Below are 222,092 nucleotides of genomic sequence, written 5' to 3'. Positions count from 1 at the left end.
CCGAGATCATCGCCGAGCTGGGCGAGACCCATATGCGGACCGGACAGCCGATCTGCTACACGTCCGCGGACTCGGTGTTCCAGATCGCGGCCCACGAAGGGACCTTCGGCCTCGACCGGCTCTATCGCCTGTGCGAAGCAGCGCGGCTCCTGACGGATCCCTTCAACATCGGACGTGTGATCGCACGTCCCTTCGTCGGCGACACCGCCACCACATTCCGCCGTACCGCCCATCGCCGCGACTACGCCGTCCCACCGCCGGAGGCGACCATCCTCGATGTCGCGACCGCGGACGGGCGGCCGGTTCTGTCGATCGGCAAGATCGACGATATCTTCGCGCACCGCGGCACGGGCCGGAATCTGAAGGGCGACGACAACGATGCGCTGTTCACCCGAACGCTCGATGCTCTCGACGTCCTCGGCGACGGCGGCCTGCTGTTCGCCAACTTCGTGGACTTCGATACGCTCTACGGTCATCGTCGCGATGTCGCCGGCTATGCGCGCGCGCTCGAAGCCCTTGACGCGCGCCTGCCCGAGCTGTTGGGCCGGCTCCGCAATGACGACCTCCTGGTGCTGACCGCCGATCACGGCTGCGATCCGACCTGGAAGGGAAGCGACCATACGCGCGAGCGCGTGCCGATTCTGGTCGCCAACGGCGCCAGCGCCGGCCCCATCGGTCGGCGCGCGAGCTTCGCTGATGTGGGCGCCACCGTCGCACGACATCTTCAGCTTGCTCCAGGGCCCAATGGTGCGCCCTTCTGGTAAGCCGCAGCTAGATGTGGGTTATTGATCCAAATTAGGGAAATTATTGTTTGTACGTAGCGGAGGAACGAACATTCGTTGCGCTGCTTCTCACCTCCAGAAGTTCATTCACGACGCCGCGACGGAGTAGCCTGGCATGACACGTGTCCTTATCACTGGAGGCGCAGGCTTCATCGGCTCGCACACGGCCGACGCACTGATCTCCGCAGGCCACGAGGTCCGGCTGCTCGATTCTCTCTCTCCCCAGGTGCACGGCCCGCATCGTCAACGCCCTTCCTACTTGAACGCGGATGCCGAACTGATGGTCGGCGACATCACTGACGCCGTCGTTGTCGAACGCGCGCTGCGCGGCGTCGACAAGGTGCTGCATCTGGCCTCCAGCGTCGGCGTCGGCCAGAGCATGTACGACATCGAGCCCTATGTCCGCACCAATGAGCTCGGGACCGCTGTGCTGCTGCAGGCTTTGGCCAATCGCCCGGTGACGCGGCTGGTGGTCGCGTCGTCGATGAGCGTCTATGGCGAGGGCGCCTGCCGGACCGCGGACGGCGCAACCGTCGCACCGGAGGAGCGTTCGCTCGCGCAGCTCCGGCGCGGCGACTGGGAGCTTGCGGATTCGGAGGATCGCCCGCTTGAGCCCATCCCAACGCCGGAAACCAAGCAGCCCACGCTGAGCTCGATCTACGCGCTGAACAAATATGCCCAGGAGCGGATGTGCCTGATCACCGGCAAGGCGTATGGCATCCCGACCCTGGCGCTGCGATTCTTCAACGTGTTCGGGCCGCGCCAGGCGCTGTCCAATCCGTACACCGGCGTGCTCGCGATCTTCGCAGCCCGCCTCCTGAACGAGCGTCCGCCGCTCGTCTTCGAGGACGGCCTGCAGCGCCGCGACTTCGTCCACGTTCATGACGTCGCACGCGCCTGCGTGCTCGCGCTCGACGGCGATCAGGCCGATGACGTCCTCAACGTCGGCTCCGGCCAGAGCCGCACGATCGTCTCTGTCGCGGAAGATCTCGCCCGCGTCATGGGCCGGTCGCAGATGACGCCGTCGGTCACCGGCAAGTACCGCGCCGGAGACATCCGGCACTGCTTCGCCGACATCACCAAGAGCGAGCGCCTGCTCGGCTTCAGACCGGAGGTCCGCTTCGAGGATGGGCTTGCCAATCTGGCGGGCTATCTCGCCGGCCAGATCGCCGAGGACCGGGCTGAGAAGGCCAACGATGAGTTGTTGCGGCGTGGGCTTGTGGCATGACTGATCTGGCCTCCTCCTCCGCCCCGATCGTGATCACCGGCGGCTGCGGCTTCATCGGCTGCAATCTCGCCGATCGGCTCGCGACACGCGGCGACAACGTTCTGATCCTGGACAGCCTGATCCGCGCCGGCGTGCGCGAAAATGCGCAATGGCTGAAGTCCAGGCACGGCGACCGGATCACGATCGCGGTCGGCGACATCAGGGATCCCATCACCGTCATCGACAGCATCAAGCCGGCAAAGGCCGTGCTGCACCTCGCCGCGCAGGTCGCGGTGACGTCGAGCATCGACAGCCCGATGGACGATTTCGAGATCAACGCCCGCGGCACGCTGAACGTGCTCGAGGCCGTCCGGCTGCACAACCCCTCTGCGGCCATGCTGTTCGCGTCGACGAACAAGGTGTACGGCCGCCTGATCGGCAATGACCAGATCGCGCGCAACGGCCAGCGCTATCAGCCGATCGATCCTGCCATGAGGCCGGGCGTCTCCGAGGCCGCGCCGCTCGATCTCTATAGTCCGTATGGCTGCTCGAAGGGCGCCGCCGATCAATATGTCCACGACTACGCGCGGGTTTATGGGCTGAAGACCGCCGTGCTGCGGATGAGCTGCATCTACGGCCCGCGCCAGTTCGGCACCGAGGATCAGGGCTGGATCGCGCATTTCGTGCTCTCGGCCTTGCGCGGCACGCCGTTGACGATCTATGGCGACGGCTGCCAGGTCCGCGACGCGCTCTACGTGGCCGATGCGGTCGATGCGTGGCTCGCAGTGCTCGACGGGATCGACGCGGCGCGAGGCCGCGTCTTCAACCTCGGCGGCGGCCCGTCGAATGCGGTCAGCCTGCTGGAGCTGATCGATCTGATCACGCCGCTGGCCGGCCCTGTCTCCTTCGGCTTCGCGGATTGGCGTCCGGGCGATCAGCCTTGGTACGTCTCGGACATCACGGCGCTGAACCGCGCCACCGGCTGGCAGCCAAGAACGACATTTGCGGACGGCCTGCGCAGCCTGCACGGCTGGCTCGCAGAGCGGTTTGCGCAAGCCTCCGGCCGGGAGGCGCTGGCATGACCCGAGTCGCCCTGATCAATCCGAACTGGACGTTCGACGGCAGCATCTATTTCGGCTGCCGCAGCCCGCATCTGCCGCTCGAGCTCGGCATTTCCGAACACCTGCTGCGCGAGGCCGGCCACGCGACGCTGCTGCTCGACGCCCACATGTTCGACCTGACGCCGTCCGACATCCTGGCCGAGCTCGTGACGTTCCGCCCTGACATGATCGTGCTGACGACGGCTCCAACCTATCTGTTCTGGCGCTGTGCGCCGCCCGAGTTGCGGGTGCCGCAGGAGCTGGTGTCGACCTTGCGCGAGAGCGGAGCGACCCTCATCGCGGTCGGCCCGCACGGCTCGACCACGCCGCGGGCCACCTTGCGAAAGCTCGGGGTCGACATCGTCGTCATGGGCGAATGCGAACAGGCCGTGAGACGGCTGGCCGCTGGCGAGCGCGGCTTCAGCGGTCTCTGCTTTGCGGATGCCGACGGCGCGATCCGCATCCATGGCGGACCGCTGGCCGCCAGCTTCATCGACCAGCCGGCGCTGCAATGGCCGGCCGAGATGATCCGCCGGCATGAGCACCACCATCATCGCTTCGAGGCCAGCCCCGCAGGGCCCGGTGCGGAGGTCGAGGCATCGCGCGGCTGTCCGTATCACTGCACGTTCTGCGCAAAGGACAATTTCCGCAACGCCTACCGCAAGCGCCCCGCTGCCGTGATCCTCCACGAGATCGATGACCTGCTGACGCAGGGGGTCGAGTATGTCTATTTCGTCGACGAGATCTTCCTGCCCAATCCCGAGCTGCTGCAGGGTCTCGTGGGCCGGGGGCTCAAATTCGGTGTGCAGACCCGGATCGACCTGTGGAAGCCCGAGATGCTGGCTCTGCTCGGGCGTGCCGGCTGCGTGTCGATCGAGGCTGGCATCGAGAGCCTGTCGCCTGAAGGCCGCGCCGCGCTGGCCAAGAACTGCCGCATGACCACCGAGCAGCTCGCTGAGCGCCTGGTCGAGGCGCGGCGGCACGTTCCGTTCGTACAGGCCAATCTGATCGAAATGCCGCAGGACGACGACCCCGTCGTGCAGCGCTGGCGCCAGCGCATGCAGGATGCCGGCGTCTGGGCCAACGATCCCGTGCCGCTGTACCCGTACCCGGGCTCGCCGGACTATCAGAAGCTGTGGGGCACGCCCGACGACCAGGCGTGGGAGCGGGCTCATGCGCACTACCTGACGCTCTTCAACCAGTTCAGCGACGTTCAGAACGCGCGGCCTGTGCCGCTGGCGGCGCTCGAGATGCAGGTCGCGCGATGAGCACGGTCCGCCGCCAGCGCGTCATGATGACCACCGACACCGTGGGCGGCGTGTGGAGATACGCGACCACTCTTGCGATCGCGCTGGGCGACCTTGGCGTGGAGGTTCACCTCGTCACGCTGGGGCGCCGGATGAACTCCGATCAGCGCGCCGACATCGCGGGCGCCGGAATTCGACTGTTCGAAACTGATCTGGCCCTGGAGTGGCAGGATCCGGAAGGGCGCGACATCGATCACGCGAGGCGCGTGCTGCATGCCATCGCGTGCGACGTTCAGCCCGATCTCGTCCATCTCAACAGCTTCCGCGAGGCGACGTTCGCCTGGCAAGCGCCGGTTCTCGTCGTCGCCCACTCCTGCGTTCGATCGTGGGGACTGGCCTGCGACGAGACGCGCTTCCTGCAGGAACCGCGGTGGCAGTGCTACAGCGCGCGTGTGGCCGAGGGATTGCGCAGCGCCGCCGCATGGGTCGCGCCAAGCCGTTCCTTCGGCGAGACTGTGGGCCGGCTCTATGATCCGCCACGCCCCGGACGGCCGATCTGGAACGGCATCGCCTCACGCTTCGACATCCCAGCGAACAAACAGATGGTCGTGCTCGCGGCCGGACGCATGTGGGACAGGGCCAAGAACATGCGCGCGCTCGCCGAGATCGCGGCCGGATGTCCCTGCCCGATCCATGTTGCGGGATCCGGCGCCGACCAGGACGGCCTGCCGCGAGATCTGCATCCGCTGGGCGAGCTCGCCCATGCCGAGCTGCAGCAGTGGATGAGCCGCGCCGCGATCTTCGTGAGCCCGGCGCTGTACGAGCCGTTCGGCTTGTCGGTGCTGGAGGCCGCCACCGCCGGCTGCGCGCTGGTGCTCTCGGACATTCCGACGTTTCGAGAGCTCTGGCAGGATGCCGCCGTCTTCGTGCCCCCCGGCGACATCAGCGCGCTGCGGAGCACCCTGAACTGGCTTGTCGCCGATCAGGCCGCGCGGATCGTGCTGCAGGACGCCGCACGCCAAAGGGCTCGCCGCTATACGCTCTGCCGGACGGCGAAAGCCTATGCCGATTTCTACGGCGAGCTGCTGGCCCCGGCGTCGCCGCCTCACCACTCCAACATCCCCGCCGAGGCGTTTGCATGAAGTGCGTGCTCTTCTACCATGCGTTCTCGTCGTGCTGGAACAATGGCAATGCGCATTTCCTGCGCGGTGTCGCGCGCGAGCTTCATGCCCTCGGACATGAGGTCATCGTCCATGAGCCCGCCGATGGCTGGAGCCGTCTCAACGCGATCAAGGACGGTGGCGAGGCAAGCCTGCGCGAGGTGCCCGAGCTGTTTCGTGGCGTCGATGTCAGGCCTTACGACGGTACGCTCGACCTGTCCCGTGCGCTCGACGGCGCCGATCTGGTCGTCGTGCACGAGTGGAACACGCCCGATCTGGTCAAGGCGATCGGCCGTCACCGCATCGCCGGCGGCCGCTACGCCCTGTTGTTCCACGATACGCATCATCGCGCCGTCACGGCGCCGCGGGAGCTCGCGCGCTTCGATCTCGCCGGTTATGACGGCGTGCTCGCCTTTGGCGAGGTGCTGCGCCAGATCTATCTGAAGCTCGGCTGGACCCGACACGCGTTCACGTGGCACGAGGCTGCGGACACCGCCCTGTACCGTCCATTGCCTGACGCCGCTCCGCGACACGACCTCGTGTGGGTCGGCAATTGGGGCGACAACGAGCGCAGCGCCGAGCTGCGCGAATATCTCATCGAGCCCATCACCGCTCTCCGGCTCGACGCAACGATCTACGGCGTGCGTTATCCGGACGACGCGCTGTCGGCGATGCAGCGGGCGGGCATCCGCTACGGAGGCTGGCTACCGGCACACCGTGTTCCAGAAGCGTTTGCTGCGGCCCGCGCCACGGTTCATGTCCCTCGTGCGCCCTATGCGCAATCGCTGCCGGGCATTCCCACCATTCGCATGTTCGAGGCCATGGCCTGCGGCATCCCGGTTGTCTCGGCGCCTTGGAGCGATGTCGAGAGCCTGTTCCCGGACGGCACCTATCTGCGCGCGGCCAATGGCGACGACATGCGTCGGGCGTTCAGGAGCCTGTTGAGTGATCCGGAGTTGGCCGGAGCCGTCGCCGACAAGGCGCGCCGCACGGTGCTGGCTCGTCACACCTGCCGCCATCGCGCGCAGCAACTGCTCGACATCGCCGGGACGTTGAGCCGCGGCGAGACTCGGATGTCGACCGCATTCGCAGGAGCCGCCTCATGAACATCTGCTTTTTCGGCTCCAGCCTCGTCTCCTCCTACTGGAACGGTGCAGCGACCTACTACCGCGGCATGCTCAAGGAGATCGCCAGGCTCGGTCACGACGTCACCTTCTACGAGCCGGACGCGTTCGAGCGGCAGGCCCATCGCGATATCGCGGATCCGCCCTGGGCTCGCGTCGTGGTCTATCCGGCAACGCCGGATGGTTGGCAACGCTCGCTCGATGCCGCGGTCGGATCGGCGGATCTTCTGATCAAGGCCAGTGGCGTCGGCGTGTTCGATGCCGAGCTCGAGGACGCCATATCAGCCATCGAAGGCCGCGCGCTGCGGTTCTACTGGGACGTCGACGCGCCAGCCACCCTGGATGCGATCGCGGCCGATCCCCAGCATCATCTGCGCCGTGCCATCCCGCGCTACGATGCGGTCCTGACCTATGGCGGCGGCGATCCGGTCGTGACAGCCTATCGCGACGTCGGCGCGCGCGATTGCGTGCCGATCTACAATGCGCTCGATCCCGACACCCATCATCCGGCAGCGTCCCGCGCGGACTTCGACTCCGACCTCAATCTGCTCGCCAACCGCCTGCCGGACCGCGAGGCCCGCATCGAGCGTTTTTTCATCGACGCTGCCAGCCGGCTGCCGGGCAAGCGCTTCGTGCTCGGCGGCTCCGGCTGGCATGACAAGCCGATGCCAGCGAATATTCGCGCCGTCGGCCATGTCGGCACGGCCGACCACAACGCCTTCTTCGGCTCGGCGCGCGCGACGTTGAACGTCAACCGCGACAGCATGGCGGCTTACGGCTTCTCGCCGCCGACCCGGGTGTTCGAGGCGGCAGGCGCGGGCGCCTGCCTCATCACGGACCAATGGGACGGCATCGGACTCTTCCTCGAACCCGACCGCGAGATCCTGGTGGCCGCCGATGGCGCCGGCGTCGCAGCGCATCTCGACACGCTCTCACCCGCGCGCGCACGCGCCATCGGTGAACGCGGCCGCGCGCGCGTCATGGCGCATCACACCTATCGTCACCGCGCGCGGCAATTCCACGCCCTGCTTCAAGGCAGAAGCCCCCGTATCGAGGCTGCAGAATGAACCTGAATATCGTCGTCATCGGATTATCGGTCACTTCGTCCTGGGGCAACGGTCACGCCACCACCTACCGCGCCCTGCTCGCGGCGCTGGCGCGTCGCGGCCATACCGTGACATTCCTGGAGCGTGACGTGCCGTGGTACCGCGATCATCGCGATCTGACCGATCCCCGCGACTGGCGCATCCATCTCTACAAGGAGCTTCCGGAGCTGCCGCGCCGATTCGGCGCGCTGATCCGCGATGCCGACCTGGTCATCATCGGGTCCTACGTGCCGGACGGCATCGCCATCGCCGACTGGGTCACCTCGCAGGCCCAGGGCGTCACGGCATTCTACGACATCGACACGCCGGTGACGCTCGCCGGACTCGAGCAAGGGCATGGACTGGCGTATCTGTCGGCGTCGATGATTCCGCGCTTCGATCTCTATCTGTCGTTCTCCGGCGGGCCTGCATTGGCCATGGTCCAGGATCTCTACGGCAGCCCGATGGCGCGCGTGCTCTACTGCAGCGCCGACATGGAGCTGTATCGGCCGCGCGACGTTCCGGATCGCTGGTCGCTCGGTTATCTCGGCACCTACAGCGTCGACCGTCAGACTCAGCTCGCGAACCTGCTGCTCGCGCCGGCGCGCGCCATGCCCGATGCGCGCTTTGCGATTGTCGGCGCGCAATATCCGGACGACATCGTCTGGCCCGCCAATGTCGACCGGATGACGCATCTCCCACCGCACCAGCATGCCGATTTTTTTGCCGCCCAGCGCTTCACCCTGAACGTCACCCGCGCCGACATGCGCAATCTCGGCTATTCGCCGAGCGTCCGGCTGTTCGAAGCCGCCGCCTGCGCCGCGCCGGTGCTGTCCGATGGCTGGCCTGGGCTGGAGACGATCTTCACGCCGAACAGCGAAATTCTCGTGGTGTCCTCGCCGCGGGACGTGACCACGATCCTGCGCGACATGCCGGAGGACACCCGCCGGGCGATCGGCGACCGCGCCCGCCGCCGCGTGCTGCGTGATCACACGCCCGATCACCGGGCGCGGCAGCTCGAAGACTATCACCGCGAGGCACTCGCCCGGCGCGCGCGGATCGCGCGGCGCTCCGCCGTCTCTGCGACCTCTGACGCCGTCGAACTCAAGCTGGGACTGTCATGACCATTCGCTCCTCGATTTCATCGCGTCCGTCGCACCGAACGCTCGTCGCGGGCGGCGCTGGCTTCATCGGCTCGCACGTTTGCGACACGCTGTTGCGACGTGGCGATACCGTGATCTGTGTCGACAATCTGCACACCGGATCGCAACGCAACATCCGTCCCCTGCTCAATCATCCCAATTTCAGCTTCCTTGCCCATGATGTGCGCGAGCCGCTGGAGATCGAGGGTCGGCTCGACCGGATCTACAATCTGGCCTGCCCGGCGTCGCCGCCGCACTATCAGCAGGATCCGATCGGCACGATGAAGACCTGCGTGCTCGGGATGCTCCATCTGCTGGAGCTCGCACGGGCAAAGTCCGCGCGCATCCTGCAGGCCTCGACCAGCGAAGTCTATGGCGACCCCGAGATGCATCCCCAGCCGGAGAACTATGTCGGCCACGTCAACACCATCGGACCGCGCGCCTGTTATGATGAAGGCAAGCGTGCCGCGGAAACCTTGATGTTCGACGCGCAGCGCATGCACGGGCTGGAGATCAAGGTTGCCCGCATCTTCAACACCTATGGCCCGCGCATGCACGAGAATGATGGCCGGGTGGTCTCGAACTTCATCGTTCAGGCGCTGCGCGGCGCGCCGATCACGATCTACGGGTCCGGCAGCCAGACGCGCAGCTTCTGCTTCGTCGACGATCTCGTCCGCGGACTGGAAAAACTGATGGAAAGTCCGGCGGAGGTGACGGGTCCGGTGAATCTCGGCAATCCGCATGAGATGACCATCGAGGCGATCGCCCGGGAGGTTCTGACCTGCACACGCTCGGCCTCCACCTTGGAGTTCAAGCCTCTTCCAGTCGACGATCCCAAGCGGCGCAAGCCGGTCATTTCAACGGCGGAACAACTCCTTGATTGGCGCCCGCGGGTTGCCCTGCGAGAAGGGCTGGAATCCACCATCGCCTATTTCGCACTCGAGGTTGCCGGCCGTGAGCCGTCCGCGGACAGCCACACCGCCGGAGCGGTACGACGAGAACGCTCCGTAAGGCTCACACTCGCGCGATCTAAATGAACTGCCTTTCTTCCGCGCACTCATGTCGGGTAACGCAGGCGTGCTCTTACCGATAACAATCTGGCGCAACCAAGTTTCAGAGCCCGGCGGTGTGGGCGATCGTCACCAGTGTGGTCGGCTCCTGCTCGACCAGGAAGCGCAAGGTCCCGCCGCGCGACACCTCCGCCTGGGCCGCAACCGGCAGCGTGAGCAGGAGTGCCATCGCAAGACCGCGCGCATGTCGACCGAACGTACGAAAGCTCATGGACTGCTCCCTCCTAACGAACACCGAGACGCGAGACGTCCCCGGCTGATCTGCCGGATCCACAACAGAAGCCCCATCGAATATCTTCTGATGAAGGCCGGGGACGCGGAATGATCGTGGCGACTTGTTTGTCGGTTGGAGAATGGGCACCGCGAAGCCCTCCGCCGTTGCAGCCGCCTCGCGCCATTCGAGCAGCAAGAGACCGGCTCGCGCACCAATGCTCGCGCCAGCGACGCGCGATGCAATACAAGGTGCAATAGCAACATTTCGCAGAGCCGTGCAGCAGAGCTCCAGCCAGGCCGAATTCATCAGCAGTTTCAGGGAGAGCGGAGCCTCTGGCTGGGGCGGGAGGGATCGAACCTCCGAATGGCGGAATCAAAATCCGTCCCAATAATCAACAATCTCAGCGTGCATTTGGAGAGGATCACTGAATTGCCTACCAGAAACATCAATTGCTTAGACTAGCGAGCGTTTCCAAATGCTTCCACCAAGGCCATCGACTTAGATCGACGCCGAAGGGTGCGGATCCGGGTGCGTCTTTCTCTCCGGGTGGCACGCGTGGCAGCTTGCGAGACAATGATCGCTAAGGCGTTTCCAAACCTGAATAGGATTTTCGCGCCGCCTCGACGACGAGCTTGACGGTCGGAAGGAAATCCGCCGTCAACCGGTATGCAATGCCGAACTCGATCGCCGGAAATGGCGGATTTCCGGCAAGTACGACCACTTTCTCGAGGTCCGCAAGCGCGGCGATCGCAGATTCCGGAAACACTCCGATCCATTCGCCGGTCTCCACAAGACGCATGCGATAAATCGGCCCGCTGCAGGTATCGAGTCGAAGTGGCTCGGTTCCCGACGCCCTGAACCAGTTGAATGTGACTCGGTGAATGACTGACTTTTGCGAATCCGTCAAAATCGGAGTCCGCTTCAGCGCCGCAGGTGTGAGCACCGACGGGATGATCTTGGCTGACCGGCTCGCCACCCAGGAGAGCTCATTGGCATAGAGCGGGCTGTAGCCGATGCCGGGATCATCCAGCGGACCAACGATGATCGCGATATCGACCCGCCCCTTTGAAAGCAGATCGAGCAGGATGTCGTTGTAGTCGACATTAAGCCTGATCTCGATTCCGGTGAAGCGGGCGCGCATTTCAGCTATAAACTGCGGCATCCAGTTCGCCACCGCGTGAGTTGCGCCGATGCGGACCATGCCGAAGATCGCATGCATTCGCCCGGCCCGCTCTTGCAGCTGCTCCGCGAGCTCAGTGATCTCTTCCGCGTAACGCAGCAGATCGCGTCCATGAGAGGAAAGCTGGACAGGCCTCGAACCGCGAACCAGCAGACTGACGCCGAGTTCCTCCTCGAGCTCGCGAATTCGTGCGGAGATGGCCGGCTGGGACGAGCCGAGCTGATCGGCGGCGCGCCGGAAACTACCGAGCCGGCTCACCCAGACGAACGTCTCCAGCTGCTTGATGTTCAACAGGGGTCCTCCGCGGCGGTCGAGACCGTCGACGACGCGTGATCGCGGTCACTCCTTTACATTCATACACCACAACCGCGAACCCGGCACGTGCAGTTGGATTTCATCGCCTATTGTCCACGCATGATCCTGCGGCAGCTCGGCGATGACGCTTGCTCCACCGAACGCAACGCCGACCTGATAGCGCGCGCCCTTGTAAACCGATTGGCGGACGACGCCCCGCAACTGGAGCGCCGCTTCATCGTCCGTCGGGCCCACTGCGAAGTTCTCCGGCCTCATCAAGACATCGACCTCGTCGCCCACTTGCGGCATTCCATTCGACTGCGTCTGACAGCTCCAACCATTCCCGACGACCCAACGCTGTCCGGCAGCCCCGTCCCGCGCCTCCCGCACCATGCCTCGCAAAAAGCTCGGTGATCCGAAGAACTCGGCCACCTCACGGTTGTCCGGCCGGCGGTAGACGTCGGTAGGTTTACCGACCTGCAGGATTCTTCCGCTCGACATCACCACGACGCGGTCCGACAGCGCCATGGCCTCCTCTTGATCATGGGTCACATAGAGCGTCGTGATTCCCAAGGTCTTCTGCAATTGTCGCAACTCGATCCGCATCTGCTCGCGCAGCTTGGCGTCCAGGTTCGACAACGGCTCATCCATCAGCAGAATGCTGGGTTTGGTCGCGATGGCACGGGCGATTGCGACGCGTTGCTGCTGGCCGCCGCTCAAGGCCGTGGCAGGTCGGCTGGCGTAGCGCTGCATGGACACCAGTCCGAGCGCATGATCGACGCGCCGGACGATTTCGTCTCGGCTTTGTCCTGCCACCCTTGCGGGATACGCAACGTTATCGAAGACAGACATGTGCGGCCAGATCGCATAGGACTGGAAAACCATGCCAATGTTGCGCCGGTCGGGCTGTACGAAGACGCCGTTCACAGGGTCCGATACGACAGTTTCGCCGATCGCTATTGAACCGCCGGAGTTCTGCTCGAGCCCGGCTACCATGCGCAACGTTGTCGTCTTTCCGCAACCTGACGGTCCCAGCAAGGTGACGAATTCACCCTGAGCGATATCCAGGGTGACGGTCTCGACCGCCGTTACGCCGTTGAAGCTGCAGGCCAGCTCCCTCAGTTTCAGGCTGGACATGAAGTTTCTACCTTTTTCATCTGCGACCGGTCAGTTCGCGATTGCCGAGCCATAGTTGAAGCAGTCGGAACACGACCACCAGGCCCAGCATCAGGAGCGCAATTGCGCTGACCTCCTCGGACTTCCCGTTGCTCCATAGTTTCAGCATCGTCACCGACAGAACTTCGCTATTGGCCGAATACAGCATGACAGAAGCGCTCAGTTCGCGCAGCACCATGAAGAATGTCAGGACCCACCCGACACTGAATGATGGCCACACCAGTGCCAGCAGGATCTGGCGGAACGTGGTCCACCAGCTGGCTCCCGACGTCCGCGACGCCTCTTCGAGATCGTATGACAGTTGCTGGAACGCCGCCGACATGATCCGCACCGAGAGCGGCGTTGCGAGCGCAATGTAGGCGAAGAACAGCGCCCACAAGGTGCCGTAGATGTCGAACGGCCACGGCAGGAACGCGTAGGCCCAGAGAAAACCGACGCCCAGGACAATGCCCGGAAACAACCAGGGGATCCAGGCCAGCAGTTCGATGATCCTGCGGCCCGGCCATCTGGTACGGATACTGATATAGGCGATGACACTGCCGAGGGCAGCCGTCGCCGTCGCGCCACCCACCGCGAGCAGCATGGTGTTGGCGAATGATTGCCAGATCGCGTCGTCACCGAGCACGGCCGTCCAGTGATCGAGCGTCAGCATCTTCAATTGATAGAAGCCCGCGAAGCGAAACACCGAGCCGAGCGCGAGTTGTCCAACCGGCAGCAACACAGTCGCGACGAAGAACAAGAGACAAATGGCGAAAGTCGCCCATTTCCAATGGCCGAGCTGAACGAGGGCCGGCCGATAGGCCTTGCCGCTCACGGTCTGAAACGATCGATTGCCCAGCAGTTTCCACTGCAGAACGATCAGAATGCACAACATCGCCAGCACGCTGAACGACAATGCGGAGGCGTATTGATAATCGGCACGCGCGACTTGGTTGATCGACTGATAGATCTCCGTCGTCACCACCTGGATGCCGGCAGGAACGCCGAAGATCATCGGGGACTCGAACGCTTCCATGCCTTTGATGAAGGACAGCAGGAACGCACTGCTCAGCACCGGCAATGACAGCATCAGCGTGACCCCGAAAAAGGTCCGCAGGCGCGACGCGCCACTGATCCGGCTCGCCTCCTCCAGCGAGGGGTCCATCGACCGAAAACTCTCGACGATCAGCAAGAACAGGAACGGCACGGTATATTGCATGAGATGCCAGACCACGCCGCCGTAGGAATAGACGTTGATCAGCGCATCCGGACTCCCAGTGAGCCAGCGCCAAAGTTGGTTCAGCGATCCAGCCTTAGGATTGCCCAGCAGGCCCCAGGCCATGGCGGTCAGGATTTGTGGGATGAAGAACGGCAGTGTGATGAGGACTTCGAGCGTACGCCGGAATGGCGTGTCGGTCCGGGCAATGATCCAGGCCAGACCGATCGCGACCACCAGCGAAAGCACCGTTTTCACCAGCGACAACGCTACTGTAGTCCATAGAATCGACCAGGTTCGCGCTTCAAGAAGGTGACGAAATCCGGCGAGGTTGAAGCTGCCGGCAACTCCCGGCGGTTCGCTGGCGAACGCCCCGTACAGCAGCATCAGCATCGGGTAGACGGTCAGAAAGCACAGCAATGCGATCAGCGCGACAGTCGCCATCGGGCGAACCGCGGCGGCGCTGATGAACCGGGGCTTTGAGACAAGCGTTCGTCGCTCCGTCATGGCGACGTCACGAGCCATAAATGTCTTTTGCAGCGGCGATCATGGGCGCGGATATGTCGGGCGTAACCGTGCCCATCAGCTTGGTCTCGAGCGCCGGCCGCAGTTTCTCGGGCAGCCTTTCGACCACTCCCTTGATGACGGGGTTGAGTCCGCCGGCGCCGTAGGCGAACTGCGCTTCCGGAGAGAGGAGAAAGTTGATGAAAAGCCGCGCCGCATTTGGATTTGGGGCGTTCTTCAACACAGAGCCGAGAAACATTCCATATGGCACCCCCTCACCGGGCACGATCAGCTTGATCGGCAGGCCATCGAGCTGCAGGATGCTCGACGTCTGTACGGGCAGATAGAGGGGAAACTCGCCGCGGGCGCAGCGTCGCTCGTCTTCGCGCGGTTCGCGGCTGAAACGCAAATCCTGGCGCGCGAGCTTTTCCTGGAACTCTCTCCCGATCTTCTGATAGGTCATTGCAAAGAACACATGACCTGTGCCGGGGAAGCGGAAATCGTCCGCCAGAATTTTACCGCGCCACTTTGGGTCCAGCAGATCGCTCCAATTTTTCGGCTCTTCCGCTGGCTTCACGATGTCGGTGTTCACCAGTAAGCCGAAATTCGTGGTGAAGATCGGCACGGTAAACTCATCGGCGACAAAGCCGTCCCGCAGATGGGTCAGATTGGACAAGGCTCCCAGCGGCTGAAAGATGCCGTCGCGCGCCTGTCCAGCCACCGTCGACGAGCCGTTGAGAGACACGTCTGCGGCAAAGCGACCGGCTGCTTGTTCGCTTCGGATGCGTTCGCGTAGTTCCGCCGGACGGGCTTCGAGGATCTCCACGCGAATGCCGTAGCGCTTCTGAAACTCGGTGGAGAATGTGCGGTAGTAGGGCTGGCCCACATTGGAGTGGTACAGGACAACCCTGCCTTCCTTCTTGGCGGCGACGATGACCGCGTCCCACTCGGTCTCGGCGTACGCCATACGGGTCCCAGCCGCGAGCGCTCCTGCGGTCACTCCCAGAAAACTGCGCCGGGTGACATTTCCGCGTACGTACCGTCTCATGAGTGATGCTCCTGCTGGGGCTTTATCCGACGTCAATTCGACAATTTGTAACCGTAGTCGCGGGCGGCGGCTTCCGGTGACACGAAGCCTTGTCGCAGATCGTATTCGATCTTCTCGCGGGGCCGTAGCGCGGGGTCGCCAAATCCGCCGCCGCCGGCGTCGGCAGTAATCAGACGATCATTGGGCTGCAATTCGTAGCGCGTCTTCGACGCCACGGCCTCGTCGTTGAGCCAGTACTTCCGCAAGGCGCCGGCCCTTCCGCCGAATAGCCCCTGGGCACCGATCTTCATGCGGCCGGAAAAGCTCGACACAAACAGCTTATGGCCGGTCATGTTGCGCATCGCCATGCGTTGGCCCAGCCCGCCGCGTGCCTGACCCGCGCCGCCGGAGTCGATCAGCAGTTCCTTGTATTCCACGAGAAGGCCAGTCATGTTCTCCCAGACCTCAACCGGCATACTATGCAGGTTGGACGGTGACGGCGTCGCGCCATGGCCGTCGAACCGTTCAAGGGCACCGTAGCCGCCCGCGCAGAAGAAGGTCTGTCCCATCGGGCGTCCATTGCGGATGCCCTGGATGTTCAGAACGGTACCACCGCCGGATTCGGCCTGTACGCGATCGGGCACAACCGCCGCCAGCGCGCCCATGATCAGCGGGAAGATCGAATGCCCGGGAACATGGCGGCCAGCCGTCGGAAACGGCGGCAATGCGTTGAGGATGCATCCCTCTGGCGCGCTCGCGGTGATCGCGCGGGCCGCACCATCATTGTTGGGAATGCCCGGAATCGTCAGGCATTTGATCGTGTAGAGGGTCTGCGCGCGCGTATAGCACATCGGCACGTTGATGCCGCGGTGAACGGCAGGATCGGTGCCGGTGTAGTCCACATGTATGGTATCGCCGCTGATCGTCACCGTGCAAGCCATGCGGAGAATGCCGTCGACGCCTTCAATCCGCGTCTCATAGCTCCATTCACCATCCGGCATCGCGCGGATCGCAGCCCGCATGGCAGCGTCGGTCTTGTCGATGATGGCATCAGCGATCGCATCGAGATCCGTCATGCCCTGTTCGCTCATCAGCTCGAGCAACAAGCGCGCGCCGACATCGGTACAGGCCACGTTGGCCATCAGATCGCCGATCACCTGGTCGCTGACGCGGACATTGTCCGCAATCAGGTCGATCATATCCTGATCGAGCCGGCCCGATTGCAACAGCTTACGAATCGGAATCCGTAGACCTTCCTGATAGATCTCCGTCGCTGCAGTCGACCAGCCTATGCCGCCGATGTCAGGTAAATGACTGATGCTCCCGACGAACCCCACGAGTCGCGTCTCCATGAAGACCGGACGGATGACGCTGATGTCGAAGGTATGGCCGGTCCCGAGCCAGGGATCATTGGTGATCATGACGTCGCCTGGCTGCAGGGTGGCCGCCGGATGTTTGCGCAGCATGTGGTCCAACGTAATCGGCGACGTTCCGGTAAACGACGGAATGCTCGACTGTGCCTGGGCGACCAGCCTGCCTTGCGCATCAAAAATGACGCAAGAGCAGTCGTGACTTTCACGCACCGTCGTCGAGAACGATGCACGTATCAGGGCTTCCATGACTTCGTCTGCGATCGAAACCAGGCGATCCCAGACGATTCCCAGCGTTACCGCGTCGAACTCCTGCATGGGTCAGATCTCTACGACTAGATTGAAATGGTCATCGACGCTGGCGCTGGCCGCAGAGCCGATCACCGTCGTCGACTCGAGTTCTTCCACCAGGGCTGGGCCGCTGATGCGAACGCCGGGCGGCAGCGAATAGCGGTCGTATACCGCGTGCGGAACAAAGTCGCCGACATCCGGCTCATACGCCATCCGATGAGCCTTTGGCTTCGCCTCCCCGGGGACGTAGGAGTTGACGCGGAAGAAGCCTTGCGCCGGGGATGGCGCGGATGCCTCAAGCCGCCAGCTGGCGATCTCTATCGGCCGATCTTTCAGGACAAGACCGAATTGCCGTGTATATTGTTTCTCGAATCCGGCTTGCAGCTGATCGAGAAGCGCGTCGCTGGCAGGCAGATCGAGGCTGACCTTGATCTCGTAGCCCTGCCCCTGATAGCGCATGTCGAGCACGCAGCTGAAGGTGATGTCCGTCTCCGCGACACCCGCGGTCAGCAGCACCTCCGACACCTCCGTTCGCAAGATCTGAATCTGTGTGTCCCAGATCTCTCGTGTCAGGGCATCGAGTTCGAGAAGGTGCGACCGCACGGCCTCGAACGACAATGGGCTGACAAGCATCCCGAATGCCGACATCACGCCCGCCGCTGGCGGCAGGACGACTCGCTTGATGCGCAGCTTCCTGGCGACACGCACGGCATGCAGCGGTCCGGAGCCGCCGAATGCGATCATGGCGCAACTTCGGCTGTCGATTCCGCGTTCGGAGGCGTGGGTGCGAAACGCCCCGGCCACGTCCTCGTTGATGATCTCATGGATGCCCCATGCGGCGCGCGCCGTGTCCAGGTCGAGCGGCTCGCCGACGGTCTTGCTGATCGCAGCCGCAGCAGCTTCCCTGTCGATCCGCATGCGTCCGCCGAGGAAGAACTCCGGATTGAGATAGCCCAGCGTGAAATTGGCGTCGGTCAGCGTCGGCTCCTCACCGCCGCGACCATACGCAACGGGCCCGGGCTTTGCGCCCGCGCTGCGCGGGCCAACGCGGATCAGGCCGCGCTCATCGACGCGCGAGATGCTGCCGCCGCCCGCCCCGATCTCGATCATGTCGATCACCGGAAGATTGATGACCAGACCGCTGCCCCGCTTGAATTCGTGAACGCGCGCAGCTTCCAGTTCGTACTTTTTCAGCGGACGCGTGCCGACGACGAATGCCCCCTTTGCCGTCGTGCCGCCCATGTCGAACGCCAGCAGATGGTCGATCCCGAGCACGCCGCCGTGATAGGCCGACATCAGAATGCCGGCCGCGGGACCGGACTCGAGCAGTCGCGACGGAAACTGGCGCGCAGTGGCCGGCACCAGTGTCCCACCGCTGGAGCTCATGATGAACAGTCCACCGGCGAATCCGGCGCTGCTCAGCGCGAGCTCGAGCCGGTTCAGATAGCGATCGACCAGCGGCTGCACATAGGCGTTCAACGTCGTGGTGGTCCAGCGCTCATATTCGCGGATCACCGGATAGCCTTCGGAAGAAAGAGACACATACAGATTGGGAAAGCGCGACTGGATTGCGTCACGGAGGGCGATTTCATGCGCCGGGTTGACGTAGGAATGCAGCAGGCAGACAGCGATTGCCTCAACCGCTTCGGCTTCGACCAAAGCCGCCAGGTCCTGCATGACCGCCGCGACGTCGATCGCCGATAGAATCGTGCCATCGTGCAGCATCCGCTCGTCGACTTCGATGCGGCGTTGTCGCGTGACCAGCGGCTCGGGATATTCCAAACGAAGATCGTAAAGGTCGTAGCGGCTTTCGCGCCCGATATCGAGCGAGTCCTTGAAGCCCTTGGTGACCAGCATACCCGTACGGCAACCACGCCGCTCGATGATGGCGTTGGTCACCAGCGTGGTGCCGTGCACGATGGCCGTCACGTCGGACAGATTGATACCGGCCGCTGCCGTGATCTGGAGAACGCCCGCGATGACCGCTTCGGATGGGTCGTGGGGCGTGGTGAGTTGCTTATAGGTGCTGGCAACCCCGGAGCCGTCGTTGACGAGCACAAAATCCGTAAAGGTACCGCCGATATCCACGCCAATTCGAAACGCCATGGCTTTCTCCTCGGCGCAACTGTGGGGGTGGAACGGGCAGAAGGTCAATAAAGTGATAGATTTCACTCATAAAATCGATGCCATTCGATCCAAAATTTTTATCAACTGGGGACACCGTTGCGCAGCGACGCGTCCGACCCATAGCCTGCGGCCGGTTTGCCCGGGAGGACCCCATGATCGGCATCAAGGAGGCTTTCGCGCTTCCGGAAGGAGTTTGTTACCTCAACGCCGCTGCCATCGGCCCAATTCCAGACGTCGTCCAGCAGGCTGGCATCGCCGGGATCTCCAGTAAGAGACAACCGTGGATTCGGGACAGAGCCGCCGCCCGGCAGATGACCGATGAGCTGCGTGGCCTAGCCGCCGGGCTCATTGGCGCACGCTCTTCGGATGTCGCCGTGATCACCGCAGTGAGCTACGGGATCGCGACTGTCTGCGCCGGTCACCGCCCTCCCCCCGGCAGCCGATTTCTGGTTCTTGCTGGAGAGCACACCTCACTCTCCCTGGGGCTCGCGCGGCACGCCGAGGTCCATGGCTGTACACTGGAAATTGTCGAGCCCACGCATGGCGATGACTGGACGGCGGCGCTGACTGCAGCGCTCCTGAGGCCCGGCGCGGCCCCGGTCAGCTTCGCCGGATTGACGCCGCTACATTGGACGAGCGGCGCCGTCGTCGACCTGTCCCGGATCATTCCGATAATCCATGCGCAGGGCGGTGTTGTCCTCGTCGATGCCACCCAAGCCGCAGGAATCATGCCCATCGATGTCACGAAGCTTCAGCCGGACTGGCTGGTTTTTCCGACTTACAAATGGTTGCTCGGTCCGTTTCACTTGGCGTTCCTGTACGTCGCCCCGCAACATCAGGAGATTCAGCCCCTCGAGCAGCACGTCGGCACCCGGCAGGGACCCAATCCTGCGTTGGTCCAGGACAGTTCGCAGCTGGCATTTGCAAGTGGTGCAACACGGCTCGATTCCGGCGAGCCGGATACGTTCGCAGCCATTCCCATGGGCCTCGCGGCTCTGACGTTCATGACTGGCTGGAGCGCCGAAGCGGCAAGCGCGCACGTGTCATCCCTCACCAAGATCATTGCTGAAGGATTAAAGTCACTATCGCTGTGCACGGTCGAAGACAGGTTTCGCTCACCGCACATTCTGGCCGTGCGAGGCCAATCCCCATTTCCGGAATCGATGGTGGCGCGTCTCGCAGCACGCAACGTCCATATCAGCGTGAGGCATGGCCTCATCCGGATCAGCCCACACGTCTACAATCTGGACGCCGATGCTGCTCAATGTCTCACAGCACTCAGCTATGAACTATCGCGTTGAAACATCGACACACCATGGAACCAGCATCGCCGAGGCCATCGAGGCGCATCTCATCGGTCCAGATCTCGGCCAAACGAGAGCAGATCACGGGCTCACAAGTGCACGTTCTTCGGGAGCATTGGACAGCTAGGTAGCGGCTCCGAAATCGCGGCGAGCTGATCTAACTGACATTGCACTCAATTTGCACCAAACCAATCCTTTTGGTTGCGGGTTCCGAGCGCTTGTCCGAGGGCACGAACGTGATTTGGAGTACACATGACAGCGAGTTCGGCAATAGCGGCATGATCAGCGCTTTGGCGGGCGATCCTGTGCGCGTCCCTTCTTTGCTTTCGCGAAGACTCGATCAGACTCCACAAAGCGCTTTACCATGACGATGATCAATCGAGCCTGACTCTCGGCGTGCTGCCCCGCGTCGGGTTCAATCAGCTCGGCATAGGTCCGCAGATCCCGGTGAATCGCGGCTGGCAGTTCGAGCGTGAGCTTGACTGGCTTGTCGTCAGGCAAGGCTGCGATCTTGAGCTTCATCTGGAGCCTCCTCTACCCTCGATACGGCTCGAGCACGAGATCGCGGTTGGACGGCCGAGAGCCCAAGGATGGCGCTCGGCTGGGATGACAGACCACGCGTCATTGTAAAGGAGCCTAAGGTCCGGCCCCCAATATATCGCCGTTGGAAAGCTCGAAGACAGGCAAATGGACAGTGCCGAGCGAAGGGATTGCGACCACGATTCCGGAGGCCCGAGTGGATTAGTCCTCCAGTCGAAAAGGCGGACAAGCTCACCCATCCGTCCCCCGCCGCTTAGGAATGTTGTCATGTCGTCACGCATCGACTGCCCATCTCAGCTCTCAGCGCACATTTTTATCCAGCATTTCGGCGGACGGGAACCCCTCAAGCATTTTCATATAGAGCGACTGACGGCTGGGCTCTGTCCCGTCCGCGTCATTCGCCGCTCTCCGCGTACAGACTGCGCCCAGGAAGCTTTAAAACTCGGCAAGAAGCTGGCAGAGCGACGCCGACAGACTCTGACCGTTCCGGATCATACCTTTATGATCATAGATTTCTTTACCTCGGACGAGCACTTGACTAAGCATGCTAAAACTAGAGGGTCCGTTTTATTTCAACCTACGATGGCTTCCGCTATTGTGAAGGGTTTCGGATGCCGGTCGCATGATTAGCGGCGCGGCACATTCGGGCGGCCGGCGTCCGAAGGCCTCCAAGGGAGGAAACCGTGCATGATGGGCAGGACTGGTGCGGCAGGCTCTACGGGCATTTGAGCGCTGCAGGCGAGCCGGCTGATGGAGTTCGAACCCCTGCAGCAAGTTGCGCGAGACGACACGACCTGAATGAGCGGTGTGCAGCGTCGAACGCAATCAAATGTCGGCCGTTCGGCGAGGACAGCAGAGAGGCTAGGTGCGTTCCGCCGTGGCCGGTCGATGAGCGGCGGGCATGACGAGCAGCTTTGCCGAATGGCGGTCGCGCAGTCATGAGGTATCGATCCTGATGGCGACGATTGGTGCGCTCGGTCGGTGGGGCGGCGTTGCGCTTGGCTCAAAGACCTTGATGATGATCATGCGCGACCGCCGCAGCATGGACATGGCGGTTTGGCGGTGTCGATGACAGTCTCGGTCGGCTCATCCCCACGATGCCTGACGGCGAGCAGTTCGCGCGCACGTGCGACGTTCCGTGCTGCCGGTTGTCGTGCCCAACCGCGCGAGCGGTTTAGTCCCGTGACCCAAAGCGGTCGTCGTCAACCGCCTCCGCAATTGGACAAGCCTCGACTATGCCGCGCACCGCCCTTGGATTTCGTTTCGCGCCGAAGAGGTCCGAAATCCCGCGCGATCGAAGGACGGTCCGCGGCGAACTTCGATAGGAAAATGCCGAGAGGTCGCTCCTAGTACCCGGAGACTTTTTTTCACGTCCCTCGGTTCTTTATCGGCTCGTGTTCCGATACTCGTTTGGCGTCACGCCTGTAGCCCGTCGAAAGGCGCTGGTGAAGTTTGACTGAGATGAAAAGCAACAACCGAGCGCAATGTCGGCTAGGGGGGCATTGCCAAGAACCAGCAACGTCTTTGCTCGCTCGAGACGGAGTTCATTAAGATAGCGTGCAGGGGTCTTTCCAACGGCCTTCTGGAACATTCTTATGAAGTGAAATGGGCTCAGGCAGGCGATGGACGCCAGATCGTCGATCGACAAGTCCTGATCGATATTCGCGATCATGAAATCGATCACCCGACCAACTCGGCGTTCGTCGAGCTGTGCCCGAACGGCCGCCGGGTTGGTGCCGTACGACCAATCGCTCGAATATCTTTGCGCCAGCCGAGCGACGAGTGAGATGGCTAGCGAATCTGCTCGAACATGACCCGCAGCGGACGGTGCGCGCATTTCGTCAACAAGCGACTGGCCAATTCGGCGGATATATTCGTCATGGATGCCGCCAAGATAACGTATCGAATGTGCCCGGATTCTTGCGCCAGGATAGAACTCCGAAAGCTGATCGAAACGTCCGACAGGAAGGTAGAGGTGCAATACCTCATGCCAAGCGGACACCTTGATGTCCTCCTCGCGGGTTCCCGCTGGACAAAGCCAGATCGTGCCGGGCTCAACTTTTGTGACCTGCTGCAGTCCGTCGCCCTTGCGGCTGACGATCGAATTCGGATGACAGCTTAGCGCGATCCCAATTTCCATGTGCTCGAGCGTGATGGATGGAAGTTCGCCCGCGGGGTGCATTCTCACTTCGGCGGCAACGCCCGGCCAGCTGCAGGCCGCGGACGATTTCAGGATATCCCCAATGGGATATTTTTGAACGCCATGATCGAGCAAGCTCACAATGGCTATCCTTATGTCCGTTTGACAGCTGCATTATGAGCTGCACAGCACGGAACGCAAGCGATTAGCAGTTCTGGAATAAAAGACAGCAATCTCGGAACATACAATGTCAGCGCCGGTCGAGTACCGTCTCTCCAGGAAGCGCCTACGTTTAGGGTTCCATCGGCCAGGATGATGAAGCAATGGCAGAGCGATTGAATTATGTTGCCGCTTCCCCGCGGGGAATGCAGGCCTTCGGCGCCGTCCACCTTTTCATCGAGCAGTGTGGCCTGCCGTCCTCCCTCGTCAATCTCGTCTATCTTCGTGTCTCTCAGATCAACGGTTGCGCCTACTGCATTTCAACTCACTCACGCGACCTTCTCAATGAAGCGTTTAGCATTCCGAAGCTGATTCTTTTGCAGGTCTGGCGCGACTGCGGCGATCTCTTTTCGGAGAAGGAGCGCGCGGCGCTCCAATGGTGCGAGGCTCTGGCCCACATCGGCGAAACGCATGCGCCGGATGCTGACTATCAAGCTGTGCGCTCTCAATTCAGCGACAAGGAATTGGCTGACCTCACCTATGCCATCGCTCTCATCAATGCGTACAACCGCATCGCAATCGGATTTGGGCGCGGACCCGATGGCTCGTTCATCGATTTTAGTGCGCCGTAACCAATGGTGCTGGTCATGAGAGAAGAGAATTTCGAAGGTAACGGAGGCCTGAACATATTCGTTCGTTCCTGGCGACCTTCCGACAAATCGAGAGGCATCGTCGTGATCGTCCACGGCTTCAATTCTCATAGTGGCTATTATCGCTGGGTCGCCGAACAGCTTGTCGGGGCGGACGTGTCAGTCTACGCCCTCGATCTGCGAGGCCGCGGGAGGTCGGATGGCGAACGATTCTACGTGGAGACATTTTCGGATTATGTCAGTGACGTCAGAACTGTCGTATCGCTGGCAAAGGTGCGGGAGCCTGCGTTGCCGGTGTTTTTGCTTGGCCACAGCGCGGGCGGCGTGGTGTCGTGCCTTTTCGCTCTCGATTACCAGTCAGAGCTGGCAGGGCTGATCTGCGAAAGTTTCGCCTTCCGGGTACCGGCTCCCCAGTTTGCGCTGGCCGTTCTGAAAGGCCTGAGCCATGTCGCGCCGCATGCGCACGTTCTGAAGCTGAACAACGAGGATTTCTCCCGCGACCTGAGGGTAGTGCAGTCGATGAATGCCGATGCCCTGATTGCTCACGAAGCGCAGCCAACGCAGACCATCGCCGAGATGGTTCGGGCGGATGAACGGCTGAAGTTGGATTTTCCTCTCATCACCCTGCCGGTGCTCATCCTTCACGGCACAGGCGACAGAGCCGCCAAGGCGACGGGCAGCCAGCTTTTCTACGATACGGTCGGATCGCGGGACAAGACGCTCAAACTCTACGAAGGGTATTTTCATGACCTCCTCAACGATGTCGGCAGAGACACCGTGATGGCGGACATCAGAGACTGGATTGGTGCCCGCCTTCCTCGACAGGACTAGCTCAATGCGCTCAGATGCGCCCGCAGGGTCCAGTCCAATCTCATGGTTTGCTACACTTCTGGTCGCGCGCGAGTCTCGCAAGCGATCTCAGGCGTCGCCTTAGACGTTGGAGATGCGGTAATCGCCAGTTCTTGAATCTGCATTATGCAGGAGCAGCAGCAAACGGCGATTGATTTGATCCCCAGCATTCTTGACGGAAGTAGCTGCCGCGACCGGACATCGAAATGTCGTCATACCCCAACAGGAGATTATCAATGACACATGTGGCGCAGAAGCCGCTGATTCCTGACAATACGCTGATCACAAAGACGCCTGAGGAAGGCAGGGCTCTAGCCATCATGCTCGCACGTCATTCGATACACGCGATCCAGGGAGAACTGGAAATCCTGCAGTCAGGTCGGGCCAAGTATGCCAACGACGCTGGTGGACTGATTGCGGCAAGCCATGTCGTAGCAGTCGAGTTCAGCACAATTGCTGCGGCGAATGGCTATTGGCGCTGATCCTTATTCGCTCATTGGTCAGTCCAGCCGCTTACCTTAGGGGCACCGAAGATGCTCTCCGACGGGAGGTCGAAGATGAAATACGGATTCAGCTGCGGCAGCTTGGCTGCATCGCTCAGCCGAGCCTGTTGGTACGGCGGCAGATCGATATTCAGTGAGGCGACATTTTCACGCACCTGCTCGGGCCTGCTCGCCCCGATCAGAACGGACGATACGCCGGGTCGATTGGCCGCCCAAGCCAGCGCGACCTGCGCCAGCGGCCGCTCCATCTCCTGGGCGACAGCGCGCAATTCGTCGACCACGCGGAAATTGTCTTCCGTGAACAGCATCCCCCCGAAAGGGTTGTCGCCGTTGAGGCGCCCGTCGCGCCCCTCCCTCCCGGCATCGGCAGCCTTGTTGGGCAGGCTTCCCGCTGGGCCGATCTGCGCGAGCCTGTCGCGGCCGTACTTGCCCGTCAGCATGCCCGCGGCGAGCGGGCTCCATGCGACCAGCCCCAGCCCCAGCGCCCGGCCTGCAGGCAGCACCTCAAGCTCGACGCCGCGGTCGATGAGCGAATAACTGTATTGCAGCCCGACGGGCTCGGGCAGGCCGTGCGCACGCGCCAATGTCGCGATCTGAGCGGCATACCAAGCCGGCGCGTTTGAGAAGCCATAATACAGGATGTCGCCGCGCGCGACAGCATCGGTCAGGGCGCGTAGCACCTCTTCTGCCGGCGTGGTGCGATCCCAAACATGCGTCCAGTACAGGTCGATATAGTCGGTTCCGAGGCGCTGCAGCGAGCCATGGATGCCGTCGCGGATGTTGCGGGCCGAGTTGCCGCCCGCGAGCACATTGCCGGGTTGGCGTGGGAAGCCCGACTTTGTGGCGATCACCAAGCGATCGCGGCCATGGTCGGCAACGAGGCGGCCAAGCATGCGTTCGCTCTCGCCGCCCGAATAGACGTCCGCGGTGTCGACGAAATTGCCGCCAGCCCCGACATAAGCATCAAAGACGGCTCGCGAGCCCGCTTCGTTGGTACCCCAGCGACCCGCGCCGAAAGTCATGGTGCCGAGCGCCAACGGGCTGACGGCAAGGCCGGAGCGGCCGACGGTGCGGTAGCTGTTGAGGTCCATTACTGTATCTCCTGTGAATAATACGAGAGATAGCGGCCCGGCCCGGCGAGCATTAGATAGCAGCCATGGCAAAGGCTTGTGAATTTCATGCAGCAATGGGAACGATGCGGTGAGGCGCGGCAAACTTGACGATCTGGCGGCTTTTGCGACGGTGGCGCGCGCGCAGAGCTTCACCCGCGCCGCCGCGGAACTGGGGCTGTCGCCGTCCGCGCTGAGCCATGCGATGCGCGCTCTGGAGGATCGACTCGGCGTGCGGCTGCTCGCACGGACGACCCGCAGCGTCGCGGCCACCGCGGCGGGCGAGCGGCTATTGCGCTCGCTGACGCCAGCGCTAGAGGAGATGGCGCGCGGGCTATCCGCGCTCGACGACTGGCGCGGCGCGCCGTCTGGCACGATCAGATTGACGACCTTCGCCTATGCATCGCGCACGATCCTTGCTCCCGGCCTGCCCCGCTTCCTGCTCGACCACCCTGACGTTTCGGTCGAGGTGATCGTCGATGATCGACTGGTGGATCTAGTCGCCGGCGGGTTCGACGCAGGGATCCGGCTCAGCGAGACGGTGGAGCGCGATATGGTGGCGGTGCCCGTGGGCCCGCCGCTGCGCACGGTAGTGGTCGGGACGCCAAGCTATTTCGCGGGGCGGTCCACGCCGTTGGCGCCTTCCGAGCTCGATGGGCACGTTTGTGTCAACTATCGGTTGATCGGCGGCGGCGGGTTGCTGGCTTGGGAATTTGAGCGCGACGGTCGCGAGGTGAAGGTGCGGCCCGCTGGCCCGCTCATTGTCAACGAGGAGGTGCTGGTCGGCGCTGCGGTGCGCGCCGGGATTGGGCTGGGCTATATGATGGAGCACGATGTCGCCGCGGAGATTGCCGACGGTCGGCTGGTTCAGGTGCTTGGTGAGTGGTGTCCCCCCTATCCAGGGTGCCACATCTACTATCCGAGCCGGCAGATCACACCGGCGCTTCGCGCGCTGATCGACGCTCTTAGATGGTCACCAAAGTAATCCCTGGTCAGGTATTCAGCCTCGATTGCGGCCTTCTCTCATGAATTTGGCTTTCGACGAACAAGCTGTTCGATCGCGAGCTATGAGGTGACCAGGACCTCGACTGACATACCAGCGAAGGCGTTGGTGCTGCCGATGTAGCTGCCCGACACGGGCGCAATCTGGCGGATGTCGCGCGCCACGGCGATCGGTACCAAGTTGAACCCGCCCAAGGTGCGGTTTTGTAGGGTCAAACGTGATCCAGCCCGCTCCCGGCAAGAAGATCTCGGCCCAGGCATGCGTTGCCCCTGCTTCGCCGGAGCCCGCACTTTGCTGGGCCGGGTTGTAAAGATAACCGGAAACGACCCTCGCTCCGAAACCCAACACGCGTGCGGCATCGGCAAACAGCATTGCCAGATCCCGGCATGAACCCCAGCCACGGCTCAAGGTCTCCAGCGGCGTTTGAGTCCCTTCTTCCTCACGGCTCTGATATCGCGCCGCTTCCGAAACCCCGGCGCTGAGGTCCTTGAGCAGCGCCAATGTGTCCGTCTGGCTTCCGCGAACGAACATCTGTGCCCAGTTGCGCAGCGTGCCGTCGATGTCCGCGGACTGCAGAGTGGTCAAGGCGCCAAGATCGACCCAATCATGATCGGAATACAGAAAGGGGTAGGATATTGCCGAGGCTGCGATGTCGAAAATCGGCCATTCGGCAAGGGCAAGCTGAACGGTTGCAGCATTGGAGATCACCAAAGTGCTGGTCTTCAAAGAGAATGTGGCCGTCGTGACCGCATTCCCGAACACGTCGCTGGCCCAACTCAAGACCGCATCAGGCGCTGTCGAAATACGGCTCGACAGCAATCGAACATCCCGGCCCTCGCGTGGACGAAGCATAAGGCGATGAGGAAGAAGACTTACCGGCTCGTGGAAGCGATAAGTCGTCGTATGTTGAATGTCCAAGGTGATCAACTGCAACCCCCACCGACAGCAGCATTGCCGTCCTCGTCAGCTCATTTCGATAGCCAACCGCCGTGGAGCTCGACGCCAAGCAGCTGTCATATGTGGCTGCGCGATCGATATTGCCAACTCGTGGTCTATTCTCGATTCAACCGTTTCAGTCCGGATTCAGTGACCTCGCGTTGGCCGAGGAACCAAACAGATTCCTGCCGGTTCAATCCACCTGCAATATTTCTCAATGCCTGAGGCATCGTGCAGACCCACCGAGGGACTGCCAATGACCTTCCCGCATGCGCGTCTTCCCAGACTTCTGTCTGCCTGTCTCGTCACGTTCCGGCGACACCCTGCGCTTACCACTGTTGCTGGCGCGGCTACTGTCTTGGCCGGCACCGCGATCATCAATCGACGGCGTGCTCAGAAGGCGCAGCGCGATAACCCTCCACAAGGGCGTTTTATCGACGTCGGAGGCGTCCAGCTTCACTATCTCGAACGCGGTAGCGGTCGGCCTCTCGTTCTCTTTCACGGCAACGGCAGCATGATCCAGGATTTCCTGTCGAGCGGTCTGATCGATCGCGCAGCTGAAAACTATCGGGTGATCGTGTTCGACCGGCCTGGCTTCGGACATAGCCCCCGCCCTAGGGGCGTCGTTTGGACTGCGGAGGCGCAAGCCGATCTGTTCAAGGCCGCTCTTGATCAATTAGGTGTTCACCGCGCGATCGTGCTTGGGCATTCGTGGGGAGCGTCAGTCGCGGTCGCACTTGCGGTCCGGCACCCGCTTTCGGTTGAAGCCCTCGTACTCGCGTCGGGATACTATTTTCCTACGGCCAGACGCGACGGAGCGGCCTCGTTGCTGCCGGCGATGCCGGGACTTGGGGACATCATCAGCTATACCGCCTCACCGATCGTCGGTCGCTTGATGTGGCCCGTGATGTTGAAAACTTTGTTTGGCCCGCGATCGGCGCCAAGGAAGTTTGCCGGCTTCCCCAAAGAGATGGCCCTGCGGCCGAAGCAGATGCGTGCCAGCGCGGCGGAAGCGGCATTGATGGTTCCCGGCGCATTCTCGGCTGCGAAGACCTATCGCGAAGTTGAGATTCCTACGGTCATCATCTCGGGTGACGAGGATCGTCTGATCGACATAGATGAACAATCAGCCAGGCTTCATGCGGAGATTAAACAGAGCAAATTGCACCGCATCGCGGGGATGGGACATATGATTCACCAATCCGCAATGCCGGACGTGATGGCGGCCATCGACGAAGCTGCTGCTCAGACGCCACATTAGGTGGCGGGAAGTCGCGCAAGGGAGTGCATCGGAGATGTCCATGCCGCACAAGGACTCTCTCTGACGTCGTTACTCATCGAGAACCGGACGATCATCCGGACATGCTCGCGTCTGCCAAAGTGATCACCGGTCGACGCCGTCGAGCTCCATCGCGCGTTACATGCCTCAGCCCTCCTCGGAGAGCCGGACAAAATCCTCGAGCAGCGCTGCCACCAGTGCGCGGTGCCGCGTGTCCTCCGGGGGCAAACTGGCGGCGTAAAGATTGAGCAGATATTGTGCCTTCACCGCGGCCTCCGGCCAGGAGGTGGCCGGCACCGTAATCAGGCGGTTTTCGAGATCGGACTCGCGCTCGCGCGCCTCCCTGACATTGTTCTCGACCTCGGCCAGCGCACGGCGAAGATCCGTTGCCTTCTGGGCGGCCATGCCGCGGTGCTTGTCGAGCTCTACCGGGATGTCGGTCATCAACGGCTCACGTCGGCGCGTTGGGCTTTCGCGAGGTCGGCCGAATTGATCGCGCGCATCTCGGTCGCGCCCTGTACGCCTTTTGAAGGGACCGTGATCATGGTAGCGACCCGGCGCCAGGCCGCGAATGACAGTCCATCAATAAACTCCTCGTCGGTGACAACCTCATAGCAGCCTGCCGGCAACTCGCGTGCAATGCCGCGGATATGGAACGGATGCTTGAATGTGACGGTTTCCCGCCGCGAACGGATGGTCATGCGCACCTACATTTTTGTGAGAGCAGCCTCAACCGGCTTCGGCGATCACGACCATGCGCTTAATACGCGGCAATAGCCAGCACCATCGAGCCATCGGCTCGCGCCGCGCTTTAGTCCTCGCTATTGGCTCCATACAGGCGTAGCGTGGTAATTATCAACGCGTGCCTGCTACGGCCTAGTGACTGAGGGCTACGTGAGCTCCGCCGATCGACCAGTCATTGAAGCAACGCCGCGGTCGTGCCCGCGCAGGAGCATGCGATGACGCATTTTCTGGCCTCGGATCGATAGCTTTTCTGGCCTCGGATCGATCGTTCCAGCAATAGTCGTTTTCGTTTAGCTGTTGCTTCTCGTTTGTGCAGCGGCGCTCCTCCAGGGCCAGCGCAACACGCATTAGGCCTAAATGATTGGTCCAAGGGGAACATGGGATCTCATAGGACCCCTGCTTCGCCAAGGTCCACAATTGCCCCCGGTGAACGTGAATAGTGCTTCGACGAGGTCCGTTCATCTTGGTCAGTGGACGGGGGATGAGTTATGGTTACATCTTCAGTGCGGCTGGCGTTCTCTCGAATTCTCCAGCGAATCGAGCAAACCAGCGCTCAGCGATTCCATCACCGGCATATCCTGGCGCCATCACCCTGAGGACGCGCCTTACCTGAATCAGCGGGAAAGCCAGACAATGTCTTCTCGAGACGTGAGCATGCCCGTATGGCACGAAAAACATCTCCGGGCCGCGACGCGAGCCGCCGGCGTCGCATTGTGGTCTTGGAACGTCGATACCGACGCGGTTACGATGGATGAGGCGGCCTATGAGCTTTGGGATGTTCCCAAGGAAGAACGGACGATTACTTTCGAAATACTGTCCAGGAATATCCACCCTGCCGATCTCGAAAGGGTCAGGTCAGCCTTTTCGGCAACGCGAGCGGTCATTGGCGCCTATGAGATCGACTTTCGTATTTTGATTGCAGGCGATGTTCGCTGGATCTCCGCGCGAGGCCAGGGGGACGATGCCGACATAGCGGAACGAGTTATGTTCGGCATCTTCCTTGATGTTACCCAACGCAAGCAGGCCGAGGAAGCAAATGAGCTATTGGCGGGCGAGATGAGCCATCGGGTCAAGAACCTTCTGACCATTGCCACGGCCCTCACCCGCCTGACGTCCCGCTCGGCCGAAACAAAGGAAGAGATGGCACACGAACTGATCAGTCGCCTCATGGCGCTGGGCCGTGCCCAGGATCTGGTTCGTCGAATTCCCGGTCAGAAGCCAGGGGCCACGCGTCTCGGCGACCTCATCTCCGTCCTGCTCGCACCCTACGACGAAGAGGGCGCGAGTGTTCGCATTCGCGTTTCAGTACCCAAGATGAACGTAGGGGAGAGCTCGAGCACCGCATTAGCCCTCGTGATCCACGAACTGGCGACCAATTCTGCCAAATACGGCGCATTGTCCGTTTCAAGCGGCACCCTGGACGTCTCATGCAATGCGCATGACGACGACGTTGTTGTGATGTGGACCGAGCGCGGCGGCCCACCCGTGGTCCCGCCAACGAAACTGGAGGGCTTTGGAAGCAAGATGGCGCACCGAAGCATGGCTTCGCAGCTCGGCGGCACCATAGCTTTCGATTGGTCAGACGAAGGTGTAGTTGCCGTCCTGCGAATGAGCAAACATCGTCTCGCGGACTAGAGCGCTCTGATCCGGCGCCGGCCTCGTCCCGGACGACGATGCTACGCCGACGTTTTTTGACTTCACCGACGTCCACTCATGCGGTGTCCGATCTGCACTCGGGCGGCGGCAGTCCGACGGTCGCGGTTGCTCGTTTGCTGAAGTAACGCGGTGTGTCGCTCGTCTTCCTCACCCGCTCGTCCCCGATGCTACCGGAAGAACTTGCCAAGTGATCTTCAACCAAAACAGTCAAATGACTGGACGCATTCGAGCAAAACTATCGCATGTTATTGCTCATTTTTTCATCTCAAGCCATCCAGTGAGGATTGCTCGCAGCGAGTAGCGGGCACCGGGAATCAGCGCTCCCGCCTGTCGAACGAGGACGCGGGGGCGATGGAAATGGCGGAATACACCAATTCGGAGCGTCCCCCTCAGTGCGATGATTGCAGGATAGCGACAGCCTTTCGAGCGCGCCTCTTCGATGTGCGCAAGGACGGTTACGTGAAAGTCTACGATTGCCCGACGTGCAAGCGGCTATACTGGGAAGAGTAGGACCGGCGACAGCACTACATTCTGCCGTTGTATACACTTTCGAGCGCGCTATTGCGCCGGCTCGCTCGGCGACGTCGGGATGCCCCGACCCTACGCTCCCGGAGACTTGCAGGCTGGTTCGAAGCCTATCTTGGCGGTCGCTGTTACACATCCGATGCACGAAACACCACTCCGCGAATCGGACGCCTCCTTGCGCAGGGCCGTGATGCAGCAGACGTTCCGATCGTCCACACTTTCGGGCCTAACGCACTCGTCAAGATTTGGACCGATGAACCTATCTAAAGCGCTGGCCTTGATCGATTGGGTACGATGTGGCTGAGATTGATATCGCTAGCGGCTTGGAAGACTGCTATACAGATTGCATCACCGCGCGCAACGTGGCTGTTATCGGTGACTGAGAGCGTTGCGCTCCCGCCTCGAACCAAGAGAAGGCGGTCAGATGTCAGATCCCGACAAATTCGACATTCGTGAGTGGCTCGTACCACCTTTGTTGATACCGCTCTTCCTCGTACTGCTGATTGCTGTGATAGCCATCTTTTAGCGGCACGACCGTCAATTGCCATGCGCCGGTACAGCTATTGGGGCGTTGAGCCAGCTTAGGGCAGACAGGAGACCCAAAATGGCAAATACGGCAATCATCAGGGATGCCTACGGAGTTCCGGCGATCTTCGTTGGTTCGAAGACCGGCCGGGACGATGCGCCGTTTGTTTTCGTGAGGGTCGGAGGTGAGGAGCGGCGGATGCGGTGGTCCGAGTGGGATTCTCTCCCGGCCTGGACCGGCGAGAGTCCCACCTGGGCGAGTAAAGCCAAATAGCCATGGGCTGCTCAGCATGAGGATGGTTCTAACAGGCATATTGACGGCGGCGATCTTGCCGGTATCCGCAACGGGCAGCTTCACGCCAGCGGCTGTTGCCGCGGAGCCGGACTGTCGGGCAATCGAAAGCACCAGCGCCCGCCCTTCCTGTTACCATGCGGCATTTCCTCCAAGAGCCAGGAAGACCGAAGCTGGTAACGACGCATCGTCCGGCTACAGCGATCCATTTCGTGCGGAAGAGGCCAGATCGCCGCGAAGTTCGAGAACATTTGCCGCGGTTGCTGACTTTCGCTTCCAAACATGACTGCCAATTCAAAGGGCCCTAAGATGATGAGCGATGATGCCAAAGACGGCCGATTGGTCCGCAAACGAAGGCGTGCTCTTGATCTGGCCGCCACGGTTTTGGATGGCAAGGCAGACCGCTCCGCGAGTTCCAAGGATCAATCGGCCAGAAAGCAGCGCCTGCTTGATGGACCGGCGGAATTCAAGGAGGTCCGAGTAGATCGTTCGAAGAGGACTCCAGACAAGGCTGAATGACCGAGCTTTATCGCCGCGTAGGGTTGCTCAGCACGCAGAGTGATGGATGGCGCATGCAACATCCGGGATCAAATACACTGTGATCCAGATGATGAATCCGCCTGGTTGGACGTCGTCGTTTGAGCGAGAAGGTCGAGGAGTAGCGATGCTGCGTTTCCGTACCTCGGGATGGATCGTTCCGCCCGTCATCCTTCCCGTGCGCTTTCTGCTGCTCGTCGCAGCGGCTGCGCTATTCCATGGCTAAGCCGATCCGCGTGCCCTACCTCGTCACGGGCACGAACGAATATGGCTGCATCAATCAAGACCGCAGCAGCCCGACTCTCGCGCTGCGGCTCGCGCAGAAACTGCTGCGCGACGGTTACATGGACGTCCGCGTCTGCACGCCGCGCGGCCGGGTGCTGAAATCTGACGAGTTGGACGAACTCACCCCCCAAGACAAACCTCGAAAGGAGACCTACATGGCCAAGGGAGAGCAGCGCGGCAATCGCGAAGCCAAGAAACCGAAGAAGGAGAAGGCCAAGGTGATCGCCGCGGCGCCGAGCCGCAAGGAGGTCGCCTCGCAGTCGGGTTTCGGGCCGGCAAAGAAGAAATAGCTGAAGGTCTCCTCTTACGGGCGTGAATCGGCAATCGTCATAAGCCAAGAGGAATTCGGAAAGAAGCTAGTTGTGAGTAGTCTCCACGACCAATTCCGCGGGGCTATGACGGCGAGTGGGCCGCCACTGGAGCGGTCATCACGCTCACCATGAGCGAGGCGCGACGGTAAGAAGGTCCGTCGTGGTCCCAAGCGGACCTCCACCGCACACGTTGTGACGCCAAGCTGACGTTCTCACCATCTCTCGACGACGGCCCGCTTCTAATCCGATGCCGAAGTTTACTGAGCAGTCCTCGCCGGGTCCAAAAAATGACCGGGGACCGCGTAACGCGGACGCGCGTGTTGAATGCGCTGCCTTGGGGAGGCGAGCTCGGGCGGAAAACGAAACCAGCACAGAATTTCCAAATGAGGAGGGTAATGAATTTCCAAATGCGCGGGCGCGCAAGCCGGCCGCATGTGATTTTGTGTAACAACATCATGGGAGTAGCCTGGCTGGGGCGGGAGGGATCGAACCTCCGAATGGCGGAATCAAAATCCGCTGGCGTCGGCTGTAAAATCAACGCCAATTCTGAATATGGCGCGGATTTCGACCCTAGCAGTTTCAACAGGTTAGCTGGCAATTCAGAAATGTCAGCTACGTCGGAGAGCTATGGGTGACCGCATTCAGCACACCCCCAGCATCAACGCATGACACCGATTTGGAGTAAGCCTGCTCGCAGAACGATTACGCGCAGCCCTGCTGCACTTGGTGCGCTCGGAGAGAACCATCTGTCCGCCAGAAGCGCGCCTCCTGTCCCACTCACGCAACCTCCAGATCCCGTGAAGCACGTTGTCCATCAGAAGAAGTCTCTCTAAGGAGCCGAAGAAGAGGTCGCGTTGCCGCCTTCACGAGCTGGGCAGAACACCGGCTCGCCTAGGGTTGGTTAACGCCGGTGTATCCCAATCTCAGCGAGCGGCCTCGACTTCCTGATGCTCAACCTCCCCGAAGATCGTCACCAACGGCGCTCAACTCGATCGTTTCCAGTACGGCCTCAGCGTCCTCTGAGGAGAGCTCTGGCATAGTAACGATCCCAGTTCCGTTCAACATCGCCTCTCTGCAGGCCTTGGCATAAGCGGCAGCACCGCCGTTTTCTGCGCAATGCTTAACGGCCTTGTATAGGTCAGTCGTTGCGATAAGTGCGGTCCCAGTACTCTGTGCGCTGGCTACACATTTTTCAGTGAACTGGGCTGCACGTTCCTCCGGCGGGGAAAGGCGATAGCCATTGCCGAAGAGAACGCCCTTAGCGGGTAACGTCACTTCATCGCGCTGCAGATCTTCATGGATATTCAAGGAAAGTTGTCGCAGCTTGTCGATATTTATGGCCTTGGAGTCTTTGCCTTCTGCTTCACCTATGAGGCGACCTTCCGCAGCCTCGAACACCACATCGAACTCGGACATGCCCTGCTTAAAAGGCGCTGCCTTGAAGCCAAGTATCTCGAGCGCTTCTACGATCGCGCTTTCAAGGAGCTTGCCTTTCTCATACAGTAGCGCGCGCGAGCTGCCGGCTCGTCTCACCTTCTCAGCAATGTCATCCTTCAGCTTTTGCGCCTCTATGACAGCCTGTTCTGATCTTGCCAACTCGCCGCGCAGCGTCCGTTCCATTGACGTAACATACTGCGCAGCAGACGCCCACCCAGGCTCGGGAGTAACTTCTGAAGACGACTTTAGCGCTTTATCCAGAGCTACGGCAGCCGCCAACATTTTGTGACAGAAGGCTTTCCCTTCCTTGTTCCACACATATTCTCCCGACCGTACACCCAAGAAGCGAGATGCGCGAAACTCCACGTTAGGCAACATAACAAGCGCACCAGACGAGGAGCTTGAACGATTAATAGCTCCGGCAGCCTTATTGCCCACGCGTGTCAGTATTGCAGTGCTGGGTAAGGCTGCATCCCACAGCACTTGATACTCCGACGCCTGACCAAATTCGCTCCAATACGCCGCAAGGATTTCGGCACCGAGTGGCGCAAGCTTCATTTCTTTTCCGACCGCGTTTCCTGGTCGGAAATCAAAGGGCACTGCTACAAAACTGGAATACGTGTCGACGTGCCGAGTACGCTGTGCATTCCGGCCGGTTCCCGAAACCTCTACTGTTCCGGTTGCCGCAAAGACGGTTTCCTCCTGCGGAAGAAAAATAATGACCGTCTTACCATGGTTCACTGCGTCGCGAATTTGGCGCCGCCAGTGTTCACAGCATTCTCGCAATTTGAAGGACTCATCGTCACTCAGACACGGTTTGCCAAGATAGCTTGTAGGCGCCCGCTGGATAAAGTCTGCAATATCAGGCTTGAAAAGGATAATGTCCCAATCCAGAAGCGACGTTTTTGATCGAAAGCTTTCTGAGTGTACGTCCGCAAGCTCGAAACCGACGCAGAGAACTGACTTAGACATAGCGGTTGCCTACCATCGCGATGCAGCCTATCTCGGTGCTGGCCCTTCGTAGGGCTCCGGCCGAAGTTTGCGGTGTTCAGGAACGGCCATCCCCGTTAGATAAGCAACCCAACCGCAGCCGTTACATACAAGAACTTGGCATCGTCCGGGCGACCAAGTTTGGCCCACAAGGACCGACTTGTAGTGACTAGAATAACAATCAGGGCAAAGGCTATGACTCGGCTCGCCGTTGGCCAAATCCGGCCTTAAAGAGTAAACGAGCACGTTTTCTCTTAGCTGGCTTAGCACATATCGCTTCTTGTCTTCGGTCCAGTCCTTAAGCCCTCTCACTTCCTTTTCGAGTTGCTCGACGCGACCGAGCAATTCAGATTGTGCCTGTTGAGCATCAAGGATTTTTTCCTGCAGCAGCAACCTAGCATCGTTCAAGCGAACCCGATCATCGATATCTTTGAGACCTTTTGTGAGATCGAACGCTGACTTCAGCGCCGCCAGGCCCACAGCTACCTCGGCAACCATCCTGCCCTCCTTTGCCTCTGTCTGCCATCGACTATTCCGCTGCCTCACCTGAATCGATTAGGCTCGCGCGAGATTGGCCTTCCTTCCAGCTCCAAGCGGGAACATGCAGCATTCTCGTCGAAAGCGCGCCCTCAGCTTGACCGTTCTCGTCCGACGATCAAGGCAATAAGGGCGACTGCACCGACGTCGAACAGGCTGTTTGCGGTGGAGAAGAACTGCGACATAGCCGCCTGATCTCGGCTCAGGATGGCGGAAGTTAACGCCAGTGCCCCGCAGCCGGCAGTGATAGTGGCAACGAGTAGAGCTAACTGAAAATCCTGTTTCATTCATCCATCCTGCAGGCCACTCAGCTGCAGGGAGATGTTCCGGACAATGAGGAACACCCTCTCAGCAGAACTGAGAAGTTGATTCCTCGAAGGGCCGCCCCAACGAGTAATTTGGGAGATATACACGCTAGCGGAACTATGCCCCGTTGCAACGTTAAGAGTGAGATTTCCACCGAAACTATCGTGCGCAGGCGGGCAAGAAAGGACCCGCATGGGTCCGGTGCTACCCGGACTGGCGTCGCTTCCATCCCTGCGGCGGTGGGACCGCGTCGTGCGCCTTCGCCAATGTCTCAAGCCACGCCGCAACGCTGGCCGGGATGTCGGCCTGATCGGACGCCCACCGGCGAATGAGGCGATCATCGCATTCGAGAATCGCAGCTAGCCCCCGCTGCGTCCAACGCAGCGAGGCCAGACATTCGGTCAGGCGTGCTCCGGTCATGGCCCGAGCAACTTCGTGAAGGCCGCGCCAGCGCCGAACAGGGCGGCACCGGCGGTCATCGCCGTAACGACCAATTGCCACGGAGCGAGCGAAGCGTCGCGCGCAAGCTTGCGTGCCTCCGAAGTGAGCTTGTGCTGTTCGGTGACGAACTTGCGGGTCTCTTCTTGAGCGCGTTCGATTCGTGCGATCTGCTCTTGCTGATCCATCGTGGCGGTCTCGGTCATTCGGGGCTAACCTCTCGTTGGGCCGGGGAAGATCCGCTCAGCCATGTCCGCAATATGCGGACAAGAGGGTTAGCTGTCAAGATCGGAACAACGCCCCGCCTAAAGAATCGACTCGGCATGAAGGTGTGCTTGCGTTGTTACGGTGCGCGATGGGTCTGTGAAGCTCATCCCGAACGACCCTGGGGGAGCCTAGCCGACGCCTGCGATTGCGGCGCGGCGGGAGACCCCTGCCCTCTGTGCAACAACGTCGATGAAGACGCAGTGCCCGAGATGCCTGACGATACGGGATCGTAGAGTTTACCACGAACGACCTCCCAGAACTTTGCTGGCGGACGGTCGAGGTTGGAGAGCCTTTAGCCTGTCGCGCTGCTCGCAAAGCAAGTCCACGCGATCGAGCAGGCGTTGAAGATCGGCTTCTGTAACGGCTGTTGGCCTTCCGGCCTTCTGAAGCGCTAGGAGGTCTCGGCGCAGCCTAGCCACGTTCTTGCGCGTACGCTCGATCTCCAAGCGAATTTGGCCGAGGTCCGGCATCGTCTAACCCTAGTTCGAAGGAAGTGGGAGACAGTAGAACAAAAACAGAACACAGAGTCCAGCGGGGTTTGCCGCTTTCTTCGTTAACCTAGCGGTCTCCGAGAACGCCGCTGCACTACGTCGATGGCCAATGCGCTTTGCCTGGCGCCTGCTGACAGCGTGGGTTCCGGAGACCAAAGGCTAGGCGTGGATCACGCCAGCGGTAATTACATCTTCCCTCTTGTGCTCCAAGGCAGTTTCGGTTGCGTGCCCCCGTCGGCACTGTGATTACCGTAGCCTCTAGGAGCTCTCGTACACGCCCATTCGAGTACCCCTTAGCGTCGTCGTCCCGGTCGCCGAGATCGTCGCAGCAAACGCCGCAACCGAGATCGGGCACGCCGGGCACGTAAACTAAGTCGATGCCCTCGCCTACCCGACCACCGAGGTCATGTTCAAGCTCCTGAGTTTGGGTCGGGACGACCCAAGGATGGCGTTGGGCTATGCCGTGTCCAAGGGCTGCTCCCTGATCGACAAGGGCAACGAGGTTTTCATCGAAGATCTCCCCGCAACTGAACTCCCTTGCGTCCGACCCAAAGGCAAGAGCGCGTGCTTTTGGGTGAACAGGACGTTGCGCGCCACTGACTAGCGATTCGTTTCACATGTCGGCTTGCGGTGTAGCGATGCCATCATAAGCAATGTACGCGTAGGTTTGGGGAGATAGATATGCCACCGGATATTTCGGGGGCGATACCGAGCCGTCGACATTAGAAAACACAACAGTCCCGTCAGGCAAACACTCAGCCTCGGTCGCCTCAATTGTTGTGGCTAGAGTTTCACCGAAAGTCGGCCCAACCTCCCAAAAATCACTCATCGCATTGAGGATACATGAGGAGTAGCCAATCGGAGAAAAGATGTATTGCGTCTGCGAAGAAGAATTGAATATCAGCGTCCCTCCTCCGCCAACTCTAGGAGCCAAGCTCTTAGGCATTACTTTGAGTCCGACCGGCCGACCGGTGGGTTCGTACACCTGCCATTTGCCTTTTGTAGGAGCCATAGGTCAGCCCTCCCAATGTTTCTCTTAATCGAGATTATCAGCACAACCTAAGCAATCAAGCGATTAGAACTTGATCCTCGATCTATCCGTCGCGTTAGCGCGCTAATACTCCCCGTGACTTTAAGCAAGCCGTTTCTCGCTTCTATTGGGGCATTTGGTCGCTGCACTCAGACTAGGGATGGGGCAGTAGCGGACGCCTTAAGGCGCACCTTGCAACGCGCCACGAATCGAAGCCTCACGCTCGCCAGCCTCAATCGCGCCCCTCTTGTTCTTGTCGGTGATCACTTCGGCTTCCCGGTTTGCGTCAACAGAAACTGGTCGAAGCGAGCGCTGATGCGATCCAGCGCGCCGACCAGCCGCTCTTCGATCCGATCGATCAGTTGGACAGTCGCGTATTCCTGCGCGACCTTCTCGCGGAACTGCGCAAGGTCGCGCTCGGTCGCGGCGGCAAGCCGCTGTGCTTCAGCGGCTGCCGCCTTCGCCTCATTGGCAATTGCCTGCCCCGCTTTGGCCGACGCTTCGTTCTTTGCGTGCGACACCGCATTGCGGATTAGAAGCGCCACGACCGCTCCGAAGCCGGTACCGAGCAAACCCATGAGCCATTCGGGGATCGTAATCATTTCGCAGCGGCCGATGCCTTGAGGCGCACGTCGCGCACGTTGGAGCGGGAGACGCGAAGCCGATGATTGGCCTCGATCCGGGCGGCCCGCTCCAGACGCCACGCCACGCGAGCGTCGTCGCCGGGCTTGATCTTTGGAGCGGGCACTTCGTCGAGCACGAGCGTCGACTCGTGGGGCATGGTGAAGCTTGGAGAGGGCCTAACGCTTGCCGTCGTCTGGCAAGCTGTCAGGAAAGTCGCTAGGAATGAGCACGCAAGAAGCGTTAGGGCGCGCCTTGTGGCGTTGGGCATAGTCATCGATTTCGTCCTGAGCTTCCTTGGCGCGGAGCGCCGCTTCATCACGTTGCTTCTGCGCCACTTCGGCAGCTTCGATCGCGAGACGCAGATCGAAGTCCTTCGCGGCGATCACCTCATCTTTCCTCGCGACATCGGCCCGCAGTGCCTTCGCCTCTGCCCGATCGTCGGCCGTCCGGAAGCCGAGAAGGAACGCGAACAGGAAGACGAAGGCATACACGGCGAGCTTCGCCGGGATGACGTACTGTTGCAGTGCCGACAGCTTTGAGAGCACCGGGAAGTGACCGACCAGCATGGCGATCACGATGAACCCGGCGACCAGCAACAGAACGGCATCCGAAGTTGCGATCTGCCACAGCAGATCGCCGAAGCCGAGCTTGTCAGTCATCGACCGAGCGAGCTTAGCCATCATCGCGGTCGAGCCAGAACCACACGCCCAGGCCCACGATGATCACGCCGCCCAGCGCCACGATCACCTTCCAGTCGGTGAGCAGGCCCGTGAAGGACGAGAACGAGAGGCCGGTGAACAGGCCGGTGCCCGCCGTGAGCTTGCTCTTGATGAACGCCTTCAGCTTGCCGGGCTTGGTCGCGCTCTCGTCGTGTACGTCGCACCGCGGTTCGAGGTGGACGTGCTCCTCACCGGACTCGTTGCTGTCCTGCCGCTCACCGCCTTCCGGCGTCTCCATGAGACCAACCGGCTTGTAGGGAAGCGCCGACGCGCGCAACTGATCAAGCGGGTACAGCGGGTTGGTGTCGATCTTCCGGCCCGGCGTAATCATCCAATGCGTGATGATGTCCTCGATCTTGAACTCTTGCGCGAGCGCGAAGCACAGATCGGTGACGGCCGCGATCTGCTCGGGGCTGTAGTGCAGCCAATAGCCCGCACCGTGAGCCGACGTCTTGGCATACTCGACCTTGAGCGACGGGTTCTTGTTCGTGTCGATCGTGCAGATGTCGTTCTCGTAGACGCCGTCCGACACCTTCTGAAGCTTGCCAGGGTTGTCGATCTCGATCCCGATGGCGTAGCTGTTCATGAACTTCAGCCCCTTCCATTGGGACTGACCGGCGTGCCACGCGACCACGTTGAACGGGACGAGCTGGGTGATCTTGCCCTCGCGGCTCACGACGACGTGCGCGGAGACCTTCGCAGCCGGATTGGTTAGCCACGAAATGTCGCCGTCGTCCTTGAGACCGGACGCCGTATCATGGATCACAATGAAGCGCGGCTTCAGCGCGCCGCCGTGGTTTGGGCTTTTCACGAACGGGAACGGTGCCCCGTCACGATAGCCGAGCCCCTTCTTGATGCTGATCGACATGATGCTCTCCAGTTGTTGGAGGCATCATGGCTACTCGCTTCACAGTTGACGGGACCGTTTGGGTCGCCCCAGCGAGACGCATCCGCTCATCTAGGATGGTATCTCGTCGCTTCTATTCTTGCTTCTCGTGCTCAGCCAGACTGAAGTGCAAAGGTCTCCTCTACACCTAATCGCAGACTCTTCATCCTAATTGCTGCCCTTTTTGGTGAGAGCGAAGGGGCATTTTCCGCTGTTGAAAGATCGCAAAACTTCCAACGAGGAGAGCGAGGGCCGTAAATGCGGCTGTCCAAATTGTGACAAGCGTCACGTGGACCATGACGATGGAGCCATTGGTCCATAGGCGCGAGGCAACGTATCCAGCTTCATTCATCTCGTCCGCCCCGAGCAACGGACATTTTGCTGGATAGGAGGCCTGCGCAATTTGAGTACAATAGAAACCTCGCACCATTCTTTCGGAAGTTCCGGACAATTGAAATGTGAATCCGAGCAACACAACGATGTAGATCGCGCTAAGACTGAAGAGCGCCAAGAAACTTGCGACCACAATTCGATTGACGACGCGTTTGGGCGAATTTCGAAATATTTGAAACACTAGAAGGAGAACTGCAAGCTGAGCGATAGCTGTTACTGCCGCTATCTGTTTCGGCCAAGGAGGCGCCAACTCTGAAAGAGAAGCAGCGAAGGGCATAATGGAGATCGCCACAGCCCAAGCGAACAGTTTTTTATAGTCCTCTAGGACGACATATAACTCATCGAGCCCTCTTGCCATTTCGCAGTCCTATTTTGCAACCATCCAAGTCTTCGCTGTGTCGGGCATCGAACTAAAGTCCTTTCGAGATATGAATGAAGGACCGTTGCTCCAGCTGATTTCGTAATAGTAGGCGCCGACAACAGTAATCTCCTCACCGTCCGAAACCTTGGTCCATTGGTCACATTCTTTGAAGGAGCTGGCTTTCACGCCTTGCTTGTCGCAAAAGGAATAGAAGAGAGACGGAATCATTTTGACTACCCCTCCCTTCGGATTCGTCACGACCTTCAATGTAAGCTCACTCCAACCGCCGCAAGCGACTTCCCAAGAAATCGATGGTAAGGTTGGCCGCGTGGTGCGAAATTCTAGAAGCTTGTCTTGGGCTTGTTTCGCAAGTTCCACGTATTCGAGGTCTTTCAACCGCTTTCCTTGCTCCAATCCTTGTAAAAGCTTTTTCTCGAACGTACCGACTACGGGTTGCCATATTTCGCGTGGATAACCGGCCCATTCGAGAGTCAACGATGCGAGCCGGACTTCCGCAGCAAGGACTGCAAGGTCCGATGTGAGATTATCGCCGCTAAACATGGAGGTGACTGCGCCAACACACGAAGTTAGCTCATAACTTCTTGATGCCCTTGGTTTACCAGAATATATTACTTTCTTCCATTCTTGCGCGACCGCTTGCTTCATAATCCCATACTGTCCCAGCGTATCCGAGCGGACAAGCGCAACAGAAGTTTGCCCAATGCACGGCTGCGTGCTTCCAAGAAGTGCAAAAACCAGAAAGAGATTTGATCTCATTCTTCATCCAAAAGATGCAGAGCGACAAAATTATCCAAGCTGCTTTAACGATCCAGATGATCTTAAATTGCATTCCCTAGGTTCGCAACGGTCTACCGCGGAATGTTTCGCTCGATAGCTTGTTGCTATGAGGAATTGAGAAGCAATATACTTGCAGATCGGCCATCTTACCGCCCACTGCAATACAAAATTTGGTTCGCGTCAAACGAGTTCGATAGGGCCTAGTGCCGCCGCCTATTCCGCCCCCCACCCGTCACCGGTTTCGCTCGTGGTCTCGGAAGAGATGCGGGTAAGTAGCCCCGAGCTATTCAGCGAATGCGTCACGGACTTGATAGTGTAGCTGCCGTCGCAGTCAGGATCGAAGCCGACCGCCGTCAGGCCAGCACCGGCAAACATCTCTGTCCGGCCGGGGAAGCTAGCCGCAAAGACCTTCTCGCCGCGAGCGAGCGCGCCCTTGGTCGCTTTCGCCTGGGCTTCCGCTTCTTCCTTGGTCTTGAAGAGCTTGCGCACGCGATGCTTCGGCCCGTTGCGGCCACCGCTCCCGCCGCCTGCCCCGCTCGCCTTGACCCACTCGCGCTCACCCTTCTTGATATTGTGCCAGGCCGCCTCGACCGACTCGTAATCGCCGCGCGTTGAGCCCGTGCAGTCCCAATCCGTTTGCCCGGTCTCGGTCAGCATGAAGGTCGGGGCCGCGCCGCCGCTCGGAAGTTGCCCGGAGCCCGCCTTGTTGAAGATGACCGTGTCGTTCGCCAGCTTGAAGTTTCCGCCGACGCGGCCCGCGAGGCGCGTGAGGAAGTTAAGATCGGACTCGTTGGACTGGTCAAGATGGCCTGGTTTGATGCTGCCCAGCTCACCGGCCACGATCGCACGCAGGCCGTTGCGCCCGGCGATGTACTGCACGATCTCTTCGATGCTCTTCTCGTGATAGGAGCGCGACTTCGGGGCCTTGATTTCCGTGGTCAGACCGGCGGCCTTGGCCGAAACGGTCATGATCTTCGGCCGCCCCTTCTTCGTCCACGAGTCGATCTGATACGAGCCCATGAAATTGATGCCGCTCTCGACGAAGCCGAGCCATACTTGCAGCTTCGAGCCCTTGCCCGGCGATGGAATATACTCGCGGTTGTCAAGCTCCAGCTCGCACGAGTCGGACTTCTTGCCCTCGTTGTCCTGAATGGTAAGGGAGAGCAGCGGGCCGCCGCCGTTGCCGATTGCTGGGATGAGGCCGCCAGGAATGCCCACACCGCCACCGAGCAGCGGCATTCCGAAGGGGGCCGGAATTAGGTTTGCCGTAATGTCCCTGCCGTCGAGGACTACGCGTGCAGCAGGCGTCACGACCAAATCCTCGCGGCTGCCGAGACCTTCTTCGGGGTGTACGCCGGGATGACGATCGTGAGGCCCTGGGGCAGCCGCGTTCCCCCTGCGGCAAGGCCCTGGTTGGCGCGCAGGATCGCTTCGGTCGCTCCGTGCGTGACGCCGAACCGGCTCCAGGCGATCATGTCAACCGTATCGCCCTCGATCGTGGTGTAGGTCTCGGCCATCAGGCGTAGGCCCCCAGCTCTACGGTGAACTCGATCTTGCGCGGCGCGCCGTCCGACATGAAGGTCTCCATGCCCTCTTTGACCTTCTCGATGCAGTAGAAGCCGAGATAGCGGCCGAAGCCGGTGATCAGCGGGAGCGGCTGCCCGAGACCGGCTTGCGCGCGCATCATATCCATCTGCCGCAAACCGCCGCGATAGTGCGGGAAAATCACGCCATCGACCGTGATCGTGTCCTCGCCGGGTCCGACGTATTGCTTGGCCGGGGCCATGCCAATGCGATCCGTGGCAGGCCACCGCCATTCAGAAGACCGCTCGAACTTCTGATAGGCGGCGGTCGAGACCGAGAAGCGAAACGCGCCGAGCGCGAGCATCACCGAACTTTGCATGATCAATCACTCAAGAGGCCGCGCTGCTCGGATTCGAGCCGGGCAAAGGCGGCATAGACGGCTTCTTCGGCGGCCCGGCGGACTTCAGCCGGATCGCCGCCCTTGACGGTGATGTTGACCTCCGCGCGCTGGGACCGGGAGACCATTCCGCCCACACCCGCCGCTGAAGACGACGCGGCAACCGCAGCCGCGCCGCTCGCGTTGAGGCGGCGCAGCGTTGCGTTCGTCTCGATCCGGCCGCTCGCGCCGGGCACGAACAGCTCGGGACCGCGCTCGCCGACAAGGTACGGTTTGCCGTAGCTCACCGGGCCGCCCATGGCGCGAGCGCCTGCGATCGAGGCCGGAGCCCCGCCCTCAGTCGCGCCATACTTGCCGCTGAAAAGCCCTTTGATGGAACTCCCGAGGTTGCCAATCTTTTCGATGGCGGTACCGACCCAGCCGACCAACGTCTGGATCGCCGAGATGACCTTGTTGACGCCTTCGGCCGCCACGCCGCCGACCGTTTCGCCCCAGGTCCGCCACTTCGTTCCGCTCTCATCGAGCGGACCAAGCAACTGCCCGAGCCAATTCACGACGCTCCCGAGCCCGCTGGCGAGCTTGTTGATGCCCTCCCCCGCTGGACCCAGCCCCTTCATGAAGCCCTCACCGAAGCCCGCGAAGAAGGATTTGAGGCCATCCCAATTGTTGTAGACCCACACACCGAGCGCGGTCAGCGCGGCCACCAACGCGGTGATGATCAGACCGACCGGGTTGGCAACCAGGCCCCACATGGCAAGGCCGATCGCGCGGAGCGCCGTGACCGGGAACAGCAAGATCGCCTTGCCCAGCGCCATCAGACCGCCGCCCGCGACGGACAGCCCGGCAAGCGCGATCGTTGACCAGCGCAACATCGACATCGCGGCCAGGGCGACGCGAGTGCGGGCCGCGAACGCGAGCATGATGGCACCGCCCCGAACAAGGCCGCCCGACAGCAATGCGATAGCACCGACCAACATACGCGAGGACGCGAGCGCCAGCATCATGGTTGCGCTCAAGCCCCGCATAGCGAACAGGGCCACGCGACCGACTGCACCCAGCACATAGAGAAGCGGTCCGGCGGCGGCAGCCGCAGCGGAGAGATACAGGCCCGTCTTGAGCAAGCCGGGGGATGACGCGGCCATGCCCTTCATCAGGTTCTCGAGCCACTTCATGCCGTTGAGGATGTCCGGCATGACCAGCTCGGTCAGCGTGTTCCGAAGGCACTTGTAGGCCGAGTCGAGTTCCAGAATGGACTTCGGGAGCCCCTGATACGAGACCTCCCACGTCTTTGCGGCATAGCCTTTGACGTTCTCCGACACATCCTTCAGAATTTCTTCGAGGTTCTGCGAAAGCAGCGCCAACATGCGGACCGACTGGCGCCCCTCGAACATGTTGGCGAGATCGCCTTGGGTCGCCCCCTTCGATTTCAGATCCCTTGCAAGCTTCAGAAGATCGATTTCGGAACCTGCCGTGGTGAACGTGTCATCCACCGCCTCCATGATCGCGCTCATGTCCTGCGCGCTCTTAGTGCCGAGCTTCGCCACGACAGCATCATAGATCGCCTTGCGCTGCTTATCGGGCGCCCCCTTGTTTGCGTTGAGCACCTTGTCGAGCACCTTGGGGTCGATGTCATAGCCCGACGCCGCCAGACCGGCGCTTACGTTCGCCCCGGTGCGATTGCCCTGATTCACATAGTCCGAATACTGGAGACCCAGCTTCGCCATCGTGGCACGCCCCGCCTTTGTTGGCTTGACCATGCGGACGTAAGCCGAGCGCAGCGCGACGCCCGATTCAGAATTGAGGATGCCAGCCTTTGCCATGGCGATGATCATGGCGTTGGTCTGCTCGACCGAGTTGCCAGCCGCTGCGGCGGCAGCGCCGACGTACCGGAACGACTGCGCCATATCCTTCGTGCTGGCACTGGTCTTCAGCGCGCCATACACCAAGTTGTCCACGATGCGCTGTGTGCTCGCCGCCGCGTCCTCAGTGGACTTCATTCCGAGCTTGTATTGCGTGGCAAGTTTCGTGACGTAGCCGCCCAGCTCCGCGCCGCTCATGTCTTCGGCCGTGGTCGCGCCCTGCAAGACGGTCTCGATCGCGCCTTTGGCGGCATCAACGCTGAAGCCCGCCTTCAGAAGCTCGTTGAAGGTCTTCATGATCTCGGTGGCGTCGCCGTACTTTGCGGCAATGGCGTCGGCGTAGGCCACGATCTCTTTGCGCGCCTTCGTGCGCTGCTCCGGCGTCATCCCGTCGAGGCCAATGGATTCGAGCGTGTTACCCACCTTTGCGCGCTCGTTGGCAGCTTTGATCGCCTCGACGCCCAAGAGCCCGGCGGGAACCGTGACGCCGAAGGTCGCATTGCGCCCGGTCCGCTGGACCTTGGACATCAACTTCGACGTCTCTGCAATGTGCTTGTTGACGGCCAAGAACGGCGCGTTCATGCGCGCGCCCACGGTAGCGAGCGAAGCACCCAGGCCGTTAATCTGGGCCTTCGCAGCGCTAACAGCGGCGTTGAGGCTCGGACTGACCTTGCCACCGATATTGACGAATACCGAGAAGCCGGTCGCCATCTACTTCGCCTTCATCGCCTTGTTGATGTCGGCCTGAAGCTCAGTTGCTGCTTCAAGCCATTCATAGAAGTCGTCGAGGAACATCTCTTCGACCTCGCTGATCGTGATGCCGCCTTTGGTCAGCCGAACAAGCGTCAATATCGCCTTGCGGAGATCGCTTAGCTCGACTGACCCCCACGAAAAGCATCGAGCTGATCGCCCAGCTTCTTCGCGTCATATTCGTCGAGTTCGTCGATCACGTTCGGCGCGACGCCGCACAGATCGGCCAGGAGCAGCACGCCGCGGTCCGCGTCGTGGCCCTTGAACTTGGCGGCCTTCTTCGAGTCCTTGGTCTTCGGCCGACGCATGGTCAGGCTCGAATACTTCACGCCGTCCACTTCGATCGGAAAGTCGAGAGTGATCGGGGCTTCCGCCCGCATATCGGGCTGCTTCTCTTCGTCGCTCACTGCATAATTCTCCCGTTGATAGCTCGAAGAGACTAGCCCGTGCGCTCGCGCGTAGAGGGGCTAGTCTCGCCGCCTTACATGCCCATCGCTGCCCGGATCGAGGCGAGTTGATCCACGCCGTTGACGATGCGGATCATGTTGTCTACGTCGATCTCGATGGCGACGATGTCGCCGATCTGGACCTTGACGTAGCGAAGCGTCATCTCGGCTTCGTTCGGCGTCATGTCACCGGCTTTCCAGCTCCCAAGGGTGTTGCCCTTGAAACCCCCGTGCAGATCGACCACCATCGCGACGGCGGCCTCGCCGTCACGCTGAAGAGCGCCACGGAGCTGCACGCGCGCAGCATTGCCGTCCATGTTGCCGAACAGCCCGAGAATCTGCGTGTTGTACTCGCCGAAGGTGAACTTGGCGGTCATGACCTCCAAGCCCATGTCGAGTTCGACGGGAGCGTCCATGCCGCCCCCGCGATACTCCTCCGTCTTCACTTGGAAGTCCGGCAGCTCGACTTCGGCAACGCGACCGGCCCAGCCGGTCCCGTTGACGAAAGTGTTAAAGTTGCGAAGTACGCGCGGGATCATCTCTTTTCCCCGTTATGCGAAGAGGTTGCGGATGTAGTCGGAGACGAGATGCGACCGGAAGGTCACGCGCTCGGCCGGATACGGCGGGGTGAAGTCATAGGAGAAGGTGACATGACCATCGGTGATGTCGGCCTCCGTGTTGAACTCCGGATCGACCCAGCAGTCGCCGCCAAGGATCGCGCCCTTGGTCTTCAACTGCCGCATGTACGCCTTCACGGACGCGACCACGTCGTCGAGATAGTTCTTGGTGATCGAGCGATCGACCGCCCAGCGGTGAGCCTTCGCGATCGAGATGTCGATCATGTCGGCCGTCCGCGACACGGACAGGAAGGCGAACTTCAGGTCAGCCGAGCAGGTACGGTTGCCCCACAGATACCAGCCGTCGTCGCGGATGAACGTCGCGATCTGGTTTTCGTTGAGGATGTTCGCGCGACTGTTCTTGTCGCCATAGGCGTAGTCGATCGGCCGCGAGATGCCGGCGATGCCGTAGACTTCCTTGTTGGACGGCGACTCCCAAAAGCCCGAGTTGTTGTCCACGCGAGAGATCAGACCGGCGACGCGGGCTCCAGGGCATAGGTGTTCGACTTCACCGACCACCCCGACACCTTGGGATCGACGATGAACACGCGACGGGTGCCGTGGTCGTTGCGATAGGCGAAGGCGGCCGAGTCCGTGGTCGCCGGACCATCTGCGATGATGTGCGCCTTCATGCCGTCCGCGAGCTGCTTCAGCTCCCCGACCACCGGGTTCGCCGAAGCGCCGGTCTGGATCGTGATCGCCGCCCCGGTGCCGTCGCCGGTGATCGTCGCGGTGATCGGCGACACGATGCCATAGCCCAGCGACTTGAAGTCGAGGCCGGTCACCTTGCCGTTGGTCAGGATCACGGTCGCGGACGGGAGCACCGCGCCCACGCCGCCGCCGGTGAAGACGACCTCCGCGTGGGTGTAGCCGTTGCCCTGAGACATGACGGTGTGACCGCTCACGCCGATCGGGCGCTGATGGGAGAAGCCCGGCGCGATGAAGATCATCGGCGCAACGCCGCACTCGGCCTCCGCAGCGCGCAGGACGTGAACGCCGGTGAATGCGCCGGTGTCGGCATCCACTCCGCCGATCACCTTCGAAAGCTGCTCGTTCTCGTGCTCCACCTCCGCGACGCGGATCACGACGATCAGAGCGCCGCCCTGATCGTAAATTGCGTCGATAGCTTGCGGCAGGGTGCCGGTCGTGCCGATCATCGCAGCGGCCTGCCGACGATTGACGAGAACCGGAAAGTCGAGCGGGAACGCGACTTCGTTCGCTCCGGGGGCGGTACCGATCAATCCGATGACGGACGAGCGGACGGTCTGGATCGGCCGGGGGCCGGAGTCAACGACGACAGTCTCGACGCCGTGCAGAAAATCGGTAAGGGACATATGTGTGCTCTCAATCCTCGAAGCATTGGGATTGAGAGCACCGTAGGAAGCGCCCGCTTAGTTGTCGGGACCGTTCCAGTAGCCTTTCAGACGAGCGCAGCAGCGCGAATTAGTATCGCGTCAACGTCGGCTTCGCTCAGGCTCATGGCAGCGATGATGATCTGCGCGAGCGGGTCCGCGCGCTTGATCTCAATCGCCAAATCCCATTCTTCCTGCACGCCCGCGTTGGAAGCCATCAGCGCCTTCGCCTCGTTCCAACGCCCAATTTCACCAAGCGCGCGCTTGAGCCCGAGCTTGCTGGCGGACGCAGGAACGAAGACCGGAGCCGGGGCGGCGGGCGGTGCCGAGAGCGTGTGACCGTCCCATGTCCAATCTGCCGAGGCGTCCTCGTTCTGAACGGCGATGACGCCTTCGGAAAAGCCCGGCGGCGGATTGCTGGGCGGCTCTTCGTATTCAATGACGGTGAGGACCGATTTCGTCGCAGTGTCGATGATTGCAAAGCGAGACATTAGCCGTAGAACTCCTCAATGATGATGCAGCCGTTTCCGCCCGTACCGCCTGCATAGCCGTTCGATCCGGCGCTGCCCCCGCCCCCGCCAACACCGATCGCGTAGCTCGTGGCTGTTGGGTTCACGATCCACTTCTCGGCATAGCCTCCAGCACCGCCCCCACCGCCACTGAAGCCACCACTGACGTAGCCGCCGCCACCGCTGCCGCCTGCGCCGGGGCAGTTAGGCGAATAGCCGCCAGCGTTGGGCCATGCACTCACAGCGCCGCCGCCGAACACAGAAGGCGCACCCGTATGACTGAAGGGGTTGCTAACAGCACCGGCACCCGCTCCGTTAGATGCAGGACCGTTTGCACCCGAGATGTTGATATCGCCGCCCGATGCGCCGCCACCACTGACGAGGCCAGCGCCTGAACCTCCGCCACCGGCGCCCCCGGTACAGGCAATCGAGCCGAAGGTCGTGGTGCCGCCAGCGCCGCCAGCACCGCCGTTACCAGCGGAGTTCGCGCTCCCCCCACCGCCACCGCCAGCGCCTTGGACGCGCACCCTCCAAGCAACCGCTCCGGCCGAGGGGGAGAACGTGCCCGAGCCACTCGTCAGTATGGAGACGGTCACCTTCCGGCCGAGGGCCAAGATGTTGTTCCGGGCGTTTTGCGCCTGCGCTGCACTGAGCCCCTGCGCCGCGTCGTACCGCACAAGGTTCGTGATCAGCGACCCGTCCGCCGCCGGATATTTCGCGTTTGCATCGAACTGCACGATCTTGTTCGCGCCAGTCCCAACTGAGCTGGTAGCCACCTTGCCCGCCAAAGCAGTCGCGACGGACGAACTCAGATTGTTGATGTTGGTCTGAAGAGTGGTGTCCGCGTTCTCGGCTGCCGTCTTGTTCGAGTTCACCGTCCCTTGGAGTGTAGCTAGCGCGTCCGACACGACGCTCACCGCCGCCGAGATCATTGCCGCGACCCTGGCAACGACCGGCACCCGGTTCGTGGCCGTGCCGGCACTCGCTTCCGCCGCAGTCGCGAGGCGGACGCTACCGAAGATCGTCTCGGACGCAACCACGTTCCGCTCTTCAAGCTCGGTCACGTCGTCGCTGATCATCGCAATCGCGTTGCGGATGCGGGTTGCATCGTCGCGCGCGATGTTGTCGGGGTTCGGCAGCGGGTAGCCCCGCTGCGTGGTCTCGTCAGTCATCTATTAGGCCCCCGTGGTGGACTTGACCGCGACTGCACGGATGTTGCGAGCATTCGAGCGCGCCGCCGGGCCGCCACCGAGCTTGACGTAAGCCCGCGAGGCCGAGATCGAGACATGATCGAGCATATACTGACGCTCCTCCCAGCCATCACCGAGCGGCGTGGCCTTCTCCAGAGTGAGCGCGTTGGCGGCAGACCACACCGGCAGCCCAGCGTTGACGCCCGTTTGAATCTTGGCCTCGAACGTCGAGTTGCCCGGCAGGTAAACGTCTAGGATCAAACGAATCTTCGAGTCGGTCCCGGCCTCAAAGGCGCGCGTGATGTAGTCGCCGTTCGGCTGGATCGATCCCGCGACGACTTGCAGGAAAGGCAGCATGAGAGCCGACAGGATGGACGTGCCCGTGATCCGCATGCGGACCTTCAACGTGCCGGTGATCGAGACCGGAAGTTGGATGTTCACCGCCGGGGCCGTGACGTACTTCGCACCGTCCGGTGCCTCGAACTCGACTTCGATTGCCGTCCCTTCAGGGCGCTCGGCCGCGATCAGCGGCATGAGGTCCGAGCAGTTCACGACATCGACCGTGCCAACCTCGATAGAACGCGCCGCCGGCGCATACTTCGCGCAGCGCAGACGGAAGCCCAGCGACCGACCCGGCTTCGGCAACCAAGTGCGCGAGTCCGAGCCGTCGAGGAAAGTGCCCAGCGGGAACGCGTTGCTGGTCACCCAGCCGTTGAGCTGGTCAAAGCCGCCCAGGTCGGCGATAGCGACCGAGTGCGTCGCGTCGTCGGTGAGGAGCGTGATCGCATAGCTGCGATCCTCGCGCAGCGTCACGGGCCGGGCGAACGGCGCATAGGTCCAATCGGACTCGACGCGCGGCGCGACCGAGAGCGGATCGATGACCGTGACGGTGTTCATGTCAATCAGGGACTCGGCGACAACGCGCTCGGTCGGGATGCCCAGCTCGACTTCGCGAATCTGGAGGCGCACCGGCTTGCTGCGGTCGCCGACCTTGGTGAACTTGACATCGACACCGAGCGCTTGGCGCGGCTCGCTCAAGCGGAAGGTCTGCGCGAGCGGGTCGGCACTGTACCAATAGGTCGTGACGACCGTGCGCTCGTTGTTGATGGTGGTGAGCCACCCGTAGGCGGTATAGAGCGCGTCGGCCTTCGAGCCACCCATGCCCTCGAACGCGACGTGCTTCACGCCGACCGGAACACCCGCCGGAATTTGGAATGCCGAGACAACGGTCCCATTGCCATCCGCGCGCACGTTCGGCGGGGTCACGTCGATATCGTCGAACGTGACCTTCTTCAAGACCTCGTTGAAGCCCCACTTGTGGATCGTGAAGCCGACCGACCGCTGGCGGATGTTCTCCTCCGCAGTCGTGACACTGTTCACGATGCGGTCGGTCGTTTGTGTCGAGGTGCCGATCAGCGGCCCGGCCGCAAAGCCGGTGCGCTGCCATGCCACGCGAGACGTGAACACGGAGGTCCACACGTTCTGCGTATCGGTCCACAGATCGACGGACGGATCGAGCGTGACATCGGTCGGGGGCGGCGCGAACGACGCATAGGGGTTGATCTTGGACTCGCCCGTGATCTGGCGCTGCTCGAACACGTTCTCGCTGGTAAAGGCAAGCGTCGTTGCCGACAGCGGCATGATTGAGACGGTCGGTGTCACCGGCAGCCACAGCAGGCCGCCGAAGATCGCGCCGGTCTGAGGCAGGCCCTGGTCCCGCATATCGTCGTCGAGCAGCGGATCGACGAACACGCCGCGCTTCGACGACACCTCCTTGCGGTCTACGTCCCGCTGAAGCCGCTCTTCGGCGACAAGCGCATAGAGACCGCCGACCATCGTTTCGAGGCTGCGCAGATCAGCAAATGGCATGCGGATCGTCGCGACCTGTTTTACGGTCGGCACAAGCCCCCAATTGTTGTAGACATCGGCGAGCTTGTGAAGCGTCGGGGCGACCGTGGCAGGCTGCGGCGCGTAGAGCGAGCTGATGCCCTTCAGGTAAGAGATCGCACCCGCCTGGTCGACCACGATGGCGTCATAGCGCGGCAGCTTCGTGTCATACTTCACGAAGGCCGTGGTGTCGTCGGCAGCGCCGGTGATGTCGAACGAGTCGCGAGTGACGTTCGTCGGCGTCGCATTGGTCAGATAGCGGTACGTGACCTGATAGGTGGAGCCCGGCGCGACCTCCGCGCCGCTCGGCGACCAGTCAACCGCTGCGCCCGTCAGCTTGTAGTCGGCGGTCGGCGCAAAGACGGTCGTGCCCTGCTTGACTTGCCGGATCGAAAGCACGGTCGGGTCAGGCAGCGTGTCCGAAACGCCCGTATAGGTTCCGTGCGTGAGCGTCACGGTCTTTTCGGCGATGATCGTGACTTCCCTCACGGCCGCGATCGGCGCAAAGCGGACCTTGATCGTCTGCGTGCCGGAATTGACCGCGTGAGGCTCGTCATCGATCAGCATGATCTCGGGCTCTTCGGTCACGCGCAGGCGCGCGGAGGCGGGCCGTGTGCGCTTGTAGCCGTAGACGTTGATCGTTCCTTCCGAGATGGTGAAGGCTTGCTTGCCGGTTTCGTCGAGGCCCAGCGCCTTGACGTTGAAGCCCTCAACGACGTAGCCGCCGTGCGCTTCCCGGTCATAGCGCGCGAGCAGGTTCGCCCAGGCATCGTCCATGCCCGGCTCGGTCGGCGTGTCGATCGTGCCGTCCTTGATCGTGTAGATCGGGAAGAAGTCGCCCTGCTCGCCGTCGGCCTCATAGCCCCAACGTCCGAGCATGGCGAGCGCGGACGCTCCCGGCTCGCCCTGAGCACGCGTGCCGGGAGCCATACCCTTGAGCGTCGGGTCCTGCTCATAGGTCACGGTAAAGGTGCGCAGGCGAATGCCAATGACCACGGTTCCGATGGCCGAGATCGTGATGTTGCGCGCTTCGATGTCATGAACAGCGCCGCGAATGTAGACCTTGGCCGCCGCCAAACGCGCCTCGACGGTGCCGTTGGTGATCGGCCCGAGCACGATCGCGCCGCCGCTCACGAGCGAACCGTCGCGCCAGAAGGCATCCGCAATGCCCTTCACGCGGTTCGCCTCAATGTCCTGAATGACATTGATCTCGTTGCTGGTCAGGAAGCGGTCATAGTGAGCCGCAAGACGCTGGTAGCCCTTCGCCCGATCGAAGGTGTTGATGTAGGTCGGGAGTTGGTCGCGAGCGTCTGCCATTAGATCACCAAGACGTAAGAGAAGCCCTGCCGAGAACTCGGGGACCGAGGGATACCGGCGAAGCGGTCGAGCAGAAGCAAGTATCCGGGTTCGGCCACTTCTTCGGGAGTCAAGTATAGTTGCCCTTCGGGCACTCCCGCCGCGCGCACGCTATCGACGAAGATGCCCACTTCGCGGATCGTCTCCGTCGCAGCTTCGAGGAAATCGAACTGTGTGGCGACGTACAGGTAGCGCGTCGCCGTGCTCGATACCGACCAGCGCTCGCCGCCGGGCGTGTAGAGGTTGCCATTCGGGTCGGGCGTAACAAACTCAACGGCGGAAGCCGCGCGGCGTCCGATCTCGCCGGTCAGGGCAACGTCGCTCGCGCTCAGGGACGGCGTGCCGTAGACGGCCTGCGCTTGGACGGTCGCTCCCGAGGGGATCGCGCCGCCGTTGACGCGCGTCACAACACCGCTGTTCGGATCGAACAGGTAGTCAGCGGGCGATTGATAGGTCTGAGCGCTGCCTGCGTTGTTCACCACGACCGAGGCAACGGGCGCGTGATCGAGCGTGAACTTCTCGGGCGAGCCCGCGAAGGTCTTGTTTTTCACGTCGGTCGCACCCCACCACGACGCCCCGCGTCCCCAGGCGAAGAACATCGGGCGAGCTTTGAGGGCGGCGGCCAGACCGGCACGACCGCTATTAACCAGAAGTGCCATCAGGGCCTCCGTAAATGATGAAGGGTTCAAAGTTCCAAGACTGGCCCCAACGGGCGCTGGGCCACGGCATGAAGACAGTGTCGGCGAGGTTGATCGTCTCGCCGGACAGCGCCGCCTGGATCGAGACAACGGACGGTTCGAGGACTTCGCCGTCGAGCTGCGAGCGGTCGAGAACGAAGCCCTCTTCGAAGCGCGCGGTCCCGGAGACCTGGCCGTCCGAGCTGCCCGAGATGTGCGCTCCGAAGTCGATCTCCTCGCCGTGCTGGCGACCGAACGAAAGCTTCGGCGCGATGCCCTCCAGATAGACGCCGGACCAATCGTCGAGCAGAGCACCGTCGAGGGGCATCATGTCGAGCCGTATCGGGCGGATGTCATAGCCGCCATAAACGCGTCCCAGGACGCTTGCAGCGCCCTTGGAGAGGTCTGCAAGGCCGATCAGGTTGAGCAGCATCTTCAGCTCGGGCTCGCCGTCTAGGCCGATCTGGAACAGCCCAAAGCGAACGTCGGCATGCGTGCCGCGTTCATGCACGCCATTGAGGGCAAGCCACTCGAAGATGGTCTGGAACGCCTCCAGACGGCCACGGACGGTCTGCCAACGCTTGCCCTCCTTGTAGAGGCGTTGGTGATCGTCCATGAACGCAGCCGCGTCTTCGAGCCCCCAATGGCGCAGCAGCCACGGCAGCACGTCGTCCGGGATCACGTCGCGATAGCGAATATCCGCGATCTCTTGAACGAGCGCCGCATACCGAGAGCGTGCGTCGGCCGTCCGAATAGCGGCCAGATCTAGCGGCGTGGAGTTGCGCGGCGCGAGATCGACAAGATCGGTCATCAGTATGCCCGACCCATGAAATTGAGCTTGATGGTGCCGAGCGCTACCGCCTCGTTGGACGCGGTCACAACGACGCTGTTGGGCGCTGGCGAGACCAGCGACACACGCTTCACGCCGATCGTCCGCAGCGCGGCAATCGCGAAGTCGGACGTGAAGTCCCAGCCCAAGCGACGCTCGGCCGCGAACTCGGCGACCAGCGCCGCTTGTGATGCGCCCATGGTCGTGTCCATCGTGGCTTCCGGCAGAAGCCAAATGTCGGCCTCGACGTTGACCGTGCGGATCACCGCGCGGACGACGGTGATATGATCGTTGTCCCCACGAACGCCCGGCTGATTGAGCGCAGCGCTCACCGTCGCGAGCAGATCATCGCTCGCCACGCCGCCGTTATCCTTCGAGAGGATCGAGACGATCACGCCGCCTTTGGCATCGCCCGCAACGCCCACGTCATCGACGCGCAGCGGATCGGAGGCGAACGCATAGCGCTTATACCAGTTGTCAGTGAAGCCTCCCTGCCCCTTTTTGGTCTCACGAAGGCGGCGACGCAGGTCTTCAAGCGCCTCGCCATCGGCCCGCGTGAGGTTCCAATCGGAGGCCAGTGCAATCAAATCCGCGCCCTGGGCGAAGTCGGTCAGCGTGGCGCGGAAGGTGTCGTTCATGGCCGAGACCATGAGCAGATCGCCATAAGCTGCGTGACGGCAGAAGCGGTTGAGTGGATCGGACCGCAGCATGTACGTGTCCCAATCGAAACCAACATCGGCGAGCAGGCCGCGTAGTTGAGCGAGGCGGCTGTTGAACAGTGTCTCGAACTCGGGCTCGCGCTCGATGACGGGCAACGGGATATTCGGGAGCGGAGCGTCCATTACACGTAGCTCCCCACGATAACATTGTTCGCGACTACGACGCGGCCCTGAGCGTCGCGCGCTTCCGAGTAGTCGCCACGGTGACCACGCGGGTAATAGATGCCGTCGATGTCGAACGTCGCGTTGCCTTGGTCCGTCATATCGGAGAGCGTCATTTGAATGATGCGAAAGCGCGGCTCTTCAGCCATGAGCGCTTCGGGGTTGATGCGATTGATGGCGTCGGGCACGGCCGCATAGAACTCGATGACCGTCACCTGAGACACGGCACGATCCACAAGGCGCGGCATCTTCGAGCCGAAGTCACGGGCCATCACGAGCGATCCGATGGTGGTCCCGAGAATGGTCGCGATCGATTGCCAGACATCGTCGATGCCTTCCAACTTCTCGCCCGTGGTGAGATTGATCGTCGCCATGAAGCGCACCGTGACGCGTCGGCGCACTGCTCGACAGTCCGTTCCGATCGCCTACTAGCCGACCTTTGCGAAGGTCTGCTTCGCCGGTCCGGCTTCGGTGACAACCTTGTCTTCCGGCATATCGTTCTTGTCCTCGAGTCCGAGGTAAGTCTTGCCGATGGTCTTAAAGGCGGTGGCCGTGTGCAGCGACTGCTTTGTCTTGGACTCGAACTTGTCGTCGGCCTCGACCACGACGTTCTTCGCCTTCAGCGTGATCGTGCCATCCTTCATGACGATCTTGCAGCCCGAGCCTTCGAGAGTGATCGATCCCTTGTCTTCGATGCCCTTGATCAGCCAATCGCCAGTGTTGCGGTCATAGGAGATTTCGCCGAGGATTTCGCTATCTTCGCCTTCCTGGCCGTCCCCGCCGCCATCTTCGCCGCCCTCACCGCCTTCACCGCCCTGCCCGCCGTTGCTCTTTGGCTTCTGGAAAATCTTGCGCCAGACCCCCGCCTTGTCCGTCGTCTCCTTCTCGTCCTCCTGCTCGGTGTACTGCCCGGCGGGCATGACATAGGCGGTCGCAAGCTCACCGCCTTCGGCCAAGAGCGCGACCTTCTCGCCCTTTTCGAGATAATGCGTTTCGCGGTCGCCCTTCGCGCGACCTCCGGTCGCCGGAAGCCAATCGGTCAGGATGTAGTTGTCTTCGTCGTTCTCGTCGCCGATCTCGATCCGGTAGGAAGGCGGGCTCCGCTTGTAGTCCACCTCCTTCACGCGGCCGAACTTCACCACGTCCTGGGCGCGACGGTCGATGTCAGTCGCTTCCGGGTCCGAGACGCCGCCGGTGTACGCGGGATCGCGCAGGAACTTGACCATATCACTCCCCGCGCAGGAACGCTTCGAGCGCGTCCGGGTCGTTGGCGCTCGCCCGAGCGCGCCAGTTGGTGCGATACTTGATGTTCCAGACGAGACCGATCGCGCCGATCGGGCGCTTCACCTGCTCGGTCACCACGTCGATGTCGGACTCAATGAGCCTGATCTGCGCCGACTCGAAACCTGGGATCATGAAGCCGTCGATCGCCGCTTCGATCTCTTCGGCCATATCATCGAGCGCGTCGTCCACCTCGCTCCCGGCGAGCAACATCGCTTCGGTGACAAGCGTGAGATTGCGCTCGACATGGGTGGCGTCTCCCTCCACGCCGTAATCCTGCGGTTTGCCCGTCTCCTCCATGCGCGCGTAGACAAGGATGGCAGGCCCATCCTCTTTCAGCTCTTCTTCGCTGATTGGCGCAAGGCGGCTTTTGTAAACACGCGATTGAGCACGCGTGCGGAAGCTGCCGTCTGGCAGACTGTTCTTCAGCCGGTCAACGAACGACACGCGAATGAGCTTGCGGGGATGCGCCATGTCAGTCGTTTGCCATGAGCAACAGCAGCGTCATGCCGGTGCCATCCGGCCGCTTGTCCTCGATCCAGTATTCCTGATCCTTGATGGTCAGGGCCTCGCCTTTCCGGCCGCCCCTGAGCAGATCGGACGTGCGACATAGGAACGTTGGGCCGGTGGACGTGATGCTCGCACCCATCTGCGCCTGAAACTCCGTTCCGCTCCAGCGGTTCGGGTTCCAGTTGCTTCCTTCGTCGTCGAAGAGACCGGGGATCGGCTTCGGCTCGGCACCGTTGGCGCGCGAGACATACATCGCCTCAACCCCGAACTCGCCGGGGTTGAGGAAGATGAGCAAATCGTTATCGGTCTCAACGGGCATCAAACGCCCGCGTCGCGCAACGCCAACGCTGCGTCGATGTCAGCGTCCGAGATGCCAAAGCCGACGATGTCCTCGACCGCCTTCTGCTTCGGCTTGCCCGCGCGAGCGCCGGACTTCCAAAAGTCCTTCTTCTCGTCGAGCAGATCGAGCGCGTGCATGATCTCGGCCACGCGATTGCTCGCGCCGTCCGCCTGTTGAGCGGGAGGGGCATCAACGGCGGACGGCGCGTCGCCGGGGGCACCACCGGCGGTCTCGGTGCCAGGAAGGTCGCTCGCAGCGTCGGCGACGGTCGCCGGTTCGGCGGCGGCCTGTTCCGGCGCAAGCCGGACGCGGGACGGCCCGAGAGCCTTCGCATCAAGCTCGCTGAAGTCGTGGATCGTGCCGGGGGGATGGTAAATCCCCCCGCGCTTGATCGTCACCAAACCCTCATAGAGCGGCATGGCTTAGAGCACCTTCGCGCCGAGCGTGCCGTTCACGCGGTACGGCGCGATCAGCGGGGCCGACTGACCCAGGATGTAGCGGACGCTCGGGTCCTCCTCCTCCCAGGACTTCACGAAGAAGGCGCGCGGCTGAATGCCCGCCTTCAGGTCCCGGATCGCGCCGTAGTGCCGGACGCCCTCGATCTCACGCGAGGCCATCACGATCTCACCGGCCGGAAGCACGTCCTTCTCCAGGCCATCGAGCGGGTCGATGTACTTGTCGGAGTGCACCCACAGGCGGTAGTCGCCGAACACCGCGACAAGCCGGATGCCGGGGGTGATCAGGATCGGCCCCAGCTCGGCACGCGCCGCCGAAATGGTTTCCTTGGTGTTGTCGATCTGAAGACGCATCGCCTTGCCGACAGCGTCGGTGTCCGGCGCGGCCATCTTCGCGCGGATGACCTTCCACACGTCGGCGGCCAGGATCACGTCACGGCAGGTCAGGCCGGACTCGATGAAGATGTCCTGACCCCACTGCTCGATGTCGTCGAGCGGGTTCACCGCCGCGTTGCTCCACCGATCGTTGCCGGTCAGGACGACGGTTGCTCCGGCGGCGCGGCCGAAGTCCACCTCCTCGCGGGGATAGTCGTCGCCTTCGAGAATCAGTTTGCCGGTGCGGAGCACCTCGGCGGCCATGATTTCCTGGCGACGCGTCCACATGTCGAGCTGTTCCGACAACGAGAAGGCGATCGAGGCTTGCAGGCGCTGTTCGGGCGTGAGGCTGCCGCCGATCTTCTCACCGGCGCGGCGCTTGAACTGCTTGTTCGGATCGAAGACGCGCTTGTCCTTCACGTAGGCCGGTGCGATCGAGGCAGTCTTGTAGCCCTGCTCGCGGATCACCTTGCCAGCCACGATCGGGGAGACCAGCGGCGTGATCAAACGCCGACCCTTCACCTTATCGAACTTGACATCCTCCGTGTCGGAGGTCTCGACGGTGGTGAAGAAGGTGTTGAGGAAGAAGAACGCCGAAAGCGGCAGCTCCTCCACAACGCGGTTGAGAGCGGTAGTCGAAAAGAGGTCCATAGTGGGGCTTCCCGTTGAGATGCTTCGTTGGAGTCTCGGTTAGCCCATCGGCTTCACGAGCCAGATCGACTTCGTGCGGAAGACCGCATCAATCGATCCGAGGGTGTGGCCTGCGCCCAGCACGAGCGCGTCCTGATCGAACTCACCGGCGATGAACACGATGGTCTCGACATCCTTCGTGGCCGCATCGACCCCTTCGGACAGGATCGCATCCGGCACTTCGGAGCCATCGGTCGCTGCCTTCAGCGATTTGATGTACTTGCCGTTGGCGGTGATCTTGCCGAGCACGGTCGCTTCCGCGAGCACACCCGCACCGGCCGAGATGGTGACCTTGCGGGCGCGCCAATGACCGAGCGCCCAGGTCTTCTGGATGAACGTGCCTTCGTCCTGATACTTCGCCACTGTTGCGGCTCCTTAGTTAGCGGTCGCGGCCTTGAAGGACGCGAGAATTGCATTGACGGCGGCATCGTCGCCCGTCGCGGACTCGGTGGCACCGGCGGGCGACACGTCGGCATTCGCCTTGGTGTCTTCCTTGATGTCAGCGGCGCGCGTGGTGCGCTTGGCCTTTTCAGCGGCCACGATGATCGCCGAAAACTCATGAGCCGAAGAGCCCGTTTCGATAGCCTTCTGGGCTTCGGCCTCATATCCTGGCAGCGTGAGCCCCATGATGTCGGTCACGCGCCTGCGCTCGGCAGCGCGTGCTTCGGCAGCCGCGTCCACGGTCTCGACAGTCGTGGTTGCGGCAGTCTGCGTGGTCGCTGCCGAAGCAGCGGCGGCAGCCGCAGCGGCGGCGGCTTCAGCTTCGGCCGCCAACTGCTCAGGGGTCTTGTCCATAGTCTCACTCTCCATTTGGCCGGTGGCGGCCGGGTTGAATCCGAAGGATGCCTTCGGGCTATCGCCGCGAGCGAGGCTCGCGAGAACCTGTTCGAACGTCGCGATGCCATCGGCCATTCCGGCGGAAACAGCCGCCTGACCAATCAGGACATCGCCCTGGCCGAAATGTTCGAGGACGTGATCGACGCTCTTGCCGCGATACTTCGCGACCGTCTCGACGAACACGGCAGCCATGGAGTCCACACGCGCCTGGACGCGGTCGCGGCCTTCCTTGGTGTTGAGATCGACGCGCTTGTATGGGGACTGCGACGACACGAACTCATAGGTCTTGATGCCGCGCGCCGCGTCCTGGCCGGACGTGTCCCGGTAGCCCGAGACGACGCCCAGCGATCCAACGCTCGCGGTCGGCCCGACGAAGAACTCGTCTGCCGCAACGGCCGTCCAAAGCGCGGCGGAGGCCGCCTGATCGCCTGCGTAGGCCACGATGGGCTTGCGGCCCCTGATGTCGTGGATCGCGCTGGCAAGCTCCGCAACGCCCGCCGCCTCGCCTCCGAGTGAATGGATGTTGAGCAGGATCGCGCGCACCGAGGCATTGTCCATCGCGGTCTGAAGATCGCGCCGGACGGTCTCGTATGCGGTCGCGCCGCAGAAAGTCGTCATCAGGTTCGCGCGCTTGAACAGCGGGCCGGTCACGTCGATGATCGCGACACCGTCGCGAACCGTCGCGCGCTCGGCACGCGCCAGCTCTTGCGCCCGGTAGGCTTCGAGCATCTGCGGATCGAGGCGATCTTCCCGCGCGGCGATCTCCAACAGCTGACGCAGTGCTGCTTCGTCGATCGCCCAATTGGCGGTCAGCGCAGCATCAAAGATCAGCGGATTGCGGACGTTGATGGTCATTTCTCGGCCTTCTTCGGCTTCTTCGGTTCGTCGGTCGGCTGCTCGCTCACGTCTTCCTTGACTTGCGAGCCCATGCCGGACGGCGCGAGGATTTCGGGTTCGAGCTTCGCGGCGGCGCGAGCTGCGTGTTCCTTGGCCCGCTGCGCGGTGGTCTGCTCGAAGTCGTCGCCGCCGCGCTCGATGATGACGGCCTCGACGGTGCGAGCACCGAGGTTCACGGCTTCGGTCTCGGCCTTCCATTCCTTGAGCGGGTCGAGGATGATCCGAGCCGGGCCGATCCACTGCGCACCGAGCCACGCCGCGCGCTTGACCGGGTCCTCGAAGAAGCCGGGCGCGGTGATCAGACCGGCGTTGATCGCGTCGGTCATGAACCACTCGTAAACGGGGTCGCAGAAGTTGCGGACAAGCCACGTCCGGCGGTCGCGGAAGAACATGGCGGCCATCTCCAGGGCCGCGCGCGAAGCGCTGTAGCTCGCCGTGAAATGCAGCATGAGCATTTCGAACGGGATCGAGAGTGCGACGCCGATCTGCCGCACGACGGACGTGAAGAACGGATCGAAGTTGGCGGTGTTGGCGGGTTGAGCGGTCTCGATGCTCTCGTTGGTCCCGATGTCAACGACCGTCCCCGGCCCCATCGTGACTTCACCGGGGCCGAAGAAGTCCGCGCTGGTTGGATGCTGCCCAGGCGCAACGGCGGGTGCCAGGCCGTCGTCCCCATCGGTCTTCAGGAAGACCGTGAAGAACGACGACACGACCGCCTTCATCAGCTCGGCGTCGGTGAAGCGGTCGAGCTGCTTCAGAAGCTCGATGACCGGCGCGAGCTGCGGAATCCCACGATGCAGGCCAGGGCGAAGGCGCTCGAAGATGTGCAGCACCATCTGCTCGCCAGACTTCGCCCCGAAGGCGGGAATCTCGCGATAGTTGGTGATCGTATAGTTCGGGTTGTCGCCCGGATGGTCGTCGAGGACGTAGTAGCTCACCGGCGCGCCGTCGTCGTCAATCCTGACGCCGTCGCGCACGTAGTAGTCGCCCTGCTTATCGGTTGGGGTCGCGACGCGGTCGGCCTCGACCACATTGAGCGCGAGAGGCACGATTGCGTTCGGGCGCTTGGGCGTCCGCCGCAAGACGAACGTGTCGCCCGACTCGAACACGCTGTTGAATACCAGCGACTGAAGTTCGTAAAAGTTCTGCGCGAGCGAGATGTCGCAGAGCTTGGACTGAGCCCATAGGTCGAACAGGGTCTCGGTCTTGCGCTCCCACTTATCAGCAGCCTCCGGGCTGAGCCCGAGCAGATCGTACTTGATCTTCGAGCGGGCGCGGAGCCCCGAGCCGACAATGTTCGCCCGCGAGGTGGAGCGCGCGCCGGTGGCGATCGGGTTGTTGCGGTTAAGGTCACGCGAACGGCTGCGCAGCGCCGGGAGATCGCCGATCGAGTCGCCATCTGCCGAGCCGCCGTGCGGACGCCACGCCTTCAGGGCCGCCCGGTTGCTCCGCGCACCGGCGTACTGGCCTGCAAGGTTCAAGGCGATCCGCGTCTGATAGCGCCGCGTGGCGTAGGCCGGTGCGACGCTCGCCAGAAGACGGTCGGTAAACGTGGGTGCGGCGAGCTTCATCACAGCGGGATCACCCGCTGCATCTTGATGCCGCCTGCCTTCTGGCGAGCTGCCTGCTTTTCGAGACGCTGCGCGCGCTGATCGAGCTGCCGCAGATCGGCGCGCCAAAGCTCACGATCCTTGACCGTATAGCGCTGACCGTTCGACTCGACCGTGCTGATCGAGTTTAGGGTCTCTTCAAGCTGCTCTTCGACGCTCTTTGCCATGTCCCGAAGCTAAGGGACGTGGCCTCCTCGAAAGAGATCGTTCGGGTAGCCGTCCAGCGCGTCGTCGGACTGCAGTTGCGTACTCGCTTAACGAGGCGAGGGGTAATTGTTCTGCCGGTCGAATGGCTTGCAGTTCCACCAGGTTAACGCGAGCGCCACAGGCGTATTCCTGCCGACCTCTTGCGCTAAGTAAAGGAAGCTGTAGCACAAATCCCATCATTGATTTAACATCCCGCAAGCTCTTTCACTTTGTCGGAGCAGAAAATGAACTCGCAAAGAAGAACTCAAACGCGCCGGACATTTGGCAATGCGAGATGGAGGCTGCCGGCGGCAGCTTTTTCCTTATTGCTTTGGCCCGTCGGAGATGCGTTTTCACAGGGAAGAATGGCTGATTGGTCCACCTGCTGCTTAGGCCTGACATTCCAACTTGGCCGCGCTGTTGAAGAAGCCACCGCCAAGAACGGCGTGGCGATGAAGCCGCCTAACGAACGATCGATGGATTTGATCTCAGCGAAATTCTCTCGCTATCCAGAGCAATGCCGTCGGCTTTCAGAGCTACTCTCGATCTCGGCCAAACGAAACGCGTATTATCCCATTGTTGTTGCTAAACGTGTTTGCGAAACAGTCGCCGCTAATGACGATGGCCTCTTCGAGATCAAGTTCTACGGGACTCTACCTTACAACGAGCTGGAGCAATCGAAGCGATATCGATTGACTTTCTTCTCGCGCTTGCAAGATCTATCTATATCAACAGCCCAAGGAATGAGCACGTCACGAAATGTTTTTATCGAGGTGGTTCTAAATGTAAACGTTCAGTATGAGCCCGCTCCGGGAGACAGCACCGCGCAACCAATCGTAAGCATAAGCTGTCGCGGGCGATGGCGACACTTCTTCACGAGACCAGACAAGCTCGACGAACTCTTCAACAGCAATACCGAGGCTTTTTCGGTCATCCAGAACGACGAGTGCGAGTCTTCGATTAAGAACTCTCTTGAGAGCCCGCCTAGTCTAATATCCAGCAGATAAAGGCAAGCGATGAAAAAACGAGAAGTGCGCAATATAGCTGGCTCAATCATTCTTATTGGGCACCTGGCCTGCATTGCGCTTATTTTGCTAAAGTGGAGGTCAATGAGCGATCTAATCTCGCTTGGCGCACCAATTCTTCCCGTGGTTTCGTATGCCTTTGTGAATGTAATTCGGTTTGCGATTAAAAACGAACTGTTCGGAGACGATGGGCAGCCAACATTTTTCCTTTTTACATTCGCATCAATACTGCTGACTGCTTTTGTTATTCTAGGAAATGTTGCAGTAATATTGATGGTCGACTCAGATTTATTAGGGACCAGCATTACGGTGAGTCAAGGACGAGAAATCATCACTTGGCTAGAGTCGGCACTAGGTGGCGGATACGCGCTTCTGATCGAGGGATTGTTTCAGATGCCACACGGTCAAACAAAGGCCCGAGCTGGCCAACGTTGATTGGCGCCCCGCCATTCACGGACCAAAGTGATCTTCGCTACTGATCGGGCGCACTGGCGAGTTCCTTACTAACTATCCGGAGGGTAGCAGGGCCACAGTCTACCTCCCACATGCGGCCAAGCTCGACGCGCCTCCAGATATCATCGCCATCGTACCGCTGCTCACGATTCTAATCCACGACTGCGGATGCGCCTGGGCGCATGGCTGCGCGAGCCATTCGGATCGAATGATATCGACATCGTCCGGCGGCACGCCACCGGCCAGATACACGCGCAATAGCATCTTGATCGTGCCCGAGACGGCAGCCTTGCCCTTCTCCATGTTGTAGACGTGGTCGGTACCATGCCGCTCAGACAAGCCGAGGGCGCGCACAAGCTCTTGCGCGGTAAGCGGGCCGCCGCCCGCTTTCCACATGCGGCCCAGCTCCACGCGAGCCTTCCGAATATCACCGCCGGTCATGTCGCTCCTCACGACTGCACACCACGGCTGCGGATGCGCCGCCTGGGTGCGTGGCTGCGCGTTGCTACTTCTTCCCGCGACTGGCGCGGCTCCTCCTCCCGGACGCCCTTTGACTGCACAGGTGCAGCATTCAGAACGTGGGCCGCCGCAGCGCGGAGCGCCATCATGCGACGCTCCATATTGATGCCGAGGGAGAGCCGTGCGGCGATGTTGTAAACGCGCAGGTCCAGCGGCTCGTTGCGCTGTTGGACTTTGTGCCATTCCTTGACGGTGAAACCCTTCTTGTCGGTCTTCAGTACTGCCTTTTCGGCGGTCAATCCGTCGAAATACTTCTTGTCATAGTGCTCGGCGATCGGGAAATGGCAAAATCCAGGCCCCGGCTCCTGAATTTCCAGGCGCTTATAGTGCATGTCTTTCGCCTGATCGACGCCCAGGACGAAAATGGTTACGTTCTTCGCTTTGTTGACGGTGCCCTTTACCGGCCAGATCGGCCGACCGGGACCAGCCATGCCTTTGATAGCGTACACGCGCCTCCCCATGCGAGTACGAACGAAGTTATAGACGTGCTGGGTGAAGTGTCCGCCCGAGTCAATACACGAAGCCTCGACCCGCATCTCAACGCCCGCTGGGTGCCGGAAAGTCCGAAGCAAGGCATTATCGATGACTTCCCAAAATCCCGGCGTGTTGGGGACGCCGTAGTGCACCTTGTAGTCGAGTGACCACGACTCGTCGTCCGCACCCCATCCACACCACTCGATCTCGGCCCGGTCGTCCTGAATATCGACCGACGCGGTGATCGTGCCGACGCCGAACGGCAGAACGACAGCAGCATCATACTCCTCGCGGCGGCCATAGATGCTGTCCGGGTTCGCACGCTCCCCGCGCTCCTCCCAAGTCTCGGCAAGCCGGGTGTTGACCCAGGTCTTCAACCGCTCCGGGTGCTTGCGCACGAGCACGAAGTCGCGCGCCATCTCGCCCAGGGCACGCCACGGTGAAGCGATACGGTTGAGGTGAAATCCCGCGTGCCCCTTTACCTCCGGGCGCGTGGCGATCCAAACACCGCGCGAGATCGCTTTCAGCCGCTCGGCCTCGCTCCAGGCGCGATCACAAAGCTCGCCGGTCTTAGGGTCCATGTATTCGCAGTGATAGCGCGCCTCCATCGGCTTGCCGTCCGGCCAGCGGACTTGCTTCCACTGCAATTGCTGCATGTGGCCGCATTCCGGGCACGGCACGAAGAAGCGCCGCTGATCGCTCTCCTCATAGGACGCCTCGATACGCGACGCGCCCTTAATCGTCGGCGTCGAGACCAGCGCGATCTTGCGATTCCAGAACGTCGTGGTGCGCTCGATCGCCAGCGAGACGGGATCGCCTTCTTTACCGGCGCTCGCCTCATAGCGATCGACTTCGTCGCAGAGCAGTATGCGGATCGGACGCGACGCGAGCGACGCGGGCGAGTTTGCACCCGCCATCGTGATATGGCCGCCCGCATACTTCTTGTGGAGGATCGTGTCTTCGGAGTCGCGCGCAGCGTTGCCGAGCTTCGCGGCGAGCTCGGGCGTGTCGCGGATCATCGGCGCGAGACGATCCTTCGAGTATGCCTCTGCCATCTGCAACGTCGGTTGCAGGATAAGCATCGGACAAGGATCGAGGTGGACGTGATAACCCGCGACGTTGTTGATGACTTCTGTCTTCACCGTCTGAGCCGCGACCATGCAAGTGATGATCTCGATCTCAGGATCGGCGAAGGCGTCCATGATGCCGCGCGACGGCTCGACGCGTGCCGTGGACCATTTGCCCGGCTCCGATGAAGCCTCCGGCGAGAGCACGCGGTATTCGTCCGCCCATTCCGAAACGGTTAGGTCCGGCGGCGGACTGAAGCTTTGTGCGATGATCTGGCGCACCTGGGCGCGAAGTCGCGTCTCATACGCGGGATCGGCTCCATACTCGGCCAGAACGGCGATAGCTTCAGGCATCGGGCTTGCGCTTGTATTCAAAGCAACGCTGGCGCGCGTCCGTGCGCTCGCCGCAATGGATCGACTCCGCGCGCTTGCAGACTCCAATCCAGTCGTCCTGCTTTTCCCAGCCGGTGCACACCTCGCAACTGTTCGGCGGCCACCGCATCCAAGAAGGTTTGAACTCGCTACTCGCCATCTGCGGTCACTTCCGGTTCGTCCTGGGGCTCGGCGTGCGGCTCTTCCTCGATCGGCGCGTCGGCGTAGGACTTAATTTCGTTGAGGGCTTCGAGGATCAGGCGCTCGACTTCGTTCACGAGCGTCTTCGTCCCTTCGGGCGAGCCAACTTCAAGCTGGATCGCAGGCCGTAGCTTCGACGGAATGCCGAGCAAGCGAGCCCGCGCGTTCGCGATCTCGTTGCTCAGCACCTTCACGACCATGTCGATCGGCCGGACAAGACCCATCTCTTGGGCCAACTCCAACTCGGATAGCTTCGCTTTCGCGATCTCGTTGCGGAGCCGCGCCTTGTCCATGGTGATGTCGTCGCCGCCATCGTTCACGGTCGCGGCTGTCTTGGCCTTCGCCTCGCCGCGCGCTCGCGCGAGTAGCCACTTCACGCACTCGGCGGTGTCATACTCGAACTGCTTTCCCCGGCTGCCCTGCGACTTCACCGGCATGCCGTCCTCCGTCCATGAGCTGATGGTCGGAAGCGAGTAGCCCAGGATGTCCGCAAGCTCTTGGCGATTGACGATTGTTCCCATGGCGCTACCGCACCGGCTGCAACTGCATCGGTGGCAAGCCGGGCTCGACGTTTTTGGCGATCAGGTCGCGGACCACGATATCGATCTGGCGAAAGGTCGAAGCGAGATCGCCGTCATAGTTCAATACGCAGCGGTCCGACTTAACGTCGGCCTGGGCGCGCTCGGTGCGGTGATCTTGCGGCATCTGGCCTGGACGGATCACCTCCAGAACCATGCCGCCTTGATGGCCGATCCAAACGCCCTCGTTGGCGTGGCGGACATCCTCGACCACGACACGCGTGGGGCTCTCGAACAGAAGCTTGTCGGCCTCCGTATCGATCCAGAAGTCTTCGCCCATATAGTCGCGACCCGAGCCGCCCAGCCACTCCATCGCCTCGCGGGGCGACTTGCCTCCGAGCCAATCGGTGCGCGTTTCCTTCAGATCACCCTCAACCAGGCGCTCGGTGGTCCGGTGGTCGCAACCCCGGTAGGCCAGATAGGCGCGCAGCATCTCCTTCAGCGCGCCAGCGAACCGGCCACGCACGAAGCCGTGGTGCTCGATTAGATACCGAGCCACCGTGGTCTTGCCGGACCCGATCAGCCCCTTGATGCCGACGATGATCATTCGCTCGATTGCTCCGTTGGGGCCATACGGTCTCCCACCGGATTATTTCTTTCGAGGTTACTTTGGTATCCTTCGAGCCCTGCACATTGCCCAACGGACAGTTTTGCAATTTATCCGCCGCAAACTCGCAAGAATACCTATTCGGCACACGCGGAAGTATGCTCCCCGAAAAGGGGTGTCCTAGGAACAACAACCGCCTTTTGAAAATTCGCACCTAGAAATGTGTCGAGGTCGCGCGTCACCCGCCCTGGGGGGCGCCCTGGAAGGACCCAAATACCCTTTTTGCACCGCACAAACGAAGGATATTCTCTTGAGTAATGATCAAATAGGACAAAGGTGCTGTTTTGGCGTAAGAAGGGATGAAATCGCCGCTACCATCGGTTGCGGGTCGTCGCCAATTGGGCCATTGAAACGCCGCTGATAGACGCCGGATTATGGCGTTATCCCAATGACTTAGCTCATAACGGCGACAGCGAAGCGCGATGCTAGCGCGCCAAAGATCGCGAGGCGCTAAACGCGCTCCAAATCAAAGCTATCACTCTGATATTTCGACGTTTTTTTGGCGCGCGCGCTCGTTTCACAGGTGCAATTGCCCTCGCCGTCCGGTCAAACGCCGGTAGCGGCCTTTTTGTCCTTTAAATCCGTTTGACGGTCCGCTGCATTGTGTGGCCTAAGACGGACACTGGCGGGACAGTCCCGCCAAGCCAACGGACGAAAGCCAAATGCTCGATTCAGCGCTCTTGAACGAATACCGCAGAATCCGCCTCGCTTATCCGACTCGTGACTGCGGCTTCGCGCTCCATTGGGCGCGCGCCAATGTCGCCAGCGGCAAGGCATGGGGAATTGGCTATCCCTCTTTTATCCCCGCCGCGACCGTTGGCGCGCCGTTCAAGGTTGGCGGCGATTTCTGCCGCTGGATTGAGACTCCCGACCAATACGGACTCCGCTTTGTCGGCTTCGCTGACAACATCGCGCCGCGTTCGGTCCGTCATACGGGATGGTTTCTTGATGACGAAGGCATGGGCGAAAAGGCGCGCGGTGTTGTGTTCCGCCTGCCCTCGCGCAACGGCCGCGCGCTGCTAGTGGCTGGCATCGCGGACCCGTACAACAATGGTCCCGCCATTGTGTCGTTTGAGTCCACGGAAGACGAAACCACGGCCGCGATTTGGGCTGATCATTTGGCGGACCGTTACGCCGCTGCCGAACGCGACTATCAGCGCGTCACTAGCGCGCGCTCGTTTCGACGAATTGGCGGACCATATCAGCGGCGAGCGTAAGCAATGCCTCGCTTTGATCGCAGAACTAAAGCCCCGTATGCGCTCGTTTGGTCCCGCAACGTGTAAGGCGTTGCGCGGTGCGGTTGCTGATTTGCTCGAAAGCATCAGGCAGGCCCGGCAAGAGCGCGCTGACATTTTCGACGCGTTCGGCTCGCATGCGGCATGGGAGTCCTAAGCCATGCCTAGCACTCGCTTTAACGTCACGGTCCGCCGTCTTTCCACGGGCACAGACTGGCACATTACGCTTTTTGCAGCCGACGCGGAAAAGGCATGCGAGCGCGCAACAGACCGCGCGCGCCTCGCCTGCAAGCTGACACGCGCAAAAATCGCCGAACTACACGGCAAGGGAATCGCGGTGCTCCGCGTCGTCTCTTGCGAGGTTTCGCCTGATCAATCCCGCCCGATTTTCTGAACTAAGGACTCCACCAATGCGATTTTATGCCGCTTGCCTCGCCTCCTATAACAACGGCCGCTTGCACGGCGTTTGGGTTGATGCGTCTGATGATATCGACGCAATGCAGGACGCGATTGACGCGATGTTGCGCGCCTCGCCTTTCCCGAACGTCAAAGTGAAGCATCCCGAAACAGGCGAATTTGTTCCGAGCGCTGAAGAATGGGCGATTCATGATCATGAGGGTTTCGGCAAGCTAGAGGAGTACACGGGATTCGCCGAAATCGCCGAAATCTTCGCAATCAACGAAGTTGCTGAAGAGCACGGCATTCCGCTTGCCGTTCTTCGCGAGGCAATGAGCGACGCGAACGCAAGCGACGCGGAAAGCTTCATATCGGACAACTACCGGGGGAAATACGACTCTTGGCAGTCATTCGCTGAAGAGTTCATTCCGGAGTGTCACGACCTAAGCGGCATTCCCGATTGGCTGCAAGGCCGCATCGATTGGGCAGGCATCGGACACGACCTTGAGGTTAGCGGCGATTTCAGCGGCATCCGACATGCCGATGATTACTCGCTTTACATTTTTTGGAACCACTAATTAGGACGCGGACCGATGCCAGAATTTATCTTGAACGTGAACGATTACCGCGCCTTTGAAAAGCTTGACGCGTTCACGCGTGGTTACATTGCGGCAATGTTCTTCACTGAGACTTGTCACGACTATGAATCGGAGGAATGGTTTTCAGATGCAAGCCAAAAAGCGTTGATGGAAGGCCGCGTTAGTGGCTCCGTTCCTGAAGATGCGGGATTCGATGATTTGTCAGCCGACGCGCTCGCCGAAATCATCGCCGATTGCGAGGCTTTCCAACGGGAAAACGAAGCACTCTTAGAGGCTGCTTACGAAACGCCACGCTATGACGCGGACCGCGCGGGAAATGATTATTGGTACACGCGCAATGGTCACGGTTGCGGATTTTGGGACCGTGGACTCGGCGATATCGGCGACAAGTTGAGCGACGCTTGCCGCTATTCGACTGTTGATCTTTTCTACACGGAAGCCGGGAAGGTGTGCATCGCATGATCACATTCCGGATTAATGGTGCAGGCTTTAGAGGCTGCACCGTACCCGGCAAGGAAGCCGGCTTAGTCGGCTTTTATGACGCGGGAATCCCCTACCGCCCCGATAACGACGCGGTCCGCGCTGCTCTCCCGTTTCGTTGGCGGAAGGCGTTCGATCGCGCGGGTGGTGCATGGTGGTTCGATGGTGACAGCGCCCATGTCTGCGTTCGAGACAGACACGGCCGTAACCTAACGATCATATACGCGCATGGCGTGAAAGGCTGAAAACCATGGGACTTTCACACCGCAGGCTTTGCGAGCGCGCGCGCGAAAAATGGGATGCGGCGTCTAAGGCGCTCTGCGATTGGGCCATTGCAAACGGCTACGGCAACGTTCGCCACTCGGATTTAGAGACTGCCCTAGCCAATGAGCCGGAAGGCTTGCGGCTGCTATCGGCTGACATCCAAACGAGCGTGGCACTTCGGAAGGCTGAAGACGACGCGGTGTCAGCCGGTCACGCGTGGCGCGGAACGTTCGGCATGATCTTTTGGTACTCGCCTAGCGAAGTCCGAAGATTTGCCGCAAGCCGACGCAAACACGGCTAGCACGCTCCTCAATCGGCGTTTTGGCGGGTGGCGCACGCTTACCCGCCTTAAGGCGTTGGGAAGGCCGCACGGTGCGGCCTAGTCGAGAGTACAACGGAATGAAGCATCTCGTTTGCGCGGCATTGGTCGCGCTCGCCTGTCCCGCCTATGCGGCACCGTCTGCTAGTGACGTGAACAAGATCATTGAAGCGCCAACAGACGCCAACCTAGAGGCGTTTGACGGTCGCTTCGGAGACGGTGCCGCGCGCGAGGCGTTAACGCCGCTTTGCGTATGGGGAAAGCCTGCTTACCTGCTTTCTCGCATGCCAGCGGGGCGCGCGGGATTTGACGCGCTCTTAGTCCGCCGTCCGGACGAACAAGCCCCGTTCTTTGTCATGCTCAAACGCGGACTCCCGCTATCAGCCGCATGCAGGATCTAGCTAGCGCATAGGAAGAACGGCCGCGCCTCGATTGTGCGGCCGTTTCGCTATGCGCCTTCGGCGCGATCGATAGGAGGGAATCAGCCGATGACGCGCGGCCATAGCGGCGCGCGCTACGGTCCGCCGTGCGGTTTGCGGCGTGATCGAACGCGCGCGCGTGTTAACAAGGCTGTGACAAGGCGTCGCACCATGGCGACTAATCGGCAACCGCTAGGGCGCTGTGACGCTGTCCCGCGCGCGATTTGCGACCACGGGCAGGAAGCCATTAGGAGGCCGCTGGCGCGTGTCTCGTTGCGGGGTCTAAGTAGCGGCCGTGTGTCGGGACCGCGCTAGGCGGCGCGCGCTGGCGCGGCGCGAGGCATCCAAAGCGCCCATGGTCCGACGACCCTCTAGGCGTGTGAGAAGGATTTTTCAGCCCGATCCGGCCGTAATAATGTTGCCGGGCATGTGCCAGCGATCGAAGTTGCCGGATCGAGGAATCGGGGGAGTCGATCTCCCGCGAGAGCACCTGCGAAAAAAATTTTTCCCGCGAGTGAGAGATTCTGCTGGGAGACCGGTAAGGTCTCCGCCAACCGTCTAGATCTCCCCTGCTATTCCATAGGCGCTAACGTCGGGTTGCACTCGGACAGCGGGCACCAGGCGGGAGGTCCGAGATGGGCCGGGATCGGACCTACGGCGAAACAGCGACTCTTGTCTTATGGGACTGCATTTGCAACCATGGACTGGTCAAGCCAATCCGTAGTCGACGAGCGCAGAAATGACCGGCTCTAATTGTATAGCAATTTCAGGAGACCTGCTTCCTATCTCGTTGAAGCATAAACTATTGTTATTTGACCAAGTACTACTTGTGAACCTTGCCTTCACCAAATGTCTAATTCATGGTGTTCGCCATCGCCACACGGCGTTCGAAGAAATGATAAATGACATCGAATATTTGGAGGATCATGGCTTACTACGCGACGCTGGCGATATCGAGGACGCAACTCTTAAAATCATGGATGAACTGAAGGAGACAGACACCCCCCTTATGACGAGTGTCGACTTTCAGATGGCGCTAATTGCGATCAATGCTGGCCTTAGGACAAGCGAAGCATTCAAAGACGCATTAGCAACAACGCCGACCTCTGAGCGCAATACGAAAATGATTGAAGAGCGACGTAATATAAAAATAACAGAAGCGGTCGGTCATCTAACCACTCACGCACAATTTGCCTCGCGCGTGCTTGCTAATTCGTTCAGATCAAAGGGTGTCGATGCAACCCCAGTGATATCTGAGAGTTTCGTCGTTCCAGATCAATGGAAATCGAAGGGCTCATTTCAACAAACAAACTTAACTGATGTAGTATTGAAGAACCTTCCCGTGCCCTCGGACATGACACCATGGGAGCAGATTATTGACTTCAGAAATGATCCAGAGGCGCGAGGCTATCTTGCGGGATTGAGGCTGTGGATGGCGGAAACATCGCGGATGCAGCTTCCGCTAAGAGAAGCAGAGGAGAAGTTGGAGTGGCTTCTTTTTCAACAGTCGCAGCATCTCAAGGCCCATCGGATTGAGAGTACAATGGGAACATTTGGAGCGGTATTTGTCGCAACGGTTGAAGCCCTGGAAAATCTGGCAAGGATCCGATGGGGAAAGGTGGCACGAGACATCGTGGCTTTAACAAACCGAAGGGCGGAGCTGTTAAAGTCAGAAATGGCAGGTCCGGCAAGAGAATTAAATTTTATCATTCGGGCCAAAGACCAATTTGGCGAATGCTAAATTGTCGGCCGGGTATTGAGTCTGATGCGAAACAACAGCCGTTAAGACGCAAGGCCGCGTTGGGTCAAATGCTGCTTTCGGGCCGGCCAGTGGCCTCCTCCTGGTTGCAACCGGACTGCGGACATCGCAACGCCGGCCTGGGCGTCCCGGCGGCTCCCGTCCCTACCGCTCCGAGGCACCGAGGATCGCGCGGAAGAAGTGACGCGGGAAACGGGCCTCGACGACGCCGGACACGGTGCCCTTAAAGTCCCACACCTTCACGATCTTCGCTTCGTTCTGGAGCACGGCAAGGGTTTGGAGCGGTTTGCGCGCTCTGCCCTTCCGGCGGACGACGAACACCTTCCCGTCCTTGCCCTTCACCTGGAACGTTTTCTTCCTCTGCCCATCCATGCGCTTCAACTGGCGGCGCACAACCGTATGGATCGGCGCGCTCGCGATCGAGCCATAGGGCTTGATCAGAATGCCGCCGGTGGCGAGTCGTCCGGTTGATGGGTCTCGCCTACTGCGGATCGACAGCTTGTTGTCGGGGTGCTTGTCCGCGCCAGCGCCGACAACATGGCGCTCCATGTACTTGTCGATCGAGCCGACGACGGCGGTGAGCTTATTGCCGTTGGCAGGCCGGATGCGGATGCCCGTGAGAATCCAGTTGCGGCGAAGCACGAACAGGCCGGGCACTTCGGCCTTCAAGGCAGCCTGGGCGTCCTTCGCGGTGAACGTGAGGGCCTTCGCTGTTGCCGTGTTGACGCTGCTCGTGCGCAACTGCTCGATGCGCTTGCGCCACTCCGCGTCGTCGAGTTTCAGCGTGAGTTGCATCAGAGATGCTCCCGCACGATCTGCTCGACCATGTCGGCCATCTCTTCAGGGGTGTCAGCCTTCAGCGTGACGATGGTGAAGCCGAGCGCGATCAGCTTCTTGTGCCGATCCTTCTGCGCCTTCGAGCGCGAGCCGGTGGGTGTCTTCAGCTCGATCGAGAGCAGACGGCCGCCGAACATGTAGACCCGCACGTCGGCCTCACCGGCGGTCATCCCCGTGACCTTTGCCTCCATGCGCTCGCGACGACCGCGCTTCGCGCGGTTCATGTCGCCGGCGCATGTGAACGGCAAGCCACGGTCCTCCATCTCGTGGAGGCGGGCAATGACAGCGGCCTGATAGCGCCACTCGGGGATGGTGTTGACAATGCGAGTTTCCATGATCCGCAGGGTGAAGCGGATCACCGGCGCGTAAGAGACTAATCCGATAGCCTTAGTTCCGCAGCCAACTTCGACGCATTTTCGATTGGGACAACGGTCCAGGAGGGACGAAAATCCCAACAGTTCCTATTCGGGATTCTGAAGACTGACTGCTCTGATCTCGCCTTGAGGTATGAACGTAATCCGCTTATCCACCACCAGCAAAAGGCCAGCAGAAGACGACCGGAGAATCCTCGCATCGACGATTACGCCTGCCTTGGTGTTGACAACGTACATGAATCGATCGGCCAACTCTATCGAGACTTGGCAAATGCCCGCTTGGAATATAATGGTCCACCAACCAAGCCCTACCCAAGCCAGATTAGACCATTTCTGCGCATGATCTAGCGCAATCAGTCTGCCTGTAAACGCGGCCCAGGGAAGAATGAAGCCAATCAATATCGCGAAATTCTGGGGCAATTGAGGATCTAGAGTTCTGGGTTGAAAGTAGACAATTCCCCAAGTTGAAACCGTCGCACCGATCCCTGCAAGTAGTATTTGCAGCCACGCAGAGCTCGCTCGCACGACAATTGCCGTGATGGCTCCTCCGATCGAAATAGCAGTCAACGAGACACCGAGCGAGTAAACTAGATTGCTGATATCAATCAATCCCAAGAAGTGAATACCAATCTTCCAAAAGTAGCCAACATTGAAGATCGCAAGAGTTGAGATCGTCGCTAGCGATATCGCCGAAGCATGCTTGTTCAAGTAATCAAACACGACCGGAACTCTCTTGTGGGGCAATCAACTTCGCGCTGATAGCACTTTTTACACAGCCTGTCGTTCTGGTGAGAGACGGACAGTTGGAGCTGTTAGCCGAACAGGGTCTCTACCAGCCTGCTTTCTCAGGGCATGCTCTTTCAGCCCTCCGTCTGCACTATCGGTAATGCAACATTGCGAATAAATGGTCGGAGCCCTCCAATCCATGACCCCGACCATCGGTTACTGACAAGATCAATTGTTCAGTTCACTGCCGATCCTTGAATCTCCGCGCCCACCTTCCCAAGGGGCGCGGGTTCGCGTATGCTACTCTGATCTGGTCGTTGTAGAGCCAAATTCTAAAGTATCTCCATTCGTGGCCAGAGTCCTGGTGACCGGTCAAACAGTAAGCGTTGAAATTTCCCGCGCTGTACTGTTCGGGCCTAACAGGCCATACCCAACCGACGCTTGGGCAGGCACCGTTTTGGAACCCGTGACAGAACTCGGCCTTCTTGTCCTTCGCAAACTCGCATGCCCACTTGGTGACGATCACTTGCCGTGGCACCAGCACGCACTGTTGTCTCTCTAGCCCTTGGCCGGGCTCAAGAGTCACAGGGTCAGCAGTGTAGCCCCTTCTCTGATCCGCATTACATGCGAAGATTGGAGCAAAGATGCTCTGAGCTTGTACGGACGCAGACTGGCTAATCAGCAAAGTCATTAGAGGAAGAAGTGACCTCCACACGATATCCTCCCTTGTGATGTATGAGAGCTGTAACACTACATAGACTGCACGCTTTCATAGCTCTATTCAAGATTGTAGTTCCGATCGTCATACTACCCAGCGCACACTTCTCTTCGGTACAGGGCACGGTGACCACTTACCGCATAGCTCGCCCGCCGATTGGAGACGCCGAGTAGAAAGTGAGCCCGTTATCGTGATCGACTCACCGGGGAATAGTTGCGGCCCACCGCCAAAGCGATTGGGTCAGCGCCCGTAGCACAACTGCGGATGTTTACTCGGACAGTACCAGCCGCCCGTCCGGCAGGACGTTGGGCTCTCCATGCACGGGATCGAACAGGCGGACGCCCATGCGTCCGCGCGATGCCGTGCGGCACTCGACCACGATCACCTGGGCGACGCTCTCCAGGGTCGCCACGATCTCATTGAGCGCCGGACGCTTGAGCCTGTTGCCGAAATTGAAACTGATATCCGAAACCGTGATGCCGTTCGGCCCCGCTTCGCGGACGTAGGCCAGGACGCGATCCTTGGGGCTCAGGCTCTTCGAGACCCGCTTGGCCTGGCTGTCCACCCCCGGAGCTGGGAGGGCATCAGGGCCGCCCAGGGCGAGCGCTGGGTGGCGTTGTGCGATCAGGGGCATGATGTCCGCCTGATCGAGCCACAGCGCCTCACGGAGCCCCGCTAGGTGCGTCCCGTGGACGGCCAGGAAGCGACGGCAGAGCTTCATGATCCGATCGCTCTGCCCGGCGACGCCGTCCGACAGCTCGGCACGCAGCTCGGGGCGATCCCTCCAGTCGGTCGGCATGTCCCGGCGCATCTCCTTCACCGACAGGAAGATCGGATGCGCTTCGGTGAGGAGCCCAACAAGGCGGGGGTCGAGCTTCGGCCCCATCGGCATCACGCCTCTCGGCCGACCACGCAGCCGCATTGCCGACACCGGCAGGACCCGCAAATGACCGCAGCGCTTCGAGACGAAGACCAGCCGCTTGCGGTGCAGATACCGGGCAGCCTGCTCGGCCCGATCTGGCGCGACCCGCAAGGCCGCGCCGAAGGCGCTCAGGGTCAGCCCTTCGTCCGGCAGGACCATGCCGCCCACCGTGGTCACCCACGACGCCGTCTCGTGTTTGAATTTCATCCGTTCTTACGTCCGTCGCGAAGGAAGTTCCCGGGGTTTCGGGTTTCTATCCTATAACTCCACCATTATTGTCACTTCACCGGATAAGATAAGTTACAAGAATACTAGATTCTTACATCATAAACCCAAAACCCCGAAAACCCCGTTTTTGCAACCCGTATAGCGGGAGGTTTTCAAAAGAAACCCCGAGGTTTCTTGGGAAACCCATTTCCTATTCTTGTGACTTTTCGCAATTCCTATAACGGACCGCACGGAGGTCACCCGGCGCATATCCGTTTTTTCGACCTGATTGTCCATCCCCACATCCCTCACAAAGTCCTTGTGCAACGGATATAACGGATATATCAATAACCCGTGGTCGCCGCCGACTCGGCGGCAGGCAGCGACACCAGCCATCGCCATCGCTGGTCTGACAAACGCGCCTTGAGCGCGAACGGGAGAACTTTGCATATGACCTATCCGACGACGCCGGGATCGAAGGGCGGCGGGGCATCCAGGGACGCTGGGACGAAGATCGCCGGACGCGCCAAGATGCTGCGCGCCGCGATCGAGAACCTGTTGCTTCCCGGCTACCGGCTCACTGCCGACGAGATCGCCGACCGCCTGCGCGAGACACCCTTCGCGATCCGCCCACGCTGCACCGAACTCGTCAAGGCCGGGGTCCTGATCAAGACCAGGGAGTGCCGCCCGAACGCAAGCGGCATGTCAGCCCACCTTCTGCGCCATAAGGATCGCGAGACCGAGGTGGCGCTTCCCGCCCCGGAGCCGGCTAAGTCCGGTTCGCGGGAAACCGGCCGCATCAAGCGCGCTCCGGCAGTCCACGCTGATCAGAACGCCTTGTTCGGCTGAGGGTGGCCCCAATGAAACTGGACGACTTCTCCGCGGTCGCAGAGTTGATCAAGGAACGCGCCTACCTCACCGGCCTCGCCTCCGTTACACGCGGCTCTCTGCCCCGCGTCCGGATTGAGGGCAACGACATCCGCCCCGATCTGATCGGGCGCTTGCTCCCAGACGTGAGGCTGGTACTCGAGTAGCAGATCGCGGTCGTGGACGAGAAACTGGCGGCCCTGGGCGTCACCACCGATCACGAAGCCGCCTGATCATGCGCGTGCTCACCAACGTAGACGTGAAGATCGTTTCCCGGATGGCCGCTAATGGCCATCCTTTCACCGAACTGCTCCATACGTGGACCGAAGACGGCCTGCCCCGCAACGCACTTTCGCGCGTCAATTACGCGACTGCCGACACACCGGGCAATCGCGCCTACCACATTCAGATCTTCAAGCAGCGGCAGGCGCGCCGGGAGGCGCAGATAGGGCTATCCAAATGAGCCCTCGCCGCGACCGCATCCGAGACAAGGTGATGTCTCGCGTCGAGATCGTGCAAGGAACGATGCTCGATACACCCTGTCACATCTGGACAGGGCCTACGTCGGGGAGCGCCGGGCGAGGAAAGGACTATCCGAGGATGTGTCTCGATGGCGGCACCATGGCCGTCCATATCGTGATGTACGTGCTCGAACACGGTCCGATCCCTCCCCGCAAGCAACTCGATCATCGCTGCCGCTCACGCCGCTGCGTGAACGCGGATCATCTGGAGATGGTGACGCATAAGGAAAACCAGCGTCGCCGCGACGAAGCCCGTCGCTTCGTTTGCGAAGAGATTGCGGCCTAGGAGAACGAGACATGAAGCGCCTCATCGGCGCGCTCGCTGCCGCGAGCGTGATCGCCACTGCCATGCCTGCATCCGCTGGGTCTGCACTGGAGGAGTTGATCAACTCAGCCGCAGATCAGCACGGACTTCCGCGTACCCTTGTTCATGCCGTCATCCGCGTGGAGAGCAACTATAACTGCCGCCTTACGGGCCGCGCCGGTGAGCGCGGAATCATGCAGGTCAAGCCAGCCACCGCGCGGTCCGTAGGCGTAACGGGAAATCTGTACGATTGCAGCACCGGCCTGCACGCCGGGCTTCGCTATCTGAAGATCGCTATCAGCCGTGGCGGCGCTGGCTGCGCCGGCATCAGCCTCTATCAGCGTGGGATCTATGGGCAGCCGGCCTGCACTGCCTATGGTCGCAAGGTTTTGCGTGCAGCCAGCCTGCATTTGACTGACGAGGGAGACACCGAAATGCAGACGGAGCCGCTGCTCTCGACGCACGTCGACCCTCACGTCGGCTGCGCTGTGCGGCGCCCGAGTTGCGCCGACACGTTTCCATAACCTTCCCGACTATTTCCGTCCTTTTCCAATTGACGGGTGGTCTTGGACGGAAATACATCGCGGTATTATTGTACTCTGACAATCGATCTGGGGCATTCACCACCGGGGGGCACGGCCGGCCCAAAGACGGCGCAAGGAGACGGTCTAAAGTGATTAGCAAGGGCGACGCACTGGCCTTGGCCATTGCGCTTAGTAGTTCTGAAGAGACGTTGTTGGGGCCGACCGACAGTCAGATTTGCGCCACCGCACTACGGCATTATGAGAGCGAGAAAAGCCGGTCGACGCTTCTCCGCATGGCGCGGCTCCCCGCGCTGGTATGCGCCGTGTCCATGGGAGCGTGCGCCCTCACTTATGAAACGCCGGTGATCACCGCCGCGAAGGGGGCGTCGTCGACGAAGACGGTTGCCTTTGGAAATGCTGCCCCTGTCCCGCATTTGTGGATTGATGCGCCTGCGCCGACCGAGGCAGGCAGGCTTCTTTTCAACGGCCTGCCGAGCAGCATTGAGGTTCAGTCCGTCGTAGCGGCTGCGACCAATGACGACAGTTGACCCCTCTTCCAACGTGAACTTTAAGCCCGCCCAGCGGGATTTTCCTCTGCGCACATAAAGGCCGACAGCGAATGACCCAACGCTGGCTTTGACGACCAAGTTACCGGCGCCTGCATTTAGCCATAGGCAACATCGAGCCAATGGGAGAAGGCCTACGAGTCCACTTGCTCGCCTGCCCTTTCGCCGAACCGCTTGATAGTCTTCTATTGATGAAACGCAGCTTCGTCTAGTGTGCATGGCCGGAGTCGTCATCCGGCCGTCATGATCGTCCCATCTGAACTTAACTAAAAAATGCGGATCCGCGGAAGCGATATCCGACACACGGACCATCAAACGAACTTTCCACTAATCGCTCCGATAAAAAATGCTGTAAGGTTCCGCAGAATTTCCATGGCGTTTGCCTTGTCCTTTGGCTGCTTGCCAAAAAACAAACCAAATAGCGAGACGACGTAGCCAATCGAAAAAAGTACATAGACTATGTAAACAAACACGGGACCAAGTAGTTGAGCTGCAGGTGGAATGCCGACAGGCGCGCCAGATTGCGCATACACAGTACTGCTAATAAAGCTTGATGTTTTAAGATACTTATAGATTACACTTAGCAGCCCCTGCAGACTCTCACGGAATGGCTCAAATCCAGACACTAAACTTGACCCGGCTGAGAACAACCCCGCGATAATTGCGATAGAAGTCAAGCGAGCAGCGAAGCGCGACGTTGTTTCAGCCGCTTTTTCCATTTCTTTTGTGAGACCGCGTAGAAAACCACGCCTGTACGCATGTAGTGCGGTTCGAAAGGACGGTCCGCCCGAGGTTCGTATCGTCAGCAAAACGATCCGTCTAACTTCCGGGTCGTCCAAGTTCACATTGTTGTCCTTCAGCGTGCTGCGGACTTTTTCGGGAATTTCACCCGTCCTAATTTCTTCCGGCATACCCCCCTCCAACTGTTGTCCCCAAGCTCGACACTACCGTAACGTGCGAGCATGTTATAGTAGCAACGTGAAAGGATTGGCCATCAAAACAATCGCCAGACTCAGCGATAAAACTGCGCCAAACTCTCGCCCGAAGAATTAAGTCGCATTGGTATGCTCGGCGGGCGGGCCTCGCCCCGAGCTACAAAAACTCGCAACGAGGGACATACCCAGACTTGGATGCGCGGTGCCTTGCTGGGCATTGGGTCATTCTGCTGCGCCGCAAAATATAGTCGCGAAAGGAGTCTGGCGAGCTTACGTAAGCCCTACGGGGTCTATGAGGTCGCGGCCTAGGCGGCAGCGTAATAACGGAATGCGGGCCGCCCTCCCTTCGGGCCGGTCCCCATACGGCCGCTCACCTGATTCGCATCCTGGAGCTGCTTGATAATCGACTCGTACCGAGCGTTATCGAAGAGCCCGTTGATCTGTTGCTTCAGCGCGACGGTGGTGATTCCCGCCTGACCAGCTTCCTTGATCAGCCGCCGCACGAACAGGTATTCCGCCTGCTTATCGTTCGAGGCAAGCCGGTCCTTCATCTCGACGATGCAGGACTTGGTCGAAAGCTCGGTCAGCCGTCCGGCCCAATCGAGCAGATCGTCCGTGAGCATCGGCCGCTCGGGGTTGATGCCGATCGCCACGATATGGGCGATCCGCAACATGATCTCGATCGAGCGGGTCCACAGAACCTTGCTGTCCTCGCTCGCCTCTTCGGAGCACTTCGCGAAGCGCTGGCGATACCACCTGAAGGCTTCGAAGCCATCCCCGCCCCACTCGGCAACGATCGGGTTGATCACCGGCTGCGACGCCATGTCCGGCAGGTTGGCACCACGCCGTGAGAGCTTGAACACGGCACGGCTCGCCTCGACGATCCGGTCCGGCGGCTGATAGGGCTGCGTCACCGGCTGATCGAGCAACGGCTTGCCCGAGATCGGCAGCACAAGCCAACGCGGCAGGAAGCCGTCGCCGACGCCCCGGCCGGACATCGACGGCCAGAAGTCATGCGGCGTCGTGGTCCCATAGATCGAGAAGCACGGCTGATGGATCGGCGTCGCCTGTTCTTGGGCGGCTGCCGCGCCGGTGTAGACGCTGTTCGAGGTGGTGAAGAGCTGGAGGATCATGTGGCGCAAGTTCGATTGGTGCGCCCCGGCCCGCCGGTCCATGATCTTGCCGATGAAGCCGCCGAACTCGTCCATCATCGACATCATGACCGGGTTCTGCTCGATCGTCTTGCGAAGCGCGGAGTCCGACAGGAAGTTCTCCGGTGCCATGAAGCGGAACAGCCCCGTCTTCGTCGCAAGCCGGTAGAGCGCTTGCCGCGCGTGGTCCTTGCCGTAACCAGGCGGTGCCAGGGTCACCACGTTGAGGTTGGTGCGCAGATCGGTAGGCCCGGCCTGATGACGGCCCGCGATCGTCCCAACCCAAAGCAGAGCAGGCCCGAGGGCGCACGGCCGCGACGGACTGGACGACGAACACGCCATCCATTCGACCAGCTCGCCGACGAGTCCGGGGATGCCACGGCAAAGGGTCTCCAGCTCGACCATAGACGACGCTGGGGGCGTCTCCGGTGCGTTGGGCTCCACTTCCCCGGCCAACTCACCGGCGGGCTCCGCAGGGGCCGCAGCGGGCTCGCTGGGCGGCGTGGTGAGGTAGGCAGTGAGGTCACCGCCGGCGGGCCGCTCCACGGCCCCATGGATAACCGTGGGGTGCCAGTCGGGATGCGGCGGGGGCGTCAATGCCTCCTCGATCGCTGAGCGCACCGGCGGCTCCTCGCCGCGCTCACGGGCCTCCCGTGCCGCCAGCATCGCCAGCGTCTTCGGCCCCATGGTCAGGGTGATGTTCGGCGAGAAGTCATAGCCCAGGCAGCCGCCGAGCCACTGCACGGCCGCGTCCAACTCGGAGTCGGGGATCTGCAACGTCTTCATCACGACGTTGAGCGCCGTGAAGCTCTCGCCGGTGCCGAAGTCCTCAATGCCACCCGGCGAGATCGAGAGGTTTGCCGAACGGCGGCTCATGGGGCGGCCCGAGCCCGAGGCGCGCCACGGAGCCACGGCGCGATAGACGCGGCCAAGGAAGCGCCCCTTCGGGAGGTTGAGCTTCGGTGCCCACGCATCGATCCGGGCGAGCGCGTCCTCGTTGAGCTTCCGGAAGAAGTTCGAGGTATGGCTACTCACCGTGTCCGGATGGTCGGAACCGGCCGGGTCCGGCGCGCGGTCGCCGTCCGGGTCATAGCCGAACGCGCGCAGCACCTCGCCGATCTGCTCGCCGATATCGTTCGGCAGCTCGGTCAGAGCGGCGAGGCCAACATCGAGCAGCGTTTCGTCGGTCCACCAATAATAGGGTTCGCCGGTATCGGGATGGATCGAGGGCGGCAGGACCGTTTGCTTGCCTTCGGCGAGCAGATCGACAAGACCGACGCGGTCGGGCGTGCGGTAGTTCTTCGAACGGATGATATCCGTGTTGCCCTGATAGAAAAGCGAGATGCCTTTGCGGCCCTTCTTCTGGACGTAGGGCACCGGCAGGATCGCGAGCAGCGGCTCGATGATCTCTTCCTGATCGATGTCGATGCAGGTCAGGCCGCGGCCGCAAGCGACGCCCACACCCGCGTCCGGCCATTTGGCCCACTGGTTAATCTGGAATTGCGACGGCCGCTCAACGCAGAACTCATTCCAGCCCTTGAACATGCGCCACTCGTCGCCGACCATGAGGCCGGGAACCTTGTTGCCGGGCATGATCGGGATCGGCGAGTAGCCCTTTTCATACAGCGTCGGGCCGACCTGGGCGAACGGAGAATCAGACATGACGGCAGCCTTCAAAACGGAGCGGTGTGATTGAGCAGGCGCACGCGCATGCGCTCGCCATAAGTGTTGAGAACCGTCTTCAGGAACTGCGACCACTCAGCCTGGGACAACTGCGTGAGATCGAACTTGCCGATGCTTTCGAGGTATGCGCCAGCGGCCTCGCCAGCCTCGTCGAGCGCAAATAGCTCATGAGCGCTCAGAGCCTTCGGTGCCATCTTGAAAACACTCTCCCCCAAAGAGATGCACGTCGCATCCGTGCAGAGCCAAAGAACAGGCTTACCCTGCTTCGGCGCATATCCGATCCCGATCGCCAGCCGCTTGCAGACGCCGCAGCAAATCGGCTCGGGATCAAACCTTGCTATTGTCATTGCTCGCCTGACGTTGACGAATGAGGCGCTTGAGCACCGTGAGAGCGTTGTTAGCGGCGCGGTGGTCGCTGGCGCTCGCCGAGAAGATCATCCGCACGGGCCTCCCCTCGCCGATGAAGACCTCAATGTAGTGGTGCCTCCCGCCGATGACGGGCTCATAGCGGTAGCCCTGCCCATCGCAGTACTTCGAGAGCTTCACATAAATCTCGTTGCGGCGAAGAACCCGCTTTGCGTTTGGTGCACTCATGTCCCGTCCCCTCAGAATGGAATATCGTCGTCGAAATCGTGCTTGCCCCAAGTGCTGACGAACACATCTTTGTCTTCGGCGGCCCACGAGGCGCTCGTGCGAAGCTGCGCCACCGGCTTTGCATGCCCAGGCATCGACGCCTTCGCCGCCGACGCGCGGCTCACGCCCGGCATCGTCGGCCGAGCATTGTCGTTCGCCGTCGCCTGCCTTGCCGCGACTTGGGCGCGGTAGCGGGCCGCCTCCTCCGGCTTACCATTGAGTTCATAGTTCCGCGCAACGATCTCTTCGCGTGACGGCTGCACCGAAACTAAGTTGTCCTGCGTGAAGACGCCGGGCGAGCCGAGCTTCCGGCCGATCACCTCATAGTGCCGACCGTTGGCGCGGATCATGATCTCGGTCGTCTCGCGCAGCACCTTCTTGCCCGCCTGCGTGAGCGTGTCGTTGATGGTGAACGGCGCGTCATCGCCGCCGCCATGTTCCTCCCACCACTTCTCAAACTTCACCCGAGCGAAGCCCTTGTGCTCCGGGCAAATCCATTCCTTGTGCACCGTGAAGCCGCACATGTACTCGACGCGGACGCTCGGTGTGCCGCCGGACTTATCGTGGCGATAGAACGTGCGCCGGTTGACCTTCACCCAATTGGGTTTCGAGGTTGACAGGATCGGCACCGAGTCGGCGGTTTGCTTGATGTTCTTCTCGATATCACGCTCGAAAGCGTGGCCGCAGTCCGGACACTCGCGCAGCCCCGCGAAGATCAGCGAGTGACACTCGGGGCATTCCTTGACCGGCGCTTCACCACCGCCCTTGCCGGGTTTCCGCACCTTCACCTGATCGACCGGACCATGCCGCCGGACGTTGCCCGCGAAGTCGAGAACCAGGCAGTCCGACTTGCCGTTGCGGATCGACTCGTGAATGTCCCTGCCCATGCAGCGCGTGCCACGGCCGACCATCTGCACGTACAGCGCAGTGGATTCGGTCGGTCGCAACATCGCGAGCAGATCGGTGCGCGGCGCATTGAAGCCGGTCGTGAGCACGTTCGCATTGGTGAGCGCCGTGATCTTGCCCGCCTTGAACTCCCTGATCCAACGCTCGCGATCCCCGTCATCGGTGTCGCCGTGGATTGCCTCGCACGAATAGCCGTGACGCCGGACTTCGTCGCGGACGTGCAAGGCGTGCTCCACGCCCGAGCAGAAGAACAACCACGACTTGCGCGGATGCTCGTTGCTGTTCGCGAACGCGATCACTTCCTTGACAGCGGCCTCCGTGACAGGATGCTTATCCACGGCAGCCTGAAGCGCTCCGATCTTGAAGTCGCCGCCGGACCGGCCGACGCCTTTGAGATCGAACACCGTCTGCGTGGCCTTTGAGACCAGCGGACAGAGGTAGCCCATGTCGATCAGCTCTTTGATCGAGATTTCATAAATGATGTCATCGAACAGCGCGTCGTCGCCTTCGGTGAGCATGCCCGAGTTGAGCCTGTAGGGCGTGGCGGTTAGCCCCAAGATCAGCATGTCCGGGTTCACGGCGCGAAGCGCCTTGATGAACTTGCCGTACATAGCGGCTTCATCCGGCGGCACGAGATGCGCTTCGTCGATCAAGAGCACGTCGATGCGGCCGAACTTCTCGGCTACGCGGAACATCGATTGAATGCTGCCGAAGGTGATCTGGTTGTGCACCTCCTTGCGCTTCAGCGATGCCGCATAGACACCGGCCGGTGCGAACGGCCAAATGCCCAACAGCTCTTCGAAGTTCTGCTGCACCAATTCTTTGACGTGCGTCGCCATGATCATGCGCGTCGTTGGCTCCATGCCGATAAACTCTTCGCAGATCGTGCCCAGGATCATGGATTTGCCACCGCCGGTCGGAACAACGATAAGAGGGTTGCCCTTGGGCTTCTCGGCCCAATACTTATAGGGCGCGTCACACGCTTTGCGTTGGTAATCGCGGAGATTCACGGGCATCAGCGCATGATCCCGCCGCATACCAGCCCCGTCAGCTCCAGCTCGGAGTCTTCGATCTGGATCTCGCAGACCACCACGTCATCGTTCCGGGAGATCGTGCGGCTGACCCGCGTGAGCGTCCTGAAGCAATGCCGGTAGTGACACTCGCAGAACGATTCACCCTCGCCGCACGGCGCGCCGCAGGCAAAGCCGAACATGCCCGACTCCCCCGGCAGGAAGAACTTGCAGTCGCGATGAGTTGCGTCGACGAAGCGAACTCGGTGCGGAAAGTCAGCCATGGTATTCTCCGTTTGCGTAGTGACTTTTGAGCTGTTCGAACTGCCCGGCCGTGATCTCCTCGACCAGCATTGCATCCGCGCCGCCGCCTTCGCGGGGGTCCGCTTCGTCTGATTGCGTGGTGAAGACCGAGCAGCTTTCGGGATGGTGCCAATAGCGAGTCGTGGACTTGGAGCCGTCACGCCACTCGCGGCCGTCACGCAGCGTGTAGAGGATCCATTCCTCTCCCTCGCTGGAGTCGGTGACCTCGCCGGGCACAAGCGTCGGAACGAAGAGATGCGCCGGACATCCGGCCTTCTGCTCTGCCAACGAGAGCGGCTTGCCCCAGCGCGCACAGGACCAAGCGGCGTCGCCGAAATGCTCAGGCGTGGCATGCAGGCACGACCGGCAGGACACACGTGCGAACTCGCCGTCGTGGCAGATCGCCTTGTGGCTGCACATGGTCCGGCACTTGAAGGCGGCTTTCGCCTTCTGGTCGTTGTGCAGCTTCATGGGCGGATTGGCGTAGTTGACGATCCGCTCCGCGCGTTGAAGAAGCCGGATCGCCTCAACGTGGTCGGCGTGGATGCGCTCGCTGTAGACCTCGCCGGTGTTCTTGTTCCGGCAGATGTAGAGGCCGCGTTCGTAACCGAAGAGATGGCAATAGGTGTTGAGCTGGACCCAATGGGAGAAGTAGCCCTCACGAACGCCGTGCTTCTTCACCTTCTCCCAATAGGTATCCTTCATCGACTTGCACTCGACGATATGCCAAGTCTTCGGCGCTTCAGGGAGACCGAGCACCTTGCCGTCCATCTTGCCGCGAACGTGGCCGGCGATTGCGCTCGCGCGATACTGCTTCCCTCGACTATCGACTTCGTCCACCTCGCAGCCGATCATCCGCAGCGCGTTGAGCAGACGCGTCTCTTCGATCTCGCCGGTCTCGAACGTAATCGCCTTAAGGCCGTCGATGACTTCGGGCTTCGAGGCCCAGCGGAACGCGTACCAAAGGGCACGCTCGCACTCCTCACCGAGAAGGGAGATCGAGATGCCCATAGAATCCCAGGCCCGGGCGCGAGACTTGGCATACGCCTCATAGATCGCGGCGGTCGTCGGATTGTGGAGGACCGGGAACTCGGCCATACGGCAAGCCTCTATCGTTCGCGCCGAAGGCGCGTTGGGCAGACTGCAGTCTGTCGTGAAGGGAGTGGTAGAAGCCGGGGCCCAAGCCCCGGCCAGGGGTCAACGCGCCTTAGGCGGAGCGCTTCCAGGGCATCGCGCGGCCACCCGCGGCACCGCCACCCTTGGATGGGGCCGAGCCGCCGTTCTGCGTCTGGCGAGCCGTCGAGGAGTGGGGCTGGGTGGTGTTCGCCGCACTGATCTGGGCGCGGCTATTGTCGTTCGAAACGGGCGTGGCCGGCGCCTTCTCGGATGGCGGCTCGGTGTGAGCGTTGCCCTCGTGAATGTACGCGGCAAAGACGTTGCGTTCCTTGTCCTGGCCGTCCTTCTTATAAATCTCGATGTCGATGTCAGCGACGAACGGCTGATAGAGCGCCATATCCGTGCTAGTGAACTCGCCCTTGCCGAAGCCCATCGCCATGCCGAGCGCCTGAAGTTGCGCGTGGCCGTTGTTCTGCGCCCAGGCGCTCGGGTTCGACAGGACGATGGTGCCGTAAACGATCGACTTGAAGAACGGACCTTCGTCGGTGCACTCGGCCTTGAACGCGTAATTGTCGCCGTTCTTCTTCGAGTTTTGCTTGATCTCGCCCTCGACGATTTGGAAGCCGTAGCGACCGCGCGGGATGATGGGACCGCCACCGCCCGACGCATTGCTATTCGCCGCGTCCACGTCGTTGAGATTTACGCCGAAGTCTGCCATCTGATGCTCCCCTTGGATGCTATGGCGTTGAGGGATTGGTGTTAGGCAGCTTCCGGCAGCGGCGGCAGGTATTTGGCGAGCGCCTTGTATCCTTCCCCCTTCCGGTACTGGAGCTCATGCGGCATGCCGAAGCGGTTGCCCGCAATGTGGCTGGGACGCTCTTCGAGGAACATCCAACGCGTACCGCCGCCTTCGGCGTGACGGAGGTCTTTGCCGAAGCCCGCATCGACTTTCTTGATGCTGGCCTTGAAGTTGACGAACGCGATGACGTCGCTGTTCGCCTCGACGATATCCGCTGCATCCTTATGGAGGTTGATGCGATAGCGCGAGTACGGGTCGGTCGAGGGCGAATCGAAGCGCGAGATGTCGCAGTGGCCGAGTTGCACGATCGACATATTGCGCTCACGACGCAGGGTCATGATGCCGTCGATGTATTCAAGGAAGATGCCAGCGGCCATCTTGTAGCCCTTGCCGTAGCCCGGGTCTTCGATGCTCTTCCAGCCATTCCGCGCGCACGCCTCTGCGCGGATGATGTTCTCCAGACCGGTCGTTGAATCGAAGATCACCGTGCTGTAGCTGTGTTCATCGGATACGAGCACAGTGATCGCCTCGCACAGTTCCGCATAGTTGCGGACTTCGAGGGTCTCAGCGACGACACCCGCCGGAACACTCTCGCCTTCGGCGGTCTGGATAAAGATCGGCCGCGGAAACTCTGACGCGAGCGACGACTTGCCCACCTTCGGAACGCCGTAGATCGTGAAGATCGGCTGCAACTCGGCCGCCGTCTTTTTCTTGATACTCTTGAGTGAGATTGCCATTCGGCTCCCCGGTTAGTGCGCGACGGACGTGTCGAGCTTCAAGGTCTTGGCCCATTGGAGACGATCGACCAGCCGGTAGCCGGTGCGATTGATGGTCTCGATGGTGACGGCGTGGCGTTCGGTCTTGCGCCGGATGCGAGAGATGAAGACATCGACGGAATGGGTTTCGCGGCCGTCCTCATTGGCTCCGTAGAGGATCACCATCGCCATAGGCTTCATGACGGTCTCGTTGGCGATCAGCGCCAGAAACAGGTGGCGCTCCTACGGCGTCAACTTCCACGCCGCCGGAAGAGAGGCTGCGAGAATTATGGACCGACGCATGTCTTCGATAGTGGCAGTGAGTGCGGCGACCTTAACCACAAGCTCTTGCTTCGATAGTTCAGTCATTTCCATCCGTTGACGCCGCTTGACATCCGTCGCATTTCGGGTTTATGCCGAATCGATGGATATTCTTCGCTGATGAAAGCGAACCTTTTCTAGCTGATGCAACGTCGATAGTCAACGGATATAACGGATATAATTGACACCAACGCTAGACTCCTGATCCGAAGGAGAGCGAGGTGACGGCGTTAGCCTTTGATTTTGTTTTAGTTATTGGCAGGCAAGGTCCACAAATGAAGGTGCCTAGTATGGTATTGAGTACGGGTGATACTGCGGGGGATGGAACTATGGCGAAGTCTGTGCAGCCTGGGCGGAAGCATCGGGTGCATCCGAAACTCGACATCATCAAAGAGCGCGTGGAGGAACGCGTTTTGCAGTTGAGGACTTCGCGGAATGAGCTCTCCCGCCGAGCTGGGCTTGGCCTTTCATATGTGAACGACCTTCTCGCCGGAAAGTCGCTCAATCCCACTAAAGAAGGACTTGCGAAACTCGCTCCAATCCTGGATTGCGACTACGAATACCTGATCGGGGAGCAAGCCTCCCCTCGGACCGCGGCCACCAGCGTACTTCCCCAGAACGTTGAGCCTGTAACCCTCGTGATGAAGTCCATCACGCTCTATCAAACCGGCCTCACGGACCCTGATGGCTTCTTCGCTCTCAACGACTCGCGAAGAGCGCCCTTCGTTATGCCGCTGAGCAATGACGTGTATTGCATCGCGGTCCCCGACGATACCATGGCTCCTCGCTTCCGAGTTGGCGAGGTGGTGATCGTCAATCCAAACAAGCAAGTTGGGCACGGAGGTTTCGCCGTGGTGCGTCAGACCGACGACCGCGTTGCGATTCGCGAAGTGGTGACGATCTCGATCGACAAGATCACCGTCCGCATGCTTGGCGACGGCACAGTCGTCGACTTGCCTCGCTCCCAAGTGAAGGCACTGGATCGCATCATAGGAAGCTGCGAACTCGGTTAGGCAGCAGTCCCGTTCTCTCTGCACAATATATCCGTTGACTTGACGGATATAAATAGATACGGTCCGTTGCACGCTCACGGGAGGGCAGAGGACCATGTCGTCAATGAAACTGAAGATCAATCGGGACAAGCTCGCCGAGATTGTAACGCGCGGCGTGTCCAGCGCGCCGAAGAACTCGCCTGCCGTCATCGCCAACAACGCGCGCATCATCGCACGCGACGGCTTGCTGCACGTCGCAACCACCGACTTCAGCATGCAAGTCGAGGCGTCAGGCGAGTGCGTCGTGGAGTGCGAAGGCTCGACTACCGTTGACGCCAGCAAGCTGAAGATGGTCGTGGATCGACTCCCGAAGGGTGTCGACGTCACGATCGACTATGACGATTCCAAGCACGAGATGATCGTCAAGGCTGGCCGTTCGCGCACGAGCTTCCCGACCCTCCCCGCCGGCGACTGGCCTGCTCGGCAGTATCGGGAGGAAGGTGCGAGCTTCAAGATCGACGGCTCTGACTTCGTCAAGCTGTTCGGTCACACCGCCACCGAACTATCAACCGTCCCCAACTCGCCGATGCAGGGCGTGTTCTTTCACGTCACCGGGAGGCGCCTCGCGGCAGTTGGCACCACCGGCATGATCCTGATCATGACTTCGATCCCTGCCCCCGCGGGAGCCGAAGACATGCCGATCGATGGCAGCCGTCGGCCCGGCATCATCTTGAGCGCCGAGACCGTGTCGCAGATCATCCGTTTGTTTCGCACCGCCGAAGACGTTCAAGTCGTCATCAACGAGCATTCGATCTTCGTCTCGACCGACTCGACTCGCTTCTGCTCTTCCCTATTGCTCGGCACCTATCCAAATTATGCGCCGCTGGTGTCCAACCCGAGCGAAACGCGTATTGAGCTGGAGCGGGCCGCGTGTGCGAGCGCGGTCGCCCTTCTCGAACCCTTTGCCCTCAAGGATCAAGGCTATCGCCTCCAATGCGCAGGATCGGACGACGGCTTCGTGGTTGCGGTCGGCGGTCAAACCGGGGGCGGCGTTGATGTGGTCGAGGCAGACATCAACGGAGAGGTGGCGTCGTTCGGCCTCAATGGTCAGTACCTGAAGACGATGCTCGGGGCGTTTAAGGTCTCCACGATATCTCTCCACCCCGATCATTCGAACCGTCGTGTGATTTTCCGTGCCGAAGACGAGCCCGAGCTGATCGGCGCGATTGGCATGATGAACATCTCGACCGAGATGGCGGCGGGTCCGAAGCATGATTAGTCACCGGTGCGACCGGGCCAACCGGCGCACGGTCACCATGCCCGACCGCGTCGGTCCTCATGTGAAGTTGGTATTCGCGGAGATGGCACGCCTCCGCTTCACCTATGACGAGACCGAGGAAGGTTCAGGCGTTCGGCGCGCGTCTATCAAAGCTTGGCGTCGCAAGAACAAGCCGGGTCTCGAATCGCTCGAAGCCGTGCTCGGCTTCCTGGGCTGGGACTTCGTTGCAGTGCCCCGCGCGAAGGCCCTCCCCGAGGAAGTCAGGGCCGAGCTTCAGCCCATCGCCGACAAGCTCGGCCTCACGATGACGCAGACGATCACGGCGCTGATCGAGATCGTGACCGACATTCACGAACGGTTTCCGTTCCTGCGTGAGCCGACTGCCATCAAGCCTGCTCCGCTAGGCGCGAAGCGCAAGCGCCCGCCGGCGGTCCACCCTGACCAGTTCGCCCTTTTGAATTGAAGACCCATGAGCCGCCCGCTACGTCCCGTAGAAATCCCGCAAGGTTCCTGGCCGCGCCGTATGCCGGCGCCGCTCGCGGCTGGGTACGTTGGAGAGACATCGGTTGAGGGGTTTCTAAAGCGGGTTGGGTCGGAGTATCCTTGGCCCCGCGTAAAGGAAGGACGCCGCCAGCTATGGTTGATCGACGATTTGGACAAAGCAATCGCGCCGGCATCGCAGGAATACGACGCCGCCGAGGATCTGTGATCGTGGCTCTGAAGCTTCCTCGTTACGTGCTGCATAAGACGCTGTCCGGAGGCCGACAGGCGTTCTATTTCACCGTCCCGGTCAAGTACCGCAAAGCGGGCTGTCCGGTTCCAAACGAGCCGCTTGGCGACTATGTCACTGCTTGCGGCATTGATGGCAGCGGAGGCCGGGCCGCTGTTTTGAACGCTCTATTTGATGATTGGTTCGCCCAATATACCGGGAAGGCCGTCGCCGAGAGAAATCTTGCGGGCGCTCGGGTTGGCTCGATTGATTGGCTCTTTCGAGAGTACAAGCGGTCGAAGGCCTATCTTGAAAAAGTCTCGAAGCGGTCGCGACCGGGCTACGAGCACAGCATGCAGGCCATATGCAACTTCGTGAATAAGAAGGGAGAGCGCATCGGCTCACTGCCGATCAAGAGCATCAGCCCCCGCGCCGCCGACCTGCTCTATGAAAAGTTTATAGCCAACGAACAGGGCGAACCGATCCTATACCGTCGAGGCGAGAAGTTCGTCGGTCTGTGCCGCAAGGCCTGGCGCGTGGTGCATCGCCTGTACCCGGCCGAGTTCGCCAAAGACGTCCCGAATCCGTGGCCCGGCGTCACGATGAAGACTCGCGTTAAGGCCACCAAGGCGGCCGTTACTCGCGAGCAGGTCTACACTTTCGCTAACGGAGCCGTGGAGCGCGGCGAGGTCGGCGCAGCTGCTGCGGCCGTCATTTGCTTCGAATGGCTCCAGCGCCCGGAAAACGTCTTGGCGGGGCATATCCGCTGGACAGGCTATCGGGCTAACAAGAGCGGGCCTCCGGTGATCCAGATCGAGCACCACAAGACCGGCGCGAAAATCGATCATCCCTTGGAAGACGTACTAGATGACGGGACGACCGTGCAGCTATATCCTGAGGCCGAAGTCATCCTTGCGCACCTGAAGCGCTTGGGTGTGCCGCTCATTTTGCGCGAGGTCCTGCCGGCCACCGGCAAGCGTCATGTCAAGCCCGACGCCAAGGCATATGCCAAGCCCTACAGTTTCTCCGGTATGCAGAAGATTGTGCAACGGCTTCGAAAAGATATTGGACTCCCGGCGCATTTCACCTTAGACGCCTGCCGACATGGCGGCATGACCGAGTTGGAAGAAGCTGAGCTGACTGAGGGCCAAGGCCGAGCGCTCTCTGCTCACCGCACGAAGGAAAGCTACGCGGGCTACGCCAAACGAACGGCACCGCGAGTCTTGGCCGCTACTAGGAAGCGACGAGCCCACGTTTTAGCAATTTCGGCACAAACAGAATCCCGGGACCTATCGGCCGACGAACTTTGGCAGGAAAAAACAGCAGTAAGGTGATACTCCAGAGCTAAAATCTCCACTCCTTGCGATCCTTCCAGTTTGGGGGGAAGCCCATTGAGGCTAGCGGGACAGCGGGATGAGCATCCACGAGAGATCTAAGTGCTTCCGCCCAATGGTTAGTCTCCCAAACTGCTGTCAACAGTATTTGCATCGCGAGGAGCGCTGCATAGATCCTGTCATTCTCTCCATTGAACTGAGCGCGGCGGGCATTCGGAATCGTTGGTTTGATTGTGAGAACTCGATTCCAAAGCCGCGAATGATGGGCGCAAATGTTTCGGATGTAAGATACTGTGTGAAGCCACGAACTAAGTATCTGGTGGCTTAGGCCAAATCGTTTGCAAATTTCACTATGCTCGGGGTGCTTTAGAAACTTTAGACATTCCGAAATCGTGCCGAACGATAGCACTTCGAAGAGCATCCAGCATGGCGGAAGCGCAGGATCTGAGTATTTATCAAAATAGTGCTTGATAAAAACGTCTCGACTTCGAGTTATTTGGCTTTCGATATCGGTCAAGAAGCGCGTGTGCCAATCCTCTATCGTGAAGCCTCGGCGCGCGTACCAGTTGGGCTTAGCAAAGTTTGCTCTGTTTAGGTACCAATGTGGGCCGTGCTTGGTTCCTACTGAATTGGATATCGCAGACCTAGCCGCAATTTCGATCTTCTCCACCGCCTCAAGAACAATCATCCGAAGTTTACGGTCAAAAATGTATCGATCATGCACCAACTCAAATGTCGTTCCCGGCCGATAGTACTCAGCTCCACCTGCGCCAATCTTGAAAGGGTGCAAGTAGCCGGTGAATCGATAGTAGCCGATGTGTTGAAGATGAGTGATCGAGTCGGCCCAGTTCTCAAACACCAAGCCTCTCGCTGCGAGAAGTATTGCCTGCTCTTCCAAACTGAGAGCGGGTTTCGCGAACGGAATGCGCGCCAAAATTGTGGCCCTAAAAAAGGAAAACCCCACCATATGCGCTTCCATGGAGAGGCGGGCGGGGTGTTATTGACAGTCAACCTAGTTGTGCGGAGTAAAAAGTCAATTACTCCTTAAGGCGAAATCAGGGGATGTTTTACGGTAGCGGACGTCTTGGAGTCAGCGCTCGTCTCCTCTGTATGCCAAAGCACAGTCCGCGAACGCACCAGAAACATACGTTCAGAATGCTCAAAGCAGCGTTGTTCAGAATGACATCGGCATGAACGCCTAACCTTCTGACCACGCTCCAGAAAGCTGGCTGGGGCGGGAGGGATCGAACCTCCGAATGGCGGAATCAAAATCCGCTGCCTTACCGCTTGGCTACGCCCCATCAGGCCATCCGGATCGGCGGGGCGCACGGGCCTGCGCGATTCCGGGGTCGGCGACCGTGGTCTACAGAGCGCGACCGTCCATTTCAACCGCCGCGCCGCAGGAAATTTACAGGCTGGCCCGGTGATCCGCCGCCGCGGCCAATTCGTCAATCCTGGCAAGCCCTTATCCCGACCTGCCCGGGCGGTCGCGGCGCCTGCGCGTGAGCCCACGCGAAAAAGTTGAGGACTGGGCGGTTTCATGGGATGACGGCGGCCAAACCGGCAACCGTTCAAAGCCCCCGAGGACACGCCATGACCTATCGCGCCCCGCTCAACGACATGCTGCTCGCCCTCAACCATGGCGCCGGGCTGAAGGCGGCGGTCGAGGCCGGCCATTACGGCGATTTCGATCCTGACATCACCACAGCCGTGCTCGAGGAAGCCGGCAAATTCGCCACCGACGTGCTCGCGCCGCTCAACAAGATCGGCGACAAGCACGGCATCAAGCTTGCGGACAAGAAGGTGACGACCGCCCCCGGCTGGCCCGACGCCTACAAGCGCTGGACCGAGGCCGGCTGGAACGCCGTCTCCGGTCCCGAGGCGCATGGCGGCCAGGGCCTGCCGCTTGCGATCAACGCCGCCTGCACCGAGATCTGGAGCGCGTCCAACGTCGCCTTCGGCCTGTGCCCGCTGCTCACCTTGTCCGCCATCGAGGCGCTGGACGCCCATGGCAGCCAGGAACTGAAGGACATCTATCTCGGCAAGCTGATCTCCGGCGAATGGACCGGCACGATGCAGCTCACCGAGCCGCAGGCCGGCTCCGACGTCGGTGCGCTCAGAACCCGCGCCGAGCGCGCCGGCGACGGCACCTACCGCATCAGCGGCGCCAAGATCTTCATCACCTATGGCGAGCACGACATGACCGACAACATCGTGCATTTCGTGCTCGCGCGGCTGCCGGATGCGCCGGCCGGCACCAAGGGCATTTCGCTCTTCCTGATCCCGAAATTCCTCGTCAACAAGGACGGCTCGCTCGGCGCACGTAACGACATCTACGCCACCGGCGTCGAGCATAAGCTCGGCATGCACGCCTCGCCGACCTGCACCATGACGATGGGCGACAATGGCGGCGCCATCGGCTATCTCATCGGCGAAGAGAACGCCGGCATGCGCTGCATGTTCACGATGATGAACCAGGCCCGGCTCGGCGTCGGCCTCGAGGGTGTGGGGGTCGCCGATCGCGCCTATCAGCAGGCGCTGGCCTACGCGCAGGACCGCAAACAGGGCCGCGCGGTCGGCAGCAAGGCGACCGGCTCGGACGCGATCATCGCCCATCCCGACGTCAAGCGCATGCTGATGCAGATGCGCGTTCTCACCGCCGCCGCGCGCTCGATCTGCTACGCCACGGCGGTGGCGCTCGACGTGTCCGTGCGCGCCAAGGATCCTGCGGTGCGCAGCGAGGCCGCCGCGCGCGGCGCGCTGCTGACGCCGATTGCGAAAGCGTTCTCGACCGACATCGGCAACGAGGTCGCCTATCTCGGCGTGCAGATCCATGGCGGCATGGGCTTCATCGAGGAGACCGGCGCCGCGCAACATTATCGCGACGCGCGCATCACCGCGATCTACGAGGGCACCAACGGCATCCAGGCGATCGACCTCGTCACCCGCAAGCTGGGCGCCAACGGCGGCGCCTCGGTGTTCAAGCTGCTCGATGAACTCACCGACATCGTTCGCCGCGTCGAGGCCTCGAACGATCCGGCGTTCGGCACCACCGGCGCCAAGCTGCGCGAGGCGCTGGGCGCGCTCGACCGCTCCAGCCGCTGGCTGCTGGAGAAGCTCGGGACGGCCCCGAACGACGCGCTCGCCGGCGCTACGCCTTACTTGCGCCTGTTCGGCTCCGCGCTCGGCGGCTGCATGCTGGCGAACGAGGCGCTGGCTGCGCGCAGCGAGAACGAGACCGACGGCGCCCGTCACGTCGCGCTCGCCCGCTTCTTCGCCGAAACCTTCGCGGTGCAGGCGCCGTCGCTGGAAAAGACCGTCACCGATGGCGCCGACGCGGTGCTCGGCGCGGAGGCCGTGCTGGTGGCGTGAAGATTCGCACCCCACACTCGGTGTCGTCCCGGCCTTGAGCCGGGACCCAGACTCACCGGCCATCGTGACTGGGCGAGATGGGTCCACCATCCTGCCCCGAACTCCTCCCTGGGGTTATGGGTCCCGGGTCAAGCCCGGGACGACGGGAGAGTTTGTGGCGCCCCCTTGCCCCACATCCGTCATTGCGAGCGCAGTTCGCAATGACGCAAACGGCAAATTCCCAATCCACTCTATCAAACAGCCTGTCGCGATCAGATGAGCATCCGCGGTCTCGCGACGCATTCCGCGCCCGAGCTGTGCTCTTCAAGTTCCGCCCCCTCCAAGTGGAGGGCGCGAGGAAGGCCGGGCCTCGGCTGAGGCCCATGGCCCGCCTGCAGAAAACAAAGCAGGCGGCAGTCACCACAGGTCCAGCCGGACAGACCCGGCCTTCCCCGCGCGATGGTTTTAACAGGCTATAGCGCGCTCTTCCTGGTGCACCGGGCTTTCTGGCCACCATGTCGCGCAATGCGCTTTCGCGCATTACGCTGGATACTAGCATCGGAGTATCAGAACCACACGCCTTCACCGTCCGCGAGCCGACGTTCGTCCGTGCCCGAAAGCACTGCGCCGCCCGCATCCACCGCATCCCGCTGCCAACGTCCGTGACGACCGCGAACCGTCCCCTACCGTGCAACGGGATGTACGGACCATACTGCTGATTTGGGGAGGCGGCCAAGCGATTTATGTTTTTCAGAATATCTTGACAGGTTTGCTTCGGATGATCGTGATTTGCCCGTCGGGCACGCATTGCCGCACACGGGGCTCCGTCCCTTGACTTCCCGGAGCGCTCCAGCCAGTGCTAGCCGGACTGCTCCGTCGCATCGGGCCAATTCATTCATGGCCTCCGCGAAGGGGACGGTCACGCTCCGCATAGTTCATTGCTTTCATCACATCGTTTGGAGACCATCCATGAAATCGCTCGTCGCCGCGCTGTTTGCCGCCGCCTTCATGCTGTCGTCCGCTCCGGCCTCCGCCGTCGTTCTCGATCTGTCGACCATGAGCTGCAAGCAGTTCGTCGAAAGCGGCGACGACACCATCAAGATGGTGCTGATCTGGCTGGACGGCTGGTACAAGGGCGACCAGGACGAAGCGCTGTTCGACACCGAGGAGTTCGTCGCCAACGCCAAGAAGTTCGGCACCTATTGCGCCGAGCATCCGTCGGTCAGCATCGTGACGGCGGCGGAGAAGATCCTTGGCAAGTAACAGACCACCGACCTATTGCTGAACCAGGCTGCGAATGGCGGGTTAGCGCCAGCGTAACCCGCCGTCTCACCGCTCCTCGAACGACTGATGACGCTGCGCCTATCCCGCTAATCCGTCCGGCCGGCTCATACGCCCAACCACATCAGCCCACCCGGCAACTCGTCCGCCGCAAAGTCGACCTGCAGCACGCGGCGGTGGCCGGGGTGCACGGAGGGCTCCGAGGCGTGCAGGATCGGCGTCGCATACAGCCAGATGTCGCCCGGCTCGGCGCGGCACACCGCGGTGCCGCAGCGTGCGACGACGTTGGGCACATCAGCCTCCGCGATGCGGCCGAGCCGGTGCGAGCCGGGGGCGATCAGGAGCGGAGCATTGCCGGCCGGCACGGCATCGAGATGGACGCGCAAGGTGACCATGCGCGCCAGCACCTCATAGGGCGGCGCGACATGCTGCAGGCCGCCTTTGATCGTCCAAGGACCGAAGCCTACGACTTCGATGCGGTCACGCACCACGATGGTGCGGTCCTGATGCCATGGCACGGCCCAGTTGGCCTGAGCCGTCTTATCGAAGTAAACGGCGCGAACCGGGCGCGTCGCGTCCCCGAGAACGGCGGCGGCGGCTCGACCGATCGGGCCGTCATTGGCGAGAAACGGTGTCAACGCTGCCACTCCGTGCAGACGCGTGCCGGCCTGCCTTGGTGCGTGGCCGGACAAGGCGGCGACAAGTCCGTGCAAGGCCGACGCATCGAGCGACGCCGGGACATGCACCGCACCGGCATCAGCAAAGCGGGACTTGTGGAGAGAGGAGAACTCGACGGTCATGCGCGATTGAGATTAGAGCGCATCCAGGACGTTTGGCAATCGTCCGCTCGGCGACAGCGCAGCGTTGCACGGACACAATCAGACGCAACTCGTCGCGCCAGCTCCGCGCTCCCGTGGCGTTGAAGAAGCGAACCGCGCGGTTCGTCCCTCTTCACGCGAGAGTGCCATGTCGATCAGCTCCGTCAGTTCTCCTCTGTCCACGGTCTCGGCCCAGACCACCACCGCCACCTCGTCGACGGCCGCCGCGTCCTCGTCATCGGCCACGAGCTCGGCCGGCAGCAGTTCGGAAAGCTCCTCCGGCAGCGGCGGCTCGTCCGCGAGCAAGACCGTGGTCAGCGAGGTCTCGATCACGCTCGACGGCGTCACCATGACGACCATCACCTACTCCGACGGATCGACGGAGGTGACGAAGACCGCGGCCGCATCGGACAGCAGCAAGGGCGCGCAGGGCTACAATGCCCAAAGCGCCTCCGGAAACAGCGGCACCGGCGCATCGAACCAGAGCGTGACGGTCTGAGTCCTCGTCAACGGCAATCATGACCGCCTGACTAACAGTTCCCGGATGGGAACCGTTGCGTATCGGCATCCGCCCGTGACACTGCGGTGACGCCGCCAAGCAACACTGCGCGTCAGACTTCGCGGGCGGGCGATTGTTAATTTGCGCCGCCGACACGATTCACCGCTGTTAGCAGGCCATGCGATCAGGGGAGAATGTCGATGTTGCGGGGCGTGATGGCTGCGGGGCTGCTGATCCTGGCGATGGGATCTGAGCTTCAGGCGGCGAGCGAGTCCGGTGCGGAGACGCGGATGTCGTGCTCGGATGTCCGCTACTACGTCGAGAAGTACACCGCCGAAGTCGCCGAGATGTATGCGCGCAGCCGCGGCGCGACCGACGCGCAGATCAACCGCGCCCGGCGCTGCCTGACGCCGGTGCAGGTCCGGCGCGCGGAGCGGTGGCGGAACTACACAGAATAGATCCGCAGGACGCGACAGACGATAGCACCTCAAATGTCGTGGCGGCGCACAGCCGCCGCGCGCGTTTGCCCGAGCGGCTTGCTTCACCTCGCCTGCCCCGTCGAAAGCAACTCAATGCGGCGGAGGCACGACTCCGTATCACGCCCGATGCCGATGGACGTCGATGGCCGGGACGAGGGCCATACGACGCTGGATGGTCGGGGCAATGCGTCACAGCCCCCCTCCAGGGGAGGGTGGAAGCGTGCCTCGCGCGACGGTGTCTCGGGCGTGTGGTCGACGGCGTAACCCGCCGCTTTGTTTGGGAAGGCGGCGGATGACGCTCCGTCATCCGCCCTCCTCCAATCATGCCTGCTCGATCGCGGCCGGCATCTTGGCGACCGACATCAGCGATCTTGCGACCTGGTTGAGGAGCTGGTCGGCGTTTTCCTCCTCGGCCAGCGACTTCGACAGCAGCGCGACGACGGCGCTGTGGCGGAGCTGCGAGGCGAGGTTGCGGGCGGTGGTGTAGCCGGACATCTCGTAATGCTCGACCCGCTGCGCGGCGCCGATCAGCGCGAGATCGGCGGCGGCATCCTCCTTCTCCTCGCCTTGCGCGATGATCTCCTGGCCTTCCTCGACCAGGCCCATCATGCCCTTGCAGGGTTTGGCCTTCGGCGTCGTGCCGAGCAGCTCGAAGCACTCGTTGATGCGCTCGATCTGGGCCTCGGTCTCGACCAGGTGCTGCTCGAACAATTCGCGCAACTGATCGAACCGTGCGGCCTCCGCCATCTTCGGCAGCGCCTTGGTGAGCTGCTTCTCGGCGTGCAGGATGTCGCGCAGTTCCTCGATCAGGAGCTCGCCGAGGCCGGCCTCGTCGGCCGGAGGCGAACTCTCGGCGACGATCGCGCTGGACGCACCGTTCTCGCCGGCCTGGATCGCCGGCGATTCGGTGAAGACCCAGTCGCCGCCCTCGTTCCAGGGGCCGCGAGTGTCGATCTCGCCGTGATCGCCGGAGCCGGTGGAATCGTTGAAGAACTGATCGACGAGGCCCGGCGTCGGCGCGATGCGGCCGACGCTGAAGGCCGGCTTGTTCATGCTCTCCAGCGCCAGCGCGAACGCCTTCATGTGCGTGATCTCGCGCGTCATCAGGAACTGCAGCGCGTCCTTGGTGCCGGCATCGTCGGTGAAGTTGATCAGCCGCTCATAGACGATCTTGGCGCGGGCCTCAGCCGCGATGTTGCTGCGCAGGTCGACGTCGAGCTCACCGGTGATCTTGAGATAGTCGGCGGTCCAGGCGCTGCCCTGCGAGTTGAACAGGTTGACGCCGCCGCCGCCGGCAATCGCGATCAGCGGATCGGCCTCGGCCGCCTCGCGGTCGAACTTGGCGGGCTTCAGATGCATGCGGGCGAGCGTGCCGACCACTTCGAGATGGCTCAGCTCCTCGGTGCCGATGTCCATCAGCAGGTCCTTGCGATCGGGATCCTCGCAATTGAGGCCCTGGATCGAGTACTGCATGGCGGCGGCGAGCTCGCCATTGGCGCCGCCGAACTGCTCCAGCAGCATGTTGCCGAAACGCGGATCGGGCTCGTCGACACGGACGGTGAACATCAGCTTCTTGACATGGTGATACATGGAAGGCCTCGGACGTTGGCGGGGGGACGCATTGTCCGAACGGCGCGGTCCCATGGTTGTTCCTTACCTCTCGGCCCGGAACTTGGCCGCTCGCGACAGCCCGGGTCACGTCATATGCACCCTGGGTCGCACTCGGCGGTTCATGCGAATGTTGTCGCGCCCCCTGTCGCAATCCACACGGCCGGCCTAAAATGCGGTGACTTTGCGACGACATCCTGTTGGCAGTTGGGCCGCCGCCCTTGCTAAGCTTTTCCCTGCTCGCCTAAGCTGTTGTGCTGGAGAGTGAGATGTTGATGCGGACACCAGCCAGGGAGAAACCCGGTCTCGGCGAACGACTTCGCCGCGTCATCGGACGTCTCCGTGCGCACGCATCCTCCCTCGCCCCGCCATCGCTGACGATGACGGCGTCTGCACGGCAGCCGTCCTATCACGTCGTCGACGACGAACCCGACGACAGCAACATGGACCTCGCGCTGGCGGCGCTGATCGACCAGATCGAGCGGCCGGCGCAAGCGCCGCCGTCGCGATTTCCGTCGCTGGGGCGCGTCACCTCCGCGCGCCAGGCTCCGCACATCCCGGTGTATGAGCGGCCGCCCTATTTCGACATCACGCCGCGCGACGTGGCGCCGCGTCCCGTCGAGGTGGAGCCGCGGCGGGCGCCGTATGACGAACCCGCCGAGCGGGTCACGCCGGAGGAGGAACTGTCGGAGCTGCGAAAGGATCTCATGAGCGCGATCTCGGCGCGGCTCGGAACGCCCGAGGATCATCTCGCCACGATCCGGACGCTGCTGAGGTCGGTGAAGTAATGTGGGGCCGCAGCAACATCGGCAAGACGGTCGAGGAACTGACCGATCATCTGCGGCTGGTCGATCACGTCCGCGCGCTGCAGGACGGCCAGAAGGAGATCGCCGAGGCGATCCGGGCGGTCAATCAGCGGCTCACCTCGATGGAGGCCGAGTTCAAGATCCTCAAGGCGGAAACGCAGCGCGACGCGCTGCGCGAGGTGCAGCACGCGGTCACCGCCGTGCAGGGCTCGATGCATGACGAACTGACGCGCATGGCGACACGGCTCGCGGTGCTCGAGCAGGCGTTGCGGCGCGAGGCCGCGCGGCAGCAGGCGCCAGGCGGCGCGCCGCGCCCGCCCGCCGCGCCGTCGCGCTCCGACGGATCGCGCTGACGCTCGCTCCTGCCCGCCCGGCACAACTCTGCCGCGATCAGCCATGGAAGCCGATGTGCTCCACGATGCGCACGGCTCGCATCATTCCCGCCCAGCCCTGCTCGTGCCAACCAATCGTCAACCAACATGACAGGCGGAGTCGTCGACAACGCTCCTCACCGCCGGCATCGGCAGGGACGGCAGCATCTGCGCTTGGCGTGGTGAGCGGATGATGTAGTCTGCTCAGAAAGCAACGACGACAACCAAAACCGTCGGCACCGTGGCCGGCGCACACGTGCGAGGGGCCCATGACCGACCATCTGATCGTCACCGACGAGGGCGAGACGCGGACGATCAAGCTTCGCCGCCCGGAAAAGAAGAACGCGATCACCCAGGCCATGTATCTCGGCATGAGCGACGCGATCGACACCGCGCAGAACAATCCGCTGGTGCGATGCATCATCATCACCGGCGGCTCGGGCGTGTTCACGGCCGGCAACGATCTCGAGGATTTTCTGCACGCCGGCCATGCGGGGAGCGAGGCGGTGCGCACATCGGCCGCGACCAAATTTCTCTACTCGCTGGCGCACAACGCCAAACCGATCATCGCCGCCGTCGACGGCGTCGCGATCGGCATCGGCACCACGATGCTGTTCCATTGCGACTACGTGCTGGCTTCGACCACGGCGACATTCTCCACACCGTTCATCCATCTCGGCCTGGTGCCGGAAGGCGCATCGAGCCTGTTGATGCCGCAGACCATGGGCTATCAGCGGGCGTTCGCGATGCTGGTGATGGGGCGTAGCATGACCGCGGCGGATGCGCAGATCGCCGGCTTCGTCAACACGGTGGTGGCGCCGGGACATACCGAGGTCGAGGCGCACAAGGTGGCGCGCGACATCTGCCGGCTGCCGGCCGAGGCGGTGGCGATCGGCCGCAAGCTGATCCGGACCGCGCCGGACGAACTGACCCGCCGCATCGACCAGGAGGCCTATCTGTTCGCCGAGCGCATGACCTCGGAGGAAGCGATCGGCGCGTTCAAGGCCTTCCTGTCGCGCAAGAAGAAAAAGTGACGCCGGGGCCGTCGGACGCGCATGCCCAGTTTTGATGTCATCGTGATCGGCTGCGGCGCGGTCGGCAGCGCCGCGCTGCTGCATCTCGCCAGAGCGGGAAAGCGGGTGCTCGGCATCGACCGCTTCCAGCCGCCGCATGTGTTCGGCTCGACCCATGGCGAGACCCGCATCACCCGCGCGGCGATCGGCGAAGGCGTCGACTACACGCCGCTGGCGCAGCGCTCGCACCAGATCTGGCGCGAGCTGGAGCGCGAAACGGCTGCGCATCTGTTCGAGCAATGCGGCTGCCTGTTCATTCCGGCCCGCGACGGCGGCGAGGTGCATGGTGTCAGCAGCGCGCAGTTCTTCGCCAATATCGAGACGGCCGCGCGGCTGCATGGCGTCGACGGCGAGACGATCTCCCCGGAACGTCTGCGTGCCGACTATCCGGGCTTCGCCACAATGCCCGGCGATCGCGGCTTCCTCGACCGCGAGGGTGGCTACCTGCTGGTGGAGGACTGCGTGCGCGCCGAGCTTGCCGTCGCCGCGCGGCTGGGCGCCGAACTGCGGACCGGCCGGCGCGTGACGTCGTTCCGCCGTGCCGGCGGCGAACTCACGGTGACCATGGACGATGGCACGTCCGCGTCGGCGACGACGCTGATCGTGACCACCGGCCCGTGGATCACCGAGCTGATCGCGCCGCTGCAGCGACGCGTGACGATCACGCGGCAGGTGCTGTACTGGTTCGAGGTGCTGTCCAACCCGCAACGCTTCGGCAAGGGCGCGCCGGTCTTCATCTGGGACGTGACGGGGCGCGAGCGCGCCGCCTCCGACATCTACGGCTTTCCCTGGCTCGGCTCGCCCGACAACGGCGTCAAGATCGCCAACGAGGTCCTGACCGGAGAGACCGATCCCGATCACGTCTCGCGCGAGGTCACGGCAGACGAGATCGAAGCGACCTACGAGACCTATGTCCGGCCGTTCGTGCCGGATCTCGGCCCGCGCTGCCTGCGCAACGCGGTCTGCCTCTACACCAATGCGCCGGGCGGCCGCTTCGTCATCGACCGCGATCCCGGCGATGACGACGTCATCTACGCCTCGCCCTGCTCCGGCCACGGCTTCAAGCATTCGCCGGCGGTCGGCGAGGCGCTCGCGGCGATGGCGCTGGGCCAAACGCCGCGAGTCGATGTTTCCGGCTTCACGCTGGACCGGCTGCCATCGTGACGGCTACTTGCCGGACGACAGCGCCGCGGTCTGCTTGGCGAGGCCCTCGTCGAACTGCACCTCGAGCTTGTCGAGATAGGCGTTGAACTCGCCCGGCTTGACGAACGGGTTGGGCGCACCGTCGGCGATCTTCGCCCGCTTGCCGGCCATGTCGTACATTTCCGGATGCGGCGCCAGCAGGATATCCGGATGCATATTCTTGGCCCAGGCGAAGGTCTTCTTGTAGTCGTCGACGATGCCGGGATAGGTCGGCCGCCCGACCAGCTGGTTCAGCGCCACCGTGGCGCTGCAGAAGAACAGGACGCTGCGCGTCGCGTCGCCGTCCTTCACATTGGTGGTCCAGCTGGTGCAGCCCGGCGAATGGCCCGGCGTCTCATGCGCCGTCAGCGTGACGTTGCCGAGCGTGACCGTGTCTCCCTCCTTCACCGCCCGGTCGACCTTGACGGGCGGGAAGTTCAGATGGGTCTGCTCCTCGCGGCCCGGATAGAATCCGCCTTCGAGCAGCGGCACGTCCTTGGCGCCGGCCACCATCTGCGCGCCGGTCTCCTGCTTGATCTGCGCGAGCCCGCCGGTGTGGTCGATATGGGCATGGGTGTTGATGATGTATTTGATGTCGGCGACCTTGAAGCCGAGCTTGCCGATGCTGTTTTCGATCTGCGCGGTCGATTCCGGCATCACCGTATCGATCAGGATGTGCCCCTGCGGCGTCGTGATCAAGTAGGAGGCAAGGCCGTTGGTGCCGACATAGTAGATGTTGTCGATCACCTTGAACGGCTCGGTCGGCTTATTCCAGCCGGCGATCACCTGCTTCATGAAGTCAGGCATTGTTTGCGCTGCAGCGGGACCGGCCGCCAGCGTCACCGCGGCGGCGAACAGCATCATTCTTTTCATCACGGCCTCTCGATTCACGATAAAGTTGTTATGACGTCGTCTTATGTCATCGCTCCGTAAGGGAGCCATGTTTCTCCGCCGCCCTGCATCACACGTACCGTTGAACACGTACCGTTGACCTCGCGAACGATCTTGAATGATTTTGCCATGAGCCGACTCAGCCGCGTCTTCGCCGCCTGCCTTCTTGCCGCGCTCAGCGCCGCTGCTCTTGCCGCCCTGCCCGTCCATGCCGAGGACGAGCCGGTGTCCTTGCGCATCCTCGCCATCAACGACTTCCACGGCAACCTCAAGCCGCCGGCCTCCGGCATCCGGATCGCCGATCCGGCGGACCCGACCAAGAGCACGGTCGTTCCGGCCGGCGGCGCCGAGCACATGGCGAGCCTGATCAAGCTGCTGTCGGATGGGCAGCCCAACACGATCTTCGTGGCGGCGGGCGACCTGATCGGCGCAAGCCCGTTCCTGTCGGCGATGTTCCACGACGAGCCGACGATCCAGTCGATGTCGAAAATGGGCCTCGCGCTGTCGGCGGTCGGCAATCACGAGTTCGACGAGGGCAAGGCCGAGCTCTTGCGCATGCAGAACGGCGGCTGCCATCCGACCGACGGCTGCCGCGGCCCCGAGCCGTTCACCGGCGCCCAATTCCACTACCTCGCGGCGTCCACCTTCATCGCGGGCACCGACAAGACGATTTTTCCGCCCTATGAAATTCACACCTTCGAGGATATTCCCGTCGCCTTTATCGGCCTGACCCTGAAGGGCACCGCGGGCATCATCTCGCCGGCGAGCGCCGCCGGCCTCGAATTCCGCAACGAGGCCGAGAGCATCAACGCGCTGATCCCGGAATTGAAGGCGAAGGGCGTGCAGGCGATCGTCGTGCTGATCCATGAGGGCGGCTGGCCCTCCGGTGGCATGAACGAATGCCCGGGCCTGTCCGGCCCGATCGTCGACATCGTCAAGGATCTCGACAGCGCGGTCGACATCGTCATTTCCGGCCACACCCACCAGGCCTATGTCTGCACCATCGACAAGCGGCTGGTCACCTCGGGCGACAAGTTCGGCACGTTGGTGACCGCGATCGACGTCAAGCTCGACCGCACGACGCGCGACGTGATCAGCGCCACCGCGACCAACATGGTCGTCGACGGCAGCCTGCCGAAGGACGGCGCGCAGACGGCGCTGATCGAGGCCTATGAAAAGGTGGCGGCCCCGATCGCCAACCGGCCCGCGGGCACTATCACGCAGGTGCTGTCGCGCCTGCCGAATGCCGCCGGCGAGAGCGTGCTCGGCGACGTCATCGCCGATGCCCAGCTCGCGATGACCTCGGCCGCCGACAAGGGCGGCGCGGTCATCGCGATGACCAATCCCGGCGGCATCCGCACCGATCTCGCGCGCCGTGACGACGGCACGGTCACCTTTGCCGACGTGTTCGCCAGCCAGCCGTTCCGTAATCAGCTCACGACGGTCACCCTGACCGGTGCCGAGATCAAGGCGGCGCTGGAGCAGCAATGGCTCGATCCGGCGCGGCCGCGCATCCTGCAAATCTCTCGCGGGTTCAGCTATGCGTTCGATCCGAAACAGCCTGCCGGATCACGCGTCGATGCCGCGTCCATGACGCTGAACGGCACGGCGATCGATCCGGCGGCGTCCTATCGCGTGACCCTCAACAACTATCTCGCCTTGGGTGGCGACGGCTTCACCGCGTTCAAGAGCGGCCGCGATCCGCTCACCGGCGTCTATGACGACGAGGCCCTGTTCGCCTATCTCAAGGCCAACAGCCCGCTCGGCCCGCCACCGCGCGACCGCATCGTCAACAAAGCCCAGTGATCCCTGGCCTCACTGGGCGGAAAGCCGGTCATATCGCCGTCGAGGCTCTTTCCGAGGCTGCGCTCAGCGCATAGATTGGGCACTCCCGCAACGCGCGAGTGGCAGAGCCCTGATGTCGACGCTGTATCTTTCTCACGAAGCCTGCCTCGATCACGCCACACCGTCCGGACACCCTGAGCGTGCCGACCGCCTGCGCGCCGTCGAGGAGGCGCTGACCGAGGAACGCTTCGCGCTGCTCGATCGCGACGAGGCGCCCGAGGCGGATATCGAGCTGGCGCTGCTCTGCCACAACGAGCACTACGTCACCGAACTGCGCCAGATGGCGCCGACCTCCGGCATCATCTATCTCGACGGCGACACCTCGATGTCGCCCGGCACCTGGGAAGCCGTGATGCGAGGCGTCGGGGGCGCCGTCGCGGCCACCGAGTCCGTGATGTCCGGCAAGCACAAGAACGCCTTCGTGGCGGTGCGCCCGCCGGGCCACCATGCCGAGATCGCCAAGCCGATGGGCTTCTGCTTCTTCGACAATGTCGCGATCGCGGCCCGCTACGCCCAGCGCACCTTCGGCATCGAGCGCGCGGCCATCATCGATTTCGACGTCCACCACGGCAACGGGACACAGGACATCTTCTGGGCTGACAAGAGCGTGATGTACTGCTCGACCCACCAGATGCCGCTGTTCCCCGGCACCGGCGCCCGCGGCGAGCGCGGCGAGCACGACACCATCGTCAACGCGCCGCTGGCCTCGGAAGACGGCAGCCTGGAGTTCCGATCCGCCTTCGAGAACCTGATCCTGCCGCAGCTGACCAAGTTCAGCCCGGAGCTCGTGATCATCTCGGCCGGCTTCGACGCGCATTATCGCGACCCGCTCGCATCCTTGAACCTGCGCGCGGAAGATTTCGGCTGGGTGACCCGAAAGCTGATGGATCTCGCCGAGAAGACCGCCGGCGGCCGGGTCGTTTCGGTCCTGGAGGGCGGCTATGACCTTCAGGGACTGAAAGAATCCGTCTCGGCCCACGTCGCGGCCCTGACCGGGGCGTAATCCCCAGGTTCCGGCCGATCTGCCCGGTCGGGACCTGACAGAGCCCTGGACGGAGTGTAAAAGCACGGCCCCGGAGTTGTGTATCTGCAGGGAACCCGCATGGCGGACACCACTGTCACCGACGTCAAGAAGCTGTCGTTCGAGCGCGCGATCGAGGAGCTGGAATCGATCGTGAAACGGCTTGAGGACGGCAAGGTGCCGCTGGAGGAGTCGGTGGCGATCTACGAGCGCGGCGAGGCGCTGAAGCGTCGCTGCGAGGAATTGCTGCGCCAGGCCGAGGCCCGGGTCGAGAAAATCACCACCGACGCCAGCGGCCGGGCGACCGGGACCGCGCCGCTCGACGTGCAGTAGTCCGCTCACGGCCGCCCCGCACGTGGCCGGGATACCGCCTGAATTTTTTTCGTAGCGCAGGCCGCGGCGATGCAGTCCGGGCACCTGCCGCCTCCCGATCGTGCAGATCAGCCGAAACGCGATGCAGGCGGCTCGAACCCAATCGTCGCCGGCGGGCGTGGGGCATCTCTTCCATTAACGCTAACGCGCGAAGTTTGGCCCGACGGTCGAGCGCCCTGTTCTCGGTCACGGCCTCAGCAGCACCGTTCCGCCGGGGGTGGTCTGGGCAGACAGTAGAGGGGCGACAGGGTCCGGCGTTCGATCCGCGAGCGTCAGGCGCCAGAACCGCAAGGTGTTACGCTCGCGGTTCTTTTACGTTTCGGTGACGATGGATCAATGAAACACCGCAGGCGTATGACGTCTTCATGATCGCTTGCGGACCGGTCCCCATCCGCCAGCGCATGGCTCCGCCTGCGGCCGCACGCGCGATCGTCAGGACAGCCCGTCCCGCACTGCAGGAAAAAGGCTGGACCGCGGGCACTTCTCCGGTTTATCCCGGAGACGCTTCTGCTGCCGATTTGAGCAGCCCGATGGAACAATCCGCCTGTCGCTGCGGTTGTGTTGTCGCGCGAAGGTACCGTTTGCGGGCTTGCCATCTTGCGCCGGGTTGGCTTTAAGACGCGCTTTGGTGTAAAGCTTCTCGGAACTGCGGGTTTTTGGAAATGCTCTTTCCCTTCAGAGGGATGGAACTAAGCATTTGCAAAAGCTAGCAAAACTGACTTGGCTGAACGACTTGGCGATCTTGGGCGACAAACGAGGACGGCAAGGCAACCAAGAGTGACTTACATCACTGAGATCGATCCAAAAGCCGGCTAGTGTCCGGTCGGCGGCCTCGATCCGCGCGGATGTAATCTTCGAGACCCCAGGTTTCGCCGCCCGTTACGATGAACCTCTCAGACGTCGGCCCTTGAACCCGACCTGCAAAATTGGAATGTCACCGTGACCACATTTAGTAAAACGCCGCTTCTCGACACCATCAAGACTCCGGAAGATCTGCGCCGGCTGAAGGTCGAGCAGGTCCGGCAGGTCGCCGACGAACTGCGCCAGGAGACGATCGACGCGGTCTCGGTGACCGGCGGTCATTTCGGCGCGGGTCTCGGCGTGGTCGAGCTGACCACGGCCATCCATTACGTGTTCGACACGCCGCGCGACCGTCTGATCTGGGACGTCGGCCACCAGGCCTACCCGCACAAGATCCTGACCGGGCGCCGCGACCGTATCCGCACTTTGCGCACCGGTGGCGGCCTGTCCGGCTTCACCAAGCGCGCCGAGAGCGATTACGATCCGTTCGGCGCCGCGCACTCCTCGACCTCGATCTCCGCCGGCCTCGGCATGGCCGTCGCCCGCGACCTCTCCGGCGGCAAGAACAACGTGATCGCCGTGATCGGCGACGGCGCGATGTCCGCCGGCATGGCCTATGAGGCGATGAACAATGCCGGCGCGATGAACTCGCGCCTGATCGTGATCCTCAACGACAACGACATGTCGATCGCCCCGCCGGTCGGCGCGATGTCGGCCTATCTGTCTCGCCTCTACTCGGGCAAGACCTATCGCACGCTGCGCGATGCAGCCAAGCAGCTCGGCCAGCATCTGCCGAAGGTGATCGCCAACCGCGCCAGCCGCGTCGAGGAATATTCCCGCGGCTTCATGATGGACGGCGGCACGCTGTTCGAGGAGCTCGGCTTCTATTATGTCGGCCCGATCGATGGTCATAACCTCGACCATCTGCTGCCCGTCCTGAAGAACGTCCGCGACATGGAGACCGGCCCGATCCTGGTCCACGTCGTGACTCAGAAGGGCAAGGGCTACTCGCCGGCGGAAGCCGCCGCCGACAAATATCACGCGGTGGCCAAGTTCGACATCGCCACCGGCACCCAGGCCAAGGCCAAGCCCAACGCCCCTGCCTATCAAAACGTGTTCGGCCAGAGCCTGGTCAAGGAAGCCGAGAAGGACGACAAGGTCGTCGGCATCACCGCCGCCATGCCCTCGGGCACCGGCATCGACATCTTCGCCAAGGCCTTCCCGAAGCGCACCTTCGACGTCGGCATTGCCGAGCAGCACGCGGTGACCTTCGCCGCGGGTCTCGCCGCCGAAGGCTACAAGCCGTTCTGCGCGATCTATTCGACCTTCCTGCAGCGCGGCTACGACCAGATCGTGCATGACGTCTGCATCCAGTCGCTGCCGGTTCGCTTCGCCATCGACCGCGCCGGACTGGTCGGCGCCGACGGCGCCACCCATGCCGGCTCGTTCGACAACGCCTATCTCGGCTGCCTGCCGAACATGGTCATCATGGCCGCGTCCGACGAGGCCGAGCTGGTGCACATGGTGGCGACGCAGGTCGCGATCGACGACCGTCCGAGCTCGGTGCGCTATCCGCGCGGCGAAGGCCGCGGCGTCGAGATGCCGGAAGTCGGCGTGCCCCTGCCGATCGGCAAGGGCCGCATGATCCGCCAGGGCAAGCAGGTCGCCCTGCTCTCCTTCGGCACCCGTCTGGCCGAGTGCGAGAAGGCGGCCGACGAGCTCGCCGCTCACGGCCTCTCCGCCTCGATCGCCGACGCGCGCTTCATGAAGCCGCTCGACGAGGAGCTGGTGCTGAAGCTCGCCCGCGAGCACGAGATCCTGATCACCATCGAGGAAGGCTCGATCGGCGGCTTCGGCTCGCACGTGATGCAGTACCTCTCCGACCAGGGCATGCTCGACGGCGGCCTGAAGATGCGCACGATGGTGCTGCCCGACGAGTTCCAGGACCACGACACGCCGGCGGCGATGTACGCCCGCGCCGGGCTCGACGCCAAGGGCATCGTCCGCAAGGTGTTCGAAGCGCTCGGCAAGGACTACGCGGCCGAGGCCGTCAAGCTCGCCTGAGGCGGGCTTGCACTCCCATCTGAAGTCCCCAAGCCCGCAGGCTTCGGGCCGGGACTTCAGGTTGATGGCCTTGTGAACGCTTCGATCGCGCACCTGATGCGCTAGACGACAGCCGGCGCTGGTGGCGCCGGCATCGAAGCTACTCGCTGCTTCCAGCGCGCCCGCCGCTCCTCATCGTCATCCGGAGACGGAAGCGGCCAGACATGCTCCCGCCACCATGGTGGCTTCCGCGCGGGCAGCACAGCCCAGAGATCCGGATAGAGATCCTGGATGATCTTGCGCAGAGACGGCCAGGTTCTGCTCGTGACCTCGCCGACGATGACCGCGAGCAGGTGAATTTCCGTCAGCGTCTTGATGCCCCGCGGGACCGGTCCAAGATCGATCGAGAACGGCTGCAGCACGAAAACGGCCGAGATCGCCAGCATGATCCAGAACTGCATGCGGTAGAACCATGACAGGCCGCTGGTGATATCGAGATTGGCTATGAACAGGCTCGAACGCAGTTGGGGAAGATCCGGGTGCTTGAGCTCCAGGAACAGCCCGTAAGCAAAGGCCGAATGCAGCAGCCGCTGATACACCCGCTGGTCGATGAACCAGAACGCGAAAACGCCTGCGCTGCCGATCATGCAGACGAGCGCGCGCAGATAGGCGAGATGCTCGGCACGGCTCGTGATATCGACGGCGGGCGGCGGCGTGAAGGCGTTGACGGTAATCAGCCCGATGGCGCCGAGCACGGCCGCTGTCCAGGCCGAGCAGATCGAGCGGATCTGACTCTGCGACTTGTCAAAGTCGCTTTCGAACGTGCGCAGATGGGTATAGATCGAAAGCCGTTCTGCAGAAGTGAATCCGGTCATCGACGACCTCGGACTGCAAGCTTTCACGATACGCCGCGATACTAACCTGAGCTGGACGCGAAATGAAGATTTACCTCGCAGGACCGGAGGTTTTTCTGTCCGACCCGATCGCGATCGGCCGACGGAAGGTCAGCATCTGTGAAAGCCACGGCCTCGCCGGGCTTTACCCGATGGACAATACCGTCGATCTACACGCCGCCGACGCCTCGCTCGCGATCTTTCGCGGCAACGAGGCGATGATGGACATGTCCGATGCCATCATCGCCAATCTCACGCCGTTCCGCGGCCCCGGCGCCGATGCCGGCACGGTCTATGAACTCGGCTACATGGCCGGCCGCGGCAAGCTGTGTTTCGGCTACTGCAATGACCCGGGCCTCTATTCCGAGCGGGTCGGACGCTTCTCGACGATCACGAAGCAGGACGGCCGGCTGGTCGATGCCGAAGGCCTGACGGTGGAGGATTTCGGCCTGCCCGACAATCTGATGATGATCCATGCGCTCGATCTGCACGGCCATCCGCTGGTGCTGCCGCGCGACCGGCCGGCGGATGTCTGGCATGATCTCACGGCGTTCGAGGAATGCGTGAGGCTGGCCGCCCAGCGGCTGGGCGCGGAGTCGTAGGGTAGGCAAAGCGGCGCCGACGGCGACGCGTGCCCACCATCCATCCGCAGCCTCGGTCAACATGGTGGGCACGGCGCATCGATTGCGATACGAGCTTGTGGCGAGAGCGGTACACGCGCCTTTGCCCACCCTACGAGGCTCGTTGTGTGGCACGATCTTGCGGCACCCTCAGCTGTCGTCCCGGCGAACGCCGGGACCCATAACCACAGGACGTCGTGTTGAGCAAATGCGTAGTTGCCAGCTTCCTACGAACTACGTCCTGTGGTTATGAATCCCGGATCGGCGCTTCCCACGCGCGATGCGCATTGGAGCTTGCCCGGGACGACACTGAATTTGACGCGCCGCCTTCACAACTCATGACCATCGATCAGACAAATGCCCCCTGCCCGCAAACGCGCTGATATCCTCCTGGTCGAACGCGGCCTGTTCGAGAGCCGCGCGCGGGCGCAGGCAGCGATCGAGGCGGGACTGGTGTTTGCCAATGACAAGCAGGTGGTGAAGGCGTCCGAGACCATTCCCATCGATGCGGTCGTTCAGGCCGAGCCCGCGCATCCCTGGGTATCGCGCGGCGGCGTCAAGCTGGCGGCGGCATTGGAGCATTTTGGCATCGAGGTCGAGGACCATGTCTGCCTCGACGTCGGCGCCTCCACCGGCGGGTTCACCGAGGTGCTGCTGGCGAACGGCGCGGCGATCGTCTTCGCGGTCGATGTCGGCCGCGACCAGCTGCATCCGTCGCTCCGCAACCATCCGAAGATCATCTCGATGGAGCAGACCGACATCCGCAGCTACGAGGGCAAGCGGCTGCCACAGCGGCCGGATATCGTCGTGATCGATTGCAGCTTCATCTCGCTGAAGGCCGTGCTGCCGGTGGCGCTGACGCTCGCGGCATCGCCGATGAGCCTGCTGGCACTGATCAAGCCGCAATTCGAGGCCAAGGGCGCGCACGGCAAAGGCGGCATCATCAAGGATGCCGGCGTGCATCAAACCGTGTGCGACGACATCGCCGCGTACGCGGCCTCGCTCGGCTGCAGCGACATCGAGATCTTCCCATCCTCCATCAAGGGCGGCGACGGCAACGCCGAATTCTTCCTGGGAGCGCGCCGCCATGGTTGAGCGTCTCGTCATCGACCATGTCGGCCATCGCGGCGACGGCGTGTCGCTGTCGTCGGGCGAGGCGCTGTACGTGCCGTACACGCTGGCCGGCGAGACGGTGGAGGCTGCCGCCATTGCCGGCCATCCGGACCGCCGCAAGCTGCTGGCGGTGGAGACAGAGAGCGCCGACCGGATCGCCCCGTTCTGCGCGCATTTCGGCGTGTGCGGCGGCTGTGCCATCCAGCACTGGGCGCCGGAGCCCTACCGGCAATGGAAGCGCAACATCGTCGTCGAGACCTTGCGCGCGGCCAAGGTCGATTGCGAGGTCGCCGATCTCATCGACGCGCACGGCGCCGGCCGGCGGCGCGCGACGTTTCACGCGCGCATGGGCACCCACGACATTCTCCGGGTCGGCTTCTCGGCGGCAAACAGCCACGAGATCGTCCCGATCGACCGCTGCCCCATCCTCGATCCCGCGCTCGACGGCGCGCTCGAAGCCGCCTGGGCGCTCGCGGAGGCGCTGAAGCCCACGGGCAAGCCGCTCGACATCCAGGCGACCGCGACGATCAACGGCCTCGACGTCGACATCCGCGGCTCCGGGCCGCTGCCGCCGCCGCGCATCGCGGCGCTGTCGCTCATCGCGGAGAAGCACCGGCTGGCGCGGCTCACGCGCCATGGCGAGCTGGTGCTGATGCGCAATCCGCCTGTGGTGGCGATGGGCACGGCGCAGGTGACCCTGCCGCCCGGCTCGTTCCTGCAGGCCACCGTACAGGGCGAGGAGACGCTGGCGCAGCTGGTGCTGGAGCGCATCGGCAAGACCAAGCATGTCGCCGACCTGTTCTGCGGCGTCGGCCCGTTCGCGCTGCGGATCGCCGCGCGCGCGCGTGTCATCGCAATGGACAATGACGCCGGCTCGATCGTAGCGCTACAGAAGGCCGCCGGCACGCCGGGCCTGAAGCCGATCAAGGCCGAGGCGCGCGACCTGTTCCGCCGCCCGCTGATGCCGCCCGAATTGCGCGATATCGACGCCGTCGTATTCGATCCGCCACGCCAGGGCGCGCAGGCGCAGGCGAAGCAGCTTGCATCAAGCAAGGTGCCGGTGATCGTCGCGGTGTCCTGCAACGTCACGACGTTTGCGCGGGACGTGCGGATGCTGATCGACGGCGGCTACAGGCTGGAGACCGTGGTGCCGGTCGACCAGTTCCGGCACACGCCGCATGTGGAGCTGGTGGCGAAGCTGGTGCGGTGAGGCGGATATCATCATTAGTTGAGCGACAGAGGTGCCTCGTCGCGCACGCTGCGCTCCCTCTCCCCGTGAAGAACGGGGAGAGGGAGCGCAGCGTCGCTCGTGATGGAGAACCCGGCTCATCGCCAGAGCTGAGCCATCTATCAGCCAACGTGATTGCCAACCCGCAGCTCTTTTTCTGTTCTGACCGCGCAGACCACCGCCTGCGAACAGCTACCTCACCACACTCACCTTCACCGGCGCGACACCCGTGTTGATCATGCCGAGCGCCTGGGCGGCCGAGTAGGACACGTCGACCACGCGCCCGTGCACGAACGGGCCGCGATCGTTGACGCGCACCACCACCGAGCGGCCGGTCTTGACGTTGGTGACCTGGAGACGCGTGCCGAACGGCAGGCTCCGATGCGCGGCCGTGAGCTCGGAGGGATCGAAGCGCTCGCCGCTCGCGGTCTTGCGGCCCTCCGAATAATAGCTGGCGAGACCCGACGACGCCGTGCGTTCCGGCGACGAAGCGGGCTCGGCATGCCGGACCCGAACCACCGAGGCCGGCGCGGTCTCCGTCCGTTCCGCCGGGCGCGGGAGTTCGACGGCGGCCTGCCTGACCGGCGCAGCGAAGCGGGCCTGCCGCACCGCCGGCGACTGCGCGCAGGCGGCGAGGGACGCCGCCGCCGCAGATACGAACGCGAGCCGCGCCCACAGGCGCATGTACTCCGCGCGGCCGCCCCGAAGCGCTGCATCGCTCTTGTCGTGCTTGCCAGGACCTTCTGTCCGGTCGTTGATACGCATGTTCTGTGCGCCTCCGCCTTACCCGGTCATGGTCGCGGCCCAATCGCGGCGGCACGGTGGCAAGGAGAGCTTTGGCGATCTGCAACTCCTGGTTTTTGCCTGGCTGTGGCCCAACAGCCACAGGCGAGCTGTGGTGGAGTGCTTGCGGCGTTGTCCACACAATATCGAGCTACCTTCAGGACCGGAGACGCGCATGCAGGAGCCGTTGCTCACACGGATCGTCGACGCACTGGCCGATGTGCCGGGTCTGGGCGCCATCGCGCTTGGCGGCTCGCGCGCACGCGGCACGGCAGGCGCCGGCTCCGACTACGACATCGGGCTGTACATCGCCCCTGGCGCGGCGCTCGATGTCACCGCCCTGCGCACGGCCGTGCGGCGCCTCGTTGGCCAATCCCGGCCGGTCGAGCTGACGGAGGTCGGCGGCTGGGGGCCATGGATCGTCGGCGGCGGCTGGCTCCAGATCGACGGAGTGAAGGTCGACCTGCTGTATCGGCCGATCGACGCGGTCGATCGGGTCATCGACGACTGCCGGAGCGGACAGATCGAGATCGACTATCAGCCCGGCCATCCGCATGGCTTCGTGTCGGCGATCTGGATGGGCGAGGTCGCGCTGTGCCGCGTACTGCACGACCCGGCGCGACGGTTGGCCGTGCTGAAGACACGCTGCACGCCCTATCCGTCCCGTCTGGCCGCCGCGATCATTGGGCGCTTCCAATGGGAGATCGCGTTCAGCATCGAGAATGCTGCGCTTGCCGTCGCGCGCGGCGATCGCACGCATGTCGCCGGATGCGCCTATCGCGCGCTCGCCTGCGCCGCCCAGGTGCTGTTTGCCCGCAATGCGCGCTATCTGATCAATGAAAAAGCCGCGCTCGCGGAAGCCGCGACGCTGCCTCTGACGGTGACTGATCTGATGGCGCGTGTGGAGCTGATCTGGCAGGCGATCGGCAGCGGCGCCTTGAGCGCCGCGATCGACGGCCTACGCGCGCTCGAAACCGACCTGATGAGGCTGACGCCCCGGGACGCGCCGGACTGACGGCGCGGCCACGCAACCGCTCACCGTCCCCAGCGATCCTGCCAGATCTTCTCGCCGATCAGGCAGGAGACGCGCGGCTGCTCCTTGGGGTCGTCGGCGACGGGAACGATGCGCGGCGGCGGCTGACGGCCGGCGACCTCCATCAAGAGCTTGGTGCGAATGGCGTCCTTGAACTCGTCGCGGCTCTTGATCGTGACCACGAACGAGCCGCGGCCGCCGGTGACGCAATCCTTGTAGTAGAGATCGAGGTTCTCGATATCCATCGTCGAGTAGGACGGCTCCTTGACCATGATCGGCAGGCCGTTGATCGTGATACCCTTGTTGACCGCCTCGTCGCGGGCGATCGTGACCGGCGGACCGTTGTTGTTGGGACCGTCGCCGGAGATGTCGATGACGCGGCGCAGGCCACGATACGGATTGTCGTCGAACATCGGCATCGCGAAGTAGATCGCCCCAGAGATCGAGGTGCGCGACGCGCGCCGGATCGGCGTCTTCATGATCTCGGCGGCGACGGCATCGGCGGTTTCCGGTCCGTCGATCAGCCGCCAGGGAATGATGATCTTCTGGTCGCTCGAGGCGGCCCACTCGAAATAGGTGACGGCAATGCGGCCGTGCACGCCGTTCTTCAGCGCTTGCAGGAACTCGCGGGAGCTCAGCGCCTGGGCGTAGCCTTCACGCTGGATCGCGAGCTCGTCGAGGTCCATCGAGTAGGAGACGTCGACGGCCAGGATCAGCTCGACGTCGACGGAGGCTTCCTTCTCGCTCAGTTGCTGAGCGGACTTGCCGCCCGGTGCCGCCGCGACCGTGGCGACATCGCCGCTCGCCAACGCGCCCGCCAGACACGCCACACCGATCGAGATCCACCAGCGCATGAGCTGCCCTCCAATCGCGTGACATGATGGTGACATGCAATCCGCGTCGCGCAAAGCGCGAACGCGTGCATCCATTCACATTCCGGTTAGTCCCCGGAGTTGCCCGGATGTTAGCCAAGCGGCGTGCGCCCTTCGCCCAAAGACCCTGCGGCCCGTGGTTTCCCGGAACGGCGGGAGGCTGTATTGTGGCGGCACTGCCGCATCAGGAACACAGGCGCGACCGTCCATGAACGATGCCGTCACCAAGCCGAAGACGAGAACGCGCACCAAGACCGAGCGTCCGCGGCTCTACAAGGTCATCCTCGTCAACGACGACTTCACGCCGCGCGATTTCGTGGTGATGATCCTGAAGGCCGAATTCCGCATGACCGAGGACCAAGCCTACAAGGTCATGATCACGGCGCATAAGCTCGGCGTCTGCGTGGTGGCCGTGTTCACCCGGGACGTCGCCGAGACCAAGGCGACCCGGGCCACCGATGCCGGCCGCGCCAAGGGCTATCCGCTGCTGTTCACCACCGAGCCCGAGACCTGAGCATCTTCTTCGCGCAACCCGAACACGCGTTGTTCGGTCGAGAAGCCCGCGATCGGGAATTCGCCGAGATCGGTCCAGAGATCGGACTTGGGCGCGGGACTGGCGCCGGCAAAAGCCTCGGAGGCGACCACCGTGCGCTTCAGCCTTGCCGCGATCTTCTCCAGGCGCGCCGCGAGATTGACGGCGGGGCCGATGCAGGTGAAGTCGAGCCGGTTGCCGCCGCCGATATTGCCATAGAGCAGCGGGCCGACATGCAGCGCCACGCCGAAGCGGAAGTGTTCGGCGGCCTCAGCCGTGCGATATTCCAGGGCGTCGACGCGCTGGCGCGCGGTGCGGGCCGCCTCGAGCACCCGGGTGCAGACCTCCGTCGGATCGCCGCCCTGCTTGCGGATCGGGAACACGGCGAGCAGGCCGTCGCCCATGAACTTCAGCACCTCGCCGCCCTGCTCCCGGATCGGTTCGACCTGGCAGTCGAAATAGCGATTGAGGATCTCGACGACGTCCTCGGCCGGCAGCCGGTCCGACAGCGCCGTGAAGCCGCGCAGGTCCGACAGCCAGATCGCCGCATCCAGCGTATCGGTGTGACCGCGGCGGATCTGGCCGCCGAGGATGAGCTCGCCGGCGCTGTTGCCGACATAAGTGTCGAGCAGCATGGAGGCGGTCCGGCGCAGCGTGACGATCTCGGTGTAGCGCGCCAAGGCCGGGATCAGCGACCGGATGGCGCCGAGATGCTCCTCGGCGAAACCGTCAGGATCCCTGGTGGTCCAGCTCGCTGCATGGATCGCCCGGTCGATGAAGGTCAGCGGCAGGCTGACATAGTCGGTGACCCCTTCGGCGCGCAGATCCATCAGGATCGGGAAACGCTCGGCTTGCGGATCACGGGGATCGGCCCTGAACTCGACCCCGTTCTCGAACACGAGCGCCAGCGGACTGTTGAGATAAGTCGGGCTGCTTTCGAAACCGAACGCGACGGTGCCCATCTCGACCTCCGCCCCCGGACGCCAGATGAAGCTCCGGCCGGCGATGTCGGGATGCAGGGTGCGGACGAACACACCGACCCGCCACAAGGGAATGCCGAGGTCCACCAGCCGCGTGCAGAACTGGTCCATCATCTCGCTCGGCGTCGCCGTGGAGCGCGCGCCGTCGACCAGCCATTCCCGGATGTCCTGCAGCTTCGAATAGTCCATGGCTCAGCTTAGGCGAGCCGTGTGACAACAGCAAACAGGCGCAGCGACAAATTGCGACCGGCTCGAGCCGCTACCCGACCTGGCCGCGATGGCGCAGCAGGTGGTCGGCGAGCACGCAGGCCATCATCGCCTCGCCCACCGGCACGGCGCGGATGCCGACGCAGGGGTCGTGACGGCCCTTGGTCAGGATCTCGGTCTCGTGGCCGGCGCGGTCGACGGTCTGGCGCGGGGTCAGGATCGACGAGGTCGGCTTGACCGCGAAGCGCACCACGATCGGCTGCCCGGTGGCGATGCCGCCGAGAACGCCGCCGGCATGGTTGGACAGGAACCGCGTGCCGTCATTGGCCGAGCGCATCTCGTCGGCATTCTCCTCGCCGGTGAGTTCTGCCGCGGCAAAGCCGGCGCCGATCTCGACGCCCTTCACGGCGTTGATGCTCATCATCGCCGCGGCGAGATCGGCATCGAGCTTGCCGTAGAGCGGCGCGCCGAGGCCGGCCGGCACGCCCTCGGCGGTGATCTCGAGCACCGCGCCGATCGACGAGCCTGACTTTCGGATACCGTCGAGATAGTCCTCGAAGAACGCCGCCTTGTCCTTGTCCGGGCAGAAGAACGGATTGCGCGCGATCTCGTCCCAGTCCCAATTGTCACGGTTGATCTTGTGCGGCCCCATCTGCACCAGCGCGCCGCGGACCTTGACGCCGGCGATGATCTTGCGCGCGATGGCGCCGGCCGCAACGCGCGTGGCGGTCTCGCGCGCCGAGGAACGGCCGCCGCCGCGATAGTCGCGCAGGCCGTACTTCGCCTCATAGGTGAAGTCGGCATGGCCCGGGCGAAACTTGTCCTTGATCTCGGAATAGTCCTTGGAGCGCTGGTCGGTATTCTCGATCAACAGCGCGACCGGCGTGCCCGTGGTGACCTGCGCGCCCGTGTCGGGATCGGCCATCACGCCAGACAGGATCTTCACCTGGTCCGGTTCCTGGCGCTGGGTGGTGAAGCGCGATTGGCCCGGGCGGCGGCGGTCGAGATCGGTCTGGATCTCGGCGGCCTCCAGCGGAATCCGCGGCGGGCAGCCATCGACCACGCAGCCGATGGCCACGCCATGGCTCTCGCCGAAGGTGGTGACGCGGAACATGTGGCCGAAGGTGTTGAAGGACATGAGCTGCGAGCCGCCGAAGATGAACTGTTAACGCGGATGTTGATGGCCAACGTGGTATCTCGGCAGGCGCAGGGGGTCAAACCAGACAGTCCTGCGTCATTCCGGGGCGATGCGATAGCATCGAACCCGGGATCTCAGGCTTGTCGGACTCACCTCGAGATTCCGGGTTCAGCCCTGCGGGCTGCCCCGGAATGACGCAAGCCAGCAATCAGCTGAACTTTTCGAACCCGCTCTCGCCGAACACATAGACCGCGCCCTGCTGGATCGGCAGGTCAACGGCGCGGCTGGGCGTTTCGAAGCCGAGGGCGACCATCAGCGCCCGCGCGGTGCCGCCATGGGCCACCGCGACGATATCGCGGGTCAGGCCGTCATACCACTCGCGCACCCGGCGCTCGACATCGGCATAGGTCTCGCCGCCCTCCGGTGCCAGGGTCCATTTCTCGGTCAGGCGCCTGGCGTAGAACACGGGGTCAGCGGCCTGCATCTCCGGCAGGGTCGCCCCCTCCCATTTGCCGTAGCCGATCTCGCGCAGCCGCGCGTCGAGCGCATAATCGGCCACCGGCAGCTTCAAGGCCCCGCGCACCAGCTCCATCGTCGCGCGGGCGCGGATCAGGGGGCTTGCAACGTAAGGCAGGCGTCCTGCGTCATGGCCGTTCCGCGCCACCAGTTCGCTGAGGATATTGCCGGCCTGGACGGCCTGCACGCGCCCGAGCGCGTTCAGCGGAATGTCCTGCGTGCCCTGCAGCCGTCCGAGCGCATTCCATTCCGTCTCGCCGTGGCGGATGTAGTAGATCGTGGGCCGGGGCATCGCGGGTGAATGTTAGTCCTTGGCGCCGGCGGAGTTGCTGAGCGAAATGTCGGGCGCATCCGGCCGCTTCATGCCGACGACGTGGTAGCCGGAATCGACGTGGTGCACCTCGCCGGTGACGCCGCGCGACAGGTCGGACAGCAGATACAGCGCACTGTCGCCGACCTCGTCGATGGTCACGGTCCGCCGCAGCGGCGCGTTGTACTCGTTCCACTTCAGAATGTAGCGGAAATCGCCGATGCCCGACGCCGCCAGCGTCTTGATCGGACCGGCCGAGACCGCGTTGACGCGGATGTTCTTCTCGCCGAGATCGGCGGCGAGGTAGCGCACGCTGGCCTCCAGCGCAGCCTTGGCCACGCCCATCACGTTGTAATGCGGCATCCACTTCTCGGCGCCGTAATAGGTCAGCGTGATGATCGAGCCGCCGTCGGTCATCAGCTTCTCGGCGCGCTGCGCGATCGCCGTCAGCGAGTAGCAGCTGATCAGCATGCTCTTGGAAAAATTGTCCTGCGTGGTCTCGATGTAGCGGCCGTCGAGCTGGTCCTTGTCGGAGAAGGCGATGGCGTGGACGACGAAATCGATCTTGCCCCACTTCTCCTTGAGCACGTCGAACACGGCGTCGATCGTCGCGGGATCGGTCACGTCGCAATGGCCGAGTACGAGGCCGCCGAGCTCGGCGGCGAGCGGCTCCACACGCTTCTTCAGCGCGTCGCCCTGGTAGGTCAGCGCGATCTCGGCACCGGCGGCGCGGGCGGCCTTGGCGATGCCCCAGGCGATCGAGCGGTTGTTGGCCACGCCGAGGACGACCCCGCGCTTGCCCTGCATCAAACCTGAAATCTGCGCCATGCGGCTTCCCATCGAACTGATTATTAAGGACTGGACGTACACCACCGGTCTGGCCCGGTACAGCCCCATTCGCCCCGCTCTGTGGCAAACTCCGGGCAGGCTCGGCCGGCGCCGGAATAGGCGCGTCATCATGGTGTTATGGTCTGTGCAGGGCGCGGTTGCGGCCCCGGTTCCTGCCTGAACGTCGAACGTCCGCAAGGCAAGTCCGCAAGGCAATCCATGAACGCGTTCCGCCAGAGCGTCGAAGCCATGATTCCGGCACTACGTCGCTACGCCCGGGCGCTGACGCGCGACATCGACGCGGCCGACGAACTGGTTCAGGACACCCTGGTACGGGCGCTGCGCTCCGAACGACTGTTCCTGGGCGGCGATCTCCGCAGCTGGCTGTACACGATCCTGACCAACCTGAACAAGAACCGCCGGCGCTCACTGGCCCGGCGGCCGCACTTCATGCCGCTGCAGGACGACAATCCCGACGCCAGCGGCACCGAGGCCGAGGGCCGCGACATCGCACGCGCGCTCGCCACGCTGGTCGAGGAGCAGCGCGCCGTGCTGCTCCTGGTGGTGCTCGAAGGCATGAGCTACCGCGAGGTGGCGGACATTCAGGGCGTGCCGATCGGCACCGTGATGTCGCGCCTCGCGCGTGCCCGAGCCCATGTCCGCGCCGTGCTCGAAGGCGAGCGCCCGGCGCTGCGGAGGGTGAAATGACCGCTGAAATCACCGCACAAAAGCCGCGCGACCGCGTTCGCCTGCGAACCGCCGCGGCGGCCGCGCTTCTGGGCGGTCGCACGACTGCAACGAGATCACGATGATGACCGAGCCGACCATTCCCGTCACCGAAGACGAGCTGCACGCCTATGTCGACAACGAGCTGCCGGCGGAGCGCCGCAGCGACGTCGAGCGCTGGCTGGCCACGCATCCGGCGGACGCCGAACGGGTGGCCTCCTGGCGCGGCATGGCCGAGGCGCTGCATGCCCGCTACGATTCGGTCGTCAACGAGCCGGTGCCGCCGCGGCTCGATCTCGACCGCCTCGACCGGCGACCACGGCGCTGGATCATCGGGGCGATGGCGGCGAGTGTCGCAGCCTTTGCGGTCGGCGGCGCGGTCGGCTGGTTCGCGCGCGGGGCGGCGTCCTCGCCCGCTCTGCTGCAGAACCTTGCGGGCGAAGCACTGGATGCGCACCGGCTCTACGTGGTGGAAGTGCGCCATCCGGTCGAGGTTCCCGGCGACGAGAAGGCCCATCTGCAGCAATGGCTGACGCGCCGCTGCGGCCGCACCGTGCAGGCGCCGGAGCTGGAGGCCACCGGCTTGAAGCTGGTCGGCGGCCGGCTGCTGCCGGGCCCGAGCGGTCCCGCCTCGTTCCTGATGTACGAGAGCCCGTCCGGCGAACGCTTCACGATCTACGCAACCAAGGTCGGCATCGAGGCGGCCCAGATGCGCTACACGGCACAGGGCAACATGTCCGCGCTCGCCTGGGCGGAGCGCGGCGTCAGCTATGTCGTCAGCGGCAGCAGCGACCGGACTCGTCTCACCCAGGTTGCACGCCTTGTTTATGACCAGTCCGAACGGGCGGGCGGCTAGCGGCGGCGCCGTACCTGATCACCGCGGTGTTGTCGGCGGGAGCAATTTGTATGATCTTGTCAGGCGATTACCGAGATGATCGGGCCCGGTCACAGAGCGCGCGCGCACTCGCCTCAATTGGACACATGACACGCTGAAGTAGCAGCCCCAATTCCGTCACCGAAAATCTGGAATCGGGCCACTGCTGCGTCTCATTATCGCTCCGAAACTTCACGAAAAAATGAGGAGTGTTCGATCCGCCGATCGACACGGAAGCGGCCTCGACTGGGGTTTTGTACCGCGCTGGTCCCCCTTTCGAGGCCGCACTTTTTTCCGACGTCATCATCGCCGTCGCTGCCACATGGGCGCATCCGCCGCCCTGCCGGAAGCACACAACCTGCCCGTCCGATGGACTCGCGATCCGGGCTGCTCTCGTGCCATGCCCCTCGCCCGGATGGTTGCGCCATCCGACCTCTCCCCGCAAAGAGCGGGGAGAGTTGCACCGTCCGTGCTGAATGAGATTGCCCAAATCATTCGTTGGTGGGGGCCCCACCATGGACGTGACGCGGGGCGTCACCACGAGCACGCTGCGCTCCCTCTCCCCGTTCTTCACGGGGAGAGGGCTGGGGTGAGGGGCGGCCGCACGGGAGGTGCAGCTCTTCTACGACCGTTACGACAGATTGCTACGCGGATTGTAGGGGTGCTTGTCGCGCCACTTGGTCATCAGCGCCTCGAGCTCGGCGTCGTTGCCGTCGGGCAGCACGATCCGGGTGGTGATGAAGAGATCGCCCGCCGAGCCGTCAGCCTTCGGCAGGCCCTTGCCCTTCAGCCGGAAGGTCCGGCCGCTGGAGGTGTTCTTCGGGATCGAAAGCTCGACCGCGCTGCCGAGAGTCGGCGCGCGCACCTTGGCGCCCAGCACGGCCTCATACAGCGTGATAGGCAGATCGAGCCTGACGTCGCTGCCCTCGACCTTGAAGAACGGATGCGGCGCGATCTGGATCGTGATCAGGAGATCGCCGGGCCGATGACCCGGTGCGCTCTCGCCCTGCCCCTTCAGCCGGATCTGCTGGCCCGCGGTGACGCCGGCCGGAACCTTGACGTTGAGCTCCTTGCCCGACGGCAGGCGCACGCGCTTCTCGCCGCCCTTGACGGATTCCTCCAGCGACACCGACATCTGGACCTTCAGGTCCAGATCGACGCCGACACCGCCGCTGTCGAAATCGAACGGGCTGCCGCCGCCGCGCGCACCGCGAGCGCCGGCACCGCCGAACATGCTGTTCAGAATGTCCTCGAAGCCACCGCCGCCGCCGAAGCCGCCACCAGGGCCGCCGCCGCTCCGGAAGGTGTAATTCTCGAAGCCGCCGCCCGGACCGCCACGGCCGGCGCCGCCGCCCGGAAAGCCCTGGAAGCGCGGCTTGCCCTCGGCGTCGATCTCCCCGCGATCGAACTGCTTGCGCTTGTCCTCATCGCCCAGGATCTCGTTGGCCGAATTGATCTCGGCAAACCTGGCCGATGCCTTCGGGTCATCCTTGTTGCTGTCGGGATGATGCTTCTTGGCGAGCTTGCGATAGGCGCTCTTGATGGCCGCAGCGCTGGCGCTTCGCGGCACCCCCAAGACCTCATAGGGGTCGCGCATCCGTCACGTCTCCTTACAGAAAGTCAGATACTAACCTATGGGCTCCCCGCCCGCTTTGCATTTCATCTGGGGAGTCCGTTGTATTTTTGCAACGGGTTCTGGCGTGGTCCCGCTAGCTTTGCTGCCACGGTTTGAGCGTCTGGATGTCCCATCGCCCCCGCTCGATCCGGCAGGCCGAGCCCTGCAGCCACCGCTCGGTCTTGCCGTTGACATAGCTCGCCAGGAAATCCCGGCAAACGCGGCCCTTCTCACCGGTGTAGGACTGCGCGATCGGCGTCACCGAGCCGCGGGCGCCTGTCTGCGGATTCTGCCAGGGCTGGCTGGAATCCTTCGTCCCCTTGGTCAGCACATCCGACGCCGCGTTCCGGGCAAAGGCGAGATCGCCCTCGGTCGGCTCGCGCTCGGGCGGCGGGCTGATCGCGCCGGTGACCTCGGCGTCCTCCATCTTGGCGAACGCCGTATCGGGCCGCGACAGGCTGCAGCCGCTGCCGGACAGCCCGATTAGAATGAGTGTCAAAGCGGTGCCGGCATGACCGATCGCGGATAGGCCAAGCCGGACCGATGCCCTATATAGGACCGGACCAGACTCGACTTGCACGCGCTTGGCCGCGGGTGAACGCAAAACTCGGACTCCCCAAAGACATGACCGACCCCACGAGCATCAAACACCAGACAACCTTAACATCCGGTACATCGGCGGATTTCACCGAGGCCCGCGAGCCGTTTGCCCTGTTTGCCGCGTGGTTTGCCGAGGCCACCAAGAGCGAGCCGAACGATCCGAATGCGATGGCGCTGTCGACGGTCGACGACAGCGGCCTGCCGGACGTGCGCATGGTGCTGATGAAGGGCTATGACGAAGACGGCTTCGTCTTCTACAGCCACAAGGCCAGCCAGAAGGGCCAGGAGCTTGCCGCCAATCCGAAGGCTGCACTGCTCTTTCATTGGAAGTCGCTGCGCCGGCAGGTGCGCATCCGCGGACTGGTGACGCCGGTGACTGACGCGGAGGCGGATGCCTATTTCGCCACCCGGCCGAAACAGGCGCAGCTTGGCGCCTGGGCCAGCAAGCAGTCGCAGCCGCTGGAGAGCCGGTTCGCGTTCGAGCAGGCGATCGCCAAGGTCGCGACCCAATACATCATCGGCGACGTGCCGCGCCCGCCGGGCTGGAGCGGCTGGCGGATCACGCCGCTGCGGATGGAGTTCTGGCACGACCGGCCCTTCCGCCTGCACGATCGCATCGAATTCCGCCGCGAGGCCGGCGGCCAGCCGTGGTCCAAGGTGAGGATGTATCCGTAAGCGCGTTGCGACCGCGCCGCCTCGTCACGTCCGCCTCGACGCCAAGCTCGATCTCGGTGCGCAGGAATCGCGCACCGAACATGCAACCCATGTGGTAAGCTGATCCCCCAGGGATCGTGAGAGACCCAATCCATGCCGAACTCCACCAACCAGCCGCGGCGCACGATGCTGCTGACCGGCGCCAGTCGCGGCATCGGCCACGCGACGGTGATCCGCTTCTCGTCCGCGGGCTGGCGCGTGCTCACCTGCTCGCGGCATCCGTTTCCCGAGGAATGCCCGTGGGGAGCTGGCCCCGAGGACCACGTCCAGGTCGACCTCTCCGATCCGCAGGACACCCTGCGCGCGATCGACGAGATCAAGCAGCGCATCGATGGCGGCGAACTGCACGCACTGGTCAACAACGCCGCCATCTCGCCGAAGGGATCGGGCGGCGCGCGGCTCGGCACGGTCGACACCGACCTCGACACCTGGAATCACGTCTTCCGTGTCAACTTCTTCGCGCCGATCATGATGGCGCGCGGCCTGATCAAGGAGCTGAAGGCCGCCAAGGGGTCCGTCGTCAACGTCACCTCGATCGCCGGCTCGCGCGTGCATCCGTTCGCCGGCGCCGCCTATGCGACGTCGAAGGCCGCGCTCGCAGCGCTGACCCGCGAGATGGCCTCCGATTTCGGCCGCGTCGGCGTGCGCGTCAACTCGATCGCGCCGGGCGAGATCGACACCTCGATCCTGTCGCCGGGCACCGAGAAGATCGTGCAGGAGCAGATCCCGATGCAGCGTCTCGGCACGCCCGACGAGGTCGCCAAGATCATCTACGTGCTGTGCACGGAGACCAGCTCCTACGTGAACGGCGCCGAGATCCACATCAACGGCGGCCAGCACGTCTGACCAGATCGGCCGCGGGGCGCGCCGCTTCCTGGCGTGGTTCACGGCGGCTTGTTTCGCTCGACGATTCCAGGATGGATCCGCGAAGGCGCGATTAACGCCGCTGGCAAGCAGCGCCCGATCCGTCGGCGCCACAAACGAAAAGCGCTCCCATGAGGGAGCGCTCACCTTGTTTCTCATGTCGGTTCGTTCGCTCGGCAGGACCTGCCGGAGGGCCGGCTGGTCGAACGATCCGTTCAGCCTTTCCGTTCAGCCCTCGCACACCAGGCCGCGCAGGATCTGCGCGGCACGCCAGCGCAGGCGGTCGGTTTCGACGTTCAGGGCACTCGAGCAATCATCCTCGCGCTCGTCATCCTCCAGCTCGGCGCCGCAATAGCGGCAGGTGCGCGGGGACAACGCGTGAGCCACCACGATATCCGCGCGGCTGCGCTGGTAGTTGGCGAGCTCGATCACGTTGTTCGATGCCGTTATGCGTTTCTCAACCATTGCCGCCTCTTGGCCACCGGCGCGGATGAACGCGCCTCGAGCTCTGCCTTGCATGCCATGCGCGAATGCGCTGAGTTCATGTCATGCTCACGCTCAGACTTATCGCAGAGAAGTTTCGATCAAACGTTCAGTGTTCCCGTCAAATTTTACCTGAGGAATTGAGGCGGCTTTGCAGCGGCGTTGCAGCCGGCCTAACAACTCATTCCTGCTCCGCTTGCAGCGCGTGAGTTGTGACACCTGAAGTGCATAACGGCATACCGATTGCCGCGCGAATCAAACGACGCGGAGCGTTCATCCCGATCCTAACAAGGCGGCGTGAGTGAGGCGGCGCGCGATGCGGCAGCGACGAGATTCGTCATTTTGAAAAACAGAAACGTCGAGCTGCTCGCTGAACGCGACTGCGCTACAGCCACTTCTTGAGCTTGAAGATGTAGTACGGAACGATCGCGCAGATCAGCATCAGCACCAGCGCCATCGGATAGCCGTGCGCCCATTCGAGCTCTGGCATCATCTTGAAATTCATGCCGTAGATCGAGGCGATCAAGGTCGGCGGCATCAGCACGACGGCCATGACCGAGAACAGCTTGATGATGTTGTTCTGCTCGAGATTGACGACGCCGAGCATCGCGTCGAGCACGAAGGTGATCTTGCTGGCGAGATAGGACGCGTGATCCGTCAGCGACGCGACGTCGCGCTGCATGGTCTTGAGCTGCTCGCGCATGTCCTTCGACCACTTCACGCCCTCGACCACCGCCGACAGGAAGGTGACGAGGCGGCCGATCGAGACGAGGCTTTCGCGCACTTTTGAGGTCAGATCACCCTTGCGGCCGATCGCGATCAGGATCTGCGAATACTGCTTGGCGTGACCGTGGCGCTCGTTGTTGGGCTCGAAGATCTCGTGGCTGACCTGGTCGATGTCCGCCCCGACCTTCTCGAGGATGTCGGCGCAGCGGTCGATGACGGCGTCGAGCAGCTCCATCAGCACCATCTCGCCGGTGATGCCCGGCGCGCAGCTGCGGGCCAGCTTGGCCTCGACCACCGCGAACGGCCGCGGCTGATCGTAGCGGACCGTCACCAGGCGGTGACCGGACAGGATGAAGGTCACCGCTGTGGTCCTGGGCATGTCGGTGTCGGAGTGACACATCAGGGTGGCGGTCATGTAGCGGGCGCCGTTCTCGATGTAGAGACGGCTGGAGATCTCGATCTCCTGCATGTCTTCCCGCGTCGGCACCGCGATCCCGGCCAGTTGTTCGACCGCCCGATCCTCGGCATTGCTCGGATTCACCAGGTCGACCCAGACCGCATTGTCAGGCAAGGCCTGGAGATCGGCGACCGCCGCCTTCTTGAGCGAGGACTCGGAGGGGACGAACGCCGAGAACATGAACGAAACTCCGAATCGCGAAACGTGGTTGTCGGGGGCTTAGCGCCACGATGCTGCCGCCTTGTGACGCAGCTTTCCGGTTCGGTCCATCGGCTTTTCGCGCCGTCGCGCCGGACCGCGCCGCGTGGCGGAATGGGGCTTACAAACGTGCCATTCGGAGCACAGCTGTGGATGACCGGCCGAATTCTTGCGACAAAAAAGCAACAATCGCGGCGCTGCAGCGTGACTTGTGCGTGTATCGGCTGGAATCGAGATCGATTTTGACGATAATGGGACAACCGGAATCGCGATGAGGTGGTGTGGCCGCCGCGTCGCAACGTCAGCTATCAATTGGAACTGGTGAGATGTCGCTGAAGGTGAAACTCGGACTCCTGGCCGCCGGCCTGATGCTCTCGGGCTGCATGCAGGCCACGACCTATGAGGCGACCAATGCCCAGGCCTTCAAGCCGAAGGACAAGGAGCTGCTCGCCAAGATCCGCTACACCAACACGCCGGTGGCCGAGCCTTATCGTCGCGCGATCGTCGACTATCACCGCAAGGAAGCGCCGGGCTCGATCGTCGTCGATTCCGATGCCCACTACCTCTATTACGTGCTCGATAACGGCAAGGCGATCCGCTACGGCATCACCGTCGGCGAGGAAGCCATGGCCTGGTCGGGCATCGCCAAGGTCGGCGCCATGACCGAGTGGCCGGCCTGGCATCCGACCAAGAGCGAGATCGAGCGCCTGGGCGTGCCGACCTTCGTGGCGGCCGGTCCGGACAATCCGATGGGCTCGCGCGCGATGTACCTCTATGCCAACGGCAAGGACACGCTGTTCCGCATCCACGGCACCAACCAGCCGGAATATATCGGCGCCTCGATCTCCTCGGGCTGTATCCGCCTGACCAACGAGGACGCGATCGACCTGTACAACCGGGTCAAGGTCGGCACCATCGTCGTGGTGCTGGATCCGAAGAAGGGCGATTCGCCCTACAAGCCGCAGATGGCCCTGCAGGGCGGCGCCACCTACGCGGCGATGCAGTAAGCTCCGCCGAACACGCGATCAAAAGCCGAGAAACGCGTTTAGCATCCTTTTCAAAGGCGCCGGTCATCCGGCGCCTTTTTGTTTTGGAGCGTCGCTGATCGCGCCCGCAGTCCTCCCGTCACGCTTTCGACAGTCGAAGCCTGCACCGCGCTCAGGACCGACTCTTGTGCTTCTTCTTGCCGCCCTTGGAATGCACCGGCGGCGGTGTGGGCGCGGGCGCGACAGGCTCGGTCTCGTCAGCCTCGGCCGCATCGCCGGGCGCCGGCTCGGCCTTGTGCTTCTCCGCCTCCGCTGTCCCCGTTGATCCGGTTCGGGCCGGCGCTGTCCCGCCCTTTCCGGTCTCCTCGGTCTCGGCCGTCTCGCGCGGCGGCGCATCGTCGGGACGCGCGGCCGGCATGAAGGGTGCCACCTTCGGCAGGGGGTCGAGCACGTCCCACTGGCAGATGCGGTAATTGCTGCGGCGCTCAGCGAGATCGAGGTGGATGTGATCCTCGTGATACCAGTCGGAGTCCGGGCCCAGCACGGTGGCGAAATGCGTGCACACCGAATGCAGCACCGTCTCGCGCAGGTCGCGCGGCTGGGTGCGATCGGTGAGTTCGATCATGCGGCCGTCCGCCAGCTTGAAGCCGCGCACGTCGAGCGCATTGGCGCGGCCGTGCTCCGACATCTGCGCGCCGGCAACGTTGTTGCGGCCGCGGCACTGGTACGAATCATAGTTGTCGAGCGCGGCGATCGGGCTCCCCAGCCGGGCGGCGAGCGGGGCCAGATCGCTGCGGACCCAATTCGCCACGGCACTCGCCATCGTGCAGCGCATGGTCGCGGCCGGCGTCAGCGTCACGCGCCGCTTGTCCGGCAGCACCACCGCCTCGAGCCGGACCAGATCGTCGCCGCCACAGGCGCCGGGGCCCTTGATCGGCGGAATCGACGGCGCGATGGCGATCTCCTCGGTCAGCGCCACGCGGCAGGCGGAGGGCTGCGGCGGCGCCGGGGTCTTCGCCTCGCGGCTGGTCTCGCTCGGCTCCTTGCCGGGCTCTCGCGCATCCTTGTCGCCCTTGACCGAATCAGCCGGCGCATCGGCCTTGGTCCCGGCGCGCGCCGGCGCCGTCGCGGGCCGTGGCTGCGGCAGCGGTATGGTGGTCATCGCATGATCGCGTCGCGCTGCGTGGTCCGGCCCGGCATGGGCGTGCGGCGGGCCGGCGTCCCGGGAGCGCGCAGCAGCCGGACTGCCGGCCATGAGCCAGCTCAATGCGAGCGCTGCCGCGGCAGCGCTAACCATTGCCCCCGGCGCGACCTCGTGGCCGGCACAAGGCCATTTGCGCGCGCTGCGGCGCGCGCTAAAATTCACGAAACGGACCAAAAGACCCTCGCTGCCTAAAGCGAATACCACCGGAGGAACGACCTGATGCTTGGATTGATGCAAGACTGGCCCCTGCTTTGTCACCGGATCATCGAGCATGCGGCGACAATCCACGGCTCCCAGGAGGTCGTGACGCGTTCCGTCGAAGGCCCCATCGTTCGCACCACCTATCGGCAAATCCACGACCGCGCGCTCAAGGTGTCACAGAGACTGACGCGCGACGGCATCAAGCTCGGCGACCGCGTCGCCACCATCGCCTGGAACACCGGCCGCCATCTCGAGGTCTGGTACGGCATTATGGGAATCGGTGCGATCTGTCACACGGTCAATCCGCGCCTGTTCCCGGAGCAGATCGCCTGGATCGTCAACCATGCGCAGGACCGGATCGTCATCACCGACCTGACCTTCGTGCCGCTGCTGGAAAAGCTCGCCGACAAGCTGCCGAGCGTCGAGCGCTACGTGGTGCTCACCGACGCCGCGCACATGCCGGAGACGACGCTGAAGAACGCGGTCGCCTATGAGTCGTGGATCGGCGAGGCCGACGGCGATTTCAGGTGGGGCAGCTTCGACGAGAACACCGCGGCCGCGATGTGCTACACGTCCGGCACCACCGGCGACCCGAAGGGCGTGCTGTATTCGCATCGGTCCAACGTGTTGCATGCGTTGATGGCCAATTCCCGGGATTCGCTCGGCACCTCTGCCGCAGATACAATGCTTCCGGTGGTTCCGCTGTTCCATGCCAACAGCTGGGGCATCGCATTCTCCGCGCCCTCGATGGGCACCAAGCTGGTGATGCCCGGGCCGAAGCTCGACGGTGCGTCCGTCTACGAGCTGCTCGACACCGAGAAGGTGACCTACACCGCCGGCGTGCCGACGGTGTGGCTGATGCTGCTGCAGCACATGCAGGCGCACAAGCTCACGCTGCCGCATCTGAAGATGGTGGTGTGCGGCGGCTCAGCGATGCCGCGCTCGATGATCCAGGCCTTCCTCGACATGGGCATCGGCGTGCGTCACGCCTGGGGCATGACCGAGATGAGCCCGATCGGCACGCTCGCCACGTTGAAGCCGCCGTTCCTCGATGCCGCGGGTGACGCCAAGCTCGACATCCTGCAGACCCAGGGCTTCCCGCCGTTCGGCGTCGAGATGAAGATCACCGACGATGCCGGCGGTGAGCTGCCGTGGGACGGCAAGACCTTCGGCCGGCTCAAGGTGTCCGGTCCAGCGGTGTCGAAGGCCTACTACAAGGTCGACACCAACATCCTCGACGGCGAAGGCTTCTTCGACACCGGCGACGTCGCGACCATCGACGCCCATGGCTTCATGCGCATCACCGACCGCTCCAAGGACGTCATCAAGTCCGGCGGCGAGTGGATCTCCTCGATCGACCTGGAGAATCTCGCAGTCGGCCATCCGGCCGTGGCGGAAGCCGCGGTGATCGGCGTCTACCATCCGAAATGGGACGAGCGGCCGCTTCTGATCGTGCAGCTCAAGCAGGGCCAGACCGCGACGCGCGAGGACATCCTGAAATACATGGAAGGCAAGATCGCGAAGTGGTGGATGCCCGATGACGTCGCCTTCGTCGACGGCATCCCGCACACCGCGACCGGCAAGATCCTGAAGACGGCGCTGCGCGACCAGTTCAAGGCGTATCGCTTCCCGAACGCAGCCGCCTGAGGCCCTGCGCCGGACGTAACACCAACGGCCCCTCCAGAAATGGCGGGGCCGTTTTCCATTCGGCCGATCCCTCGGCCGCGATCAGGTGGGAGGTCGCGCCTCTGGGATGTGCCGGGACGTTCATGAAGCTCAAGGGTGCTGGCAAAGCCCTTGAATTTGCGCCATCCCCATGGTCTCAAGAGATGGCGGCGGCGATCGACGCCGATGGCCCAACCCGGCAGTTCCTGACACGATGGCCCGCAGGTTTCACGCCCCCTATCTGTCGGAGCCGACCTCCAGCCTCGCGACCTGGACCCGCAATCTGGCGGTGTTCTCCGTCGTCGCCGTGCTGGTCTCCATCCTGATCCTGCGCTTCGACTTTCTCGAGATGAAGCCGGCGTTGGCGACGTTCTTCGGCGCGCTGGGCCTTGCCGTGCTGTCGATCCTGCTTGGGCTGGCCGCCTTCGTCGCGATCTGGCGCAACGGCAGCCGCGGCATGAGCCGGGTGCTGCTCGCGTTTCTGATCGATGCCGTGGTGCTGGCCTATCCGGCCTATCTCGCGCTCCAATACCGCAAGCTGCCGAAGATCTACGACATCACCACCGACCCGATCGATCCGCCGCGCTTCGAGGCGCTGGCGCCGTTGCGCAACGGCGACGGCACCAACACGGCGGTCTATGCCGGGCTGTATTCGGCCGAGCAGCAGCAGAAGTTCTATCCCGACATCGAGCCGGTGCAGATCGAGCTGCCGCCGGATCGCGCCTATGCGATCGCGCTGAAGCTGGTCAATCGCCGCAAATGGTTCGTGGTCGACGAGCGCGCGCCGCAGCCGCCACGCCGGGTCGGCCGCATCGAGGCCGTCGCCCGCACGCCGATCATGGGCTTCCGCGAGGACATCTCGATCCGGATCCAGCCGGACGGCGAGGACTCCCGCATCGATGTCCGCTCCGCCTCGCGCTATTTCGAGTCCGACATTGGCAGCAACGCCGCGCGCGTGACCAAGCTGATCGAGGATCTCTCGAATGCCGGCGAGGCCGAGGCCCAGAAGCCGGTGAAGAAGGTGACGCCGCCGCCGGTGGCGGCAAAGGGCAATGCCAAGACGGTGAAGAAGTGAAATGGGCGAATGGGGAGTAGCGAAATAGGGACTGACGCGCGATTCGATCGCCCCTCTTCCCTCATCGCTACTCCCTATTCGCCATTCGCTACTTCATCCGATACGTCCCCCCGATCACCGGATCTCCCTCCGTCGCGACCACGCCGCGAGCGACCAAGTCTTCGAGATGCGCCAGCACGGAATAGCCGGCGGCCGTGGTGAGCCGCGGGTCGATGCCGATATAGATCGCGCGGACCATGGTGGGGATGTCGGCCTCGCCCTTGGCGAGGCGATGCAAAATCGACGCCTCCCGCGCCTGGCGGTGGCGCATCAGGAAGCGCGTGTAGCGCGGGCCTTCGGGGATCTCGGGGCCGTGGCCTGAGAAGTACAATTCCTCGGGCCTTGCCGCGAGCCGCTCCAGCGAGGCCATGTAGTCGACCATCGAGCCGTCAGGCGGCGCGACAATCGAGGTCGCCCAGCCCATCACGTGATCGCCGACAAAGGTCGTGCTGCGCTCGCCCCAGGCGAAGGCGAGATGGTTCGCGGTATGGCCCGGGGTCGCCACCGCTTCGAGCTGCCAGCCCTGCCCTTCGATGACGTCGCCATCCGCCACGGTCACGTCGGGCGCGAATTCGCGATCGACGCCGGACTCCGGGCTGTGCTTCTCGCTCTCATACCGCGGCCGCGAGGCGCGATGCGGGCCCTCGGCGTACACCGTCGCGCCGGTTGCGGCCTTGAGGCGCCCAGTGTTCGGCGAGTGGTCGCGATGCGTATGGGTGACGATGATATGCGTCACCGTCTCACCCCTGACAGCGTCGAGCAGCGCCTGCGCATGCGCCTCGTTGTCCGGGCCGGGATCGATGATCGCGACGTTCCCGGTGCCTACGATGTAGCTGACCGTGCCGGTGAAGGTGAACGGGCTCGGATTGTTGCAGAGGACGCGGCGAATGCCAGGACGCACCTCATCGACGACGCCCGCGACGAGCGGGAAGTTGCGGTTGAACGGAACGTCGTCATTGTCGGCCATGGCGTGCTCGTCGCTTGGTTACTCCATCATGCCCGGGCTTGACCCGGGCATCCACGCTTTCGTGCCCCGCTAAGACGTGGATAGCCGGGACGAGCCCGGCCATGACGACAGCTTACAGCGCTCCGTCCTAATCAGAAGAACGCCTGAATGCCGGTGATCGCGCGTCCCAGGATCAGGGCGTGCACGTCGTGCGTGCCCTCATAGGTGTTGACCGTCTCGAGGTTGGCGGCGTGGCGCATCACCTGATACTCGATCTGGATGCCGTTGCCGCCGTGCATGTCGCGGGACACGCGGGCGATGTCGAGCGCCTTGCCGCAATTGTTGCGCTTGACGATCGAGATCATCTCCGGCGCCATCTTGCCCTCGTCCATCAGCCGGCCGACGCGCAGGCTCGCCTGCAGGCCGAGCGCGATCTCGGTCTCCATATCGGCGAGCTTCTTCTGCACCAGCTGGGTGGCGGCGAGCGGACGGCCGAACTGCTTGCGGTCCAACGTGTACTGGCGGGCGCGATGCATGCAGTCCTCGGCGGCGCCGAGCACGCCCCAGGAGATGCCGTAGCGGGCGCGGTTGAGGCAGCCGAACGGGCCCTTGAGGCCGGACACGTTGGGCAGCAGCGCATCTTCCGGCACCACGACGCCATCCATCACGACCTCGCCGGTGATCGAGGCGCGCAGCGAGAGCTTGCCGCCGATCTTTGGCGCCGACAGGCCCTTCATGCCCTTCTCGAGGATGAAGCCGCGGATCTGGTTGTCATGCGCGGCCGACTTGGCCCACACCACGAACACGTCGGCGATCGGCGCGTTCGAGATCCACATCTTGCTGCCGGTCAGGCGATAGCCGTCGGCGACCTTTTCCGCGCGGGTCTTCATGCCCGCGGGATCAGAGCCGGCGTCCGGCTCGGTCAGGCCGAAGCAGCCGACCCATTCTCCGCTGGCGAGCTTCGGGAGATATTTCTTGCGCTGGTTCTCGTCGCCATAGGCATAGATCGGATACATCACCAGCGACGACTGCACCGAGTTCATCGAGCGGTAGCCGGAATCGACGCGCTCGATTTCGCGCGCGACGAGGCCATAGGCGACGTAGCTCGCATTGGCGCAGCCATATTCCTCCGGCAGCGTGATGCCGATCAGGCCGAGCTCGCCCATCTCGTTGAAGATCTCGCGATCGGTCTTCTCTTCGAGATAGGCCTTGGTCACGCGCGGCAGCAGCTTGTCCTGGGCATAGGCGCGCGCGGTGTCACGTACCATGCGCTCGTCTTCGGTCAGTTGCTCGTCCAGCAGGAAGGGATCGTCCCACTGGAAGCTCGACTGGGCCGGCTTGTCCTTTGCCTGAGGGCGCGCGCTCATGAATGGTCCTTTCGCGTCTTGCTGCGCACGGGTCGCAGCGGTTGAGAGGTTAAATCCTGGAAGTTCAGCCTTCAAGCCGCTCATTCGCGACGATCTCGATGCCGAAACCCGACAGGCCCTTGTAGTCATGGGCCGACGAGGTCAGGTTCCGGATCGACGTCACGCCGAGATCGCGCAGGATCTGCGCGCCGACGCCGACCTCGCGCCACTGACGATGGCGATCGGCCTCCGCGGTATGCGGCTCCGTGACGGGCTCGACCGGAACACCGGCCGCACCGTCACGCAGGTAGATCAGCACGCCGCGACCGGCCTGCTTGAAGTGCTGCAGCACCGCTTGAATACGCTGCGGACCCGCGATCAGATCCTTCACGATGTTGGGCTTGTGCAAGCGCGTCAGCACGTTCCTGCCGTCGCCGATGCCGTTGTAGACGAAGGCGGCGTGGGTGATCGGATCGAACGGCGAGCGATAGGCAAAGCCCTGCAGCGGCCCGATCGGGCTCTCGGTCGTGAACGTCGAGACGCGCTCGATCAGCTTCTCGCGCGCCTGCCGGTAGGAGATCAGATCGGCGATCGTGACGTGCTTGAGATTGTGAGCGGCGGCGAAGCGGACGACCTGCTCGCCCTTCATCACGGTGCCGTCGTCGTTCATCAACTCCGAGATGACGCCGACCGGCGGCAACCCCGAGAGCTTGCAGAGATCGACCGCCGCCTCGGTATGGCCCGAGCGCAGCAGCACGCCGCCGTCGCGCGCGATCAGCGGGAAGATGTGGCCGGGGCGCGCGAAATCATTGGCGCCGGCATTGGGATTGGCGAGCGCGCGGCAGCAGGACGCGCGCTCCTCGGCGGAGATGCCGGTGCCGCCGTCCGGCTTGTAATCGATCGAGACCGTGAACGCCGTGGTGTGGTTGGAATCGTTGTGCGCGACCATCGGATCGAGCCGCAGCCGTCGCGCGTCATCGGCCGTGATCGGCGCGCAGACGATGCCGGAGGTGTGGCGGATGATGAACGCCATCTTGTCGGGCGTGCACAGCGAGGCCGCGACGATCAGATCGCCCTCGCCCTCGCGATCGTCATCGTCGGTCACGACGACCATCTCGCCCTTGGCGAAGGCGTGCAGAACTTCCTGGATCGAGTCGGCCATTGCAAAGTCTCGCTGCTTTTTCCGGGGGCTGCTTTAACCGGGATCGCAGGCGCGCGCCAGAGCAGCGGAACCGCCGCTCGAAGGTCGCCTTCCCCGGGAAAAGAACTTGCCCTGCCGGGACAAGCACCCTGGTATCTGTTTAAAGTCGCGCCAATTCGAGAACAAGGGAGCCGCGCCTCATGGCCGCATTCGATTTTGCACCGCTCCTGGCGGCAGGCCTGCCGGCGCCGGCCGCACGCTGGACGGGGCTGGCCAAGTACAGCTTCGTCGGCGGCAACAATGACGCCGATGCTGTCCCTGTGGAAGGCTTGCGCGCAGCCGCCGATGCCGTGCTCGCCCGCGAGGGCCGCTCACTCGCCACCTATGGCCTCGCGCATGGGCCGCAAGGCTACCGGCCGCTGCGCGATTTCCTGGCCGCCAAGCTGACGCGCGATGCCGGCATGTCGGCCCGTGCTGATGACATCATGATCCTCTCGGGCTCGCTGCAGGGACTGGATCTCGTCAACCAGGCGCTGCTGGCGCCGGGCGACACCGTGCTCGTCGAGCAGGACAATTACCAGGGCACGCTGACGCGGCTGGCGCGGATCGGTGCCAAGCCGATCGGCATCCCGCTCGACCGGGACGGCATGCGAACGGACGTGCTGGCGACGGTCCTGGCCGATCTCAAGGATCGCGGCATCCGGCCGAAATACATTTATACCATTCCGACGGTGCAGAACCCGACCGGCACCATCATGCCGGAGAACCGGCGCGCCGAGCTGCTGTGGCTGTCACGCGCCTATGGCGTGCCGGTGTTCGAGGACGACTGCTATGCCGACCTGATCTGGGACGGTCAGCGGCCGCGCGCGATCCATGGCATGTCGGATCATGGTGGCGTGATCCATCTCGGTTCGTTCTCCAAATCGGTCGCTCCCGCGCTCCGCGTCGGCTTCCTGGTCGCGCCGTGGGAAATCATGTCGGTGCTGCTCGCGCTGAAGACCGACGCCGGCTCGGGCGCGCTGGAGCAGATGGTGCTGGCGGAATATTGCAAACAGCACTTCACAACGCATGTCCCGCAACTCGTGCGCGGGCTGCGCGCCAAGCTCGACACGCTCATGGAGGCGCTCAACGCCGAGTTCGGCACATCAGCCGAGTTCGAGGCGCCGAAGGGCGGCATCTTCCTCTGGGTCAAGCTGCCGGACCAGGTCGATGCGATGAAGCTGTCGCAGGCCGCGCTGAAGCGCGGCGTGTCGATCAATCCGGGACCGGAATGGTCGACCGACGCCGCGCATGCACGGAGCCGGCTGCGGCTCTGCTTCGCCAGCCCCTCACATCAGGAGATCCGCGAGGGCATCGCCGTATTGGCCGAGGTCTGCCATCAGGAATTCGGCGTGCCCACGCGGTCGGCCAATGTAGAGCGCGGCTGAGCGCACTGGTCACCGCACCGAGAACGGCGACTGGTACGGCCGCCCGAACGGCACACCGTTGACCACGGTCTGCACCGGCTTCAGTTGCAGCTTACCGTCACGCTTGTTGCCGCGCGTGTCGACGAAGGTGACAGGGCCTTCGACCAGATCGACGATCGCAAGGTCCGCCGGGGCGCCGACTTGCAAGGTGCCGAGCTTGGGCGTCCGGCCGATGATCTTGGCCGGCGCCGAGGTCGCCATGCTGACCACCTGCTCCAGCGAGAAGCCCATCGCCAGGAACTTGCCCATGACGTTGGGCAGGAACGGCATGCCCGGCGTGTTGCCGGAGAAGACGTGGATGTCGGAGGAGATCGTGTCCGGGGCGCAGCCGCCGGGGATCGCGACCTCCGCCACCGTGTAGTCGAAGCTGCCGCCGCCATGGCCGACGTCGAACAGCACGCCGCGCTGCTTGGCTGCGAGCGCCGCCGGCAACAGCTTGCCGCCCTGCACGATGTTGGTGAAGGCGCCGCCGATATTCGGAGCGCCGGAATAGGCGTGAGTGAGGACATCGCCGGGCCGGAGCAGATCGAGAATCTGCGACATCAGCTCGGCGGTTTCGACGCCGCCGATATGCACCATCATCCGCGCCGGCCAGCCGCACAGCTCGCAGGCCTTGATGCCGCGCTTCAACGGCTCGAGACCATGCTTGAAGATCACGTTCTCCGACATCCGCACCTTCACGCCGAGCAGGAAGTCCGGGTTCTCGGCCAGCGCCATCGCGCAGGCATCCACCTGCGCATTATCAATGTTGTAGAGCTCCGCCACCGGAAATGCCGACAGACCGTTGTTGGCGATGTGGACGAAGGCATAGATGCGGGCCCGCGACTGGGCCACGATGAAGCGACGCAGCGCAGCGATATTGTTCACGCCGGCATCACCGGCAGAGACGACCGTCGTGGTCCCCTGGAATTGCACCAATTCGTCCGGCGGAATCCCGATGGCCGAACCATAGGGATAGACGTGGCTGTGAAGGTCGATCAGTCCCGGCATCACCAGCCGGCCGGCGGCGTCGATCGACCGCAGTGCACGCTCGGCCGGTATGTCGGTCTCGATCGCCTCGACGACGCCCCAGCGAATGCCAATGTCGCGCTTGCCCCGCAGCGACTGGCTGGGATCGATGACGTCGCCGCCCTTGATCACCAGGTCGAACTTGTCGGCGGGCCCCATCGCGGCATGAGCCGGACCTGATACGGCGGCCAACGCGGCCGCTCCGGACGACAACAGGAATTTGCGGCGCGACAACGCTGGCATGATCAGCCTCCCCCATGTCTGTTTGTAGTTGCAGGCAGCATGCGCCTGGTCCGCGCCCCCAGCAAGGCTGACGCGCAAAAAATGAGACTTTGTGCCAATACATGTGCTGCTTTGCGTCGTTGACGCAGCGCATTAGGATGCGGCGGCAGTCATCCCTGCGAGACCGCATGTCCCAGATCGTCCGCACTCTCCTCGCGACCATCCTTGTCACGTGCTTCGCCGCCGCCGCTTCGGCGGACGAGACTGTCGACGTCGCACGCGCCTGGGGTCTGATCGGGACGTGGGCGGCCGACTGCAGCGCGCCTGCGGTCAAGGGCCGTGGCGCGATCATTTCCTACGAAGTCACGCCGGATGGCCGCTTGATCTATCGCCGCGACCACGATCCGTCCGATGTGAACGCAGTCACCAAGGCACGCATCGACCCCGATCAAACGCTGGTGCTGTTGATCATGCTGCCCAAGGCAAAGCAGACGCGAGAGAACGGAATCGTCCGGACATCCGACGGCGGCATCCGCTCGCTGTTCAATCGCGGTGAGGACAATAGCTACACCATCCGTGACGGCCGCTTCGTCGCCAACGGCAATCCGACGCCGGTTCTCGGGAGGTGCGGCTGACGCCGCTTGGCCGAAGCTTCGACCGCCGCCGGCGCCGTGGCCGCAAATCCAAATCTTAACGTGCGTTCAGCAACTTCGCCGAAGTTCCTGCGGAACGTTATCGCACACTTCAAGTTGACCTCGCGCAATTCATCCTGGAGGACAACATGAAGAAGCTCGCTCTTGCACTCGCCTCGCTGTCGGTCATTGCTCTCGCGGCGCCGTCGATCGCCAACGCCGAGACCGTGATCATCAAGCGCGGCGGCCACCATCACGGCTGGGACCGTTCGCGCGCCGAATACCGCATGCATCGCCACTATGGGCCCCGCTATGTCCGGCCCTATCACCGCCATCACGATCGCACGGTCGTCATCAAGCGCTACTGATCTGCTGCGCGGACAAGGAAATGGCCCCTCTCGGGGCCATTTTTCTGTTGATCGCAGCACATGCTCCGCCGACGTCAGCGATCCCACTCCGGCGCGAAGCCTGGATTGACGAAGCGCTTGTCCTTCGGAAGCGCCGCAATCGTCTTGCGGTCCTCGTCGTCGAGTTGAACCTTCATCGCATCCCAATTGGCCTGCTGGCTTTCCTTGCGGCCGGCCTTGGGGATGGCCGCCACGTGGTCCTGATCCAGCAGCCACTTCAGCGCCACCTGCGCGGCGCTTGCGCCGTGCTTGCGACCGATCGCGGCCAGCGTCTCGTCGGCCGCCGCGCGGCCCTGCGCCAGCGGACAATAGGCGACCAGCGGGATCGATTTGCTGGCCATGTAGGCGATCAGCTTCGACTGGTCGAGCATGACGTGATACTCGACCTGATTGCATGCCACCGGCGCCTGGATGTCCTCGACCGCCTGCCGCAGCAGCGCGACCGTGAAATTGGCCACGCCGATCGAACGGGTGCGCCCCTCCTCCTTGAGCTTCACAAGCGTCTCCAGCGCAGCCGGAAGATTCATTCCCTTGGCCGGCCAATGGATGAGGTAGAGATCGACGAAGTCCAGCCTGAGCTTCTTCAAGCTCGTGTCGAACGCACGACGAATCGCGTCCGGCGCGAGGTTCTCCGGCCAGACCTTTGTCGTGACATGCAATTCGGCGCGCGGCACGTCGGCTGCTGCCAGCGCCGCTCCGATCGCGTCCTCGTTGGCATACATCTCGGCGGTGTCGATGTGGCGATAGCCGAGCGCCAGCGCGCTCTCGACCGCCTCACGGCACACGGTGCCCTGCATGCGAAACGTGCCGAGCCCGAGCTTGGGCAGACGGATCCCCTGGGTTTCGATGACGTTCATGGACTCTCCTGGACAGCGGGCGGATCACCGGCGCGGACACCGGCGACGGCGTCGATCAAACTAGATCTTGGCGGAATGCGCTCAGTCTGCGCGCGCTGCGCTTGCGAGTTCAAGCGAACCGGCCGCCGAGCTCAATCAAGATATCGGCAGATCGGTTCCGGAGTCCGGGAGATCCTGACGGCGAGCGCCGTTCAGCGCCAGTTGCAGATGCCGCCGCTGCCGGGCTTGCACGGCCAGGTCTGAATGCGCGTATCCATCGCCTGCGCGTCGAGGGGGTTGCTGCGGCGCTGCGCGAGTTTGGCGCGCGCGGCGCCGCGCGGCCGCTCCGCCACTTTCGCCGCGTGACCTCGCCGCGTCGACGCGGCATGCGGGGTCACCGCCCCCACATCAGCCTCACCGGCCGAACGCGAGGCCAGCGCTGGGCGATCGGTCCGGGCCTCGATCGGAACGGGCTCGAAATGCGCTTCGGGGCCGAGCGGTTCAGGCGACAACACGGCCTTGGACAGATCAAGCCGCAGGAAGTCGCCGCGCTGATACGGAGTCGCGACGGCCTGGCTGGCCGTGAGCAACACGGCGCATGTGATTGTGCCGATCAAACCTCTCGTGACCATCCCCGTCCTCCGTCGTCCCGCGCGACCTCAATCGCGCGCCCCTGGTGAGAGATCCCTGTGTGTGCGGGCGATGGTCCGATGGCTCGGCGGTCCCATTCGCACATCTTGATGTTCGTTGATCGACCGTTATCAGTTCGGAGAAAAAGCTCCGGATCAGCCGGTCGTTGCGAAGATCATAGCCAAAGTTCCGTCCGCGTCTCTCATGTAGGACACACGAGCGCCATGTCCAGGCCCAAAACCGCGAGTCACGGTTACCGCTGTGCACGGCACTGGGCGCAAGCCAAATCCGTCGTATTCGACATAAGTCATACTAATCAGACGGCGCGATCCCCACGCGAAAGTGCAGCGTTTCCGCCGCCCCCGGAGCGATGTGCATCACACCGGGCTTCCTCGCGAAATCCCCATCGAACTCCATTGGACTCGCAAAGCCGCGCCAGGGCTCGATGCACAGGAACGGGGCGCCTCCGGGCTTCGACCAGATGCCGAGCTGTCGAAAATTAGCCCATGATAGTTCCAGCGAAGGTCCCTTGGTTCCGATCAAGCGAACCGAGCGACTGGCCAGTTGGTCGAGGATGATCGCATCCTCCTCGAACAGGCCTTCGTTCAATGAAAGAACGCGCCCTTCGATCGGCGATGGCTCGGGGCGGACGCGCAGCAAGCCGCCCGTCAGACGCCGGATCGGCGCCGGCTCCGGTTCGGCAAAGATCAGGCGATAGCTCTCCTTCGGTTCGCCCGGGAGCAGCGGCCAGTTGAACGCCGGATGGGCGCCGAACGAGGCCGGCAATTCCTCCGCGCCGGGGTTCGCGATGTCGACCTGCATCTCCAGCGCGTCGGCCGTGATCCGGTAGGTCAACGTCAGGCTGAAGGCGAACGGGTAGCGGTCGCGGGTGGTCTCATCATCGGTCAGTCGGAGCATGCAGGCGTCGGCGCTGCGCTCCAGCCAGATGAAGCGCAGGTCTCGGGCGAAGCCGTGCTGCGTCATGGGATAGGAGCGGCCGCGATGATGCAGTCGGTCGTCCTTCAGGCGGCCGACGATCGGAAACAGCCAGGGAGCATGGCGCGGCCAGGCGGGTCCCGCCTGCCAGAGCAGTTCCAGGCCCTCGGGCGTCTTCAGCGAGCACAGCTCGGCGCCGCCGGCCTTGATGGTGGCGGCGATGCCGCCGGCGCTGATCGTATGGAGGTCGTCGCTCATGTCGCAGCATCCGTGCCAGGAGATCCCGACGGGTGATGCCGGATTGGAGCGACGACGTCCAGAGCTTGTCCCGATCAGCGTTCGCCGACAAGCAGCCGGTAGCGGACCTGATCGAGAATGACGGCGAGCACCAGGAGCGAACCGAGCAGCACCATCTGCATGTAGGAGCCGATCTGCGCGATGTTCATGCCGTTCTGCAGCAGCACGATGAAGAAGCCGCCGAGCACGACGTTCTCGACCCGGCCGATGCCGCCATGCAGCGAGACGCCGGCGATGACGCAGGCCGCGATCGATTCCAGCGCAATGGTGCCGCCGAGATTGGTCTCGCCGGAGCCGACCCGCGCGGTCAGCAGCAGGCCCGCGACCGAGGCCAGCAGCGCGCACATGATATAGGCGATGAACAGCACCTTGGTGGTGTTGACGCCCGAGAGCCGCGCCGCCTTGACGTTGCCACCGACCGCCTGGATGTGCTTGCCGAGCCGGGTGCGGTTCATCACCAGCCAGATTGTAGTGGCGGCGACGATCGCGACCAGGACGGGAACGGGAACGTCGAACACACGGCCGAAGCCGAGGATATCGCCGAACTCGTAAGGAACGCCGGACACCGGCACGCCGCCGGTGAGAAACAGCGCGATGCCGGCGCCGACCGACTGCACGCCCAGCGTCATGATGAAGGGCGAGACGCCGAACACGGCAATGCCGAGTCCATTGATGCTGCCGATCACGAGCGCCGCCGCAAGCCCGGCGCAGCAGCCGAGCACGATCACCAGCCAGAGCAGGTCCGGCGGCAGGATGTGCGACAGGCTCACCATCGCGAGCGCCGAGACCACCGAGGTCAGCGCGATCGCGGTGCCGACCGACAGGTCGAAGCCGCCGGTGACCAGCGCCAGCATCTGGCCGAGCGAGACCAGGATGAGATAGACGGATTGCCGCGCGACATTGGTGAGGTTCTGCAGCGCCAGGAATTCCTTGGACACCAGCGAGAACGCGATCAAGGTGGCGGCCAGGAAGAACGGCAGCACGCCGACGCGCAGGAACAGCGCGCGCAGACCTTTGAGCAGCGCATTGGCGCGGCGCGGCGCGGCCGTGTCCTCGGCGATTGTCGTCGTTGGCATGCTCACGCCGAGCCCCCCGTTTCAGCAAAGAAATGTTTCAGGACGTTCTCTTCCGCGATCGCATCGCCGGACAGTTCGGCCGCGATACGGCCCTTGGCGAACACCAGCAGCCGATGCGACAGGTTCATCACCTCCGGCAGGTCGGAGGAGATCACGACGACGGCCTTGCCGGATTCGGCGATGTCCTTGATGAGCTGGTACAGCGCCATCCGCGTCCCCATGTCGACGCCGACGGTCGGCTCGTCGAAGATGTAGACGTCGCGGTCGTCACCGAAGCCCTTGCCGAACAGCACCTTCTGCTGGTTGCCGCCGGACAGTTTCGACACAGCGCGATCCATCGCGCTCTTGGCGATGCCGACCTTGTCGCCGATCGCATCCGTCAGCGCGCGGCTGCGGCGCGGCCCCACGAAACCGAGCGGACCCGCAACGTCGTCGCGGTCGAGCAGGCTCAGCTCGATGTTGCCGCGGGCGCTCGCGGTCATCTGCAGGCCCTCGCTCTTGCGGTCCGACGGCAGGAAGAACACGCCGTCCTTGAGCAGCGCGCGCGTCGAGGCGCCGGTGACGTCGCGGCCCTTCAGGGTCACCTTGCCGGCCTGCAATGGCTGCAATCCGATCGCCGCGCGCCAGATCCGCGATTTGCCGCTGCCGACGAGACCGGCGCAGCCGAGCACCTCGCCGGCACGCACCTCAAGGCTTGCGCCATGGACGCCCGCGGTGCGGATGCCCTCCAGCGTCATGACCACGGCGCCATCGGTGCGACGCGCGATCTTCGGATAGACCTGGTCGACCGCGCGCCCCGTCATCAGCTCGATCAATTCGCGCTCCGACGTGTCGCGTGCAGACACCGTGGCGATCAGCCGGCCGTCGCGCAGGATCGAGATGCGGTCGGCGATCTCTTGGAATTCCTGGATCCGGTGCGAAATATAGATGATGCCGACGCCGGAGGCGGCCGCCTTGCCGATGAAGCCGAACAGACGCTCGGTCTCGCGCTCGGTGAGCGAGGCCGTCGGCTCGTCGAGGATCAGCACGCGGGCATTGGACAGGAACGCCTTGGCGATCTCCACCATCTGCTGCTGCGCGCGCGACAGGCTGGACGCGGGACGCGTCACGTCGATGTCGAAATCGAGCTCGGCAAACAGTTTGCGCGCGCCGGCCAGCATGGCGCGGCGATCCGTCAGCGGCCCGCGCATCAGCTCGCGCCCGAGATAGAGATTCTCGAACACCGGCAAGGTGGGCACCAGCGAGAATTCCTGGAACACGGTGCCGATGCCGGCCTTGGCCGCGTCGTGCACCGAATGAAAGCTCACCTCACGCCCAGCGATGCTGATCGAGCCGGTCGTGGGCCGGAATACACCGGAGAGAATGGAGATCAAGGTCGACTTGCCGGCGCCGTTCTCGCCGAACAGCACATGCACCTCGCCGCGCTCGACCTTGAGATGGACGCCGCTGAGCGCCTTGACGCCGGGAAACTCCTTGGTGATCCCGGTCATCTCGACCAGCGGTGCAGCCACATTGCTCATCGCCTGCCCCCTGCGATGCGGCCCTGCCCCGTCAGGGAGCGAAGGCAGAGCCGCATCTTTTTCCCCGCTTAGTTGAAGACGGGTTTGAAGCCGTCCGGGGGAAGGATGTTCGCCGGCGGCACCTTGCCGATATTGGCGGAGTCGACCACGAAGATCTTCGGACCGACGTGCTTCACGTAGTCCTTGCCTTCGAGGATGCGCACGGCCTGGTCGACCGCGATGCGGCCCTGGATGACCATGGAGTCCGCCGGCGCCGCCAGGATCAGGCCGCGCTTGATGCCCTCATAGACGCCGGGCGTCATGTAGAAGGCGAGCAGGTCGACCTTGCCCTTCAGCCCGCGCTCGCGGATCAGGCCCTGCGCCGCCTCGGCGGTCACCGCCGTACCGGCGACGTAGCGGATGTTGGGCGCAGCCTGTAGCGCGTCCTCGACCAGCTTGGCCTGCACCTCCTTGCCGGTGTCGCCATATTTCGGCTCCAGCACCTTGATCGCCGAGCCCTTCACCGCGTCCATGAAGCCCTTGTTGGCGGCCTCGACCCAGCCGGCGCCGGCCGGGCCCGGGAACCAGCCGACCACGACCTCGGGCGTGCCGGCCGGATGCTTCTTGGCCAGATAGCTGCCGGTCTCCGCGCCCATCGTGTAGAACGACACCAGCGACTTGGCCGAAATATCCGGCGAGGAGATGCCGTTGACGAGGTCGATCACCGGGATCTTCTTCTTGGCGATCTCGCCGATCACCTTGTTCAAGCCATCGGCCGAGATCGCGCCGATGATGACCGCGTCAGTGCCCGAGGCGACGCAGTCCTCGATCTGCGAGATCTGCTTGTTCAGCTCGGTGTAGCCGCCGGCCTCGACCAGGTTCATCTTGACGCCGAGGCGCTTCGCCTCTTCCGCGACGCCATAGTCGACGCCGAGCCAATAGGCGTCCTTCATGTGCGGGAACGAGACGCACAGCTTCCACGGCTTGGAGGCCTTCTCCAGCGGGACATACTTGACGTCCCACGGCTTGCCGTCGGCCGCGAACGGCGGATCGATCTTCGATGCATCATAGGGAAACCAGTCGGCGGCGTGGGCGCCGCCCGACAGCACCAGCGCCGAGGACGCCAGGAGAACACGAACCAAACTCTTCATTGAACTACCCCTTTGTCATTCAGTCTTGGAAACCCGGCATCGGCCGTCCCGCACCGAAGTGCGGTCAGGCCAATGCCGCCCGGATCTTCTGCAGAAGAGCTTTGCGATCGGCGCGCGCGGCGAGCGCGCCATCCATGTCGATCTCGACGAAACGCGTCGGCATGTTCGGCTGCAATTGGCCGATCAGGTCCATGTCGGCCGAGATGACCGTGCCGACCATGAAGTAGCCGCCGCCGGAGACGGCATCGCGATGCAGGATGATCGGCTCCTTGCCGCCGGGCACCTGGATCGAGCCGTAGGGATAGCAACTGTCGACGATGTTGGAGGGATCGGAGCCCGCCCCGAACGGCTGCTCGCGCTCGACGAATTTCAGCGCCTGGCCGCCGCGGAAGCGATAGCCCATGCGATCGGCCTCGGGCGCGACCTTCCACTGGTCGGCGAAGAAGCTCTGCTGCGATTCAGGTAGGATGCGATGCCAGTACAGGCCGGGCAATACGCGCAGCTCGGCCGGATGGCCGGGCTTGCGCCGCAGCGCCTCGGGCACGCTCGCGCCGATCTTGCCGCTGCTGGCAGCACCGATCGGCAGCTCATCGCCGGCCGCAATCGCCCGCCCCTTGAAGCCGCCGAGCGCTCCGATCGGATAGGTCGAGCGGCTGCCGAGCGCGAGCGGCACGTCGATGCCGCCTGAGACGGCGATGATGATGCGCGCGCCGCTCTTCAGATAGTCAAAGCTGAGCACCTGTCCGGCCTTCACCTCGAGCGCGGTCCAGCCCGGCTGCTCGACGCCGTCGAGCTTGATCGGCATCTCGGCCCCGGTGACGGCGATGCGCGCAGGCGCGGTGAATTCCAACTGCGGGCCGATGAAGACGGCTTCCAGACAGGCTGCGCCCTCGTCATTGCCGACGAGCATGTTTGCCGCGCGTAGTGCGAGCCGATCCATCGCGCCGCCGACGGGAATGCCGAGATGGAAATAGCCGGGGCGGCCGAGGTCCTGCACGGTTGTCGACAGGCCTGGATGAAGCACCTTGATGGTCATGCCAGCGCTCCCTGAAGCTTGGCGTTGTAGCCGGTCATGTCCTTCTGGAAATCGCGGAAGTCGAAGGTGACGTCGCGAATGATGGGCGCGAAGCGGCCGGACGCGACCTCGCCCAGCGCGTGGTCGTATTCGTCCTGCTGGATCGGCTTGAACTTGACGATGTCGCCGGGGCGGAAGAACACCATGAAGTCGCGCAGGTATGAGATGCTCTGCTCGGGATCGAAGATCGGCATCGGTGTGATGCCGAACATCTGGTAGCCGCCGGCGCCGCGCACCGAGTAGATGCAGGAGAAGCAGCCGCCATGGCCGATCGTCAGCTTCGGCGTGTCGGTGCGCGGGCGCAGATACTTCGGCACCTGGAGCTGCTTGCCCCGCTCGACCATCTGATACATGAACGGCAGGCCGGCGACGAAGCCGACCATCGAGACGAACCAGGGCGAGCCGCTATGCGCCTTGATGAAGGCGTCGACATCGGCGAGGCCGCTGACGCGCGCGGCATATTCGAGGTCGGTCGCGGTCGGGTCCTGGTGGCGCTCGCGGAAGCGCATCAAGGTCTCGTGCGTCCAGGGATCCTGGTAGAACACGGGGATCTCGATGATGCGGGTCTTGATGACCGGCTCGGTCTTGGCCGCCGCGCTCTCGATGCCCTGCACCTCCTTCAGGATATCGTTCGGCTTGACCACATCGGGATCGAACTTGATCTGGAACGAGGCGTTGGCCGGGCAGATCTCCGTGACGCCCTTGATGCCGGCGTCGCGGATCGCATTGGTCATCGACAGGCTCTTGAAGAAGGCATCGAGCGACATCGCCTCGTCGCATTCGACGAAGAGATGCTCGTCACCCCCGAACGAATAGCGGGTGGTCATCAGGCGTCCTCCCTGGCGCGGGCCAGCTGCGCGAAATCGGACTCGAGCCATGGCTCGAGAAAGCGGGTATGGGTGCGTCCGTCGGCGACGCTGGCATCGCGCGCGAGCGCGGCATGCAGCGGAATGGTCGTGGGGATGCCGGTGATCACGAGACCATCGAGCGCCTCGCGCAGCCGGGCCAGGCAGTCGGCGCGGGTCTCGCCCCGCACGATCAGCTTGCCGAGCAGCGAGTCGTAGAACGGCGGCACCGCATAGCCTTCGAACAGCAAGGTATCGAAGCGGATGCCCTCGCCGTCCGGCACGGCGAGCCGCTCGATCGTGCCGGGCGCGGGCATGAAGCCCTTGTGCGGGTCCTCGGCATTGATCCGGCACTCGATCGCGTGGCCCTGGATGCGCACGTCGTCCTGCGTCACAGAGAGCTTGGCGCCGCCGGCAATCTTCAGCATCTCCTGCACCAGGTCGATGCCGGTGATCATCTCGGTGACGGGATGCTCGACCTGGATGCGGGTGTTGACCTCGATGAAGTAGAATTCGTTGGTCGCATCGTCGTAGAGATATTCGACCGTGCCGGCGCCGCTGTAGCCGACAGCGCGGCCGAGCGCGACGGCGCTGGCGCAGAGCCGCTGGCGGACGTCGTCCGGCAGCCCCACCGCAGGCGCCTCCTCCCAGACCTTCTGCCGCCGCCGCTGCAGCGAGCATTCGCGCTCATAGCAATGCACGACGTTGTCGCCGTCGCCGAGGATCTGCACCTCGACATGGCGCGCGCGCTCGATCACCTTCTCGATGTAGAGCCCGCCGTCGCCGAAGGCCGCCGCGGCTTCACTGGAGGCCTGTGGAAACTGCCGGGCGAACTCCTCGGCGTCGCCGACGATGCGGATGCCTCGCCCGCCGCCGCCGGCGGCCGCCTTGATCATCACGGGAAAGCCGATCCGCGCCGCGATCGCGATGGCCTCATCGAGATCGGTGACGCGGCCGTCGGAGCCCGGCACCGTCGGCACGCCGGCGAGCGCCGCGACCTGGCGCGCCATCACCTTGTCGCCGAGCAGCCGGATCGCCTCAGCGCTCGGGCCGACGAAGACGATGCCGGCCGCGGCCACGGCGTCGGCGAACTCGGCATTCTCGGCGAGGAAGCCGTAGCCGGGATGCACGGCGTCGATCTTGGACGCCTTGGCCGCGTTCACCACGGCCTCGATGTTCAGATAGGATTTCTTCGCCGCCGGCGGCCCGATCTCGACCGTCTCGTCGGCGAGCTGCGCCGCCAGCGACTCCTTGTCCGCGATGCTGTGCGCGAGCACGGTGCGCAGGCCCAGCGCCTTCGCCGCGCGGATGATCCGCACCGCGATCTCGCCCCGGTTGGCGATCAGGACCGAGCGCAAGGTCATGCCTCGACCTCAGCGATCACCTGACCAGCCATAACCGCATCCGCGTCATCGACCGAGAAGCGAATGTTCCTGCCGACAACGCCGGCCTTGACCTCGTGGAACGACTTCATCACTTCGACGAGGCCGATCACGTCGTCAGCAGCGACCGTATCGCCGTCGTTCTTGAACGGCGCGCTCTCCGGCGAGGGCTTGCGATAGAACACGCCAGGCAGCGGGGACTTGATCTCAGTGCTCATGGGTCAGGCTTCGCTTTGCGGTTTCTGGGGAACGATGTCGGACGGCGGCGCGATGCGGATGCCGTTGGCAATCAGCGTCTGGCGCATCGCGCTGGCGATCTCGTAGGCGCCGGGCGTATCCGAGTGGAAGCAGATCGACTCGAATTCGATGTCGATGTCGTCGCCTTCGACGGTGCGGACCTTGCCGGTCTGGCATGCGCGCAGCACCTTGTCGGCGACGCCCTGCGGATCGAGCCTCTTGCCGTGGCGGGTGAAGACGATCGAGCCGGAGCGGTCGTAGTCGCGGTCGGCATAGAACTCGCGGATGACGGGTTGCCCCGCCTCGACGGCGACGCGATAGGTCACCGAAATGTCCATGCAGAACACGAAGGAGTTCGGCGCCACCGTGCGCATCAGCTTGATGAAGGAGCGCGACAGCTGCTCGTTGGCGGCGAGCTCCATGTACAGCGCGCCGTGCGGCTTGACGTGCTGCAAGGTGCCGCCATGGCGGCGGGCGAACTCCCTGATAGCGCCGACCTGGTAGACGATGTCGTTGATCAGTTCGTCGGCCGAGCCGTCGATGCGGCGGCGGCCGAAGCCTTGCAGATCGCGATAGCCGGGATGCGCGCCGATGCCGACGCCGTGCTGGGTGGCGAGCCGCACCGTGGTGTCCATCAGATTGGGGTCGCCGGCATGGAAGCCCGCGGCGATGTTCGCCGAGCTGATCAGCTCCATCAGCTTGGCGTCCTCGGCGTCGCTCAGCCGCCAGGAGCCGAACGCTTCGCCCAGATCGCAATTGATATCGACAGTCTTCAGCGGCACGGATGCTCCCCTCACCTGGCGCCGCTCTTTCGCGCGAGATGGCGGCGGGGCGGCGGAACAGGACGTTAGGGGCACAAAGTCCCATTGAAAATTATTATTGTTGGAAACTCTTTTTCTCTTTTTTAGATTGCCGGTTGAACACGCTTTGCGCGCTGCATCCGGTCAAATAGCTGATAAAATTGACTGAATCATGCCGCCTGTTTGCGGTGCACCGTGCCCAAGGAATATTCGATTTGCTTTTTAAGATGTAAGATGGCTCCATATTCTGATCTTTGAATGGAGAATTGGGTGGCCATCAGCCTGCGCCAGATCCGCTATTTCGTCGCCACCGCCGAGCAGGGCCAGATCACCCAGGCCGCGTCGGCACTGTCGATCTCGCAATCGGCGATCACCACCTCGATCAAGGAGCTTGAGGAGATCGTCGGCGCCGAACTGTTCAACCGCTCGCCGCAGGGTATGGAGCTGACGCCGATCGGGCGGCAGTTCCTGTTTCACGCTTACGATATTCTCAACAAGGTCGAGGAAGCGACCTCGCTGCGCGTGCCGGCCGGCGACGTCGAGGGTAGCCTGACCCTCGCGGCGACCTACACCGTGATCGGCTACTTCCTTCCCAACCATCTCGAGCGGCTGAAGCGGCACTATCCGCGACTCAACATCCAGCTGTTCGAGCTCACGCGCGAGGCGATCGAGGAAGGGCTGCTGTCGAACCGCTACGACATCGCGGTGCTGCTGACGTCGAACGTACAGAATCCCGATCTCACCATGGAGACGCTGATCGGCTCGCGACGGCGGCTCTGGGTGCCATCGAAACACCGGCTGCTGCAGCGCGAATCCGTGTCGTTGCGGGACGTTGCCGACGAGCCCTACATCATGCTGACGGTCGACGAGGCCGCGCACACCTCGCTCAAATACTGGAACAAGACGGCATTCCAACCGAACGTCGTGCTGCGGACGTCCTCGGTGGAAGCCGTGCGCTCGATGGTCGCCAACGGCCAGGGCGTCGCCATCCTCTCCGACATGGTGCTGCGTCCGTGGTCGCTGGAGGGCCGCCGGATCGAGACCATCGTGCTCAGCGATCCCGTCCCGGCGATGGATGTCGGCCTCGCCTGGCGGCGGAACATCGAGTTCACGCCGGCCATGGAGGTGTTCCGCTCCTATTTCCGCCAGGCGTTTTATATTCCGACGTTGCGCTAGATGCGGCGGTCGAGGCTGTCATTCCGGGGCAATCGTGAACGCGGCCACGCGTTGGCGATTGAACCCGGAATCTCGAAATTGTTGAAAGAAGCGCCAGAGAAGATCGAGATTCCGGGTTCAAGGCCTTGCGGCCTTGCCCCGGAATGACGGCGGGTGTGGCGCGGTCGAACTGTGCAATCCGCGCCGAATCTTCGTGCAAGTCCGCCGCTTGCCGGCCTCGATCATTCGTGTACGAATGACCAAAACCGGCTTGATGCTGCGCCGCGTGCAGGCGCAAACTGCCGCAAAACGCTTCGCCAGGAGAAGGACATCCCGATGGCCCATGACGCGCCGCAAGCAACCGGTCCCAGCAAGCTGGTGATCCGCAACATCGGCCTGATGCTGTCGGGCGCGCTGGAACGGCCGATCCTGGACGCCGACACCATCGTCGCCGAGAACGGCAAGATCACCGCGATCGGCCGCTACAAGGACGTCGACACCTCCGGCGCGACCACCATCGTGGATGCCCACGGCACGACGGTCGCGCCGGGCCTCATCGACAGCCACGTTCATCCCGTCGCCGGCGACTGGACGCCGCGGCAGAACCAGAGCAACTGGATCGACTCCTATCTGCATGGCGGCGTCACCACGATGATCTCCGCGGGTGAGGTGCACATGCCCGGCCGCCCGCGCGACGTCGTCGGTCTGAAGGCGATGGCGATCTTCGCGCAGCGCGCATTCTGGACTCTCCGCCCCGGCGGCGTGAAGGTGCATGCCGGCGCGCCGGTGATCGAATGCGAGATGGTCGAGGACGACTTCAAGGAGCTCGCCGCCGCCGGCGTCAAGCTGCTCGGCGAGGTCGGCCTCGGCGGCGTCAAGGACGGCCCGACCGCGCGCAAGATGGTCGGCTGGGCGCGCAAATACGGCATCCAGAGCACGATCCACACCGGCGGCCCGTCGATCCCCGGCTCCGGCCTGATCGACAAGGATGTCGTGCTGGAAGCCGGCACCGACGTCATCGGGCACATCAATGGCGGCCACACGGCCCTGCCCGACGATCAGATCCGCTGCATCTGCGAGGGCTGCAAGGCCGGCCTCGAGCTGGTGCACAACGGCAACGAGCGCTCGGCGCTGTTCACCCTGCGCACCGCGCGCGAGATGAACGAGCTCAACCGCGTCATCCTCGGCACCGACGCGCCCGCCGGCTCCGGCGTGCAGCCGCTCGGCATCCTGCGCATGGTGTCGCTGCTGTCCTCGCTCGGCGACATCCCGGCCGAGATCGCGTTCTGCTTCGCCACCGGCAACACCGCGCGGATGCGCGAGCTCGATTGCGGTTTGATCGAAGTGGGCCGCTCCGCGGACTTCGTCATCATGGACAAGGCGCAACATTCGCCGGCCAACACCCTGCTCGACAGCGTCCAGCTCGGCGACCTCCCGGGCATCGGCATGACCATCATCGACGGCATCGTCCGCACCCAGCGCAGCCGCAACACGCCGCCGGCCACGAAGATCCCGGAGATCGTGGCGAAGTAAGTCGACTCTCGCTCCGCCGTCATTGAGGGCGCAGCGGTGAGTGTGCCCAGCTCGCTCGACACGAGCGGTGTCGTCCCGGCCTTGAGCCGGGATCCATACTCCGCGGCGGTCGTGTGGGCGCGATGCCAACGACGCGCCTGCCCCAAGCTACACTCTGTGGCTCTGGGTCCCGGCTCAAGGCCGGGACGACGGCAGAGTTTGCCGCTCCTGCATACGCAAACTCGAATCATGTGAGTGCGCGAAACCATCGCCCCACCGTCATTGCGAGCGCAGCGAAGCAATCCAGAGTCGAGCATGATGCCCTGGATTGCTTCGCTGCGCTCGCAATGACGCGGTGAGTCTGGTTGCTACCGCGAACCAGAACCGTAGGGTGGGCAAAGCGGCGCCGTCAGGCGCGCGTGCCCACCTTGGCAGAGGTGGTCTTGATAAGAATGGTGGGCACGCTTCGCTTTGCCCCCCTACGAGATTTGCGCGTTGGACTACCGCAGCCGGCTCAGCAGCGACAGCAACGTCTCGCGCTCCTTCGCATCCAGCGGCGCGAGCGTTTCCTTGGAAATCGCAAGCGCCAGCGGCGCGGTCTTCTCCGCGAGTTGCTGGCCCGCACGGGTCAGGCTCACCAGCAGCCGGCGGCCGTCCTGCGGATCGGCACTGGTTTCCGTCAATCCCCGCGCGGTCAGCCGGTCGATCACGCCCTTGATGGTCGCGACATCCATCGCCGTGAGTCGCCCGAGCTGGTTCTGCGAGCACGGCCCGGTCTCGACCAGCTTCGACAGCGCCGCCCATTGCGTCGGCGTCAGGTTGCTGCCGATGTCGCGGGCGAAGATCATGGTGTGGCGCTGCCAGACCTGACGCAGGATGAAGCCGATCTGGTCGTCCAGCACGTAGGTCGACTTCGCCGGCTTCGCGGCGGTCTTCACGGCAGCTTTCGCCGCCGGCTTTGGCGCAGCCTTGGCCGCAGTCTTTGTCGATCGCTTCAGCGTGGCGCTCTTGGCCATCTCTTTCCTCGCCTCAGATCGACAGATGCGCGTCGCGAATATCGGGCCGGGCGTCGAGCTCGGCCATGGTGCCGGCAAAGCAGATGCGGCCGCGCTCGATGATGTAGGCACGATCCGAGATCAGTTTTGCAAAATGCAGGTTCTGCTCGGACACCACCAGCGACACGCCTTCCTTCTTCATCGTCAGGATGGCGTCGACCATCTGCTCGACGATCTTCGGCGACAGGCCTTCCGAGGGCTCGTCGAGCAGGACCAGCGACGGATTGCCCATCAGGGTGCGGGCGATGGTCAGCATCTGCTGCTCGCCGCCGCTCATGCGCCCGCCCGGCCGGTTCTTCATCTCGCCGAGATTCGGAAACAGCTTATACAGCTTCTCCCGTGTCCATTGCGGCGCGCCCGGCCGCGGCTTCTGCCGGCCGACCTCGAGATTCTCTTCCACCGTCAGGTCCGTGAAGATGCGCCGCTCTTCCGGCACGTAACCGAGACCGGCACGGACGATCTCATGCGTCGGCGCGGTCGAGATGTCCTTGCCTTCGAACATGATCTGCCCGTCGCGCAGCGCGACGAGGCCGACGATCGAGCGGAAGGTCGTCGACTTGCCGGCGCCGTTACGGCCGAGCAAGGCCACCACCTCGCCCTCGCCGACCTCCAGCCCGATGTCGAACAGGATATGCGCGGGGCCGTAATGGCTGTTGAGATTGGAAACGGACAGCTTCATGCCGAGGCTCCTTCGCGATGCCGGGCATCGTACAACAGGCCTTCGCCGAGATAGATCGCCTGCACCTCGCGATTGGCGCGCACCTCGGCGGGCGAGCCCTGCGCGATCAGGCTGCCGCGGTTGAGCACGAGGATGCGATCGGCATGCTCGAACACGACGTCCATGTCGTGCTCCGTGAACAGCACGCCGATCGACTGCTCTCGTGCGATTTTTGCGGTGAGCCGCATCAGCTCGACACGTTCGCGCGGCGCCATGCCGGCGGTCGGCTCGTCCATCAGCAACAGCTTCGGCTGGTTGGCGAGCGCGATCGCCAGCTCCAGCCGCTTGAGGTCGCCATAAGCGAGCTCGCCGCAAGGACGCTCGGCATAGCCGGTCATGCCGACGAGATCGAGCAGGCGATCGGCCTCGCCGCGCTCGATACCGATCATCGGCGACCAGAAATCGAACAGGCGGCGATGATGCGAGACCAACGCGACCTGGATGTTCTCGCGCACGGTCATGGTCGGATAGGTCGCGGTGATCTGGAAGGTGCGCCCCACACCCAGGCGCCAGACCTCGCGCGGCTTGCGCCCCGTCGTCTCCTGCCCCATCACGGTGATGCGGCCGCTGTCCGGCACGTTCTGGCCGTTGAGCATGTCGAAGCAGGTGCTTTTGCCCGCGCCGTTCGGGCCGATCAGCGCCAGGATCTCGCCGGCCTGCAGCATAAACGATACGTTGCGCACGGCGTGAATGCCGCCATAGGATTTCGACAGGCCCTCGACCGAGAGCAAGGACACACCGAGACTCATTGCGCGCCCTCCATCTTGGCTGCGAGCGCGCTCGGCTTGGACGTCGCCGCACGCCGCCGATGCATGACGCTCTCGACCACGCCGACGATGCCCTTCGGGAAGACGACCACGATCAGCACGATGAAGATGCCGAGCACGAGCTTCGACCAGTCGGTCTGGCTGACCAGCCAGATGTTGAGCGCCTTGTAGACGATGGCGCCGAAGATCGCGCCGGGCACCGTCTCGACGCCGCCAAGCAGCACCATGACCAGCGCGTCCACCGACAGGGAGATGCCCATGTTGTCCGGGAAGACGCTGCCCTTGAGATAGGCGAACAGCGCGCCGCCGATGCCGGCCGTGGTGCCGGCGATGATGAAGGCCGTCCACTGGATGCGCTTGCCGTTGATGCCGATGGACTCGCTGCGCAGCGGCGAGTCGCGCATGCCGCGCAGGGCGTAGCCGAACGGCGAGAAGGTGATGAGGCGCAGCACGCTGACGACAAATGCGGAGACGCCGAGCGCAAGCCAATAGAAGTGCGACGGCGAGGCCGCCCATTTCTCCGGCCACAGGCCGAGGATGCCGTTGTCGCCGCCGGTCACCGCCACCCATTGGAAGGCGATCGACCAGACGATCTGTGCAAAGGCGAGCGTCAGCATCGCGAAGTAGACACCGGAGAGCTGCACGGCGAAGGCGCCGAACACGGCCGCGCCCGCCGCGCCCAACAAAGGTCCGAGCAACAGGCAGGCGATCATCGGCAGTCCCGCCATCTTGGCGAGGAACGCCACACCATAAGCGCCGAGGCCGAAATAGGCGGCGTGGCCGAACGAGGCGAGGCCGCCGACGGCCATCAGGAAATGCAGCGAGGCCGCGAAGATCACGAAGATCGCGATCTCCGAGCCGACGGTCAGCGCGTAGTTGCCGGCAATGAACGGCAGCATCGCGGCAAATGCCAGCGCGACCAGAGAGGCAAGACGCTCGACGGAGCTCAGCGGACGCCAAGGGATGACGGTGAGGCCCGGCGTGCGGCGCGCCGGCGCCTCCTTCCTGCCGAAAAGGCCCCAGGGCCGCACGACCAGCACCACCGCCATCACCAGGAACACCAGGATCAGCGAGATCGTCGGGAAGATGAGGATGCCGAACGCGTTGAGCTCGGATACCAGCACCGCCGCGACGAAAGCGCCCAAAATGCTGCCGAGACCGCCGATCACGACGACGACGAACACCTCGACGATGATGCGCAGGTCCATCGCGTGATGCACGGCATCGCGCGGGATCTGCAGCGCGCCGCCGAGCGCGGCGAGGAAGACGCCGACGGCGAACACCGAGGTGAACAGCCATTTTTGGTTGACGCCGAGCGCCGCGACCATGTCGCGGTCCTGCGTCGCCGCACGCACAAGGATGCCCCAGCGGGTGCGCTGGAACAGCAGCCACAGCGCACCGAGCACGATCGGGCCGAGCACGATCAGGAACAGGTCGTAGCTCGGAATGTTCTGGCCGAAGAAATCGACCGCGCCCTTGAAGCCGGGAGCACGGCGGCCGACCAGGTCATCGGGTCCCCAGATCAGCACCACGAGATCCTCGACCATCAGGGTCAGTCCGAAGGTGCCGAGCAGTTGGAACAGCTCCGGCGCGTGATAGATCCGGCGCAGCAGCACGATCTCGACCAGGACGCCGATGACGGCGACCGCAAGCGCCGCGACCACGATCCCGCCCCAGAAGCCGAGCGGGCCGGACAGCCGCTCGGTGAGCGAGAAGGCCACGTAGGCGCCGAGCATGTAGAACGCGCCATGCGCGAAATTCACGATGCGGGTGACGCCGAAGATGATCGACAGTCCCGATGCCACCAGAAACAGCGAAGCCGCGCTGGCAAGGCCGGTCAGGAACTGGACGAAATAGAAGGCCATGGGCGGTCCGCGTGAGGGAGATCGTCTGGATCGAATGAGCCGCGTGGAAGCTCGCGTGATGAGCCGCAAGCGTGGGGTGAGGGTCTCGGCCTGAACCTGTAGATCAGGCGTCGTATGCCCTCACCCCGCCCGCTCTCCTCCGCGGGAGGAGGAGGCAGGAAGACGTGGAGACGACGGCGTGGCTCAGTCCTTCGGACGGAGCTTGGCGACTTCCGCGTCGCTCGGGAGATAGTCCGAGCCCTTGCGGTAGACGCTGTCGACCATGATGCCCTTGCCGTCCTTCAGCGCGGTCTTGCCGACGAAAGCGCCGAGCGTCGACTGGTGGTCGTTCTTGCGGAACGTGATCTCGCCGAACGGCGACGGCACGGAGAGCCCTTCGGCTGCCGCAATCAGCTTGTCGGCATCGGTCGAGCCGGCCTTGGCGAGAATGGCGGCCGCCGACTTGATGGTCTGATAGCCGACGATCGAGCCGAGACGCGGATAGTCGTTGTACTTGGCCTGATAGGCCTTCAGGAACGTGTCATGCTCGGGCGTCTTGATCGAGTACCAGGGATAGCCGGTGACGATCCAGCCCTCCGGCGTCTCATCCTTGAGTGGATCGAGATATTCCGGCTCGCCGGTCAGGAAGCTGACGACCTTGCGGTCCTTGAACAGGCCGCGGGTGTTGCCTTCGCGGACCAGCTTCACGAGATCGGCGCCGAAGGTGACGTTGAGGATCGCTTCGGGATTGGCGGCGGCGACGGCCTGCACGACAGGACCGGCGTCGATCTTGCCCTGCGGCGGCCACTGCTCGTCGACCCACTGGATATCAGGCCGCTTCTCCGAGAGCAGCTTCTTGAACACGGCCACGGCCGACTGGCCATATTCGTAGTTCGGCGCGATCGTCGCCCAGCGCTTGGCAGGCAGCTTGGCGGCTTCCTCGACCAGCATCGCCGCCTGCATGTAGTTCGACGGGCGCAGGCGGAAGGTGTATTTGTTGCCCTTCGACCAGGTGATGGCGTCGGTCAGCGGCTCAGCCGCCAGGAAGAACACCTTCTTCTGGTTGGCGAAGTCGCTGACGGCGAGGCCGATGTTCGACAGGAAGGTGCCCGCGAGCATCGCGACGTTCTCGCTGGACACCAGCTCGTTGGCCGCGGTCTGCGCATCCGCCGGCTTGCCGCTGTCGTCCTTGGAGACGACGACGAGCTTCTTGCCGTTGATGCCGCCGGCAGCATTGACCTCCTCGACCGCGAGCTGCCAGCCCTTGCGATAGGGCTCGGTGAACGCCGGCAGCAGCGAGTAGCTGTTGATCTCGCCGATCTTGATGACGTCCTCGGCACGCGCCGTGCCCGTCAGTCCCGCGACGGCAAGGCCCAGGCCTGCCGCAAGCATCGTTCTCCGTCGCATCCCTTCAGCCTCCAATGTTAGATTGTATTACCGTAGACCATCGTCGCCCTTGATCTCGGCGACCGTGAGCCCGCCGACACGCGGCAGCGGACGCCCGCTGTCGGTGACGGCGAGCGCGACCATGATCTCGTTGGCGCGTGGCGCATCGTTGATCTGCACCTCCATGCCGTCGAAATGACTGCGCACGAAGGCCGCGTCCTTGTGCCCGAGCGGAATGTCGAGCGTGCAGCCGACGCCGCCGCGCTTCTTGGAAGACGGGATCAGGGCCGCGCCCTTGCCGAGCACCTTGCGCACCGGCGCGCCCATCTTCGGATGCAGGATCGCCGCCGCATGCTCCAGCTCGCCGTCGCTGCCGACGGCCGCGGCCTTGCCGTAGCTGTGCGCTGCTGGTCCCTCAATGCCGAGTGCTGCGACCGCGCGCTTCGCCAACATCTCGCCGAGCTCCTCGCCGATCGCGATCAGCGGCGAGAGATCCTCGACATAGCGGCCGGCGAACGGATTTTCGATCACGGCGATCGCCGCGGCGCGCCGCGTCGGCGGCGAGACGGCCTTGCCCATCTCCTGATGGACTTCCTCGACCACGGTCACGATCTTGCGGATGACGGCGCTCATCGTCGGCATTTCCTCATGTTCCAGTCCATCACGGATCAAACCTCACGCCGCCGCCGCCTGCAACCGCGACGCATGGATGATCTCGATCGAACGCGGGCCGACGACGCGGATGGCCCCTTCGAGCTGGAGCACGGCGCCTTCGATCAGGCCGGCCGCCAGCAGGGTTTGCGCGGATCGCTCGCCCGATGCCAGCGCCGTCGCGACATCAGCATCGCTCAAGTCACCCACGTCACGTGTGACGAGCCGGTGACCGAGATCGCTGTCCGGCTGCAGCTCGCAGGCGGGACGGCGGACAATGGCGGGATGTCCGGGCAGATCGACCGCGTTGGCGATGACGGTGGCTGCCGCGTCGGCCTGCGCGGCGGTCCTCGCCAACACCGTGACCGCATCGGCGATGCCGAGCGAGAAACTGCGGCCGTGGCGGCCGGATGTGGCAACGCCCCGGATTCCGTCGTTCGCGCGCAGCGTCATCCGGCGCATGGTTCCGGCGTTGTCCGGCCGATCCATCAGCCCGACGCCGAACGTTGCGGCATCCCGCAGGTGCAGCGCGATGTCGCCGCCATTGTTGACATAGGCGCGCGTCAGTTTCGCCGCGCTCAGCATGGCGCCGAGAACTTCCTCCGCCACGGCACCGGCGACAGCCGCCATCGGCGTGATGAACATCTCTGCCGCGAACGGCGTCACCGCCGCATGCATGCGACGGGCAACGACACCAGTCAGCGAGCAGTCCAGATCGGCGGCCTTGCGCAATTCGGGCAGCTCCGCGCAGAGCTCATCGAGCAGCCCCGTGAAGCGCTTCGCAGCAGCCTGGTAGGCGGCGCGGATTTCGGCCTCCGCGCCATCGGCGCCGATGATCAGGTCGATCGGCCCGTCCTGCAGATGCAGCCGCCGGTCCGGCAACAGCGCGATCTGGGGCTGGCGGCTCATGCGCCCTGCCCCGGCCACGGCAGTTGGCGGATATCCTTGCTGACATCCTTCAGCGACGCCAGCGGCTGCACATAGTCCATGTGGCCGCCGAGCGCTTCATAGTCCGACAGCTTCATCGTGAACTCGATCGGCGCCACCAGCGCGGGCGTCGGCACGTAGCCGAAGGCGCCGGCCGGCATCTGCGTCACGTCGACCATGTAGGTGATGCCGCCGCCCGGCCAGACATAGACCGGCGCGCCGCCCGAGGTGACGCGCGTCAGCGCATCCTTGACCGAGCGCGTCAGCCGCACCGGATTGTCGGTGACACCCGCACGCAGCGAGCCGCCGGCGCCGGCCATGAAGAGCACCGTGCACAGCGCCGGCTCGCAATTCTCCTGAATGCGCCCGACCGAGAATTGCAGTTCCGGCGGCATGTCACGCTGCACCGGCTTCAAGTCGTCGTCGAGCACGTAGTAGCCGGCATGCTCGCCGGTCGTCGACACCATCAGCAGCGTCGTGCCGGGCTTCGCCGTCTTCGGATCGAAGGGGCCGAGAATCGACAGCGGATCGGAAATATCCGTGCCGCCCCAGCCGGTGCCGGGCTGCGCGACCTGGAAGTATCGGCCCGGCGTCGAACGCCGGCCCTTCATCTTGATGCCCGTGGAGGGGATATCGAGCAGTTTGCCAGCCTGGTGCTCCGACAGCACGCCGGTGATGTGATCGTCGACCACGACGACCTCGTCGACCTTGCCCTGCCACTGCTTGGCGAACATGCCGATCGTCGCCGAGCCGCAGCCGACGCGCATGCGCTCTTCCTTGACGCCGTTGACGACAGGCGGCTGCCCCGCCTGCACGATCACGCTGGCGCCGCCATCGATGGTCAGCTCGACCGCCTTACGGTTGCTGAGGTCCATCAGCGCGTCGCAGGTGACGCGCCCCTCCTTCTTCGAACCGCCGGTGAGATGATGCACGCCGCCGAGCGACAGCATCTGCGAGCCGTATTCGCTGGTGGTGACGTGCCCGACCGCCTCACCGTCGACACGCACCGTCGCGGCCTCCGGCCCGAGATAACGGTCGGTGTCGATCTTCACCTTGACGCCGCAATAGCTGAAGATGCCCTCGGTCACCACGGTGACCATGTCGACGCCCTCGACCTGAGACGAGACGATGAACGGCGCCGGCTTGTAGTCGGGATAGGTCGTGCCGGCACCGATCGCGGTGACGAACAGCTCGGGCTGATGCACGATCTTGCCGTCCCAGTCGCCGCTGGCCTGGAACGGCACCAGCTTGCCGCCATGCGACACCGTGCGCTCCAGCAAAATATGCGGATCGACGCGCACCAGCACACCGTCCTGATTGGCGTAGCGGTCGCATGCCCCGGCCGCGCCCGGCTTGATGTAGCACATCACCGGGCAGGCATCGCAGCGGATCTTGTCCCCTGCAGCGTCGCTCGCCGTCTCAGTCACCATGCGGAGAAGCCCATCTTGAAGCAGAGGCGGCATAACGCCGCCCGCCACGGCAATTCGTTCGTACACGAATGATGTCGCGCACCTCCGGCGACTGTCAAGCGCCACCGTGCCCGAAAAGCGGGTTTGCCGGATAATCGATCAGTTTGCCCTGCACAATGACGACAAATCGTGCATACGCTGCACCGCGAAACGCGGTACTTGCATGTTAGTACACAAACGATAGGCTCGCGGCGATCGCGATCGCATCCTCGGTCTCGCGGCGATCGCGATCGCATCCTCGGTAACGATACCACAGCGGACGACAGAAGGGCATGACGCCAGCACCGATTCGGCTGACCGTGAACGGACAGACGCATGACGTCGCCGTCGCGCCCGACACGCCCCTGCTCACGGTGCTGCGCAACGACCTCGCCCTGAACGGACCGAAATACGGCTGCGGTCTCGGCGAATGCGGCGCGTGCACCGTTCTGATCGACGGCCGCGCCGCGCGCTCCTGCGTCATTCCGATCGAGGGCTGTGCGGGCCGCACCGTTACCACCCTGGAAGGACTCGGCTCGCGCGAGGCGCCTGATCCCGTGCAGCAGGCCTTCATTGCCGAGCAGGCCGCGCAATGCGGCTATTGTCTCAACGGCATGATCATGACGACCAAGGCGCTGCTGGAGATCAAGCCCGATCCGTCGCTCGACGACATCAAGCAGGCGCTGCGCTACAATCTGTGCCGCTGCGGCGCCCATGTCGAAATCCTGCGCGCAGCGATGCGCGCCGCTGGCCACACCCTCGAGGCGCTGGATTGATGAGCGAGCGCGCCACTCCCACGGCCGATGATCCGCGCGGCATGCTGACCGTCGAGCGCCGCGTCGCCGACGGCTCGTCCGAAACCTTCATCAGAATCACGGCGGCCGGCGAGGTCTCGGCCTTCAACGGCCACGTCGATCTCGGCACCGGCATCCGCACCGCCCTGGGACAGATCGTCGCAGAAGAGCTAGACGTCTCCTTCGCGCGTGTGGTGGTGGTGCTAGGCGATACCGCCGTCGTGCCCAATCAGGGCGCAACGATCGCCAGCGAAACCATCCAGATCACCGCGGTGCCGCTGCGCAAGGCGGCGGCACAGGCGCGCGCCTTTCTTCTCACGCGGGCGGCGACGCAGCTCGGACGTACCGTCGAGGATCTGACCGTCGAGGACGGCCTGGTTCGCGGCCCCAATAATCGCGTGCTGAGTTATGGAGAGCTGATCGGCGACGACACGATCCGCCTCGAACTCGCCGACGACGTCGCCGTCAAATCCGTGGACAACTATCAGGTCGTCGGCCGCTCGGTGCCGCGCGTCGACCTGCCGGCAAAGGCGACAGGCGAACTGACTTACGTGCACGACGTGCGCGTACCTGGGATGCTCCATGGCCGCGTTGTGCGCCCGCCCTATGTCGGCGTCGATGCCGGCCCGTTCATCGGCACCAGCCTGATCGGCGTCGACAAGGACTCCGTACGCGACGTGCCGGGCCTGGTCGACATCGCCGTGATCGGCGATTTCATCGGCGTCGTCGCCGAGCGCGAGGAGCAGGCGATCCTGGCAGCCGAGCGGCTCCAGGTGAACTGGAAGCCGGTGCCGACCTTGCGCGATCTCGACGACGTCGAGAATGCACTGCGCGCCAATCCATCCGAGCCACGCCGGCTGCTCGACAAGGGCGACGTCGATGCCGCCATCGAAGGCGCTGCCAAGCCAATGCGGCGGACCTATCTCTGGCCGTATCAGATGCACGGCTCGATCGGGCCGTCCTGCGCGGTCGCGGATGTTCGCGACGGCCATATTCGCATCTATTCCGGTACGCAGAACCCGCACCTCCTGCGCGCCGATCTCGCCAAGCTGATCGACTGCCCCGAGCACCAGATCGAGCTCATCCGGCTCGAGGCCGCCGGCTGCTACGGCCGCAACTGCGCCGACGACGTCACCGCCGATGCGCTGCTGCTGTCCCGCGCGGTCGGCCGCCCGGTCCGCGTGCAGCTGACTCGCGAGCAGGAGCATGTGTGGGAGCCGAAGGGCACCGCGCAGCTGATGGACGTGAATGGCGGCCTCAACGCCGACGGCTCGGTGGCTGCCTATGAGTTCGCCACGCGCTATCCATCGAACGGCGCGCCGACCCTGGCGCTGCTGCTCACCGGCCGCATCGCGCCGGAGCCGGCCGTGTTCGAGATGGGGGACCGCACCGCGATCCCGCCCTACGACTACGACCATATGCGCGTCACGGCGCATGACATGCCGCCGATCGTCCGCGCCTCCTGGATCCGCGGCGTTTCGGCGCTGCCCAACACCTTCGCGCACGAATCCTACATCGACGAGCTCGCCGCCGAGGCTGAGGTCGATCCGATCGAATACCGGCTGCGCTATCTCAAGGACGAGCGCGCGCGCGACCTCGTGAATGCGGTTGCCGAGCGCGCCGGCTGGACACCGCGTCCGGTGCGCCAGGAGAAGACGCCGGAGAATGGCGTCGTGCACGGTCGCGGCTTTGCCTACGCACTCTACGTTCACAGCAAGTTTCCCGGCTATGGCGCGGCGTGGTCGGCGTGGATCGCCGATGTCGCCGTCAACACGACGACCGGCGACGTCAGCGTCACCCGCGTGATCGCCGGCCAGGATTCCGGCCTGATGATCAATCCGGACGGCGTGCGCCATCAGATCGAAGGCAACGTCATCCAGTCGACCAGCCGGGCGCTGATGGAGGAGGTCCCCTTCTCCCGCGGCAAGGTGGCGGCACGGGAATGGGGCGCCTATCCGATTATCACCTTCCCCGACGTGCCCAAGATCGACGTGCTGATGCTGCCGCGGCCGGATCAGCCGCCGCTCGGCGTCGGCGAGTCCGCGTCGGTACCAAGCGCCGCCGCCATCGCCAACGCAATCTATGACGCCACCGGCGTGCGCTTCCGCGAGCCGCCGTTCACGCCAGAGCGCATCCTTCGGGGCTTGCGCGGCGAACAGCTCGAGCCAGCCAAGCCACAGCCGCTGCCTGCGCCGGAGAAGCCTGCGGCCAATTGGCTCAAACCCTTCGCCAAGCGCGGCGGCCTGATCGCCAGCGCGGTGGCGGCCTGTGCCGCGGCCGTCGGCGTTGCGACGGCCGTGCTGCCGTGGCGCGCCATCGCGCCAATCACGCGTCCTGATCCCTCGGTCTATTCCACAGCGACCATCGCGCGCGGCGAAGCGCTCGCGGCGCTCGGCAATTGCGCGGTCTGCCACACCTCAGATGGCGGCCTGATCAATGCCGGCGGCCGCGCGCTGGAGACGCCGTTCGGCACGATCTTCAGCACCAACATCACGCCCGACGTCGAGACCGGCATCGGCGCCTGGTCCTATCCGGCCTTCGAGCGCGCGATGCGCGAGGGCGTGCATCGTGATGGACGGCAACTTTATCCGGCGTTTCCCTACACGCATTTCGCGCGCACCAGCGACGCCGATCTGCAGGCGCTGTACGCCTATCTGATGGCGCAGCAGCCCGTGCGGCGGCAAACGTCAGACAATCAGCTGCGTTTTCCGTTCAACCTGCGGCCGTTGGTTGCCGGCTGGAATGCGCTGTTTCACAGCACTGAAACCTTCAAGCCCGATCCGACCCGATCAGAGCAGTGGAATCGCGGCTTCTATCTCGTCGAGAGCCTCGGCCATTGCAGCGCCTGCCACTCGCCCCGCAATGCGCTCGGCGCCGAGCAGCGCGATGCCTATCTCGCCGGCGGTTTTGCCGATGGCTGGGAAGCGCCGGCGCTCACCGCGCTCTCTTCAGCGCCGATCCCGTGGACCGAGGACGAACTCACCACCTATCTCCGCACCGGCCAGTCGCGCTTCCACGGCGTCGCCGCTGGTCCAATGGCGCCGATCGTCAAGGATCTCGCCACGCTGCCCGATGCGGATATCCGCGCGATGGCGACCTATCTCGCCTCCTTCCAGCAGGCAGCGCCCGAACCTGCGAGACTGGAGACCCTTGCCGCAGAGCTCGAAACGCGCACCAAGGTCACGTCGGCATCGTCCCCAGCCGCACGGCTCTATCTCGGCGCCTGCGCCGTGTGTCACGAGGTCGGCGGACTGCCGCTGTTCGGCAGCCGGCCGTCGCTCGCGCTCAACAGCAATCTGCACAGCACGACGCCGGACAATCTGATCCAGGTGATCCTGCACGGCATCATGAAGCCGGCCTCCTCCGACCTCGGCTACATGCCGGCGTTCAAGGACCATCTGAGCGACGCGCAGCTCGCCGAGCTCGTCTCCTATCTTCGCGGCCAGTTCGCCCCGGACAAGCCAGCCTGGACCGACGTGGATGCCGCCGTCAGCCGCATCCGGTCGGCCACGCCGCATTGAGGCCGACGATGCTACCGGCGCTGGCGCCAAGACCACCACCCTGACGCGCATTCGGGCAGCCCTCTGCACCTAATTTCGCCTTGCGGCAGATGCCTTGCCGCTTCTAGAATTTGGCACTACGTTCCCAAAAATGGAACAAACGGTATCATCATGAGCGCCCTGACCAACGCCATCGACATCCTCCGCTGCTTCTCGACGACGCGGCCCGACCTCTCCTTCGCCGACGTCCAGGGCCTGACCGGCAAGCCGAAGAGCTCGACGTCACGCCTGCTCCGCTCGCTCCGCGATTGCGGCCTGCTCGAGCAGGACCCGCACACCCGCCGCTATCGCCCGGGCCTGCTGACCTTCGAACTCGGCCGCTTGCACCGCGCCCATGACGACCTGCTGGCCATTGCCGAGCGCGAGCTGCGCGATGTCTGCGCGCGTACCGGCCACACCGGATACATCGCGGTGCTCGACGGCTATCAGCAGGTCGTGCTGCGCATCGTCCCCGGCTCCAATCCGCTGCGCGTCGTCAACCCGCCGGGCCAGCGCACGCCGGCGATCGTCACCTCCAACGGCCGCGCGATGCTGGCGCGCCTGTCGGACCAGGACATCCGCGCGCGCGTGCCGATCGACTATCCCAAGGTCCCGGCTAACTCGCCGCAAAACTTCAACGAGCTGATGGCGCGGCTGAACGAGATCCGCCGGACCGGCATCTCGGACGCCGCCGACGAAGCCATCGAGGGCGTGGGCTCGCAGGGCTTTGCGCTGTCGAGCGGCGAGAGCGGCGAGCTGATCGGCATCGCGGTGTCGTATTCGGTGCAGGCCACGACCGAGATCGAGCGCGCCAATGTCCGCCGCGAGCTCAACGCCATGGCCACGAAGCTGCGGCGCATGACCGGCGATCCGCTGGGCCAGACCATCGAGCAGTTGGCCGGGCTGGCTTCCTGATGCCGACGACCAGTGCGCCGCGCGTCAACAGCCTTGCGCTGTTGATCCTGCCAAGCGCACTGCTGTTCGCGTTGTTCTTCTTCCTGCCGATCGGGCTGATGGCCGTCATGAGCGTGCTGACGGGAAATCCCGTCGTCATGCCCAATGTCGGCTTCACCACCAAGCACTACGCCCGCATGGGCAACGACAGCTATTATCTTGAGGTGATCTGGACCACGCTCCGCATTGGCCTCTGGACCACGCTGGTCGCGCTCGTGATCGGCTATCCGCTGGCGCATTGGATGGCGCGGATCAAGAGCCGCACCGGTCATGCGCTGCTGCTGATGGCCGTGCTGGCGCCGATGCTGACCGGCATCGTCGTGCGCACCTTCGCCTGGATGACGCTCTTGTCCGACAAGGGGGTCATCAACCAGACGCTGACCTCGCTCGGGCTGATCACGAAGCCCTTGCAGCTGATGTACAACGAGACCGGGATCGTCATCGGCCTCGTCCACATCTACGTGCCGTTCATGGTCCTGACCCTGACCGGCGTGATCGGCCGCATCGACGAGCGGCTGGAGCAGGCGGCGGAAAATCTCGGCGCCAGCCCCTGGCGCGCCTTCGTCGAGGTCACCCTGCCGCTCAGCCTGCCCGGCATCCTCGCCGGCTCGCTCTTGGTGTTCGCGCTCGCGATCAGCGCCTATGTCACGCCGATCCTGCTCGGCGGCTTCCAGATCATGACCCTGCCGATCCTGATCTATCAGCAGATCTCGGCGAACTTCAACGTCGGCTTCGCGGCTGCGCTCGGCATGGTTCTGCTCGTGATCTCGCTGTCGCTCGTCATTGCCTACAACCACGTGCTCGGCCTCGTCTCGGGCCAGCGCGAGCTGCAGTAAGGCCGGCGATGACGGGTCTCGCGTCCCCGCAGCAGACACCGCTGGCTCGCCCGATCGAGCTTGCGGCAGCCTCTGCCCTGCGGAGCCAGGCGACGCCGCGGCGATGGGGGCGCCGATTGTACTTGGCGGCGAACATCGCGGTCCTGATCTTCCTGCTGACACCGATCGCGATCGTGATCGTTTTCGCGCTCAACCCCACGCCGTTCATCCAGTTTCCGCCGGTCGGCGTGTCGCTGCGCTGGTTCGAGAAATTCTTCGCCTCGCGCGACTTCATGCATGCGCTGTTGTTCAGCCTCGAAGTCGCCGCGATGACGACGATTGCCGCGACCGTGCTCGGCGCGTCCGCCGCGCTCGCCATTGCCCGCGGCAACCTGCCCGGCTCGCGGCTGATCGTGGCGACCATGCTGTCGCCCCTGATGCTGCCGGCGATCCTCACGGGACTCGCGCTGTTCCAGTCCTACGTGCTGCTCGACGTCGGCCGCCCCGTCTGGGGCTTGGTCGCAGGGCACACGCTGGTGACGATCCCTTACGTCGTCCGCACGACCCTTGCCGTGCTGCATAATTTCGACGTGCGACTCGAGGAAGCCGCACAGAACCTCGGCGCCAGCCCGACCAGGACGTTCTTCGAAGTCACGCTGCCGCTGGTGAAGCCCGGCGTGATGGCCGGCGGGATCTTCGCCTTCATCGTGTCGTTCGACCAGTTCCCGGTGTCGCTGTTCCTGGTCGCACCCGGCAGCGAGACCCTGCCGATCACGCTGTTCAACTATCTCAAGTTCGACCTCGACGGCACCATCGGCGCCGCATCGGTGGTCTCGATCCTGCTCTCCTTCATCGTCGTCATCGCGCTCGACCGCACCGTCGGTCTGCGCTCCACCGTCAAACTCTAACGGAGCTTTCTGGCATGACCGCCTCATCGCGTCGCTTTCCCTTAAGCCGCCGGCGCCTGCTGACCGCGGCGGCCTCGCTCAGTGCCGGTGTCATCGCTGCGCCCTATGTCGCGCGCGCCGAGGAGCCGGTACTGAACATCACCGGCTGGGGCGGCAAATGGGGCGACGTGATGAAGGCCGAGATCGGCCCGGCGTTCGAGGCCGAGTTCAAGTGCAAGCTCAAGAGCGACACCGCGCTGCCGTTCCTGCCGAAGCTGCAGGCGAGCTCGCGGTCCGCGCCGATCTACGACGTGCTGCATACCAATTCCAACGAGCAATGGGCGGCCGTGGAAATGGGCCTCGTCGAGCCCAAGGTCGATCCGAAGCTCGTGCCCAACATGGCCGACGTCTATCCCTACGCCGTCAGCGACAAGATCGTCGGCGTCTGCATCTTCACCAGCGCGATCGGGCTGGGGATGCGCACCGACAAGGGCTATGCCAACATCTCCTCCTGGAAGGAGCTGTGGGACGCGAAGTACAACGGCGTGCGCGGCGGCTACGTCATCCCGGTCAACAGCCTGGGCCAGGCCTTCCTGATGATGTGCGGCACGCTCTACGGCAAGGGCCAGACCGATCTCGACGCCGCCTATGCCGCGCTGGAGAAGCTGAAGCCGATCAAGCTCGTCGACTTCACCGGCGCGATGGAGAAGCTGTTCCTGTCGGGCGAAGTCGGGCTCGGCGTCATCCATGATTCCGGCATCTATCGTTACGACGGCCAGAACCAGCCGATCGACTTCATCACCCCGAGCGAGGGCGTGCTGTCGCTGGAGCAGGTGCTCAGCATCACGCCCGGCAGCAAGATGAAGGAGCTCGCCAACGCCTATATCAACTACATGCTGCGGCCCGAGGTTCAAAAGCGCCTCGCCGAGACGGTGTGGTACTCGCCGGCGAACAAGAAGGTGAAGCTCGACGCCAAGTACGACGCGAAGCTTCTGACCACGCCGGAGAAGGTCAGCAAGCTTATCCAGGTCGACTGGAAGTGGTACAACGCGCAGAAGGACGAGATCGACAGCCGGGTGAACCGGATCTTCCGCGCATGAGCGCAGCCATCGAGATCGCCTCGGTCAGCAAGATCTATGACGGCGGCGTTCGCGCCGTCGACACCGTCGCCATGGACATCCGGCCGGGCGAGTTCTTCTCGCTGCTCGGCCCGTCCGGCTGCGGCAAGACCACGACGTTGCGCATGATCGCGGGCTTCGACAGCCCGAGCACCGGCGAGATCCGTCTCGACGGCGCCGACATCACCCATGTGCCCGCGCACAAGCGAGACATGGCCATGGTGTTCCAGAACTACGCGCTGTTTCCGCACCGGACGGTGGCCGAGAACGTCGCCTTCGGCCTGCGCATGCGCAAGGTCGACAAGGCGACGATCGCCGCCAAGGTGAAGGCCGCGCTGGCGATGGTCGAATTGTCCGGGATGGAGGATCGCCGGCCGGCGCAGCTCTCCGGCGGCCAGCAGCAGCGCGTTGCGCTGGCGCGCGCCATCGTCATCTCGCCGCGCGTGCTGCTGTGCGACGAACCGCTCGGCGCGCTCGACAAGAAGCTGCGCCAGCAGATGCAGTTCGAGCTGAAGCAGTTGCAGAAGAACCTGGGCGTGACGCTGGTGTTCGTCACCCACGACCAGGAAGAGGCGCTGGCGATGTCGGATCGCATCGCGGTGATGAATGCCGGTCGCGTCGAGCAGATCGGCACACCGGTCGAGATCTACGATCAGCCGCGCACGCGCTTCGTCGCCGACTTCATCGGCGACACCAATGTTTTTCGCGGCCAGCGCGTGACCGTGGACGGCGGCCCTGGGATCGCCGTCGGCAATGGTCTCGTGCTGCCGCTGCCTCGCTCGGTCACTCCAGTCGATGGCGACGTTCTGTCGGTCGCGCTGCGGCCGGAGAAGATCACGGTGTCCCCAGCCGATCAGGCCGACGCCAAGAGCGTGTCGGCGCGTGGCACGGTCGAGAGCAGCAACTTTCTCGGTGGCGCCGTGCTCTACCGCGTCGTTCTCGACGGCGGCCAGCGCGTGCTGGCGCAGCAGCCGAATTCCGGAGCCGGTCCCCTCCATACGCCAGGCCAGGCCGTTGCGCTCGGCTGGCGGCCGGCCGATCTCGTCATTCTCGAGGATTGATATTTTGAACGTCATGCTTTCATCCCCGTCTCCCGCCCACCTCACCCAGCGGCGCATGGGCATCGTCGTCATCGGCCAAAGCCCGCGCCCGACAATGGAGGCCGAGATCGCGGCGGTGTTGTCGCCAGGGATGACGATCGAGCTGCGCGGCGCGCTCGACGGCATGAGCCGCGCCGAAATTGACCAGATCCCACCGCTCGATGGCGCCGACGCGCTGTTCACCTTGCTGCCGAACGGCGACAATGTGCGGCTCAGCAAAAAGGCCGTGGAAGCCCGCGCCAATACGCAGCTCGCGAAGTTTCGCCAGGAAGGGATCGACGTGGTCATGCTCGCCTGCACCGGCGAGTTTCCGAACCTCACGCCGGAAGGCCTCGTGATCCTGCCCTCGGCCGTCCTGCACAAGATGGTCGAGGCCGTGTTGCCGAAGGGCCGGATCGGCGTGTTCTCGCCGTTGCCGGAGCAGACCACGCTGATCGCCAAGAAGTGGCAACGTGCTGGCGTCGAGGTCGTCGGCGTCACGCTGCAGCCGGGCTCGGATGACGCCACCGTCGATGCCGCCGCGCGCGAGATGGCGGCCAGGCAGCCCGATCTCGTCGTGCTCGACTGCATGAGCTACTCCAGCGCCAACAAGGCCCGTGTGCGTCGGCATTATCCGGGCCCCGTGATCCTGTCGATCGCGGCGGCTACGCGGGTGATCGAGGAGCTGGTGTCGTGAGCGAGATCGAGATGAAGACGATCAGCCTCGATGACATCGAGGCGCTCGCGGTCGGCGCCTGGATCCTCGGCACCGGCGGCGGCGGCAGTCCCTATCTCGGACTGCTCAATCTGCGCCGGCTCTATGCGGAAGGGCACCGCGTGCAGCTGATGTCGCCGCTGGATCTCGGCGACGACGACTGGGTCGCGGTGGTCTCCAACATGGGCGCGCCGCTGGTGGGTCAGGAGCGTCTCGCCGACAGCCGCAGCATCGCGCGCGCGGTGCGGATGCAGGAGGAGATCAACAACATCAAGTTCCGCGCCGTGATGTCGGTCGAGATCGGCGGCGGCAACGGCATGCAGGCGCTGATGGCGGCGGCGCATCTGAACATCCCCGTCGTCGACGCCGACTGCATGGGCCGCGCCTTTCCCGAAGCGCAGATGACGTCGGTGGCGATCGGCGACCTCAAGCCGTATCCCTGTACGCTGTACGATCCGCGCGGCATCGAGGCCGTGGTGACGAAGGTGCCCTCGTGGAAGTGGATGGAGCGCGCCAGCCGCAAGATCTGCGTCGAGATGGGCTCGATCGCCTCGACCAGCAAGGCGCCGCGCACGGGGCGCGAGGTCAAGGACTGGGGCATCCATTTCACGACGACGAAGGCGATCGCGATCGGCCGCGCCGTCAACGCCGCCAACAGGAACCACGGGGATCCGATCGCGGCGATCCTCGACTGCGAGGGCGGTCAGCGGCTGTTCACCGGCAAGATCGTCGACGTCGAGCGCCGCACCACCGAGGGCTTCCTGCGTGGCTCTGCCGTCATCGAGGGCAGCGACGGTGATCGCGGCACGCAGCTCAAGCTGTCGTTCCAGAACGAGTGGATCGTGGCCTGGCGCGGTGACGAAGCCATCGCGATGTCGCCCGACCTGATCTGCGTGCTCGACAGCGTCAACGGCCACGGCATCGGCACCGAGACCGTACGCTACGGCCAGCGTGTGACGGTGATCGCCCTGCCCGCACCCGCCGTGCTGACCAGCCCGCGCGGCCTCGATTTCGTCGGCCCCCGCGCCTTCGGTTACGACCTCGATTTCCGGTCGCTGTTTGCGACCTCTGGAGCCTAGTGAATGAAGCGGATTGGTATTGACGTCGGTGGCACCAACACCGACGCGGTCTTGATTGCCGACGACAAGGTCGTCCACTCGGTCAAGGCCGCGACCACCGCCGACGTCACCTCCGGCATTCTCGCCGCGCTGAAGGCGCTGCGCGAAAATCCCGCGGCGGCCGTGCCGGTCGATGCGGTCGTGATCGGCACCACGCATTTCATCAATGCGGTGGTGCAGCGGCGGCATCTGCACAAGATCGGCGCCGTCAGGATCGGCATGCCGGCCTCCGCCTCGCTGCCGCCGTTCTGCGACTGGCCGGCGGATCTGGCCGAGCTCGTCAGCGGCGAGACGTTCATGCTGGAGGGCGGTCATGACTATGACGGTCGTCCCTTCATGCCGCTCGACACCAACGGACTGAAGGCCGCCGCGCGGACGATCAAGGCCAAGGGGCTGCGCTCGGTCGCTGTCGCCTCGTCGTTCTCGCCGCTCGATCCGAGCTGCGAGATCACGGCGCGCGACATCTTCGCCGAGATCTGCCCTGAGGTCGCGGTGACGCTGTCGCACGACCTCGGCCGCATCGGACTCCTCGAGCGCGAGAACGCCGCCCTCCTCAATGCGGCACTCCATGATCTCGCCGTCACCACCGTCGCCGCCTTCCGCAAGGCGATCGCCGATTCCGGCATTGAGGCGCCGCTGTTCCTGACGCAGAACGACGGCACCGTGATGCAGGCGGAGATCGCGACCGCGTTCCCGGTCATGAGCTTCGCCTCCGGCGCCACCAATTCGATGCGCGGCGCCGCATATCTCTCCGGCCTCGACGACGCCATGGTCGTCGATGTCGGCGGCACCACCTCCGATATCGGCCAGCTCCGCCACGGCTTTCCGCGCGAGGCCAATGCCGTGGTCGAGGTCGGCGGCGTGCGCACCCTGTTCCGCATGCCCGACCTGCTCTCGATCGGCCTCGGCGGCGGCAGCCACGTCGGGCGCGAGCCTATCAGCGTCGGTCCGGTCAGCGTCGGATATCGGCTGACATCCGAGGCGCTGGTGTTCGGCGGCGACCAGCTCACCGCGACCGACATCGCGGTCGCGGCCGGGCTGATCGACATCGGCGACCGCGCGCGCGTCGCGCATCTGCCGAAAACCCTGATCGACGCCGCGCTCGCCGATGCCCATCGCCAGCTCGAAGGCGACATCGACCGCATGAAGACCGAGGCCGGCGACGTGCCGCTGCTCGCGGTCGGCGGCGGCGCCTTCCTGGTGCCGGAGCGGCTCGCCGGCATTTCCAACATCGTCCGCGTCCCGCATGGCGACTGCGCCAATGCGGTCGGCGCCGCGATCGCGCAGGTGTCGGGCGAGGCCGACCAGGTGTTCCGCGACCTGACCCGCGACGAGGCCATCGCGGCGGCCCGCGGCATCGCCGAGGACCGCGCCGTGCAGGCCGGCGCCGAGCGCGGCACGCTCAAGACGGTAGACGTCGAGGACATGCCGATCGCCTACCTCCCCGGCAATGCGCTCCGCGTCCGCGTTCGCGTTGCCGGCGCCATCGCCGACCCCAGCATCGGCGCGGCGGCGTAGCTCATGCCAGCTCCGGCAGCCTGATCACGCCGGCCTCGGCGCCTTCGGCCCTGGCGGCCGCCATCGAGCCGCCGAGGTCGATGCCGCGGCAGGCGCTGTCGATCACGATCGCCTCGAAGCCGAGCCGGCGCGCATCGACGGCCGAATAGTGCACGCAGAAATCGGTCGCGAGCCCGACCAGGACAACCCGCTTCAAACCGCGCTCGCGCAAATAGCCGGCAAGCCCGGTCGGCGTCGTCTTGTCGTTCTCGAAGAACGCCGAATAGGAATCGATGCTGCCGCGAAAACCCTTGCGGATGATCATCTGCGCCTTGTCGATCGAAAGCTCCGGATGGAATGCCGCGCCCGGCGTGCCCTGGATGCAGTGATCCGGCCACAGCGTCTGCGGCCCATAGGGCATCGTAACGCTCTCGAACGGTCCCTTGCCGGGATGGCTCGACGCGAACGAGCTGTGGCCCGCCGGATGCCAGTCCTGGGTCAGCACGACGTGATCGAACATCGCGCTGAGCCGGTTGATCACCGGCACCACGGCGTCGCCGTCGGCGACCGCGAGCGCGCCGCCCGGGCAAAAATCGTTCTGCACATCGATGATGAGCAGCACATCCTCGTTGGTCTTGATCTGCATCCCTGTCTGCACCCCTGTCACGAAGCTTCGCCCAGGATGGCCCCGGCCCGCGGCGATCTCAAGCGGCAAGCACCGATCCGCTCGTCCAAGTCCAGCCCCTCCATTTTGGAATCCCTGCCCTGCAGGCCGAGCCTGGAAACGCCGGAGGATTCATGGATTCTCCCAGACTGGAGAGAGCCGATGCCACCTGCCAACACGCGCCGCCAAGCGATCCCAAATCTCGAGCGCTGGGCCGTCGCCGTTCTGCGCGACGCCGGCGCCATCACCGAATGCGAGGAGCATGGCTGGATGCGAGAGCGAGGCGATCCAGATGCGGTGGCCCGGGCGCGTCGCACCGCCAGCGACGATCCGCCGCGCGGCGTCTGCAGTTCGGAAGCAATCGCTGCGATCGAGGATGTCCTCAGCGCGATCGGCGACACCTGCCCTGATTGTTCGGCCGCGGACGAACCGGAAGAGTCGCCACGATTCAAATAAGTGATTCCGCGCCGGCCCGAAGATGTCCTAGCCTGACCACTCAACCGCAGGGCTATCACATATGGCGATCGATGTGTTGGGCCCGTCTCTAGCCCGGGCATGACGGTGTGGGGACAGTTTCGCGACAAACCCAGATTGGCCCTCAGCGAGAGTCCTGCGCTCAACCGGGAGACGTCGTCGTGCTGAAACGTCCTGCCCAATGGCTCATCCGCAAGCCTTGCCCGACCTGCGGCCGCCCGCTCGCAATTCGTGAGCGGCAGCATGAGGCGATCTCGGGCGGGAAGGCAGATGTCGGACTCTCCGCGACCGTCCGGCCGCGCGAGCCGGTCTGCCCCGTCTGCGACGGCCCCGATCCGCTCCGTTCGCCCAAGGCACTCGGCTGGGCCAGGGGATCGCTTCGGCCGCCGCAGCGGCCGAAGCTGACCTGACGCTAACGCGCGAGCTTGCGCGTCACCTTCTTGCGGCTGTTGCCGACCTTCTTGACGGCCTTCTTCACGGCCGATGCCGACCGTCCGGTCTTCTTGGCCTCGTAGCGCACTTCGTAGTCCTGTCCGCCCGCGACGCGGGCACGGTCCTGCTTGCGTCCGCGTGCTGACTTCGCCGTCGTGGTCTTCTTCTTTGCTGCCATGGTGCATCTCCTTGTCAGCGCGCAACGCACGAATCGCCGAAGCAGTTCCGCTGCTGAAAGGAGGCATCACGTCGCTCACCCGAATTCGCTCACCCCAGATCGAACTTCACGCCCTGCGCCAGCGGCAGGCTGCGTCCGTAGTTCACGGTGTTGGTGGCGCGGCGCATATAGGCCTTCCATGAGTCGGAGCCGGACTCGCGGCCGCCGCCGGTCTCCTTCTCGCCGCCGAACGCGCCGCCAATCTCCGCTCCTGACGGCCCGATATTGACGTTGGCGATACCGCAGTCGGAGCCGCGCGAGGAGACGAACAGTTCGGCCTCGCGCAGATCGTTGGTGAAGATCGACGACGACAGGCCCTGCGGCACCGCGTTGTGCAGCTCGATCGCGGCGTCGAGATCGCGATACGGCATGACATAGAGAATGGGCGCGAAGGTCTCGCGCTCGACCGGTCCTGCCTGCGCGGCGATCTCGACCAGCGCCGGCCGAACATAATAAGCCTCGTTGAGACCGCCGACGCTGACGCGCTCGCCGCCGAACACGCGGCCACCGTGATCCTTGGCGGCGCTCAGCGCGTCCTGCATTGCGTCATAGGCGCCGCGGTCGATCAGCGGGCCGATCAACGTGCCCTGCTCCAGCGGATTGCCGATCGCGACCGACGCATAGGCCTGCTTCAGCCGCGGCACGAGCTGCTCATAGACATCGGCATGCACGAACAGCCGGCGCAGGCTGGTGCAGCGCTGGCCGGCGGTGCCCATCGCGGCGAACGCCACCGCGCGCAAGGTGAGATCGAGATCGGCGGTGGGCGTGACGATCGCGGCATTGTTGCCGCCGAGTTCGAGGATGGCGCGGGCAAAGCGGCCGGCGAGGCAGGCGCCGACGACGCGGCCCATCGCGGTCGAGCCGGTCGCCGACACCAGCGGCACACGCGCGTCGTCGACCAGCATCTCGCCGACGGCGCGGCCGCCGAGCAAAAGGCCCGCGAGCCCATCCGGCGCCTCGCCGCCCTCGCGGCGGAAGCGCTGAAGCGCCCGCGCCAGCAGCGCGTCGGTCGCGAGCGCCGTCAGCGGCGTCTTCTCCGAGGGCTTCCACACGACGCTGTTGCCGCACACCAGCGCGATCGCCGCATTCCAGGCCCAGACGGCAACCGGAAAATTGAAGGCCGAGATGACGCCGGTCACGCCCAGGGGATGCCACGTCTCCATCATGCGGTGCTCGGCGCGCTCGGTCGCGATGGTCAGGCCGTAGAGCTGGCGCGACAGGCCGACGGCGAAGTCGCAGATATCGATCATCTCCTGAACCTCGCCGAGGCCCTCCGACACGATCTTGCCGGCCTCGATCGAGACCAGCCGGCCGAGCGCGGCCTTGTTGGCGCGCAGCTCCTCGCCGAGCAGCCGCACCAGCTCGCCGCGCTTGGGCGCCGGCAGCAGCCGCCATTGCAAAAAGGCTGCATGGGCGCGAGCGATCACCGCGGTCGCGTCGGCCTGCGTGTCGTCGTGCACCTGCGCCAGCGCCTCGCCGGTGATCGGTGAGCGCGCGGTACGGGTGCCGCCGCGCAACCGCTCCGGGGCGACGCCGAGCGACGTCAGGATGTCCGTGGTTTCGGCGGCGAGGCTGAAAGAATGTGCTTGCGACATATGCAACTCCGGATTTGTCCTTCGCGCCGATGCGCGCGAGACGACAGGATCGGTCGTTCGAGATGGCCTCCCATCTAGATCAAATTCCGCAGCAGTGCGAGGGCTGGGCGCTGGGCGATCGGCCGTTGGCGGGCCGGCTGCGACGCCCTGGCAAGTCCGCTTTCCCTGGCAAGCCACCTTCCAAAAGCGCCTTTCACCATCGCGCTTGACACCGGACTGCGACGCTCGACCCGCGCCACATGGGGCCGTTGCTCGATCATCACACCGGTTGGCTCGCCACGCCTGGCCTCGATCCCTCGCGCGTCAGCGCGGTCCCGCGACGCTGATGCGCCCGGGCTGATGAGATCGACGGCCCCTCGGACAATCACGAGGGCGCAGGGAATGCCGGGCGCTGGCCGCAACCCATGGCCCGCCTGCAAACAAAAGCAGGCGGCAGTCACCACAGGTTCAGCCGAACTCCGGCATTCCCTGCGCGATGGTCTTCACGCTTACTTCGTACTCTCCCCGGTGTACGGGCTCTTTAGCCACCGTCACCGTCGGGATCATCGCCCGACAGCTTAGCGCCAGCGTCGCGGCGCCAGGACCATACGACTTCACGTCCGCCAACTGCCGTTCGTCCGCGCGCCGAAACGCGCTGCGGCCAGCCAGCGGCCATCGCCTCCCCGCCTCACGTGCCGTGACGATCGCGATACGCCCCTCGTGGCGAAGCAGGATGGCGGGAGTAGAGCACAATTTCTGCGAAAGCGAAAGATAAATCTTCTGGAATTGCGAATTTTATTGAGCGCGAACCGTTCGCTTCGGCGCCGGACCTGGTTCTGCATGAGGACAGAGGCCATGGAAGCGGCAGGTCAGCATCATTATCGGGATATCCAATCGCGGCTGAGTTGACGAGCCGGTCCGATCAGCTGCCGAGCTGAGGCCTCGCTCTCGTAACTAAGCGTTTTTCTACTTGGCGCTCTCGCGTCCGCGACAGCGGACGATCCAGTACGCCAGGGCGATTCGGGTCTATTTTTTCCGCCGCGGCGTACTGGATGCTCCGCCTTCGCGAGCATGACAGCTGCGGAGACGGTGAAAAGCTGTCCTTGGAAACTGCCGCTGCCAAAGAAACGCTCATCTAGATCACACAATTCTGCGACCGAAGCGCGGTGACGCATCATGACCGACACACCATGATACTCGCGCCAACAACGACCGGTATCTGATTGGTCATCGTCAGATCGAATCTCATCTTGATCAACTCAGAGAGGCCGAACCAACTTGCACGTGAAACCTACAACAACTATGCTGGTTGCGTTTCGCCGTTGTCTCAATCTTTCATTGATTGGAGAATTCACATGCGGCATTCCTCCCTTGCTCTCCTGACAGGTCTCACCGCCACGCTCGTGTTCGGCGCGACAGCTCCTGCTCTCGCCGTCGATCGGTTCTGTACGAGATGGCTCATCTATGAAGTCTATGACCCTGCCACTCACAGCTTTCATTGGACACGAGGCAAGTGTCTCCACTGGGAGATCCTATCCTTCACAATACCGGTGAATCCCTTCGTCAATTTCGGTTTGGGCCAGTCTCCTGGTGATCCTACCCCCTGGATTACCGAACGAGAGTACAAAGCTCTCCAACGCGCAAAGCGGCAGGCTTTGAATCCTCAACCTTTGCCTCCGGCGACACGAATGGCGAAACAGACCTGAGCTGAGGCATAGGAGGTTAGGACGGCGCATTTGCGGGACAACTTCACCGCGGCCCACGGCAGTTCGATAACGGCAGCGGTTGAACGGGCTTGCGCGGTGCGCTCCAAGACCTCGCCTGACTGGCGATGCAATCGACAAGGCTCATCTTCTCGGTATTTCGTATTTCGGTGGTATGTCGGTGACAGTGCACTCAACTACCTGTCATATTGAGTGCACTGTCACCGAATTATCACCGAATTATCGTCTTGCCTCGGCGTTAGCGCTGCCGAACCGGGCGTTCAGCCTTTGCCGAGCGCAAGACGGATCGCGATCTCGACCGGCGAGTAGGCCGCATCCGCCCGATCGAGACAGATCGACTCGCTTGGATGCAGCGGCGGCTGGGCGAGGAAGCGCGGCTCCGTGCCCCGGTGCATCTGCGCCGCATGCGACAGAAACGGATGGCAGAGATAGACGTCGCCGGCTTCCCCGGTCGCAAGCACCTGGGGGCGCTCCAGGCTGGCGGAGAACTGGCTCAGCTCATCCGCGGAGCGCCCGGCCTCGCCGGCCGGCGCCAGATATCGCGCGACATCGAGATGCGACCCGGCCTTGATGCGCGTCGGCGCGTCATGCTCGCCGATGTCGGAGAACAGAAACAACATCAGCAGCGCACGACCCTGCGACAGAAAATTGACGCGCCAAGTCGAGAAGCCCGGACGCGCTTCCGAGTTGCTGTCGGGACCGGGAAAGCTCAGATCGACGTGCCAGCCGGCGTCGCCGGGATCATCGGGATGAGGAAAGCGCACCGGGAACGTGCCGAGGCCCGGACGCGGACGCCAGCGTCCAGGGCCGACCAATTGATCGAAGGCGGCGTAGAGACGCGGCGTGTTGACGGCCTGCTTGAACGGCTCGTCGTGATACTGGCCGAGCCTGATCACCGGCCGCGTCCATGAGGTGGGATCATCGGCGCGGCACGGCAGGTCGCGCCAGAGAATGGCGCGCGCCGCCGTGGCAAGCTCGCGCGAGAACGCGCGCTCGAGCTTGACGAACCCGTCGCGGATGAACTGATCGATCTGCGCAGACGACAGCACAGGCGGCTGCGCCGCCGAGATTGGATTGTCGGGCATGAAGGTCCTCGCATCGCATGGCCAAGTGAGATCCTTCCGCGCGTTGCGCGGTCACTGGCCGGGTCTGATCCTGAAACATGCGGCAACGCGCCGCGCCACGTCGTGCGCCCGCGAGACGGGCCGCGATCAATGGGTCAGGAAGAAGACCGAAGCGATGGAGATGATGCTCTTCATGCAGAAAGCGTATCACTCGTCACCATTCCAAGCAAGCAATCGCGGCATCGCAAGTCCATAGCGACGGGTGAGCACGAACCTCTGCAGTTGCAAACCCGAGCCCGTACGATCGTAACCGAGTTCATGGCACGAACCGCGGACCTCCGCCCATGCCGCCGTTGACCTGCAGAGTGCCGAGCCTCGTAAACAAGTTAGTTTTTCGGCGACTGAAACACTGTCCACCGATCGTCCTTGAACAAATAGAGCCCGGACGACACCCGCAAGCGATCGCCGCTGGCGTATATTTGATTGATGTTTCTGCGCAGCCAGTCGACGGCGTCGCGGCGGGCGAGCGGAGCAAACAGCAGGGCACCACGCCTGGGCACCGCAGCGACCAAGCCCTCAGGATGGTCCTGCAATCGACGCTGCCAGAATTCGCGATCCAGAAAATAGCTACTGTCGAGATCGGGCGACCTCCCGGCGACCTCCATGACGCCGTTGTCCCAAGGCTTGACGACAGGATCGCCATATACTCGCTTGATATTTGCGACCGCAAGCTGGAGCGCCTCGGCCGGAGCAAGGCCAAGGCGGGCCAGATCCTGCGGTTTGGCGTTCTGCATCATGCTGAGCCCATCGAAGACGAACCTGATGTGCATGTCACCAAGGAGCAGGAATGCGCAGAGCTCGAACTCCACCTCCTTGCCGTCGGCCAATTTCGCCCGCATCCTGCCCATGGGCTCCAGCGTTTCAGTCTGTTTGTTGGCGCCTATCGACTCCCTGATGACCACCATCAGGTTCTTCGCACTCATATCAACCGTGGAGTCGGCTCGCGCGGGCGAGCCTGCGACCATCATCAGCCCAAGCAGCAGCGCGCGGCCATACCGCCGTACGCAGTCGAGCAGATCGGGCGAGGTGGATGGCTTAGAGCTGGACCGCAATTTTTTGCTCTCTCGTGAAAGTCGCCGCTTGACGAACGATATCACGATCGTTCGCGCGGCCAAGAGAAAGGGGCCAGGAACGGTCTGCTCGCCTCGGCGGCTGGCATCGGCGCCGGAAGCCCTGTATGTTCGGGGGCATTGTCAGCGGATTAATGACTGTCATGACGGCTAGCCCTGACGTCGAACACGAATTGTGGTCATCCCTTCGGCGCGAAGCAGAGCTGGCCGCAGCGCGCGATCCCGTGTTTGGCCGCGCGATGTCGGCTGCGATTCTCGATCATCGGGATCTCGGAAGCGTGATCGCATCCCAGATCGGCGTCCGCCTTGGCCGGGCGAGGGCCGAGCAGGCGCAGTTCGCCGCGATCGCGAGCGAAGCGCAGCTCGCGGCCCCCGAACTGGTCGACGCAGCGTATCACGACCTCGGCGCCATCGCCGCGCGCGATCCTGCAACCACGGCGCTGCTGCCGCCGCTGCTGAACTACAAGGGCTACATCGCGCTTCAGGCGTATCGTGTTTCGCATTGGCTCTGGAGCAACGACAAGCCCGACCTCGCGCTGCTGCTGCAGGCGGAGGCCTCGACCTCTCTGCAGGTGAGCATTCATCCATCCGCCAGGCTCGGAACGGGGGTGTTTCTCGATCACGCCACCGGGATCATCATCGGCGCGTTTGCCGAGATCGGCGACGAGGTCACGATCCTGCAGAACGTCACGATTGGCCGGCAGGACGCGCTGCCTGGCCGCGCGCCGCGGATCGGGCGCGGGGTGCTGGTCTCGTCGGGGGCAATCATCCTCGGCGACGTCGCGGTGGGCGCGTTCGCCAAGATCGGCGCGGGAGCGGTCGTCACCGCGGATGTGCCCGCCGGCTGCACCGCCATCGGCTCTCCGGCGCGTTTGACGAATTGCCCGGATCGGCTCGCGCCTGCCGAGGCTTAGGCCCGCGGCGTGTATTCGTCGTGCAGGCGGACCCAGTCCGAGAGGTTGCCGCGGCCGGTTTCGTTGCGGCCCTTCGGCGTGAGATCGAGATAGTGATAGGCGCCGATCAGCGGGTCGCCGCCGCGGGAGCGGACCTGGAAGGTGCAGAAGATGTCGCCGGCCGCATCCTTGGTGAACACGGTGAGGCCGGGAAGCTCGTGCGAGCCGCGCTTCAAGGGCACGAAATTGTAGATCGCCTGCCCGGTCGCGATCTGCTCGTCCGAGAACGAGACCTGGAAATCGAAATTGAAGTCGCTGGCATGCGATGACACCCAGTCGAACGCCCAGCCCATCCGCGCCTTGTAGGGCAGGATCTCGGCCAGAGGGGCGCGCGACACCGCGACCAGGCTGACATCGTGGTGGCGCAGATGCTGGTTGGCGCCGTCGATATGGTCGCACAGGAACGAGCAGCCGGGACAGCGGTGCGGATCGCCCGGGCCCATCATGAAATGATAGATGATGAGCTGGCTGCGGCCCTGGAACAGACCGCTCAAGGTAACGGGCCCCTGCGGCGCCTGGAACAGATAGTCCTTCTCGATCCTGAGCCAGGGCAGCGCGCGCCGCTCGGCCGACAGCGCATCGCGTTGCCGCATGAAGGCCTTTTCCTTGGCCAGATGGGTGCGATGCGCCTCGGTCCACGCGTCCTGAGCGACGATCTTCGGAGCGGTCATGTCGGGTTCCTCCGTGCTGTGCGCTCGGAGGACGATGTGACGGCGGGAATTCCGACAGGTCTCCCGGTGATTTTTTCGTGCGATCGCCGGCTTTGATTTCAGCTTGCCGGCGGCGGCGCCTTCGCGCATGACGACAGGTCACATGATCGAGGGACCCTCATGTCATCTGTCGCGACCGTGTTTGCGCAATCCTTCTTCCACGGCACGCGCGCCGATCTGAAACCGGGCGACCTGATCGCGGTCGGCCATGGCTCGAACTACATGGACGCGGCGCTGTCCTGGGTCTACTTCACGGCCACGCTGGATGCGGCGATCTGGGGCGCCGAGCTGGCAGCGGGCAGCGCGCGGGAACGGATCTATGTGGTCGAGCCGACCGGAGAGATCGAAGACGATCCGAACGTGACCGACAAGAAGTTTCCGGGCAATCCGACACGGTCGTATCGATCGCGTGCGCCGTTGCGGGTCTTGGCCGAGGTCGTCGGTTGGCACGGGCACGCGCCGAAGGCGCTGGAGCGCATGAAGCAGGGCGTGGCGCGGGCGATGACCGACGGCCCGGGGATCATCGACTGACAGGCGGCGCGAACGGCGTCATGACGACGCCTGTGCCACGCGCGGCAGGGTCACCGTGAACGTGGTGCCGACACCGGCCTCCGAGGTCAGGCTGATGCTGCCGTTCAGACGGCCGAGCAGCGACTTCACATGCGCAAGGCCGATGCCCTCGCCCGGCTGGTCAGGCTTGCCGGCGCGCTGGAACAGCTCGAACACCCGCGCCTGGTCCTCGGGGCGAATGCCGCGGCCGTTGTCGGCGACATGAAACAGCACGTCGCGGCCGCGCTCCTCGCCGGTGATGGCGATGCGGCCGGGACGCGCGGGATCGAGATATTTGACCGCGTTGTCGAGCAGATTGCCGAAGATCTGGCCGATCGCGAGCGGATCGGCGACGAGCCGCGGCAGCGGCGCGACCTCGATGATGGCGCCTGCCGTCTCGGTCTGATGGCGGATGGCGTCGGCGAGCTTCTGCACCAGCGCGCTCATGTCGAGCGGCTCCGGATGCAGCGGCTGCTGACCGTGGCGCGAGACCTTCAGGATGGCGGAGATCAGCCCGTCCATCTTCTGCGTCGCGGCGCGGATGAACGACAGGGACTCGTCGAAGTCGCGCTCGGCCTGCTGACGCACGGGATCAGACTTCGGCAACCGGCCGGCGTCGAACATCTCCTCGCGCAGGCTCTGCAGCTCCTGGGCAAAGCCCATGATGTTGACCAGCGGCGCGCGCAGGTCGTGACTCACGACATGGGCATAGCGCTTGATCTCCTCATTGGCGACTTCGAGGCGCTCGTTGAGATCGCGCAGCCGCGCTTCCGCGGCCTTGCGATCGGAGATGTCGATCGCGGTGCCGATCAGGCGAACGCATCGGCCGGACGCGTCGAACAGACCGCGGCCCTTCGCCGCCACCCAGCGTACCACGCCATCGTTCTTGCCGATGGTGCGATATTCGACGTCATAGAGCGCACGCTGCACCGGGTCGGCGGCCGCCGCGAAAGCCGCGTTGGTCGCCTCGGAATCGTCGGGGTGCACGCCCTCGTAGAAGTCCGCGATCGTGATCGCCGCGTCCTCGGCGACGCCGAACATCTTCCTCACCAGCGGCGGCCACACCAGGACATCGTTGATGGGGTCGTAGTCCCAGAAACCGATCTCAGCGAATTGGGTGGCCAGCCGGAGCTGTTCTTCCGTGTCGCGCAGCGCGGCCTCGGCCGCGCGACGCTCGTGAACGTCGAGCAGCACGCCGGGGAAGCGCACGGGCCGGCCGTCGCGCTGCTCGACACGGCCATTGGCCTCGATCCAGCGATAGACGCCGTCGCGGCGGCGGACGCGATATTGATGCGCGTAGGATCCGCCTGATGTCAGCGCCTCCTGGATGACGGCTGCGAGCCCGGCCTGGTCCTCGGGATGCACGGTCATGGTGACCTGCTCGAGGCTCAGGCCTTCGCGTCCGAGCGAGGGATCGAGGCCGAAATTATGCGCAAAATTCTCGTCGACGGTGAAGCGGTTCGACGGGATGTCCCAGACCCAGGTGCCGATGATCGCGCCCGCCGCGAGCGCGAGCTGCACGCGTTCGGCATCGGCGCGCGCCTGCATCTCGCTGGCGCGCAGCGCCTGCTCGGCCTCGACCTGCGCCGACACCTCCATGTTCACGCCGAACCAGCGCCTGACCTTTCCGGAGGCATCGCGCATCGGCTGGATGCGGGTGAGAAACGGACGAAAGAGGCCGTCGGCGCCGCGCAGCGGAAAAGTCATCTCGAACGGCTCGCCGGTGGCGATCGAGGCCTGCCAGCGCTCCATCACCGAGGATAATTGCTCGGGATCATGCACCGACTGCCAGCCCCAGCCTTCCATCTGCTCGGGCGTGCTGCCGCAGTATTCGTGCCAGCGGCGATTGTACCAGACGATGTAGCCGTCACCATTGGCGATCCAGCACAGCATCGGGATGCCATCCGCCAGCAGGCGGAAATCGCGATCATCGAGGGTGCCGGCGACAAGGTCAGGAAGATCGTAGGCAAGGGATGTCTGATTGCGCCAGAAACGACGCACGAACTCGCGACTGCTCATCCATCCCCCACTTGCGGCGACATTGCCGCCTCGCCTTGCACGACCCACGGGCAGTCACGAGTCAACGCATCGACGTAACGGCTGTGCAAGTTAGAAGTTCCACGCGAGGAACAGATTTCTCGATCGCTGCAAGGCGGCTAAAAGGGCCGGAGATGCGCCGGACATTCGGCGCAATCGGCTCCGTATTGTCCCGAATTGTCTTCCGGCGCTGATCCGCCGATTGATCTCGTGAGTTTTGGGATCGTGATGTCAGACGTGCCAGACAACAAGAGCGGCTTTTCGGGCGACGGGGGCAGCGGTCTGCCGTCGTGCCGCAGCTGTGGCCAGCCCGCCCCTCGGATTCGGAGCATCCTCAATCCCCGGACAGGAGTTGCAGAGCGGCTGTTCAATTGCTCTGGCTGCGGAACTCTCAACTGGGTGGAAGCCCGGCAGCGGTGAGCGGCCCTAGCTCTTGGGCACCTCGGAACCCGGCGGAACCTCCCGGGCTTCCTCAGCCGCGAGCAGCTGCTGAATGACCCTGCGCTTCTGCTCGTCGGTCTCGGACTCGAGCAGCTGACGAAAGCGGCGAATGTTTTCGTTCCGGATGTAGCGTTCCATGCGGGCTGCCTCTCCGTCCTGATGGGGAGAGGATGCGAGCAAGTGCGTGCCGAATCAACCTAAAAGGGGTGAGGGTCATCCCGCGCCTCGGCCCCTCTCTGCCCGCGCAAAATGCGACGGAGCAAGAAAATAATCCGGCGAGGGAACAAAATTGCCGCTCACCGGATTGTCTTGCACCAGCCCCACTTCTTAGCGGGAGGCTGGCCGAGAGATGATTGTGCTCCCCCTGCCTGCGCAGCGAAATTTGGCATATCGCTCTCCGGTCCCAAAGACCCTGCCTCAAGTCGATGGTCTTGTCCTTCGCCATCGCGAGCATCCGATGCACCACATGGCGACGCTGGTCCGCAAGCTGCGGAACGCGACCGAGCTGAGCGAAGACGACATCAGAGCGATCGAGGCGCTTCCCGTCGCCATGAAGGCGGTCGACGCTGAAACCCACATTGTATTCGAGGGCGACAGTCCGAGCGCGTGCTGCCTGATCATGAGTGGGTTCGCCTACCGCGCCAAGGTCACGGAGACCGGCAAGCGCCAGATCCTGTCGTTCCATATCCCCGGCGACCTGCCCGATCTGCAGAGCCTGCTACTCAAGACCATGGACCACGACCTCGTCACCATCTCCGCGGCGACGCTGGGTTTCATCGACCATGACGACATCGCCCGCCTGATCGATACACATCCAGCCGTAGCCCGTGCGCTGTGGCGCGAAACCCTGGTCGATTCGGCAATCTTTCGCGAACGGGTGCTGAACCTGGGCGTGCGCTCGGCGTCGGCCCGCATGGCTCACCTGCTCGCGGAGCTGCGGCAGCGGCTGGCCGAAGTCGGCCTCGTCGACGACAACGAGTACCAGTTCCCGATCACGCAGTCGGATCTCGCCGATGCGCTCGGCCTCAGCACCGTGCATGTGAACCGCGTGCTTCAGGAGTTTCGCAGCCAGCGCGTCCTGGACATCCGCAAGAACCTTGTCAAATTGATCGATGTCGACAAAGTCGTCGCTGCCGGAGAATTTGATCCCACGTATCTCCATCAAATCGACAACTCCCCTCGCGGGGGCCTGTAGCCGGAACAGACGAGATGCGCTTCTATGTCACACATCCCGGCGAAATGCCCGGCGACGCCGTCGAGCTTCCGGACGTCGAGACGGCGCTGCGGGAGACGGCGGACACCGCCCTCGCGATCGCGCGGGACCGGCTCGACCTTGCATTGACCAATGTCAGCCTGGAGGTCAGCTCCGACCATGGCCCCGTCGGACGCGTGACGGTGTCGGTGCTGATCGCGCGGAGCTGACGGAGTATCAAACGCGAGAGCCGCCCATGGGGCGGCTCCCTTGCAATCGCAGATGGTGAAGTGAAGGGGCGATCTCACGCCGCCGCACGGGCCGGCAGCACGCCGGCGCGGGGCTTGGCCTGGGCGAGGTGCACCTTCCAGGCCTCGATCGCGACGACCAGCGAAGTGATCGCCCAGAACACGGGGTATTCATAGCCGCCGGTATTCCAGGTCCAGCCGAAGCCCTTCACGACCTGCAGGGCATAGACCGCGAACAGCAGCAGCGCGGTGGCGCCGAGCGCGGCGAAGCGCGTGCAGATGCCGAGCACCAGCGCAACACCGGCAGCGCATTCGGACGCGGCGGCGATCACCACCCAGATCTCCGGCGGATGAAAGCCGGCCTTGGCGAAGAAGCCAGCGGTCGCGGCCGACACGGTGCCGGCGGCGAACTTGCCGGCGACATGGGGAAACAGAAACAAACCGCAGATAATGCGAAGGATGTTCAGGCCATTCGAGAGATCGAAATTCTCCGCCTTGATGCGGAAGTCGTCCTTGGTGAGCCACATGGTTTTCAACTCCTTTCCGTCTGCGCCTACTATTGCAGCGGGGGGAGCAGCAGCCATTGCGGCACATCAAAATGCGGTGAGCGAAAAACGCAGAGCTGACGCTTGATTATCGATAGCTGCGTTGCTCAACTAATCAGGACGTGCGCGCACGCGACCAGACGTTCTCCACCTTCACCGCATCCAGCGCGGCGGCGAGCTCGTCGATCCGATAGGGCTTCGGCAGGATCCGAACCCCCGCCTCCCGCGCGGCGTGCACGGCGGCGCCGGAATAGCCCGATGTCAGCAGGATCGGCATGTCGACGCGCCGCTTCTGGATCTCGCGGGCGAGATCGACGCCATTCATGCCGCCGGGCATCATGACGTCGGAGAACACCAGATCCACGTTGCGGCCATCGGCCAGCGCGCCGAGCGCGGCCGCAGCGCTCGCAGCGCGCGTCACGTCGTAGCCGAGCTGGCGCAGCATCTCGCTGACGAGCGCGGCGACCTCGTCGTCGTCCTCGACCAGCAGGACCCGGCCTTCGTCGGGGCGGCGCGGGCGCGGCCGGTCGAGATCGACCAGATGATGCTGATCCTTGGATGCGGCCTGGGTGGATCGCGGCAGATACAATGCGATCGTCGTGCCATTGCCGATCGCCGAGTCGATCCGCACGCTGCCGCGCGACTGGGTCACGAAGCCATAGACCTGCGCCAGGCCAAGTCCCGAGCCCTTGCCGATGTCCTTGGTGGTGAAGAACGGCTCGAACACCCGCACGCGCACCTCGTCGCTCATCCCGGTGCCGGTGTCGATCACCGACAGGCGGACATAGTCGCCGGCCAGTTCATCGTCGTCGAGATCGCGAAGATTCTCCGCGCGCACCACGATCGTGCCGCCGCTCGGCATCGCGTCCCGGGCGTTGACGGCGAGGTTGAGCACGACGAGTTCGAGCTCGCCGGGATCGACCTCGACCGGCCACAGATTGTCGGGAAATTCGAACTTCACGTGCACGTCGCCGCGCAGGCTGCGGTCGAGCAGCTCGCGCATGCCGCCGATCTGGCGGGCGATGTCGACCGGCTCCGGCCGCAGCTCCTGCCGGCGCGAGAAGGCGAGCAGCTGACGCGTGAGGCTCGCGCCGCGCTGCGCCGCCTGGATCATGCCGTCCATCAGGCGCCGCCGCCGCGCCGGATCGCTCTGACGGTCGAGCATGTCGAGGCCGCCGGAGATCACCATCAGAAGATTGTTGAAGTCGTGGGCGACGCCGCCGGTGAGACGGCCGATCGCCTCGATCTTCTGCGCCTGCCGCAGCGTCTCCTCGACGCGGGCGCGCTCGGCCATCTCGACGCGCAGATGTTCGTTGGATTCTGCCAGCGCGCGGGTGCGCTCGACGACGAGCAGCTCGAGCTGCTGCGCCGACTGTTCGCGCGCGTCGATCAAGGCGCGGATCTCATACTGTCGGCGGCGGGCGCGCAACGCCGACTGCACCGCGCTGGTCAACGTGATCGGCTGGATCGGCCGTTCCAGCAGCGACACGTTGCGCAGCGCATGGACCAGCTCGCGCCGCCACGACACGACAGCGCGCTGCTCACGATGGCTGGTCAGTACGATGAACGGCAGGTCGGACCAGGGCGGCTGCCGCTCCGCCCATTGCCGCAGCGGCGCAGTGGCCTTGGCGAACAGCCCCTCTTCGGCCACGACCACCGCGCCGACGCCAGCGCTCATCTCCGTGATGAGCTCCGACAGGTCGCGGCAAACGGCCGTCGCGATCCGCGCGCTGCGCAGCAGCTCCGCCGAGGCCGGGCCGTCGCGGCCGATCGGCGCGAAAACGAGAACGCGGTGATCCCGCTCAGCGCTCATCTGGCATGCTCGTCTCGGGAATGTCGGTGCCGGTATATTGCGGACTGCCCGCGAAGATGCCGCTGAACGCCTTGAGCGGCGGGCCCAGGCTGATGCCGGCGCTGCTCATGCGGAATTCTCGGATGCTATGCTCGTGGTGACCGCTGCGCTTCTTGACCACCGACATGGCACGCCGGACGTTACCCCCCGCCTCGAAATAGCGCAGCATCAGCACGGCATCGCTGAGATAGCTGATGTCGAGCGGCGTATCCATCGGCCCGACCATCCCGTGCTGCGCCAGAACCAGGATGGTCAGCACGCCCTGCTGGCCGAGATAGGTCAGAAGCTCGTGCATCTGCAGGATGAGAAAGCGCTCGTCCGGCATGGCATTGAGATAGCCGTTGAGACTGTCGATGATGACGACGCGGGCGTTGTCCCGCTCGACGCTGTCGCGGACGATGGCGCCGAACTCGCCCGGCGACAGCTCGGCCGGATCGATCTGCTGGAAACGGATGCGGCCGGATTCGATATGATCGTCGAGCGCAAGGCCGAGTGTCCGCGCGCGCGCCTCCACGGTGCCGCGGCCCTCGTCGAAGGCGAACAACACCGCATGCTCGCCGCGTTGCGCGGCCGCGATCGCATAGAGCATCGCCACCGACGACTTGCCGACGCCGGCCGCACCGATCAGCAGCGCATTGGTGCCACGCTCGAGCCCGCCGCCGAGCAACTGGTCGAGCTCCGCATTGCCGCTCGGCGTGAAATCACCGGTGAAATTCCGATGATGCTCGGCCGCGACCAGGCGAGGATAGATCTTCAGCCCGCCGGCCTCGATGGTGAAATCATGGTAGCCGCCGCGAAACGCGATGCCGCGCATCTTGATCACACGCAGCCTGCGCCGCTCCGCGCCATAGTCGATGGCGAGCTGCTCCAGCATCACGACCCCGTGCGCAACGGAATGCAGCTGGAGATCGTCCTGCGACGAGGAGAGATCGTCGAGCAGGATGACGGTGCATCTGCGTCTGGCGAAGAAGTGCTTCAGGGCAAGCACCTGACGGCGATAACGCAGCGGGCTCTGCGCGAGCAGGCGCAGCTCGGACAGGCTGTCGATCACGACGCGGCTCGGATTGATCCGTTCGACCTCGGCGAACATCAGGCCCGTGGTTTCGCTGAGTTCGACCTCGGCCGGATGAAACACCGTCAGCTCGCGTTCCGGATCCAGCGTGGTCTCCGGCGGCACCAGTTCGAAAATGTCGACACCAGTCAGCGACCAGCCGTGCCGTCGCGCCACCAGGTCGAGTTCGCGGCCCGTCTCCGACAGGGTGATGTAGAGCACGCGCTCGCCGAGGCTCACTCCCTTCAGCAGGAATTGCAGCGCGATGGTGGTCTTTCCGGTCCCTGGCCGGCCCTCATAGAGATAGAGGCGATTGGGATCGAAGCCGCCGCCGAGGATGTCGTCGAGGCCGTCACTCCCGGTGGAAACGCGCGGCAGATCGCCGGGGCCGCCATTATCGCTCTCGCGAACAGGCTCCTCCGTCATGCAAAGCTCCGTCGTGACAATGAACTCAACGGCAATCACCCGGCCGGGGCGAACCGCAGGGTTCGACCGGCCAGACAGGAACACGATGAAGCCGCTCTGGGTTCCCGCGGAACCGACACTGGCACCGCAGGCGGTGGGAGACGCTTGTGTCTGGTGAGAGTTCCTAGCGCCGCGATGGCGGTCAGCTCCCCTCCCCCTTGCGGGGAGGGGTTGGGGGTGGGGGTGACTTGCTCGGAGCGGAATGTGGGGCACGCGACGCAAGCGGCAGACATCAACGCTTAGCTCGCGGGAGAGGTTAGGTCTTATCGGCACTTTTTCCGGGGACCCCCACCCCCGACCCCTCCCCGCAAGGGGGAGGGGAGCGCAGCGGGGTCGTGGCGCGATCGAAGTCTGCTCGCTCACGACCCGGACGAAACCCGCCTTGACACCCTAATTCATCATGATCATTATGATGATCATGACCATCAACAAGCGCCCTGCCGCCAAGACTCCCGAACGCATCGCGCGCGCCTTGCGGGCGCGGATCATGGAGGGGGCGATGGCGCCGGACGATGCATTGCCCGGCGAGAAGGAGCTGATGGCGGAGTTCGGCGCCAGCCGCGGATCGGTGCGGGAGGCGCTGAAGTCGCTGGAATTCCAGGGCATGATCTGCTCGGTGCCCGGCCCGCGCGGCGGCGTCCGGGTGCGCGCGATCGAAGAGGAACGCGTGTTCGACTACATGCGCAGCTTCTTCCATTTTCAGGCCCTCGAGGCCGAGCAGATCTATGCCGTGCGCAAGCTGGTCGAGCCGGCGCTGGCCGAGAGCGTCGTCGGTCATCTCAGCGACAGCCATTTCGCGCGGCTTCAGGCCAGCATCGCCGTGCTCGACGATCACGACATCCATGCCTGGGCCGCTCAACGCGCGGCAGAAATCGAATTCCACGAGATCCTGGCGGAAGCCTGCCCGAACCCGCTGCTGGCGATGATGGCTCGCTTCGTCAACGAGGTCATCCGCAGCGCGGTGGCCGGCACCGCGCCATCGCCGACGCATGCGCCGGACGAACGCGCCTTCGTCCACGCCAATTGCACGGCGCATGCGGCGATCGTCGCCGCTCTGCGCAAGGGCGACCGCGCCAAGGTCAAGCGGCTGATGCTGGCGCATATCGAACAGGCCGAGCAGTTCATCGTGCCGCTGCACGCGCGCACCCTCGCGCGACGCCCCGCTCCCAAATCCTCCTGATCGCATAAGGTTTGCTACGCATGGATACGCCGCTGTGGCGCTGGTCGGCCACGCAACTTGCCGCCGCCATTCGCACCAAGGAGATCACGAGCCGCGAGGCCGTCAGCGCGAGCCTCGACCGCATCGCCGCACTCAATCCCGAGCTCAATGCCGTGGTCTCGGTGCAGCACGAGAGTGCGCTCGAAGCAGCTGACCTCGCCGACCGCATGGTGGCGGCGGGTGCGGCGCTCGGACCTTTGCATGGCGTGCCGGTAACGACGAAGATCAACGTCGACCAGCGGGGATTGCCGACCACCAACGGCGTCGTCGCCTTCAAGGACAACATCGCCAAGGACGACGCGCCCGTCGTCGCCAATCTGCGGCGCGCCGGCGCCGTCATCATCGGCCGCACCAACACGCCGGCGTTCTCGATGCGCTGGTTCACCGACAACGACCTGCACGGCCGCACGCTCAACCCGTGGCGGCCCGACCGCACGCCGGGCGGATCGAGCGGCGGCGCGGCGGTCGCCGCGGCCACCGGCATGTGCGCCATCGCGCACGGCAATGACGGCGGCGGCTCGATCCGCTATCCCGCCTATTGCACCGGCACCGTCGGCCTGCGGCCGTCATTCGGCCGTGTGCCGGCCTTCAACGGGACCGCGCGATCGGAGCGGCAATTGTCGCTGCAACTGATCTCGGTGCAGGGCGCGATCACGCGCAATGTCGAGGACGCACGGCTGGCTCTCGCCGCCATGGCCGCGCCCGATCCGCGCGATCCCTGGCATATCGCGATGCCGCTCGACGGCCCGCGCATCGATCATCCCGGCGTCGCCGTCTGCCTCGATCCCGCTGGTGTCGGAATAGCCCCGGAAGTCGAGGCCGCCGTGCGCAAGGCCGCGCACATTCTGCACAATGCGGGCTACGAGGTGACGTGGCGTGATCCGCCCGATGTCGCCGCCGCGGCCACCGCGTGGAACGACTTTGCCCAAGGCGAGTCGCGCGTGACGATTGCCGCGCAGGTCGCTGAGCATGGCGACGCGCTGGCGCGGCGCGCCTTCGAGCTGATGATGAATCGCACGCCGGAGCTCGACGTCGGCAGCCTGATCCGGCTGTCCTCGGCGCGGGCGACCTATCTGCGGCGCTGGCAGCTGTTCATGCAGGATCATCCGCTGGTGCTGTGCCCGGTGGCGATGGAGACCGCCCTGCCCTACGGCGTCGATGTCGAGAGCGCTGCCAGCGTCGATCGGTTGTACCGCTCGCATGTGTTCCTGTTCGCGACCGCCTTCCTCGGGCTGCCCTCGATCAGCGTGCCGACCGGCGTGCATGAGGGCATTCCGATCGGCGTCCAGATCATCGGTCCGCGCTTCCGCGAGGACCTCGTCCTTGATGCAGCGGCCGCGATCGAGCACGCCGCCGCCGAGTCCACCCCAACTCTCGCGCCGTAATGGACCGTCTCATGACCGCACAATCCAACGAGCTCTGGCGCTGGAACGCCGTCGATCTCGCCCGCGCCATCCGCGCCGGCAGACTGTCGAGCCGCGAGGCCGTGCAGGCGTCGCTGGCGCGCATGGCCGAGGTCAATCCTAAGCTCAATGCCGTGGTGGTCGATCTCGGCGCCGAGGCTCTCGCAGCGGCGGATGCCGCCGATGCCGCCGTCGCACGCGGCGAGGCGCTCGGTGCGCTGCATGGCGTGCCGATCACCATCAAGACCAATGTCGATCAGATCGGCCAGGCCAACAGCAACGGCGTCGTCGCCTTCAAGGACAACATCGCGGCCGAGGATGCGCCCGTCGTTGCGAATATTCGCAAGGCCGGCGCCGTCATCATCGGCCGCACCAACACGCCGGCGTTCTCCTCGCGCTGGGCGACCGAGAACGATCTGTTTGGCCGCACGCTCAATCCCTGGTCGCCGGAGCATACGCCGGGCGGCTCCAGCGGCGGTGCATCGGCGAGCGTTGCCGCCGGCATCACGCCGATCGGCCATGCCAACGATCTCGCCGGCTCGGTGCGCTATCCGGCCTGGTGCACGGGGACGGTGGGTCTGCGTCCAAGCTTCGGCCGCGTTCCCGCGTTCAATCCGTCTGCCAAGGTGGAACGCGCATTGTCGCTGCAATGGATGTCGGTCCAGGGCCCGATCACACGGAGCGTCGCCGATGCCAGGCTCGCGCTGTCGGTGATGGCACAGGGCGATCACCGCGATTCCTGGTGGGTGCCGGCGCCGCTCGCGGGCGCGCCGCTGCGGCGGCCGATGCGCGTGGCGCTGTCGCGCGATCCGGTGAAGAGCGGTGTTCACGCCCATAATGCCGCGGCGCTGCAGCGCGCAGCGGATGCGCTTGCGGCCGCAGGCTATGTGATCGAGGAGCTCGATCCGCCTGAGATGGCCGCGATCATGGAAGACTGGCACATCCTGTCGCGCGCCGAAGCGCCGCGCATGCTGGAGGCGGTCTATGCCTATGGCGACGACGGCATCAAGCGCGCGATGAAGTGGCACATGGACGACGCGCCGCGCCCCTCCGCCGTCGACTACATGGACGCGCTGACGCGGAGCGCGACGTGGCTGCGCAAGTGGAATGCGTTCTTCGATAAAACGCCGCTGTTGCTGTGTCCGGTCTCGCTCGCGCCGCCGTTCAAGCACGGCGCAGACGTCGCAAGCCGCGAGTCGTTCTACGAGATCGTGGCGGCGCAGGCGCCGTGCTTTGCGATCCCGGTGCTTGGACTTCCCGCGATCTCGGTGCCGACCGGGCTGCATGACGGCCTGCCGACAGGTGTTCAACTGGTCGGACGGCGCTTTCGCGAGGACGTCGTGCTCGACGCGGCCGACATCATCGAGCAGCATCTCGGGCGGATCACGCCGATCGCGCCGACGTTCTGAGACGATCAGGCAATGAGCATGGCGGTTGTTTCCGATTGAGCTTTCGCCGTCTGCAAGGCCGTCATGTTCCTCCGGCCTCCGGCTGGCCGGATGACAAGCTCCGGCGGAACATCCAGTACTCCGCGGCAGCGAATATGAGGCCGAGGTGTCACGGCGTACTGGATCGTCCGCCTTCGCGGACGATGACAGACTTGGGAGGGGGCACACTGCCAACCATCGTCATTGCGAGCGCAGCGAAGCAATCCAGGGGCCAAAATGCACACGCTCTGTGTTGCCCCTGGATCGCTTCGCTGCGCTCGCGATGACGGCGGTGCCGGCGCCTTGAAAACGGCCGTCTAGGCGGAACGTCCGACGGTGTCCGCCATCGTGGCACCGCGGGCGCCGAGCGGCTTCTCGGGGCCGGTCGTCGTATCGCGCGTGGTCTGATGCTCGAGCTCGGCATCGAGCTCGCCGCCGATCAGGACCACGATCGCCGAGATCCAGATCCAGGTCATGAAGCCGATCGCGGCGCCCAGCGACCCATAGGTCGCGTTGAAGCTGCCGAAATTTGCTGCATACCAGGAGAACAGCGCCGATCCGGCGAGCCACAGCGCTGCCGCCAGCGCGCTGCCCCAGCTGATCCAGCGCCATTTCGGCTCCTCACGGTCCGGTCCGTAGCGGTAGATCAGCGCCAGCCCGAGCGAGACGCAGACGAAGATCGCGGGCCAACGGCCGATCCGCAGCACGAGATCGCCGACCTCGGACAGGCCGAGAGTGTTCAACAGCACGGGAAGCACGACGACGGCGCCGATGGCGAGCAGCGCGAACAGGATGGCGCCGCCGGTGAACAGCAGTGAGATCGCGTTCAGCTTGAAGAAGCCGCGCCGCTCCGGCTCGCGATAGACGACGTTCAGCGTGTCGAACAGCGACTTCATCGCCGCATTGGCGCTCCATAGCGAGATCGCAAGGCTCACCAGAAAAGTGATGCCGAGCGCCTGGCTACCGTTGGCGGAGACCCGCGTCAGCTGGTCGCGCGCGATGTCGATGGCTCCGCCGGGCATGACTCCTTGCAGTTGCTCAAGGTGTCCCGTGATCTTGGCCGGATCGGAGAACAGGCCGTAGATCGCCACTAGCGCCGCCAGCGCGGGGAAGATCGCGAGCAGCGTATAGAACGTCATGCCCGCGGCCAGCGCCACGATCCTATGCTCGGTGAGGTTCTCATAGACCCGGAACAGGACGTCCTTCCAGCCGCGCGCCGAAATCTCCGCCGGCGAGTTGGCGAGCCGGCCGCGGCCGTCGTCGTGTCGCGTACGCCCCGACGATTCGGGCCGCTGCTCCAGATATTGGATCAGGAAGGCGAGGCCGAGAAGCGCCAGCATGCCTCCGGTCCCTCGTCCACCGGGGCGCCTCGCGCCGTAGGAGCCCGTTGGGTCCTGGTGCGTGATGTCTGATTTCCGGGAGCGGCGAAACATGGGATCGGTCCATCACTGTCGAGTGATAGCAACCGGAGGATTCGACGAATGTTCCGGCCTCACGTATGCAGGCGCCTTGATCCTTCGAAACGGGACGAGCGTTACCGCTTCGGTGCCGGCGGACACGAGCAATTTGTCACCGCGCGTGAACGGAAGGCTGTGACAAGGACACAACAGTTAATGTAACCCGCGAGGAACGGGCCCGTGCACCCCCGCGTTTCACTGACACCTTCAACGCAAGGAAAAAACGTATGCGACGCCTGCTATTTGCTTCTCTCTCTGCCACCGCCATGCTGACCGGCTTCGCCGCGATCTCACCCGCCTCCGCCGCGCAGGACCAGTACTGCCTGCAGGGCAGGATCTGGGGATATCCGGGCAACTGCCAGTTCGCCACCTATCAGCAGTGCCTGGCCTCCGCCTCCGGCACCGACGCGGGCTGCGGCATCAACCCGGCCTATGCTTACGGCCGGCAGCGCGGCTACTATCCCCACCGATAAACACCGGTAAGTCCTTGCCTCTCGACGAACCGAACGCCAACACCGCTTGAGCTGAGAACGACGAGTTGAGAACGCGCGGCGGCCTGCCTGGCCGTCGCAGCACGCCGCAACCACTGTCCTGGTGTGTTGCAAGCCTGACACGTCCCTGTTGCGACAGACGGCCTGTTCGGCCGCACGATCGTGCGCCGCCTGTTCCCCCGCGCGCGTTCGGAACATTGCGCCTCGCCGCAGCTTATACGGCGACCGATGTCCAACTGGAGGAGGAAACCATGGACGGACTGATTTATCTCGTTGGCCTGATCGTGGTCATCATGGCCGTGTTGTCGTTCTTCGGCCTGCGCTGAGACGACAGCATGAGCATGGAAACCCAGCCCGTCGCCGCGCCGCCGATGGCACGCGCGCCCGCGGACAGTTGGACGCTGCAATGGACCCCTGTCATTGCAGGCGCCCTCGCCGCCGCCGCCGTCTCGTCGATCCTGATCAGTTTCGCGATGTCGGTCGGCCTCGGCGTCAGCTCCACCGCGCCGACATGGCGTGACGCTTCCGTGGCGCTGTGGATCCTGTCGGGACTTTATCTGGTCCTGCAGGCACTGATCAGCTTCGGTTGCGGCGGCTACATCGCGGGGCGCCTGCGCGCGCCGCACGGCCTCGCCGAGAGCGAGGAGACCGAAAAGCGCGACGGCCTGCACGGCGTTGCATCCTGGTCGCTGGCGGTGGTGCTGGGCGCGACGCTGGCGGTGCTCGGTGCCACGGCGGCGACACGGCCAAATGCGCTCTCCGCTCCCCAGATCGCCAATGAGCCGTCGGCACTGAGCTACGAACTCGATCATCTGTTCCGCTCGCCGCGGCGGGCGCCGAGTCCCGATCTTGCCCCGGCGCGGAGCGAGGCGGGCCGTATCCTGCTGACGGCATCGAGCCACAGCGGCGTCAGCGCCGATGATCGCACCTATCTGGTGCAGCTCGTCACCGGTACCACCGGCCTGGCGGCCCCCGACGCCGAGCGGCGAGTCGACGGCGTGATCGCCGCGGCCAAGAGCGCGATCTCGCGGACGCGGGCCGGCACCGTCATCCTGGCGTTCTCGGTTGCGACTGCGCTCCTGCTCGGCGCCGTCGCCGCCTGGGCGGCGGCAGAGAGCGGCGGCCGTCACCGCGACGGCCGGCCGGTCACCGGCTGGATGCTGCATGCGAACCGCTTCAGCCGGCGGCGCGACATGTGGCGACGGCCGATGTCGATGCCGGAATAATTCCACCGGCATGATGTCGACCAGCCAACGGCCCGGCGCTGTGCCGGGCCGTTCTGCGTTGCGCCGCGGTCGTCACCGCGGACTCCAAATTAGGTGAGACGTCGGATCATCGACCGCGCATCATCGCCATAGCTGGCGATCCGATCGTCGGCCGCGGCCGCCTCGTCCACCGCAAACCCTTGCTGCTCCCAGAACGGCACGGAGCCGTTGACGGCCACCAGTGACAGCGCGGGAAGGCCGAGTTCGAGCGCATGGACGGCAAGCTCACCGACGATTCGTGCGGCGGCGCCGCTGCCGCGCGCCTTTGGCAACAAGGCGAGATCGTGGATGTAGTAGGTCTGCGCCGGCAAGGGCAGCTGCGCGATCAGCACGTTCAATGCCGGTGGCTTGCCGAGATGCCAGGGATGGCTGATCACATAGCCCGTGATGGCCGCCGTGTCGGAGACCAGCACGCGACACCCCGCGGGGTGCAGACGGAGCCGCTCGGCGAACACGGCAGGCTCCTCTGGATAAGCGGAATGCACACGGGCTGCGATACGGTCGACCGCGGCCAGATCAGCCGACGTCATCGCGCGCCAGCTCAGGCGGCTCGCAACGGGTTGGCGTCCGCCCTGCCCTCCGCTCACCTGACTGTCCGCTGCGCTCACTTCGCGAGCGCCAGCCAGCGCTCGCAGGCCGACTGCGCCGCGGGCCATAGCGCCTCGGTCGGCTGGCCCCGGTGCAGCGCCTTGCCCACCTCGCAGATCGACATGAAGGCCGAGGAGCGCGCGTCCTCGACCTCGAGCGGCGCCGCCGCGCTCGGGCTGCGCACCAATCCCATCAGGCCGTTCAAGGTCTGCAAAGCCTCGGCCGGCGGGCTCGCCGCCGCCGATCTCAGCGCAGCCACCACCTGTTGCGCCTTTTCCGCCTCCGTCATCACATCCGTCATCGTTCGCCGTTCCTCACCGTGCGAACGCTAGCAGCCCGCCCGAGGCCGGGCAATCCTGTGGGCGAGCGCCGCATGAGCGATGCCCCCCGGTTCCAGATCAAGCGTAGATCGCTGCATCAGGAGAGGTCAGGCAAGCCTGATGTCGGCGAGATCGATCGAAACGACCAGTGGCTCCGGCAGCGCGCTGCCATCGGGCGTACGTGGATAGATCTTCCGCGAGGTCGGGATCTTGAACCCTTGGACCTCGGCATAGCCCGAGATGTAGTGAGCGCCTGGCGTATTTCCGGCGATCTCGACATCGTAGTCGTGCCGCTTCAGGAGGCCGTTGCCATCGGCGTAGAGCGTCTGCACGGTGCTATGTGTCGCTACATCGGCCGGGAAAGTCACGCGCAGCCGCTGCCAGGTCTCGCCGTTTTCCTGCCAGTCGGACAAGGTCTCGGTGCGAACACCGTCACGCGCCAGCAGGAATGGCAGGTTCAGATACGTCCACATCGCACAGCCGGCGAAGTAGGCGAGCTGCAGCTCGGACCAGGGCGTCTCCAGCGTGTGACCGGCGAACGAGGCACGAGGATTGCGCAGCTCCTCGAGCACCTCGCCGTCACGGTTCTTCAACGACACATAGTCGGGACGAAACAGCGAGACTTTTCCGGCGGGGCCGAACGGAGCGTGGGACGCCCACTCCTCCTTCAGCCCGACCGTGACCGACGTCTCGTCGAGCTTGCCGGGATGTCCCTTCAAGCCCCAGAGGGCGCCGCCCTGCTTCAGCCTGGCGGTCAGGCTGGTGTAGTCGCGCCATGCGGCGATATCGCCATGGGCCTGGATGATCTTGGTGGTGAGGGCGTTCATGGAAAGCTCCTGTCTGCGCGAAGGTGCGTTCAAGCGTTGAGGAAGAGATCGACGTGCGCCGAGAACATCTCGGGATATTGGAACAGCGCGCCATGCGCGGAATCGGGATAGACGATCAGGGTCGCGTTGCTCATGGCCTTGAACATCTCGAAGGCATTGCTCACCGGAAACATCGTGTCGTCGCTGCCGTGGACGATCAGGGTCGGCTGAGCAATCCGCTTGAGCAGCGCGTGCCCCGTCGTCTTGTCGGCGCACCAGCGGATGATGGCCTTGGCCTGGGCGTCGCTGATCTCCTTGCCGCTCTCGGGATCACGTTCGTGAGTGCGCTTGGCCCCTCGCGCAACAAAGGCCCGACCTGCGGCCTGGCTCCGCTCGGAAGCGGTGAAGAACAGCGGAAGACGGACATCGGCCGCGTTCTGCGCGAAAGCCGCGGTGACGACCTCGAGCAGATGCTCCTCGCCGCCCTGCGGCGCGCTGCCCACGGAGGCGATCTTGCGCACCGCGATCTTGCCGCGCGCGGCCATCGCCTGCGCGATGAAGCCGCCGAGCGAGAAGCCCAACAGATCGACCGGGCCGAGATCGAGCGCGCCGATGAAGGCCTCTGCGTCGATGGCCATCTGCTCCACGCTGTCGGGCGTCTGGCCGCCGGAGACGCCCACGCCGGCGTTGTCGAACACGACGACCGGACGGTTCTGCGCGAGCGCATCGATCACGGCAGGGTCCCAGGAATCCATCGTTCCCGTGAAATGCTGAAGGCACACGAGCGGCGGCGTGCCTGCTTTGCCGAGCTTGCGATAGGCATATTTCACCCCGTCGGATGCGACGACGTAGCGGTTGGGCGATGTCTCGAATTGCGTCATGATGTCGGTCATCTCGAGTTGGGATCGAAGGCTTGCTTCGGCTGGTCCTGATGAAAGGCGAGCGATCGCTGCGATCTCGTCGAGAGTCGCAATGTCTGTCGCCATTCGCGGCCGTAAGATCGGACGGACGGTCTCCATCCTTGTTGCCTGCTTTTCGCTGGCCTGTGGATCATATGGAGTTATGGGTCACCACCGACCTCGAGGACTCGGCACGAATCCTGACCGCTCACATCAGCGGATGTGCTGTGCCTGTCCGGTCACTTCCCATCGTAGCGATGCGAGGACGACGCAGGTCGTGCATGCGCAAGGTCGTGATCGGGACGGGACCTCGCAACGATGCTTTTGAATTGCCGTGGCGCAATCTTTGCAGCTAGAGAGGACCGGAGTTTGTCAGTGGCCGGATCATCCAACCTCCTTCCGGGGACATCACAGCTACGGATGACCATCGACAAAGGTATCGAGCGAGAGTTCACTTGAAGGTATTTTTCAGCACGCCGCGCGCACCCGGCATTTTCAGTGGCCTGTTCATTGCGGAGAGCTTGCGCACGCGCCCATGACCATCTCGTCTGATCCCCGCTTCGCCCCGCCCGACCTGTTCAACCTGACCCGCGAGAGCGTGATCGTGCGCGATCCCGCGGGCCAGATCCTCGCCTGGAATCGCGCGGCGGAACGGCTGTATGGCTGGTCGTCGGAGGAAGCCGTCGGCCGAGCCGCGGATGACATGCTCCGCAGCAGCCCGCGACTGACACTGCCGCCCGGCGGCTACGACGATACCTGGACCACCCAGGTGGTCCGGATGGGACGTCATCTCGGCTCGCTCGTCGTGGATGCTCAATTCAGCATCCGCCGCGACGATGAGGGAAAGATTGTCGACATCATCGAAACCGGACGATTGCTCGGCGATCGGACTTCGGCATCAACCTGGCGCGAAGACGGAGAATACCGCTACCGCACGCTTTTCCATGCCATGCCGACGTCGTTCCTGGAGCTCGACATCACTGGCGTCAGACCCATTCTCGGTCAGTTCAGGGATTGCAGCATCGCCGAGATCAGGGCGCGATTGCTCGCATCTCCGGAGACGGTCCGCCGCTTGATGGAAGCGACGCGGGTCATCGACGCCAACGATCACGCCGTCGAGACGTTCGGGGACGGAGATCGCGACGGCATGTTCGACTGCGTCGCTCCGTTCTGGCCGCTGGAGAGCTACGAGACCTATATCGACAGCATCATCGCCAGGCTGACGGAAACCCCGCGCTTCAGTCGCGAGGTGACGATGACGACCCTGAAAGGCCGTCCGGTCCACAGCATCTTCACGGCCTGCCTCGACCCCAAGATCGTCGGCGACGGCCGCGTCATCATCGGCATCGTCGATATCAGCGCCCTCACCTTGGCGAACCGAACACTCGAAGAAAGCCGGGAACATTATCGCGCGCTGTTCAGCCTGATGCCGCTGCCGCTGTGCCGCGTCAACACCGATGCCGCGGCGGCATTGCTGCGCGAATTCAGCAAGGACGAGCGTCAGGATCCGGAAGCAATTCTCCGCGCTCGGCCCGAGATCATGCAACACATCGCGGGGACGTCCTTTTTCGTCGAGGCCAATTTCAGGGCGGCGAAGCTGCTGGGATTCGACGATCCGGCCGAATTGTACGGTCTGCGCGCGGGCTCCCTGCTGGCTTCCCGCCCGGATACGTTGCGGCGGCTGGCGCATGCGTCGATCCGCTCGGAGCCGTTCGAGGAAGAGACGCAGATCGTCACGCCGCATGGCCGGGTCGTGGACGTGCTGCTGTCGATGAACTTCATCGAACACGACAGGGGCCGGTTCTCGCTGGCCGGCCTGATCGAGATCGGCGACCGCCTGAAGGCGGAGGCCGATCAGGCCCGGCTGCGCGCCGACTTCGCCCATGCCGCGCGGATCTCCATGCTCGGCGAACTGGCCGCCTCCATCGCGCACGAGGTCAATCAGCCGCTGGCGGCGATCGGCGCGAGCGGCGAGGCCGGGCTGCGCTGGCTCGATCGCGATCCCCCCAACCTCGATCAGGTCCGCACGCAACTGACGCGGCTGGTCGGGCAAGCCGAACGCGCCTCGCGCATCATCGAGCGGATCCGGAATACGGCCAAGAGTTCTGCACCGGAACGCCAGCCGCTCGACGTGACAAAATCTGCGCAGAACGCGATCAGCTTTCTCGACCACGAAGCACGCGCGCTGCGCATCGCCCTCGAACTCCGCGCGCCGCGCGCGCCCTGCCTGGTGATCGCCGATCGAACCCAGCTCGAGCAGGTGATCGCCAATCTCGTGATCAACGCCATGCAGGCGATCCACGCGGGCAACGCGACCGACCGGCGCGTCACGATCGACGTGAGTTCGTGGGACCAATGGGTGGAATGCAGCGTGGCCGACAGCGGGCCCGGTCTGGAGCCGCACGTCGCCAAACGGCTGTTCGACAGCTTCTTCTCGACCAAGAAGGACGGCATGGGGCTCGGTCTGTCGGTGTGCCGAACGATCATCCAGTCGCTCGGCGGCACGCTGACGGGCGCCAACCGGGACGACGCACCGGGAGCCCGCTTCGCGTTCCGCCTTGCGCGCGCCGAGGAGCAGGATCCATCCTGACCGCGACGGATCGGGTGCGATGGCACGACGACGTTTTGCTACGACTAGAGGCCGAGCGCCGCGATCTTGCTGACGATATCGGCCGCCGACATGGCCTTGAGCTTGCGACGCGCGCTGCTGCGATGCATCTTCACGGTGATCTCGGACACGCCGAGTTCGTGGGCGATCTGCTTGTTGAGCAGGCCGCGTCCGACACCCCGGAGCACGTCGCGCTCACGCGCGGTCAGCCGTTCGGCAAGCTGGCGCAATTCGACCAGGTCGTCGTCCTTCGCACGCCGCTCCTGGTCGTCGCGGAGAGCCTTGACCACGGCATCAAGCAGCTCCTGATTGCGGAACGGCTTTGGCAGGAAATCCACCGCCCCTGCCTTCATGGCGCGGACCGACGTGGGCACGTCGCCATGACCGGTGATGAAGACGATCGGAATGCCGACATTCATCTCCGCGAGCCGCGCCTGCAGATCCAGCCCGCTGCCGCCCGGCAGGCGAAGGTCGAGCACCAGGCAGCTCGGCCGGTCCGGCAGCCCGGCATCGAGAAGCTCCTGGGTGGAGCCGAACAGCTTCGTCTCGATGTCGACGGAGGCCAGCAGATCTCCAAGACTCTCGCGCACGGCGACGTCGTCGTCGACCACGAGAACGATGGGCGTTTTGACCGGCGCAGCCAACGCTTTGACACTCCGCTTGCTGGTGACCGGCGGCTGAGTTGCGAACATCTGCTGCTCCCGTGGCTCGGCCTGACGGACGTCGACGAATGTCCGGGTCCAACGATGGGCCCAGGCACAGACGCTACCAAAGTCAACCGACTGCATCAACGGACCCGTATTCTCCCTGACCCATACCTAGGTAGTCGGCTCAGTTCGCCCTGCAACGTTGCATCACCGGCGAGGGTCGTCCAGTGTGGCTGGTGGAGTCGGGACACAGCCGACAGCGCAGGTCCCTGACATCAACGAGCAGGAATGACAGTGCCCGGCTCGGCCGAGAGCGCGAGGAGTATGTCTTGGCCGGAGCTTTGCTATCCATCATCGACGACGATGCCGATGTGCGCGAGTCGCTGCAGGCGCTGGTCGAGAGCGTCGGCTACAGCGCCCGCCTGTTCGGCAGCGCCGAGGCGTTCCTGACGTCGGACACGCTCGCCGACACCCAGTGCATCGTCAGCGACGTGCAGATGGACGGCATGACGGGACTCGAGCTGGCGGAGCATCTCGCGCGATCCGGCCCTCACATCCCGATCATCCTGATCTCCGCTTACGCCAAGGAGAACCAGCGGCGTGCGCTCGACTGCCCCGGCGTCATCGCGATCCTGCCGAAACCCCTGCAACTGAATACGCTGATCGACGAGATTGGCCGCGCGGTCGGTGCAGGCATTTGATCGGTCACAGCCGCGCGAACCGGCGGCGATTGAGGGCGGCGAGCCAAGGCGGGCACCAGCCGATCGACGCGTGACGTTCACGGTGCAGGGGTGATCTCGTCGAGAGTCACCATGCCCGCTCCCTCGGCGGCAAGGGCCGCGTGAACCGAGGGCCTGGTCCCCACGCGCGCCAGGAAGCCGCGAAGCCGTGGCAGGTCTTCGAGATCGATTCCGTAGAAGCGGGTCCAGCTCGCGATGACGAACAGGTAGGCATCGGCGGCCGTGAACGTCGCTCCGGTGAGAAACGGCCCGACCAGCCGCTGCTCGACCATGTCGAGCCTGTTCCTGATACGGTTGATGAACAGAGGCCGCACGTCCGCGGTAAGCGACCAGTTCAGCGGAACGAAGCTCTTGTGCAACTCCGCGGCGACGAAGCTCTGCCACTCCATGACGCGGTAGCGCGCCGGACTGCCGGCTTGCGGCATGAGATCGGTCCGTCCCGCGGCGTCGCAGACGTATTGCGCAATGACCATGTTTTCGGTGAGCGCGCCGCGATCGTCCAGTTCGAGCAGTGGCACCATGCCCCGCGGCGCGACCGCGCGATAATCAGACCCGTCGGACCGGCGCTTCGCCGTCACGTTCACGACCTCGAGCTCGAAGGGACGCCCGATCTCCCGCAACAGGATATGCACGGACAGCGAGCTTGCACCGGGATGTGTATAGAGCTTCATGGGCTGTGATCGCGACGTTCGTGTCCTGCGTCTCGCCGATGGCGCAGTCAGGAGATGACCTGTGCGCACGCCCCGCAATCGCAGCTCAGGCTACTCGGCGACATCGAGCCTCGGTAGATATACCGGGGTATGTGCGCGTCGAAGGCAATGTCCCGAATCGAAGACCTCAGCATCCGACGAGAGTTGCCCGACGAACCGTCTTGATGCGGTTGCGCCGATACTGGCCGAACTCATGGTCATAGGACAGATCATAGGTGCAACCCACCTTCATGTCCCGGTGATCGGAACTGCGCTCAATGAGATAAACGCCAGGTTGGTCCGTCTTGAGCACAACCATATCCTGCCCCCAACCACCGCCGGAGCCGCGATACACGACGCGATCGGTATGGCCGGCGAGCGTCACCCAGACCGCCATCCCGACCACCAGCAGCGCAAGGATGGCGAGGCCGCGAACATCGTTACGCAGCTTCTCGGCGGGGCTCATGAAGGGCAAGGCGTTTGACATGACGCTTCGTCGCCAGCGACGGCCGTGACGTTCACGACGGGACCGAGGTCTCAGCCGCGACACCATGTCCTTCGCCGGCGATCCGGACGTACACGCGAGCTCGCCAGGGCAGTGCGCCGCTCTATCCGCGTCATTGCGAGCGCAGCGAAGCAATCCAGAGTGGTGGGCGGGACTCTGGATTGCTTCGCTGCGCTCGCAATGACGGGGTCAGAGTTGTGAAGCACGCTTGCAGTCGGGGTGAGCGACAGCAGCTCGGGGACGATGAGCTACATCATCCATCGCGCCGAAGCGGGGCCCGCTAGGCGACCAACGGTCCAAGATCCTCGCTCCCGCCATGTGAGCATCATCACAGAAGCTGACGAGCCTGGCCTTCTACTGTCTACGGACGGGACCACGCAGGGCCCATGTGGATGGGAATGAGGGATCATGGCGACGTTTTTCACCGATGCATTGCCGGTTGCAATCAGCGGTCAGGCGGGAGCGACCAAGGTCAGTCTGCTCGACGTGTTGCAGCAGGCCTATGGCGACGGCGCAAGCACGATCCAGAGCCTCACGATCAGCTACATGGATCCCAACCAGATGACGAGCAACACGCGGTTCTGGGATCCCGCCCATCCTGTCGTGACCACCGTGCTGAACAATGGCGTCGACATCCAGGCCGGCCACAACGTCACGGTGGATGCCGCGCATTTCAAGGACGTGCAGATCGCAGTCGGCAACAACATCACCTCGAACATCTTTCTCACCGTGCCGGAGAGCACGGCAAATGGCGACTTCGTCGGCCATACGCTGAACGTCACCACGCTGCCGCAAAACCTCGATGCCAACCTGCCGGCCGATCACGTCCCCACCGCGAACGACATCGTCTCGGCGGCCCGGATGTTCGCGACGATCGAGAACGGCGTGGCCGCTCCGAATGACTGCCACAATATCGCAACCGCCATCGCGGCCTCGGCCGGCGCGACGCTGGATCCGAACTCCGCGAACACCGCCAACCCTGCTGCGAACGAGGACAGCGGCTTCTGGCGCATCGCTTATCGCGGGAGCGATGCGGGCGCGGTCGACGATTGGCAGAGCAAGGTCCAGGCCGGCGACATCGTGCGCATGGCCCGCACCGATGGCGGGGTGCACACCGTGACCGTGACCGCCGGCCTCAATGCCGACGGCCATCATCCCGGCCAGATCGAAGTCGTCGACAATTGGAACGGCATCATCAGCGAGCATTGGACCGATTACGACAACAACACGGTCAGGGGCAGCGTCACGGTGTACCGGATCGGGTCGGACGGTCATTACCTGACCGACCAGAGCGCCGACTCGCACAACAACACCATTCTCGGCAGTCAGTTCGACGACGTCCTCAAGGGCGGCAGCGGCAACGACATGCTGAGAGGCGGCCATGGCAATGACATCATCGATGGCGGCGCTGGCGACGACACGGTCGCGTTCAGCGGCAAGCAGTCGGACTACAAGATCGCGGTCAACGGGGGATCTGCGGTCATCACCGACCTGCGCGGCGGCACGCCGGATGGCAGCGACACCATCACCCATGTCGAGCATGTGAAGTTCGCCGACGCGACCGTCAATTTCGGCGACCTGAAGAGCGCGCCCGCGCCGGCTCCAGCGCCCGTGGCAGGCTCCGTCAGCATCAGCGATGTCTCGATCACCGAGGGGGCGGACGGCTCGAAGGTCGAGACCTTCACCGTGACGCGCAGCGGCGGCAGCGCCGCGTTCGATGTTCACTTCGCAACCGCCGATGGTTCGGCCACCACGGCTGATCACGACTATGTCGGCAAATCCGGCGATCTGCACTTCGACGCCGGCGTCAACAGCCAGACCATTTCGGTGACCGTCAACGGCGATGCCAAGGTCGAAGGCGACGAGAGCTTCAGCGTCAACCTGTCGGCCGCAACCAACGGCGCCAAAATCGCCGATGCCCAGGGCATCGGCACCATCGTCAACGACGACGTCGCGCCGCCCGCCCATCAGGATCCGCCCCAGGTCAGCGACGCTCACGCCGGGCAGGACTTCAATGGCGACGGCACGAGCGACATCCTGTTCCGCAACACCCACAATGGCAGCGTCGCGCTGTGGGAGCTCGACGGCAACCACATCACCTCCAACACTACGGTCGGCTCGGCCGGGCTGAACTGGCACGCCGACGGCATCGGCGACTTCAACGGCGACGGCAAGTCGGACATGCTCTGGGTCAGCGACACCGGCAGTGTCGCAACCTGGCAGCTCGATGGCGACCATATCGAGGCCAACCAGACCGTCGGCAGCGTATCGACAGACTGGCATGTCGCCGGCGTCGCCAACTTCGACGGTGACGGCAAGTCGGACGTGCTGTGGCAGAACGACAGCGGCAAAGTCGCGCTGTGGGAGATGAACGGCAACCACATTGAGGCCAACCAGACCGTCGGCAACGTGGCGGCCGGCTGGCACATCGAAGCGACCGCCGATTTCAACGGTGACGGCAAGGCCGACATCCTGCTGCAGAACGACGCCGGCAAGGTCGCGCTCTGGCAGATGGACGGGAGCCATATCGAGAGCAACCAGACGATCGGCAGCGTGTCGAGCGCCTGGCACGTCGCGGCCGCCGACGACTTCAACGGCGACGGCAAGGCCGACGTGCTCTGGCAGAACGACGACGGCAGGATCGCGATGTGGCAGATGGACGGCAACCGCATCGATGCCAACACCACGGTCGGGAAGGCCGCGGGCTGGAACGTCGTCGGGACCGGCGACGTCAATCATGACGGCAAGGCCGACATCCTGTTCGAGAACGCCGGCGGCCGCATCGCCGAGTGGCAGATGAACGGCGACCATATCGACCACAATCTCTCGGTCGGGTCGGTCTCGACCGATTGGCACGTGGTCTGAGGCACGCCGCCTGCCCGGCCACCGCGCATCACGTGATCCGGACCCACGTTCCGTGGTTGGCGGACGAGCTCACCGCGGCGTCGATGAACTTCAGACCGGCGAGCCCATCCTCGACGGTCGGGAGAATGACGGCGGGATCCAGGGTCTTGCCCGCCTGCTTCGCGCGAATGGCCTGCGCGGCCTCGGCATAGATCGTTGCAAAGCCTTCGAGATAGCCCTCAGGATGCCCCGACGGGATGCGGGTGACGCGGGAGGCATCGGTCAGCGCGCCGGCCCCGCCGCGGGTTAGCAGCTGCTTCGGCTGGCCGTAGGGCGTGAACCAAAGCTGGTTCGGGTTTTCCTGCGCCCATTCCAGCCCGCCCTTGGTGCCGTAGACGCGCAGCGTCAGGCCGTTCTCGTTGCCGACCGCCACCTGGCTGGCCCACAGCATGCCCTTGGCTCCGCCCTTCCATTTCAGGAGGATCTGCACATCGTCATCGAGACGCCGTCCGTCGACGAAGGTGGAGAGCTGCGCGAGCAGCGCGTCGAGCTCCAGTCCGGTGACGAAGCAGGCGAGGTTGTAGGCGTGTGTCCCGATATCTCCGATGCAGCCGCCGACGCCGGATCGGCTCGGGTCCGTGCGCCACTCCGCTTGCTTCTGCCCGGTTGCCTCCAACGGCTCCGTCAGCCAGTCCTGCAGATATTCGGCTCGAACGAGCCGGATGTCGCCGAGATCTCCCCGCGCGATCATCGCCCGGGCCTGCCGTATCATCGGATAGCCGGTGTAGTTGTGAGTCAGGACGAAGACCTTGCCTGTCGTCTTGACTAACTCCACCAGCTCCTCCGCCTCGGCCACGGTCGTCGTCAGCGGCTTGTCGCAGATGACGTGGATGCCGGCCTTGAGGAAGGCCCGGGCCACGGGCGCATGCATGTGGTTCGGCGTCACGATCGCCACGGCCTCGATGCCGTCGGCGCGCGCGACCTCCGCCGCAGCCATCTCCTCGAACGTGCCATAGGCACGGTCGGCGGCGATCCCGAGCTCGGCCGCCGAGGCCTTGGCGCGGACGGGGTCCGACGACAATGCGCCCGCGACCAGCTCGAAATGATTGTCCAACCGCGCGGCGATGCGGTGGACGGCGCCGATGAAGGCGCCTTGGCCGCCGCCCACCATGCCCAGCCGGATCCGACGCTGATCGGTCTGCTCGCTGCCCGCCTCGATGACCATGGCTGTTTCTCGCTCAATCAAGACCAAGCATCTTGCGGTTCATCCGTTCGTCGCTGCCGGATCCCGCAAAGTCGTCGAACGCCTTCTCGGTGACCTGGATGATATGCTGCTTGATGAACTCAGCGCCCTCACGCGCGCCCTGCTCGGGATGCTTCATGGCACATTCCCATTCGAGCACCGCCCAGCTGCCGTAGCCATATTGCGTCAGCTTGGAGAAGATCGCAGCGAAATCGATCTGTCCATCGCCGGTCGACCGGAAGCGGCCGGCGCGATCGACCCAGCTCTGAAACCCGCCATAGACGCCCTGGCGTCCTGTCGGGTTGAACTCCGCGTCCTTGACGTGGAAGGCCTTGATGCGCTCGTGGTAGATATCGATGTAGGCGAGATAATCGAGCTGCTGCAGCAGGAAGTGCGAGGGATCGTACAGCAGGTTCGCGCGCTTGTGGCCCTTCACGCGTTCGAGAAACATTTCGTATGACGCGCCGTCGTGGAGGTCCTCGCCGGGATGGATCTCATAGGCGAGGTCGACGCCGTGCTCGTCCGCATAGTCGAGAAGCGGCTGCCAACGCCTGGCGAGCTCGTCGAAGGCGGCTTCGACGAGGCCCGCGGGGCGTTGCGGCCAGGGATAGATGTAGGGCCATGCCAAAGCGCCGGAGAACGTCGCGTGCGCCGTCAACCCAAGCCGGCGCGACGCGCGGATGGCCCGCTTGACCTGGTCGACGGCCCATTCGGTCCGTGCCTTGGGATTGCCGCGAACCTGCGGCGCTGCAAAGCCGTCGAATGCGGCGTCATAGGCCGGATGGACGGCAACGAGCTGCCCCTGAAGATGTGTCGAGAGCTCGGTAATGGACAGGCCATGCTCGGCCGCAATCCCCTTCACCTCGTCGGCATAGTCCTGGGAGTCCGCAGCCTTGTCGAGGTCGAAGATCCGCCCGTCCCAGCTCGGGATCTGAACGCCAACATAGCCCAGCGATGCTGCCCATCGGCAGATCGCGTTCAACGAGTTGAACGGCGCCGTGTCCGCCGCGAACTGAGCAAGAAAGATCGCAGGCCCTTTGATCATTTTCATTGGTGTTTCCTTCCCCAGACCGTCGAGCAGCAGGCCTCCGCCGACAGGGATATCCCACCATGGAACGACGTCGTCAGGCAAGCGCCCGCTCCGCGTTTCAGCTGCGTCGATGTGCGCATGCCCAATGGGCATCGACCGGACTCTTGATCTTGGCGGGACATGAGAGAAGCGCTGAAAGCATCGACGCCACAACGACAAACCGCGGCGGCCATGTCTTCGCTCGTCTCTGCAACAACGCGGCCTCTTATGATGCAATGCGGCAATCGTGCGCTTCTCGAACTCATCGAATGCATCAGCCGCTTCGTAGGAATGATCAGCTCTCCTCCACGACCATTTTCGGCGAGGGATGCGATCGAGCGTTGCGCAGCAACGACCGCGTGCCGACGCGGGCTGCGGCCCGGTCGCCATCTCCCGCCATGTCGGGAACATCGCGTTCGCCGCCGCAAGGGATTGCCGCCACCGTCGGCAATCTCCGTCGCCGCGCCGCCGCGTGATACTCTGCGCAGTCGCTCTTTTGAGAGACCCGTCGTGAGAGACCCGCCGCCTTTTCAGCTGTTGACGCGTGGGTACTGCGCGCTCGGAGGGCGGCTAAAGTAGAACAAACAGCAAAGACTTAGCCGCCGCGTTCAAAGCCGACCTGTATCCAATCCCGATTCACCCCAAGATTAAGGTCAGACACAGATCCGTCGCGAGCATGTTGAGGGCCGACGTCTATGGCTGCGTTCCTGGCGTCGTCGCCATGCCATCATCGAAGCCCGCGAGATAGTCCACGGCTACCTCGCGCCATCGCGTCAGCCCCTTGTACGCAGCCAAGTCTTCCGGCAGATCACGAAGCACGCGATGCATTCGTCGTCCCCATTTCGGGATCGTGACCAGCTCATCCAGGCGCAGCAGGTAGCAGCGGATTGGGAAGACGATCGCATTCGAACGCGGCAGCCGCCAGAAGCTCTGCAGTTCGACGCGCAAATGCACCTTCTGCGCGACATTGTCCCGCGTTACGGTGGCACGGTCGACACCCCAGCGATGATAGTTCTCCGGACTGGTATCGAGCCGCGGATTGACCGTCATGGTCCAGTTCAGCCGGCGCATCGGCTGCCCGTGGCGCAATTGCAGCAGGAATTTCAGCGCGCGATCGAACACGCCCATTTCGTGAGCGCGCGGGACCGGCGCATGCCACTCCATGAAGTTCATGCCGATGTCGAAATCGAGCGACCAGTCGGCCTGGGTCGTGACAATGCCGGCGTCCATCCACAGATTGCCGTCGCGCTGATCCAACAGGCAGAAATCACCCTGGGCCTGACGCGTGATGTATTCCATCGGTCCGTAAGGCAGCGACGCCGCATTGCCGAACTCGAAGCGATCGTCGACCCCGAGCGGCCGGTTGACCCATCGCCAGGCGAGACCGTCGCGATGCAGCTCGAAATGATCGGGATAGCCCGCGGCCTGCTGCTCCATCAGAAGCTCCAGCAGATCCCAGCCGGCCAACGTCATGTGCGGCAGCGACTGGCAACGCAGGGCATCCTCGTTCAGCACCAGCGCCCGCTCCGCCATCTCGGCGACGTAGTGCTCATCGACGTCGATCAGGTTCTCGTAGGCGGTCCCCGCCGGGCCGCTCTTGTGCGGCTCGATATTGACACCGTACATGTAGGCATCGCGGTCGAACGGAAACGGAAAGCGGCGAATGGCCGCCGGACTGTTCGCGAAGGTGAAATCATCACGGAACGTCTCATGTCGGAAGGCCAGCGTCATCGGCGTCTCCTGCATATCCTAGAGATCGAGCACCAGCCGGTGTCCCTCGAACCGCGAGACACACGGCATCACCTTGCCTGCGGCCGCCTTGTCGGCCTCACTCAGATAGTGATCGTGATGCTGAATGATGCCGTCGCAGGCGACCACGCGCGTCTCGCATTGGCCGCAGGCCCCTCCCCGGCACAACGATGGCACGTCCAGGCCGGCGTGCTCGAGCGCGTCGAGCATGCTCTGGTGCGAGCCCACCGCGACCGTGACACCGGACTTCGCCAGCTTGACCTCGTACGATCGGCCGATGGCCGGCGCCACGAAGCGCTCGGAATGGAGGCTCTCCTCCGGCCAGCCGAGGCCGCGCGCCGCCGCCAGGACATCCTCGGTCAATGCTTCGGGGCCGCAGACGTAGAGATGGGTGCCGAGCGGCTGATCGCCCAGCAGCGTCGCCGTGTCGAGTCGGCGACCTTCGGCACTGATGTAAAGATGCAGATTGTCGCCGCACATGCCCGCGAGCTGATCCGCGAAGGCGGCATGATCCCGCGATCGCACCGCATAGTGGAGCTCGAAGGCCCGGGCTTCCATCGTCAGCTCCGCGGCCATCGCAAGCAGTGGCGTGACGCCGATGCCTCCCGCGATCAGCAGATGCTTCCTGGCCCGACGGTGCAACGGAAACAGGTTGACGGGATGCCCCACGGCGAGCTTGCTGCCGACGTGAACACGATCATGCAGGAACACCGAGCCGCCGCGCCCCTGCGCGTGGCGACGGACAGCGATGGTGTAGTTGCCCGAGCCGCTCAGGCTCCCTGTCAGCGAGTAGGCGCTCCTGCGCAGAACCGCGCCGTCACGCATTTCGAGCAGGATGTGAGCGCCCGCAGAGAAGCTCGGCAGCGGACCGCCAGCCAGCGACGCGAGACGATAGCTCTTGATCCCCTCGGCGATGTCGGCGATGTCCGTGACCACGACATCCATCATCTGTGGCGCCGCGGTCATTTGAAGATGTCCTCAGCCACGGGAACGACGCCCGGCTCCTCGGCATCGATGCAGACGCCCATGAAGGCGGCCAGCCGGCGCGAATAGTGATCGCGCACGAACAGGTGCAATCCGCAGTGGCTGCACTGCACCGGCTGCGTCGTGACCTGCTCGGTCACGCCTTTGCAGTGGACGCACTGCACCCGGCGCGCCAGCGATCCGCGATGCTCCGCCTGAATGGCTGACATCTCGAGGCCGGCACTCAGGGCCGCCGCCACGGCCTGGCCGATCAAACCTTCGGTACCGGCAAGGTAGAGACGCGTTCCCATGCGGGCGGACCCGAGCAGATGAGTGAGCTGAGGCAAGATCGACGCGACGGTCGGGGCGAAGCAGAGGGTGCCCGCTCCGACCGAGGCGAGCCGCTCCGACGGCACATCGTCACCGAGCCCGTCCCGCACGTAGAGAATGTGCGCCCGGGACAGGAATTCGCTGGACGCGCCTGCGGCCAAATCAGCCAGCGCGTGACCGCCCTCGCCATCTCCAAGCAGGAGATGGCTGGTTCCGGGCCGCGGCGCGAGCCTGCCGTAGACCGGCCGGCTCTTGATGCTGGGGACGATCATGGTGATGCCTACGCTGCCGTTCTCTTCTTCTTGTCCGGATCGTCGAAATTGATCGGGTGCGCGATCGCCCGGCATGAGGCGGACTTGCCACGGACTTCCAGAGGCGTTCCATGCCTGGCGACCGGCACGGTCATCCGTGCGATCGCCATCGAACGTTGCGTCAGACGGGAATACATGCCGCAGGTGACGACTCCGACTGCAGCGTCTCCGGCATAGAGCTGGTCGCCTGCCTCGAGCGGCCGATCGGTCTCAGCGAGCACGCCGAAGATCTTGAACCGTTCCCTGCCCTGCAGCCGGTAATGCTCCTCGGCGCCGCGAAAGCCGGTCTTGCCGGGAGAGACGGTGAAATCGAGGCCCAGCTCCCAAAGCGTGTCGCCCGGCGGCTCGTCGGCGAACGGATACATCTGCGAGTTGTCGTAAGGATAGAACAGCAAATAGCTCTCGACGCGCAGCCAATCCAGCGCGGTGAACGACGCCGGGACGATACCCATGGCCTTGCCTTCGGCGACGATGGTGTCCCAGATCTCGACCGCATCTTCCGCCCGGCAGAAGATCTCATAGCCGCGTTCGCCGGTGTAACCGGTTCTCGAGATCATCACGTGCTTTCCGAACAGCGTGGTCGGCATGTGATGGAAGTATTTCAGCGCGCGGATGCCCGGCACGTGCCGGCTCAGATATTCGACCGCGAGCGGTCCCTGCAGCGAGAGATCCTGCAGATCGTCGTCGAACAGCAGCGAGGCGTTCTTCCCGGAAAGCTCCTTCGTCAGCTCC

Annotated in this window: 223 protein-coding genes, 1 tRNA gene and 3 pseudogenes (2 of these 227 cut by a window edge); 91 read left to right on the top strand and 136 right to left on the bottom strand. The window is 63.6% G+C overall.

The window, feature by feature from the left end; translation table 11 throughout:
* From ACQR0Z_RS15320 to ACQR0Z_RS15280, 9 genes are all read left to right on the top strand, one after another.
* Positions 1–764 carry the 3' portion of a phosphopentomutase gene (locus ACQR0Z_RS15320; protein WP_434919157.1) on the top strand. Its footprint begins 448 nt before the window's first position, so the window shows 764 of its 1,212 coding nt (coding positions 449–1,212); the start codon falls outside the window, past its left edge; its stop codon occupies positions 762–764.
* Positions 765–897: 133 nt separating this feature from the next.
* A complete protein-coding gene (locus ACQR0Z_RS15315; protein ID WP_434919156.1) occupies positions 898–2,010 on the top strand; it encodes an NAD-dependent epimerase/dehydratase family protein in 1,113 nt (370 codons plus the stop codon).
* Positions 2,007–3,071: an NAD-dependent epimerase/dehydratase family protein gene (locus ACQR0Z_RS15310; protein ID WP_434919155.1), complete on the top strand. Its 1,065-nt coding sequence runs from the start codon at positions 2,007–2,009 to the stop codon at positions 3,069–3,071. The genes ACQR0Z_RS15315 and ACQR0Z_RS15310 overlap by 4 nt, the downstream gene beginning before the upstream one ends.
* Positions 3,068–4,357, top strand: a complete 1,290-nt coding sequence (locus ACQR0Z_RS15305; RefSeq protein ID WP_434856766.1) for a TIGR04295 family B12-binding domain-containing radical SAM protein — start codon at positions 3,068–3,070, stop codon at positions 4,355–4,357. Before ACQR0Z_RS15310 ends, ACQR0Z_RS15305 begins: the two co-directional genes overlap by 4 nt.
* Positions 4,354–5,478, top strand: coding sequence for a glycosyltransferase family 4 protein (locus ACQR0Z_RS15300; RefSeq protein WP_434919154.1), 1,125 nt, complete (start codon positions 4,354–4,356; stop codon positions 5,476–5,478). The genes ACQR0Z_RS15305 and ACQR0Z_RS15300 overlap by 4 nt, the downstream gene beginning before the upstream one ends.
* Positions 5,475–6,602, top strand: coding sequence for a CgeB family protein (locus ACQR0Z_RS15295; RefSeq protein WP_434919153.1), 1,128 nt, complete (start codon positions 5,475–5,477; stop codon positions 6,600–6,602). Before ACQR0Z_RS15300 ends, ACQR0Z_RS15295 begins: the two co-directional genes overlap by 4 nt.
* Positions 6,599–7,687, top strand: a complete 1,089-nt coding sequence (locus tag ACQR0Z_RS15290; protein WP_434919152.1) for a CgeB family protein — start codon at positions 6,599–6,601, stop codon at positions 7,685–7,687. Before ACQR0Z_RS15295 ends, ACQR0Z_RS15290 begins: the two co-directional genes overlap by 4 nt.
* Positions 7,684–8,829, top strand: coding sequence for a CgeB family protein (locus ACQR0Z_RS15285; RefSeq protein WP_434919151.1), 1,146 nt, complete (start codon positions 7,684–7,686; stop codon positions 8,827–8,829). Before ACQR0Z_RS15290 ends, ACQR0Z_RS15285 begins: the two co-directional genes overlap by 4 nt.
* The gene (locus tag ACQR0Z_RS15280) at positions 8,826–9,884 is read left to right on the top strand and encodes a UDP-glucuronic acid decarboxylase family protein (RefSeq protein WP_434919150.1); all 1,059 of its coding nucleotides are present in this window, start codon (positions 8,826–8,828) and stop codon (positions 9,882–9,884) included. Before ACQR0Z_RS15285 ends, ACQR0Z_RS15280 begins: the two co-directional genes overlap by 4 nt.
* A gap of 76 nt (positions 9,885–9,960) precedes the next feature.
* Here the strand turns inward: ACQR0Z_RS15280 and ACQR0Z_RS15275 are convergent, their stop codons facing one another.
* The 7 genes from ACQR0Z_RS15275 to ACQR0Z_RS15245 form a co-directional block, all read right to left on the bottom strand.
* Entirely contained in the window at positions 9,961–10,128 is a 168-nt protein-coding gene (locus ACQR0Z_RS15275) for a hypothetical protein (RefSeq protein WP_434919149.1), read from the bottom strand.
* A 583-nt stretch (positions 10,129–10,711) separates the two neighbouring features.
* On the bottom strand, positions 10,712–11,602 hold the full coding sequence (locus tag ACQR0Z_RS15270; protein WP_434856859.1) for a LysR family transcriptional regulator: 891 nt from the start codon (positions 11,600–11,602) through the stop codon (positions 10,712–10,714).
* A 48-nt stretch (positions 11,603–11,650) separates the two neighbouring features.
* The gene (locus tag ACQR0Z_RS15265; RefSeq protein WP_434919148.1) at positions 11,651–12,742 is read right to left on the bottom strand and encodes an ABC transporter ATP-binding protein; all 1,092 of its coding nucleotides are present in this window, start codon (positions 12,740–12,742) and stop codon (positions 11,651–11,653) included.
* 16 nt (positions 12,743–12,758) lie between these two features.
* Positions 12,759–14,501: an ABC transporter permease gene (locus ACQR0Z_RS15260; RefSeq protein WP_434919147.1), complete on the bottom strand. Its 1,743-nt coding sequence runs from the start codon at positions 14,499–14,501 to the stop codon at positions 12,759–12,761.
* Positions 14,491–15,447 carry an ABC transporter substrate-binding protein gene (locus ACQR0Z_RS15255; RefSeq protein ID WP_434856862.1) on the bottom strand — a complete coding sequence of 319 codons (957 nt, stop codon included), beginning with the start codon at positions 15,445–15,447 and terminating at the stop codon, positions 14,491–14,493. Before ACQR0Z_RS15255 ends, ACQR0Z_RS15260 begins: the two co-directional genes overlap by 11 nt.
* Before the next feature lie 113 nt (positions 15,448–15,560).
* The gene (locus ACQR0Z_RS15250; RefSeq protein WP_434919146.1) at positions 15,561–17,195 is read right to left on the bottom strand and encodes a hydantoinase B/oxoprolinase family protein; all 1,635 of its coding nucleotides are present in this window, start codon (positions 17,193–17,195) and stop codon (positions 15,561–15,563) included.
* 3 nt (positions 17,196–17,198) lie between these two features.
* Positions 17,199–19,274 (bottom strand): hydantoinase/oxoprolinase family protein, encoded by a 2,076-nt coding sequence (locus ACQR0Z_RS15245; RefSeq protein WP_434919145.1) that lies wholly within the window; start codon positions 19,272–19,274, stop codon positions 17,199–17,201.
* 173 nt (positions 19,275–19,447) lie between these two features.
* On the opposite strand from ACQR0Z_RS15245, the gene ACQR0Z_RS15240 reads away from it, so the two are divergent.
* On the top strand, positions 19,448–20,596 hold the full coding sequence (locus ACQR0Z_RS15240) for an aminotransferase class V-fold PLP-dependent enzyme (RefSeq protein ID WP_434919144.1): 1,149 nt from the start codon (positions 19,448–19,450) through the stop codon (positions 20,594–20,596).
* 285 nt (positions 20,597–20,881) lie between these two features.
* On the opposite strand, the gene ACQR0Z_RS15235 is transcribed toward ACQR0Z_RS15240, so the two are convergent.
* The 3 genes and pseudogenes from ACQR0Z_RS15235 to ACQR0Z_RS15225 all read right to left on the bottom strand — a co-directional run bounded on the left by ACQR0Z_RS15235 (position 20,882) and on the right by ACQR0Z_RS15225 (position 23,420).
* Entirely contained in the window at positions 20,882–21,121 is a 240-nt protein-coding gene (locus ACQR0Z_RS15235; protein WP_434919143.1) for a DUF2274 domain-containing protein, read from the bottom strand.
* Between the two features lie 954 nt (positions 21,122–22,075).
* A pseudogene (locus ACQR0Z_RS15230) lies at positions 22,076–22,320 on the bottom strand (IS91 family transposase); the annotation flags it as partial.
* 203 nt (positions 22,321–22,523) lie between these two features.
* Positions 22,524–23,420 carry a helix-turn-helix domain-containing protein gene (locus ACQR0Z_RS15225; protein ID WP_434919142.1) on the bottom strand — a complete coding sequence of 299 codons (897 nt, stop codon included), beginning with the start codon at positions 23,418–23,420 and terminating at the stop codon, positions 22,524–22,526.
* Positions 23,421–23,602: 182 nt separating this feature from the next.
* Here ACQR0Z_RS15225 and ACQR0Z_RS15220 point away from each other — a divergent pair, with 182 nt between their 5' ends.
* The 3 genes from ACQR0Z_RS15220 (at position 23,603) to ACQR0Z_RS15210 (ending at position 25,419) form a co-directional block, all read left to right on the top strand.
* Positions 23,603–24,070 (top strand): carboxymuconolactone decarboxylase family protein, encoded by a 468-nt coding sequence (locus tag ACQR0Z_RS15220; protein ID WP_434919141.1) that lies wholly within the window; start codon positions 23,603–23,605, stop codon positions 24,068–24,070.
* A 3-nt stretch (positions 24,071–24,073) separates the two neighbouring features.
* A complete protein-coding gene (locus ACQR0Z_RS15215) occupies positions 24,074–24,919 on the top strand; it encodes an alpha/beta hydrolase (protein ID WP_434919140.1) in 846 nt (281 codons plus the stop codon).
* Between the two features lie 254 nt (positions 24,920–25,173).
* Positions 25,174–25,419, top strand: a complete 246-nt coding sequence (locus tag ACQR0Z_RS15210) for a hexameric tyrosine-coordinated heme protein (RefSeq protein ID WP_434856873.1) — start codon at positions 25,174–25,176, stop codon at positions 25,417–25,419.
* Positions 25,420–25,430: 11 nt separating this feature from the next.
* On the opposite strand, the gene ACQR0Z_RS15205 is transcribed toward ACQR0Z_RS15210, so the two are convergent.
* Positions 25,431–26,531 carry an aldo/keto reductase gene (locus ACQR0Z_RS15205; RefSeq protein ID WP_434919139.1) on the bottom strand — a complete coding sequence of 367 codons (1,101 nt, stop codon included), beginning with the start codon at positions 26,529–26,531 and terminating at the stop codon, positions 25,431–25,433.
* A 109-nt stretch (positions 26,532–26,640) separates the two neighbouring features.
* Here ACQR0Z_RS15205 and ACQR0Z_RS15200 point away from each other — a divergent pair, with 109 nt between their 5' ends.
* On the top strand, positions 26,641–27,534 hold the full coding sequence (locus tag ACQR0Z_RS15200; protein WP_434919138.1) for a LysR family transcriptional regulator: 894 nt from the start codon (positions 26,641–26,643) through the stop codon (positions 27,532–27,534).
* 80 nt (positions 27,535–27,614) lie between these two features.
* Here the strand turns inward: ACQR0Z_RS15200 and ACQR0Z_RS15195 are convergent.
* A pseudogene (locus ACQR0Z_RS15195) lies at positions 27,615–28,479 on the bottom strand (transglutaminase family protein).
* Between the two features lie 367 nt (positions 28,480–28,846).
* On the opposite strand from ACQR0Z_RS15195, the gene ACQR0Z_RS15190 reads away from it, so the two are divergent.
* Positions 28,847–29,749: an alpha/beta fold hydrolase gene (locus ACQR0Z_RS15190; RefSeq protein WP_434919137.1), complete on the top strand. Its 903-nt coding sequence runs from the start codon at positions 28,847–28,849 to the stop codon at positions 29,747–29,749.
* 165 nt (positions 29,750–29,914) lie between these two features.
* On the opposite strand, the gene ACQR0Z_RS15185 is transcribed toward ACQR0Z_RS15190, so the two are convergent.
* Positions 29,915–30,211, bottom strand: a complete 297-nt coding sequence (locus tag ACQR0Z_RS15185) for a hypothetical protein (protein ID WP_434919136.1) — start codon at positions 30,209–30,211, stop codon at positions 29,915–29,917.
* Positions 30,211–30,468: a hypothetical protein gene (locus ACQR0Z_RS15180; RefSeq protein ID WP_434856879.1), complete on the bottom strand. Its 258-nt coding sequence runs from the start codon at positions 30,466–30,468 to the stop codon at positions 30,211–30,213. Before ACQR0Z_RS15180 ends, ACQR0Z_RS15185 begins: the two co-directional genes overlap by 1 nt.
* Positions 30,469–31,165: 697 nt before the next feature.
* Between ACQR0Z_RS15180 and ACQR0Z_RS15175 the strand changes: the two genes are divergently transcribed.
* Together ACQR0Z_RS15175 and ACQR0Z_RS15170 are read left to right on the top strand one after the other, a co-directional pair.
* Positions 31,166–32,146 (top strand): sensor histidine kinase, encoded by a 981-nt coding sequence (locus tag ACQR0Z_RS15175; protein ID WP_434856880.1) that lies wholly within the window; start codon positions 31,166–31,168, stop codon positions 32,144–32,146.
* A 550-nt stretch (positions 32,147–32,696) separates the two neighbouring features.
* Positions 32,697–32,959 (top strand): annotated as a pseudogene (locus ACQR0Z_RS15170) (transglutaminase family protein); the annotation flags it as partial.
* Between the two features lie 160 nt (positions 32,960–33,119).
* Here the strand turns inward: ACQR0Z_RS15170 and ACQR0Z_RS15165 are convergent.
* Positions 33,120–33,575 carry a hypothetical protein gene (locus tag ACQR0Z_RS15165; RefSeq protein WP_434919135.1) on the bottom strand — a complete coding sequence of 152 codons (456 nt, stop codon included), beginning with the start codon at positions 33,573–33,575 and terminating at the stop codon, positions 33,120–33,122.
* A gap of 243 nt (positions 33,576–33,818) precedes the next feature.
* Between ACQR0Z_RS15165 and ACQR0Z_RS15160 the strand changes: the two genes are divergently transcribed.
* Both ACQR0Z_RS15160 and ACQR0Z_RS15155 read left to right on the top strand, forming a co-directional pair.
* Complete coding sequence (locus tag ACQR0Z_RS15160; protein ID WP_434919134.1) at positions 33,819–34,028, top strand: hypothetical protein; 210 nt, start codon at positions 33,819–33,821, stop codon at positions 34,026–34,028.
* A 254-nt stretch (positions 34,029–34,282) separates the two neighbouring features.
* Positions 34,283–34,621: a hypothetical protein gene (locus tag ACQR0Z_RS15155; protein WP_434919133.1), complete on the top strand. Its 339-nt coding sequence runs from the start codon at positions 34,283–34,285 to the stop codon at positions 34,619–34,621.
* Positions 34,622–35,593: 972 nt separating this feature from the next.
* Here the strand turns inward: ACQR0Z_RS15155 and ACQR0Z_RS15150 are convergent.
* The 36 genes from ACQR0Z_RS15150 to ACQR0Z_RS14975 form a co-directional block, all read right to left on the bottom strand.
* Positions 35,594–37,051, bottom strand: coding sequence for a hypothetical protein (locus tag ACQR0Z_RS15150; protein ID WP_434919132.1), 1,458 nt, complete (start codon positions 37,049–37,051; stop codon positions 35,594–35,596).
* A gap of 27 nt (positions 37,052–37,078) precedes the next feature.
* Positions 37,079–37,567, bottom strand: coding sequence for a hypothetical protein (locus ACQR0Z_RS15145; protein WP_434919131.1), 489 nt, complete (start codon positions 37,565–37,567; stop codon positions 37,079–37,081).
* A gap of 131 nt (positions 37,568–37,698) precedes the next feature.
* Positions 37,699–37,893 carry a hypothetical protein gene (locus tag ACQR0Z_RS15140; RefSeq protein ID WP_434919130.1) on the bottom strand — a complete coding sequence of 65 codons (195 nt, stop codon included), beginning with the start codon at positions 37,891–37,893 and terminating at the stop codon, positions 37,699–37,701.
* A 435-nt stretch (positions 37,894–38,328) separates the two neighbouring features.
* Positions 38,329–38,556, bottom strand: coding sequence for a hypothetical protein (locus ACQR0Z_RS15135; protein ID WP_434919129.1), 228 nt, complete (start codon positions 38,554–38,556; stop codon positions 38,329–38,331).
* 1,165 nt (positions 38,557–39,721) lie between these two features.
* Positions 39,722–40,120, bottom strand: coding sequence for a hypothetical protein (locus tag ACQR0Z_RS15130; protein ID WP_434919128.1), 399 nt, complete (start codon positions 40,118–40,120; stop codon positions 39,722–39,724).
* Between the two features lie 281 nt (positions 40,121–40,401).
* Positions 40,402–40,716 carry a hypothetical protein gene (locus ACQR0Z_RS15125; RefSeq protein WP_434919127.1) on the bottom strand — a complete coding sequence of 105 codons (315 nt, stop codon included), beginning with the start codon at positions 40,714–40,716 and terminating at the stop codon, positions 40,402–40,404.
* A 20-nt stretch (positions 40,717–40,736) separates the two neighbouring features.
* On the bottom strand, positions 40,737–40,898 hold the full coding sequence (locus ACQR0Z_RS15120; RefSeq protein ID WP_434919126.1) for a hypothetical protein: 162 nt from the start codon (positions 40,896–40,898) through the stop codon (positions 40,737–40,739).
* A 40-nt stretch (positions 40,899–40,938) separates the two neighbouring features.
* Positions 40,939–41,421: a hypothetical protein gene (locus ACQR0Z_RS15115; protein WP_434919125.1), complete on the bottom strand. Its 483-nt coding sequence runs from the start codon at positions 41,419–41,421 to the stop codon at positions 40,939–40,941.
* A 13-nt stretch (positions 41,422–41,434) separates the two neighbouring features.
* Complete coding sequence (locus tag ACQR0Z_RS15110) at positions 41,435–42,349, bottom strand: N-acetylmuramoyl-L-alanine amidase (protein WP_434919124.1); 915 nt, start codon at positions 42,347–42,349, stop codon at positions 41,435–41,437.
* A gap of 181 nt (positions 42,350–42,530) precedes the next feature.
* Positions 42,531–43,118 carry a hypothetical protein gene (locus ACQR0Z_RS15105; protein WP_434919123.1) on the bottom strand — a complete coding sequence of 196 codons (588 nt, stop codon included), beginning with the start codon at positions 43,116–43,118 and terminating at the stop codon, positions 42,531–42,533.
* 9 nt (positions 43,119–43,127) lie between these two features.
* Positions 43,128–43,898: a hypothetical protein gene (locus ACQR0Z_RS15100; protein WP_434919122.1), complete on the bottom strand. Its 771-nt coding sequence runs from the start codon at positions 43,896–43,898 to the stop codon at positions 43,128–43,130.
* 234 nt (positions 43,899–44,132) lie between these two features.
* Positions 44,133–45,230: a phage late control D family protein gene (locus tag ACQR0Z_RS15095; RefSeq protein ID WP_434919121.1), complete on the bottom strand. Its 1,098-nt coding sequence runs from the start codon at positions 45,228–45,230 to the stop codon at positions 44,133–44,135.
* Positions 45,227–45,436: a tail protein X gene (locus tag ACQR0Z_RS15090; protein WP_434919120.1), complete on the bottom strand. Its 210-nt coding sequence runs from the start codon at positions 45,434–45,436 to the stop codon at positions 45,227–45,229. The genes ACQR0Z_RS15095 and ACQR0Z_RS15090 overlap by 4 nt, the downstream gene beginning before the upstream one ends.
* Positions 45,436–45,807: a phage tail protein gene (locus ACQR0Z_RS15085; protein ID WP_434919321.1), complete on the bottom strand. Its 372-nt coding sequence runs from the start codon at positions 45,805–45,807 to the stop codon at positions 45,436–45,438. Before ACQR0Z_RS15085 ends, ACQR0Z_RS15090 begins: the two co-directional genes overlap by 1 nt.
* Positions 45,808–45,824: 17 nt before the next feature.
* On the bottom strand, positions 45,825–48,410 hold the full coding sequence (locus tag ACQR0Z_RS15080; RefSeq protein ID WP_434919119.1) for a phage tail tape measure protein: 2,586 nt from the start codon (positions 48,408–48,410) through the stop codon (positions 45,825–45,827).
* A complete protein-coding gene (locus tag ACQR0Z_RS15075; protein ID WP_434919118.1) occupies positions 48,411–48,548 on the bottom strand; it encodes a hypothetical protein in 138 nt (45 codons plus the stop codon).
* Positions 48,549–48,568: 20 nt separating this feature from the next.
* A complete protein-coding gene (locus ACQR0Z_RS15070) occupies positions 48,569–48,856 on the bottom strand; it encodes a phage tail assembly protein (protein ID WP_315741061.1) in 288 nt (95 codons plus the stop codon).
* A gap of 74 nt (positions 48,857–48,930) precedes the next feature.
* Positions 48,931–49,434, bottom strand: coding sequence for a phage major tail tube protein (locus ACQR0Z_RS15065; RefSeq protein ID WP_434919117.1), 504 nt, complete (start codon positions 49,432–49,434; stop codon positions 48,931–48,933).
* Positions 49,435–49,446: 12 nt separating this feature from the next.
* Positions 49,447–49,971, bottom strand: coding sequence for a phage tail sheath family protein (locus ACQR0Z_RS15060; protein ID WP_434919116.1), 525 nt, complete (start codon positions 49,969–49,971; stop codon positions 49,447–49,449).
* A gap of 8 nt (positions 49,972–49,979) precedes the next feature.
* Positions 49,980–50,846, bottom strand: a complete 867-nt coding sequence (locus tag ACQR0Z_RS15055) for a hypothetical protein (protein WP_434919115.1) — start codon at positions 50,844–50,846, stop codon at positions 49,980–49,982.
* An 86-nt stretch (positions 50,847–50,932) separates the two neighbouring features.
* Entirely contained in the window at positions 50,933–51,355 is a 423-nt protein-coding gene (locus tag ACQR0Z_RS15050; RefSeq protein WP_434919114.1) for a hypothetical protein, read from the bottom strand.
* Positions 51,355–52,545, bottom strand: coding sequence for a hypothetical protein (locus tag ACQR0Z_RS15045; protein ID WP_434919113.1), 1,191 nt, complete (start codon positions 52,543–52,545; stop codon positions 51,355–51,357). Before ACQR0Z_RS15045 ends, ACQR0Z_RS15050 begins: the two co-directional genes overlap by 1 nt.
* 3 nt (positions 52,546–52,548) lie before the next feature.
* Positions 52,549–55,767, bottom strand: coding sequence for a DUF4815 domain-containing protein (locus ACQR0Z_RS15040; RefSeq protein WP_434919112.1), 3,219 nt, complete (start codon positions 55,765–55,767; stop codon positions 52,549–52,551).
* The gene (locus ACQR0Z_RS15035) at positions 55,767–56,465 is read right to left on the bottom strand and encodes a hypothetical protein (protein ID WP_315826127.1); all 699 of its coding nucleotides are present in this window, start codon (positions 56,463–56,465) and stop codon (positions 55,767–55,769) included. The genes ACQR0Z_RS15040 and ACQR0Z_RS15035 overlap by 1 nt, the downstream gene beginning before the upstream one ends.
* Positions 56,449–57,294 carry a hypothetical protein gene (locus ACQR0Z_RS15030; RefSeq protein WP_434919111.1) on the bottom strand — a complete coding sequence of 282 codons (846 nt, stop codon included), beginning with the start codon at positions 57,292–57,294 and terminating at the stop codon, positions 56,449–56,451. Before ACQR0Z_RS15030 ends, ACQR0Z_RS15035 begins: the two co-directional genes overlap by 17 nt.
* A complete protein-coding gene (locus ACQR0Z_RS15025) occupies positions 57,294–58,154 on the bottom strand; it encodes a baseplate J/gp47 family protein (RefSeq protein WP_434919110.1) in 861 nt (286 codons plus the stop codon). Before ACQR0Z_RS15025 ends, ACQR0Z_RS15030 begins: the two co-directional genes overlap by 1 nt.
* Positions 58,154–58,567, bottom strand: a complete 414-nt coding sequence (locus ACQR0Z_RS15020) for a GPW/gp25 family protein (protein ID WP_434919109.1) — start codon at positions 58,565–58,567, stop codon at positions 58,154–58,156. The genes ACQR0Z_RS15025 and ACQR0Z_RS15020 overlap by 1 nt, the downstream gene beginning before the upstream one ends.
* Positions 58,568–58,621: 54 nt before the next feature.
* The gene (locus ACQR0Z_RS15015) at positions 58,622–59,419 is read right to left on the bottom strand and encodes a hypothetical protein (protein WP_434919108.1); all 798 of its coding nucleotides are present in this window, start codon (positions 59,417–59,419) and stop codon (positions 58,622–58,624) included.
* A gap of 1 nt (position 59,420) precedes the next feature.
* Positions 59,421–59,948: a hypothetical protein gene (locus tag ACQR0Z_RS15010; protein ID WP_315786919.1), complete on the bottom strand. Its 528-nt coding sequence runs from the start codon at positions 59,946–59,948 to the stop codon at positions 59,421–59,423.
* Between the two features lies 1 nt (position 59,949).
* Entirely contained in the window at positions 59,950–60,303 is a 354-nt protein-coding gene (locus tag ACQR0Z_RS15005) for a head-tail joining protein (protein ID WP_434919107.1), read from the bottom strand.
* Complete coding sequence (locus ACQR0Z_RS15000; RefSeq protein ID WP_434919106.1) at positions 60,303–60,743, bottom strand: hypothetical protein; 441 nt, start codon at positions 60,741–60,743, stop codon at positions 60,303–60,305. Before ACQR0Z_RS15000 ends, ACQR0Z_RS15005 begins: the two co-directional genes overlap by 1 nt.
* Positions 60,744–60,746: 3 nt before the next feature.
* A complete protein-coding gene (locus tag ACQR0Z_RS14995) occupies positions 60,747–61,805 on the bottom strand; it encodes a major capsid protein (protein WP_315826119.1) in 1,059 nt (352 codons plus the stop codon).
* Between the two features lie 39 nt (positions 61,806–61,844).
* Positions 61,845–62,207 carry a head decoration protein gene (locus tag ACQR0Z_RS14990; protein ID WP_434919105.1) on the bottom strand — a complete coding sequence of 121 codons (363 nt, stop codon included), beginning with the start codon at positions 62,205–62,207 and terminating at the stop codon, positions 61,845–61,847.
* A gap of 12 nt (positions 62,208–62,219) precedes the next feature.
* Positions 62,220–63,536, bottom strand: coding sequence for a S49 family peptidase (locus ACQR0Z_RS14985; RefSeq protein WP_434919104.1), 1,317 nt, complete (start codon positions 63,534–63,536; stop codon positions 62,220–62,222).
* The gene (locus ACQR0Z_RS14980) at positions 63,533–65,149 is read right to left on the bottom strand and encodes a phage portal protein (protein WP_434919320.1); all 1,617 of its coding nucleotides are present in this window, start codon (positions 65,147–65,149) and stop codon (positions 63,533–63,535) included. The genes ACQR0Z_RS14985 and ACQR0Z_RS14980 overlap by 4 nt, the downstream gene beginning before the upstream one ends.
* On the bottom strand, positions 65,149–65,355 hold the full coding sequence (locus ACQR0Z_RS14975) for a hypothetical protein (RefSeq protein WP_315786930.1): 207 nt from the start codon (positions 65,353–65,355) through the stop codon (positions 65,149–65,151). Before ACQR0Z_RS14975 ends, ACQR0Z_RS14980 begins: the two co-directional genes overlap by 1 nt.
* A 264-nt stretch (positions 65,356–65,619) precedes the next feature.
* Between ACQR0Z_RS14975 and ACQR0Z_RS14970 the strand changes: the two genes are divergently transcribed.
* Positions 65,620–66,381 (top strand): hypothetical protein, encoded by a 762-nt coding sequence (locus ACQR0Z_RS14970; RefSeq protein ID WP_434919103.1) that lies wholly within the window; start codon positions 65,620–65,622, stop codon positions 66,379–66,381.
* 102 nt (positions 66,382–66,483) lie between these two features.
* A complete protein-coding gene (locus ACQR0Z_RS14965; RefSeq protein ID WP_434919102.1) occupies positions 66,484–66,834 on the top strand; it encodes a hypothetical protein in 351 nt (116 codons plus the stop codon).
* Between the two features lie 99 nt (positions 66,835–66,933).
* On the opposite strand, the gene ACQR0Z_RS14960 is transcribed toward ACQR0Z_RS14965, so the two are convergent.
* The 5 genes from ACQR0Z_RS14960 to ACQR0Z_RS14940 are packed head-to-tail and all read right to left on the bottom strand — an operon-like array spanning position 66,934 to position 70,610.
* Positions 66,934–67,293: a hypothetical protein gene (locus tag ACQR0Z_RS14960; protein WP_434919101.1), complete on the bottom strand. Its 360-nt coding sequence runs from the start codon at positions 67,291–67,293 to the stop codon at positions 66,934–66,936.
* A gap of 8 nt (positions 67,294–67,301) precedes the next feature.
* Complete coding sequence (locus tag ACQR0Z_RS14955; protein ID WP_434919100.1) at positions 67,302–69,266, bottom strand: phage terminase large subunit family protein; 1,965 nt, start codon at positions 69,264–69,266, stop codon at positions 67,302–67,304.
* Positions 69,259–69,444: a hypothetical protein gene (locus ACQR0Z_RS14950; protein ID WP_315741040.1), complete on the bottom strand. Its 186-nt coding sequence runs from the start codon at positions 69,442–69,444 to the stop codon at positions 69,259–69,261. The genes ACQR0Z_RS14955 and ACQR0Z_RS14950 overlap by 8 nt, the downstream gene beginning before the upstream one ends.
* Positions 69,434–70,006 (bottom strand): terminase small subunit, encoded by a 573-nt coding sequence (locus ACQR0Z_RS14945; protein WP_315741039.1) that lies wholly within the window; start codon positions 70,004–70,006, stop codon positions 69,434–69,436. The genes ACQR0Z_RS14950 and ACQR0Z_RS14945 overlap by 11 nt, the downstream gene beginning before the upstream one ends.
* A gap of 4 nt (positions 70,007–70,010) precedes the next feature.
* The gene (locus tag ACQR0Z_RS14940; RefSeq protein ID WP_315786937.1) at positions 70,011–70,610 is read right to left on the bottom strand and encodes a deoxynucleotide monophosphate kinase; all 600 of its coding nucleotides are present in this window, start codon (positions 70,608–70,610) and stop codon (positions 70,011–70,013) included.
* Positions 70,611–71,332: 722 nt separating this feature from the next.
* On the opposite strand from ACQR0Z_RS14940, the gene ACQR0Z_RS14935 reads away from it, so the two are divergent.
* The 5 genes from ACQR0Z_RS14935 to ACQR0Z_RS14915 all read left to right on the top strand — a co-directional run bounded on the left by ACQR0Z_RS14935 (position 71,333) and on the right by ACQR0Z_RS14915 (position 76,123).
* Positions 71,333–71,887 carry a hypothetical protein gene (locus tag ACQR0Z_RS14935; RefSeq protein ID WP_434919099.1) on the top strand — a complete coding sequence of 185 codons (555 nt, stop codon included), beginning with the start codon at positions 71,333–71,335 and terminating at the stop codon, positions 71,885–71,887.
* Positions 71,888–72,065: 178 nt separating this feature from the next.
* Complete coding sequence (locus tag ACQR0Z_RS14930; RefSeq protein ID WP_434919098.1) at positions 72,066–72,299, top strand: hypothetical protein; 234 nt, start codon at positions 72,066–72,068, stop codon at positions 72,297–72,299.
* Positions 72,300–72,315: 16 nt separating this feature from the next.
* Positions 72,316–72,879 (top strand): antirestriction protein ArdA, encoded by a 564-nt coding sequence (locus ACQR0Z_RS14925; protein WP_434919097.1) that lies wholly within the window; start codon positions 72,316–72,318, stop codon positions 72,877–72,879.
* Between the two features lie 15 nt (positions 72,880–72,894).
* Positions 72,895–73,362 (top strand): hypothetical protein, encoded by a 468-nt coding sequence (locus tag ACQR0Z_RS14920; protein ID WP_434919096.1) that lies wholly within the window; start codon positions 72,895–72,897, stop codon positions 73,360–73,362.
* Positions 73,363–75,121: 1,759 nt separating this feature from the next.
* Positions 75,122–76,123: a hypothetical protein gene (locus ACQR0Z_RS14915; protein WP_434919095.1), complete on the top strand. Its 1,002-nt coding sequence runs from the start codon at positions 75,122–75,124 to the stop codon at positions 76,121–76,123.
* 162 nt (positions 76,124–76,285) lie between these two features.
* On the opposite strand, the gene ACQR0Z_RS14910 is transcribed toward ACQR0Z_RS14915, so the two are convergent.
* The 4 genes from ACQR0Z_RS14910 to ACQR0Z_RS14895 form a co-directional block, all read right to left on the bottom strand.
* Positions 76,286–76,936: a hypothetical protein gene (locus tag ACQR0Z_RS14910; protein WP_434919094.1), complete on the bottom strand. Its 651-nt coding sequence runs from the start codon at positions 76,934–76,936 to the stop codon at positions 76,286–76,288.
* Positions 76,936–77,337, bottom strand: coding sequence for a hypothetical protein (locus tag ACQR0Z_RS14905; protein WP_434919093.1), 402 nt, complete (start codon positions 77,335–77,337; stop codon positions 76,936–76,938). Before ACQR0Z_RS14905 ends, ACQR0Z_RS14910 begins: the two co-directional genes overlap by 1 nt.
* Before the next feature lie 102 nt (positions 77,338–77,439).
* On the bottom strand, positions 77,440–78,072 hold the full coding sequence (locus ACQR0Z_RS14900) for a hypothetical protein (protein WP_434919092.1): 633 nt from the start codon (positions 78,070–78,072) through the stop codon (positions 77,440–77,442).
* A 992-nt stretch (positions 78,073–79,064) separates the two neighbouring features.
* Positions 79,065–79,925 (bottom strand): hypothetical protein, encoded by an 861-nt coding sequence (locus ACQR0Z_RS14895; protein ID WP_434919091.1) that lies wholly within the window; start codon positions 79,923–79,925, stop codon positions 79,065–79,067.
* Positions 79,926–80,375: 450 nt separating this feature from the next.
* On the opposite strand from ACQR0Z_RS14895, the gene ACQR0Z_RS14890 reads away from it, so the two are divergent.
* The 6 genes from ACQR0Z_RS14890 (at position 80,376) to ACQR0Z_RS14865 (ending at position 82,689) form a co-directional block, all read left to right on the top strand.
* Positions 80,376–80,774: a hypothetical protein gene (locus ACQR0Z_RS14890; protein ID WP_434919090.1), complete on the top strand. Its 399-nt coding sequence runs from the start codon at positions 80,376–80,378 to the stop codon at positions 80,772–80,774.
* Between the two features lie 11 nt (positions 80,775–80,785).
* Positions 80,786–80,959 carry a hypothetical protein gene (locus ACQR0Z_RS14885; protein WP_434919089.1) on the top strand — a complete coding sequence of 58 codons (174 nt, stop codon included), beginning with the start codon at positions 80,786–80,788 and terminating at the stop codon, positions 80,957–80,959.
* 68 nt (positions 80,960–81,027) lie between these two features.
* Positions 81,028–81,255, top strand: coding sequence for a hypothetical protein (locus tag ACQR0Z_RS14880; RefSeq protein ID WP_434919088.1), 228 nt, complete (start codon positions 81,028–81,030; stop codon positions 81,253–81,255).
* Complete coding sequence (locus tag ACQR0Z_RS14875; RefSeq protein WP_434919087.1) at positions 81,252–81,599, top strand: HNH endonuclease signature motif containing protein; 348 nt, start codon at positions 81,252–81,254, stop codon at positions 81,597–81,599. The genes ACQR0Z_RS14880 and ACQR0Z_RS14875 overlap by 4 nt, the downstream gene beginning before the upstream one ends.
* 11 nt (positions 81,600–81,610) lie before the next feature.
* Entirely contained in the window at positions 81,611–82,141 is a 531-nt protein-coding gene (locus ACQR0Z_RS14870) for a transglycosylase SLT domain-containing protein (RefSeq protein ID WP_434919086.1), read from the top strand.
* Between the two features lie 149 nt (positions 82,142–82,290).
* A complete protein-coding gene (locus ACQR0Z_RS14865) occupies positions 82,291–82,689 on the top strand; it encodes a hypothetical protein (protein ID WP_434919085.1) in 399 nt (132 codons plus the stop codon).
* 329 nt (positions 82,690–83,018) lie between these two features.
* On the opposite strand, the gene ACQR0Z_RS14860 is transcribed toward ACQR0Z_RS14865, so the two are convergent.
* From ACQR0Z_RS14860 to ACQR0Z_RS14815, 10 genes are all read right to left on the bottom strand, one after another.
* Positions 83,019–83,618 (bottom strand): hypothetical protein, encoded by a 600-nt coding sequence (locus ACQR0Z_RS14860; protein WP_434919084.1) that lies wholly within the window; start codon positions 83,616–83,618, stop codon positions 83,019–83,021.
* Positions 83,619–83,947: 329 nt separating this feature from the next.
* A complete protein-coding gene (locus ACQR0Z_RS14855; protein WP_434919083.1) occupies positions 83,948–86,455 on the bottom strand; it encodes a bifunctional DNA primase/polymerase in 2,508 nt (835 codons plus the stop codon).
* Between the two features lie 11 nt (positions 86,456–86,466).
* Positions 86,467–86,670 carry a DUF6511 domain-containing protein gene (locus tag ACQR0Z_RS14850; RefSeq protein ID WP_434919082.1) on the bottom strand — a complete coding sequence of 68 codons (204 nt, stop codon included), beginning with the start codon at positions 86,668–86,670 and terminating at the stop codon, positions 86,467–86,469.
* 133 nt (positions 86,671–86,803) lie between these two features.
* Positions 86,804–87,070: a hypothetical protein gene (locus ACQR0Z_RS14845; RefSeq protein ID WP_434919081.1), complete on the bottom strand. Its 267-nt coding sequence runs from the start codon at positions 87,068–87,070 to the stop codon at positions 86,804–86,806.
* A gap of 11 nt (positions 87,071–87,081) precedes the next feature.
* Positions 87,082–89,031, bottom strand: a complete 1,950-nt coding sequence (locus ACQR0Z_RS14840) for a DEAD/DEAH box helicase family protein (protein WP_434919080.1) — start codon at positions 89,029–89,031, stop codon at positions 87,082–87,084.
* The gene (locus ACQR0Z_RS14835) at positions 89,031–89,309 is read right to left on the bottom strand and encodes a hypothetical protein (protein WP_434919079.1); all 279 of its coding nucleotides are present in this window, start codon (positions 89,307–89,309) and stop codon (positions 89,031–89,033) included. The genes ACQR0Z_RS14840 and ACQR0Z_RS14835 overlap by 1 nt, the downstream gene beginning before the upstream one ends.
* Positions 89,302–90,426 (bottom strand): hypothetical protein, encoded by a 1,125-nt coding sequence (locus ACQR0Z_RS14830; protein ID WP_434919078.1) that lies wholly within the window; start codon positions 90,424–90,426, stop codon positions 89,302–89,304. Before ACQR0Z_RS14830 ends, ACQR0Z_RS14835 begins: the two co-directional genes overlap by 8 nt.
* A 109-nt stretch (positions 90,427–90,535) precedes the next feature.
* A complete protein-coding gene (locus tag ACQR0Z_RS14825; protein WP_434919077.1) occupies positions 90,536–91,162 on the bottom strand; it encodes a hypothetical protein in 627 nt (208 codons plus the stop codon).
* 41 nt (positions 91,163–91,203) lie between these two features.
* Entirely contained in the window at positions 91,204–91,980 is a 777-nt protein-coding gene (locus ACQR0Z_RS14820) for an ATP-binding protein (RefSeq protein ID WP_434919076.1), read from the bottom strand.
* 12 nt (positions 91,981–91,992) lie between these two features.
* Positions 91,993–92,217, bottom strand: a complete 225-nt coding sequence (locus ACQR0Z_RS14815; RefSeq protein ID WP_434919319.1) for a helix-turn-helix domain-containing protein — start codon at positions 92,215–92,217, stop codon at positions 91,993–91,995.
* A gap of 323 nt (positions 92,218–92,540) precedes the next feature.
* Here ACQR0Z_RS14815 and ACQR0Z_RS14810 point away from each other — a divergent pair, with 323 nt between their 5' ends.
* From ACQR0Z_RS14810 to ACQR0Z_RS14795, 4 genes are all read left to right on the top strand, one after another.
* On the top strand, positions 92,541–93,332 hold the full coding sequence (locus tag ACQR0Z_RS14810; protein ID WP_434919075.1) for a S24 family peptidase: 792 nt from the start codon (positions 92,541–92,543) through the stop codon (positions 93,330–93,332).
* A 103-nt stretch (positions 93,333–93,435) separates the two neighbouring features.
* Positions 93,436–94,590, top strand: a complete 1,155-nt coding sequence (locus ACQR0Z_RS14805) for a DNA polymerase III subunit beta (RefSeq protein WP_434919074.1) — start codon at positions 93,436–93,438, stop codon at positions 94,588–94,590.
* 37 nt (positions 94,591–94,627) lie between these two features.
* On the top strand, positions 94,628–95,053 hold the full coding sequence (locus ACQR0Z_RS14800; protein WP_434919073.1) for a hypothetical protein: 426 nt from the start codon (positions 94,628–94,630) through the stop codon (positions 95,051–95,053).
* 248 nt (positions 95,054–95,301) lie between these two features.
* Positions 95,302–96,633 (top strand): hypothetical protein, encoded by a 1,332-nt coding sequence (locus tag ACQR0Z_RS14795; protein WP_434919072.1) that lies wholly within the window; start codon positions 95,302–95,304, stop codon positions 96,631–96,633.
* A 10-nt stretch (positions 96,634–96,643) separates the two neighbouring features.
* Here ACQR0Z_RS14795 and ACQR0Z_RS14790 read toward each other — a convergent pair whose 3' ends face one another.
* Together ACQR0Z_RS14790 and ACQR0Z_RS14785 are read right to left on the bottom strand one after the other, a co-directional pair.
* Entirely contained in the window at positions 96,644–97,600 is a 957-nt protein-coding gene (locus ACQR0Z_RS14790) for an Abi family protein (protein WP_434919071.1), read from the bottom strand.
* A 259-nt stretch (positions 97,601–97,859) separates the two neighbouring features.
* Positions 97,860–97,934 (bottom strand) — tRNA-Gln (locus ACQR0Z_RS14785).
* 292 nt (positions 97,935–98,226) lie between these two features.
* Here ACQR0Z_RS14785 and ACQR0Z_RS14780 point away from each other — a divergent pair.
* Together ACQR0Z_RS14780 and ACQR0Z_RS14775 are read left to right on the top strand one after the other, a co-directional pair.
* A complete protein-coding gene (locus ACQR0Z_RS14780; protein ID WP_434919070.1) occupies positions 98,227–100,005 on the top strand; it encodes an acyl-CoA dehydrogenase in 1,779 nt (592 codons plus the stop codon).
* 948 nt (positions 100,006–100,953) lie between these two features.
* Entirely contained in the window at positions 100,954–101,247 is a 294-nt protein-coding gene (locus tag ACQR0Z_RS14775; protein WP_434919069.1) for an HdeA/HdeB family chaperone, read from the top strand.
* Positions 101,248–101,372: 125 nt separating this feature from the next.
* Here the strand turns inward: ACQR0Z_RS14775 and ACQR0Z_RS14770 are convergent, their stop codons facing one another.
* Entirely contained in the window at positions 101,373–101,903 is a 531-nt protein-coding gene (locus ACQR0Z_RS14770) for a phytanoyl-CoA dioxygenase family protein (RefSeq protein ID WP_434919068.1), read from the bottom strand.
* A 240-nt stretch (positions 101,904–102,143) separates the two neighbouring features.
* Positions 102,144–102,443, bottom strand: a complete 300-nt coding sequence (locus ACQR0Z_RS14765) for a hypothetical protein (RefSeq protein WP_434919067.1) — start codon at positions 102,441–102,443, stop codon at positions 102,144–102,146.
* Here ACQR0Z_RS14765 and ACQR0Z_RS14760 point away from each other — a divergent pair.
* Together ACQR0Z_RS14760 and ACQR0Z_RS14755 are read left to right on the top strand one after the other, a co-directional pair.
* Positions 102,433–102,582 (top strand): hypothetical protein, encoded by a 150-nt coding sequence (locus tag ACQR0Z_RS14760; protein ID WP_434919066.1) that lies wholly within the window; start codon positions 102,433–102,435, stop codon positions 102,580–102,582. The genes ACQR0Z_RS14765 and ACQR0Z_RS14760 overlap by 11 nt on opposite strands.
* A gap of 200 nt (positions 102,583–102,782) precedes the next feature.
* The gene (locus ACQR0Z_RS14755; RefSeq protein ID WP_434856886.1) at positions 102,783–103,040 is read left to right on the top strand and encodes a hypothetical protein; all 258 of its coding nucleotides are present in this window, start codon (positions 102,783–102,785) and stop codon (positions 103,038–103,040) included.
* A 342-nt stretch (positions 103,041–103,382) separates the two neighbouring features.
* Here ACQR0Z_RS14755 and ACQR0Z_RS14750 read toward each other — a convergent pair whose 3' ends face one another.
* A complete protein-coding gene (locus ACQR0Z_RS14750; protein ID WP_434919065.1) occupies positions 103,383–104,651 on the bottom strand; it encodes a DUF892 family protein in 1,269 nt (422 codons plus the stop codon).
* 398 nt (positions 104,652–105,049) lie between these two features.
* Between ACQR0Z_RS14750 and ACQR0Z_RS14745 the strand changes: the two genes are divergently transcribed.
* The 4 genes from ACQR0Z_RS14745 to solA all read left to right on the top strand — a co-directional run bounded on the left by ACQR0Z_RS14745 (position 105,050) and on the right by solA (position 108,083).
* On the top strand, positions 105,050–105,457 hold the full coding sequence (locus ACQR0Z_RS14745) for a hypothetical protein (RefSeq protein ID WP_434856888.1): 408 nt from the start codon (positions 105,050–105,052) through the stop codon (positions 105,455–105,457).
* A complete protein-coding gene (locus tag ACQR0Z_RS14740; protein ID WP_434919064.1) occupies positions 105,457–105,828 on the top strand; it encodes a hypothetical protein in 372 nt (123 codons plus the stop codon). The genes ACQR0Z_RS14745 and ACQR0Z_RS14740 overlap by 1 nt, the downstream gene beginning before the upstream one ends.
* 287 nt (positions 105,829–106,115) lie before the next feature.
* Complete coding sequence (locus ACQR0Z_RS14735) at positions 106,116–106,880, top strand: crotonase/enoyl-CoA hydratase family protein (RefSeq protein WP_434919063.1); 765 nt, start codon at positions 106,116–106,118, stop codon at positions 106,878–106,880.
* A gap of 21 nt (positions 106,881–106,901) precedes the next feature.
* A complete protein-coding gene (gene solA, locus ACQR0Z_RS14730; RefSeq protein WP_434919062.1) occupies positions 106,902–108,083 on the top strand; it encodes an N-methyl-L-tryptophan oxidase in 1,182 nt (393 codons plus the stop codon).
* A 3-nt stretch (positions 108,084–108,086) separates the two neighbouring features.
* On the opposite strand, the gene bla is transcribed toward solA, so the two are convergent.
* Entirely contained in the window at positions 108,087–108,974 is an 888-nt protein-coding gene (bla, locus tag ACQR0Z_RS14725; RefSeq protein WP_434919061.1) for a subclass B3 metallo-beta-lactamase, read from the bottom strand.
* Positions 108,975–109,121: 147 nt separating this feature from the next.
* Here bla and ACQR0Z_RS14720 point away from each other — a divergent pair, with 147 nt between their 5' ends.
* The 4 genes from ACQR0Z_RS14720 (at position 109,122) to dxs (ending at position 115,095) form a co-directional block, all read left to right on the top strand.
* A complete protein-coding gene (locus ACQR0Z_RS14720; protein WP_434919060.1) occupies positions 109,122–110,798 on the top strand; it encodes a bifunctional metallophosphatase/5'-nucleotidase in 1,677 nt (558 codons plus the stop codon).
* A gap of 112 nt (positions 110,799–110,910) precedes the next feature.
* Positions 110,911–111,840, top strand: coding sequence for a histone deacetylase family protein (locus ACQR0Z_RS14715; protein WP_434856894.1), 930 nt, complete (start codon positions 110,911–110,913; stop codon positions 111,838–111,840).
* A gap of 99 nt (positions 111,841–111,939) precedes the next feature.
* Positions 111,940–112,191 carry an exodeoxyribonuclease VII small subunit gene (locus ACQR0Z_RS14710; RefSeq protein WP_434856895.1) on the top strand — a complete coding sequence of 84 codons (252 nt, stop codon included), beginning with the start codon at positions 111,940–111,942 and terminating at the stop codon, positions 112,189–112,191.
* Between the two features lie 978 nt (positions 112,192–113,169).
* Complete coding sequence (gene dxs / locus ACQR0Z_RS14705) at positions 113,170–115,095, top strand: 1-deoxy-D-xylulose-5-phosphate synthase (RefSeq protein WP_434856896.1); 1,926 nt, start codon at positions 113,170–113,172, stop codon at positions 115,093–115,095.
* 101 nt (positions 115,096–115,196) lie between these two features.
* Here the strand turns inward: dxs and ACQR0Z_RS14700 are convergent, their stop codons facing one another.
* Positions 115,197–115,949, bottom strand: a complete 753-nt coding sequence (locus ACQR0Z_RS14700; RefSeq protein ID WP_434856897.1) for a hypothetical protein — start codon at positions 115,947–115,949, stop codon at positions 115,197–115,199.
* Positions 115,950–116,011: 62 nt separating this feature from the next.
* On the opposite strand from ACQR0Z_RS14700, the gene ACQR0Z_RS14695 reads away from it, so the two are divergent.
* From ACQR0Z_RS14695 to ACQR0Z_RS14685, 3 genes are all read left to right on the top strand, one after another.
* Positions 116,012–116,569 carry a nucleoside 2-deoxyribosyltransferase gene (locus tag ACQR0Z_RS14695; protein ID WP_434878720.1) on the top strand — a complete coding sequence of 186 codons (558 nt, stop codon included), beginning with the start codon at positions 116,012–116,014 and terminating at the stop codon, positions 116,567–116,569.
* A 375-nt stretch (positions 116,570–116,944) separates the two neighbouring features.
* On the top strand, positions 116,945–117,682 hold the full coding sequence (locus tag ACQR0Z_RS14690; protein WP_434919059.1) for a TlyA family RNA methyltransferase: 738 nt from the start codon (positions 116,945–116,947) through the stop codon (positions 117,680–117,682).
* Entirely contained in the window at positions 117,675–118,910 is a 1,236-nt protein-coding gene (locus ACQR0Z_RS14685) for a class I SAM-dependent RNA methyltransferase (RefSeq protein WP_434919058.1), read from the top strand. Before ACQR0Z_RS14690 ends, ACQR0Z_RS14685 begins: the two co-directional genes overlap by 8 nt.
* Before the next feature lie 210 nt (positions 118,911–119,120).
* On the opposite strand, the gene ACQR0Z_RS14680 is transcribed toward ACQR0Z_RS14685, so the two are convergent.
* Positions 119,121–119,612 (bottom strand): septal ring lytic transglycosylase RlpA family protein, encoded by a 492-nt coding sequence (locus ACQR0Z_RS14680; protein WP_434919318.1) that lies wholly within the window; start codon positions 119,610–119,612, stop codon positions 119,121–119,123.
* Between the two features lie 109 nt (positions 119,613–119,721).
* On the opposite strand from ACQR0Z_RS14680, the gene ACQR0Z_RS14675 reads away from it, so the two are divergent.
* Positions 119,722–120,726, top strand: coding sequence for a nucleotidyltransferase domain-containing protein (locus ACQR0Z_RS14675; RefSeq protein WP_434919057.1), 1,005 nt, complete (start codon positions 119,722–119,724; stop codon positions 120,724–120,726).
* Positions 120,727–120,746: 20 nt separating this feature from the next.
* Here ACQR0Z_RS14675 and ACQR0Z_RS14670 read toward each other — a convergent pair whose 3' ends face one another.
* A complete protein-coding gene (locus tag ACQR0Z_RS14670) occupies positions 120,747–121,598 on the bottom strand; it encodes a DUF1194 domain-containing protein (RefSeq protein WP_434919056.1) in 852 nt (283 codons plus the stop codon).
* Positions 121,599–121,824: 226 nt separating this feature from the next.
* Here ACQR0Z_RS14670 and clpS point away from each other — a divergent pair, with 226 nt between their 5' ends.
* A complete protein-coding gene (gene clpS, locus ACQR0Z_RS14665; protein ID WP_434856903.1) occupies positions 121,825–122,130 on the top strand; it encodes an ATP-dependent Clp protease adapter ClpS in 306 nt (101 codons plus the stop codon).
* Here clpS and ACQR0Z_RS14660 read toward each other — a convergent pair.
* The 4 genes from ACQR0Z_RS14660 to fabI form a co-directional block, all read right to left on the bottom strand.
* Complete coding sequence (locus ACQR0Z_RS14660; RefSeq protein WP_434856904.1) at positions 122,094–123,317, bottom strand: adenylate/guanylate cyclase domain-containing protein; 1,224 nt, start codon at positions 123,315–123,317, stop codon at positions 122,094–122,096. The genes clpS and ACQR0Z_RS14660 overlap by 37 nt on opposite strands.
* A 70-nt stretch (positions 123,318–123,387) precedes the next feature.
* Entirely contained in the window at positions 123,388–124,473 is a 1,086-nt protein-coding gene (gene aroC / locus ACQR0Z_RS14655) for a chorismate synthase (RefSeq protein ID WP_434919055.1), read from the bottom strand.
* A 208-nt stretch (positions 124,474–124,681) separates the two neighbouring features.
* The gene (locus tag ACQR0Z_RS14650) at positions 124,682–125,281 is read right to left on the bottom strand and encodes a histidine phosphatase family protein (RefSeq protein WP_434919054.1); all 600 of its coding nucleotides are present in this window, start codon (positions 125,279–125,281) and stop codon (positions 124,682–124,684) included.
* Between the two features lie 12 nt (positions 125,282–125,293).
* Positions 125,294–126,127, bottom strand: coding sequence for an enoyl-ACP reductase FabI (fabI, locus tag ACQR0Z_RS14645; protein ID WP_434919053.1), 834 nt, complete (start codon positions 126,125–126,127; stop codon positions 125,294–125,296).
* Positions 126,128–126,346: 219 nt separating this feature from the next.
* Between fabI and ACQR0Z_RS14640 the strand changes: the two genes are divergently transcribed.
* Together ACQR0Z_RS14640 and ACQR0Z_RS14635 are read left to right on the top strand one after the other, a co-directional pair.
* The gene (locus ACQR0Z_RS14640) at positions 126,347–126,835 is read left to right on the top strand and encodes a sigma-70 family RNA polymerase sigma factor (protein ID WP_434856908.1); all 489 of its coding nucleotides are present in this window, start codon (positions 126,347–126,349) and stop codon (positions 126,833–126,835) included.
* Between the two features lie 100 nt (positions 126,836–126,935).
* A complete protein-coding gene (locus ACQR0Z_RS14635; RefSeq protein WP_434919052.1) occupies positions 126,936–127,709 on the top strand; it encodes an anti-sigma factor family protein in 774 nt (257 codons plus the stop codon).
* A gap of 649 nt (positions 127,710–128,358) precedes the next feature.
* On the opposite strand, the gene ACQR0Z_RS14630 is transcribed toward ACQR0Z_RS14635, so the two are convergent.
* Together ACQR0Z_RS14630 and ACQR0Z_RS14625 are read right to left on the bottom strand one after the other, a co-directional pair.
* Positions 128,359–129,324: a DnaJ C-terminal domain-containing protein gene (locus ACQR0Z_RS14630; protein ID WP_434856910.1), complete on the bottom strand. Its 966-nt coding sequence runs from the start codon at positions 129,322–129,324 to the stop codon at positions 128,359–128,361.
* A 112-nt stretch (positions 129,325–129,436) separates the two neighbouring features.
* Positions 129,437–129,841 carry an RT0821/Lpp0805 family surface protein gene (locus tag ACQR0Z_RS14625; protein ID WP_434919051.1) on the bottom strand — a complete coding sequence of 135 codons (405 nt, stop codon included), beginning with the start codon at positions 129,839–129,841 and terminating at the stop codon, positions 129,437–129,439.
* A 125-nt stretch (positions 129,842–129,966) separates the two neighbouring features.
* Here ACQR0Z_RS14625 and pdxH point away from each other — a divergent pair, with 125 nt between their 5' ends.
* Together pdxH and ACQR0Z_RS14615 are read left to right on the top strand one after the other, a co-directional pair.
* Entirely contained in the window at positions 129,967–130,617 is a 651-nt protein-coding gene (gene pdxH, locus ACQR0Z_RS14620; RefSeq protein ID WP_434919050.1) for a pyridoxamine 5'-phosphate oxidase, read from the top strand.
* 132 nt (positions 130,618–130,749) lie between these two features.
* Positions 130,750–131,502, top strand: coding sequence for an SDR family NAD(P)-dependent oxidoreductase (locus tag ACQR0Z_RS14615; protein WP_434856913.1), 753 nt, complete (start codon positions 130,750–130,752; stop codon positions 131,500–131,502).
* Between the two features lie 246 nt (positions 131,503–131,748).
* Here ACQR0Z_RS14615 and ACQR0Z_RS14610 read toward each other — a convergent pair whose 3' ends face one another.
* On the bottom strand, positions 131,749–131,985 hold the full coding sequence (locus ACQR0Z_RS14610; RefSeq protein WP_434856914.1) for a hypothetical protein: 237 nt from the start codon (positions 131,983–131,985) through the stop codon (positions 131,749–131,751).
* Between the two features lie 403 nt (positions 131,986–132,388).
* Complete coding sequence (locus tag ACQR0Z_RS14605; RefSeq protein ID WP_434856915.1) at positions 132,389–133,366, bottom strand: magnesium transporter CorA family protein; 978 nt, start codon at positions 133,364–133,366, stop codon at positions 132,389–132,391.
* Between the two features lie 344 nt (positions 133,367–133,710).
* On the opposite strand from ACQR0Z_RS14605, the gene ACQR0Z_RS14600 reads away from it, so the two are divergent.
* Entirely contained in the window at positions 133,711–134,391 is a 681-nt protein-coding gene (locus ACQR0Z_RS14600; protein WP_434856916.1) for a L,D-transpeptidase, read from the top strand.
* 151 nt (positions 134,392–134,542) lie between these two features.
* On the opposite strand, the gene ACQR0Z_RS14595 is transcribed toward ACQR0Z_RS14600, so the two are convergent.
* Positions 134,543–135,667 (bottom strand): extensin family protein, encoded by a 1,125-nt coding sequence (locus ACQR0Z_RS14595; protein ID WP_434919049.1) that lies wholly within the window; start codon positions 135,665–135,667, stop codon positions 134,543–134,545.
* Positions 135,668–135,793: 126 nt separating this feature from the next.
* Between ACQR0Z_RS14595 and ACQR0Z_RS14590 the strand changes: the two genes are divergently transcribed.
* Both ACQR0Z_RS14590 and ACQR0Z_RS14585 read left to right on the top strand, forming a co-directional pair.
* On the top strand, positions 135,794–137,422 hold the full coding sequence (locus ACQR0Z_RS14590; RefSeq protein WP_434919048.1) for a fatty-acid--CoA ligase: 1,629 nt from the start codon (positions 135,794–135,796) through the stop codon (positions 137,420–137,422).
* Between the two features lie 232 nt (positions 137,423–137,654).
* The gene (locus ACQR0Z_RS14585) at positions 137,655–138,515 is read left to right on the top strand and encodes a DUF1499 domain-containing protein (protein ID WP_434856919.1); all 861 of its coding nucleotides are present in this window, start codon (positions 137,655–137,657) and stop codon (positions 138,513–138,515) included.
* A gap of 88 nt (positions 138,516–138,603) precedes the next feature.
* Here ACQR0Z_RS14585 and ACQR0Z_RS14580 read toward each other — a convergent pair whose 3' ends face one another.
* From ACQR0Z_RS14580 to ribB, 3 genes are all read right to left on the bottom strand, one after another.
* Positions 138,604–139,521 carry an MBL fold metallo-hydrolase gene (locus tag ACQR0Z_RS14580; protein WP_434856920.1) on the bottom strand — a complete coding sequence of 306 codons (918 nt, stop codon included), beginning with the start codon at positions 139,519–139,521 and terminating at the stop codon, positions 138,604–138,606.
* Between the two features lie 131 nt (positions 139,522–139,652).
* On the bottom strand, positions 139,653–140,867 hold the full coding sequence (locus tag ACQR0Z_RS14575; RefSeq protein WP_434919047.1) for an acyl-CoA dehydrogenase: 1,215 nt from the start codon (positions 140,865–140,867) through the stop codon (positions 139,653–139,655).
* Positions 140,868–140,931: 64 nt separating this feature from the next.
* Complete coding sequence (gene ribB / locus ACQR0Z_RS14570; RefSeq protein ID WP_434878730.1) at positions 140,932–142,008, bottom strand: 3,4-dihydroxy-2-butanone-4-phosphate synthase; 1,077 nt, start codon at positions 142,006–142,008, stop codon at positions 140,932–140,934.
* Between the two features lie 179 nt (positions 142,009–142,187).
* Here ribB and ACQR0Z_RS14565 point away from each other — a divergent pair, with 179 nt between their 5' ends.
* Positions 142,188–143,414, top strand: a complete 1,227-nt coding sequence (locus ACQR0Z_RS14565; protein WP_434878731.1) for a PLP-dependent aminotransferase family protein — start codon at positions 142,188–142,190, stop codon at positions 143,412–143,414.
* A 9-nt stretch (positions 143,415–143,423) separates the two neighbouring features.
* On the opposite strand, the gene ACQR0Z_RS14560 is transcribed toward ACQR0Z_RS14565, so the two are convergent.
* Positions 143,424–144,704: an amidohydrolase family protein gene (locus ACQR0Z_RS14560; protein WP_434878732.1), complete on the bottom strand. Its 1,281-nt coding sequence runs from the start codon at positions 144,702–144,704 to the stop codon at positions 143,424–143,426.
* Between the two features lie 167 nt (positions 144,705–144,871).
* On the opposite strand from ACQR0Z_RS14560, the gene ACQR0Z_RS14555 reads away from it, so the two are divergent.
* Both ACQR0Z_RS14555 and ACQR0Z_RS14550 read left to right on the top strand, forming a co-directional pair.
* Positions 144,872–145,318, top strand: a complete 447-nt coding sequence (locus ACQR0Z_RS14555; protein WP_434878733.1) for a hypothetical protein — start codon at positions 144,872–144,874, stop codon at positions 145,316–145,318.
* Positions 145,319–145,464: 146 nt separating this feature from the next.
* Complete coding sequence (locus ACQR0Z_RS14550) at positions 145,465–145,683, top strand: hypothetical protein (protein WP_434856926.1); 219 nt, start codon at positions 145,465–145,467, stop codon at positions 145,681–145,683.
* A 74-nt stretch (positions 145,684–145,757) separates the two neighbouring features.
* Here ACQR0Z_RS14550 and ACQR0Z_RS14545 read toward each other — a convergent pair whose 3' ends face one another.
* The 11 genes from ACQR0Z_RS14545 to ACQR0Z_RS14495 all read right to left on the bottom strand — a co-directional run bounded on the left by ACQR0Z_RS14545 (position 145,758) and on the right by ACQR0Z_RS14495 (position 156,468).
* A complete protein-coding gene (locus tag ACQR0Z_RS14545; protein ID WP_434919046.1) occupies positions 145,758–146,579 on the bottom strand; it encodes an aldo/keto reductase in 822 nt (273 codons plus the stop codon).
* Between the two features lie 191 nt (positions 146,580–146,770).
* Positions 146,771–147,190, bottom strand: a complete 420-nt coding sequence (locus tag ACQR0Z_RS14540) for a hypothetical protein (RefSeq protein ID WP_434919045.1) — start codon at positions 147,188–147,190, stop codon at positions 146,771–146,773.
* A 310-nt stretch (positions 147,191–147,500) separates the two neighbouring features.
* The gene (locus ACQR0Z_RS14535) at positions 147,501–148,382 is read right to left on the bottom strand and encodes an aldose 1-epimerase family protein (RefSeq protein WP_434919044.1); all 882 of its coding nucleotides are present in this window, start codon (positions 148,380–148,382) and stop codon (positions 147,501–147,503) included.
* Between the two features lie 74 nt (positions 148,383–148,456).
* Positions 148,457–149,503 (bottom strand): ABC transporter permease, encoded by a 1,047-nt coding sequence (locus tag ACQR0Z_RS14530; RefSeq protein ID WP_434878737.1) that lies wholly within the window; start codon positions 149,501–149,503, stop codon positions 148,457–148,459.
* Complete coding sequence (locus ACQR0Z_RS14525; protein WP_434919043.1) at positions 149,500–151,017, bottom strand: sugar ABC transporter ATP-binding protein; 1,518 nt, start codon at positions 151,015–151,017, stop codon at positions 149,500–149,502. The genes ACQR0Z_RS14530 and ACQR0Z_RS14525 overlap by 4 nt, the downstream gene beginning before the upstream one ends.
* A 68-nt stretch (positions 151,018–151,085) precedes the next feature.
* Complete coding sequence (gene torT / locus ACQR0Z_RS14520) at positions 151,086–152,147, bottom strand: TMAO reductase system periplasmic protein TorT (RefSeq protein WP_434856932.1); 1,062 nt, start codon at positions 152,145–152,147, stop codon at positions 151,086–151,088.
* A 64-nt stretch (positions 152,148–152,211) separates the two neighbouring features.
* Entirely contained in the window at positions 152,212–153,183 is a 972-nt protein-coding gene (locus tag ACQR0Z_RS14515) for a biotin-dependent carboxyltransferase family protein (protein ID WP_434919042.1), read from the bottom strand.
* Positions 153,180–154,049: a 5-oxoprolinase subunit B family protein gene (locus tag ACQR0Z_RS14510; RefSeq protein WP_434919041.1), complete on the bottom strand. Its 870-nt coding sequence runs from the start codon at positions 154,047–154,049 to the stop codon at positions 153,180–153,182. Before ACQR0Z_RS14510 ends, ACQR0Z_RS14515 begins: the two co-directional genes overlap by 4 nt.
* Complete coding sequence (locus ACQR0Z_RS14505; RefSeq protein WP_434919040.1) at positions 154,049–155,431, bottom strand: acetyl-CoA carboxylase biotin carboxylase subunit; 1,383 nt, start codon at positions 155,429–155,431, stop codon at positions 154,049–154,051. The genes ACQR0Z_RS14510 and ACQR0Z_RS14505 overlap by 1 nt, the downstream gene beginning before the upstream one ends.
* On the bottom strand, positions 155,428–155,667 hold the full coding sequence (locus ACQR0Z_RS14500; RefSeq protein WP_434878742.1) for an acetyl-CoA carboxylase: 240 nt from the start codon (positions 155,665–155,667) through the stop codon (positions 155,428–155,430). Before ACQR0Z_RS14500 ends, ACQR0Z_RS14505 begins: the two co-directional genes overlap by 4 nt.
* Positions 155,668–155,670: 3 nt before the next feature.
* Complete coding sequence (locus ACQR0Z_RS14495) at positions 155,671–156,468, bottom strand: 5-oxoprolinase subunit PxpA (protein WP_434878743.1); 798 nt, start codon at positions 156,466–156,468, stop codon at positions 155,671–155,673.
* A 288-nt stretch (positions 156,469–156,756) separates the two neighbouring features.
* Here ACQR0Z_RS14495 and ACQR0Z_RS14490 point away from each other — a divergent pair, with 288 nt between their 5' ends.
* Together ACQR0Z_RS14490 and ACQR0Z_RS14485 are read left to right on the top strand one after the other, a co-directional pair.
* Positions 156,757–157,662: a LysR family transcriptional regulator gene (locus ACQR0Z_RS14490; RefSeq protein ID WP_172180054.1), complete on the top strand. Its 906-nt coding sequence runs from the start codon at positions 156,757–156,759 to the stop codon at positions 157,660–157,662.
* 315 nt (positions 157,663–157,977) lie between these two features.
* Positions 157,978–159,174 carry an amidohydrolase family protein gene (locus ACQR0Z_RS14485; protein WP_257165888.1) on the top strand — a complete coding sequence of 399 codons (1,197 nt, stop codon included), beginning with the start codon at positions 157,978–157,980 and terminating at the stop codon, positions 159,172–159,174.
* A 479-nt stretch (positions 159,175–159,653) separates the two neighbouring features.
* Here the strand turns inward: ACQR0Z_RS14485 and ACQR0Z_RS14480 are convergent, their stop codons facing one another.
* The 8 genes from ACQR0Z_RS14480 to ACQR0Z_RS14445 form a co-directional block, all read right to left on the bottom strand.
* Positions 159,654–160,169 (bottom strand): MarR family winged helix-turn-helix transcriptional regulator, encoded by a 516-nt coding sequence (locus ACQR0Z_RS14480; protein WP_434919039.1) that lies wholly within the window; start codon positions 160,167–160,169, stop codon positions 159,654–159,656.
* A gap of 13 nt (positions 160,170–160,182) precedes the next feature.
* A complete protein-coding gene (locus ACQR0Z_RS14475; RefSeq protein WP_257165890.1) occupies positions 160,183–160,887 on the bottom strand; it encodes an ABC transporter ATP-binding protein in 705 nt (234 codons plus the stop codon).
* A complete protein-coding gene (locus ACQR0Z_RS14470) occupies positions 160,884–161,675 on the bottom strand; it encodes an ABC transporter ATP-binding protein (protein WP_434919038.1) in 792 nt (263 codons plus the stop codon). Before ACQR0Z_RS14470 ends, ACQR0Z_RS14475 begins: the two co-directional genes overlap by 4 nt.
* Positions 161,672–163,558, bottom strand: a complete 1,887-nt coding sequence (locus ACQR0Z_RS14465) for an ABC transporter permease (RefSeq protein WP_434919037.1) — start codon at positions 163,556–163,558, stop codon at positions 161,672–161,674. The genes ACQR0Z_RS14470 and ACQR0Z_RS14465 overlap by 4 nt, the downstream gene beginning before the upstream one ends.
* Before the next feature lie 183 nt (positions 163,559–163,741).
* Positions 163,742–164,944 (bottom strand): ABC transporter substrate-binding protein, encoded by a 1,203-nt coding sequence (locus ACQR0Z_RS14460; protein ID WP_434919036.1) that lies wholly within the window; start codon positions 164,942–164,944, stop codon positions 163,742–163,744.
* A 27-nt stretch (positions 164,945–164,971) separates the two neighbouring features.
* Positions 164,972–165,556: an amino acid synthesis family protein gene (locus tag ACQR0Z_RS14455; protein WP_434856944.1), complete on the bottom strand. Its 585-nt coding sequence runs from the start codon at positions 165,554–165,556 to the stop codon at positions 164,972–164,974.
* A gap of 42 nt (positions 165,557–165,598) precedes the next feature.
* The gene (locus ACQR0Z_RS14450; protein WP_434919035.1) at positions 165,599–166,483 is read right to left on the bottom strand and encodes a UPF0280 family protein; all 885 of its coding nucleotides are present in this window, start codon (positions 166,481–166,483) and stop codon (positions 165,599–165,601) included.
* Positions 166,480–167,931 carry a 6-hydroxynicotinate reductase gene (locus tag ACQR0Z_RS14445; RefSeq protein WP_434919034.1) on the bottom strand — a complete coding sequence of 484 codons (1,452 nt, stop codon included), beginning with the start codon at positions 167,929–167,931 and terminating at the stop codon, positions 166,480–166,482. Before ACQR0Z_RS14445 ends, ACQR0Z_RS14450 begins: the two co-directional genes overlap by 4 nt.
* Positions 167,932–168,242: 311 nt before the next feature.
* On the opposite strand from ACQR0Z_RS14445, the gene ACQR0Z_RS14440 reads away from it, so the two are divergent.
* From ACQR0Z_RS14440 to ACQR0Z_RS14395, 10 genes are all read left to right on the top strand, one after another.
* Positions 168,243–168,725 (top strand): (2Fe-2S)-binding protein, encoded by a 483-nt coding sequence (locus ACQR0Z_RS14440; protein ID WP_434919033.1) that lies wholly within the window; start codon positions 168,243–168,245, stop codon positions 168,723–168,725.
* Positions 168,725–172,264, top strand: a complete 3,540-nt coding sequence (locus ACQR0Z_RS14435) for a molybdopterin cofactor-binding domain-containing protein (RefSeq protein WP_434919032.1) — start codon at positions 168,725–168,727, stop codon at positions 172,262–172,264. The genes ACQR0Z_RS14440 and ACQR0Z_RS14435 overlap by 1 nt, the downstream gene beginning before the upstream one ends.
* 150 nt (positions 172,265–172,414) lie before the next feature.
* On the top strand, positions 172,415–173,197 hold the full coding sequence (locus ACQR0Z_RS14430) for an IclR family transcriptional regulator (RefSeq protein ID WP_434919031.1): 783 nt from the start codon (positions 172,415–172,417) through the stop codon (positions 173,195–173,197).
* Positions 173,197–174,072, top strand: a complete 876-nt coding sequence (locus ACQR0Z_RS14425; protein ID WP_434856950.1) for an ABC transporter permease — start codon at positions 173,197–173,199, stop codon at positions 174,070–174,072. The genes ACQR0Z_RS14430 and ACQR0Z_RS14425 overlap by 1 nt, the downstream gene beginning before the upstream one ends.
* An 8-nt stretch (positions 174,073–174,080) precedes the next feature.
* A complete protein-coding gene (locus tag ACQR0Z_RS14420; RefSeq protein WP_434856951.1) occupies positions 174,081–174,959 on the top strand; it encodes an ABC transporter permease in 879 nt (292 codons plus the stop codon).
* Positions 174,960–174,973: 14 nt separating this feature from the next.
* Positions 174,974–176,038 carry an extracellular solute-binding protein gene (locus ACQR0Z_RS14415; RefSeq protein ID WP_434919030.1) on the top strand — a complete coding sequence of 355 codons (1,065 nt, stop codon included), beginning with the start codon at positions 174,974–174,976 and terminating at the stop codon, positions 176,036–176,038.
* On the top strand, positions 176,035–177,117 hold the full coding sequence (locus ACQR0Z_RS14410) for an ABC transporter ATP-binding protein (RefSeq protein ID WP_434856953.1): 1,083 nt from the start codon (positions 176,035–176,037) through the stop codon (positions 177,115–177,117). The genes ACQR0Z_RS14415 and ACQR0Z_RS14410 overlap by 4 nt, the downstream gene beginning before the upstream one ends.
* Before the next feature lie 13 nt (positions 177,118–177,130).
* Positions 177,131–177,832 (top strand): AroM family protein, encoded by a 702-nt coding sequence (locus ACQR0Z_RS14405; protein ID WP_434919029.1) that lies wholly within the window; start codon positions 177,131–177,133, stop codon positions 177,830–177,832.
* The gene (locus ACQR0Z_RS14400) at positions 177,829–178,929 is read left to right on the top strand and encodes a DUF917 domain-containing protein (RefSeq protein WP_434919028.1); all 1,101 of its coding nucleotides are present in this window, start codon (positions 177,829–177,831) and stop codon (positions 178,927–178,929) included. The genes ACQR0Z_RS14405 and ACQR0Z_RS14400 overlap by 4 nt, the downstream gene beginning before the upstream one ends.
* A gap of 3 nt (positions 178,930–178,932) precedes the next feature.
* A complete protein-coding gene (locus ACQR0Z_RS14395) occupies positions 178,933–180,486 on the top strand; it encodes a hydantoinase/oxoprolinase N-terminal domain-containing protein (protein WP_434919027.1) in 1,554 nt (517 codons plus the stop codon).
* A 1-nt stretch (position 180,487) separates the two neighbouring features.
* On the opposite strand, the gene pncA is transcribed toward ACQR0Z_RS14395, so the two are convergent.
* Complete coding sequence (gene pncA / locus ACQR0Z_RS14390; RefSeq protein WP_434919026.1) at positions 180,488–181,111, bottom strand: bifunctional nicotinamidase/pyrazinamidase; 624 nt, start codon at positions 181,109–181,111, stop codon at positions 180,488–180,490.
* Between the two features lie 36 nt (positions 181,112–181,147).
* Between pncA and ACQR0Z_RS14385 the strand changes: the two genes are divergently transcribed.
* Both ACQR0Z_RS14385 and ACQR0Z_RS14380 read left to right on the top strand, forming a co-directional pair.
* Positions 181,148–181,585 carry a hypothetical protein gene (locus ACQR0Z_RS14385; RefSeq protein ID WP_434919025.1) on the top strand — a complete coding sequence of 146 codons (438 nt, stop codon included), beginning with the start codon at positions 181,148–181,150 and terminating at the stop codon, positions 181,583–181,585.
* 179 nt (positions 181,586–181,764) lie between these two features.
* The gene (locus ACQR0Z_RS14380; RefSeq protein ID WP_434856959.1) at positions 181,765–182,013 is read left to right on the top strand and encodes a hypothetical protein; all 249 of its coding nucleotides are present in this window, start codon (positions 181,765–181,767) and stop codon (positions 182,011–182,013) included.
* A 2-nt stretch (positions 182,014–182,015) separates the two neighbouring features.
* Here the strand turns inward: ACQR0Z_RS14380 and ACQR0Z_RS14375 are convergent, their stop codons facing one another.
* The 3 genes from ACQR0Z_RS14375 to ACQR0Z_RS14365 all read right to left on the bottom strand — a co-directional run bounded on the left by ACQR0Z_RS14375 (position 182,016) and on the right by ACQR0Z_RS14365 (position 186,635).
* Entirely contained in the window at positions 182,016–182,213 is a 198-nt protein-coding gene (locus ACQR0Z_RS14375; protein ID WP_434878758.1) for a DUF3606 domain-containing protein, read from the bottom strand.
* A gap of 89 nt (positions 182,214–182,302) precedes the next feature.
* Positions 182,303–183,847, bottom strand: coding sequence for an L-piperidine-6-carboxylate dehydrogenase (gene amaB, locus ACQR0Z_RS14370; RefSeq protein WP_434919024.1), 1,545 nt, complete (start codon positions 183,845–183,847; stop codon positions 182,303–182,305).
* Between the two features lie 1,963 nt (positions 183,848–185,810).
* Complete coding sequence (locus ACQR0Z_RS14365) at positions 185,811–186,635, bottom strand: phytanoyl-CoA dioxygenase family protein (RefSeq protein WP_434856962.1); 825 nt, start codon at positions 186,633–186,635, stop codon at positions 185,811–185,813.
* Between ACQR0Z_RS14365 and ACQR0Z_RS14360 the strand changes: the two genes are divergently transcribed.
* Positions 186,634–186,870: a hypothetical protein gene (locus ACQR0Z_RS14360; protein WP_434856963.1), complete on the top strand. Its 237-nt coding sequence runs from the start codon at positions 186,634–186,636 to the stop codon at positions 186,868–186,870. The genes ACQR0Z_RS14365 and ACQR0Z_RS14360 overlap by 2 nt on opposite strands.
* 130 nt (positions 186,871–187,000) lie before the next feature.
* On the opposite strand, the gene ACQR0Z_RS14355 is transcribed toward ACQR0Z_RS14360, so the two are convergent.
* Positions 187,001–187,771 (bottom strand): hypothetical protein, encoded by a 771-nt coding sequence (locus ACQR0Z_RS14355; RefSeq protein WP_434856964.1) that lies wholly within the window; start codon positions 187,769–187,771, stop codon positions 187,001–187,003.
* 116 nt (positions 187,772–187,887) lie between these two features.
* Here ACQR0Z_RS14355 and ACQR0Z_RS14350 point away from each other — a divergent pair, with 116 nt between their 5' ends.
* The gene (locus tag ACQR0Z_RS14350) at positions 187,888–188,658 is read left to right on the top strand and encodes a serine O-acetyltransferase (RefSeq protein WP_434878805.1); all 771 of its coding nucleotides are present in this window, start codon (positions 187,888–187,890) and stop codon (positions 188,656–188,658) included.
* On the opposite strand, the gene ACQR0Z_RS14345 is transcribed toward ACQR0Z_RS14350, so the two are convergent.
* The gene (locus ACQR0Z_RS14345) at positions 188,655–189,368 is read right to left on the bottom strand and encodes a DUF899 domain-containing protein (RefSeq protein WP_434919023.1); all 714 of its coding nucleotides are present in this window, start codon (positions 189,366–189,368) and stop codon (positions 188,655–188,657) included. The two genes, ACQR0Z_RS14350 and ACQR0Z_RS14345, sit on opposite strands and share 4 nt — an antisense overlap.
* A gap of 159 nt (positions 189,369–189,527) precedes the next feature.
* Here ACQR0Z_RS14345 and arr point away from each other — a divergent pair, with 159 nt between their 5' ends.
* A complete protein-coding gene (gene arr, locus ACQR0Z_RS14340) occupies positions 189,528–189,938 on the top strand; it encodes an NAD(+)--rifampin ADP-ribosyltransferase (protein WP_434919022.1) in 411 nt (136 codons plus the stop codon).
* Between the two features lie 18 nt (positions 189,939–189,956).
* On the opposite strand, the gene ACQR0Z_RS14335 is transcribed toward arr, so the two are convergent.
* Entirely contained in the window at positions 189,957–191,975 is a 2,019-nt protein-coding gene (locus ACQR0Z_RS14335; RefSeq protein ID WP_434919021.1) for a PAS domain-containing protein, read from the bottom strand.
* 444 nt (positions 191,976–192,419) lie between these two features.
* On the bottom strand, positions 192,420–192,572 hold the full coding sequence (locus ACQR0Z_RS14330; RefSeq protein WP_434856969.1) for a hypothetical protein: 153 nt from the start codon (positions 192,570–192,572) through the stop codon (positions 192,420–192,422).
* Positions 192,573–192,900: 328 nt separating this feature from the next.
* Between ACQR0Z_RS14330 and ACQR0Z_RS14325 the strand changes: the two genes are divergently transcribed.
* Entirely contained in the window at positions 192,901–193,629 is a 729-nt protein-coding gene (locus ACQR0Z_RS14325) for a Crp/Fnr family transcriptional regulator (protein ID WP_434919020.1), read from the top strand.
* A 14-nt stretch (positions 193,630–193,643) separates the two neighbouring features.
* Positions 193,644–193,856: a hypothetical protein gene (locus ACQR0Z_RS14320; RefSeq protein ID WP_434878765.1), complete on the top strand. Its 213-nt coding sequence runs from the start codon at positions 193,644–193,646 to the stop codon at positions 193,854–193,856.
* A gap of 74 nt (positions 193,857–193,930) precedes the next feature.
* Here the strand turns inward: ACQR0Z_RS14320 and ACQR0Z_RS14315 are convergent, their stop codons facing one another.
* The 3 genes from ACQR0Z_RS14315 to ACQR0Z_RS14305 form a co-directional block, all read right to left on the bottom strand.
* Positions 193,931–194,401, bottom strand: coding sequence for a DoxX family protein (locus ACQR0Z_RS14315; RefSeq protein ID WP_434856972.1), 471 nt, complete (start codon positions 194,399–194,401; stop codon positions 193,931–193,933).
* 133 nt (positions 194,402–194,534) lie between these two features.
* The gene (locus tag ACQR0Z_RS14310) at positions 194,535–196,232 is read right to left on the bottom strand and encodes a response regulator (RefSeq protein WP_434919019.1); all 1,698 of its coding nucleotides are present in this window, start codon (positions 196,230–196,232) and stop codon (positions 194,535–194,537) included.
* Positions 196,222–197,748, bottom strand: a complete 1,527-nt coding sequence (locus ACQR0Z_RS14305; RefSeq protein WP_434919018.1) for an ATPase domain-containing protein — start codon at positions 197,746–197,748, stop codon at positions 196,222–196,224. The genes ACQR0Z_RS14310 and ACQR0Z_RS14305 overlap by 11 nt, the downstream gene beginning before the upstream one ends.
* A gap of 457 nt (positions 197,749–198,205) precedes the next feature.
* On the opposite strand from ACQR0Z_RS14305, the gene ACQR0Z_RS14300 reads away from it, so the two are divergent.
* From ACQR0Z_RS14300 to ACQR0Z_RS14290, 3 genes are read left to right on the top strand one after another with little or no spacing between them, the layout of a single operon-like run.
* On the top strand, positions 198,206–198,967 hold the full coding sequence (locus ACQR0Z_RS14300; RefSeq protein WP_434919017.1) for a FadR/GntR family transcriptional regulator: 762 nt from the start codon (positions 198,206–198,208) through the stop codon (positions 198,965–198,967).
* Between the two features lie 20 nt (positions 198,968–198,987).
* Positions 198,988–200,391, top strand: a complete 1,404-nt coding sequence (locus ACQR0Z_RS14295; protein ID WP_434919016.1) for an amidase — start codon at positions 198,988–198,990, stop codon at positions 200,389–200,391.
* Positions 200,392–200,402: 11 nt separating this feature from the next.
* Positions 200,403–201,818, top strand: a complete 1,416-nt coding sequence (locus ACQR0Z_RS14290; RefSeq protein WP_434919015.1) for an amidase — start codon at positions 200,403–200,405, stop codon at positions 201,816–201,818.
* Positions 201,819–202,153: 335 nt separating this feature from the next.
* Here the strand turns inward: ACQR0Z_RS14290 and ACQR0Z_RS14285 are convergent, their stop codons facing one another.
* Positions 202,154–203,176, bottom strand: a complete 1,023-nt coding sequence (locus tag ACQR0Z_RS14285) for a YihY/virulence factor BrkB family protein (RefSeq protein ID WP_434919014.1) — start codon at positions 203,174–203,176, stop codon at positions 202,154–202,156.
* Between the two features lie 344 nt (positions 203,177–203,520).
* Between ACQR0Z_RS14285 and ACQR0Z_RS14280 the strand changes: the two genes are divergently transcribed.
* The 3 genes from ACQR0Z_RS14280 to ACQR0Z_RS14270 all read left to right on the top strand — a co-directional run bounded on the left by ACQR0Z_RS14280 (position 203,521) and on the right by ACQR0Z_RS14270 (position 205,010).
* Complete coding sequence (locus ACQR0Z_RS14280) at positions 203,521–203,766, top strand: DUF3551 domain-containing protein (protein WP_434856979.1); 246 nt, start codon at positions 203,521–203,523, stop codon at positions 203,764–203,766.
* Between the two features lie 215 nt (positions 203,767–203,981).
* Positions 203,982–204,110: a hypothetical protein gene (locus ACQR0Z_RS14275; RefSeq protein WP_434856980.1), complete on the top strand. Its 129-nt coding sequence runs from the start codon at positions 203,982–203,984 to the stop codon at positions 204,108–204,110.
* 9 nt (positions 204,111–204,119) lie between these two features.
* A complete protein-coding gene (locus tag ACQR0Z_RS14270; protein ID WP_434919013.1) occupies positions 204,120–205,010 on the top strand; it encodes a hypothetical protein in 891 nt (296 codons plus the stop codon).
* 89 nt (positions 205,011–205,099) lie between these two features.
* Here ACQR0Z_RS14270 and ACQR0Z_RS14265 read toward each other — a convergent pair whose 3' ends face one another.
* The 4 genes from ACQR0Z_RS14265 to ACQR0Z_RS14250 form a co-directional block, all read right to left on the bottom strand.
* On the bottom strand, positions 205,100–205,579 hold the full coding sequence (locus ACQR0Z_RS14265; RefSeq protein WP_434919012.1) for a GNAT family N-acetyltransferase: 480 nt from the start codon (positions 205,577–205,579) through the stop codon (positions 205,100–205,102).
* A 74-nt stretch (positions 205,580–205,653) separates the two neighbouring features.
* Positions 205,654–205,926 (bottom strand): hypothetical protein, encoded by a 273-nt coding sequence (locus ACQR0Z_RS14260; protein WP_434919317.1) that lies wholly within the window; start codon positions 205,924–205,926, stop codon positions 205,654–205,656.
* A gap of 138 nt (positions 205,927–206,064) precedes the next feature.
* On the bottom strand, positions 206,065–206,784 hold the full coding sequence (locus ACQR0Z_RS14255; protein ID WP_434856983.1) for a hypothetical protein: 720 nt from the start codon (positions 206,782–206,784) through the stop codon (positions 206,065–206,067).
* Between the two features lie 29 nt (positions 206,785–206,813).
* The gene (locus ACQR0Z_RS14250; protein ID WP_434919011.1) at positions 206,814–207,656 is read right to left on the bottom strand and encodes an alpha/beta fold hydrolase; all 843 of its coding nucleotides are present in this window, start codon (positions 207,654–207,656) and stop codon (positions 206,814–206,816) included.
* 541 nt (positions 207,657–208,197) lie between these two features.
* Between ACQR0Z_RS14250 and ACQR0Z_RS14245 the strand changes: the two genes are divergently transcribed.
* Entirely contained in the window at positions 208,198–210,252 is a 2,055-nt protein-coding gene (locus ACQR0Z_RS14245; RefSeq protein WP_434919010.1) for an ATP-binding protein, read from the top strand.
* Between the two features lie 44 nt (positions 210,253–210,296).
* On the opposite strand, the gene ACQR0Z_RS14240 is transcribed toward ACQR0Z_RS14245, so the two are convergent.
* On the bottom strand, positions 210,297–210,962 hold the full coding sequence (locus ACQR0Z_RS14240) for a response regulator transcription factor (protein ID WP_434919009.1): 666 nt from the start codon (positions 210,960–210,962) through the stop codon (positions 210,297–210,299).
* Positions 210,963–211,246: 284 nt separating this feature from the next.
* Between ACQR0Z_RS14240 and ACQR0Z_RS14235 the strand changes: the two genes are divergently transcribed.
* Entirely contained in the window at positions 211,247–211,618 is a 372-nt protein-coding gene (locus tag ACQR0Z_RS14235) for a response regulator transcription factor (protein ID WP_434919008.1), read from the top strand.
* Positions 211,619–211,695: 77 nt separating this feature from the next.
* Here ACQR0Z_RS14235 and ACQR0Z_RS14230 read toward each other — a convergent pair whose 3' ends face one another.
* Together ACQR0Z_RS14230 and ACQR0Z_RS14225 are read right to left on the bottom strand one after the other, a co-directional pair.
* The gene (locus ACQR0Z_RS14230) at positions 211,696–212,328 is read right to left on the bottom strand and encodes a glutathione S-transferase C-terminal domain-containing protein (RefSeq protein ID WP_434919007.1); all 633 of its coding nucleotides are present in this window, start codon (positions 212,326–212,328) and stop codon (positions 211,696–211,698) included.
* Positions 212,329–212,494: 166 nt separating this feature from the next.
* The gene (locus tag ACQR0Z_RS14225) at positions 212,495–212,833 is read right to left on the bottom strand and encodes a hypothetical protein (RefSeq protein WP_434919006.1); all 339 of its coding nucleotides are present in this window, start codon (positions 212,831–212,833) and stop codon (positions 212,495–212,497) included.
* Positions 212,834–213,259: 426 nt separating this feature from the next.
* On the opposite strand from ACQR0Z_RS14225, the gene ACQR0Z_RS14220 reads away from it, so the two are divergent.
* Complete coding sequence (locus ACQR0Z_RS14220) at positions 213,260–215,716, top strand: FG-GAP-like repeat-containing protein (RefSeq protein ID WP_434919005.1); 2,457 nt, start codon at positions 213,260–213,262, stop codon at positions 215,714–215,716.
* 28 nt (positions 215,717–215,744) lie between these two features.
* Here ACQR0Z_RS14220 and ACQR0Z_RS14215 read toward each other — a convergent pair whose 3' ends face one another.
* From ACQR0Z_RS14215 to ACQR0Z_RS14190, 6 genes are all read right to left on the bottom strand, one after another.
* Positions 215,745–216,920: a Gfo/Idh/MocA family protein gene (locus ACQR0Z_RS14215; RefSeq protein ID WP_434919004.1), complete on the bottom strand. Its 1,176-nt coding sequence runs from the start codon at positions 216,918–216,920 to the stop codon at positions 215,745–215,747.
* Positions 216,921–216,933: 13 nt separating this feature from the next.
* Positions 216,934–217,989 carry a sugar phosphate isomerase/epimerase family protein gene (locus tag ACQR0Z_RS14210; RefSeq protein ID WP_434919003.1) on the bottom strand — a complete coding sequence of 352 codons (1,056 nt, stop codon included), beginning with the start codon at positions 217,987–217,989 and terminating at the stop codon, positions 216,934–216,936.
* 711 nt (positions 217,990–218,700) lie between these two features.
* Complete coding sequence (locus ACQR0Z_RS14205; protein ID WP_434919002.1) at positions 218,701–219,738, bottom strand: heme-dependent oxidative N-demethylase family protein; 1,038 nt, start codon at positions 219,736–219,738, stop codon at positions 218,701–218,703.
* A gap of 18 nt (positions 219,739–219,756) precedes the next feature.
* Positions 219,757–220,722, bottom strand: coding sequence for a PDR/VanB family oxidoreductase (locus ACQR0Z_RS14200; protein ID WP_434919001.1), 966 nt, complete (start codon positions 220,720–220,722; stop codon positions 219,757–219,759).
* Positions 220,719–221,321: a dimethylamine monooxygenase subunit DmmA family protein gene (locus ACQR0Z_RS14195; RefSeq protein ID WP_434919316.1), complete on the bottom strand. Its 603-nt coding sequence runs from the start codon at positions 221,319–221,321 to the stop codon at positions 220,719–220,721. The genes ACQR0Z_RS14200 and ACQR0Z_RS14195 overlap by 4 nt, the downstream gene beginning before the upstream one ends.
* A gap of 8 nt (positions 221,322–221,329) precedes the next feature.
* Positions 221,330–222,092: the 3' portion of an aminomethyltransferase family protein gene (locus tag ACQR0Z_RS14190; protein ID WP_434856997.1), read on the bottom strand. 374 nt of this gene lie beyond the right edge of the window; only the last 763 of its 1,137 coding nucleotides appear in the window; its start codon lies off the right edge, out of view; its stop codon occupies positions 221,330–221,332.

Source organism: Bradyrhizobium sp. HKCCYLS3077, from assembly GCF_051167555.1.
Classification (GTDB): Bacteria; Pseudomonadota; Alphaproteobacteria; order Rhizobiales; family Xanthobacteraceae; genus Bradyrhizobium.
Note: the sequence above shows the minus strand (reverse complement) of the source record. Positions and strands in the feature narration are given on the sequence as shown.

Coding starts and splice junctions, on each gene's coding strand:
- ACQR0Z_RS14420 (WP_434856951.1), top strand. CDS start 174,081: ATGACGGGTCTCGCGTCCCCGCAGCAGACACCGCTGGCTCGCCCGATC.
- ACQR0Z_RS15125 (WP_434919127.1), bottom strand. CDS start 40,716: ATGGGTTTGCTCGGTACCGGCTTCGGAGCGGTCGTGGCGCTTCTAATC.
- ACQR0Z_RS14485 (WP_257165888.1), top strand. CDS start 157,978: ATGGCCCATGACGCGCCGCAAGCAACCGGTCCCAGCAAGCTGGTGATC.
- ACQR0Z_RS15290 (WP_434919152.1), top strand. CDS start 6,599: ATGAACATCTGCTTTTTCGGCTCCAGCCTCGTCTCCTCCTACTGGAAC.
- ACQR0Z_RS15000 (WP_434919106.1), bottom strand. CDS start 60,743: ATGCCGCTCTATGAGGGTTTGGTGACGATCAAGCGCGGGGGGATTTAC.
- ACQR0Z_RS14440 (WP_434919033.1), top strand. CDS start 168,243: ATGACGCCAGCACCGATTCGGCTGACCGTGAACGGACAGACGCATGAC.
- ACQR0Z_RS14870 (WP_434919086.1), top strand. CDS start 81,611: ATGAAGCGCCTCATCGGCGCGCTCGCTGCCGCGAGCGTGATCGCCACT.
- ACQR0Z_RS14835 (WP_434919079.1), bottom strand. CDS start 89,309: ATGGCTGACTTTCCGCACCGAGTTCGCTTCGTCGACGCAACTCATCGC.
- ACQR0Z_RS15280 (WP_434919150.1), top strand. CDS start 8,826: ATGACCATTCGCTCCTCGATTTCATCGCGTCCGTCGCACCGAACGCTC.
- ACQR0Z_RS15180 (WP_434856879.1), bottom strand. CDS start 30,468: ATGACCATCCGTTCGCGGCGGGAAACCGTCACATTCAAGCATCCGTTC.
- ACQR0Z_RS14680 (WP_434919318.1), bottom strand. CDS start 119,612: ATGCGCCTGTGGGCGCGGCTCGCGTTCGTATCTGCGGCGGCGGCGTCC.
- ACQR0Z_RS15300 (WP_434919154.1), top strand. CDS start 4,354: ATGAGCACGGTCCGCCGCCAGCGCGTCATGATGACCACCGACACCGTG.
- ACQR0Z_RS14460 (WP_434919036.1), bottom strand. CDS start 164,944: ATGCGACGGAGAACGATGCTTGCGGCAGGCCTGGGCCTTGCCGTCGCG.
- ACQR0Z_RS14305 (WP_434919018.1), bottom strand. CDS start 197,748: ATGACGGAGGAGCCTGTTCGCGAGAGCGATAATGGCGGCCCCGGCGAT.
- ACQR0Z_RS14375 (WP_434878758.1), bottom strand. CDS start 182,213: ATGGCAGCAAAGAAGAAGACCACGACGGCGAAGTCAGCACGCGGACGC.
- pdxH (WP_434919050.1), top strand. CDS start 129,967: ATGACCGACCCCACGAGCATCAAACACCAGACAACCTTAACATCCGGT.
- ACQR0Z_RS14940 (WP_315786937.1), bottom strand. CDS start 70,610: ATGATCATCGTCGGCATCAAGGGGCTGATCGGGTCCGGCAAGACCACG.
- ACQR0Z_RS15110 (WP_434919124.1), bottom strand. CDS start 42,349: ATGTCGATCAGCATCAAGAAGGGGCTCGGCTATCGTGACGGGGCACCG.
- ACQR0Z_RS15305 (WP_434856766.1), top strand. CDS start 3,068: ATGACCCGAGTCGCCCTGATCAATCCGAACTGGACGTTCGACGGCAGC.
- ACQR0Z_RS15025 (WP_434919110.1), bottom strand. CDS start 58,154: ATGGACGCTCCGCTCCCGAATATCCCGTTGCCCGTCATCGAGCGCGAG.
- aroC (WP_434919055.1), bottom strand. CDS start 124,473: ATGTCCTTCAACACCTTCGGCCACATGTTCCGCGTCACCACCTTCGGC.
- ACQR0Z_RS14435 (WP_434919032.1), top strand. CDS start 168,725: ATGAGCGAGCGCGCCACTCCCACGGCCGATGATCCGCGCGGCATGCTG.
- ACQR0Z_RS15055 (WP_434919115.1), bottom strand. CDS start 50,846: ATGTCCCTTACCGATTTTCTGCACGGCGTCGAGACTGTCGTCGTTGAC.
- ACQR0Z_RS14980 (WP_434919320.1), bottom strand. CDS start 65,149: ATGAAGCTCGCCGCACCCACGTTTACCGACCGTCTTCTGGCGAGCGTC.
- ACQR0Z_RS14580 (WP_434856920.1), bottom strand. CDS start 139,521: ATGGCCGACAATGACGACGTTCCGTTCAACCGCAACTTCCCGCTCGTC.
- ACQR0Z_RS15150 (WP_434919132.1), bottom strand. CDS start 37,051: ATGTCTAAGTCAGTTCTCTGCGTCGGTTTCGAGCTTGCGGACGTACAC.
- ACQR0Z_RS15275 (WP_434919149.1), bottom strand. CDS start 10,128: ATGAGCTTTCGTACGTTCGGTCGACATGCGCGCGGTCTTGCGATGGCA.
- ACQR0Z_RS14925 (WP_434919097.1), top strand. CDS start 72,316: ATGCGATTTTATGCCGCTTGCCTCGCCTCCTATAACAACGGCCGCTTG.
- ACQR0Z_RS14830 (WP_434919078.1), bottom strand. CDS start 90,426: ATGGCCGAGTTCCCGGTCCTCCACAATCCGACGACCGCCGCGATCTAT.
- ACQR0Z_RS14205 (WP_434919002.1), bottom strand. CDS start 219,738: ATGACGCTGGCCTTCCGACATGAGACGTTCCGTGATGATTTCACCTTC.
- ACQR0Z_RS14805 (WP_434919074.1), top strand. CDS start 93,436: ATGAAACTGAAGATCAATCGGGACAAGCTCGCCGAGATTGTAACGCGC.
- ACQR0Z_RS14985 (WP_434919104.1), bottom strand. CDS start 63,536: ATGACCATCAACGTCCGCAATCCGCTGATCTTTGATGCTGCGCTGACC.
- ACQR0Z_RS14290 (WP_434919015.1), top strand. CDS start 200,403: ATGACCGCACAATCCAACGAGCTCTGGCGCTGGAACGCCGTCGATCTC.
- ACQR0Z_RS14755 (WP_434856886.1), top strand. CDS start 102,783: ATGTTGCGGGGCGTGATGGCTGCGGGGCTGCTGATCCTGGCGATGGGA.
- ACQR0Z_RS14535 (WP_434919044.1), bottom strand. CDS start 148,382: ATGAGCGACGACCTCCATACGATCAGCGCCGGCGGCATCGCCGCCACC.
- ACQR0Z_RS14450 (WP_434919035.1), bottom strand. CDS start 166,483: ATGAGCCGCCAGCCCCAGATCGCGCTGTTGCCGGACCGGCGGCTGCAT.
- ACQR0Z_RS15310 (WP_434919155.1), top strand. CDS start 2,007: ATGACTGATCTGGCCTCCTCCTCCGCCCCGATCGTGATCACCGGCGGC.
- ACQR0Z_RS14690 (WP_434919059.1), top strand. CDS start 116,945: ATGCCCCCTGCCCGCAAACGCGCTGATATCCTCCTGGTCGAACGCGGC.
- ACQR0Z_RS15220 (WP_434919141.1), top strand. CDS start 23,603: ATGGCAGAGCGATTGAATTATGTTGCCGCTTCCCCGCGGGGAATGCAG.
- fabI (WP_434919053.1), bottom strand. CDS start 126,127: ATGGCGCAGATTTCAGGTTTGATGCAGGGCAAGCGCGGGGTCGTCCTC.
- ACQR0Z_RS14740 (WP_434919064.1), top strand. CDS start 105,457: ATGTGGGGCCGCAGCAACATCGGCAAGACGGTCGAGGAACTGACCGAT.
- ACQR0Z_RS14720 (WP_434919060.1), top strand. CDS start 109,122: ATGAGCCGACTCAGCCGCGTCTTCGCCGCCTGCCTTCTTGCCGCGCTC.
- ACQR0Z_RS14575 (WP_434919047.1), bottom strand. CDS start 140,867: ATGAGCGCGCGCCCTCAGGCAAAGGACAAGCCGGCCCAGTCGAGCTTC.
- ACQR0Z_RS14930 (WP_434919098.1), top strand. CDS start 72,066: ATGCCTAGCACTCGCTTTAACGTCACGGTCCGCCGTCTTTCCACGGGC.
- ACQR0Z_RS14360 (WP_434856963.1), top strand. CDS start 186,634: ATGAAGGTCCTCGCATCGCATGGCCAAGTGAGATCCTTCCGCGCGTTG.
- ACQR0Z_RS15050 (WP_434919114.1), bottom strand. CDS start 51,355: ATGTCTCGCTTTGCAATCATCGACACTGCGACGAAATCGGTCCTCACC.
- ACQR0Z_RS14220 (WP_434919005.1), top strand. CDS start 213,260: ATGGCGACGTTTTTCACCGATGCATTGCCGGTTGCAATCAGCGGTCAG.
- ACQR0Z_RS14330 (WP_434856969.1), bottom strand. CDS start 192,572: ATGGAACGCTACATCCGGAACGAAAACATTCGCCGCTTTCGTCAGCTG.
- ACQR0Z_RS14995 (WP_315826119.1), bottom strand. CDS start 61,805: ATGGACCTCTTTTCGACTACCGCTCTCAACCGCGTTGTGGAGGAGCTG.
- ACQR0Z_RS14560 (WP_434878732.1), bottom strand. CDS start 144,704: ATGCCAGCGTTGTCGCGCCGCAAATTCCTGTTGTCGTCCGGAGCGGCC.
- ACQR0Z_RS15115 (WP_434919125.1), bottom strand. CDS start 41,421: ATGACTGACAAGCTCGGCTTCGGCGATCTGCTGTGGCAGATCGCAACT.
- ACQR0Z_RS14280 (WP_434856979.1), top strand. CDS start 203,521: ATGCGACGCCTGCTATTTGCTTCTCTCTCTGCCACCGCCATGCTGACC.
- ACQR0Z_RS14245 (WP_434919010.1), top strand. CDS start 208,198: ATGACCATCTCGTCTGATCCCCGCTTCGCCCCGCCCGACCTGTTCAAC.
- ACQR0Z_RS14415 (WP_434919030.1), top strand. CDS start 174,974: ATGACCGCCTCATCGCGTCGCTTTCCCTTAAGCCGCCGGCGCCTGCTG.
- ACQR0Z_RS14475 (WP_257165890.1), bottom strand. CDS start 160,887: ATGAAGCTGTCCGTTTCCAATCTCAACAGCCATTACGGCCCCGCGCAT.
- ACQR0Z_RS14675 (WP_434919057.1), top strand. CDS start 119,722: ATGGTCGCGGCCCAATCGCGGCGGCACGGTGGCAAGGAGAGCTTTGGC.
- ACQR0Z_RS14410 (WP_434856953.1), top strand. CDS start 176,035: ATGAGCGCAGCCATCGAGATCGCCTCGGTCAGCAAGATCTATGACGGC.
- ACQR0Z_RS14650 (WP_434919054.1), bottom strand. CDS start 125,281: ATGCCCCGGCCCACGATCTACTACATCCGCCACGGCGAGACGGAATGG.
- ACQR0Z_RS14750 (WP_434919065.1), bottom strand. CDS start 104,651: ATGTATCACCATGTCAAGAAGCTGATGTTCACCGTCCGTGTCGACGAG.
- ACQR0Z_RS15235 (WP_434919143.1), bottom strand. CDS start 21,121: ATGAAGCTCAAGATCGCAGCCTTGCCTGACGACAAGCCAGTCAAGCTC.
- ACQR0Z_RS14455 (WP_434856944.1), bottom strand. CDS start 165,556: ATGAGCGCCGTCATCCGCAAGATCGTGACCGTGGTCGAGGAAGTCCAT.
- ACQR0Z_RS14855 (WP_434919083.1), bottom strand. CDS start 86,455: ATGTCTGATTCTCCGTTCGCCCAGGTCGGCCCGACGCTGTATGAAAAG.
- ACQR0Z_RS15140 (WP_434919130.1), bottom strand. CDS start 37,893: ATGAAACAGGATTTTCAGTTAGCTCTACTCGTTGCCACTATCACTGCC.
- ACQR0Z_RS15040 (WP_434919112.1), bottom strand. CDS start 55,767: ATGGCAGACGCTCGCGACCAACTCCCGACCTACATCAACACCTTCGAT.
- ACQR0Z_RS14255 (WP_434856983.1), bottom strand. CDS start 206,784: ATGAACGCCCTCACCACCAAGATCATCCAGGCCCATGGCGATATCGCC.
- ACQR0Z_RS15145 (WP_434919131.1), bottom strand. CDS start 37,567: ATGGTTGCCGAGGTAGCTGTGGGCCTGGCGGCGCTGAAGTCAGCGTTC.
- solA (WP_434919062.1), top strand. CDS start 106,902: ATGCCCAGTTTTGATGTCATCGTGATCGGCTGCGGCGCGGTCGGCAGC.
- ACQR0Z_RS14230 (WP_434919007.1), bottom strand. CDS start 212,328: ATGAAGCTCTATACACATCCCGGTGCAAGCTCGCTGTCCGTGCATATC.
- ACQR0Z_RS14480 (WP_434919039.1), bottom strand. CDS start 160,169: ATGGCCAAGAGCGCCACGCTGAAGCGATCGACAAAGACTGCGGCCAAG.
- ACQR0Z_RS14885 (WP_434919089.1), top strand. CDS start 80,786: ATGAAACTGGACGACTTCTCCGCGGTCGCAGAGTTGATCAAGGAACGC.
- ACQR0Z_RS14265 (WP_434919012.1), bottom strand. CDS start 205,579: ATGACGTCGGCTGATCTGGCCGCGGTCGACCGTATCGCAGCCCGTGTG.
- ACQR0Z_RS14910 (WP_434919094.1), bottom strand. CDS start 76,936: ATGCAACTCACGCTGAAACTCGACGACGCGGAGTGGCGCAAGCGCATC.
- ACQR0Z_RS14500 (WP_434878742.1), bottom strand. CDS start 155,667: ATGAGCACTGAGATCAAGTCCCCGCTGCCTGGCGTGTTCTATCGCAAG.
- ACQR0Z_RS15260 (WP_434919147.1), bottom strand. CDS start 14,501: ATGGCTCGTGACGTCGCCATGACGGAGCGACGAACGCTTGTCTCAAAG.
- ACQR0Z_RS14540 (WP_434919045.1), bottom strand. CDS start 147,190: ATGGTCACGAGAGGTTTGATCGGCACAATCACATGCGCCGTGTTGCTC.
- ACQR0Z_RS14640 (WP_434856908.1), top strand. CDS start 126,347: ATGAACGCGTTCCGCCAGAGCGTCGAAGCCATGATTCCGGCACTACGT.
- ACQR0Z_RS15085 (WP_434919321.1), bottom strand. CDS start 45,807: ATGCTCGCGCTCGGCGCGTTTCGCTTCTCGGTCTCGACCGCCGCCTAT.
- ACQR0Z_RS15100 (WP_434919122.1), bottom strand. CDS start 43,898: ATGAGATCAAATCTCTTTCTGGTTTTTGCACTTCTTGGAAGCACGCAG.
- ACQR0Z_RS14445 (WP_434919034.1), bottom strand. CDS start 167,931: ATGGTGACTGAGACGGCGAGCGACGCTGCAGGGGACAAGATCCGCTGC.
- ACQR0Z_RS14200 (WP_434919001.1), bottom strand. CDS start 220,722: ATGACCGCGGCGCCACAGATGATGGATGTCGTGGTCACGGACATCGCC.
- ACQR0Z_RS14840 (WP_434919080.1), bottom strand. CDS start 89,031: ATGCCCGTGAATCTCCGCGATTACCAACGCAAAGCGTGTGACGCGCCC.
- ACQR0Z_RS14760 (WP_434919066.1), top strand. CDS start 102,433: ATGACGACCATCACCTACTCCGACGGATCGACGGAGGTGACGAAGACC.
- ribB (WP_434878730.1), bottom strand. CDS start 142,008: ATGGCCGACTCGATCCAGGAAGTTCTGCACGCCTTCGCCAAGGGCGAG.
- ACQR0Z_RS14860 (WP_434919084.1), bottom strand. CDS start 83,618: ATGCCGGAAGAAATTAGGACGGGTGAAATTCCCGAAAAAGTCCGCAGC.
- ACQR0Z_RS14595 (WP_434919049.1), bottom strand. CDS start 135,667: ATGGTTAGCGCTGCCGCGGCAGCGCTCGCATTGAGCTGGCTCATGGCC.
- ACQR0Z_RS14790 (WP_434919071.1), bottom strand. CDS start 97,600: ATGGTGGGGTTTTCCTTTTTTAGGGCCACAATTTTGGCGCGCATTCCG.
- ACQR0Z_RS14775 (WP_434919069.1), top strand. CDS start 100,954: ATGAAATCGCTCGTCGCCGCGCTGTTTGCCGCCGCCTTCATGCTGTCG.
- ACQR0Z_RS14745 (WP_434856888.1), top strand. CDS start 105,050: ATGACGGCGTCTGCACGGCAGCCGTCCTATCACGTCGTCGACGACGAA.
- ACQR0Z_RS15210 (WP_434856873.1), top strand. CDS start 25,174: ATGACACATGTGGCGCAGAAGCCGCTGATTCCTGACAATACGCTGATC.
- ACQR0Z_RS14345 (WP_434919023.1), bottom strand. CDS start 189,368: ATGACCGCTCCGAAGATCGTCGCTCAGGACGCGTGGACCGAGGCGCAT.
- ACQR0Z_RS14820 (WP_434919076.1), bottom strand. CDS start 91,980: ATGGCAATCTCACTCAAGAGTATCAAGAAAAAGACGGCGGCCGAGTTG.
- ACQR0Z_RS14880 (WP_434919088.1), top strand. CDS start 81,028: ATGCGCGTGCTCACCAACGTAGACGTGAAGATCGTTTCCCGGATGGCC.
- ACQR0Z_RS15010 (WP_315786919.1), bottom strand. CDS start 59,948: ATGGCGCATCCCCGCAAGCTCATTCGCGTGTCGTTCGTTGACCGGCTG.
- ACQR0Z_RS14325 (WP_434919020.1), top strand. CDS start 192,901: ATGGCGACGCTGGTCCGCAAGCTGCGGAACGCGACCGAGCTGAGCGAA.
- ACQR0Z_RS14225 (WP_434919006.1), bottom strand. CDS start 212,833: ATGTCAAACGCCTTGCCCTTCATGAGCCCCGCCGAGAAGCTGCGTAAC.
- amaB (WP_434919024.1), bottom strand. CDS start 183,847: ATGTCGCAAGCACATTCTTTCAGCCTCGCCGCCGAAACCACGGACATC.
- ACQR0Z_RS14685 (WP_434919058.1), top strand. CDS start 117,675: ATGGTTGAGCGTCTCGTCATCGACCATGTCGGCCATCGCGGCGACGGC.
- ACQR0Z_RS14850 (WP_434919082.1), bottom strand. CDS start 86,670: ATGGCACCGAAGGCTCTGAGCGCTCATGAGCTATTTGCGCTCGACGAG.
- ACQR0Z_RS14550 (WP_434856926.1), top strand. CDS start 145,465: ATGAAGAAGCTCGCTCTTGCACTCGCCTCGCTGTCGGTCATTGCTCTC.
- ACQR0Z_RS14365 (WP_434856962.1), bottom strand. CDS start 186,635: ATGCCCGACAATCCAATCTCGGCGGCGCAGCCGCCTGTGCTGTCGTCT.
- ACQR0Z_RS14555 (WP_434878733.1), top strand. CDS start 144,872: ATGTCCCAGATCGTCCGCACTCTCCTCGCGACCATCCTTGTCACGTGC.
- ACQR0Z_RS14895 (WP_434919091.1), bottom strand. CDS start 79,925: ATGAAATTCAAACACGAGACGGCGTCGTGGGTGACCACGGTGGGCGGC.
- ACQR0Z_RS15185 (WP_434919136.1), bottom strand. CDS start 30,211: ATGACCGACATCCCGGTAGAGCTCGACAAGCACCGCGGCATGGCCGCC.
- arr (WP_434919022.1), top strand. CDS start 189,528: ATGTCATCTGTCGCGACCGTGTTTGCGCAATCCTTCTTCCACGGCACG.
- ACQR0Z_RS14270 (WP_434919013.1), top strand. CDS start 204,120: ATGAGCATGGAAACCCAGCCCGTCGCCGCGCCGCCGATGGCACGCGCG.
- ACQR0Z_RS14210 (WP_434919003.1), bottom strand. CDS start 217,989: ATGAAAATGATCAAAGGGCCTGCGATCTTTCTTGCTCAGTTCGCGGCG.
- ACQR0Z_RS14215 (WP_434919004.1), bottom strand. CDS start 216,920: ATGGTCATCGAGGCGGGCAGCGAGCAGACCGATCAGCGTCGGATCCGG.
- ACQR0Z_RS14735 (WP_434919063.1), top strand. CDS start 106,116: ATGACCGACCATCTGATCGTCACCGACGAGGGCGAGACGCGGACGATC.
- ACQR0Z_RS14965 (WP_434919102.1), top strand. CDS start 66,484: ATGAGCGATCTAATCTCGCTTGGCGCACCAATTCTTCCCGTGGTTTCG.
- ACQR0Z_RS14715 (WP_434856894.1), top strand. CDS start 110,911: ATGTCGACGCTGTATCTTTCTCACGAAGCCTGCCTCGATCACGCCACA.
- ACQR0Z_RS14605 (WP_434856915.1), bottom strand. CDS start 133,366: ATGTTCTCGGCGTTCGTCCCCTCCGAGTCCTCGCTCAAGAAGGCGGCG.
- ACQR0Z_RS14425 (WP_434856950.1), top strand. CDS start 173,197: ATGCCGACGACCAGTGCGCCGCGCGTCAACAGCCTTGCGCTGTTGATC.
- ACQR0Z_RS14320 (WP_434878765.1), top strand. CDS start 193,644: ATGCGCTTCTATGTCACACATCCCGGCGAAATGCCCGGCGACGCCGTC.
- ACQR0Z_RS14825 (WP_434919077.1), bottom strand. CDS start 91,162: ATGGCAGACTTCGGCGTAAATCTCAACGACGTGGACGCGGCGAATAGC.
- ACQR0Z_RS14405 (WP_434919029.1), top strand. CDS start 177,131: ATGCTTTCATCCCCGTCTCCCGCCCACCTCACCCAGCGGCGCATGGGC.
- ACQR0Z_RS14505 (WP_434919040.1), bottom strand. CDS start 155,431: ATGACCTTGCGCTCGGTCCTGATCGCCAACCGGGGCGAGATCGCGGTG.
- ACQR0Z_RS14695 (WP_434878720.1), top strand. CDS start 116,012: ATGAAGATTTACCTCGCAGGACCGGAGGTTTTTCTGTCCGACCCGATC.
- ACQR0Z_RS15135 (WP_434919129.1), bottom strand. CDS start 38,556: ATGACCGAGACCGCCACGATGGATCAGCAAGAGCAGATCGCACGAATC.
- ACQR0Z_RS15160 (WP_434919134.1), top strand. CDS start 33,819: ATGATGAGCGATGATGCCAAAGACGGCCGATTGGTCCGCAAACGAAGG.
- pncA (WP_434919026.1), bottom strand. CDS start 181,111: ATGCAGATCAAGACCAACGAGGATGTGCTGCTCATCATCGATGTGCAG.
- bla (WP_434919061.1), bottom strand. CDS start 108,974: ATGAAAAGAATGATGCTGTTCGCCGCCGCGGTGACGCTGGCGGCCGGT.
- ACQR0Z_RS14670 (WP_434919056.1), bottom strand. CDS start 121,598: ATGCGCTGGTGGATCTCGATCGGTGTGGCGTGTCTGGCGGGCGCGTTG.
- ACQR0Z_RS15015 (WP_434919108.1), bottom strand. CDS start 59,419: ATGGTCAAGTTCCTGCGCGATCCCGCGTACACCGGCGGCGTCTCGGAC.
- ACQR0Z_RS14920 (WP_434919096.1), top strand. CDS start 72,895: ATGCCAGAATTTATCTTGAACGTGAACGATTACCGCGCCTTTGAAAAG.
- ACQR0Z_RS14240 (WP_434919009.1), bottom strand. CDS start 210,962: ATGTTCGCAACTCAGCCGCCGGTCACCAGCAAGCGGAGTGTCAAAGCG.
- ACQR0Z_RS14630 (WP_434856910.1), bottom strand. CDS start 129,324: ATGCGCGACCCCTATGAGGTCTTGGGGGTGCCGCGAAGCGCCAGCGCT.
- ACQR0Z_RS14970 (WP_434919103.1), top strand. CDS start 65,620: ATGAACTCGCAAAGAAGAACTCAAACGCGCCGGACATTTGGCAATGCG.
- ACQR0Z_RS14385 (WP_434919025.1), top strand. CDS start 181,148: ATGGCCCCGGCCCGCGGCGATCTCAAGCGGCAAGCACCGATCCGCTCG.
- ACQR0Z_RS14615 (WP_434856913.1), top strand. CDS start 130,750: ATGCCGAACTCCACCAACCAGCCGCGGCGCACGATGCTGCTGACCGGC.
- ACQR0Z_RS14800 (WP_434919073.1), top strand. CDS start 94,628: ATGCCCGACCGCGTCGGTCCTCATGTGAAGTTGGTATTCGCGGAGATG.
- ACQR0Z_RS15240 (WP_434919144.1), top strand. CDS start 19,448: ATGATCGGCATCAAGGAGGCTTTCGCGCTTCCGGAAGGAGTTTGTTAC.
- ACQR0Z_RS15130 (WP_434919128.1), bottom strand. CDS start 40,120: ATGGCTCCTACAAAAGGCAAATGGCAGGTGTACGAACCCACCGGTCGG.
- ACQR0Z_RS14310 (WP_434919019.1), bottom strand. CDS start 196,232: ATGAGCGCTGAGCGGGATCACCGCGTTCTCGTTTTCGCGCCGATCGGC.
- ACQR0Z_RS14950 (WP_315741040.1), bottom strand. CDS start 69,444: ATGGCGAGTAGCGAGTTCAAACCTTCTTGGATGCGGTGGCCGCCGAAC.
- ACQR0Z_RS14960 (WP_434919101.1), bottom strand. CDS start 67,293: ATGACCGGCGGTGATATTCGGAAGGCTCGCGTGGAGCTGGGCCGCATG.
- ACQR0Z_RS14250 (WP_434919011.1), bottom strand. CDS start 207,656: ATGACCGACATCATGACGCAATTCGAGACATCGCCCAACCGCTACGTC.
- ACQR0Z_RS14510 (WP_434919041.1), bottom strand. CDS start 154,049: ATGACCACCCGCTATTCGTTCGGGGGTGACGAGCATCTCTTCGTCGAA.
- ACQR0Z_RS14565 (WP_434878731.1), top strand. CDS start 142,188: ATGGCCGCATTCGATTTTGCACCGCTCCTGGCGGCAGGCCTGCCGGCG.
- ACQR0Z_RS15315 (WP_434919156.1), top strand. CDS start 898: ATGACACGTGTCCTTATCACTGGAGGCGCAGGCTTCATCGGCTCGCAC.
- ACQR0Z_RS15175 (WP_434856880.1), top strand. CDS start 31,166: ATGCCCGTATGGCACGAAAAACATCTCCGGGCCGCGACGCGAGCCGCC.
- ACQR0Z_RS14935 (WP_434919099.1), top strand. CDS start 71,333: ATGCTCGATTCAGCGCTCTTGAACGAATACCGCAGAATCCGCCTCGCT.
- ACQR0Z_RS14635 (WP_434919052.1), top strand. CDS start 126,936: ATGATGACCGAGCCGACCATTCCCGTCACCGAAGACGAGCTGCACGCC.
- ACQR0Z_RS15035 (WP_315826127.1), bottom strand. CDS start 56,465: ATGGCACTTCTGGTTAATAGCGGTCGTGCCGGTCTGGCCGCCGCCCTC.
- ACQR0Z_RS15285 (WP_434919151.1), top strand. CDS start 7,684: ATGAACCTGAATATCGTCGTCATCGGATTATCGGTCACTTCGTCCTGG.
- ACQR0Z_RS14610 (WP_434856914.1), bottom strand. CDS start 131,985: ATGGTTGAGAAACGCATAACGGCATCGAACAACGTGATCGAGCTCGCC.
- ACQR0Z_RS14945 (WP_315741039.1), bottom strand. CDS start 70,006: ATGGGAACAATCGTCAATCGCCAAGAGCTTGCGGACATCCTGGGCTAC.
- ACQR0Z_RS14890 (WP_434919090.1), top strand. CDS start 80,376: ATGACCTATCCGACGACGCCGGGATCGAAGGGCGGCGGGGCATCCAGG.
- ACQR0Z_RS14260 (WP_434919317.1), bottom strand. CDS start 205,926: ATGACGGAGGCGGAAAAGGCGCAACAGGTGGTGGCTGCGCTGAGATCG.
- ACQR0Z_RS14710 (WP_434856895.1), top strand. CDS start 111,940: ATGGCGGACACCACTGTCACCGACGTCAAGAAGCTGTCGTTCGAGCGC.
- ACQR0Z_RS15295 (WP_434919153.1), top strand. CDS start 5,475: ATGAAGTGCGTGCTCTTCTACCATGCGTTCTCGTCGTGCTGGAACAAT.
- ACQR0Z_RS14780 (WP_434919070.1), top strand. CDS start 98,227: ATGACCTATCGCGCCCCGCTCAACGACATGCTGCTCGCCCTCAACCAT.
- ACQR0Z_RS14765 (WP_434919067.1), bottom strand. CDS start 102,443: ATGGTCGTCATGGTGACGCCGTCGAGCGTGATCGAGACCTCGCTGACC.
- ACQR0Z_RS15250 (WP_434919146.1), bottom strand. CDS start 17,195: ATGCAGGAGTTCGACGCGGTAACGCTGGGAATCGTCTGGGATCGCCTG.
- ACQR0Z_RS14975 (WP_315786930.1), bottom strand. CDS start 65,355: ATGGCAAAGAGCGTCGAAGAGCAGCTTGAAGAGACCCTAAACTCGATC.
- ACQR0Z_RS15030 (WP_434919111.1), bottom strand. CDS start 57,294: ATGACCGATCTTGTCGATCTCGCGCCGCGCAACTCCACGCCGCTAGAT.
- ACQR0Z_RS15255 (WP_434856862.1), bottom strand. CDS start 15,447: ATGGCGTACGCCGAGACCGAGTGGGACGCGGTCATCGTCGCCGCCAAG.
- ACQR0Z_RS14315 (WP_434856972.1), bottom strand. CDS start 194,401: ATGTGGCTCACCAAGGACGACTTCCGCATCAAGGCGGAGAATTTCGAT.
- ACQR0Z_RS15045 (WP_434919113.1), bottom strand. CDS start 52,545: ATGACTGACGAGACCACGCAGCGGGGCTACCCGCTGCCGAACCCCGAC.
- ACQR0Z_RS14295 (WP_434919016.1), top strand. CDS start 198,988: ATGGATACGCCGCTGTGGCGCTGGTCGGCCACGCAACTTGCCGCCGCC.
- ACQR0Z_RS15080 (WP_434919119.1), bottom strand. CDS start 48,410: ATGGCGACCGGCTTCTCGGTATTCGTCAATATCGGTGGCAAGGTCAGT.
- ACQR0Z_RS15005 (WP_434919107.1), bottom strand. CDS start 60,303: ATGCCCGTTGAGACCGATAACGATTTGCTCATCTTCCTCAACCCCGGC.
- ACQR0Z_RS14700 (WP_434856897.1), bottom strand. CDS start 115,949: ATGACCGGATTCACTTCTGCAGAACGGCTTTCGATCTATACCCATCTG.
- clpS (WP_434856903.1), top strand. CDS start 121,825: ATGAACGATGCCGTCACCAAGCCGAAGACGAGAACGCGCACCAAGACC.
- ACQR0Z_RS14875 (WP_434919087.1), top strand. CDS start 81,252: ATGAGCCCTCGCCGCGACCGCATCCGAGACAAGGTGATGTCTCGCGTC.
- ACQR0Z_RS14600 (WP_434856916.1), top strand. CDS start 133,711: ATGTCGCTGAAGGTGAAACTCGGACTCCTGGCCGCCGGCCTGATGCTC.
- ACQR0Z_RS14915 (WP_434919095.1), top strand. CDS start 75,122: ATGACCGGCTCTAATTGTATAGCAATTTCAGGAGACCTGCTTCCTATC.
- ACQR0Z_RS14585 (WP_434856919.1), top strand. CDS start 137,655: ATGGCCCGCAGGTTTCACGCCCCCTATCTGTCGGAGCCGACCTCCAGC.
- ACQR0Z_RS15105 (WP_434919123.1), bottom strand. CDS start 43,118: ATGGCAAGAGGGCTCGATGAGTTATATGTCGTCCTAGAGGACTATAAA.
- ACQR0Z_RS14335 (WP_434919021.1), bottom strand. CDS start 191,975: ATGAGCAGTCGCGAGTTCGTGCGTCGTTTCTGGCGCAATCAGACATCC.
- ACQR0Z_RS14545 (WP_434919046.1), bottom strand. CDS start 146,579: ATGAACGTCATCGAAACCCAGGGGATCCGTCTGCCCAAGCTCGGGCTC.
- ACQR0Z_RS14470 (WP_434919038.1), bottom strand. CDS start 161,675: ATGAGTCTCGGTGTGTCCTTGCTCTCGGTCGAGGGCCTGTCGAAATCC.
- ACQR0Z_RS15205 (WP_434919139.1), bottom strand. CDS start 26,531: ATGGACCTCAACAGCTACCGCACCGTCGGCCGCTCCGGCCTTGCCGTC.
- torT (WP_434856932.1), bottom strand. CDS start 152,147: ATGAAGAGTTTGGTTCGTGTTCTCCTGGCGTCCTCGGCGCTGGTGCTG.
- ACQR0Z_RS14515 (WP_434919042.1), bottom strand. CDS start 153,183: ATGACCATCAAGGTGCTTCATCCAGGCCTGTCGACAACCGTGCAGGAC.
- ACQR0Z_RS14845 (WP_434919081.1), bottom strand. CDS start 87,070: ATGAGTGCACCAAACGCAAAGCGGGTTCTTCGCCGCAACGAGATTTAT.
- ACQR0Z_RS14430 (WP_434919031.1), top strand. CDS start 172,415: ATGAGCGCCCTGACCAACGCCATCGACATCCTCCGCTGCTTCTCGACG.
- ACQR0Z_RS15245 (WP_434919145.1), bottom strand. CDS start 19,274: ATGGCGTTTCGAATTGGCGTGGATATCGGCGGTACCTTTACGGATTTT.
- ACQR0Z_RS14395 (WP_434919027.1), top strand. CDS start 178,933: ATGAAGCGGATTGGTATTGACGTCGGTGGCACCAACACCGACGCGGTC.
- ACQR0Z_RS14285 (WP_434919014.1), bottom strand. CDS start 203,176: ATGCTGGCGCTTCTCGGCCTCGCCTTCCTGATCCAATATCTGGAGCAG.
- ACQR0Z_RS14660 (WP_434856904.1), bottom strand. CDS start 123,317: ATGGACTATTCGAAGCTGCAGGACATCCGGGAATGGCTGGTCGACGGC.
- ACQR0Z_RS14590 (WP_434919048.1), top strand. CDS start 135,794: ATGCTTGGATTGATGCAAGACTGGCCCCTGCTTTGTCACCGGATCATC.
- ACQR0Z_RS14525 (WP_434919043.1), bottom strand. CDS start 151,017: ATGAGCAATGTGGCTGCACCGCTGGTCGAGATGACCGGGATCACCAAG.
- ACQR0Z_RS15265 (WP_434919148.1), bottom strand. CDS start 12,742: ATGTCCAGCCTGAAACTGAGGGAGCTGGCCTGCAGCTTCAACGGCGTA.
- ACQR0Z_RS14350 (WP_434878805.1), top strand. CDS start 187,888: ATGACGGCTAGCCCTGACGTCGAACACGAATTGTGGTCATCCCTTCGG.
- ACQR0Z_RS14195 (WP_434919316.1), bottom strand. CDS start 221,321: ATGATCGTCCCCAGCATCAAGAGCCGGCCGGTCTACGGCAGGCTCGCG.
- ACQR0Z_RS15020 (WP_434919109.1), bottom strand. CDS start 58,567: ATGGCGACGATCAATCTCACCACGGGCGAGAAGTTGGAAGGCATCGAC.
- ACQR0Z_RS14465 (WP_434919037.1), bottom strand. CDS start 163,558: ATGGCCTTCTATTTCGTCCAGTTCCTGACCGGCCTTGCCAGCGCGGCT.
- ACQR0Z_RS15215 (WP_434919140.1), top strand. CDS start 24,074: ATGGTGCTGGTCATGAGAGAAGAGAATTTCGAAGGTAACGGAGGCCTG.
- ACQR0Z_RS14300 (WP_434919017.1), top strand. CDS start 198,206: ATGACCATCAACAAGCGCCCTGCCGCCAAGACTCCCGAACGCATCGCG.
- ACQR0Z_RS15065 (WP_434919117.1), bottom strand. CDS start 49,434: ATGATCCCGCGCGTACTTCGCAACTTTAACACTTTCGTCAACGGGACC.
- ACQR0Z_RS14955 (WP_434919100.1), bottom strand. CDS start 69,266: ATGCCTGAAGCTATCGCCGTTCTGGCCGAGTATGGAGCCGATCCCGCG.
- ACQR0Z_RS15090 (WP_434919120.1), bottom strand. CDS start 45,436: ATGGCCGAGACCTACACCACGATCGAGGGCGATACGGTTGACATGATC.